Annotated in this window: 135 protein-coding genes and 4 pseudogenes (1 of these 139 cut by a window edge); 65 read left to right on the forward strand and 74 right to left on the reverse strand. The window is 72.6% G+C overall.

Annotation, left to right across the window (positions count from 1 at the left end; translation table 11 throughout):
• Window positions 1-656 carry the 5' portion of an alpha/beta fold hydrolase gene (locus tag ACGF3A_RS38835; protein ID WP_393735259.1) on the reverse strand. 49 nt of this gene lie to the left of the window's left edge, so 656 of the gene's 705 nt are visible here — the first part of the coding sequence; its start codon is at window positions 654-656; its stop codon lies beyond the left edge, outside the window.
• Window positions 657-821: 165 nt separating this feature from the next.
• Between ACGF3A_RS38835 and ACGF3A_RS38840 the strand changes: the two genes are divergently transcribed.
• The 3 genes from ACGF3A_RS38840 (at window position 822) to ACGF3A_RS38850 (ending at window position 3527) form a co-directional block, all read left to right on the forward strand.
• A complete protein-coding gene (locus ACGF3A_RS38840; RefSeq protein ID WP_393735260.1) occupies window positions 822-1925 on the forward strand; it encodes a substrate-binding domain-containing protein in 1104 nt (367 codons plus the stop codon).
• Window positions 1926-1981: 56 nt separating this feature from the next.
• On the forward strand, window positions 1982-2314 hold the full coding sequence (locus tag ACGF3A_RS38845; protein ID WP_393735261.1) for a hypothetical protein: 333 nt from the start codon (window positions 1982-1984) through the stop codon (window positions 2312-2314).
• A 184-nt stretch (window positions 2315-2498) separates the two neighbouring features.
• On the forward strand, window positions 2499-3527 hold the full coding sequence (locus ACGF3A_RS38850; protein WP_393735262.1) for a cation diffusion facilitator family transporter: 1029 nt from the start codon (window positions 2499-2501) through the stop codon (window positions 3525-3527).
• A gap of 24 nt (window positions 3528-3551) precedes the next feature.
• On the opposite strand, the gene ACGF3A_RS38855 is transcribed toward ACGF3A_RS38850, so the two are convergent.
• Together ACGF3A_RS38855 and ACGF3A_RS38860 are read right to left on the reverse strand one after the other, a co-directional pair.
• The gene (locus tag ACGF3A_RS38855; protein WP_393735263.1) at window positions 3552-3731 is read right to left on the reverse strand and encodes a hypothetical protein; all 180 of its coding nucleotides are present in this window, start codon (window positions 3729-3731) and stop codon (window positions 3552-3554) included.
• Window positions 3732-3868: 137 nt separating this feature from the next.
• Complete coding sequence (locus tag ACGF3A_RS38860) at window positions 3869-5131, reverse strand: MFS transporter (RefSeq protein ID WP_393735264.1); 1263 nt, start codon at window positions 5129-5131, stop codon at window positions 3869-3871.
• A 102-nt stretch (window positions 5132-5233) separates the two neighbouring features.
• Here ACGF3A_RS38860 and ACGF3A_RS38865 point away from each other — a divergent pair, with 102 nt between their 5' ends.
• On the forward strand, window positions 5234-5830 hold the full coding sequence (locus ACGF3A_RS38865) for a TetR family transcriptional regulator (RefSeq protein ID WP_393735265.1): 597 nt from the start codon (window positions 5234-5236) through the stop codon (window positions 5828-5830).
• A gap of 317 nt (window positions 5831-6147) precedes the next feature.
• Here ACGF3A_RS38865 and ACGF3A_RS38870 read toward each other — a convergent pair whose 3' ends face one another.
• Window positions 6148-7059, reverse strand: coding sequence for a YceI family protein (locus tag ACGF3A_RS38870; protein ID WP_393735266.1), 912 nt, complete (start codon window positions 7057-7059; stop codon window positions 6148-6150).
• Window positions 7060-7327: 268 nt separating this feature from the next.
• Here ACGF3A_RS38870 and ACGF3A_RS38875 point away from each other — a divergent pair, with 268 nt between their 5' ends.
• From ACGF3A_RS38875 to ACGF3A_RS38885, 3 genes are read left to right on the forward strand one after another with little or no spacing between them, the layout of a single operon-like run.
• Window positions 7328-9277 carry an AMP-dependent synthetase/ligase gene (locus tag ACGF3A_RS38875; RefSeq protein WP_393735267.1) on the forward strand — a complete coding sequence of 650 codons (1950 nt, stop codon included), beginning with the start codon at window positions 7328-7330 and terminating at the stop codon, window positions 9275-9277.
• On the forward strand, window positions 9267-11021 hold the full coding sequence (locus ACGF3A_RS38880) for a GMC oxidoreductase (RefSeq protein WP_393735268.1): 1755 nt from the start codon (window positions 9267-9269) through the stop codon (window positions 11019-11021). Before ACGF3A_RS38875 ends, ACGF3A_RS38880 begins: the two co-directional genes overlap by 11 nt.
• 45 nt (window positions 11022-11066) lie before the next feature.
• A complete protein-coding gene (locus ACGF3A_RS38885) occupies window positions 11067-12167 on the forward strand; it encodes an isoaspartyl peptidase/L-asparaginase family protein (RefSeq protein ID WP_393735269.1) in 1101 nt (366 codons plus the stop codon).
• A gap of 431 nt (window positions 12168-12598) precedes the next feature.
• Here the strand turns inward: ACGF3A_RS38885 and ACGF3A_RS38890 are convergent, their stop codons facing one another.
• Entirely contained in the window at window positions 12599-14098 is a 1500-nt protein-coding gene (locus ACGF3A_RS38890; protein ID WP_393735270.1) for a 3-hydroxyacyl-CoA dehydrogenase NAD-binding domain-containing protein, read from the reverse strand.
• A 103-nt stretch (window positions 14099-14201) separates the two neighbouring features.
• On the opposite strand from ACGF3A_RS38890, the gene ACGF3A_RS38895 reads away from it, so the two are divergent.
• Window positions 14202-15455: an acetyl-CoA C-acetyltransferase gene (locus tag ACGF3A_RS38895; protein WP_393735271.1), complete on the forward strand. Its 1254-nt coding sequence runs from the start codon at window positions 14202-14204 to the stop codon at window positions 15453-15455.
• Between the two features lie 32 nt (window positions 15456-15487).
• On the opposite strand, the gene ACGF3A_RS38900 is transcribed toward ACGF3A_RS38895, so the two are convergent.
• Window positions 15488-16438 carry a helix-turn-helix domain-containing protein gene (locus tag ACGF3A_RS38900; protein ID WP_393735272.1) on the reverse strand — a complete coding sequence of 317 codons (951 nt, stop codon included), beginning with the start codon at window positions 16436-16438 and terminating at the stop codon, window positions 15488-15490.
• A gap of 217 nt (window positions 16439-16655) precedes the next feature.
• On the opposite strand from ACGF3A_RS38900, the gene ACGF3A_RS38905 reads away from it, so the two are divergent.
• Window positions 16656-18038, forward strand: a complete 1383-nt coding sequence (locus ACGF3A_RS38905) for a glutamine synthetase (protein ID WP_393735273.1) — start codon at window positions 16656-16658, stop codon at window positions 18036-18038.
• On the forward strand, window positions 18039-19166 hold the full coding sequence (locus ACGF3A_RS38910) for an amidohydrolase family protein (protein WP_393735274.1): 1128 nt from the start codon (window positions 18039-18041) through the stop codon (window positions 19164-19166). It abuts the gene before it with no gap.
• 163 nt (window positions 19167-19329) lie between these two features.
• Here the strand turns inward: ACGF3A_RS38910 and ACGF3A_RS38915 are convergent, their stop codons facing one another.
• A complete protein-coding gene (locus ACGF3A_RS38915; RefSeq protein WP_393735398.1) occupies window positions 19330-20136 on the reverse strand; it encodes a hypothetical protein in 807 nt (268 codons plus the stop codon).
• A complete protein-coding gene (locus ACGF3A_RS38920) occupies window positions 20133-20648 on the reverse strand; it encodes a MarR family winged helix-turn-helix transcriptional regulator (protein WP_393735275.1) in 516 nt (171 codons plus the stop codon). The genes ACGF3A_RS38915 and ACGF3A_RS38920 overlap by 4 nt, the downstream gene beginning before the upstream one ends.
• 69 nt (window positions 20649-20717) lie before the next feature.
• On the opposite strand from ACGF3A_RS38920, the gene ACGF3A_RS38925 reads away from it, so the two are divergent.
• Window positions 20718-21542, forward strand: coding sequence for an alpha/beta fold hydrolase (locus tag ACGF3A_RS38925; protein WP_393735276.1), 825 nt, complete (start codon window positions 20718-20720; stop codon window positions 21540-21542).
• Window positions 21543-21591: 49 nt separating this feature from the next.
• Here ACGF3A_RS38925 and ACGF3A_RS38930 read toward each other — a convergent pair whose 3' ends face one another.
• Window positions 21592-22110 carry a lytic polysaccharide monooxygenase gene (locus ACGF3A_RS38930; protein WP_393735277.1) on the reverse strand — a complete coding sequence of 173 codons (519 nt, stop codon included), beginning with the start codon at window positions 22108-22110 and terminating at the stop codon, window positions 21592-21594.
• A gap of 217 nt (window positions 22111-22327) precedes the next feature.
• Between ACGF3A_RS38930 and trxA the strand changes: the two genes are divergently transcribed.
• Complete coding sequence (gene trxA, locus ACGF3A_RS38935; RefSeq protein ID WP_393735278.1) at window positions 22328-22705, forward strand: thioredoxin; 378 nt, start codon at window positions 22328-22330, stop codon at window positions 22703-22705.
• 34 nt (window positions 22706-22739) lie between these two features.
• On the opposite strand, the gene ACGF3A_RS38940 is transcribed toward trxA, so the two are convergent.
• Window positions 22740-24158 carry an ABC transporter permease gene (locus ACGF3A_RS38940; protein WP_393735279.1) on the reverse strand — a complete coding sequence of 473 codons (1419 nt, stop codon included), beginning with the start codon at window positions 24156-24158 and terminating at the stop codon, window positions 22740-22742.
• Window positions 24159-24254: 96 nt separating this feature from the next.
• Here ACGF3A_RS38940 and ACGF3A_RS38945 point away from each other — a divergent pair, with 96 nt between their 5' ends.
• Complete coding sequence (locus ACGF3A_RS38945; RefSeq protein WP_393735280.1) at window positions 24255-24878, forward strand: TetR/AcrR family transcriptional regulator; 624 nt, start codon at window positions 24255-24257, stop codon at window positions 24876-24878.
• Window positions 24879-25052: 174 nt separating this feature from the next.
• Here the strand turns inward: ACGF3A_RS38945 and ACGF3A_RS38950 are convergent, their stop codons facing one another.
• Window positions 25053-26114: an ATP-dependent DNA ligase gene (locus tag ACGF3A_RS38950; protein WP_393735281.1), complete on the reverse strand. Its 1062-nt coding sequence runs from the start codon at window positions 26112-26114 to the stop codon at window positions 25053-25055.
• A gap of 70 nt (window positions 26115-26184) precedes the next feature.
• Here ACGF3A_RS38950 and ACGF3A_RS38955 point away from each other — a divergent pair, with 70 nt between their 5' ends.
• Entirely contained in the window at window positions 26185-27720 is a 1536-nt protein-coding gene (locus ACGF3A_RS38955; RefSeq protein WP_393735282.1) for an ATP-dependent DNA ligase, read from the forward strand.
• Window positions 27721-27942: 222 nt separating this feature from the next.
• On the opposite strand, the gene ACGF3A_RS38960 is transcribed toward ACGF3A_RS38955, so the two are convergent.
• The 7 genes from ACGF3A_RS38960 to ACGF3A_RS38990 form a co-directional block, all read right to left on the reverse strand.
• A complete protein-coding gene (locus tag ACGF3A_RS38960; RefSeq protein ID WP_393735283.1) occupies window positions 27943-28644 on the reverse strand; it encodes a hypothetical protein in 702 nt (233 codons plus the stop codon).
• 17 nt (window positions 28645-28661) lie between these two features.
• Complete coding sequence (locus ACGF3A_RS38965; protein WP_393735284.1) at window positions 28662-29087, reverse strand: HIT family protein; 426 nt, start codon at window positions 29085-29087, stop codon at window positions 28662-28664.
• On the reverse strand, window positions 29084-29911 hold the full coding sequence (locus tag ACGF3A_RS38970) for an aldo/keto reductase (RefSeq protein WP_393735285.1): 828 nt from the start codon (window positions 29909-29911) through the stop codon (window positions 29084-29086). Before ACGF3A_RS38970 ends, ACGF3A_RS38965 begins: the two co-directional genes overlap by 4 nt.
• A gap of 99 nt (window positions 29912-30010) precedes the next feature.
• Window positions 30011-31489, reverse strand: coding sequence for a purine-cytosine permease family protein (locus tag ACGF3A_RS38975; protein WP_393735286.1), 1479 nt, complete (start codon window positions 31487-31489; stop codon window positions 30011-30013).
• Between the two features lie 209 nt (window positions 31490-31698).
• Window positions 31699-32604 (reverse strand): universal stress protein, encoded by a 906-nt coding sequence (locus ACGF3A_RS38980; RefSeq protein ID WP_393735287.1) that lies wholly within the window; start codon window positions 32602-32604, stop codon window positions 31699-31701.
• A 79-nt stretch (window positions 32605-32683) separates the two neighbouring features.
• A complete protein-coding gene (locus ACGF3A_RS38985) occupies window positions 32684-33718 on the reverse strand; it encodes an NAD(P)-dependent alcohol dehydrogenase (protein WP_393735288.1) in 1035 nt (344 codons plus the stop codon).
• Window positions 33719-33803: 85 nt separating this feature from the next.
• Window positions 33804-36362, reverse strand: coding sequence for an ATP-dependent Clp protease ATP-binding subunit (locus tag ACGF3A_RS38990; protein ID WP_393735289.1), 2559 nt, complete (start codon window positions 36360-36362; stop codon window positions 33804-33806).
• A gap of 161 nt (window positions 36363-36523) precedes the next feature.
• Here ACGF3A_RS38990 and ACGF3A_RS38995 point away from each other — a divergent pair, with 161 nt between their 5' ends.
• Window positions 36524-37189, forward strand: a complete 666-nt coding sequence (locus ACGF3A_RS38995; protein WP_393735290.1) for a TetR/AcrR family transcriptional regulator — start codon at window positions 36524-36526, stop codon at window positions 37187-37189.
• A gap of 20 nt (window positions 37190-37209) precedes the next feature.
• Window positions 37210-39324, forward strand: coding sequence for a HelD family protein (locus ACGF3A_RS39000; RefSeq protein WP_393735291.1), 2115 nt, complete (start codon window positions 37210-37212; stop codon window positions 39322-39324).
• Here the strand turns inward: ACGF3A_RS39000 and ACGF3A_RS39005 are convergent.
• On the reverse strand, window positions 39271-39501 hold the full coding sequence (locus tag ACGF3A_RS39005; protein ID WP_393735292.1) for a hypothetical protein: 231 nt from the start codon (window positions 39499-39501) through the stop codon (window positions 39271-39273). The two genes, ACGF3A_RS39000 and ACGF3A_RS39005, sit on opposite strands and share 54 nt — an antisense overlap.
• A 210-nt stretch (window positions 39502-39711) precedes the next feature.
• Between ACGF3A_RS39005 and ACGF3A_RS39010 the strand changes: the two genes are divergently transcribed.
• Together ACGF3A_RS39010 and ACGF3A_RS39015 are read left to right on the forward strand one after the other, a co-directional pair.
• Window positions 39712-39951: a DUF397 domain-containing protein gene (locus ACGF3A_RS39010; protein ID WP_393735293.1), complete on the forward strand. Its 240-nt coding sequence runs from the start codon at window positions 39712-39714 to the stop codon at window positions 39949-39951.
• 163 nt (window positions 39952-40114) lie between these two features.
• Window positions 40115-41017 (forward strand): helix-turn-helix domain-containing protein, encoded by a 903-nt coding sequence (locus ACGF3A_RS39015; RefSeq protein ID WP_393735294.1) that lies wholly within the window; start codon window positions 40115-40117, stop codon window positions 41015-41017.
• A 33-nt stretch (window positions 41018-41050) separates the two neighbouring features.
• Here the strand turns inward: ACGF3A_RS39015 and ACGF3A_RS39020 are convergent, their stop codons facing one another.
• Window positions 41051-41869, reverse strand: coding sequence for an SAM-dependent methyltransferase (locus ACGF3A_RS39020; RefSeq protein WP_393735295.1), 819 nt, complete (start codon window positions 41867-41869; stop codon window positions 41051-41053).
• A 172-nt stretch (window positions 41870-42041) separates the two neighbouring features.
• Window positions 42042-42476 (reverse strand): ATP-binding protein, encoded by a 435-nt coding sequence (locus ACGF3A_RS39025; protein ID WP_393735296.1) that lies wholly within the window; start codon window positions 42474-42476, stop codon window positions 42042-42044.
• A gap of 227 nt (window positions 42477-42703) precedes the next feature.
• Here ACGF3A_RS39025 and ACGF3A_RS39030 point away from each other — a divergent pair, with 227 nt between their 5' ends.
• The 7 genes from ACGF3A_RS39030 (at window position 42704) to ACGF3A_RS39060 (ending at window position 50338) form a co-directional block, all read left to right on the forward strand.
• Complete coding sequence (locus ACGF3A_RS39030) at window positions 42704-43561, forward strand: helix-turn-helix domain-containing protein (RefSeq protein WP_393735297.1); 858 nt, start codon at window positions 42704-42706, stop codon at window positions 43559-43561.
• A gap of 4 nt (window positions 43562-43565) precedes the next feature.
• Window positions 43566-43820, forward strand: a complete 255-nt coding sequence (locus tag ACGF3A_RS39035) for a DUF397 domain-containing protein (RefSeq protein ID WP_393735298.1) — start codon at window positions 43566-43568, stop codon at window positions 43818-43820.
• A 49-nt stretch (window positions 43821-43869) separates the two neighbouring features.
• On the forward strand, window positions 43870-44694 hold the full coding sequence (locus ACGF3A_RS39040; protein WP_393735299.1) for an SAM-dependent methyltransferase: 825 nt from the start codon (window positions 43870-43872) through the stop codon (window positions 44692-44694).
• Window positions 44695-44728: 34 nt separating this feature from the next.
• Window positions 44729-45550: an SAM-dependent methyltransferase gene (locus tag ACGF3A_RS39045; protein ID WP_393735300.1), complete on the forward strand. Its 822-nt coding sequence runs from the start codon at window positions 44729-44731 to the stop codon at window positions 45548-45550.
• A 179-nt stretch (window positions 45551-45729) separates the two neighbouring features.
• Window positions 45730-47916, forward strand: a complete 2187-nt coding sequence (locus tag ACGF3A_RS39050; RefSeq protein ID WP_393735301.1) for a hypothetical protein — start codon at window positions 45730-45732, stop codon at window positions 47914-47916.
• 30 nt (window positions 47917-47946) lie between these two features.
• Complete coding sequence (locus tag ACGF3A_RS39055) at window positions 47947-48450, forward strand: hypothetical protein (RefSeq protein WP_393735302.1); 504 nt, start codon at window positions 47947-47949, stop codon at window positions 48448-48450.
• Window positions 48451-48526: 76 nt separating this feature from the next.
• Window positions 48527-50338, forward strand: a complete 1812-nt coding sequence (locus ACGF3A_RS39060) for an acyl-CoA dehydrogenase (protein ID WP_393735303.1) — start codon at window positions 48527-48529, stop codon at window positions 50336-50338.
• An 8-nt stretch (window positions 50339-50346) separates the two neighbouring features.
• Here ACGF3A_RS39060 and ACGF3A_RS39065 read toward each other — a convergent pair whose 3' ends face one another.
• Both ACGF3A_RS39065 and ACGF3A_RS39070 read right to left on the reverse strand, forming a co-directional pair.
• Window positions 50347-51765: an LCP family protein gene (locus ACGF3A_RS39065; protein ID WP_393735304.1), complete on the reverse strand. Its 1419-nt coding sequence runs from the start codon at window positions 51763-51765 to the stop codon at window positions 50347-50349.
• Window positions 51766-51875: 110 nt separating this feature from the next.
• Complete coding sequence (locus tag ACGF3A_RS39070) at window positions 51876-53426, reverse strand: FAD-dependent oxidoreductase (protein WP_393735305.1); 1551 nt, start codon at window positions 53424-53426, stop codon at window positions 51876-51878.
• Window positions 53427-53703: 277 nt separating this feature from the next.
• Between ACGF3A_RS39070 and ACGF3A_RS39075 the strand changes: the two genes are divergently transcribed.
• Both ACGF3A_RS39075 and ACGF3A_RS39080 read left to right on the forward strand, forming a co-directional pair.
• Window positions 53704-54495, forward strand: coding sequence for a DUF6227 family protein (locus ACGF3A_RS39075; RefSeq protein WP_393735306.1), 792 nt, complete (start codon window positions 53704-53706; stop codon window positions 54493-54495).
• A 107-nt stretch (window positions 54496-54602) separates the two neighbouring features.
• A complete protein-coding gene (locus tag ACGF3A_RS39080; protein WP_393735307.1) occupies window positions 54603-55853 on the forward strand; it encodes a transglycosylase family protein in 1251 nt (416 codons plus the stop codon).
• Here the strand turns inward: ACGF3A_RS39080 and ACGF3A_RS39085 are convergent.
• The 5 genes from ACGF3A_RS39085 to ACGF3A_RS39105 all read right to left on the reverse strand — a co-directional run bounded on the left by ACGF3A_RS39085 (window position 55810) and on the right by ACGF3A_RS39105 (window position 61339).
• Window positions 55810-56535, reverse strand: coding sequence for an ABC transporter ATP-binding protein (locus ACGF3A_RS39085; protein WP_393735308.1), 726 nt, complete (start codon window positions 56533-56535; stop codon window positions 55810-55812). The two genes, ACGF3A_RS39080 and ACGF3A_RS39085, sit on opposite strands and share 44 nt — an antisense overlap.
• Window positions 56532-57572: an ABC transporter ATP-binding protein gene (locus ACGF3A_RS39090; protein WP_393735399.1), complete on the reverse strand. Its 1041-nt coding sequence runs from the start codon at window positions 57570-57572 to the stop codon at window positions 56532-56534. Before ACGF3A_RS39090 ends, ACGF3A_RS39085 begins: the two co-directional genes overlap by 4 nt.
• Before the next feature lie 301 nt (window positions 57573-57873).
• Window positions 57874-58698, reverse strand: coding sequence for an ABC transporter permease (locus tag ACGF3A_RS39095; protein WP_393735309.1), 825 nt, complete (start codon window positions 58696-58698; stop codon window positions 57874-57876).
• On the reverse strand, window positions 58695-59654 hold the full coding sequence (locus ACGF3A_RS39100; protein ID WP_393735400.1) for an ABC transporter permease: 960 nt from the start codon (window positions 59652-59654) through the stop codon (window positions 58695-58697). Before ACGF3A_RS39100 ends, ACGF3A_RS39095 begins: the two co-directional genes overlap by 4 nt.
• A gap of 89 nt (window positions 59655-59743) precedes the next feature.
• Window positions 59744-61339, reverse strand: coding sequence for an ABC transporter substrate-binding protein (locus tag ACGF3A_RS39105; RefSeq protein ID WP_393735310.1), 1596 nt, complete (start codon window positions 61337-61339; stop codon window positions 59744-59746).
• Between the two features lie 303 nt (window positions 61340-61642).
• Here ACGF3A_RS39105 and ACGF3A_RS39110 point away from each other — a divergent pair, with 303 nt between their 5' ends.
• Window positions 61643-62464 carry an SAM-dependent methyltransferase gene (locus ACGF3A_RS39110; RefSeq protein WP_393735311.1) on the forward strand — a complete coding sequence of 274 codons (822 nt, stop codon included), beginning with the start codon at window positions 61643-61645 and terminating at the stop codon, window positions 62462-62464.
• Between the two features lie 65 nt (window positions 62465-62529).
• Window positions 62530-64677 carry a putative bifunctional diguanylate cyclase/phosphodiesterase gene (locus ACGF3A_RS39115; protein ID WP_393735401.1) on the forward strand — a complete coding sequence of 716 codons (2148 nt, stop codon included), beginning with the start codon at window positions 62530-62532 and terminating at the stop codon, window positions 64675-64677.
• A gap of 9 nt (window positions 64678-64686) precedes the next feature.
• On the opposite strand, the gene ACGF3A_RS39120 is transcribed toward ACGF3A_RS39115, so the two are convergent.
• The 7 genes from ACGF3A_RS39120 to ACGF3A_RS39150 all read right to left on the reverse strand — a co-directional run bounded on the left by ACGF3A_RS39120 (window position 64687) and on the right by ACGF3A_RS39150 (window position 72748).
• Window positions 64687-65625 (reverse strand): alpha/beta fold hydrolase, encoded by a 939-nt coding sequence (locus tag ACGF3A_RS39120; RefSeq protein WP_393735312.1) that lies wholly within the window; start codon window positions 65623-65625, stop codon window positions 64687-64689.
• 23 nt (window positions 65626-65648) lie between these two features.
• Window positions 65649-68816, reverse strand: a complete 3168-nt coding sequence (locus tag ACGF3A_RS39125; protein ID WP_393735313.1) for a glycoside hydrolase family 2 TIM barrel-domain containing protein — start codon at window positions 68814-68816, stop codon at window positions 65649-65651.
• A 69-nt stretch (window positions 68817-68885) separates the two neighbouring features.
• Window positions 68886-69443 (reverse strand): GAF domain-containing protein, encoded by a 558-nt coding sequence (locus ACGF3A_RS39130; RefSeq protein WP_393735402.1) that lies wholly within the window; start codon window positions 69441-69443, stop codon window positions 68886-68888.
• Window positions 69403-70083, reverse strand: coding sequence for an ATP/GTP-binding protein (locus ACGF3A_RS39135; protein ID WP_393735314.1), 681 nt, complete (start codon window positions 70081-70083; stop codon window positions 69403-69405). Before ACGF3A_RS39135 ends, ACGF3A_RS39130 begins: the two co-directional genes overlap by 41 nt.
• Entirely contained in the window at window positions 70061-70465 is a 405-nt protein-coding gene (locus ACGF3A_RS39140; protein ID WP_393735315.1) for a DUF742 domain-containing protein, read from the reverse strand. Before ACGF3A_RS39140 ends, ACGF3A_RS39135 begins: the two co-directional genes overlap by 23 nt.
• 9 nt (window positions 70466-70474) lie before the next feature.
• Window positions 70475-70891, reverse strand: coding sequence for a roadblock/LC7 domain-containing protein (locus tag ACGF3A_RS39145; protein ID WP_393735316.1), 417 nt, complete (start codon window positions 70889-70891; stop codon window positions 70475-70477).
• A gap of 42 nt (window positions 70892-70933) precedes the next feature.
• Window positions 70934-72748: a sensor histidine kinase gene (locus tag ACGF3A_RS39150; protein WP_393735317.1), complete on the reverse strand. Its 1815-nt coding sequence runs from the start codon at window positions 72746-72748 to the stop codon at window positions 70934-70936.
• A 389-nt stretch (window positions 72749-73137) separates the two neighbouring features.
• On the opposite strand from ACGF3A_RS39150, the gene ACGF3A_RS39155 reads away from it, so the two are divergent.
• Entirely contained in the window at window positions 73138-73932 is a 795-nt protein-coding gene (locus ACGF3A_RS39155) for a tyrosine-protein phosphatase (RefSeq protein ID WP_393735318.1), read from the forward strand.
• A 29-nt stretch (window positions 73933-73961) separates the two neighbouring features.
• Here the strand turns inward: ACGF3A_RS39155 and ACGF3A_RS39160 are convergent, their stop codons facing one another.
• From ACGF3A_RS39160 to ACGF3A_RS39205, 10 genes are all read right to left on the reverse strand, one after another.
• Window positions 73962-75347 (reverse strand): aspartate aminotransferase family protein, encoded by a 1386-nt coding sequence (locus ACGF3A_RS39160; protein WP_393735319.1) that lies wholly within the window; start codon window positions 75345-75347, stop codon window positions 73962-73964.
• On the reverse strand, window positions 75344-77296 hold the full coding sequence (gene dxs, locus ACGF3A_RS39165; RefSeq protein ID WP_393735320.1) for a 1-deoxy-D-xylulose-5-phosphate synthase: 1953 nt from the start codon (window positions 77294-77296) through the stop codon (window positions 75344-75346). Before dxs ends, ACGF3A_RS39160 begins: the two co-directional genes overlap by 4 nt.
• A 66-nt stretch (window positions 77297-77362) precedes the next feature.
• On the reverse strand, window positions 77363-78382 hold the full coding sequence (gene hpnH / locus ACGF3A_RS39170; protein ID WP_393735321.1) for an adenosyl-hopene transferase HpnH: 1020 nt from the start codon (window positions 78380-78382) through the stop codon (window positions 77363-77365).
• A 7-nt stretch (window positions 78383-78389) separates the two neighbouring features.
• Window positions 78390-79046, reverse strand: coding sequence for a 1-hydroxy-2-methyl-2-butenyl 4-diphosphate reductase (locus ACGF3A_RS39175; protein ID WP_393735322.1), 657 nt, complete (start codon window positions 79044-79046; stop codon window positions 78390-78392).
• Entirely contained in the window at window positions 79046-81064 is a 2019-nt protein-coding gene (gene shc, locus ACGF3A_RS39180; protein WP_393735323.1) for a squalene--hopene cyclase, read from the reverse strand. The genes ACGF3A_RS39175 and shc overlap by 1 nt, the downstream gene beginning before the upstream one ends.
• A gap of 57 nt (window positions 81065-81121) precedes the next feature.
• Window positions 81122-82255: a polyprenyl synthetase family protein gene (locus tag ACGF3A_RS39185; protein WP_393735324.1), complete on the reverse strand. Its 1134-nt coding sequence runs from the start codon at window positions 82253-82255 to the stop codon at window positions 81122-81124.
• Window positions 82252-83739, reverse strand: coding sequence for a hydroxysqualene dehydroxylase HpnE (gene hpnE, locus ACGF3A_RS39190; protein ID WP_393735325.1), 1488 nt, complete (start codon window positions 83737-83739; stop codon window positions 82252-82254). Before hpnE ends, ACGF3A_RS39185 begins: the two co-directional genes overlap by 4 nt.
• Window positions 83740-83842: 103 nt before the next feature.
• Complete coding sequence (gene hpnD / locus ACGF3A_RS39195) at window positions 83843-84763, reverse strand: presqualene diphosphate synthase HpnD (protein ID WP_393735403.1); 921 nt, start codon at window positions 84761-84763, stop codon at window positions 83843-83845.
• Between the two features lie 32 nt (window positions 84764-84795).
• Window positions 84796-85698, reverse strand: a complete 903-nt coding sequence (gene hpnC, locus ACGF3A_RS39200) for a squalene synthase HpnC (protein WP_393735326.1) — start codon at window positions 85696-85698, stop codon at window positions 84796-84798.
• Between the two features lie 226 nt (window positions 85699-85924).
• Window positions 85925-86626: a TetR/AcrR family transcriptional regulator gene (locus ACGF3A_RS39205; RefSeq protein WP_393735327.1), complete on the reverse strand. Its 702-nt coding sequence runs from the start codon at window positions 86624-86626 to the stop codon at window positions 85925-85927.
• A gap of 102 nt (window positions 86627-86728) precedes the next feature.
• Between ACGF3A_RS39205 and ACGF3A_RS39210 the strand changes: the two genes are divergently transcribed.
• The gene (locus ACGF3A_RS39210) at window positions 86729-88936 is read left to right on the forward strand and encodes an MMPL family transporter (protein ID WP_393735328.1); all 2208 of its coding nucleotides are present in this window, start codon (window positions 86729-86731) and stop codon (window positions 88934-88936) included.
• 75 nt (window positions 88937-89011) lie between these two features.
• On the opposite strand, the gene ACGF3A_RS39215 is transcribed toward ACGF3A_RS39210, so the two are convergent.
• The 7 genes from ACGF3A_RS39215 to ACGF3A_RS39245 form a co-directional block, all read right to left on the reverse strand.
• Complete coding sequence (locus tag ACGF3A_RS39215; RefSeq protein ID WP_393735329.1) at window positions 89012-89857, reverse strand: ABC transporter ATP-binding protein; 846 nt, start codon at window positions 89855-89857, stop codon at window positions 89012-89014.
• A complete protein-coding gene (locus ACGF3A_RS39220) occupies window positions 89844-90785 on the reverse strand; it encodes an ABC transporter permease (protein ID WP_393735330.1) in 942 nt (313 codons plus the stop codon). The genes ACGF3A_RS39215 and ACGF3A_RS39220 overlap by 14 nt, the downstream gene beginning before the upstream one ends.
• Before the next feature lie 66 nt (window positions 90786-90851).
• Window positions 90852-91724 (reverse strand): glycosyltransferase family 2 protein, encoded by an 873-nt coding sequence (locus ACGF3A_RS39225; protein ID WP_393735331.1) that lies wholly within the window; start codon window positions 91722-91724, stop codon window positions 90852-90854.
• A gap of 17 nt (window positions 91725-91741) precedes the next feature.
• Complete coding sequence (locus tag ACGF3A_RS39230; protein WP_393735332.1) at window positions 91742-92521, reverse strand: CDP-alcohol phosphatidyltransferase family protein; 780 nt, start codon at window positions 92519-92521, stop codon at window positions 91742-91744.
• Window positions 92499-93560, reverse strand: coding sequence for an iron-containing alcohol dehydrogenase family protein (locus ACGF3A_RS39235; RefSeq protein WP_393735333.1), 1062 nt, complete (start codon window positions 93558-93560; stop codon window positions 92499-92501). The genes ACGF3A_RS39230 and ACGF3A_RS39235 overlap by 23 nt, the downstream gene beginning before the upstream one ends.
• Entirely contained in the window at window positions 93548-94300 is a 753-nt protein-coding gene (locus tag ACGF3A_RS39240) for a sugar phosphate nucleotidyltransferase (protein WP_393735334.1), read from the reverse strand. The genes ACGF3A_RS39235 and ACGF3A_RS39240 overlap by 13 nt, the downstream gene beginning before the upstream one ends.
• The gene (locus ACGF3A_RS39245; RefSeq protein ID WP_393735404.1) at window positions 94297-96102 is read right to left on the reverse strand and encodes a DUF5941 domain-containing protein; all 1806 of its coding nucleotides are present in this window, start codon (window positions 96100-96102) and stop codon (window positions 94297-94299) included. The genes ACGF3A_RS39240 and ACGF3A_RS39245 overlap by 4 nt, the downstream gene beginning before the upstream one ends.
• Window positions 96103-96347: 245 nt before the next feature.
• Here ACGF3A_RS39245 and galE point away from each other — a divergent pair, with 245 nt between their 5' ends.
• Together galE and idi are read left to right on the forward strand one after the other, a co-directional pair.
• Entirely contained in the window at window positions 96348-97340 is a 993-nt protein-coding gene (gene galE, locus ACGF3A_RS39250) for a UDP-glucose 4-epimerase GalE (RefSeq protein WP_393735335.1), read from the forward strand.
• Between the two features lie 171 nt (window positions 97341-97511).
• A complete protein-coding gene (idi, locus tag ACGF3A_RS39255) occupies window positions 97512-98072 on the forward strand; it encodes an isopentenyl-diphosphate Delta-isomerase (protein ID WP_393735336.1) in 561 nt (186 codons plus the stop codon).
• 132 nt (window positions 98073-98204) lie between these two features.
• Here idi and ACGF3A_RS39260 read toward each other — a convergent pair whose 3' ends face one another.
• The gene (locus tag ACGF3A_RS39260) at window positions 98205-98711 is read right to left on the reverse strand and encodes an ATP-binding protein (protein WP_393735337.1); all 507 of its coding nucleotides are present in this window, start codon (window positions 98709-98711) and stop codon (window positions 98205-98207) included.
• 216 nt (window positions 98712-98927) lie between these two features.
• Here ACGF3A_RS39260 and ACGF3A_RS39265 point away from each other — a divergent pair, with 216 nt between their 5' ends.
• The 3 genes from ACGF3A_RS39265 to ACGF3A_RS39275 all read left to right on the forward strand — a co-directional run bounded on the left by ACGF3A_RS39265 (window position 98928) and on the right by ACGF3A_RS39275 (window position 103266).
• Window positions 98928-99704, forward strand: coding sequence for an enoyl-CoA hydratase/isomerase family protein (locus tag ACGF3A_RS39265; RefSeq protein WP_393735338.1), 777 nt, complete (start codon window positions 98928-98930; stop codon window positions 99702-99704).
• Between the two features lie 87 nt (window positions 99705-99791).
• Window positions 99792-100664, forward strand: coding sequence for a hypothetical protein (locus tag ACGF3A_RS39270; RefSeq protein ID WP_393735339.1), 873 nt, complete (start codon window positions 99792-99794; stop codon window positions 100662-100664).
• A 145-nt stretch (window positions 100665-100809) separates the two neighbouring features.
• Entirely contained in the window at window positions 100810-103266 is a 2457-nt protein-coding gene (locus ACGF3A_RS39275) for a Tex family protein (RefSeq protein ID WP_393735340.1), read from the forward strand.
• A gap of 223 nt (window positions 103267-103489) precedes the next feature.
• Here the strand turns inward: ACGF3A_RS39275 and ACGF3A_RS39280 are convergent, their stop codons facing one another.
• A complete protein-coding gene (locus ACGF3A_RS39280) occupies window positions 103490-104575 on the reverse strand; it encodes a hypothetical protein (protein ID WP_393735341.1) in 1086 nt (361 codons plus the stop codon).
• An 81-nt stretch (window positions 104576-104656) separates the two neighbouring features.
• A complete protein-coding gene (locus ACGF3A_RS39285; protein WP_393735342.1) occupies window positions 104657-105346 on the reverse strand; it encodes a nitroreductase family protein in 690 nt (229 codons plus the stop codon).
• Between the two features lie 311 nt (window positions 105347-105657).
• Between ACGF3A_RS39285 and ACGF3A_RS39290 the strand changes: the two genes are divergently transcribed.
• On the forward strand, window positions 105658-107283 hold the full coding sequence (locus tag ACGF3A_RS39290) for an ABC-F family ATP-binding cassette domain-containing protein (protein ID WP_393735343.1): 1626 nt from the start codon (window positions 105658-105660) through the stop codon (window positions 107281-107283).
• A 210-nt stretch (window positions 107284-107493) separates the two neighbouring features.
• On the opposite strand, the gene ACGF3A_RS39295 is transcribed toward ACGF3A_RS39290, so the two are convergent.
• Complete coding sequence (locus tag ACGF3A_RS39295; RefSeq protein WP_393735344.1) at window positions 107494-108534, reverse strand: oxidoreductase; 1041 nt, start codon at window positions 108532-108534, stop codon at window positions 107494-107496.
• 68 nt (window positions 108535-108602) lie between these two features.
• Here ACGF3A_RS39295 and ACGF3A_RS39300 point away from each other — a divergent pair, with 68 nt between their 5' ends.
• Complete coding sequence (locus ACGF3A_RS39300; protein WP_393735345.1) at window positions 108603-109577, forward strand: FAD-dependent oxidoreductase; 975 nt, start codon at window positions 108603-108605, stop codon at window positions 109575-109577.
• Here the strand turns inward: ACGF3A_RS39300 and ACGF3A_RS39305 are convergent.
• A complete protein-coding gene (locus ACGF3A_RS39305) occupies window positions 109561-110913 on the reverse strand; it encodes a M14 family metallocarboxypeptidase (protein ID WP_393735346.1) in 1353 nt (450 codons plus the stop codon). The genes ACGF3A_RS39300 and ACGF3A_RS39305 overlap by 17 nt on opposite strands.
• A gap of 168 nt (window positions 110914-111081) precedes the next feature.
• Between ACGF3A_RS39305 and ACGF3A_RS39310 the strand changes: the two genes are divergently transcribed.
• Window positions 111082-112581 carry a M1 family metallopeptidase gene (locus tag ACGF3A_RS39310; RefSeq protein ID WP_393735347.1) on the forward strand — a complete coding sequence of 500 codons (1500 nt, stop codon included), beginning with the start codon at window positions 111082-111084 and terminating at the stop codon, window positions 112579-112581.
• 81 nt (window positions 112582-112662) lie between these two features.
• Here ACGF3A_RS39310 and ACGF3A_RS39315 read toward each other — a convergent pair whose 3' ends face one another.
• Window positions 112663-113139 (reverse strand): hypothetical protein, encoded by a 477-nt coding sequence (locus ACGF3A_RS39315; protein WP_393735348.1) that lies wholly within the window; start codon window positions 113137-113139, stop codon window positions 112663-112665.
• Between the two features lie 125 nt (window positions 113140-113264).
• A pseudogene (locus ACGF3A_RS39320) lies at window positions 113265-113978 on the reverse strand (VWA domain-containing protein); the annotation flags it as partial.
• A gap of 231 nt (window positions 113979-114209) precedes the next feature.
• On the opposite strand from ACGF3A_RS39320, the gene ACGF3A_RS39325 reads away from it, so the two are divergent.
• From ACGF3A_RS39325 to ACGF3A_RS39350, 6 genes are all read left to right on the forward strand, one after another.
• On the forward strand, window positions 114210-115871 hold the full coding sequence (locus ACGF3A_RS39325) for a sensor histidine kinase (RefSeq protein ID WP_393735349.1): 1662 nt from the start codon (window positions 114210-114212) through the stop codon (window positions 115869-115871).
• Window positions 115868-116278, forward strand: a complete 411-nt coding sequence (locus tag ACGF3A_RS39330) for a roadblock/LC7 domain-containing protein (RefSeq protein WP_393735350.1) — start codon at window positions 115868-115870, stop codon at window positions 116276-116278. Before ACGF3A_RS39325 ends, ACGF3A_RS39330 begins: the two co-directional genes overlap by 4 nt.
• On the forward strand, window positions 116275-116637 hold the full coding sequence (locus tag ACGF3A_RS39335) for a DUF742 domain-containing protein (protein ID WP_393735351.1): 363 nt from the start codon (window positions 116275-116277) through the stop codon (window positions 116635-116637). The genes ACGF3A_RS39330 and ACGF3A_RS39335 overlap by 4 nt, the downstream gene beginning before the upstream one ends.
• Complete coding sequence (locus ACGF3A_RS39340; protein ID WP_393735352.1) at window positions 116618-117301, forward strand: ATP/GTP-binding protein; 684 nt, start codon at window positions 116618-116620, stop codon at window positions 117299-117301. Before ACGF3A_RS39335 ends, ACGF3A_RS39340 begins: the two co-directional genes overlap by 20 nt.
• A gap of 119 nt (window positions 117302-117420) precedes the next feature.
• Complete coding sequence (locus ACGF3A_RS39345; RefSeq protein WP_393735405.1) at window positions 117421-118632, forward strand: cytochrome P450; 1212 nt, start codon at window positions 117421-117423, stop codon at window positions 118630-118632.
• Window positions 118629-119879: a cytochrome P450 gene (locus ACGF3A_RS39350; RefSeq protein ID WP_393735353.1), complete on the forward strand. Its 1251-nt coding sequence runs from the start codon at window positions 118629-118631 to the stop codon at window positions 119877-119879. Before ACGF3A_RS39345 ends, ACGF3A_RS39350 begins: the two co-directional genes overlap by 4 nt.
• Before the next feature lie 96 nt (window positions 119880-119975).
• On the opposite strand, the gene ACGF3A_RS39355 is transcribed toward ACGF3A_RS39350, so the two are convergent.
• Both ACGF3A_RS39355 and ACGF3A_RS39360 read right to left on the reverse strand, forming a co-directional pair.
• Window positions 119976-121454, reverse strand: a complete 1479-nt coding sequence (locus ACGF3A_RS39355; protein ID WP_393735406.1) for an amino acid permease — start codon at window positions 121452-121454, stop codon at window positions 119976-119978.
• A 204-nt stretch (window positions 121455-121658) separates the two neighbouring features.
• A pseudogene (locus ACGF3A_RS39360) lies at window positions 121659-123478 on the reverse strand (AMP-dependent synthetase/ligase).
• A 110-nt stretch (window positions 123479-123588) separates the two neighbouring features.
• On the opposite strand from ACGF3A_RS39360, the gene ACGF3A_RS39365 reads away from it, so the two are divergent.
• Entirely contained in the window at window positions 123589-124329 is a 741-nt protein-coding gene (locus ACGF3A_RS39365) for a MerR family transcriptional regulator (protein ID WP_393735407.1), read from the forward strand.
• 9 nt (window positions 124330-124338) lie between these two features.
• Here the strand turns inward: ACGF3A_RS39365 and ACGF3A_RS39370 are convergent, their stop codons facing one another.
• The 4 genes from ACGF3A_RS39370 to ACGF3A_RS39385 are packed head-to-tail and all read right to left on the reverse strand — an operon-like array spanning window position 124339 to window position 130149.
• Window positions 124339-126513, reverse strand: coding sequence for a 3-hydroxyacyl-CoA dehydrogenase NAD-binding domain-containing protein (locus tag ACGF3A_RS39370; protein ID WP_393735354.1), 2175 nt, complete (start codon window positions 126511-126513; stop codon window positions 124339-124341).
• Window positions 126514-126572: 59 nt separating this feature from the next.
• On the reverse strand, window positions 126573-127787 hold the full coding sequence (locus ACGF3A_RS39375; RefSeq protein WP_393735355.1) for an acetyl-CoA C-acetyltransferase: 1215 nt from the start codon (window positions 127785-127787) through the stop codon (window positions 126573-126575).
• A 56-nt stretch (window positions 127788-127843) separates the two neighbouring features.
• Window positions 127844-128986 (reverse strand): acyl-CoA dehydrogenase family protein, encoded by a 1143-nt coding sequence (locus ACGF3A_RS39380; protein ID WP_393735356.1) that lies wholly within the window; start codon window positions 128984-128986, stop codon window positions 127844-127846.
• The gene (locus tag ACGF3A_RS39385) at window positions 128983-130149 is read right to left on the reverse strand and encodes a CaiB/BaiF CoA transferase family protein (RefSeq protein ID WP_393735357.1); all 1167 of its coding nucleotides are present in this window, start codon (window positions 130147-130149) and stop codon (window positions 128983-128985) included. The genes ACGF3A_RS39380 and ACGF3A_RS39385 overlap by 4 nt, the downstream gene beginning before the upstream one ends.
• A 242-nt stretch (window positions 130150-130391) precedes the next feature.
• On the opposite strand from ACGF3A_RS39385, the gene ACGF3A_RS39390 reads away from it, so the two are divergent.
• The 3 genes from ACGF3A_RS39390 (at window position 130392) to ACGF3A_RS39400 (ending at window position 133132) form a co-directional block, all read left to right on the forward strand.
• Entirely contained in the window at window positions 130392-131297 is a 906-nt protein-coding gene (locus tag ACGF3A_RS39390) for an SIS domain-containing protein (protein ID WP_393735358.1), read from the forward strand.
• A 56-nt stretch (window positions 131298-131353) separates the two neighbouring features.
• Window positions 131354-132187 carry a class II fructose-bisphosphate aldolase gene (locus ACGF3A_RS39395; RefSeq protein WP_393735359.1) on the forward strand — a complete coding sequence of 278 codons (834 nt, stop codon included), beginning with the start codon at window positions 131354-131356 and terminating at the stop codon, window positions 132185-132187.
• Window positions 132188-132307: 120 nt separating this feature from the next.
• Entirely contained in the window at window positions 132308-133132 is an 825-nt protein-coding gene (locus tag ACGF3A_RS39400) for a DeoR/GlpR family DNA-binding transcription regulator (RefSeq protein WP_393735360.1), read from the forward strand.
• On the opposite strand, the gene ACGF3A_RS39405 is transcribed toward ACGF3A_RS39400, so the two are convergent.
• The 3 genes from ACGF3A_RS39405 to ACGF3A_RS39415 form a co-directional block, all read right to left on the reverse strand.
• Window positions 133059-134456: a sialate:H+ symport family MFS transporter gene (locus ACGF3A_RS39405; protein ID WP_393735408.1), complete on the reverse strand. Its 1398-nt coding sequence runs from the start codon at window positions 134454-134456 to the stop codon at window positions 133059-133061. The two genes, ACGF3A_RS39400 and ACGF3A_RS39405, sit on opposite strands and share 74 nt — an antisense overlap.
• A gap of 146 nt (window positions 134457-134602) precedes the next feature.
• A complete protein-coding gene (locus ACGF3A_RS39410) occupies window positions 134603-135601 on the reverse strand; it encodes a dihydrodipicolinate synthase family protein (RefSeq protein WP_393735361.1) in 999 nt (332 codons plus the stop codon).
• A 111-nt stretch (window positions 135602-135712) separates the two neighbouring features.
• Window positions 135713-136390 (reverse strand): LysE family transporter, encoded by a 678-nt coding sequence (locus ACGF3A_RS39415; protein WP_393735362.1) that lies wholly within the window; start codon window positions 136388-136390, stop codon window positions 135713-135715.
• A gap of 95 nt (window positions 136391-136485) precedes the next feature.
• Here ACGF3A_RS39415 and ACGF3A_RS39420 point away from each other — a divergent pair, with 95 nt between their 5' ends.
• On the forward strand, window positions 136486-137469 hold the full coding sequence (locus ACGF3A_RS39420) for a LysR family transcriptional regulator (protein WP_393735363.1): 984 nt from the start codon (window positions 136486-136488) through the stop codon (window positions 137467-137469).
• A 21-nt stretch (window positions 137470-137490) separates the two neighbouring features.
• On the opposite strand, the gene ACGF3A_RS39425 is transcribed toward ACGF3A_RS39420, so the two are convergent.
• Entirely contained in the window at window positions 137491-138663 is a 1173-nt protein-coding gene (locus tag ACGF3A_RS39425) for an oxidoreductase (RefSeq protein WP_393735364.1), read from the reverse strand.
• A 72-nt stretch (window positions 138664-138735) separates the two neighbouring features.
• On the opposite strand from ACGF3A_RS39425, the gene ACGF3A_RS39430 reads away from it, so the two are divergent.
• Entirely contained in the window at window positions 138736-140409 is a 1674-nt protein-coding gene (locus ACGF3A_RS39430) for a CoA transferase (RefSeq protein WP_393735365.1), read from the forward strand.
• An 18-nt stretch (window positions 140410-140427) separates the two neighbouring features.
• Here ACGF3A_RS39430 and ACGF3A_RS39435 read toward each other — a convergent pair whose 3' ends face one another.
• Both ACGF3A_RS39435 and ACGF3A_RS39440 read right to left on the reverse strand, forming a co-directional pair.
• Window positions 140428-140745: a hypothetical protein gene (locus ACGF3A_RS39435; RefSeq protein ID WP_393735366.1), complete on the reverse strand. Its 318-nt coding sequence runs from the start codon at window positions 140743-140745 to the stop codon at window positions 140428-140430.
• An 84-nt stretch (window positions 140746-140829) separates the two neighbouring features.
• A complete protein-coding gene (locus tag ACGF3A_RS39440) occupies window positions 140830-141420 on the reverse strand; it encodes a glycoside hydrolase family 25 protein (protein ID WP_393735367.1) in 591 nt (196 codons plus the stop codon).
• 364 nt (window positions 141421-141784) lie between these two features.
• On the opposite strand from ACGF3A_RS39440, the gene ACGF3A_RS39445 reads away from it, so the two are divergent.
• The 4 genes from ACGF3A_RS39445 (at window position 141785) to ACGF3A_RS39460 (ending at window position 145534) form a co-directional block, all read left to right on the forward strand.
• A complete protein-coding gene (locus tag ACGF3A_RS39445) occupies window positions 141785-142834 on the forward strand; it encodes an LLM class flavin-dependent oxidoreductase (protein WP_393735368.1) in 1050 nt (349 codons plus the stop codon).
• Between the two features lie 180 nt (window positions 142835-143014).
• Entirely contained in the window at window positions 143015-143584 is a 570-nt protein-coding gene (locus ACGF3A_RS39450; RefSeq protein ID WP_393735369.1) for an NADPH-dependent FMN reductase, read from the forward strand.
• A gap of 19 nt (window positions 143585-143603) precedes the next feature.
• Window positions 143604-144638 carry an ATP-binding cassette domain-containing protein gene (locus tag ACGF3A_RS39455; protein ID WP_393735370.1) on the forward strand — a complete coding sequence of 345 codons (1035 nt, stop codon included), beginning with the start codon at window positions 143604-143606 and terminating at the stop codon, window positions 144636-144638.
• Window positions 144635-145534 (forward strand): ABC transporter permease, encoded by a 900-nt coding sequence (locus ACGF3A_RS39460; protein ID WP_393735371.1) that lies wholly within the window; start codon window positions 144635-144637, stop codon window positions 145532-145534. Before ACGF3A_RS39455 ends, ACGF3A_RS39460 begins: the two co-directional genes overlap by 4 nt.
• Before the next feature lie 186 nt (window positions 145535-145720).
• On the opposite strand, the gene ACGF3A_RS39465 is transcribed toward ACGF3A_RS39460, so the two are convergent.
• Window positions 145721-149194, reverse strand: a complete 3474-nt coding sequence (locus tag ACGF3A_RS39465; protein ID WP_393735372.1) for an ATP-binding protein — start codon at window positions 149192-149194, stop codon at window positions 145721-145723.
• A gap of 133 nt (window positions 149195-149327) precedes the next feature.
• Here ACGF3A_RS39465 and ACGF3A_RS39470 point away from each other — a divergent pair, with 133 nt between their 5' ends.
• From ACGF3A_RS39470 to ACGF3A_RS39505, 8 genes and pseudogenes are all read left to right on the forward strand, one after another.
• A complete protein-coding gene (locus ACGF3A_RS39470; RefSeq protein ID WP_393735373.1) occupies window positions 149328-149753 on the forward strand; it encodes an OsmC family peroxiredoxin in 426 nt (141 codons plus the stop codon).
• A gap of 19 nt (window positions 149754-149772) precedes the next feature.
• On the forward strand, window positions 149773-150711 hold the full coding sequence (locus tag ACGF3A_RS39475; protein WP_393735374.1) for a DNA-formamidopyrimidine glycosylase family protein: 939 nt from the start codon (window positions 149773-149775) through the stop codon (window positions 150709-150711).
• Between the two features lie 5 nt (window positions 150712-150716).
• On the forward strand, window positions 150717-151973 hold the full coding sequence (locus ACGF3A_RS39480; protein ID WP_393735375.1) for a saccharopine dehydrogenase family protein: 1257 nt from the start codon (window positions 150717-150719) through the stop codon (window positions 151971-151973).
• A 94-nt stretch (window positions 151974-152067) separates the two neighbouring features.
• On the forward strand, window positions 152068-153462 hold the full coding sequence (locus ACGF3A_RS39485; protein WP_393735376.1) for a glutamate decarboxylase: 1395 nt from the start codon (window positions 152068-152070) through the stop codon (window positions 153460-153462).
• Window positions 153463-153537: 75 nt separating this feature from the next.
• Window positions 153538-154890 (forward strand): MFS transporter, encoded by a 1353-nt coding sequence (locus ACGF3A_RS39490; protein ID WP_393735377.1) that lies wholly within the window; start codon window positions 153538-153540, stop codon window positions 154888-154890.
• 33 nt (window positions 154891-154923) lie between these two features.
• A pseudogene (locus tag ACGF3A_RS39495) lies at window positions 154924-156146 on the forward strand (anhydro-N-acetylmuramic acid kinase).
• 73 nt (window positions 156147-156219) lie between these two features.
• A complete protein-coding gene (locus ACGF3A_RS39500) occupies window positions 156220-157215 on the forward strand; it encodes a helix-turn-helix domain-containing protein (protein ID WP_393735378.1) in 996 nt (331 codons plus the stop codon).
• A gap of 226 nt (window positions 157216-157441) precedes the next feature.
• Window positions 157442-158044, forward strand: a complete 603-nt coding sequence (locus ACGF3A_RS39505; RefSeq protein ID WP_393735379.1) for a YdeI family protein — start codon at window positions 157442-157444, stop codon at window positions 158042-158044.
• 21 nt (window positions 158045-158065) lie between these two features.
• Here the strand turns inward: ACGF3A_RS39505 and ACGF3A_RS39510 are convergent.
• Together ACGF3A_RS39510 and ACGF3A_RS39515 are read right to left on the reverse strand one after the other, a co-directional pair.
• A pseudogene (locus ACGF3A_RS39510) lies at window positions 158066-158852 on the reverse strand (SDR family NAD(P)-dependent oxidoreductase).
• 88 nt (window positions 158853-158940) lie between these two features.
• The gene (locus ACGF3A_RS39515) at window positions 158941-159387 is read right to left on the reverse strand and encodes a YchJ family protein (RefSeq protein ID WP_393735380.1); all 447 of its coding nucleotides are present in this window, start codon (window positions 159385-159387) and stop codon (window positions 158941-158943) included.
• Between the two features lie 175 nt (window positions 159388-159562).
• On the opposite strand from ACGF3A_RS39515, the gene ACGF3A_RS39520 reads away from it, so the two are divergent.
• Both ACGF3A_RS39520 and ACGF3A_RS39525 read left to right on the forward strand, forming a co-directional pair.
• Window positions 159563-161407: a hypothetical protein gene (locus tag ACGF3A_RS39520; protein ID WP_393735381.1), complete on the forward strand. Its 1845-nt coding sequence runs from the start codon at window positions 159563-159565 to the stop codon at window positions 161405-161407.
• Window positions 161404-161580 carry a hypothetical protein gene (locus ACGF3A_RS39525; RefSeq protein ID WP_393735382.1) on the forward strand — a complete coding sequence of 59 codons (177 nt, stop codon included), beginning with the start codon at window positions 161404-161406 and terminating at the stop codon, window positions 161578-161580. Before ACGF3A_RS39520 ends, ACGF3A_RS39525 begins: the two co-directional genes overlap by 4 nt.
• Window positions 161581-161707 lie beyond the last annotated feature (127 nt).

The following is a 161707-nucleotide window of genomic DNA, read 5'->3' on the forward strand; positions in this document are numbered from 1 at the left end:
TGCATGACGTGTCCGGTGCCAGGGACCGTACGGACCTCGAAGCCGCGTCCGGCGAGGAGGGCGGCGCGCTCGGGGCCGACGAGGTCGCTGGGGTCGGCGAGGAGCGTGAGGGAGGGGACGACGGCGCGCCCGGGCAGCAGGTCGGTGTCCTCCAGGCCGTCCCGGAAGCGGACGGTCGCGGTGTCCCAGAGGGCCAGGGTGGCCAGCTCGACGTCGAGGTCCTCGTCGTCCCAGCGGGGCCGCGCGGCGGCGACCTCGGCGCGGGTCGTCTCGCGCTTGACCTTCTCCACGTCGACCCCGTCGAAGAGGCCGGGGCCCGCGGCGAGGAAGGCGGGGTCCTCGTAGACGGCGCGGGCGGGGCGGAGGCGCTCGACGGCGCGGGAGAGGACGAGCCCGCCGAGGGAGTGCCCGAGGGCGAGGTCCAGGCCGGCTCCGGCGGGGAGGGTGTCCACGAGGTCGTCGGCGAAGGCGTCCAGCGGGTAGTCGCCGGGTGCCGGGCTGCGGCCGTGGCCGCGCAGGTCGACGGCGAGCACGCGGTAGCCCCGCTCGGCGAGCGCGGGGCCCACCTTCACGAAGGTCCGGTGGTCGGCCATGATCCCGTGGACGAGGAGGGCGAGCCGGTCGCCCCCGCCCCATTCGTGGGTGTGCAGCTTCACGGTGGGTCCCGCCTTACGTGCGTGGGAGACGGCGCGCCGTCACGCGCCCGGTGACACGTGTCACTGACACGTGTAACGTCCTGTTTAGCACCGCCCCGCCCCATCCGCCAGACCCCATCCGCCAGACCCGGCCGCCTCTCCAGGGCTCGGAAGGACTCCGCCGCGATGGCCGACACCCCGCACCCTCCGCACCCCCCTCGCCCGCCCGGCTCGCCCCCGCCGACCAGCGCGGACGTGGCCCGCCAGGCGGGCGTCTCGCGCGCCACGGTCTCGTACGTGCTCAACGGGGCCGAGGGCAGCGCCCGTATCAGCGAGGCCACCCGCGCCCGCGTGCGCGCCGCCGCCGACGAGCTGGGGTACGTGCCGCACGCCGCGGCCCGCGCCCTGCGCGCGGGCGCCAGCCGCATGGTGCTGATGTCGGCCCCGCACGTCCCCGCGGGCCCGCTCTACGCGCGATTCGCGCACGAGGCCCAGAGCGCCCTGAGCCGCCTCGGCTACACGGTCGCGCACCTCGCCGCCGGAGTCGGTGGAGCCACCGGGGACGTCGGGGACGCCGGAGCCGCCGGGGACGGGCCCGGCGCCCCGGCCGACGTCCGCGCCTGGGCCGAGCTGCGGCCCACGGCCGCCGTCGCGCTGCCGCCCACGGTCCTCACCCCCGCGGACGTGGCCGTCCTCAAGCAGGCGGGCACCCGGGCCGTCATCACCGTCGGCCCGCCGCGCGTCGCGGGCGCCCACTCGCTCACCATGGACCAGCGCGAGGTCGGCGCCGCGGCCGTGGCGCACCTCGTGGAGCGCGGACGGCGGCGCGTCGGCGTCGTCGTCCCGGCGGAGCCCGGGCTCGACACGTTCTCCGGGCCCCGGCTGGCGGGGGCGCACGCGGCGGCCGTCGAGGGGTCGGGGGGCGGCACGGACGTACGGCTGAGGCCGTTGCCGCTCGCCTTCACCGAGGAGTCGGCGGCGGCGCTCGCGGCGCGCTGGCCCGCGCTGGGCCTCGACGGGGTGTTCGCGTACAACGACGAGTACGCGATGCTCCTGATGCGCGCCCTCCAGGACGCCGGGGTGCGGGTCCCGGAGGACGTGGCGGTCATCGGCGCCGACGACCTCATGCTCGCCCGTCTGACCCGCCCCCGCCTCAGCAGCGTCCGCCTCGACCGCGCCTCGGGCGCCGAGTTCGCCGCCTACGTGGACGAATTGGTCCGCTCCCCCGCCTCCCGCCCGCGCCGCCGCCGCGCGATGACGGTCACCGTGACGGCACGCGAGTCGACCTGATCCCCTCCGCTCCCCCTACCCTGGGGCGAGCATCGGGGGATTCGGGGGAACACACCATGCCGTACAAGCGCGGTCCTGGCGCACGTCAGGACCTGACCAATGGCCGCAACTGGGCCATCCTGCTCGCCATCGTCGCCCTCGGCGTCGGCCTCGCGTTCGCCTTCGGCGGGTCGACGGACATGCCGCCCGGGTGCCGGATGGTCGGCAAGGTCCGCCAGTGCGACCCGGCGCCGAGCCCTTCGCCCTCCACCTCGGACCCGCTCGCGGAGTACGACGACGGGATCGGCGACGGCATCGGGGACGGCACCGACGGCGACGGGCTCGACGACGAGCTCGACGACGAGCTCGACGACGGCGGGCTCGACGACAATCCCTACAGCGACCTCTGACACTGGGCCGACACTGGGCACCGTTATCGTCTTCGCCCGCTCCCGAGAGATACATCGCCGCAGGTCAGAGCGTTCTTATCGGTACTGACAACGGTCACCGGTACAGCCTTTGCCACCCTCACGTCCCGTGCGCTTCACTGCACTCAGCCGGCCCCGTTCGGGGGTCCGCGTGAGGGGAGGAACGGTGGGCAAGGGACCGCACGGTCACGGCCACGGGGACGGACACGGTCACGGCGACGGGCACGCGGGGCACTCGCACGGGGTGTCGGCGGACACGGACCGGCGCTGGCTGACGAGCGCGCTGGTGCTCATCACGGTGTTCATCGCCGTGGAGTCGGTCCTCGCCTTCGTCGCCGGATCGCTGGCGCTGCTGTCCGACGCGGCGCACATGCTGACGGACGCGGTGTCCATCGTGCTCGCGCTGGTCGCGATGCGGCTGTCGGCGCGGCCCGCGCGCGGCGGTTTCACCTTCGGCCTCAAGCGCGCCGAGATCCTCTCCGCGCAGGCCAACGGGCTGACGCTGATCCTCGCCGGGGCCTGGCTGGCGTACGAGGCGGTCGAGCGGCTCATCCATCCCCCCGAGGTCACGGGGTGGCTCGTCCTGGTCACGGCCCTCGCGGGCATCGTCGTGAACCTCGCGGCGACCTGGTGCCTGTCCCGCGCCAACCGCTCCTCGCTCAACGTCGAGGGCGCCTACCAGCACATCCTGAACGACCTGTTCGCGTTCATCGGCACGGCCATCGCCGGTCTCATCGTCCTCACCACCGGCTTCGCGCGGGCCGACGCCATCGCCACGCTGGTGGTCGTCGCGCTGATGTTCAAGGCCGGTTACGGGCTGCTGCGCGACTCGGGCCGGATCTTCCTGGAGGCGGCGCCCGTCGGCCTCGACCCCGACGCGATCGGCGACCGGCTCGCGGCCACGCCCCGCGTGACCGAGGTCCACGACCTGCACGTCTGGACGATCACCTCCGGCGAACCCGCCCTCTCCGCGCACGTCCTGGTCGAGCCGGGCGGCGACTGCCACGGCCTGCGCCGCGCCCTGGACGCGACGCTGGCCGAGGAGTACGGGATCACGCACACGACCCTCCAGATCGACCACGCGAGCCCGGCCCCCGCGCTGGAGGCGCCCCTAGCGCTCACGACGGCCGGACAGGTCCCGCACTGCGCGACCGCCCACGGCCCGGTCCACCACGAGGGCCCGCACGAGCACTGAGCGGAGCATCCGCCCCTGCTGTCGTCAGAGGCGCCGGTGGTGGGTCTGCTGATGGATGGCCTTGGCCTTCTCCTCCGCGGCGAGCCCGCGCTCCCGCTCCTCCGGCGTCATGGTCCCGCCGGACCGTCCGACGCCACGGCGCCGGGCGGCGTAGGCGACGGCGCCCACGAGGGCGACCCCCAGGACGATGACGAGAACGAGCATGTTGCCCCCTTTCCCGTGGGCCCCGGGGCCCACGGTCTGCACTCTGCCCGAATAGGTGTTCCTGGCACCTTCCCCCGCCGTCACGCCTTCAGTCCCCCGGTCGAGGCGGCAGCGGCTCCGTGAGCCGCCGCCTCGCCTCACCCCCGGCGCACTCGGAGGCGTACGCCCGGGAGGCCGCCGAGGAGGAGCCAGCAGGCCGCCACGGCGCAGACCCCGGTCCAGCCCCAGTGGGCGAAGGCGACGCCGCTGAGCGCGGAGGCGAGGGCCGCGCCCGCGAACGCGGCGACGACGTAACCGGTGTTGGCGGCGGCGGGGGTGTCCGTGGCCGCCAGCGCCCGCGCCTGGTTGGCGACCTGACCGGCGACGAGCCCGGCGTGGACGAGGACCGCCGCCGCGCACAGTGCCCACATCCGCTGGCCGCCGAGCCAGAAGAGCGGCAGCCAGAGGACGGCGAGGGCGTACGTGCCGCGCACCACCTTGCGCGAGCCGAACCGGTCGACGAGCCCGCCGGAGAGCGGCGCGACCAGGCTGGCCGAGAGCCCGAGGAGGCCGAACAGCCCGGCCGTACCGGTGGAGAGGTGGTACGGCTCGCCGGTCAGCAGCAGGACGAGCGAGGTCCACAGCGCGCTCCAGGCGCCGAAGAGCCCGCCCTGGCGCAGGCAGGCGCGGCGCAGTTCGGCGGAGGAGGCGAGCGCGCGGGCCGTACGGGCCATGCCGTGCAGGGGGTTCGCGGTGATGGCCGGGTTGCCGGGGCCGGGACGGTTGCCGGACGGCAGGAGCGCGGCGGTGCCGACGCCGACCACGACGGTGAGGAGCCCGGCGGCGAGGAAGACGACCCGCCAGCCGTACGCCTGGGCCGCGGCCCCGCCCAGCACGCGGGCGGCGACGATCCCGGCGAAGAGCCCGGCCATCAGCACGCCGAGGTGCATGCCGCGCCGCCCGGCCGGGGCCCGCTCGGCGACGAGGGGCACGAGGAGCTGGGGGACGACGGACGCGGCGCTGGCGGCGAAGACCCCGGCGCCCAGCAGCCCGATGCCGGGGGCGAAGGAGGAGGCGGCCATGGCGGCGCCGACGCCGAGCGCGAGGAGCGCGACGGCCTTGCGGCGGTGCGCGGTGTCGCCGAGCGGCGCGAAGAGGAGCAGCCCGGCCGCGTAGCCGAGCTGGCCGACGGCGGCGATCCAGCCGACGCCCGAGGCGGTGGCGCCGAAGCTGTGCGCGATGAGCCCGAGGAGGGGCGCGGCCAGGTAGATATTCGCGACCGTCACGGCGGTGCACAGCGCGATGACGGCGAGCAGGGCGGGGGACGTGGACGTACGACCGCCGGGGCCGGCGGCCGGAGGAGCGGCCTGAGCGGCGCCGGTGCCGGGGGCACGACGACGGGTGCTGGCGGAGGGTGACATGCGGTCCTTCGGTTCGGAAAGGGTTCCAACCAACCTGTTGGTTGGAACCCTGGCAGGGCCGCGTCAGCCCTGTCAACCAAATAGTTGGTTACACTGACCGGCATGGCAGCACCATCGACCGGGACGCGCGACCCCGAGGCGACCAAGGCCCGGATCTTCCGCGCCGCCACCCAGGAGTTCGCAGCGCACGGCGTCGCGGGCGCCCGCGTCGACCGCATCGCCCGCGAGGCCCAGGCCAACAAGCAGCTGATCTACGCGTACTTCGGGAACAAGGCCGAGCTGTTCTCGCAGGTCCTGGAGCGGAACCTGGTCGACCTGATCGCCGAGATCCCGATCGACGCCGAGGACCCCGACGCCTGGGCCGACCGCCTCCTCGACTACCACGCGTCCCACCCCGAGGTGACGCGGCTGATGCTCTGGGAGGCGCTGGAGTTCGGCGGGGCCGAGGCGCTCCCCGACGCGAACGCGCGCTCGGCGCACTACGCGCGCAAGGTCGCCGCCTTCGAGGAGGCGCAGCGCCAGGGCCTCATCGACACCGCGATCCCGCCCGGGGACCTGGTCTTCCTGATGATCACGCTGCTCATCTCCCCCACCGCCATGCCGCAGATCCGCCATCTGCTCGCGGGCGACACGGAGGAGGACACGGCGCGGCTGCGCGACTCGATCCGCACCGCCGTCCGCCGCGTCACCGGCACCTGACCGGGCCGGACCGCGCCGGGCCGGACCGGACCGCGCCGCCACCCCGTACGACGGGCGCGCTCCGTACGGGACTTTCCCGGCGAACCGGGGTCAATCGGCGCTGACTCACCAGACAGGGCCGTTCGGCCCCTGCGGTGGGCCGCCCCCTGAGGGCACTCTGAAGCATCACCTCCCGGGGCCAGCCTCGGACCCCGGGACTGTGGGGGGGGATGAGGGCAGGGTCCGTTGCTGAGCGGCCTCGGACCGGCCCCCGGTACGCCCGGGCGTAACCCGTCGCACGCCCGGGCGTATCCCACGCCCCCACCCCGCACGAGGGGTCACTCCGGAGGAGTCGGCATCCCCTCGTGGCGGTACATCGCCTGGATGTCCATCTCCAGCTGCACGGTGCGGCCGATGACCACGATGCCGCGCTGGATCATGTTCCCGTAGTTGAGCGTGAAGTCCTCGCGGTGCAGCTCGGCCGTCGAGTACGCCGCGCACCGCAGCTCTTCCCCGTAGCCGCCGTTGACCGAGCCGTGGTAGCTCGTGTCGAGGTTGACGGTGCGGCTCACGCCGTGCAGCGTCAGCGTGCCCTGCACGGTCCACTTCGAGCCGCCCTTGTGGGTCAGCTTGCTGCTGGCGAAGTGGAGGTACGGGTAGCGCTCGACGTCGAGGAAGTCGGCGGACTTCAGATGGTCGTCACGCGTCTTGTTGCCGGTGTCGATGCTCGACGCGTCGATGGTGATCTCCAGATAGGAGTCCTCCATCCGCTCGGCGACACGGATCCCCCCGTCGAAGCGGGTGAAGCGGCCGTGCACATTGGACATCCCGAAGTGCCGGGCCACGAAGCGGATCGCCGAGTGCGGCGGGTCGAAGACCCAGACGCCGGGCTGCGGGAGGTCGGGCTCCTGGCCCGTCTCCATCCGCAGCCGCTCCAGCGGCGCCGGGGCCCCGGCCGGGACCTCGATGACGCGGTGCAGCGGGTGGAGCCCCTCGACCGTGCCCCGCAGCGCGTACCGGCCCTGCGGCAGCGCCGCGGTGACCCGCCCGAACGGATCGGTGGTGGCCTTGAGGACGTGCCGCCGGGTGTCGGTCTCCGTCAGCGTCACCTCGACCCCCGGCAGCGGCTGCCCCAGCGGGTCGGAGATCTCCGCACTGAGGAGCCCCGCCCCCTGGGGAAGTCCGTCCACCGGCCAGCCGCCGCCGGAATTCTTCGGCCTTCTCCTGCTGAGGAGCGTCCCGAGGCCCATAAATCCTTGCCCTACTTCCTGCTCTGTGCTCACGTTCTGCCGCGTCTCGCGCGGTACCTGGCCAAAAGTGACCGAATCCGATCGTACGTAGGGAGTCGCAAAAGTCGTAACCCGGGCCCTCTCCGCACACACAGAACCGTCACGGGTTTCCTCGTCCCGGACGGTTGATTTCTCCTTACGCGTGAGTAAGTTGACTCCCGCGTCAGCACGTTCAGCCCGACGAGCACTTCCCCTCCCCTGCGCCGCGAGCCGCGAACAGGAGCCGAAGATGGGTGTCCGGAAGGATCTGAGGACGGCCAAACGGCGCGGTGACCTCGCCGCCCGGGTCCGTTATGAAGTGATCAACGAGGGCGGGGCCGTGCGCGAGGTCCGCGCCGACCCGCTCGTCCCGCCCGCGCGGACCGGCAGCATCGCCGACATCCCGTTCACCAACGCGGCCGAGGCACCCGGCGCCACCGTGCTGCGCCGCAAGGAGGGCGGGGCCTGGCATCCCGTCACCGCCACCACCTTCGCACGCGAGGTCGCCGAGGCCGCCAAGGGCCTCGTCGCCGCGGGCCTCACGCCGGGCGGACGGGTCGCCCTCATGTGCCGCACTCGGTACGAATGGTGCGTACTGGACTTCGCGATCTGGGCGGCGGGCGGCCAGACCGTGCCCGTCTACGCGACCTCGTCCGCCGGGCAGCTCGCCTGGATCCTGGAGGACTCGGGCGCCGCCTTCCTCCTCGTCGAGGACGCCGGGCTCGCGGCGACGGCCGAGGACGCCTTCGCCGCGCTGCCAGAGCACCACGAGCCCCGGCCCCGGCCCCGGCTCTGGGAGATCGACGCGCCGCCCGGCGGCACCTGCGCGCTCTCCCAGCTCGCCGCGCTCGGCGCCGACGTACCGGACGAGGAGCTGGCCAAGCGGCGCGCGGCACTCGGCCCCGACACCGTCGCGACGGTCTGCTACACCTCCGGGACCACGGGCAAGCCCAAGGGCTGCGTGCTCACCCACGGCAATCTGCACGCCGAGGCGGCCAACACCGTCGAGCTGCTGCACCCCGTCTTCCAGGCGGTCACCGGGCAGACCGCCTCCACGCTGCTCTTCCTCCCCCTCGCGCACATCCTGGGCCGCACCATCCAGATCGCCTGCCTCTCCGCCAGGATCGAGTTCGGCCACTGCCCGAGCATCAAGCCCGACGAGCTGCGCCCCGAACTCCGCTCGTACCGGCCGACGTTCGTCGTCGGCGTCCCCTATCTCTTCGAGAAGATCCACGACACCGGGCGCGAGACCGCGGAGAAGATCGGCCGCGGCGCCTCCTTCGAGCGCGCCGACCGTACGGCCGTACGCTTCGGCGAGGCGTACCTCCAGAAGTTCCTGGAGACCGGCAAGGGCCCGGGCCCCGGTCTCTACGCCGCCTGGGCGCTCTACGACCTGCTCGTCTACCGGCGCGTCCGCAAGGAGCTGGGCGGCAGGCTCCGCTACGCGATCAGCGGCGGCTCCCCGCTCGACCGCCGCCTCAACCTCTTCTTCTACGCCGCGGGCATCATCGTCTACGAGGGGTACGGGCTCACCGAGACCACCGCCGCCGCCACCCTCATCCCGCCCCTCACCCCGCGCCCCGGCACCGTCGGCCGCCCCGTGCCCGGCACGGCCGTACGGATCGCGGAGGACGGCGAGGTGCTGATCAAGGGCGGCGTCGTCTTCGGCGCGTACTGGAACAGCGAGGAGGCCACCCGCGAGGTCCTCGACGACGGCTGGTTCGCCACCGGCGACCTCGGGCAGCTCGACCCGGACGGCTTCCTGACCATCGTCGGCCGCAAGAAGGACATCCTCATCACCAGCGGCGGCAAGAACGTCTCCCCCGCGCCCCTGGAAGACCTGCTGCGCAGCCGTCCACCGGTCGCCCAGTGCATGGTCGTCGGCGAGGGGCGGCGCCATGTGGCGGCGCTCGTCACCCTCGACCCCGACGCCGTCGCCCACTGGCTGGCCGTCCGCGGCCGCCCCCGCGACACCCCCTTCGCCGAGCTGCGCGACGACCCGGACCTGCTCGCGGCCGTCCAGCGCGCCGTGGACTACGCGAACTCCTCGGTCTCGGCCGCCGAGTCGATACGCCGCTTCCGCGTCGTCGACGGCGAGTTCACCGAGGAGAACGGGCTCCTCACCCCCTCCCTCAAGATCAAACGCAAGGCGGTGGCCGAGGCGTACGCCGACGAGATCGAGGCGCTCTATGACGCATGACCGGGAGGAACGCGCGTACGACTACGACGTGATCGTGGTCGGTTCGGGCTTCGGCGGCGCGGTCTCGGCGCTCCGGCTGACGGAGAAGGGCTACCGCGTGGGCGTCCTGGAGGCCGGTCGCCGCTTCCGCCGCGAGGAGCTGCCGACCTCGTCATGGGCCCTGCGCGACTATCTGTGGGCCCCGGCGCTGGGGCTCTACGGCATCCAGCGCGTCCACCTCATGGCGAACGTGATGATCCTGGCGGGCGCGGGGGTCGGGGGCGGTTCGCTGAACTACGCGAACACGCTGTACGTGCCGCCCCGCGCGTTCTTCACCGACCGCCAGTGGGGCCACATCACCGACTGGCAGTCCGAACTCGCCCCGTTCTACGACCAGGCCCGCCGCATGCTCGGCGTCCGCCTCAACCCCACCACGACGCCCTCCGACGTCCATCTCAGGGCCGCCGCCGACGAGATGGGCTACGGGGACTCCTTCCACCTCGCGCCCGTCGGTGTCTTCTTCGGCGACGGGCGCGACGCCGACGGCCGGACGAAGGCGAAACCGGGCGAGACGGCCCGCGACCCCTACTTCGGCGGCGCGGGCCCGGCGCGGACGGCCTGTGTCGAGTGCGGCGAGTGCATGACCGGCTGCCGCAGGGGCGCGAAGAACACCCTCAACGAGAACTACCTCTACCTGGCCGAGCAGGCCGGAGCCGAGGTCCACCCGATGACGACCGTCCTCGGCGTACGCGAGGAGGGCGACGGCTTCGCCGTCACCACGCGCCCCACCGACCGGCGCCGGGCCCGCCCCCGCGTCCTCCTCGCGCGGCGCGTGGTCCTCGCCGCCGGTACGTACGGGACGCAGACCCTGCTGCACCGGATGCGCGACACCGGCGCGCTGCCGCGGCTCTCCGCGCGGCTGGGCGAGCTGACCCGCACCAACTCCGAGGCCCTCGTCGGCGCGCTCACCTTCCCGAGCCGCTACCGCGGACTCCACGGCCGCGACGCCGAGCTCGACTTCACCAGGGGCGTCGCCATCACGTCATCGGTGCACCCGAACGCCGACACCCACATCGAGCCCGTCCGCTACGGCAAGGGCTCGAACCTCATGGCGCTGATCTGCGTCCCGCAGTACGCGGCGGGCGGCAGGCTGCCGACCTGGCTGGCGGCGCTCGGCCAGTATCTGCGGCACCCGCTGCTCGTGCTGCGCACCGCCACCACGTACCGCTGGTCGGAGCGGACGATCATCGGGCTCGTCATGCAGAGCCTCGACAACTCCCTGACCACGTACCGCAGACGGCGCCGCCCCGGAAAAGGCCTGCTCAGCGCCCGCCAGGGACACGGCGCTCCCAACCCGGCGCACATCCCCGAGGGCGCCGAGGCCGTACGGCACATCGCCGCGCGCATCGGCGGCTTCCCCGGCACCAACCTCGGCGAACTCGCCGGGAAGCCACTGACCGCGCACTTCCTGGGCGGCTGCCCCATCGGCTCCGACGCCGCGAGCGGCGTGATCGACCCGTACCACCGCCTGCACGGCCACCCGGGCATCAGCGTGGTCGACGGCTCGGCCGTCTCCGCCAACCTCGGCGTCAACCCCTCACTCACCATCACGGCACAGGCCGAACGCGCCATGTCCCTCTGGCCCAACAACGGCGAACCGGACCCGCGCCCCGCCCCGGACGCCCCGTACGTACGCCTGGACCCCGTGCCTCCCCGCGAACCCACCGTCCCCGAGGGGGCTTTCGGGGCGCTGCGGCTCCAGTAGGGTGCCCCGCGTTTGACCGGTCCGAGGTCGACGTGAGGAGAGCTCATGCGCATACGTCCGAGAGCGTGGCTGTTCCCCCTGCTGGCGGCGGCGACAACGCTCACCGTGGTGCTGGTCGCCGTCCCGGAGGACGGCGGCTCGCGCGGCTCCCGTACGGTCGCGGCGCCCGCGCCCGCGCCGGCACCCGCGGGCAAGGCCGAGCCCGACGCCCGCGATGTCGTCCTGGCCGTTCACGGCGGTGCCGGAACGGCGCTCGTACGGGACGAGACCAGCCCGGAGAAGGAGAAGGCCTACCGCGACGGGCTCAAGAAGGCCCTGCGCGCCGGGAAGAAGGCCCTCGACCGGGGCGCCACCAGCGTCGAGGCCGTCGAGGCGGCGGTGAACGTCCTGGAGGACGACCCCCTCTTCAACGCGGGCAAGGGCGCCGTCTTCACGGCCGACGCGGGCCACGAGCTGGACGCCTCGATCATGCGCGGCTCCGACCTCAAGGCGGGGGCCGTGGCGGGTGTGAAGCACGTGCGCAACCCCATCACCGCGGCGCGGCTGGTCATGGAGAAGTCCAAGCACGTGATGCTCGCGGGCCAGGGCGCGGACGACTTCGCCGTGGACCAGGGCCTCAAGCCCGTCACCCAGGACCACTACTGGACCCAGCGGCGCTGGGACCAGCTCATGGACGCCAAGGGGAAGAAGCCCTCGTCGGACAGGGACGAGGCCAAGGGCACGGTCGGCGCCGTCGCGATCGACGCCAAGGCCGACATGGCGGCGGCCACCTCCACGGGTGGCATGACCAACAAGATGGCGGGCCGCGTGGGCGACTCCCCCGTCATCGGCGCCGGTACGTACGCCAAGAACGGCACGGTCGCCGCGAGCGCCACCGGCGACGGCGAGATCTTCATCCGGGGCGCGGCGACCGCGACGATCTCCAACCTGATGGAGTTCGGCGGCAAGGACGTCGCGCAGGCGTCGTACGAGGTCCTGGTGAAGCGGCTGCCGAAGCTCGGCGGTTCCGGCGGAGTGATCGCCCTCGACGCGAAGGGCGTCTTCGACGCCCCGCACAGCAGCGAGGGCATGCTCCACGGCTACCTCACGAAGGACGGCAAGCTCGTCACCAAGATCTTCAAGGAGGAGTCCCCTCCCAACCAGTGAGACGGCACGTTGGGGCCTGAACAGGGGCTGCCCCTCCCCGTACATCGCAGACCGCGCGTATGTGCGTGGCTGAGCGCGCCGTTCCCCGCGCCCCTCCGGGGCGCTTCAGGGGCGCGAGGAACTGCGCGCCAAGCCACCACGCACCCGCAGACCGCCGCGAGACGGACAGGGACAGCCCCTACCCGTGCCTCGCGGACCGCGGGCGCGTCGTGGCCGATCGCACCGTTCCCCGCGCCCCTGCGGGGCGCACCCTCGACACCCCGAAGCGCCCCGAAGGGGCCGCTTCAGGGGCGCGAGGAACTGCGCGCCAAGCCAGCACGCACCCGCAGACCGCCGCGAGACGGACAGGGGCAGCCCCTACCCGTGCCTCGCGGACCGCGGGCGCGTCGTGGACGGTCGCGCAGTTCCCCGCGTCCCTGAGTGGGGCGGCTCTACCCCGGGAGTGGGGGCATCGGGGTCGTCAGGGGGAGGCCCAGGCTCGCTCGTTCGCGTACCCACCGTGTGGGCCGGTAGCGGGGGTCTCCCGTCGTGGCGGTCAGTGCCTCGCCCAGGTCCCTCATCCGGTCCGCGCCCACCGTGTCGCCCCACGCCAAGGGGCCCTTGGGATAGCCCAGGCCCAGGGTGACCGCCAGGTCGATGTCGTCGGGGGTCGCGATTCCGCGTTCGGCGATCGACGCGGCGACCGAGACGATCGAGGCGAGGAGCCGCTGGGCAACAGACCCGGCGGTGTCCCGTACGGCCGTCACGGCGTGGCCCTCGGCGAGGACCGCCGCCGCGTCCCGTACCGCATCAGGCGCCGTCGCCGGGGTCACCGCGAGGACGCGGCGCGGCGTGCCGAGGGAGAGCGGGTCGACGCCGAGCGTGCGGGCGGCGGGCAGGCCGTGCGCGGCGACCGCCTCCGCGACGGTCGTCCCCCACGTGGGGACCAGCACCAGGCCGCCCTCGCCCTCCGGGCGACCCAGCGCCGCCCGCAGGGCATCGGCCTCCGGGCCCTCCCCCGCGACGGTGACGGGACGCGCGGGGTCGCCCCCGCCGAGGTCGGGCTCGGGGGCGTCGCGGGGGCCCGGCCCGGTCCCGTCGTACGCGTAGAAGCCGCGGCCCGTCTTACGGCCGTGCAGCCCCGCCGTCACGCGGTTCGCGGTGAGGTACGAGGGGCGGAGCCGGTCGGAGAAGCGGAAGCCGCTCCAGACCGTCTCCATGACGGAGGCGGTCACGTCGAGGCCGGTGAGATCCATCAGCTCGAAGGGGCCCATGCGCAGGCCGAGCACGTCCCGGGCGATCCGGTCGAGCGCCGCGGGCCCGGCGACCGACTCCTCCAGCAGCGCGAACGCCTCGGTGACCAGGCCGCGCCCGGCGTGGTTGACGAGGAACCCCGGCGTGTCGGCGACGGTGACGGCACGGTGGCCGCAGCTCTCCACGAACGCGGTCAGCAGGGGCGGCACGTCGGCCCGCGTCTCCGCACCCGGCACGACCTCGACGATCCTCATCAGCGGTACGGGGTTGAAGAAGTGCAGCCCCGCCAGCCGCCCCGGTTCGGCGAGCTGGGCGGCGATACGGGTGACGGGGAGGGAGGAGGTGTTGGTCGCGAAGACCGTCCCGGCGGGCAGCACCCGCTCCAGCTCGGTGAAGACCCCGGCCTTGATCTCCAGCTCCTCCAGCACGGCCTCGATCACCAGCTCGGGGGCCGCGTCCGGAGCCGGAGGCGCGTAGGGCGAGTCGAGGGGGATCAGCCGGTCCAGCGCGGCCTTGCACTCGTCCGCGCCCATCCGGCCCTTCTCGACGGCCCGCTCGCACATGCGCCGGACGAAGTCCACCGCCTCGGTGACCGACTCGGTCCGGGCGTCGGCGAGTTCGGCCGTATGGCCCGCGGTGACGGCCCATTGGGCGATGCCGCGTCCCATCGTGCCCGCTCCGACGATCCTGATGCGCATCGTGCGTCCGTCCTCTCGGCTCGTTCCAGGCCCTCGTCCTGGTCCTCGTTCCGGGTCACGGAACAGTGGACCTTGTGCGCCCGGAAATGGAAAGGTCGGCCCCATGACAACGGAGTCGCAGCGCACGGCCCAGGACAGGGCGCAGTCCATCGTGATCAGTCACCCCCTCCGCACCCCGATCGGGAAGTTCGGCGGCGGTCTGGCGGGGCAGCGCCCGGCCGGGCTGGCGGCGCGCGTGATCGCCGAGGTGGTGTCCCGCAGCGGTGTCGCGCCGGAGGACGTGGACGAGGTGATCCTCGGCCACGCCTACCCCAGCATGGAGGCCCCCGCGATCGGCCGGGTCGCGGCACTGGACGCGGGGCTGCCGCAGTCGGTGACGGGCACGCAGATCGACCGCCGCTGCGGCTCGGGCCTCCAGGCCGTGCTGGACGCGGCGATGCAGATACGGGCGGGCTTCAGCGAGGTCGTGATCGCGGGCGGCGTCGACGTGATGAGCGCCGCGCCGTACTACACGCACGAGGGCCGCTGGGGCATCAAGGGCCCGGGTCTCCAGCTCCACGACGCGCTGGCGCGCGGCCGGGTCACGGCGGGCGGCGAGAACCATCCGGTGCCCGGCGGCATGATCGAGACGGCCGAGAACCTGCGCCGCGAGTTCGCGATCTCGCGTGAGGACCAGGACGTGCTGGCCCTGCGCTCGCAGCGCCGCGCGGCGCACGCCATGGAGAAGGGGCTCTTCGAGGAGGAGACCGTGCCCGTGACCGTACGGACGCGGAAGGGCGAGACGGTCGTGGCGGCCGACGAGCACCCGCGCCCGGAGACCACCGCGGAGCAGCTCGCGGGGCTGCGCCCGGTCATGGGCAGGGACGATCCGGAGGCGACGGTCACGGCGGGCAACGCCAGCGGGCAGAACGACGCGGCGGCGGCCTGCCTGGTCACCTCGGAGGCCACGGCGGAGCGGCTGGGGATCACGCCGATGGTGCGGCTGGTGTCGTTCGCGCGGGCCGGGGTGCCCGCGCGCACCATGGGGCTGGGGCCGGTCCGGTCCACGCGGGACGCGCTGGAGCGCGCCGGGCTGACGCTGGCCGACATGGATCTGATCGAGCTGAACGAGGCGTTCGCCGCGCAGGTCCTCGCCTGCACCCGCTCCCTGGGCCTGACGGAGAGCGACCACGAGCGGCGGATCAACGTCAACGGCTCGGGCATCTCGCTCGGTCACCCGGTCGGCGCCACGGGCGCGCGGATCCTGGCGACGCTCGCGCACGAGATGCGCCGCGGCCACGCGCGCTACGGCCTGGAGACCATGTGCATCGGCGGCGGCCAGGGCCTCGCCGCGGTCTTCGAACGCGTCGACGCCTGACCCCGTCCCGCCCGACCCGTCCGCCTGCCTGCCTACTCCATCTCCTCCGCGATCCGGTGGAGCATCTCCCGGCTCGCGGCGGGCGGTTCGGAGCGGGTGACCAGGCAGTCGACCACGTGCCGGTACGTCTCGATGTCGGCGGCGTCCTCCAAATAGCTCGCACCGGTGAGCCGTTCGAGATACACCACGTCCGGCAGCTCGGAGACCGGCATCCGCAGCAGTGTCACCGGTCCCCCGGCGGCCGCGTGCCCTCCCGCGCTGAACGGCATCACCTGCACGGTCACCTGGGGCAGGTCGCTCACCGCGATCAGGTGCCGCAGCTGGGCGCGCATCGTGGCGGTCCCGCCGACGGGGCGGCGCAGGGCCGCCTCGTCTATGACGGCCCACACGTGCGGGGACCGGGGTCCGTAGAGGATCTGCTGGCGGCGCATCCGCAGCGCGACGCGGCGCTGGACGCAGGTCTCCGACGCGTCGGCATGGACGAGTTCGATCACCGCGCGGGCGTACTCCCGGGTCTGGAGCAGTCCGGGCACGAACTGCACCTCGAAGGTACGGATGACGCTCGCCGCCTGCTCCAGGCCGATGTAGGTGTGCAGCCAGGACGGCACGGCCCCGGCGTACGCCTGCCACCAGCCGGGGGTGTTGGCCTGGTCGGCGAGGGCCTGGAGGACGGCGCGCTCGTCCTTGTCCGTGACGCCGTAGATCTTCAGCAGGTCGGCGACGTCACGCTCCGCGAAACCGGTACGCCCGTGCTCCAGTTCGGCGATGCGCGCCGAGGGCACGCGGATGGCCTCGCCCGCTTCGGCCCGGGTGATGTACTGGGCCTCGCGCAGCAGCCGCAGCCGGGTGCCGAGGACGCGCCGGGGCACCGCGGGGGAGGTGCCGCCCTCCCACGTCCGCTCGGTGCTCCGGGTGCTCCCGGCCCACTCCTGAAGCCCGCCTCCGGCGCCGCCTTCGCCGCCAGTGACGTCCGTGATGCGCATCCCATCGCTCCCGTACCGTAACCGCATAGGTCTCGCCACCTTCTCAGTTTCCCCTCCCCGCCGCATGCACCCCGCTCCGGGGTACCTTCCCAACTCGCGGCCGTGTCAGGCGCGAAGGCGTCCATGCACCTTGCCAGAGGCATTGCCACGGGGGAATCACGCCTCTGCCGCCGCGCCGCCTTGCCCCCCGCTCCCGGAGCGGGTAGACGGCTCACTCATGGGAACCTCACGGAACGCACCGCAGGAGGAGAGCGAGACCGAGGACGGGGCCCGGCGGGCCGCCGCGCGACTCGCCGCCGCCGGGGTCCACGGAACGGCGCTGACCTGGGTCGACAACGCGGGCATCACCCGCGTCAAGGCGGTTCCGGCGCGGCGGCTGGGCGAGGCGGCGGAGCGGGGCGTGGGCATGTCTCCGGTCTTCGACGTGTACCTCGTCGACGACTCGGCGACGACCAGTCCGTACATCGGCGGACCCGACGGCGATCTCCGGCTGCGGCCCGACCTGGACCGGCTGACGGTGCTCGCCGCGCAGCCGGGCTGGTCCTGGGCGCCGGTGAACCGTCACGAGCAGGACGGCTCCCCGTACGCGGGGTGTCAGCGGCAGTTCGCCGCGCGCACCGCGCGGCGGGCGCTGGAGGAGCAGGGCATCGAGCTGCGGATGGGGTTCGAGACGGAGTGGACGGTGGTACGGGGACGGCTCCCCCAGGCGGGCGCGGAGCTGGACTACCCGGTCACGGGTCCCGCGTACGGCATGGCGCGGATCGTCGAACTGTCGGACTACCTGCGCGACATCCTGGAGGCGCTGACCGCGCAGGGCATCGAGGTGCTGCAGATCCATCCCGAGTACTCCCCGGGCCAGTTCGAGGCGTCGGTCGCGCCGGACGACCCGGTGGGGGCTGCCGATCTGGCGGTGCTGGTGCGCGAGACGGTGCGCGCGGTGTCCGTACGGCACGGGCTGACGGCGTCGTTCGCGCCGGTGGTGGAGCCGAGCGGGGTGGGCAACGGCGGGCATCTGCATCTGAGTCTGTGGCGCGAGGGGAAGAACCTGTGCGAGGGAGGCGACGGACCGTTCGGGATGACCCGGGAGGCCGAGGCGTTCCTCGCGGGGGTGCTGCGCGAGCTGCCCGCACTGCTCGCGATCGGCGCCCCGACCCCGGCCAGCTATCTGCGGCTGCGGCCGTCGCGCTGGTCGGGGGCCTACCACTGCTGGGGACTTGAGGCACGGGAGGCGGCGCTGCGCTTCGTGGCGGCGGCGCCCGGTGTGCCCGGCGCGGCGAACGCGGAGGTCAAGTGCATGGACGCGGCGGCCAATCCGTATCTGGTGACGGGAGCGGTGCTCGCGGCGGGGCTCGCCGGGATGGCGGACCCGACGCCACTGCCGCCGCCCGCCTCGGGCGACCCGGCGCTGACCGGCGCCGAGCGCAGGCTGCCGACCTCGCTGCCGGTGGCGCTGGGCCACTTCGAGCGCTCGGCGGTGCTGCGCGAGGCGCTCGGGGAGCCGCTGTTCGGGGCGGTCGCGGCGGTGCGCAGGGCGGAGACCGAGCTGTTCGAGGGGGCGACACCGCTGGAGATCGCGGCGGCGACACGAGGACGGTACTGAATGGCAGGGCAACCGCTGCTCGTCGACCAGCACTGCCACGGCGTGCTCAGGTCGGGCCCGGGGCGCGCCGTCTTCGAGGCGTACCTGAGCGAGTCGGACGCGCCCGCGGCGCCCGGCACGAGCTTCTTCGACTCGCAGGTGGGCTTCGCCGTACGGCGCTGGTGCGCGCCCGTCCTCGATCTCGCGCCGCACTGCGCGCCGGACGTCTATCTGGACCGGCGCGCGGAGCTGGGCACGGCCGAGGTCACCCGGCGGCTGCTGCGCGCGAGCGGCATCTCGGCGTTCCTGGTGGACACGGGCCTGCCCGGTGATCTGCTGACGCCCGCCGAGCTGGCGGAGATCGCCGGGGCCGAGGCCCATGAGATCGTCCGGCTCGAACGGCTCGCGGAGCGCGCGGCGGACGCGGCGCGCGACACCAACGCGTTCCTCGCGGAGGTCTCCGACGGGGTCCGCGAGTCGGTGCGCACCGCGCGGGGGTTCAAGTCGGTGATCGCCTACCGCGCGGGGCTCGACTTCGCGCCGCAGCCGCCGGGCACCTCGGAGGTGTACACGGCGGCCGACCGCTGGCTCTCCTCGCGTGTGCGCGGCAGCAGACTGACCGACCCGGTGCTGCTGCGCCATCTGCTGTGGGCGGCGGTCCGCACGGGCCTGCCCCTCCAGATCCACACCGGGTTCGGCGATCCCGACCTGCGGCTGGACCGCTGCGACCCGCTGCTCCTGACGGACTTCGTGCGCGCGGTCGCGCCGTACGGCACGCCGCTGGTCCTGCTGCACTGCTACCCGTACCACCGGGGCGCGGGCTATCTGGCGGCCGCCTTCCCGCACGTCTACGCCGACTTCGGACTCTCGCTCACCCATGTCGGCGCCCGCGCCGACGCGGTGCTGGCGGAGCTGATGGAGCTGGCACCGTTCGGCAAGCTCCTCTTCTCCACGGACGCGTACGGCCTGCCGGAGCTGTACGTGGTGGGTGCCCGGCTCTTCCAGCAGGCGGCAGCGGCGACGACGGGCGCGTTCACCGGGTCCGGCGCCTGGTCGGAGGAGGACGCGGCGCGGGTCACCGCGATGCTGGCCTCCGGGAACGCCGCGCGGCTCTACAGCCTGGCCCCGACACTGGCCCCGACGCACTGAACGGGCGGCCCTCCGCCGGGGCGTACGGGGGTGTCCCCGGCGGAGGGGCCGCGCCTCCAGGGCAGCCTGCCCGCGCGCCGGGGGGCCCGCAAGACGTTTCGGCGCTGTCCGAATAACCCTGCTGGGAACGGGAGTTCGTGAGCCGTCAGGGCGCACCGGGCGATCAGCGCGCCCAGGGCAGCCGTACGGCCTCGATCTCCCCGTCGTCCAGCAGCGCGGCGATCAGCGGCGCGGGCCCGGCGACCTTGGTGGCCCACAGGTCGTGGTCGGTGCACACGACCCAGGAGCGGTCCTCGGCCCAGAGGTTGGAGGGCGTGAAGGCGACCCCGGTGTCGTCATAGAGCACCTGGGCGTCGCCGAGGCGGCCCGCGCGGACGTGGGGCCGGTCGAAGTCGCCGGTGCCGGGGATCAGGGGGCAGTAGTACGCGAGGCAGCGCGTCGCGGCGCCGTCGGGGCTCCAGCCGGTGAGGAGCGCGACGAGCCGCTGCCAGGTCTCGCGGTCCAGGCTGCCTTCGGTGGGCGGCTGGATGCCGACGGGCCAGCTCCCGCCGGCCCTGGCCGAGGGGAAGCAGCGGTGGGAGGGCAGCAGCCCCTCGGGGACGAGCGGATCGCCCGTACGGCGCGCGAGTTCGGCCCAGCGCAGCCGCCGCCAGCCGGGGCCGGGGTGCTCGGCGTGCCCGAGGTCCCCGCCTGTCATGACGCCCGCGGCGTCGAAGTCGATGCCGCCGACGATGTCCCGCTCGGCGCCCGCCGCGAGCTGGGCCGCGCGCCGCTGCTCGTACGTCGTCGCGCCGGGCCCCGACTCGTGCTCGTACATGGCGTTCAGCACCCAGGCCACGTCGGGCAGCGGCGGGGCGAGGAAGCCGGTGAGGCCGTCGTCACCGGTGAGGGCGGCGAGCCAGGACACGGCACCGGGGTCGGCGGGGGTCCAGGCCGGGGTCGGGTCCGGGGTCGGGTCCGGGGGCGTCATCCGCACGGGCCCGGCTCGTCGACGTCCACGTGGTCGAGGAACCGGACGAGGTGGGAGAGCACTCGCAGGCAGGCGTCGACGTCGTCCCCGGACAGCCCGGCTCCGGCCCGGCGCAGCACCGCGCGCTCCCGGTCGGCCAGCGCGGTGATCGCGGCCCGGCCGCGCGCGGTGAGGCGGATGAGCGAGGACCGTTTGTGCGCCGGGTTGGGCACGGCCTCGACGAGGCCGTGCTCCGCCGCGTCGTTCGTCATACGCTGCACGAACTGCCGGCTCAGCGCCTGGGCCCGGCCCATCTGGGGAACGGTCATGGGCCCGCCCTCGCGCAGCATGCTCAGCACAGCCCGTACGCCGACGGACAGGCCCTCCCGCGGCGCGTCCTGCTCGACCTTGCGCTGGGCCCGCCGGTAGAGGGGACCCACCAGGTCGAAGACCTCGGTGAGCCGGTCGCCCGGCACATCGCCCGGCCCATCGGCCGGCTCGTCGGACGCCGTGTCACGCGCTCTCTCGCTCACCCGGCCATCATGTCACCCCTCATGACACCTCTGTTGTCATTCTCGCGAGACAATGACACCTTGGTTGTCATGATGGATGATCTGTTCCACCTCGACACCGGCAGCGGCCGTCCGCTCGTCCTGCTCCACGGCGGCTTCCTCGACCACCGCATGTGGGACGACCAGATCCCCGCGCTCGCCGCGCGCCACCGCGTCATCGCGCCCGACGCGCGCGGCCACGGCCGCTCGGCGCTCGCGACCGCGCCGTACCGCCTCGCCGACGAACTCGCCGCGCTGCTGCGCCGCCTGGACACGAGGCCCGCCGTGCTGATCGGGGTCTCGATGGGCGCGGGCGTCGCCGTCGACACCGCGCTGGAGCACCCGGACGTGGTCGAGGCGCTGGTCCTGAGCGGCGCGGGCACGAGCGAGCCGCACTTCGAGGACCCCTGGACCACCGCCACGCTGGCCGCGCAGCACGCCGCGATGGCCGCGGGCGACCTGGACGGCGCGGTCGAGGCGGCCGCCCTCTTCGCGGCGGGCCCGCACCGCCCGCTCGACGCGGTCGAGCCCGCCGTCGTGGAGCGCGTACGCAGGATGGCCCGGGCCACCATGTCCCGGCACACCCGGGACGAGCCGAACCTCCTCGTCCAGGTCGGCCACACCTGGAGCCGCCTGCCGGGGATCGGGGTCCCGGTCCTCTCCGTGAACGGCGCCCTGGACTCCCCCGACCACCTGGCCATGTCGGCACGCCTGACGGACGCCGTCCCGCAAGCCCGTACCCGCACCCTGTCCGGCGCGGCCCACTACCCGAACATGGAGCGGCCCCGGGCGTACAACGCGGCGGTGGAGGACTTCCTGGCCGCGCTCCCCGCCGCACGCAGAAGGACCGGGCCCGCCCCCTCCCCAGGGAAGTGAGGGAGGACGAGCCCGGTCCCGTGCCGCCTGCCGGTCGGCGCTGGAGGCGTCAGCCGCCGATGTTGACGTCCACGCAGGCGTAGAACGCGTTCGACGTGTCGGCGACGTTCCAGACGGCGAGGACCGTCTTCTTGCCGGAGGCGCCGCCGAAGTCGACGTTGTGCGAGAGCTCGGACGGGGGCTGCTCGCCGCCCTGGTCGAACTCGGCGATCTTCTTGCCGTCGATGAAGTACTGCCAGGTCGTCGTGCGGTGGGCGGCGGTCAGCTTCCAGTTGAACGTCGCGGAGCTGCCGACGTTCGCGACGTTCCACCCGTGGTTGTCGTCACGCAGCTCGGCCCACTCGTCGTGGCCGCCCGCGCAGTCCTGGAGCCCCTTCGGCCCCTCGACGCTCTGCGGCTCGTACTTGATGGAGCCGCACTCGACGACCCCGGCCGCGCACTGGGCCTGCCTGCTGGCGGGGTCGCTGATGTAGCCGTGGGCACTGGCGGGGGTCACCGAGAGGCCCATGACCAGGAAGGGCGAGAGGCCCGCACCGATCAACGCGGCCAGCTTCCTTTTCTTGTGCATGTCAACTCCTTACGGAGGGCACTGGTGGGGGGAAGGTCCTCCAATTGGTCTAGACTTTACAACTCGGTGACCGTACGCGGTCAATAGTGCGTACACAGAAACGGATTCCACTGAATCCCCGCGCGTACGTCCTTGCCGCGGGAATGCCGGAGGTGCTCATGATTGTTCCCGTCCGGCGGAGCACGGCACGCTCTGCGACCCCGAAGCAGGAGAGAGCATGAGCACCATCGAGCTGACCAAGGACAACTTCGAAGAGATCGTCGCGGACAACGACTTCGTCCTGATCGACTTCTGGGCGGCGTGGTGCGGTCCCTGCCGTAGCTTCGGCCCCGTCTACGAGGCCGCCGCGGAGCGGCACCCCGACCTCGCCTTCACCAAGGTGGACACCGAGGCCCAGCAGGAGCTGGCCGCCGCCTTCGAGATCCAGTCGATCCCGACGCTGGCCATCATCCGGGACCGCACGCTGGTCTTCGCCCAGCCCGGCGCGCTGCCCGAGTCGGCGCTGGAGGACGTCATCGGCCAGGCCCGCGAGCTGGACATGGACGAGGTCCGCAAGTCGGTGGAGGCCGCGCAGAACGGCGGCCAGGAGGCCTGAGCCCGACCGCCGTTCCCGCACGGGCCGCCCGCGCTCAGCGGCTCCCCGCCACCGGGGCCGAGGGCGCGGGCGTCTGCGCGGGCGCGGTCCGCGGCATCAGGCGGAAGTCCTGCCGCACCGGGTGCCCGTCGCGCGCGAGCACGCGGGCGACGGCGGCCAGCCGGTCGGGGCTGCTCGCGATCACGTTCACGAAGTGGTCGGGCAGCCCCGCCGCCGCGTACTCGCCCCGCTCGTCCGTGATCGCCCGCAGCAGCTCCCGCCCGTGGGTGCCGGTCACCGTGATGGCCACGCCCGCGAGCGGCTGCCCGTCCTCGCCGGTCACGCGGCCGGTCAGCAGGGGGTCCGACTGCCCGATCCGGTGGGTGTGCGGGGCGACCGCGCTGGGCTGCGGCATCTCGAACGAGGGGTCCTCGACGGGCGGCTCGACGGACTCGGCCGAGCCCTCCCCCTCGGCCGCCTCGCGCCGGGCAGCGCGCCGCTCCTTCCAGGCGCCGAGCAGGATGAGCGCGACACCGGCCACGATCCAGGCGCAGATCACCAGGACGGGCCGCAGGATGTCCTTGCTGTCGAAGTAGAACAGCCCGCGCAGCGCCTCGATGAGGTTGCCCATCGGCATGACCGGGTGCAGCGCGCGGAAGAACCCGGGCACCATCTGGACGGGGATCGCCCCGCCGCTCGACGGCATGCTGAGCAGCACGAAGAGCCCCATGGCCACGCCGGGGAAGAACTGCTTGAAGAACGGCACCAGTCCGTACGAGGTCAACGAGACCGCCTGCGTCATCAGGAAGATGAACAGGATCGCCAGCGGATCGTCCGGAACGACGTCCATGCCGCGCGCCGTGAAGTACGCGATCACGCTCATCAGCGCGCCCGCGACCACGAACGTCGCGACCTTCTTGCGCCGCCCGAACGTGGTCGCCCGCAGCAGCATCATCACCATGATGTACGAGGGGATCGTGCAGGCCAGCACCAGATAGAAGAGCCCGGTGCCCATCCCGTCGCCGGGCGCCGTGGACGCCACGTCGTGGATGTGGAGCTGGCCGCCGCTCTGCTGGGCGACCTTGGTGAACGTCTTCTGGAGCACGGACTCCAGCGAGTACCCGTCGGCCTTCGCGACGTAGAGCTGCGGGTCGGCCTTGTCGGGGACGTATCCGGCCGTGGCGTCCCGGTTCGTGACCGCGTCGCGCGCGGCGTCGGCGTCCGCGACCTGGTGGATGTCGAAGGCGCCGGGGCTCCGCTGCTCCAGCGCCTGTTCGAGCTGGCCCGCCGAGGGCCCGGCGACGGCCACGTCGACGTGGTGCGGGACCGGGTTGTGGAACGGCAGCAGATAGCAGACGAGGAACCCGGTGAAGAAGAACGCCGGGAACCAGAGCGTCGACGCCAGCGTGCGCGCGGTGGCGGCCAGCGACGACGCCGACCCTCCGCTTTCCGGTTCCGCCTTGTGCTCCGCCATGGACGTGGTCCGCCTCCTAGAAATAGGTGTCCCGGGCAACGATTAGCAACGCTAACAGAAAAATGCACTCGTGCAAAAATGCACTACTGTAGGAACATGGCCGTCGAGGAAGCCGGTGCCCCGCCCCCGCCCTGCGGGCTGCGGGAGCGGAAGAAGCAGGAGACGCGTGCGGCGCTGCGGGACGCCGCCGTGCGGCTCTATCTGGACCGTGGCCCGGCGGACGTCTCCGTCCGCGACATCTGCGAGGCCGCCGGGGTCTCACCGCGCACCTTCTTCAACTACTTCGAGAGCAAGGACGACGCGGTCTTCGACTGGGACCACCGGCTGACCGGCCAGCTCGTCACCACGCTCACCGCCCGCCCCGCGGACGAGCCCCCGCTGGAGGCGCTGCGCCGCACCTTCCACGAGACGATCCCGGTGCTCGTCGCCGACGCGGGCTGGCGCGACCGGCGCCGGCTGCTCCGCGCCTACCCGGAGCTGATCCCCAAGCTGGTGCACAGCAACAGCCACATGCCGGTCGCCATCGCCGAGGCCGTCACGGAGCGCACCGCGCTTCCGGCCGACGCGCTCTATCCCCGCCTCGTGGCAGGCGCCGCGCTTACTGCGCTGCGGGCCTCCATCGGTAGCTGGGATCCCGACACGTCGGCGGAAGAGCTGATCGCGGTCCTGGACCAGTGCTTCGACGCACTGGCCGGAGGTCTGCGTCCCCCCTCGGCCTGAGTGCCGAACAGGGGCTGCCCCGTCCGCGCGTCGCGGACTGCGAGTGCTCGCTGGCTGGCCGCGCAGTTCCCCGCGCCCCTGAGGCTTCAGGGGCGCGGGGAACTGCGCGAGCGGCCACGACGTGCCCGCGGACCGGCGCGTGCGGCAAGGGGCAGCCCGGGCCCGGCGTGCCCTCTATCCCAGGGCCTGGGAGAGGTCGTACCGGACAGGCTCCTCCAGCTGGGCGTACGTGCACGTCGACGGGTCTCTGTCAGGGCGCCAGCGGCGAAAGGCGACCGTGTGGCGGAAGCGGCCCGCCTCCATGTGGTCGTAGGCCACCTCGCACACCCGTGAGGGACTGAGCGGAATCCAGGACTGGTCCTTCGTGCCGCTCCACCGGTTGGGGCTGCCCGGCATCCGGTTCTGCTCATGGGCCGACTCGTCCTGCCACGCCGCCCAAGGGTGCCCGGCGAGGGAGTCGAGGCGCAGGGGGGCCAGCTCCTCCATCAGTTCGCGGCGGCGGCGCTCGCTGAAGGACGAGGAGCCGCCGACGTACTGGAGGACGCCCGCCTCGTCGTAGAGCCCGAGCAGCAGGGAGCCGAGGGCATCGGCGTCGCGCTTGTGGGCGCGGAGCCCGGCGAGGACGCAGTCGGCGGTCCGCTCGTGCTTGATCTTGATCATGAGCCGCTCCCCCGGCCGGTACGGCAGATCGAGCGGCTTGGCAATCACCCCGTCGAGGCCCGCGCCCTCGTACTGCCGGAACCAGTCGCGGGCCACGTCCATGTCGTACGTCGCGGGCGCGAGGTGGAGCGGTTCGCGGGCGTCCGCGAGGGCGGCGGCCAGTACCTGGCGGCGTTCGGAGAGCGGGAGGCCGAGCGCGGAGATGTCGTCGAGGGCGAGCAGGTCGAAGGCGACGAAGCTGGCGGGCGTGGTGCGCGCGAGGAGCCGTACGCGGGAGTCGGCGGGGTGGACGCGGGCCTGGAGCGCCTCGAAGTCGAGCCGCCCGTCGAGGGCGACGACGATCTCCCCGTCCAGCACGCACCGCGCGGGGAGCTGGGCGCGCAGGACGTCGGCCAGTTCGGGGAAGTAGCGGGTGAGGGACTTGCCGGTGCGGCTGCCGAGCTCGATCTCGTCGCCGTCCCGGAAGACGACGCAGCGGAAGCCGTCCCACTTGGCCTCGTACTGCATGCCGGGCGGGATGCGCGACGCCGGTCTGGCGAGCATCGGTTTCACGGGCGGCATGACCGGAAGATCCACATCCGCGATTCTCCGCCCGCGCCGCGTCCCGCGCACTGCGCGGCGGCGCCCGCCGGGTGACGATGGGGCCATGCTGCTGGCCGACATCGCCCGGACGTCCCGCGAGATCGCGGATGCCCCGGCCCGTACGGAGAAGGTGGCGCTGCTCGCCGAGCTCTTCCGGCGGGCTGAGCCGTCCGAGGTGCCCGTCGTCGTCACGTATCTCGCGGGGCGGCTGCCGCAGCGCAGGACCGGCGTGGGCTGGAGCTCCCTGCGCGCGCTGCCGCCGCCCGCCGACGCGCCCCGGCTCACGCTCGGCGACGTCGACGCGGCGCTGACCCGGATCGCCGCCGTGAGCGGCAAGGGCGCGCAGGCCGAGCGGAAGCGGCTGGTGGACGAGGTGATGGCGGCGGCGACGGCGGACGAGCAGTGGTTCCTCGTCCGGCTGATCGGCGGGGAGCTGCGGCAGGGCGCGCTCGACGCGTTCGCCGTGGAGGGGCTGGCGGCGGCGACGGAGGCGGAGCCCGGCGAGGTGCGGCGCGCGGTGATGCTCGGCGGTTCGCTGGGCGCCGTCGCGCGGGAGCTGCTCGCGCACGGCCCCTCGGCGCTGGACGGCTTCCGCCTCGAAGTGGGCCGCCCCGTGCTGCCGATGCTGGCGCACACGGCGAAGGACGTGGCCGAGGCGCTCGACAAGCTCGGTCCCTGCGCGGTCGAGGAGAAGCTCGACGGCATCCGCGTCCAGCTCCACAAGGACGGCGACGACGTACGGATCTGGACCCGCACCCTCGACGAGGTCACCGACCGGCTGCCGGAGGTGGTCGCGGCGGGCCGCGAGGTCGGGGCCGGACGGGCGGTGCTGGACGGCGAGGTGATCGCGCTGGGAGAGAACGGCTGGCCACGTCCCTTCCAGGAGGTCTCCGCGCGGGTCGCCTCGCGCCTGGACGTGACGGGCGCGAGCAGCGAACTGCCGCTCTCCCCCGTCTTCTTCGACGTGCTGAGCGTCGACGGGCGCGAGCTGCTGGACCTGTCGGCCGCCGAGCGGCACGAGGAGCTGGCCCGGCTGACGCCCGAGCCCCGGCGCGTACGGCGGCTGGTCGTGCCGGACCCGGAGGACGCCGAACGGCGCGAGGCCGCGCGGGAGTTCGCCGAGGAGGTGCTGGCTCGCGGGCACGAGGGCGTGGTGGTCAAGGGCCTCGACGCGCCCTACACCGCCGGGCGGCGCGGCGCGTCCTGGCTGAAGGTCAAGCCCGTGCACACCCTGGACCTGGTGGTGCTGGGCGCGGAGTGGGGGCACGGGCGGCGCACCGGCAAGCTCTCGAACCTGCATCTGGGCGCGCGGCGCGGCGACGGCTCGTTCGCGATGCTCGGCAAGACCTTCAAGGGCCTCACGGACAAGCTGCTGGCCTGGCAGACCGGGCGGCTCCGGGAACTGGCGGTGGACGAGGAGAGCTGGGGCGTGCGCGTACGGCCCGAACTCGTCGTGGAGATCGCCTTCGACGGCGTCCAGCGCTCGCCCCGCTACCCGGACGGCGTCACCCTCCGCTTCGCCCGCGTCGTCCGCTACCGCGAGGACAAGACGCCGGACCAGGCGGACACGGTCGAGTCGGTCACGGCGCTTCTCCCCTAGTGATCACTGGGCGGGGGCAGCCTCTGCCTGTCCGCCGCAGCCTGCGGCTTGTGGGTGGTTGCTCGCGCAGTTCCCGCGCCCCTGAGGCCTCAGGGGCGCGGGGAACTGCGCGACAAGCCACGACGCGGCCGCAGCCTGCAACGCATGGGCACGGGGCAGCCCCTGCCCAGCCCTGAGACGAGGGCAACCATGAACCGCCGGACACGGCCCAGGCCGACTGGTTCAGCGGTCCAGCACCGGGAAGTGCCGCCGCCAGGCGGGGTCGACGTGCGGCAGCGGGCCGGAACAGACCTCGCGGTACGGCCGTCCCTCGTGGTTCGCCGTACGGGGGAGGTAGCCGCTGAAGAGACCGGCCCCGCGCAGGCCCTCGTGGAGATGTCCGGCGCACTCCGCCACGGGGTCCACGGACGCGGGGGCGACGGCGTGGAAGATTCCGTCCTCCAGCCTGAACGCCCTGCCCTCGTCATGGTCGACGCCGCATGCCGCGACCAGCCCGCCTGCCCGGAAGGCAGCCGCGTGCTCGTGGAAGAGCGCGCCCCCGAAGGTGCTGTCGCTGAGGACGACCACGGGCGCGGCGAGGCTCAGGAACGACCCCAGCAGGAAGTCGGTGTCGTCGAACGCGTCGAGCGCGTCCAGCGGACCGAGGTCCGCCGGAACGCCCGCCGCTGCCCGCCAGGCGTCGGGGGCGGGAGGCGTGAGCCCCTTGTGGTCGGGGACGACCCTGTTGGCCGTCGCGTTCTCCAGCTCCCACGGGGCGGGGAGGACCCAGCCTTCCGGCAGCGCGGAGCCACCGGAGTCACCGGTGCGCAGGACGTAAGCCGAACCGCCCGGTATCACCCGGTCGTAGAGCGGCAGCACGCTGTCCTCCAGCGCGAGCACGCAGTTGAGGTGGAAGCCCATGGCGGTCATCGTCACATGCCGCACCCACCGGCACCTGAGGCTCAGGCGAACGCCGCGCGGATGCGGGCCGCCGACGTCTCCGCCTCGGCCTCGTCCGCGTAGCGGCGGCGGGGCCAGAAGAAGCCGCGCAGGCCGTCCTTGCGGTTGCGGGGGACGACGTGCACATGGAGGTGGGGTACGGACTGGCTGACCGTGTTGTTCTCCGCGACGAACGACCCGGCGGCGCCCATCCCCCGCTGCACGGCGCCCGTGACCCGCTGGACGGCGGTGAAGTACGGCCCGACGGACTCCCCCGGCAGGTCGGTCAGCGTCACCACGTGCGCGCGGGGCACCACGAGCGTGTGCCCGGGGAAGAGCGGGCGGCGGTCCAGGAAGGCGACGACGGCCTCGTCCTCGTAGACCCGGAAGGCGGGCTGGCCGCCCGCGACGATCGCGCAGAAGACGCAGTCCGGCGGCGCCTCGCTCACGTGAGGGTGTCCGGGTCGGGCCCGACGCGGGTGCCCGTCTCCAGGCTCCGGAGCCCGCGCATGTCGTCCTCGTCCAGCGCGAAGCCGAAGACGTCGAGGTTCTCCCGGATACGGGCGGGGGTGACGGACTTCGGGATCACCACGTTGCCGAGCTGGAGGTGCCAGCGCAGGACGGTCTGCGCGGGCGTCCTGCCGTGCTTCTCGGCGATCTTGAGGACGGTCGGGTCGTCGAGGACTCCGTTGCCGCGGCCGAGCGGGGACCAGGCCTCGGTGACCACGCCGTTCTCACCGTCGAAGGCGCGCAGGGCCTCCTGCTGGAGGCGCGGGTGCAGCTCGATCTGGTTGACGGCGGGCACGACGCCGCTCTCGTCGAACAGCCGTTGGAGGTGCGCGGGCTGGAAGTTCGAGACGCCGATCGCCCTGGCCCGTCCGTCGGCGTGGATCTCCTCCAGCGCCTTCCAGGTCTCGACGTACTTGTCGCGGGCCGGGAGGGGCCAGTGGATGAGGTAGAGGTCGACGTGGTCGAGCCCGAGGCGGGCGAGGGAGGCGTCGAAGGCGCGGAGCGCGCTGTCGTACCCCTGCTCGGTGTTCCAGAGCTTGGTGGTGACGAAGAGCTCCTCGCGGGGGATCCCCGAGGCGGCCAGGGCCCGCCCTGTGCCCCGCTCGTTCTCGTAGAGCGCGGCCGTGTCGATGCTGCGGTACCCGGTCTCCAGCGCCTCGGTCACGACCCGCTCGGCCTCGTCGTCCGGCACCAGGAAGACGCCGAATCCGAGCTGGGGCATCAGGGTGCCGTTGTTGAGGGTGACGTCCGGAACGCGCGTCATGGGTACCTCCGCCTCGGGATCGACAGCTGCGACGGCCTCCCGCCATTGACGCATACGTACGAGCACGCCGCGCCTCCGGACCTCTCCGCCCCGGGCCGCTCAGCCCTCGCGGACGTTCTCCCGCGGCCTGGGCAGCACGGCGAACAGGACCGCGGCCAGCAGGACCGTGGCCGCCCAGCCGAGGCCGTTCTCGCCGATCCAGGTGTCGACGAGCGGCCCCTGGAACCAGTCCACCTTGGTGAAGCCGAGGCCCAGCAGCAGCGCGACGGCCCAGGCGCTCATGGCCTGCCAGCAGAAGCCGCCGGTGTACCAGTAGCGGCTGGTCCGCGAGGTGTCGAGCAGGGCCTCCGCGTCGTAGCGCTCGGCCACGGGCATCCGGCGGCGGCGCAGCATGTCCACCGCGTAGACGCCGACCCAGGAGGAGAAGGAGACCGCGAGGAGGGAGAGGAAGGAGATGAACGAGCCGTAGAAGCTCTTGGCGACGAGCATCAGCAGCAGGCCGCCGACGAGGCTGATGACCGCGTTGATGCTGACGGCCGAGGCGCGCGGCAGGCGTACGCCCATGGTCTGGGCCGTGAATCCGGCCGAGTACATCGAGAGGCTGTTGATCAGCACCATGCCGATCAGCGCGATGATCAGGTACGGCACCGCGAGCCACATCGGGAGGGCCTCGCCGAGGAAGGAGACGGGGTCGTTCGTCTTGGCGAGCGCGGGCGTCGACACGGACATCACGCCGCCCATGAGCACCATCGGCACCAGGACGAGGAGCGCGCCTGAGAGGGTCGTGCCGAAGATCTTCTTGCCGGAGGCGCTGTGCGGCAGGTACCGCGCGAAGTCGGGGCCTGTCGGGATCCAGGAGATGCCGCCCGCGGCGATGGTGCCGATGCCCGCGATCAGCATCGCGGTGCCCCCGGCGGGCTTGGAGAAGACCTTGTCCCAGTCGATGGTGGTGATCAGATAGACCAGCACCAGCACCGTGAAGACGCCGAAGAGGTAGGTCGACCAGGTGTTGCAGAGGTTCAGCACCTTCCGCCCCATGCCGCTGACCAGGAACGTCACGCCGACGAAGGCGAGCAGGGTGACGACGATCAGCGGGGTGTTGCTCTTGATGCCGAAGAGCAGGTCGAGAACGGTGAGCACGGCGTACGAGCCCGTGACCGCGTTGATCGTCTCCCAGCCGAAGCGGGCGACCCAGAGGATCATGCCGGGGAAGTAGTTGCCCCGGACGCCGAACGTCGCGCGCGAGAGCATCGCGCCGGGCGCCCCGCCCCACTTGCCGGAGACGGAAAGCAGTCCGACGAGCCCGAAGGAGACGGAGCCCGCGACCACCGCGGCGAGGAGGACCTGCCAGAAGTTGAGCCCGTTGAAGACCACCAGCCCCGCGCCCATGGTGAGCAGCAGGACGCTGATGTTCGCGGCGACCCAGGTGGGGAAGAGCTCCCGCACCCTGCCGCGCCGCTCGTGGTCGGGGACGGGCTCGATGCCCCGGGTCTCGATCGTCTCGTCCACCGCGGCGGTGGGGGCGCCCTCGCCGCCGGAGGGGGACGGGGTGGCGGGGGCGTCGGTGGAAGCAGCCATGCGGGGGGCTCCGTGCGGTTCTCAGGTGCGTCGTGCGTCATTGCAAGGCCCTGACCAGGACCGCGAGGGACTCTACGCGCGTTGCAAGACGCCCTCTATCGTACATAGCTACACAGTGCGCCGGTTCCGGCGGGCGTTTCCTCCAAGGCGTGGGGGCCGCCCGGAACGCCACCGGACGGCCCCCACGGTTCGTACGATCGAACAACCGGTCAGACGACCGGAACCAGCGCCACCGGGCACCCGGCGTGCTGAAGCACCGCGTTCACCACCGGGCTGACCTGCAGACTCAGCCGGCGCTGCTCGCGCCGGGCGCCGAGCACGACGGTCCTGGCGCCCTGGCTCAGCTCGATGAGCTGCTCGGCCGCCGAACCGTGATGGGCCTCACTCACGACCGACACCCCGTCGTAGTCCGCGCCGATCCGCTCCGCGGTCTCGCGGACGAACGCCTCGGCGGCCTTGCCCTCCGGCGACTCCCTCGCGGTCGACTTGCGCGGCAGCCCGGGCAGCGCCGGGCCGCCCCAGTTGTGGACGACGCGCAGCGCCGAGCCGTCGCGGGCCGCCTGCTCGAACCCGTACCGCAGCGGAGCCGTCGCGCCGCTGCGTTTCAGCCCGACGACCGTCTCGCTCCGCTCGGCGTCCACCGGCTCCTCGCCCCGCACCACCAGCAGCGGGCTCGCCGAGTGCGCGGCGAGCCGCAGCCCGACCGAGCCGAGCAGCAGTCCGCGGAAGCCGCCGTGGCCGCGCGAGCCGACGACGGTCAGCGCGGCCGTACGGCTGGCCCGTACGAGCGCGTCGGCCGCCAGCTCGTACGACCCCGACGGGACCACGGTCAGTCCCGGCACCCGGTCCCTGGCGCGCTGGGCGGCGGCCTCGGCGACCTCCAGGCCCGCCTTGCGCGCCCGCTCCCGGTCGGTGTCCGTGACGGGAACCGCCGCGTAGCGCGGCGGGGCCGCGCCGCACAGCACCATCAGTCCGACGCTCCGCTGGTCGGCCTCGTCGGCGGCCCGGTCCAGGGCCCGGAGGGAGACCGGGGACCCGTCCACTCCGACGACCACGTGATCCCGTGGTACGCGCCTGCTGTCGGCCGTCGTGGGGCGCTCGTTCGTCTCCGGCATGTCCGTCCTCTCCTCACGTCACTCCCCGTGTACCCCGTCAGTGTGGGACACACAGGCCGCAAGCGGGAGGAGGCACGACTCAAGGCACCATCACGGCCCGCCCGTTGATCTTCCCGTCATGGAGAAGTTCATACGCACGCGGCGCGTCGTCCAGAGCGAACTGCTCGACATGCACATCGAGTACACCCTGACGCGCGAACTCCAGTACCTCTTCCAGCTCTGCCCTGCTGCCCCAGTACGGTGAACGCACGGTGGCCTCGTAGGGAAGGGTTCCGAAGCCGACGGAGACGGCTCCGCCGCCCAGGCCGACGACCGTCACATCGCCCTCGACGGCCACGCACTCGGAGGCGAGCGCGGTGGTGGGCGGGGCGCCGACGAAGTCGAGCACGGCCGTCGCACCGTTCCCCGAGGTCAGATCCGCGATACGGGCCGCGGCCCGGCCGTCGGAGAGCAGCGCCTCGTGGGCGCCGACGGAGCGGGCCAGCTCCAGCTTCTCCTCGGTCACGTCGAGCGCGATCACCCGCGCCGGGGTCATGGCGCGCAGCAGCTGGATGGCGACATGGCCGAGCCCGCCGGTGCCGATGACCACGGCCGTACTCCCACCGACCAACTTCGGTACCGAGAGTTTGATGGCGTGGTAGGGGGTGAGTCCGGCATCGGTCAGCGGAACGGTGGACACAGGATCGAGGTCACCCAGCGGAATCAGATGGCGGGCGTCGTCCACGAGCAGGTACTCGGCCATCGCGCCCGGCACGCCGAGGCCGGGCGGGAAGATGCCCTCCTTCTTGGCGCGCAGGCAGTAATTCTCCTTGCCCTGGGCGCAGTTGTGACAGACCCCACACCCCCAGGGCCCGTACACGGCGACGGACTCCCCGGGCTCGACGCCCGTCGCGCCGTCGCCGAGCGCCGCGACCGTGCCGACGCCCTCGTGCCCGAGGGTCAGCGGCAGCGGGAAGGTGATCTGGTCGGCGCCCATGCTCATCACGGCGATGTCCGAGTGGCACGCCCCGGCCGCGGTGACCTTCAGCAGCACCTGGCCGGGGCCCGGCTCCGGATCGGGGACGTCGGTCAGGACCGGGGCTGCCCCGATGTGCGGGTACTGCAGGGCCTTCATGGCTTCTCCCTTTCGCTGGGGTCCGGTTCACGGCCGCCGCGGTGGCCGCCGGTACGGGTACCCACGGCCACCGCGGCAGGGCAGTTCAGGCCGCGACCTGTCCTGACTGCCCGGCCGCCCCCGCCTGGTCCTCCTCCGAGGGCGCCTCGCCGGACGCCTCCCCGTGGCGTACGGACACCGCCAGCGCGTCCTTCTCGACGTCCGCGACCAGGGTGTCGCCCGGCCCGGCCTCGTCGCTGAGCAGGAAGGAGGCCAGCCGGTTGTCCAGTTCGGTCTGGATCGTCCTGCGCAGCGGGCGGGCGCCGAACTCCGGCTGGTAGCCGTGCGCGATGAGCAGCTTCTTGGCCGCCTCGGTGATCTCCAGGCCGATGTCCTGCGCCCGCAGCCGCCGCACGCTCTCGTCGAGCAGCAGGTCGACGATCCGTTCGAGGTCCTCCTCCGCGAGGGCGTGGAAGACCACCGTCTCGTCGATCCGGTTGAGGAACTCGGGCAGGAAGCGCGCGTTGAGCTGCTCCTTGAGCTGCGGGCGGATGGCGTCGACGTCGCCCTTGTTGGCCAGGATCAGCTGGGAGCCGATGTTGCTGGTCATGATGACGAGCGTGTGGCGGAAGTCGACCGTACGGCCCTGGCTGTCCGTCAGCCGTCCGTCGTCCAGCACCTGCAGCAGGATGTTGAAGACGTCCGGGTGGGCCTTCTCGACCTCGTCGAAGAGCACGATGCTGTACGGCTGGCGGCGCACCTTCTCGGTGAGCTGGCCCGCCTCGTCGTGGCCGACGTATCCGGGCGGCGCCCCGACGAGCCGGGAGACGGTGTGCTTCTCCTGGAACTCGCTCATGTCGATGCGGATGAGCCGGTCCTCGTCGCCGAAGAGCAACTGGGCCAGCGCCTTGGCCAGTTCCGTCTTGCCCACGCCGGTGGGGCCGAGGAAGAGGAACGAGCCGGTGGGCCGGTTCGGGTCGCCCATGCCGGAGCGGTTGCGGCGTACGGCCTGGGAGACGGCGGTGACGGCCTCGTCCTGGCCGACGACCCGCTCGTGCAGCGCGTCCTCCAGCTTGAGCAGCCGCTCCTTCTCGCTCTCGGTGAGCTGGGAGACGGGGATGCCGGTGCGCCGGGAGAGGACGTCGGCGATGTCGGAGACCTCGACCGCCATCACGCCCTCGCGGCGCTCCTCGACGCCCGCGAGCTCGGCCTCGACCGCGGCGATCCGCTCCTTGAGCTCGGAGGCGCGTTCGAAGTTCTCGGCGGCGACGGCCTCGTCCTTCTCCCTCCCCAGCTTGGCCAGCTCGTCCTCGCGCGAGACGACCTCGGTCGAGCGGCCGAGGGAGCGCAGCCGGACGCGCGCGCCCGCCGTGTCCATCAGGTCGATGGCCTTGTCGGGCAGGAAGCGGTCGGTGATGTAGCGGTCGGCCAGGTCGGCAGCGGCGGCCAGCGCGTCGTCGGTGAAGCGGACCTGGTGGTGGGCCTCGTACGAGTCGCGCAGGCCCTCCAGGATCTGCACCGTCTGCTCGACGGTGGGCTCGGAGACGAGCACGGGCTGGAAGCGGCGTTCGAGGGCCGCGTCCTTCTCGACGTTCTTGCGGTACTCGTCGAGCGTCGTGGCGCCGACGACGTGCAGCTCGCCGCGGGCGAGGGCGGGCTTGAGGATGTTGCCCGCGTCCATCGAGCCCTCCCCGCCGGAGCCCGCGCCGACGACGGTGTGCAGCTCGTCGATGAAGAGGATCACGGAGTCCGACTCGGCCTTGACCTCGTCGATGACCTTCTTCAGCCGCTCCTCGAACTCGCCCCGGTACTTCGAGCCCGCGACCAGCCCCGGCAGATCGAGGCCGACGACGCGGACGTCCTTGATGCTCCTGGGCACGTCGCCGGAGACGACGCGCTGCGCGATGCCCTCGACGATCGCGGTCTTGCCGACACCGGGCTCGCCGATGAGGACCGGGTTGTTCTTCGTACGCCGGGAGAGCACCTCCAGCGTCTGTTCGACCTCGTCGGCACGGCCCACGACCACGTCGAGCTTCCCCGCGCGGGCCTCCTCGGTGAGGTCGCGGCCGTACTCGTCGAGCGTGGGCGTCTTGCTCTCCTGGGCGGCCCCGGCGGGTGTGCCCTCGCGGCGGCTCGCGGTGTCGGCGTCCCTGCTGAGCCGCCCGACGTCGGTGCCGAGCCCTTCCAGGGCCTTACGGGCGCCGGAGTCCCGGTCCTCCAGCAGCGCCGCGAGGATGTGCTCGGGGCCGATGTACGAGACGCCCGCGGCCTGGGAGTGGGCGTGGGCGCCGATCAGCACGCGCTTGGCGGCGGGCGTGAGGCCCGGCTCCGAGGAGGGCGTGCCGCTCTCCCCCGGCAGCGCCTCCGCGAGGGCCTGGCCCAGCTTCTCGGGGTCGGCACCGGCCTCGGCGAGGAGCGAACGCGCCGGGTCGACCTGGGTGCAGGCCCAGAGCAGGTGCTCGGTGTCGAGGTCCTCGCTGCCGTCCTGCTGGGCCCTGGCCGAGGCGGTGGCGATCAGCTCGCGCGCGGAGTCGGTCAGCAGCCGCCCGATCGGCACGCGCTGCATGGCGGGCGGCGAGGAGCGCGGGGACATCCCGAAGAAGCGGTTGAGCAGCTCGTTGAACGGATCGGACGAGCCGTAGGAGCCGTACGGGGGCAGCGTCATGGGTATCGCTCCACGTCGGTCAGAAGCCAGAAGCCAGAAGCCAGAAGTCAGGCCATGCGCTCCACTGAACCAGCAGCGGAAATATGCCGCAAAAGGAGCAAACTCCATGGAGACTCAGGCAGATATTTAACCGAGTTACATTTTCTGCTAGCGTCGTCACCATGAGCCCCACGAGCGAGAAGCCCTCCGGCCTGCGGGAGCGCAAGAAGCAGCGCACGTACCAGGCGATCTCCGACACCGCCGTCGCCCTCTTCCTCGAAAAGGGCTTCGACGCGGTCTCGGTCACCGACATCGCGGACGCGGCCGAGGTCTCCAAGCCGACCCTCTTCCGCTACTTCGCCGCGAAGGAGGACATGGCCCTCCACCGCTTCGCCGACCACGAGGACGAGGCGGCCCGTGTCGTGCGCGGAAGGCCCGGGGAGACCGCGCCGCTGACCGCCCTGGAGGAGCACTTCCTCGCCGGGCTCGACGCGCGCGACCCGGTCACCGGCCTCTGCGACCACCCGGACGTGCTCGCCTTCCACCGGCTGCTGTACGGCACCCCGAGCCTGGTCGCGCGGATGGCCGCGTACACCACGCGCTCCGAGGCGCACCTCACCGGAGCGCTGGAGGAGGCGGCCCCGGACACGGCCCCCGGCGGGGAGCACGTCGCGCTCACCGCGCGCCTCGCCGCGGGCCAGATCCTGGGCACCCAGCGCACCCTCGCGCTGACCAACTGGCGGCGGATCGCCGAGGGCGCGCGCGCCGACGACGGGCACGCCACCGCGACCGCCGAGGCCCGGCACGCCTTCGGCCTGCTGCGCACCGGCCTCGCGCCGTACTGCTGAACGCCGTGAAGAAGGGACTCATGGAGCTCGACACCGAACTGACAGGCGAACGGGAGTACGTGGAGGTCTGCCGCGCCGCGCTGGCCCGTCTCGTACGGGGCGCGCAGGACCGCGTCCTCGACGGCGCGGGCGTGCTCGACGAGGAGGGCGTGTCCGGCGACGGCGCCAGCGCGGAGGCGCTGGGCCGGTACCTGCGCAGCCAGGCCAAGGAGTTGCGGGAGGAGCCGGAGGGCCCGCCGTTCTTCGGGCGGCTCGACTTCGGCGCCGGGTCCGGTACCGGGACCGGGGCGGGCGATCACGCCGGGCAGCGCTACTACATAGGGCGCCGCCGCATCGCCGAGCACCCCTCGGCGCCGCCCCTGGTGCTGGACTGGCGGGCCCCCGTCTCGCGCGCCTTCTACCAGGCGACGGCCCTGGACCCGCGCGGCGTGGACGTGCGCCGCCGCTTCGGCTGGGCCCCCGGCGCGCGCGGCACGGCCGAGGAGCTGACGGGGCTGGAGGACGAGCCCCTGACCACCGGGAGCGGAGAGGGCGGCGACGCGCTCAGCTCCGGCATCGTCGCGAGCGAGATCGAGCGGCCCAGGGTCGGCCCGATGCGCGACATCGTCGCCACCATCCAGCCCGACCAGGACGACCTGGTCCGCGCGGGCCTGGCCGAGACCGTGTGCGTCCAGGGCGCGCCCGGGACCGGCAAGACGGCGGTGGGACTGCACCGCGCCGCGTATCTGCTCTACACCTACCCGCGCCGCGTCCAGCGCGGCGGACTGCTGGTCCTCGGCCCCAACCGGGCCTTCCTCGGGTACATCTCCGAGGTGCTGCCCTCCCTCGGCGAGGTCGGCGTCCGGCAGTGCGTGATGGCCGACGTCCTCGACGCCGCCTCCCGCGGCTGGCAGGTGCGCGCCGAGGACAGCCCCCGGGCCGCCGCGCTCAAGCACGGCGCGCGGATGGCGGCGGTCCTGGAGCGCGCCCTGTACGCCCGTGTCCGTACGCCCGACGAGCCGGTGGCCGTGCCGGACGGCTCGTACCGCTGGCGGCTGGGCGCGGGCGAGCTGAGCGACATCGTGGCGGAGACGCGGGAGCAGGCCCCGCCGTACGAGGTCGGCAGGGAGCGCGTGCGCGCACGCGCCGTCGCGCTGTTGCGCGCCCAGGCCGAGCGCCGCGCCGGTCCGCCCAGCAACGAGTGGCTGCGCAGGATGGGCCGTACGAAGGCGGTCAAGGAGTTCCTCGACGCCGCCTGGCCGCGGGTGCGGCCCGAGGAGGTGCTCGCGGAGCTGCTCGGCGACCCGGACGCGCTGGAGCGCGCCGCGGACGGGCTGCTCGACGCGGAGGAGCGGAAGGAGCTGCTCTGGACCCGGCCCCCGCGCTCGTTCAAGAGCGCCAGGTGGTCGGAGGCCGATCTCGTCCTGCTCGACGAGATCGCGGGGCTGATCGCGCACCCCGAGGAGAGCTACGGGCACGTGGTCGTCGACGAGGCGCAGGACCTCTCCCCCATGGAGTGCCGGGCCGTCGCCCGCCGCAGCCGCTTCGGCTCGCTGACCGTGCTGGGCGACCTCGCGCAGGGGACGACGCCGTGGGCGGCGCGGAGCTGGCCCGAGCAGCTCCGTCATCTGGGCGCCGAGGGCGCCAGGGTGGCGCCGCTGACCACCGGCTTCCGCGTCCCCGCCGCGATCGTCGAGCTGGCCAACCGGCTGCTGGGCTCCCTCGACGTCGAGGTGCCGCCCGCCCGTTCGCTGCGCCGCGACGGCGGGCTGCGGATCGAGCGCGTGCCCGCCGCGGAGTCCCTGGCCCCCGCGGCGACGGACGCCGTGCGGGCGGCGCTGGGCCGGGAGGGCTCGGTCGGGGTGATGGCGGCGGACGCCCGGGTGGCGGAGGTGCGCGCGGCACTGGAGGCCGCGGGGATCGCCACCGGCACGGCCGAGGAGACGGGCGAGTCGGGGGCCGGGACGCGCGTGACGGTGCTGCCCGCCACGCTCGCCAAGGGCCTGGAGTACGACCACGTCGTCCTGCTCGAACCCGCCGAGATCGTGGACGCCGAGCCCCGCGGCACGCACCGGCTCTACGTGGTGCTCACCCGCGCGGTGTCAGCCCTCCACGTGCTGCACGCGCGGCCGCTGCCGGGGGCCCTGGCGGGCTGAGCCTGGGGCGCGGGCCGCCGCGTGCCGGGTGGGCGGCTTCATCTCGCGCAGCCAGTCCGGCCCGTCGGCGATCTCCAGCAGCAGGATCAGCCGCGTGAGCGGGTGGTCCCAGTCCGGCGCGGTCTCGTCGTCCACCGCGCCCGCCCCGAGGGGGGATTCGGCGCCTTGTGTGGTCACTGTGGCTCCAGTTGAGGTCCGGAAGCTCGCGAACTCCGCAGTGCCGACGGTCACTTGTGACCCGGCACGACGACAACGGCCATTCTCGCGGGTGCGCACTTACTTCTGCAAGCACATCTGCAATTACATCTGCAAGAACGACGACCTGTGAGACGCTTCCAGCGTCCGAACCGCCAACGGGGGACGCAAGTGAGCGAGGGAGAGGCGTATATGCAGATCGAGAACGGCATCGAGGCCACCCGGATCGAAGACGCTGTCTGGCGCAAGAGCCGCCGGAGCAACCCGAACGGCAACTGCGTGGAGCTGGCCGGCCTGCCCGGCAAGGGGGTCGCTGTCCGCAACTCCCGTTTCCCGTCCGGCCCTGCGTTGATCTACACACCCGCGGAGATCGCCGCCTTCATCCAGGGCGCCAAGGACGGCGACTTCGACGACCTCCTCGTGGAGGACTGACCAGAAGGACGCCGGAAGGACCCCTGCGTCCGCGTCACGTGTCCCTGCCACATGTCACTGACAAGTGGCAGGGACACGGGCAACCAGCATGCCTGTACGGCGCGTTGGCGGAGTGGGACACTGAGCGTCCAAGCCGTCACTCAGGGGAGCAAGGACAGGCGTGATGTCAGCAGAGCCCGCAGGGGGAACGTCGGTCAGGCGGATCCTCGACCACCCGCGCGGTGGTCCGACGATCCTGCGTATCGTGCTCGGCACGCAGCTGCGCCGTCTCCGCGAGGAGCACGGCATCTCCCGGGAGGCCGCGGGCGACGCGATCCGCGGCTCGCACGCGAAGATCAGCCGCCTGGAGCTCGGCAGGGTCGGCTGCAAGGTGCGGGACGTCGAGGACCTGCTGACGCTCTACGGGATCACGGGCACCGAGGAGCGCGAGGAGTATCTCGTGCTCGCCCGCCAGGCGGGCAGCCCCGGCTGGTGGCAGAAGTACAGCGACGTGATGTCGCCCTGGTTCGACCGCCTGATCGGCCTGGAAGAGGCCGCGTCGGTCATCCGGATGTACGAGGTGCAGTTCGTGCCCGGCCTCCTCCAGACCCGGGACTACGCCCGCGCGGTGATCCGCCTCGGCCACCCCAAGGCCGACACGCGCGAGGTCGAGCGCCGCGTCGGGCTGCGCATGGACCGGCAGGCGATCCTGGACCAGCCGCACACGCCCCGGCTGTGGGCGGTGGTCGACGAGGCGGCGCTGCGCAGGCCCCTCGGGAGCCGCGAGGTCATGCGCGAGCAGATCGAGTTCCTGCTGAAGGCCACCCAGCAGCCCCACATCACGCTCCAGGTCGCCCCGTTCCGCATCGGCGGACTGGCGGCAGCGGGCGGGCCCGTGACGATACTGCGCTTCCTGGAGCCCGACCTGCCCGACATCGTCTATCTGGAGCAGCTGACCTCCTCGCTCTATCTGGAGAAGCGCGAGGAGGTGGAGAGCTACATGGTGGTGATGGACCGGCTGTGCGCCACGGCCGAACCGCCCTCCAGAACCACCGCTTTCCTGGAAAGGCTGCTGGAGGAGTACTGAGCGCCGCGGGCTCCCCCGCGGCGCCCTACGGGCCTACGGCTTGCGGGCCACCCCGCCGAACTCGTACCACTCGTCGGTGAGCTGGCGCGGGCCCAGGTCCGAGTCGGGCCGCCAGTCGTTGATCTCTCCGAGGCCGGGGTCGAGGATCTCCAGCCCGTCGAAGTACCGCTCGACCTCGTGCGCCTGGCGGACCCGGCCCCAGTTGCCGTGGGTGCTGCGGTCCATGAAGTCGGTGACGAAGTCGCGGGTGGCCTTGTCCTCGCTCACCAGCTGGTTGATCACCAGGAAGCTGCCCGAGGGCAGCCGCTCGGTCACGCGCCGCACCAGCGCCGCGGGGTCCGAGGAGTCCGGGATGCAGTGCATCACCGAGACGAAGAGCGCGGCCACGGGCCGGTCCAGGTCGATCAGCCGGCGCACCTCGGGGTGGTCGAAGATCGCGTCGGTCTCGCGCATGTCGGCCTGGATCACCGACGTGAAGTCGTTCTCCTGGAGGAGGGCGCGGCCGTGGGCCAGCACGATGGGGTCGTTGTCGACGTAGACCACACGGGAGGCGGGGTCCACGCGCTGGGAGACCTGGTGGACGTTGTCCTGCGTGGGGAGGCCGGAGCCGTGGTCGAGGAACTGCCGGATCCCGTAGTCCTGGGCGAGGATGCGCACGACACGCTGGAGGAAGCGCCGGTTGTTGATCGCGAGCGGCTTGGTGCTGGGCACGACCTTGTCGAGCTCGGAGACGGCGTCCCGGTCCACGGCGTAGTTGTCCTTGCCGCCGAGATAGTGGTCGTACATCCGGGCCACGCTCGGGGTGGTGACGTCCACGCCGAACTCGTCGATTCCGGATTCCTCTTCCCGCATGCGCCTCACCCGTGTCCCCGCGTCCGATTCCGCTTCCGTGTTCGTGCCGTCACGCGGAAGCATCCCACGCAGAGTACGTCAGTGGCCACGGCAAGTGCCCCTGGAACAGGGGAAATCGGGGTGCGGCGGGTCCGAGCCGTGGGGCCGGTACGGCCCCGGCGCGGGCGGACGGTCAGTGCGGGCCCAGCTCGGCCCAGACCACACGTCCGCGCCGGGGGTGGTCCCCCGCGGAAACCCCCCATCTCTCCGCGAGGGCGCTGACAAGCTGCAGCCCGCGGCCGTTGACCTCGTCGTCGGTGGCGTCCCGGAGCTTCGGAGAACAGCGCTCCGTGCCCTCGTCGGTCACCTCTATACGCAGGCGCTGGCCGCTGAGCTGGAGGCTGCAACTTATCTGGCCACTGTCGGTGTGCAGTACGGCGTTGGTGAAGAACTCGGAGATCACGAGCTGCGCGGTGTGCCCCAGGTCCTCCGGGAAGCCCCAGCGGCGCAGGTGCGCGTGGACCCGCGCGCGGGCGCGGGACACGGAGGACGTGTGCGCGGGAAGCTCGAAACCTTCCTCGCGCACGGCATGGGCCATTTCGACCTGCTGCGGCAAGGAGAGCTTCACGTCGGGACGCGAGGGGGCCACGAGCGATGCCTTCCGTCTACCTGTGGAGGGTGCCGCAGCCCACATGAGCTGGGTCACGCTGTTCACTATGCTCCGCATCCTTCACAGATGGCAAGAGGAGTTCTGCAATTCGCAGAATCGCATCGGCAGTATGGCTGCTGCACCTCGTGCCATGGCACACTGCTGACGCGTCAGGTCCGCTGGGGAGGCAGTCGAGGGAGGCACACGTGGCTGAGTTGCGGTCCGCGCCGACCGTGGGGCAGATAGTCCTCGGACTGCGTCTGAGGGACCTGCGGGAGAGCGCGGGAGTTTCCTTCAGCGACGCGGCGTACGCACTGAGTGTCAACACGACCACGGTGCGCCGCATGGAGAAGGCCGAGGTGGGTCTCAAGCCTCCCTACGTGGAGAAGCTGCTGCGGATCTACGGGCTCACGGACGAGGAGATCACCTCGTTCCTGTCCCTCGTGGACGAGGCGAACCAGCCCGGCTGGTGGCACAGCTTCCGCGACGTCCTGCCCGCCTGGTTCAGCCTCTACGTGAGCCTGGAGGGCGAGGCCAGCCTGATCCGCGCGTACGAGCCGCACTGCGTCCCCGGTCTGCTCCAGACGGAGGACTACGCGCGCGCCCTGCTGCGCACCGGCTTCCCGCACGCCTCCGACGAGGAGATGGACCGCCGGGTGGCCCTGCGCACGGGGCGGCAGCGGCTGCTCGACGGGCCCAAGGCCCCCACCCTGTGGGCCGTGCTCGACGAGCAGGTGCTGCGCCGGCACGTGGGATCGCCGCAGGTGATGCGCGAGCAGATCGACCATCTGATCGCGCTGGTCGCGAGGCCGAACGTCACCCTCCAGATCATCCCGTTCACCGCCGGTCCACACCCCGGGATGTTCGGACCTTTCCAGCTCTTCCGTTTCGACATCCCGGAGCTCCCGGACATCGTCTATACGGAGGGGCTCACCGGTGCGACCTATCTGGACCAGCGTCCGGACACGGCCGTCTACCTGGAGGTCCTGGACCGCATGGGCGCGCAGGCCGCGCCAGTACCACACACCGAGGCCCTCCTCGGTGAGATCCGCAAGGAGTTCTGATCACATGGATCACACGGGCCAGACGGGCCATATATACAACGGCATGCCCGCCAAGGACCTCGGTTCCGAGGGCTGGCACAAGCCGTGGAGCGGCACCAACGGGGGAAGCTGCGTCGAAGCGATGAAGCTCGTCGACGGCCGTGTCGCGCTCCGCCAGTCGACCGACCCGGACGGCCCGGCGCTGATCTACACCACGCACGAGATCGAGAAGTTCATTCAGGGCGCCAAGCAGGGCGAGGCGGACTTCCTCCTCGCCTGACCCCCCCACCGGTACGGACCTGACCACCCCACCCGGAACGGAGACTCGGATGGCCGGATACGGCAACGCACCGATGATCGACACGACCAAGCCGCACTCGGCTCGTATGTACGACTACTACCTCGGCGGCAAGACCCACTACGAGGTCGACGTCCAGGCCGCCGAGGCCGTGGTCGCCAAGGTCCCCTTCGCGGGGGCCATGGCCCGCGCCAACCGGGACTTCATGATCCGTTCCACCCGCTGGCTCGCCTCCGAGCGGGGCGTGCGGCAGTTCCTCGACATCGGCACGGGGATCCCCACCGAGCCCAACCTGCACCAGATAGCCCAGGGCGTCTCCCCGGAGTGCCGGGTCGTGTACACCGACAACGACCCGATCGTCCTCCAGTACGCCCAGGCGCTCCTGCACAGCGCCCCGCAGGGCCGTACGGCGTACGTCCAGGCGGACGCGACCGACACGGAGGCGATCCTCGACTCCGACGAGCTCTACAGCACGCTCGACCTGAACCGTCCGGTGGCGCTCTCCGTCAACGCGCTCTTCCACTTCGTCCCGGACGACCAGAATCCGTACGACATCCTCGACGCGCTCGTCAGCCAGCTGGCCCCGGGCAGCTTCCTCTGCCTGACGCACGCCACCTCGGAGGTGAACGACCCGGCGCTGGCGGCGCTCGGCAGGGAGGTCGAGGAGATCTACGCCCAGGGCGGCACGCCGCTGCGGCTGCGCACCTCCGCCGAGGTCGCCCGGTTCTTCCGGGGACTGGAGCTCATCGACCCGGGCATCACCATGGCGCACATGTGGCGGCCCGATCCCTCGATGCCGTCCGAGCTGAAGGAGAACGAGCCGAGCATGTACGCCGGCGTGGCACGTAAGCCCTGATCACCCGGATTCCCCGGAAGGCGGAGTGAGCCCCATGGCGGGACAGCGCGACGTGCCACGGATCGACACGAGCAAGCCCCATGCGGCTCGCATGTACGACTACTACCTCGGCGGCAAGACCCACTACGAGGCCGATGTACGGGCCGCCGAGGCCGTGGTCGCCGCGCTGCCGCAGATCGTCCCGGCGGCGCACGCCAACCGGGACTTCATGCACCGGGCCACCCGGGTGCTCGCCGCCGAGCACGGCGTGCGGCAGTTCCTGGACATCGGCTCCGGCATCCCGACCGAGCCCAATCTCCACCAGACGGCCCAGGGCGTGGCGCCGGAGTGCCGGGTCGTCTACACCGACAACGACCCCATCGTCCTGCAGTACGCCCGCGCCCTCCTGCACAGCGCCCCGCAGGGCCGCACGGCGTATCTGCACGGGGACGTCACCGAGCCGGAGGCGATCCTCGCCTCCGGGGAGCTGCGGGGCACGCTCGACCTGGACCGCCCCGTCGCCCTGTCGGTGAACGCGCTGCTGCACTTCGTGCCCGACGAGCGGCGTCCGTACGAGATCGTGCGGACGCTGCTCGACGCGCTCGCGCCGGGCAGCTTCCTCTGCCTCACGCACGGGATCGCCGACATCCCGGACGACGAACTGTCGGACAGGGCGGACGACGTGATCGGCATCTACCAGCGGGGCGGCACCGCCTTCGTGCCCCGTACGAAGGCGCAAGTGGCCCGGTTCTTCGAGGGGTTGGAGCTGCTCGACCCCGGGCTGACCATGGCGCATCTCTGGCGCCCGGGGCCGGAGGGGCCCGGGCTCCCCGAGGACGCGCTGACGCTGCACACGGCGGTGGCGCGCAAGCCCTGAGCGCACTCCCGTTCGCCCTGGAAATCACCGAATCCGCGCATTGACAGGTCCTGTCGGTGCTGCGAGTTTCCAGGCACGGCACGTTCCCGGAAAGTCCTCCTGGCCGACCAGGTGCCCGGCGGCGCGCACACCGCGCCGCCACTCCACAGCGCACCCAGGCAAGCGAAGGGCACTCCGTCATGTCATCAGCCATCGAGGACCCCACGGCAGGGGTGAACAGCAGCACCGAACCCGCCCTCTCCACCACGTCGCCCGTCTCCTCCGGCGTCTCCGCCACCGCGTACGCCGACGCCGTCCCGGCCGCCGAGGAGGGCGTCCGCACCGACGAGGCCCCGCAGCCCACCGAGGCCCCGCTCAGCGGCTTCCACCCGCTCCAGGGCCGCTACCGCAACGGCGGCGGCACCCAGCTCGAACTCCGCGTCGACGTCGACGGGCGGCGCCCGCTCAACAGGCTGAGCGCCGACTTCTTCACCACCACCGGCTCGACGATCGGCTACTACGGCTCGTTCGTGGTGAACACCGTCTCCGTGACCCGCACGGCGACGGAGGCCGTGATCCGGGGCCTGGGCACGTTCACCTGGAGCGCGAGCTACCCGGTCGTCCAGGTGACGATCCCGCTGCGTACGGTCGCCCAGCCGCGCGGCGCGGCCACCGTGCAGTTCCTCCGCACCGACGGCACGAAGGGCGCGAGCTACCTCTGCCCGTTCACGTCCCCGTACTTCCGCACCGTGCAGTGGGAACAGGACTCGGTCGCGGGCAAGGTCCCGTTCGTCTCGTACAACACCGGCTCGCTGCCGCAGCCGCCCGGGAGCCCGGCGCGGGTGCTGACGGTGCCCGCCGCGTTCGCGGAGGCCGGGATCCAGATGCTGAGCACCGGCGCGGCCAACGTGCTGGCGGACAGCTCGAACGGCTGGACGGACGGCGAGCTGCACGGCGCCATGCAGGCCAACTTCAGCCGCTGGCGCAACGCCCCGCAGTGGCTGGTGTGGCTCCTCGTCGCGAGCAAGTACGAGGGGCTGTCCGGGGTGCGCGGCATCATGTTCGACGCCCAGGACGCCTTCCAGCGGCAGGGCTGCGCGGTCTTCTACGACCTCATCCAGGGCACCGACCCGGCCCGCCAGCGCGCGCAGTTGCGCACGTACGTGCACGAGCTGGGCCACTCCTTCAACCTGCTGCACTCCTGGCAGAAGAACCTGGCCACCCCGCCCGCGCCGCTGGGTCCCAACCAGGGCTTCGGAGACCTGTCCTGGATGAACTACCCGCAGAACTACGACCCGGGCGGCGGCGCCCCCACGGGCGAGACGGCCTACTGGGCGGGGTTCCCCTTCCAGTTCACGGCCAACGAGCTGCTGCACCTGCGGCACGGCTACTACAAGAACGTGGTCATGGGGGCCAACGCCTTCGGCAGGGGCGCCGCCGAGCTGGACGCCGAGGCGTTCGACGAGCCGCTCCTCGACCAGTCCGGGCTGCGGCTGGAGCTGCGCGGCAAGCGGGCGTACGAGTTCGGCGAGCCGCTGGTGGTCGAGCTGAAGCTCGCGACGACCGACCTGCGCGGCCGCAGTACGCACGGCTATCTGCACCCGAACAACGACCTGGTGAGCCTCGCCATCCGGCAGCCGTCCGGGCGTACGGTCCTCTTCCGTCCGCTGCTGCGGCGCTGCGTGGACGAGGAGCGCACCCAGACCCTCGACGCCGCGCGCCCCGCCCTCTACACGAGCGCGTACATCGGCTACGGCCAGCAGGGGCACTACTTCCAGCAGCCCGGTACGTACGAGCTGCGCGCGGTCTATCTCGCGACCGACGGCTCGCGCGTGGTCTCGCCCGTGCTGCGGGTGACGGTGCGGCATCCGATGAGCCGTACGGACGAACAGGTGGGCGAGCTGATGATGGGCGAGGAGCAGGGCACGCTCTTCGCGCTGATGGGCTCCGACTCGCCCTCGCTGCGCGCCGGGAACGAGGCGCTGCAGCAGATCGTCGACCAGCACGGCAAGCACCCGTTCGCGGTGTACGCGCGGATGGTGCGGGGGCTCAACGCGGAGCACGAGTTCAAGAGCGTGACGCCCGGCAAGGAGGGCCAAGGGCTGGAGGTGCGCCCGGCCGACACGAAGGAGTCCATCCAGCAGCTGACCCCGGTGGCCGAGGCGAGCATGCAGGGCACGGGCGTCGACTCCATCACGTTGAACATGGTGATGCGCAGGCTGGCGCGCGCCGAGGCCAAGCAGGGCGACCTGGAGCAGGCCACGGCCGTGCTGGACCGGATGGCCACGCACTTCGGCGACCAGGGGCTCAACCGGCACGTCGTCGACGCGATCAAGGACCAGGCGGAGGCGGAGAAGGCCAAGCTCGCCGCCGAGTACGGCAGCTGAGGGAATCGTGACGGAGGGAGGCGGGGCCGCGTGCCCGTGTTCGTCGTGGAGCTGCGCGGCCCCGTACTCCCCCACCCCGTGGGCAGTCCGGTGCCGGTCACGGTGACGGTGCACAACACCTCGGCGCGCCGGGTGTGGGCGGCGGGCGTGCTGGACGGTTCGGAGGACCGGGTGCGCTATCCGCACTACGTGCCCTCGGTGACGTACGAGGGGCGGGCCGTCCACGCGCCCCGGCGCCCGGAGGACCCGCTCGTGGGACCGCTGCGCCCCGGGGACTTCAGGGAGCTGGAGCCCGGCGAGGCGTTCGACCCGACGGGCCCCGGCTATCTGCCGCTGACCACGTTCGGCGCCTTCGTGCCCGGGCGGCCCGGGGTGTACGAGTTCGGGCTGACGCTCTCCACGGAGAGCCCGTCGGCCGACGCGTGGCTGGGCCGCTTCGGGCAGGGCGAGGAGCGGGCGACGGTGCTGGGTCTGGTGGGGCGGGTGCCCCGCGAGACGGTGGCGGCGCGCCCACTGCGGGTGGAGGTGCGTTGACAGGTCCGGTCCCGGGGGCGGAGCATAAGCAAGCGCTTAGCCCTCTCACCGGGACCGGACGGATCGGATCACCTCCATGGCCACACCCTCGCTCCTGCTCTCCCGCCGCGATCTCGACTTCCTGCTCCACACCTGGCTGGACACCGAGTCCCTCACCCGCCGCGAGCGGTACGCGGAGCACTCCCGCGAGACCTTCGACGCCGCGCTCGACCTCAGCGAGCAGATCGCGGCCCGCCACTTCGCCCCGCACAACAAGAAGAGCGACCAGGAGGAGCCGCGGTTCGACGGCGAGCGGGTGCACATCGTGCCCGAGGCCGCCGAGGCGCTGGAGGTCTTCGCGAAGTCGGGGCTGCTCGCGGCCGCGATGGACGAGGAGTTCGGCGGGATGCGCCTGCCGCAGACCGTCGCCACGGCCTGCTTCGCCTACTTCCAGGCGGCGAACATCGCCACGGCCGCCTACCCCTTCCTCACCCTGGGCAACGCGCGCCTGCTGTGCGCCCACGGCTCGCCCGAGCAGATCGAGACCTACGTCCGCCCCATGCTGGAGGGCCGGTTCTTCGGCACCATGTGCCTCTCCGAGCCGCAGGCGGGCTCCTCGCTCGCCGACGTGACGACCAGGGCGGAGGAGCGCCCGGACGGCACGTACCGGCTCTTCGGCTCCAAGATGTGGATCTCCGGCGGCGACCACGAGCTCGCCGAGAACATCGTCCACCTGGTCCTCGCCCGCATCCCCGGCGGCCCGCCCGGGGTGAAGGGGCTCTCGCTCTTCGTCGTGCCCAAGTACCTGGTGGGCCCGGACGGTTCGCTCGGCGAGCGGAACGACGTGGTGCCAGCGGGGCTCAACCACAAGATGGGCTACCGGGGCACCGTCAACGCGCTGCTCAACTTCGGCGAGGGCTCCCGCCACACGCCGGGCGGCGAGGCGGGCGCGGTCGGCCATCTCGTGGGCGAGCCGCACCGGGGGCTCGCGTACATGTTCCACATGATGAACGGCGCCCGTATCGGCGTCGGCGCGGGCGCGATGGCCCTCGGCTACACGGGCTACCTCAAGTCCCTGGAGTACGCCCGCGAGCGCCCCCAGGGCCGCCCGCTGACCGGCGACGGCGCGAAGGACCCCGAGGCCCCCCAGGTGCCGATCGTCGAGCACGCGGACGTACGCCGGATGCTGCTGGCCCAGAAGTCGTACGTCGAGGGGGCGCTGGCCCTGCTGCTGTACTGCTCGCGGCTGGTCGACGAGCAGCTCACCGCGGAGTCGGAGGAGGAGCGGGCCCGCGCCGCGCTGCTGCTCGACGTGCTCACCCCGATCGCCAAGAGCTGGCCCTCGCAGTGGTGCCTGGCGGCGAACGACCTGGCCGTCCAGGTGCACGGCGGCTACGGCTACACCCGCGAGTACGACGTCGAGCAGCACTACCGCGACAACCGCCTCAACCCCATCCACGAGGGCACCCACGGCATCCAGGCCCTCGACCTGCTGGGCCGCAAGGCGGTCCAGGACGGCGGCGCCGGGCTCGCGGCGCTGGGCGAGGCGATCGGCGCGACGCTGGCCCGCGCGGAGCGCGCGGGCGGCGAGGCGGCGGCGCTCGGCGCGGAGCTGCGCGCGGCCTGGGACCGTACGACCGCCGTCACGGCGCGGCTGTGGGGCACGGGCGACCCGACGGTGGCGCTCGCGAACGCCTCGGCGTATCTGGAGGCGGTCGGCCATGTGGTGGTGGCCTGGCACTGGCTCGGCCAGTTTCTCGCTGCGGACGGTGACGACGCCTTCCACAAGGGCAAGCGCCAGGCGGCCCGCTACTTCTTCCGGTACGAACTGCCCCGGACCGGTCCCCAGTTCGCCCTGCTGGAGTCGCTGGACACCACCGTGCTGGAGACCGGTCCGGACTGGCTCTAGCGGGCGCGCTAGCGCGGGCCGTGGCCGCCCGTCGGGTCGCAGGCAAGGGCCTCGGCGGTCGCGGGGGCGCCCTCGACGCTGCTGCGGTCGTGGACGATCCGCGCCAGCCGGGTGCGCGCGGTCCCCGGCCGGACCGTCAGGGTCCGCGCGTGGCCGACCTCGGGGAGCGCCTTGGCGCGCGGCAGCGCGGTGGCCAGCACCTCGGCCTCGCGGTCGTAGCCGGGCGCGTAGGTGATGGTGGTGCCCTTCGCGTCCTTCGCCGCTGCCGGGCCGACTCCGCCGCCCGTCCCGTCCAGGACGTCGAAGCCGTTGCGGCGCAGCGCGTTCCGTACGCGGAGGCTCGCCTCGTCCGTGCCCTCGACCCGTACGGGGATCAGGTTGGGCTCCATCGCGACGGGGCGGACGCCGTGCGGCGGGCGCAGCCGGGGCTCGTTCCGGAGCGGGCGGTCCTCGCGCAGGGCGCGGAACATGGCGCGGGCGCGCGGCTCGTCCCAGGTGAGCGTCGAGCCCCAGGTCGGCACCCGGTGGTCGAACCCGTCGATGGGCACGGTCGCGAACTCCGTCCGCGCGGGGCTCAGCCCCCGCAGCTCCCCGGCGAGCCGCACCAGCTTCCGTGCGGTGAGCCCGTCGTCCGTACGCACCGTCTCCCGGAACGCGCGGGCCGTGCGCAGGAGCGCGACGGGGTCCCCGGCCGCCTCGCCGCCGGTCAGCCGCTGGAGGATCCCGGCGACGAGCTGCTGCTGACGGCGGACGCGGCCGAGGTCGCCGGGCGGGGTGACGTGCCGGGCGCGGGCGTAGCGCAGGGCCTCCCGTCCGGCGAGGTCGTGCTTCCCCTCCGTGATGTCGAGCCCGGCGTTCTCGTCCCAGAGGGCCTTACGGGTGCAGATCCTGGCGCCGCCGAGGGTGTCCACGGTCTTCACGAAGTCGGCGAAGTCGGTCTCGGCGTAGTGGTCGACGCGCAGCCCGGTCGCCTGTTCGACGGTACGGACGGTGAGCGCAGGGCCGCCGTGTTGATGGGCCGCGTTGATCTTCCCCTGGTGGGAGGTCAGCGGCTTGTCGCCGTCCTTGTGCGGCGCGAAGCGGACGTAGGAGTCCCGGGGCAGGCTCACGAAGCTGACGCGGCGCCGGTCGGCGGAGACGTGCATCAGCATCATCACGTCCGTGCAGTCGCACGCCTTGCCGTTCACGTGGAGGCGGTCGCGCGTCTCGGGGGTGAGGCCCGCGCGCGAGTCGAGGCCCACGAAGAGGATGTTGAGCGCCTTCGCGCGCCCGGCGTCGCGCTCGGCCGCGGCCCCCTGCTGCGCGCCGTGCGGCGCGACGCCGCAGGAGAGGAGGGCGCAGGCGGTCCCGGCGAGGGCCAGCCCGCGCAGTCGCCGGGCGCGGGGGCGGACCCGTGGGTCCCGGAAGAGTGCGTGCATGGCGTGCATGGAGTACACCTCCGCGATGAGCGGACTAAATGATTCCGAATGCTAGGCACGCCTCTCCCCCGCAGCTCCGCGACGCCCGGCCCCCGCCGCCCCGCTACCACCCGGCCGGATCAACCGATGTCGTCGCGCGGCTCCAGCGGCCGGGTCGCCGGGCCCTGGATCACCTCGCCGTCGATGCCGAAGCGCGAGCCGTGGCAGGGGCACTCCCAGGCGCCCTCGGCGTCGTTGAACCGGACCAGGCAGCCCAGGTGCGTACAGCGCGGCGAGAGCGCGCGCAGCTCGCCCTCCGCCGTCCGGTGCACGGCGCAGCGCCGCCCCTGGATCCGAACGATCGCGCCCGTACCCGGACTGATCTCGTCCACCGAGTCGACGTACGAGGGCCGCAGCCGGTCGCCGACGAAGCGGCGGGCCACCGCGGACTGGAGCCGCAGCAGCGCGGGCGCCTCGCGCGGGCGCAGCCGCACCGGGTCGTAGAGCTTCGCCCAGGGCGGCAGCGCGTCGCCCGTGAGGTGTGCGGCCAGCAGCTGCCCGGACAGCACGCCCGAGGCCATGCCCCAGCCGCCGAAGCCGGTCGCCACATAGGTGTGCTGCGTCGCCGGGTGGAACCGCCCGATGTACGGCACCTGGTCGGTCGTCTCGTTGTCCTGCGTGGCCCAGCGGTGCACGGGGCGGGCGTCGGGGAAGCGCTCGTACGTCCACGCCGCGAGCCGCTCGTAACGGGCGCCGACCGAGCCGATGCCCGGCATGCCGGGGGTGAACTTCTCGCCGGTGACGATCAGCAGCCGCTGCCCTTCCCGGAACGGGTACGGCGCCGTCCGTACCGAGCGCGTGGCCCGCTCGGGCGTGAGATAGCCGCCGCCGGGGTCCTGGTCCTCGGGCAGCAGCGCGGCGATGACCAGTTCGCGGCGCGGCTCCAGGCGGGAGAACATCAGCGCGCGGTCGAAGACCGGGTAGTGCGTGGCCACCACCACGTCGCGGGCGCGCACCTCCGCGCCGTTCTCGGCCGTGAGCACGCACGGCTCGCCCTCGTCCAGGGCGAGCACCCGGGTGCGCTCGTGGATCGTGCCGCCGCGGCGCACGAGGTCCTCCGCGAGCGCGAGCAGGTACTTGCGCGGATGGAACTGGGCCTGCCCCTCCACCCGTACGGCCGCGCGCACCGGGAAGGGGAGGCCGGTCTCCGTCACGTACGAGGCGTCGAGGCCCGCCTCGGCGGCGGCCTGCGCCTCGGCGCGGATCTCGTCCTCGTGCCCCTCCCCCTCCACGAACGTGTAGCAGGGGACGCGCTCCAGCTCGCACTCGGCGCCCAGCCCGGCCGCGACCTCGGCCAGATGCTCGATCGCGCCCTGCTGCGAGAGCGCGTACAGCCGGGCGCACTCCGGGCCGCGCCGGTCCCGCAGCCGGGCGTAGTGGAGGCCGTGCAGCGCCGAGACCTTGGCCGTCGTGTGGCCCGTGACGCCCGCGGCGATCCGGTCGGACTCCAGTACGGTCACGCTCCGCCCCGCGCGGGCCAGCTCCCACGCCACCGAGAGCCCCGCGATGCCGCCGCCCACCACCGCGACGTCGACCACGCCGGGCCTGCTGTCGGCCGCCAGCGGCGCATAGGGCGATCCGGCGGCGGAGAGCAGCCAGTAACTCTCGTAGCCGATGGGCAGTGTGGTCATGGCCACGCCCCTTTCGCGCCGCCTCCGCCGCGCCCGCGACAGAGGGCTCAATTGTGCGCACCCACCTTGTCGTTCCCCGTGCGCCGCCGCTCACGCCCTGAAGGGCGCCTCCCGTGCAGCCCCTGTGTGCCCGCCGTGCGCTCCCCGTGTGGCCCCCATGCGCTCCCCGTGCAGAAGCCGATTCCCCGGAATCCGCCCGCGCACCGCGTTCGGGGCGCTACGGTGAGTGCCCGCGGGGATCGATCGGTTGTTGGCTGTACGCCGGGAGGGTTCCGCGATGGGCGAGGAAGTGCACCCGACGCCTGCACACCATCTCCAAGTGCTGCTCGCACGGGCCCAGAATCCGTTCGACGTCTCGGATTCCGTGCTCTCCCGCCTGGAGAGCGCCGTGATGTTCCAGACGGAGCTGTACGGATGGCGCCACCGCAGCACACCCCCGCCGACGCTGCGGTGCAGCAGCTTCCGGCATGTCTTCCTGCTGGCCGACGGCGGCAGCCTGCTGCTGTGGGAGCTGTGCTACGACACCGAGGACGGCGACGGGCGCGAGCTGTACGAGATCTACGAGTCGGAGGAGGCGCTGCGCCGTTCCGAGCGGCGCGTCCACCGCTGGATGGACGACGAGACCTTCGCACAGCTGGGCGATGACGAGCTGCTCGACGGTTTCACCGATGAGGACTTCGAGGACGAACCCCCGGCCGCCTTCCCCCTCGGCCCCGGGTGCGCCCCGGGCCACGCCGAGCGGGACTCGCCCGAGCACGCCCGCCGCCTGCTCCGCCGTGCCGAGAACCCCGACCGGCCCGGCGAGGAGACGCTGCGCCTGCTCGCCACCGCGCTGGGGCACCAGATCATGCACGTACCGAAGCCCGCGGCGCGCACCGGCGAGTGCCAGGTGTGGTGCTCGGTCTACGAGCACGTGTTCCTGCTCGCCGACGGCACCGAGATCAGCCTCTACGAGCTGGAGCACAACCTGTCCGGCACGGGCCGTCTGGTGTGCGAGGTCTACCTGGAGGAGGCGGGAGCCGACGAGGCGGCGCTCCAACGCGCCCGGGACCGGGGCATCGACCTGTAACGCAGTAACCGTATGTGACCTCTTGTGACCTGGAGAACAGCGCCTCTATCGTGGGCCCGCTCGGCAACTCTTGTCCGTGGGCCGCCAATTCAACGGAGGGACCGGCCATGTCCGCTCGTGGGCGCCACCGCCGCTACAAGCCAAGCACCGTCTCGCGCACGTCGCTCAAGGTGACCGCCGGAGGTGCGGGCATAGCCATCCCACTCGTCGGCGCGCAGGTCGCCCACGCGGCCCCGCAGGACGCGTGGGAGAAGGTGGCCGCCTGCGAGAGCAGCGGCAAGTGGAACATCAACACGGGCAACGGGTTCTACGGCGGGCTCCAGTTCACCCAGAGCACCTGGCAGGCGTACGGCGGCGGCAAGTTCGCCGGGCGCGCCGACCTGGCGACCAAGGACGAGCAGATCGCCGTCGCGGAGAAGGTCCTCGCCGGGCAGGGACCGGGCGCGTGGCCCAACTGCGGCCCCCGCGCGGGACTCACCAAGGGCAGCGCCGAGCCGGGCGCCGGGCCCCGTGTCCAGCAGGCGTCCGCGAAGCAGAAGCAGAGGAGCGCGCCGCCGAAGGACAAGGCCAAGGACGAGAAGGCCGAACGCGCCAAGGAGGAGCGGAAGAAGAAGCAGACCACGTACGAAGTGGTCGGCGGCGACACCCTGTTCTCCATCGCGGACGGCCAGTCGGTCGACGGCGGCTGGCGGGGCCTGTACGAGCGGAACCGCTCCACCATCGGCAAGGACCCCGACCTGATCCTCCCCGGCCAGGAGCTGCGCCTCACGGGCGCGCCGCAGAAGGCGAAGGCGGAGCCGCAGCGGAAACCGGAACGGAAGCCGGAGCCGAAGCCGGAGCCGAAGCCGGAGCGCAAGGCCGAGGCCAAGCCGAAGCCCCAGGCCAAACCGCAGGCGAAGCCCAAGCAGCAGCCGCAGAAGCAGCGGCAGCAGGCCAAGGCGAAGCCCTCGTCGTCCGTCACCGCGCCCGTCAGCGGCGTCAGCCCCGGCACGGCGTACCGCGCCTCCGGCGGAAGCTGGTCCTCCGGCTACCACACGGGCGTCGACTTCCCCGTGAGCACGGGAACGACCGTCAAGGCCGTGGCCAAGGCGAAGGTCGTCTCGGCGGGCTGGGCCGACGCGTACGGGTACCAGGTGATCCTTCGGCACAGCGACGGCAAGTACAGCCAGTACGCGCACCTGTCGGCGATCTCCGTACGGTCGGGGCAGTCCGTCGACCCGGGCCAGCGCATAGGGCGTTCGGGCGCGACGGGCAACGCGACAGGCCCGCACCTGCACTTCGAGGTCCGTACGGGCCCGGGCTACGGGACCGACATCAACCCGCTGGCGTACCTGCGGGAGCGGGGCGCGAAGGTGTGACCGCGTCCGTGAGCCCCGTGGCGTAGTCGACCGTACGGTCACACCAGCGCTCCAGCAGGACGCGGTCGTGGCCGACGGCGAGGAGCGCGGCGCCGCTGTCCGCGCGGTACGCCTCGACGACCGCGACCAGTGCCGCCGTGGTCGAGGCGTCGAGCATGGCCGTCATCTCGTCGCACACCAGCACGCGTGGCCGCAGGGCGAGGGCGCGCGCCACGCAGGCCCGCTGGAGCTGCCCGTCGCTCACCTCGTGGGGACGGCGGGCGAGGAGGTCGGGGCCGAGCCCGACCCGTTCGGCGAGCTCCTCGGCGCGCGCGGCGGCCTCGGCGCCCCGCCCCGTGGCGCGCAGGGGCTCCGCGACGAGCGCCGCCAGCGTCAGCCGGGGGTCGGCGGCGAGCCGCGGCTGCTGGAAGACCACGCCCACGGCGGTGCGCTGGGCGCGCGGGGCGCGGTGCCGCCAGCCGCGCGCCTCCTCGCCGCCGATCAGCACGGTGCCCGCGTCCGGGCGGTGCAGCAGGGCCGCGACCCGGGCGAGCGTCGACTTGCCGCAGCCGCTCGGCCCCAGCAGCCCGACGGCCTCCCCCTCGGCGAGCGCGAGCGAGGCGTCGCGCAGCACGGGGGCGCGCCGGTCGTACCCGGCGGTGACGTGGCGCAGCTCCAGCGCGGGCGGCACGGTGGCCGTCATGACCGGCTCCCTTCGGACTCGGGCTCGGGCTCGGGGACGACGGGATGGTGACAGGCCGCGCCCTCGTCGAACGGCGGCAGGACCGCGCACGCCTCGCTCGCCCGGGGACAGCGCGGCGCGAAGGCGCAGCCCTCCGGCAGGGCGCCCAGCTCGGGCGGCATCCCGGGAACGGGCGTGAACGCGCGCTCGGGCAGCGCGTCGAGCAGGCCGCGCGCGTACGGGTGCCGGGGGCCCGGCGTGCCGAAGAAGCGGTCGGCGGCGGAGAGTTCGACGACGCGTCCCGCGTACATCACCGCGACCCTGTCGGCGATCCGCTCGGCCGCCGCGAGGTCGTGGGTGATGATCAGCAGCCCGCGCCCGTCGTCCGCGTGGCTGCGCAGCTCGTCCACGGTCTTGTCGACCAGGTCGCGGTCGAGCCCGGTGGTCGGCTCGTCCGCGAGCAGCAGCGGTGCATCCCCGACCAGCGCGAGCGCCGTCGCGGCGCGCTGCGCCAGACCGCCGGACAGCTCGTGCGGGTACCTGTCCAGGTGGTCGGCGGGGAAGGAGGCCCGCTCGGCGGCGGCCCGCGTCGCCTCCGCCAGCGCCTCTTTCCGGGCGCCGGTCAGTTCCCGCACGGTCTCCGCGAGCTGCGAGCGCACGGTGCGTACGGGCGTGAGGTGCGCGGCAGGACTCTGCGGGACGAGCCCGACCCGCCGCCCCCGCACGCTCCGCGCGAGAGTCCGCTCATCGGCGCCCAGCAGCTCCACAGGGTCCCCGCCCCCGCGCAGCAAGGCTTCGCCGCGCACGACGGCGTTCCCCGGCAGCAGCCCCAGCAGCGCGGAGGCCAGCACGGACTTCCCACACCCGCTCTCCCCCACGAGGGCGAGGCACTCACCGGGTGCGAGGTCGAAAGACACCGCCGAAACGGCAGCAACGGCACCCCCACGCCGCATCCTGAACTGAACGGAGAGATCCCGCACAGCCAACAACGGCTTCACGCCAACACCCCCGTACCCGGCATAGGCGCTGCGCTTGCCAGCCCTGCGCCTCCGGCGCAGACCTCCCAAGCGCAGGGGGTGATCGGCGCCCGCGAAGCGCGGCGCCCTCGGATCGCGCCCCGAAGCAGGCCCCGAAGGGGCCGCTTCAGGGGCGCGGGGAACTGCGCGCCAAGCCACAACGCAGGCCGCAGCCTGCGACGCACAGCAAGCGGCACCCCCCGCACAGCCCGACAACTCCGGCCCCGAAGGGACCGCCCCAGGGGCGCGGGGAACTGCGCGCCAAGCCACGGCGCGAGCCGCAGGCTGCGACGCACCGCAAGGGGCACCCCAGGCACAGCCCCGGAAATGACGGCGGCGGAACTCACAGCATCAGCTCCGATCGACGGCGGGGATTGATCCGTTCCCGCCAGACGCCGGCCAGCCCGGCGATCGCGAGGGTGGGGATGATGATGAAGAGCCCCGGGAAAAGGGTCGGCCACCAGTCGCCGGCCAGCAGGGTCCCCCGCGCGCCCTGGATCATGTTGCCGAGGCTCGCCTTGTGCGTGGGCAGTCCGAGCCCGAGAAAGGAGAGCGCGGACTCGTGCCAGATGGCGTGCGGCACCATCAGCACCGCCGCCAGTCCGGCCTGCGGCAGGACGCCGGGCAACAGATGCCGTACGGCCACGCGCCAGCGTGACGCCCCGCCGGAGATCGCCGCGTCCACATAAGGCCGGGCCCGCAGAGAGAGCACCTCGGCGCGGACGATGCGCGCGGTGGAGAGCCAGTGCGTGAGTCCGACGGAGATCACGACGGGCCAGATGCCGGGCCGGAACATCGCGACGATGAAGATCCCGAGCAGCAGGTGCGGCACGGACGAGAAGACGTCCACGACGCGCATGACGAGGCGGTCCGTACGGCCGCCCGCCCCGCCCGCCGCGGCACCCACCGCCGTACCGATGACCGTGGCGGCCAGTGCCGCGACGACGCCGACGATCAGCGAGACGCGGAGCCCGTAGACGCTGCGCAGCAGCACGTCACGGCCGACGTCGTCGGTGCCGAAGGGGTGCGCCCAGGAGGGCGGCTGGAGCTTGTTCGCCATGTCGACGGCCTGCTCGTCCAGAGGAAAGAGCAGCGGGACGAGGACGACGACGAGGACGACCAGCGCGACGAGCCCCACCGAGGCCCGGAGCTTCACGGTGGCGCTCACATCTCCTCCATCGCGACGCGGGGGTCGGCCAGCCCGTAGAGCAGGTCGGAGAGCAGGTTGCCGAGCAGCACGGCGACCGTGGCCAGCGTGGTGAGGGCCGCGAGCAGCGGGAAGTCCGTCGACGTGGCCGCCTCCACCGTCGCCGAGGCGATGCCGGGCCAGCTGAAGACCGTCTCGACGAGTAGCGCGCCGGTGATCAGCTCGGGGACCCGCGAGCCGATCAGGGTGAGCACGGGCAGCAGCCCGGAGCGCAGGGCGTGCCCGAGGAGCACGGTGCGCTCGGCGAGGCCCCGGGAGCGGGCGCCGCGCACGGCGTCCTCCTCCAGCGCGTCCCCGACGCCCTGGCGTACGTACAGCAGGAACCAGGGGATCTGGGAGATGCCGAGCACCAGCGCGGGCAGCGGCAGGTGCCGGAGCAGGGCACCGGCCGTCACCGTGTCGCTGCCGGAGTCGGTGAGTCCGCCCGCGGGCAGCACGTCGAGCTGGACCGCGAAGAACCAGATGCCGAGGAGCCCGATCCAGAACGGCGGCGCGGCCTCCAGGGCGTACGAGACGGAGGTGACGGCCCGGTCGAGGAGCCCGCCCCGGCGGCGCGCGGCGGCGACGCCGAGCGCGGTGCCGACGACGACGGCGAAGAGGAAGCCCGCGGCGCACAGCACCACCGACCAGCCGAGCCGCTCGGCGATGACCTGGGAGACAGGCTGGCGCAGCGCCGTGGAGTTCCCGAGGTCCCCGGAGAGCGCGTGGGTGACCCAGTGCCACCAGCGCTCGGGGAAGGGCCCGTCGACGCCGAGGTTGCGGCGGAGCTGCTCCAGCGTCTCCTGGGAGGCGTTGAGCCCGGCGGAGCCCGCGTACTGCTGCACGGGGTCGAAGGGGGACGCGGCGGCGACCGCGAAGACGCCGAAGGTCACGGCGGCCAGCACGGGCACGGCGGCGAGCAGTCTGCGTCCGACCAGGCGCGCCGCCGGGGCCCCGAGCCTCCTGCGGCCCGCGCGGTCCGGGTGGCCCGGACCGCCCGGGCGGCGCGCCGCGCTCGCGGCCTTCGTCACTTCTTCGGCTGCCAGTCCTGCACGTTCCACCAGGGGCCCGCGCCGATGCCGTGGTCGTGCGGCTCGGTCTGGGTGGTGAGGTCCTTCCACTTGTCGTCGATCACGTAGACGTGGTCGATGGTGGTGAGGAAGGTGTACGGCGGGTTCTTCGCCAGCTCCTTCTGGACCGTGTCGTACGCCTTGTGGCGGACCTTCTCGTCGCGGCTCTGGCGGCCCTCGTCGAGGGCCTTGTCGACGGCCCCGCTCTTGAAGAACGCCATGTTGTTCCAGCCGCTGCCGATCTGCGAGGAGTGCAGCGCCGGGTACAGGTCGAAGTCGGGGTCCGGCGGGAAGCCGTTGCCGAGCAGCATCGCGTCGTGCTTGAGCTTGGGCTGGACGACCTCGCGGCTGCCCGCCTGGACCTTGATGTCGATCCCGGCCTTCTTGGCGTCGGAGGCGTAGGCGAGGGCGTGGTCCTGGCGGAGCTTGTCGCCGGAGAAGTACCAGATCTTGAACGCGGCGCGCTCGCCGTCCTTCTCGCGGATGCCGTCCTCGCCGGGCTTCCAGCCCGCCTTGTCGAGGATCTTCTTCGCCTCGGCGAGGTCGTGCTTCCGCTCGGTGCCCTTGGCGAAGTAGGGGTGGTTGGTGGCGAGCGGCCCGTAGGCGGGCCTGCCCGCGCCGTTGAGGATGGACTTGACCATGGCCCCGCGGTCGACGGCGAGGTCGAGGGCGCGGCGGATGTCCTTGTCGCCGGTGACGGGGTTGCCGGAGGGCAGCGAGACGGCCCGGTAGTCGGCGGTCTTCGCCTGGATGACCTTCTTGGAGTCGTCGCTCTCGTACGGCTTCGCGAGGTTCGGCGGCAGGATCGCGGCGTCCAGGTCACCGGACTTGAGGCGGGTGGCGCGCACGTCGTCGTCCTCGATGACGGCGACGGTGAAGCGCTTCACGGCGGGCTTGCCGCCCCAGTAGTCCGGGTTGGCCTTGAAGCTGAGCTTCTCGCCCTTGCGCCAGCTGGAGAGGGTGTAGGGGCCGGTGCCGACGGGCTTGGTGTTGTACGAGCCGTTGTTGACGTCGCTCTTGCTCGCGACGGCCTGGGAGACGATCGGCTGCAGCGTGCGCTCGGCGAAGGCCGCGTAGGGGTACTTGAGGGTGAAGACGACCTTGTGCTTGCCCTCGGCGCGGACGCTCTTGAGGGCCGCGAAGTCGTCCTTGTAGGCGTTGTTGGTCTTCTTGTCGAGGATCGTCTCGTAGGTGAAGACCACGTCGTCGGCGGTGAACGGCTTGCCGTCACTGAACTTCACGCCCTCGCGCAGCGTGTACGTGTAGGTCTTGCCGTCCTTGCTGACCTCGGGGAGCTTCGTGGCGAGCGCGGGCTTGAGCTCCATGTCCGCGTCGTGCTTGAGGAGGCCGTCGAATATCTTCGAGTTCCCCTCGCGGCCGTAGCCGAGGAGCGGGCTGAGCGTCTCGGGCTCCTGCGCGACACCGACGGTGACCGAATCCTTCCCCCCGGAACCCCCGTCGTCGCTGCCCGGGGCGGAGCAGGCCGCCACTCCCGCCAGCGCCGCCATGGCCATCGCTGTGGCGGTCGCTGTCCGTACCTTCCGGGCCGTCATCCCTCGTGCTCCCTACTGGTGGTCGAATGCTCTTGCGAACGATTCGCAATTAAACAGCACGAGACCGGACGCCGTCACTCCGGCCCCGGAAGCCCGGGGAAGCCTCGCGGAAGCCCTGCGGAAGCCCCGCCTCCTGGCATGAGACAGGGTGCTATGCCCGGAAAGGACCGTTCCGGGTGGGCAAGATCAGGACGAGTTCACACCGGAGAACCGACGATTCCTTCCACGCGGAGTCCCGGGGTCAGTAGCCTCATGTCCCGTATCGGCAACCCCCGTAGTGCTGACCGAGCTGGAGACCCCTCGATGGAACGTCCCGCATGGGCCCCACAGGGCATCGATCTCAACGTGCCCAGTGTGTCGCGGATGTACGACTACTACCTCGGCGGCTCGCACAACTTCGAGATCGACAGGGAGGCGGCCCGGCAGGCGATCGCGGCCTGGCCCGGGCTCCCGAAGATCATGCAGACGAACCGCGCGTTCATGCGCCGCGCCATCCGGTTCGCGCTCGGCGAGGGCGTCACACAGTTCCTGGACATCGGCTCCGGCATCCCCACCTTCGGCAATGTGCACGAGGTCGCCCAGGCCGTCGACCCCGACTCCCGCGTCGTCTACGTCGACAACGACCCGGTGGCCGTCGCGCACAGCCGCGTGGTCCTGGAGGGCGACGGGAAGGCGGCGATCGTCTCCGCCGACTTCCGCTCCCCGCAGGACGTGCTGGAGAGCCCGGAGGTCGAGCGGCTCCTCGACCTCGACAAGCCGGTCGCGCTGATGCTCGTCGCCCTGCTCCACTTCGTCGAGGACAAGGACGAACCGGTCAAGACGATCGCCGAGTTCGGCCGCGCCCTGGCCCCCGGCAGCCTGCTGGTGCTCTCCCACGGCTCCCCCGAGGGCGGGCCCAAGCGCGACGGCGGCCTCGGCGTCCAGAAGGTCTACAGCCGGGCCAGCGCCCCGCTCGTCATCCGCTCCCGGGAGGGCGTCGAGCGGCTCTTCGACGGCTTCGAGCTGATCGAGCCCGGCCTCGTCCCGGTGCCCCGGTGGCGCCCCGACTCCCCGCCCGAGCTGGAGGACGCGGTCTCCTTCTGCGGCTTCGCCGGGGTGGGCCGCAAGGCGGGGTTCGCCGGGTGACCTCCGGGACGCACGGGCGCGACGAGCTCGACGACGAAGGGGGCCCGACGGCGGCCCCGACTGCCCTGACGGCTGCCCCGACGGCCCCGGCCGTCCCGACGTCCCCCGTGGACGACGACGGGCTGCGCCGTTTCGCGACGATCTGGAGCCGCGCCGTCTATCCTGCGACGCAGACCTCCATGACCCGCGTGGAGCTGGAGGAGTACCTCCACCCCCTGGCGCGCACGCTCGGTGAGGCGCTGCACGCGCATCCGTTCAGCCCCGCGCCGGGCTGGCAGGTCGGCGAGGCCCTGGTCGCCGCGCACTGCACCAGCCCCGACGCGCTGCCGCACATCCTCGGCGTCGTCGAGTCGTACCTGGTGCTCTACGGCAGCACCCCGGGCGCCCTGCCCGTGGACGACGCGCGCTCCCGCTGCGCCCGGCTCCAGCACGCCATCGCGGCCGGTTTCTCGCGCGCCCTGCGCGAGCGGACGCTCGCCGAGCAGGAGGCGCTCTCGCGCGCCGCGCTGGCCGCGCAGAGCGCCGTGGAGGAGGCGCTGCACGCGAGCGAGACCCGGTTCCGCGCGGTGTTCAGGGAGGCGACGATCGGCATCGGCATCGCCGACATGAGCGGCCGCCTGCGCGACGCGAACGGGGCGCTGGCGCGGATGTTCGGCCGCTCCGAGGAGGAGATGCGCCGCCGCAACATCAACGACTGGGTGCACCCCGACGACGCCCCCGGCGTCTGGCGGCTCCACCGCGAGCTGGCGCGCGGCGAGCGCGACCACTTCCGCGTCGAGAAGCCCTACCAGCGCCCCGACGGCACCGTGCTGTGGACCAATCTGACCGTGTCGCTGCTGCGCGACGCGGAGGGCGAGCCGCGCTACCAGCTGGCGCTCATGGAGGACATCACCGAGCGCCGCCTGCTCCACCTGCGGTTGCGCTACGAGGCCACGCACGACGAGCTGACCGGGCTGCCCAACCGGACGCTGTTCGCGGAGCGCCTGGACCGGATCCTGACCCCCGGCAGCGGCGTGAAGCGCTTCGGGCTGTGCTATCTGGACATCGACGGCTTCAAGGCCGTCAACGACAGCCTCGGGCACGCCGTCGGCGACCAGCTCCTGATCTCCGTCGCCGAGCGCCTCCAGTCCTGCTCCCCCGCGCCCTCGCACCTGGTCGCCCGTATCGGCGGGGACGAGTTCGTGGTGCTGATCTCCGACCCGGAGGGCCGCGAGGAGGTCACCTCCCTGGCCCGCGCCGCGCTCGCCGCGCTGGCGACCCCGATCTCGGTGGACGGCCGCGAGCTGTCCGTACGGGCCAGCATCGGCATCGTCGAGGGCCCCGGCGGCGAGCTGGGCCCGGCCGAGGTGATGCGCAGCGCCGACATCACCATGTACCGCGCGAAGGACGCGGGCGGGAACCGTTACGAGCTGGCCGACCCGGACTCGGACGCGCGGGCCATAGACCGCCACAGCCTCACCAACCACCTGCCCGCCGCGCTGGAGCGGGACGAGTTCTTCCTGGAGTACCAGCCGCTGATCCGGATGAGCGACGGCCGGGTCGACGGCGCGGAGGCCCTGGTGCGCTGGGAGCACCCGGTCCACGGCCGCCTCGGCCCGGACCGCTTCATCCCGCTCGCCGAGCACACCGGGCTGATCGTCCCGCTGGGCCGCTGGGTGCTGGAGCAGGCCGTACGGCAGGCGTGCGACTGGGCGGCGGGGCAGCCGATGCGGGTGAACGTGAACCTCTCGCCCCGGCAGCTCCACCACCCCGACCTCGTGCCGGACACCATCGCCGTCCTGGAGGCCGCCGGTGTCGCACCGTCGTCGCTCTGCCTGGAGGTCACCGAGAGCGCTCTTATAGGCGCGGACGAGGACGAGCTGAAGCCCCTGTGGCAGCTCGCGGAGATGGGCGTGGACATCGCCCTGGACGACTTCGGCACGGGCTACTCGAACCTCGCCAACCTCCGCAGGCTGCCCGCGACCACGCTCAAGCTCGACCGCTCCTTCACCCAGGGCCTCCAGCGCCACCCCGCCGACCCGGTCGACGTCACCTTCGTCGAGGGCATCGTCTCGCTGGCGCACGCGCTGGGGCTGGCCGTGACGGTGGAGGGCGTCGAGACGGAGCACCAGGCCGCGCAGCTGCGCGACCTGGGCTGCGACACGGCGCAGGGCTGGTACTACGCGCGTCCGTCCTCGCCGGCCGAGTTCGCGCAGGACTGGGTGACGGGGTGAGCTGACGCCTCAGACGTGCTTGTCGAGCCACGCGAGGAGGTCCGCCTGGACCTCGTCGCGGTTGGTCTCGTTGAGGATCTCGTGCCGCGCGTCCGGGTAGCCGCGCCAGGTCAGCTCGCGCAGGCCCACGTAGCGCAGGTCCTCCAGCAGCTCGTACACCAGGGTCATCCCCTGGTTGCACGGGTCCTGCTCGCCGACCGCGAGGTGGACGGGCAGGTCACGGGGGATCCGGGCGAGCTGCGCCGGGTCGTTGATCTTGCGGCTGCCGACCACCCAGTCCAGCGCCAGGCCCGCGCTGAACGGGAAGCCGCACCGCTCGTCCGCCGCGTAGAGATCGACCTCGGCCTCGTCGCGCGAGAGCCACTCGAAGCCGGTGCGGTGCGGGAACGGGTCGTTGAACGAGCCGAAGAGCTCGGCGACGTACGTCGAGGGCGCGTCGCGCCCGCCCCGCTCGACCTCGCCCTCCAGCCGCCGGATGTCCGTCTCCGCCTCGCTGCCGGGCAGCGAGCGGAAGGTGCCCGAGAGGATCATCCCGGCCAGCCCGGCGCCCTCGCCGTACTCCTGCGCGTAGTCGCGGGCGAGCTGCGAGCCCATGCTGTGGCCGAGGAAGACGAAGGGCGTGCCGTCCGGGAGTTCGGCCCGGACCCGGTCGCCGATCTCCTTGAGGTCGCCGACGATGGAGCGCCAGCCGGTGTCCCCGACCGCGCCGTAGCCGCCGGTGTGCCGGGCGGTCGCGCCGTGGCCCCGGTGGTCCGAGGCCACGACGGCGTACCCGTGCCGGGTGAGGAAGCGCGCGAACCGGTCGTAGCGCTGGGCGTGTTCGGCGGCGCCGTGGGCGATCTGCACGAGGGCGCGCGGGGTGCCCTCCGGCAGCCAGGTGTACGTGGCGACCGGCGTCCCGTCCGTCACCGTCGTGAAGTCGTCCCGCCGCTCGTGCCCGTCGCCCATGGTCGGTGCCCTTCCTCGTGTGATCAGACCGCTCGCAGGCGGTAACCGTAACGGTAGGTACGGTCCGCGTGAAGGAGGTACTCCTCCAGCGGCGGAGCACCCCAGGAGTCGTTGCCGCCGACGCCCATCTGCCGGTGGTTGACCCCGAGGACCGTCGCCCCGCGGGGCTTCAGCTCGTACGGGTGCTTGGGCCCGTCCATGTCGTGCGGGGTGAACCGCAGCGCGCTCAGCTCCAGATGGTCGCCCTTCTCCGTCTCCACCCGCAGCCCGCCGCCCTTCCCCGTGAGCGTCGCCCAGCGCACCCCGGTGACGTTGCCGCACTGCTGCGGGCGTACGTACGGGGTGAACTGCTCCTCCACGGTCGAGCGGTAGCGGCCGACGGGGGCGCCGGTGTGGCGGTCCTGGTAGTTCTCGTGCGGGCCGCGCCCGTACCAGGCGAACGTCCCGAACTCCTCGGGGAGCGTGAGCAGCGCGCCGACCATCGGCAGGTCCGGCAGCCCCTTGCCGGGCTCCAGGGTGTGCGCCACGCGCACCTCGCCGTCGCCGCGCACGGTGAGGACGGTGGTGTACGCGCTGGTCGCGGGCGAGGTCGGCAGCGTGGCGCGGACCTCGATCACGACGACGGACGCGGACTCGCGGGTGACCTTCACGCTCTCGGTCTTCCGCTTGCTCCCCGCCTCGCGCCAGGTCTTCGCCGTCTCCTGGAACTTGCGGCCGATGTCGTTGTCCGTCGGCGCGCGCCAGAAGTTCGGCTCCGGGCCCTCCGTGAGCAGCGGCGTCCCCTTGTGGGTGAAGGCCGTCAGCGTGCCCTTGGCCTTGTCCAGGGTGAGCTGGAAGTCCCGCCCGGAGACCGTGACCCCTGCGTCCGTCTCCTCGTACTCGACGGGCGGCAGTCCGCCGGTGCCGGGTTCCTCGGGAGCGGGCCTCTGCCACTCCTTCAGCGCGAGCTGCCCGGTGGCGACCTCATGCCCGGCATCGGCCCAGCGGGTCTTGCGGCGCAGGACGAGGGCGAGGTTCAGCCAGTACTCGGCGCCGGGTTCCGGGCGTGCGGGGGGCTTGAGGGGGAGCTCGGCGGTGGACTTGGCGCCGGGCTCCGTGTCCGGAGGGGCCAGGGTGCCGTGCTGCTCGCGGGTGCCGTCGCGGGTGACCTCCCAGCGCAGCTCGTAGGCGTCGAGCCCGGTGAAGAGGTGCTTGTTGGCGAGGGTGACCCGCCCCTTCGCCGCCTCGCCGTCGGCGGCGGAGAAGGCCACGCGCTGGTAGACGTGCTTGACCTCGTGCAGCTCGGGGTCCGGCTCGCGGTCGCTGCGGACGATGCCGTTGCAGCAGAAGTTGCCGTCGGTCGGGTAGCCGGGGACCCAGTCGCCGCCGTAGGAGAAGTACGTGCGGGAGGGGTCGCCGGGGACGGGCTTCGTGATGCTCTGGTCGACCCAGTCCCAGATGAAGCCGCCGTGCAGGTTCGGGTACTTCTCGAAGACGTCCCAGTACTCGCGGAAGTTGCCGGTGCTGTTGCCCATCGAGTGCGCGTACTCGCAGAGCAGGAACGGCTTGGGGTTGCCGGACTTCCCGTAGGCCTCGACGTCGGCGGGCGTCGTGTACATCTGGCTGTGCACGTCGGCGGCCTCGTTCATGCCCTCGTAGTGCACGGGCCGGGAGGCGTCGCGCCGGTGGATCCAGTCGGCCATCTTCCGGAAGTTGTCGCCCTGGCCCGCCTCGTTGCCCAGGGACCACATGACGACGCAGGCGTGGTTCTTGTCGCGCTCGACCATGCTGCGGGCCCGGTCCACGCAGGCCTCCGTCCACTCCGGGAGGGAGGCGGGGAGCGAGTCGCGGATGCCGTGGGACTCCAGATTGGCCTCGTCGATGACGTAGAGGCCGTACTCGTCGCACAGCTCCATCCAGCGCGGGGTGTTGGGGTAGTGCGAGGTGCGGACGGCGTTGATGTTGTGCTGCTTCATCAGCCGGACGTCGCGCAGCATCGTCTCCTCGGGCACGGCCTGGCCGTGCACGGGATCGGACTCGTGCCGGTTGGTTCCGTTGAAGACGATCGGCTTGCCGTTGATCTGCAGCTTGCCCGGTCCGTAGGTGACCTGGCGGAAGCCGAAGCGGACGCGGTGCGTCTCGGTCGTACGCCCGTCGGGCCCGGTCACGGTCAGCACGAGGACGTACAGGCTGGGGCTCTCGGCCGACCAGGGCGCGGGGCGGCGGACGTCGCAGGCGAACTTCAGGTCGGCGGTGCCCTGGGCGGGGACCTCGGCGCTCGCTTCGAGCCCGTCCGTCTCCACCTCCTCGCCGTCGGGGCCGTGGAGGACGGCGCGGACGGTGTGGGCCTTCGCCTTCTCGTCCGTACGGTTGCGCAGCCGGGTGCGGACGGTGAGGCGGGCGTCGCGGAAGCCGTCGTCGAAGTCCGTGCCGACCTCGGCGTCGTCGAGGCGCACGGGCGGGACGGAGTACAGATACACGTCGCGGAAGATCCCGGACAGGTCGATCATGTCCTGGTCCTCCAGCCAGCTCCCGTCGGACCAGCGGTAGACCTCGACGGCGAGGGTGTTCTCGCCCTCGCGCAGGAGTCCCGTGATGTCGAACTCGGCGGGCGTGTAGCTGTCCTCGCTGTAGCCCGCCTGCTCGCCGTTCACCCACACGAAGAAGGCGGACTTCACACCCTGGAACGAGAGCAGGGTGCGCCGCCCGTCCCAGCGGCGCGGCACGGTGAAGGTGCGGCGGTAGGAGCCGACGGGGTTGAAGGACTTGGGCACGTGGGGCGGCTTCGGTTCCTCGTAACCGGACCAGGGATAGGGGACGTTGAGGTAGATGGCCTCGCGGTAGCCGTGCATCTCCCAGTTGGACGGGACGGGCAGCCGGTCCCAGCCGCTGTCGTCGTAGCCGGGGCGGTGGAAGCCCTCGGGCCGCTTGTCGGGGGTCTCGGACCAGTGGAAGCGCCAATTCCCGTTCAGCGAGCGGAAGTACGGCGAGGTGGCGGGCTTCCCCCGGAGCGCGGAAGCGGCGTCGGGGTAGGGAACGAGCGCCGCGCGCGCCGGTTCCCGGTTGATCGCGAAGGTGGTCGGATCGGCGTCCCACTCCCGGCCCGCCGCGGCGGCGAAGGCGGCCTTCTGGCTCCGGAAGGCGGCCCAGCCGGCGAGGACTCCGCCACTTGCCGTCAGAAATGTTCTTCGTGCCCATGGCTTGGCATCCATACCCCACAAGACACCACGAACATCAAGGGGTATCAACACTTTCGCACACGCTTTTTCACCCTTCGCGGCTCAGAGGCCTCCGTGCTCCCGGAGAGGGTCGTGCTCCCGGAGATGGATCTGCTCGATCAGCTCCGCCGCCATCGACTTGATCGTCTCCAGCCCCTGCCGCCCCCAGGGCCTCGGTTCGTGGTCGACCACGCAGACCGTGCCGAGCGTCATGCCCGTACGGTCGATGAGCGGCGCGCCCAGGTACGAGCGGATGCCGGTCTCGTCCACGGCCGGATTGCCCGCGAACCGGGGGTAGTCGCAGACGTCCTCCAGCACCAGCGCCTTGCGCCGCACCACGACGTGCGGGCAGTAGCCGTGGTCGCGCGCCAGGACGCGGCGCCCCGGATCGGCGCCGCCGCCGTCGGGGGTGTGGAGCCCGGCGAAGAACTGCCGGTGCTCGTCGATGAAGTTCACCATCGCGTACGGCGCCCCGGTGACCTGCGCCAGCCGCCGCGCGAACTCGTCGAACTCCGGGTCGGGCGCCTCCCCGATCCCCAGCTCCCGCAGCCGGACGACCCGGCGCGGCGCCTCGGCGTCCTCAGGCGTGAGCAGCAGGTGGGTCGTGGGGTCGTACGACATCGGCGGCATGCTCGCTCCTCCAAGAATCGATCAGATGCTGGACCAGGGAGACGAGGACCTGCGTGCCCGAGCTGGCCAGCCGCGCGTCGCAGGCCACCACCGGCACCTCGGGCTTGAGGTCTATCGCGGCGCGCACCTCGTCGGGGTCGTAGTGGAAGGCGCCGTCGAACTCGTTGACCGCGACGATGAAGGCGAGACCCCGGCGCTCGAAGAAGTCCACGGCGGAGAAGCAGTGTTCGAGGCGGCGGGTGTCCGCCAGCACCACCGCGCCCAGCGCCCCGTTGCACAGCTCGTCCCAGAGGAACCAGAAGCGCTCCTGGCCCGGGGTGCCGAAGAGGTAGAGCATGTGGTCGCTGCTGAGCGAGATCCGCCCGAAGTCCATGGCCACGGTCGTCGTCGCCTTGTTCTCCACGCCCGACAGGTCGTCCGTGCCGACGCTGACCTGGGTGAGCAGCTCCTCCGTGCTCAGCGGCTCGATCTCGCTGACGGCGCCCACGAACGTCGTCTTGCCGACGCCGAAGCCCCCGGCGACCAGGATCTTCAGCGCCGTCGGGAAGAGGTCCACGGAGCCGGCCGCCCCCTCGGCCCCCTCGATCCCCTCGAAGCCTGCAGAAACGTCAGAGTCGTCTACGGAGCCCATCCAGCACCGCCTCCAGCAGTTGTCGGTCGGTCGGGTCGGACCCCAGCGGCACGGGTGCCGGGGCCCGCGTGGTGATCGCGCCGCAGTCGGCGAGGTCGGAGAGCAGCACCTTGGTCACGACAGCGGGCAGGCGCGTCCGCGAGGCGAGTTCGGCCACCGAGACCGGGCCGCCGCAGAGCCCCAGAACCTGCGCGTGGTCGGGCCCGAGATAGCTCTGCGGCCGCGTGCCCGTGGCCATCACCAGGGTCATCAGGTCGAAGTGCGCCGAGGGCCTGGTGCGTCCGTTGCTCACGGTGTACGGGCGGATCAGCCGGCCCGCGTCGTCGTCGAGCAGCGGCCCCTCCTCCTCGTCCCGCGCCGGGGACGGCTGAGGGTCGCGCATGCGCCGGCCTCAGCGCCCCGCCGGCTGCCGGGCGGGGATCGCCAGATACGGTCTGACGCTCTTGACCAGCATCCCCATCTCGTAGCCCAGCACGGCCGCGTCCGCCTCGCGGCCCGCGACGACCGCGAGACAGGCGCCGTTGCCCGCCGTGGAGACGAAGAGCAGCGTGGACTCCAGCTCGACGACGACCTGCCGCACCTCCCCGCCCTCCCCCAGCCGCACCCCGGCGCTGCGCGCCAGCGAGTACAGGCCCGAGGCGAGCGCGGCCATGTGGTCGGCCGTGTCGGGCTCCATGCCGTCGACGGCCTTCACCAGGCCGTCGGAGGACAGCAGGAGCGCGCTGCACGCGTGCGGGACACGCTGCACCAGGCCGGTCAACAGCCAGGAGATGTCGGTGTTCTGGCCCAAGGGCGCTTCGCTCACCATGGTCGCGTTCTTCTCCTTGTGGGGGGCCGCTCTGGGCAGGCACTAACGGGCGGGTCGGGGGGCGTCCCCGCCGGACGCCGGGGACGGTTCGCTGGGGAGGTCCGCGCCGGGGGCGGCGTACGGGCCCGGGTCGTCGAGGTCGGTCTCGTCCGCGAGGCTGGTGCCGCGCCGGAAGGCGGCCATCAGGCCGGGGTCGTGCCCCTCCTCGGCCACCTCCTGCGCGCGAGGGCCGCCGAAGGGTGGGGGCGGTTCGCGCAGCTCGGGCACCAGGTGCTCCTGGCGGCGCCGCTTGGGCAGCCGGGGCTTCCCGGCCTGCGGCGACGGCGCCCCGCCCGCGGACGGGACGGAGGAGACAGAGGAGAGGGGAGGCGCGGGGTGCACGGGCGGCACGGCCTCGTCCGTACCGCCCCCGCCTCTCCTGTCCTCGGCCCGGGGCTGCGGGAGGGGCGAGAGGGGCGGCAGGGGCTCGCCGGGGGCGGGACCGGGACCGGGGGCGGGGACGTCCGGCGTCCGGCCGTCGCCCTCCGCGCCCACGACGCCGACGTGGTCGGCGCGGGCCTGCGCGGCGGCCGACGGCGGCGCGTACCCCCCGGCTCCCCGGTCCTCGGGCTGTTCGTCGCCGATCAGGACGCGCGGCAGCACGAGCACGGCCTGGATGCCGCCGTAGATGTTGCTCTGGAGCTGGACGACGACGCCGTGCCGCCGGGCGAGGGAGGAGACCACGAACAGCCCGATACGGCCGTCCTGGAGCAGCTCCGGCACATCGATCCGGTCGGGCTCGGACAGCACCGCGTTCATATGGTTCTGCTCGCCCGGCGTCATGCCCAGGCCGCGGTCCTCCACCTCGATCGCGAGCCCCGCCGTGACGTGCTGCGCGCGCAGCAGGACCTGGGTCTGCGGGGCCGAGAACACCGTCGCGTTCTCGATGAGTTCGGCCAGCAGATGGATGACGTCGGCGACGGCGTGCCCGCGCAGCGTGCCCTCGATCGGGGGCACGAGCTTCACCCGGGGGTACTGCTCGACCTCCGCGATCGCCGAGCGCAGCACCTCCGTCATCGAGACGGGGCGCGTCCACTGGCGCCGGGAGACGGCGCCGCCGAGCACCGCGAGGTTCTCGGCGTGACGGCGCATCCGGGTGGCGAGGTGGTCGACGTGGAAGAGGCCCTTGAGCAGGTCCGGGTCCTCGACCTCGTTCTCCAGCTCGTCCAGCAGCTCGATCTCGCGGTGGACGAGGGACTGGAGCCTGCGGGCGAGGTTCACGAAGACCTCGACCTTCTCCTCGCTGCCGCTGTACGTGCTGCGGACGTGCGCGGCGGCCTCCGCGAGGGCCGTCTCCGCGGTCCGCTGGGCGACGGCGAACTCCTGGGCGAGCAGGTCGAGCGCGTCGCCCGCGGGCTCCGGGCCCGGCTCCGGCGCGCGCGGGCGCGTCTGGGGGCGCTCGCCGCGCTCCAGGGCCTGGAGCATCGCGCGGAGGTCCGTCTCCCCGCGGGCGACGGAGCGGCGCAGCGCGGCGTAGCGCTCGACGGTGCCGCGGGCCTCGGAGGAGGCGAGCATCGCGGCGGTGACGATCACGGCGCAGACCAGCAGCAGGCTCCCGGCGAGCACGCCCCACACGGGGGCGCCCACCGGGCCGGGCGTGGGCGTCCCGGTGGCGTCGATGCCGCCCTGGACGCGCATCACGTACGCCACGACGGCGGCCCCCGCCACGGCGATGAGCCCGGCGGGCAGCACGGCGAGGCGCACCATGCGGTGCCGCACCGTGGCGTCGCCCGCGCTCTCGCGCGCGGGGACCCTGCCGTGCCGTCGCCGCGAGCCGTTCGTGCCTGTCTGCACCGTGTGGCTCGAGGGTTCAGGCATGGGGTTCCTCGGGATGGTGTTGAGGGCTGACGGGAGTGAGGGGTGACGTCGCTGAGAGACGTGCTCTGCTCCAAGGCGTTGCCACGCTAGCCCTCGCTGCCACCCGCACCCGGGCCAGACGAGGTATTCGCCACCCCCCGCCAGCTCCCAAAGAGTGAAGATTCCGAGTGCGTGTTTGACGCGCGCGGCCCTCAACTCCCCGCGCCGGGAGCCGCCTTCGGCGCGCACGGGCCACCGCGAGCCGTCCAGAGCCGCCGAGAAACGCCGAGAAGCGCCGGGGCGGCCCCCTCCCCACCCTGTCGCGAGGGTCACGTGTACGAGCCGATTGCCCCTCGACAGGCATGTCGTATGGTCAACAGAGTGTCGAAGCCACGACCGAGGGAGCAAGCGTGAGCCAGCAGTCCACCGAGTCCGTACTGACCGGAGTCAGGAACTTCCGCGACGTCGGAGGGCTGCCGACCGCCGACGGGCGCCGGGTGCGGCCCGGTGTGCTGTTCCGCAGCGGCCACCTCGCGCACGCGACGACGGAGGACGCGGACTTCCTCGGCGGGCTCGGGCTCCACACGGTCTTCGACTTCCGGAACTCGGCCGACCAGGCGCTGGAGGGCCCCGACGTCACGCTCCCCGGCGTGCGCAACGTGAACATCCCGCTGAGCGACCCGGCCGACGGCGCCGAGTTCTGGCAGATGGTGCGCGACGGCGAGCTGGACCAGCTCCGGGCGATCCTCGGCGACGGGCTGGCGGCCGACCGTATGACGCGCTCGTACCGCACGATCATCAAGGAGCGCACCGCCGAGCACAGCCGGGTCCTGCACTCCCTCGCCGAGGACAGCGTGCCCGCGCTGATGCACTGCGCGGCGGGCAAGGACCGCGCGGGCCTCTCCATCGCGGTCACGCTCCTCGCGCTGGGCGTGGAGCGCCCGGCGATCGAGGCGGACTACCTGGAGTCCAACTCCCCGCACCGGCGCTACAAGGTGCACCGGAGCGAGAAGTCGAAGGCCGGGATGGAGCCCGAGGTGCTGGAGCTGCTCTCGCCGCTCTTCGACGCCCGCGCCGCGTATCTGGACGCCGCGTTCGCGACGATCGACGAGGTCTGGGGCGACGTGGACACCTACCTCGCGCAGGGCCTCCGGATATCCCCGGAGACCCGTACGCGCCTGCGTGACCGCCTTCTGGAGGGCTGAAGGCCCTCCGGCTCCCTCCGCCGGTCCCGTCAGCGGTTGGCGACCGCCTGCTTGACGAGGGTCCGCCCGAAGTCCCACATCAGGCCGCCCCCGCCGTGCGCGTCGTCCATGACCTGGGTGAACGCGTCCACGAAGCGGTCGACCTCGGCCTCCCCGACGGTGAGCGGCGGGATCAGCTTGATCACTTCGAGGTGGTCGCCCGAGACCTGGGTCAGGATCCGGTGCCGCTGCAGCAGCGGCACCACGACCATCTGCGCGAAGAGCCCCTTGCGCGCGGCCTGGAGCATCGCCCACCGGCTGCGCAGCCCGAGCGACTTCGGCCTGCCGAACTCGATGCCGATCATCAGGCCCCGGCCCCGGACCTCGTGCAGCAGCTCGTACTTCTCCGTGAGCGCCGCCAGCCGCGTACGCAGCAGGTCGCCGACGCGGCGCGCGTTGGCGACGATCCCCTCGTCCTCCATCACCGCGAGGGTCGCGAGCCCGGCGGCCATCGCCTGCGCGTTCGAGCCGAAGCTCGCGGAGTGGACGAGGACGCGGTCCATCGAGGAGTAGACCTTCTTGAAGATCCACTCCTTGCCGAGCGTCGCGCCGACCGGGACGTAGCCGCCGGAGAGCGCCTTGGCCACGCAGACGAGGTCGGGGTCGGCGCCCTCCTCGTGCTGGTAGGCGAAGAAGTCGCCGGTGCGGCCGAGGCCCGTCTGGACCTCGTCGGCGATGAGCAGCGCGCCGTGCTTGCGCAGCAGCGCGCCCGCCGCGGACAGATAGCCGGGCGGCGTCGCGTGCACGCCCTTGCCCTGGATGGGCTCGACGACGAGCGCGGCGACGTCGCCCTTCCGCAGCTCGCGCTCCAGCGCGTCGAGGTCGCCCAGCTCGACGGCCGTGTCCGGCAGCAGCGGCGCGAAGCCGTCCCGGAAGCCGGACTCGCCGTTGACCGACAGCGAGCCGGTCGTCAGCCCGTGGAAGGCGTGCGCGCAGTACAGCACGCGGGGTCTGCCGGTGGCGTACCGCGCGAACTTCAGCGCGGTCTCCACGGCCTCCGTGCCGCTGTTGCCGAAGAAGACCCGGTCCATGCCCGGCGCGTACGACAGCAGCTTCTCGGCGAGCAGCCCGGGCAGCGGCTGGCAGTCGAAGCGGGTGAGGTCGGCCAGCTCCGCGTCGAGCACGTCGTGCAGCGCCTGCCGTACGACGGGGTGGTGCCGGCCGAGGCCCATGACGCCGAACCCGGCGAGCATGTCGAGGTAGTCGTTTCCCTCGGCGTCGTAGAAGTAGGCGCCCTCGGCACGCTCGTAGACCTTGTCGAAGCCGATGGTGTGCAGCATGCGCGGCAGCTGGTGGTTGAGGTGGCGCGCGTGCAGCTCGTAGCGCTCGGCGCCGCGCTCCTTCAGCAGCTTCGACAGGTCGAAGTCCGTGGTCACGCCATGCTCCCTTCGTTCTCGCGGGCACCGCCCGCCGCGCGCTCGCGCTCCCAGCGCTCGCGCCGGGCCCGGTCGCGCTCGTCCTCGCGGGCCAGCGTGGCGCCGATCCGCCCGGCGACCTCGGCGGGCGTCAGCCCCAGCTCGGCGAGCAGCTCGCCGCGCTTGCCGTGCGGCAGGAAGCGCTGCGGCAGCCCTACGGCGCACAGCGGCAGGTCGGACCCGGCGTCGCGCAGCGCGTCCCCGACGACCGAGCCGACGCCGCCCGTACGCCCGTTGTCCTCGACGACCGCCACCGCGCGGTGCCGCTCGGCCAGCGGCACCAGCTCGGGGTCGACGGGCTTGACCCAGCGCGGATCGACGACGGTCGTCCCGATGCCGCGCTCGGCGAGCAGCTCGGCGGCCTCCAGGCAGACGGGGGCCATGGCCCCGACGGAGACGAGCAGCACATCGCTCCGCTCGTCCTCGCGCAGCACGTCCATGCCGCCCACCCGGCGCAGCTCCGGGATCGGCTCGCCCACCGTCGCCTTGGGCAGCCGCAGCACGGTCGGCGCGTCGTCGACGTCCAGCGCCTCGCGCAGCTCGGCGCTCAGCCGCTCGGCGTCGCGCGGCGCGGCGAGCCGCAGCCCGGGGACGACCTGGAGCACCGACATGTCCCACATGCCGTGGTGCGAGGCCCCGTCGGGCCCGGTGATCCCGGCCCGGTCCAGGACGAAGGTGACCCCGCACTCGTGCAGGGCCACGTCCATCAGCAGCTGGTCGAAGGCGCGGCCGAGGAAGGTCGCGTAGAGCGCGACGACCGGGTGCAGCCCGCCGGTGGCCATGCCAGCGGCGGAGACGGCGGCGTGCTGCTCCGCGATGCCGACGTCGTGGACGCGTCCCGGGTACGCCTCGGCGAAGGCGCCGAGGCCGACGGGGTGCAGCATCGCGGCCGTGACGGCGACGACGTCGGGGCGCTCGGCCCCGATCCGCACCATCTCCTTGCCGAACACCGAGGTCCAGGAGGGCCCGCTCGACGGCTCGACCGGCTCGCCGGAGGCCGGGTCTATCTTGTTGACCGTGTGGAAGTGGTCCTTGAGGTCGGCGAGGGCCGGTTCGTACCCCCGGCCCTTCTCGGTGAGGCAGTGCACGAGGACGGGCCCGTTGAACCGCTTGGCCCGGCTGAGCGCCGATTCGACGGCCGCGATGTCGTGCCCGTCGATGGGCCCGAGGTACTTCAGCCCGAGGTCCTCGAACATGCCCTGCGGGTTGAAGGCGTCCTTGAACCCCTTCTTCGCCCCGTGGAGCGACTCGTAGAGCGGCTTGCCGACCACGGGCGTGTGCTGGAGGACGCCCTTGCCCCAGGCGAGCACGCGCTCGTACTCGTTGGTGGTGCGCAGCGTGGCGAGGTGGTTGGCGAGGCCGCCGATGGTGGGTGAGTACGAGCGCTCGTTGTCGTTGATGACGATGACGAGGGGGCGGTCCTTGGCCGCGGCGATGTTGTTGAGCGCCTCCCAGGCCATGCCGCCGGTCAGCGCGCCGTCGCCGATCACGGCCACGACGTGATCGTCCCTGCCCTGGACCTCGTTCGCCTTGACCAGGCCGTCGGCCCAGCCGAGGACGGTGGAGGCGTGGGAGTTCTCGATCACGTCGTGGTCGGACTCGGCGCGCGAGGGATAGCCGGAGAGCCCGCCCTTGGCCCTGAGCTTGGAGAAGTCCTGCCGCCCGGTGAGCAGCTTGTGGACGTAAGCCTGGTGCCCGGTGTCCCACAGGATCCGGTCGGCCGGTGAGTCGAAGACCCGGTGCAGGGCGAGGGTCAGCTCGACCACGCCCAGGTTCGGGCCCAGATGGCCGCCGGTGCGTGACACCGCGTGGATCAGGAACTCGCGGATCTCCTCCGCGAGCTCCTCCAGCTCGTCCTCGGTCAGCGCGTCCAGGTCGCGCGGTCCGTGGATGGACTCCAGCAAGGACATGGTCGGCCCCCCTGCTCTCCGTTGCTCTCCGTCGGTCTGATCCGGCTTGGCTCTCCTGGTCGGGCTCTACTTGTTGCTGGCGACGGTCTCCCGCGCGGCGCGCAGCGACTCCTTGAGGGAGCCCATGGTGGCGAGGACGGCGGTCGGCTCGTATCCGCAGTGCGCCATGCAGTTGGCGCAGCGCGGGTCCTTGCCGCGGCCGTACTTGCTCCAGTCGGTCTCCTCGATGAGCTGGCGGTACGTGGGCACGTAGCCGTCGCTCATCAGGTAGCAGGGGCGCTGCCAGCCGAACAGGGAGTAGTTCGGGATGGCCCAGGCCGTGCACGGGAAGTCGGCCTTGCCCTCCAGGAAGTCGAGGAAGAGGGGGCTGTGGTTGAGCCGCCACTTGGCGCGGTTGCCCCCGGCGAACGCCTTCTTGAACAGCTCCCTGGTCTGCTCGACGCCGAGGAAGTGCTCCTGGTCGGGCGCCTTCTCGTAGGCGTAGGCGGGCGAGATCATCATCTCGTCGACCTTGAGGTCGTCGTTGAGGAAGTTGAGGACCTCGACGATGGTCTGCGGGGTGTCGGTGTTGAAGAAGGTGGAGTTCGTGGTGACGCGGAAGCCGCGGCGCTTGGCCTCCTTCATCGCCTCGACGGCCTCGTCGAAGACGCCCTCCTTCGCGACGGACTCGTCGTGCCGCTCCCGCAGCCCGTCGATGTGCACGGCGAACGCGAAGTACGGCGAGGGCGTGAACTGGTCCATCTTCTTGCGCATCAGCATCGCGTTCGTGCACAGAAAGACGTATTTCCGCTTGGCGACGAGCTGCCGCACGATCTCCCCGATCTGGGGGTGCATCAGCGGCTCGCCGCCCGCGATGGAGACCATGGGGGCGCCCGATTCGAGCACCGCGCCGACGGCCTGGGCCACCGGCATCCGCTGCTTGAGCACCCCCGCGGGATGCTGGATCTTGCCGCACCCCTCGCACTTGAGGTTGCAGGCGAAAAGTGGCTCCAGCTCGACGATGAGCGGGAACTTCTCCCGCTTGCGGAGCTTCTGCTGAAAGAGATAGGTACCCATACGAACGGTCTGGCGCAGAGGCATGGCCATTTCTCGCTCACCTCCAGGGGAGCAGCAACGATCGGTGCCATTCGAGGAATGCGGGCAGGACACCGCGGAGCACGCGGAATGCCGATATTCCACCCCGCAGCGTCCCCATGCGAATCAGTTCATGTCCGGGAGCGTCCACCACCACTCGTACGGCCGCAACAGGGCGTCGTGCGGTCCCCGTGACGGCGGTGCGCAGGGTGGCGGCCGATTCCATGTCGGTGGCGAGGGCGCCCGCGGCGTGGAGCACGGCACGCTCCGGTCCGCGTACGACATGGCCGCTGCCCACGAGCGGCCCGGTGTGGACGGTTCCGTACGGTGTCAGCGCCGCGGCGAGCAGCTCGGCGCCGGTGCAGGGGGTGCGCTCCGGGCCGTCCCGGGTCTCGTCGGCCACGACGAGGTCCCCGGGGCGCATCCCGGGGGCGAGCCCCGCGCAGAATCCGGTGGCGAGCACGGCCGTGCCGCCGGGCACGGCCTCGTCCCGCAGCGCACGGGCCACGGCCCGCCGCGCGGCCTGCGGCCCCATGCCGGTGCGGAGCACCGACACGGGCCCCGGGGCGTCCTTCGGGTCGGGGCCCGAGCGCCCCGGGCCGCCGCGGAGCGCCAGGCGCTCGATGCCGAGCGCGCACGCGATCAGCAGCGGGCCCGGGGCACTCGGGCCGTCCATCAGGCGTCCCGGCGTGCGAGGAGATGGTCCAGCCCGTCCCCGTGCAGATACCTGCCGAGCGCGGTGAGCGGGAAGACCATCCGGTAGAGGTGGTAGTTGATGGAGAAGTCCCAGGGGAACCCGGTGCCGGTGAAGAAGGGCTCGTCCCAGTAGCCGTCCTCGCGCTGCTGCTCGGCGAGCCAGCCGATGCCGCGCTCGACGGCCTTGGAGTCCCGCTCGCCCGCCGCGAGCAGCGTCATCAGCGCCCAGCCGGTCTGGGACGGGGTGGAGGTGCCGTTGGCGATCCAGTCGGCGTCGATGTACGAGCGCAGGTCCTCGCCCCAGCCGCCGTCGTCGTTCTGGACGCTCTCCACCCAGCTGACCGCGCGGCGGACGGCCGGGTGCGAGACGGGCATCCCGGCGGCGACGAGGGCGGGCACGACGGATCCCGTGCCGTAGAGGTAGTTGACGCCCCAGCGCCCGAACCAGGCTCCGTTGGACTCCTGTTCGGCGAGCAGCCAGGAGATGGCCTTACGGGCGCGCGGCTCCCCCTGCCTGCCCTCGGCGGCGAGCATCTCCAGCACGTGCCCGGTGACATCGGCCGACGGCGGGTCGATGACCTCGCCGAAGTCGCAGAACGGCAGCCGGTTGGGGAACTTGCTGGTGTTGTCGACGTCGAACGCGCCCCAGGAGCCGTCGCTCGACTGCATCCCCAGGTTCCACCGCACGGCGCGCCCCACGGCCCGGTCCACGCGCTCCGGCTCGGGGTGGTCGACGCGGCGCAGCGCGAGGGCGACCTCGGCGGTGTCGTCGATGTCGGGGTAGTTGTCGTTGTGGAACTCGAACGCCCAGCCGCCGGGCGGCAGTTGGGGCCGCCGCACGGACCAGTCGCCGGGCCTGACGATCTGCTCGGCCAGCATCCAGTCCGCGGCCTTGACGAGCGCGGGGTGGTCGCGCGGGAGCCCGGCGTCGGCGAGGGCGATGGAGGCCAGACAGGTGTCCCAGACGGGCGACTGGCACGCCTCGATCATCCGGGTCTCCTCGTCGGGCCAGACCGCGAACCGGTCGAGGGACTCCAGTCCGGCGCGGAGCACCGGGTGGTCCAGGTCGTAGCCGAGGAGCCGCAGCGCGATCAGGGAGTAGACGGCGGGGGGCTGGATGCCGCCCCAGCAGCCGTCGTTCTCCTGCCGCTCGATGATCCAGCGGGAGGCGTCCTTGAGCGCGGCCCGCCGCAGCGGCTTGACGGCCACCTTGCGGTACGCGTGCAGAGCGCGGTCGATGCGCTGGAAGGCGCCGTCCCAGGTGGTGGCCGGTGCCATCCGGGAGGGCGGGAGGGGGCGGGCCGGGTCGCGGTGCAGCTCGTCGATGCGGAACGGCGCGGGGTGCACGGGCCGCAGCGCGGAGACGACGGTGAGCGGCACGATGGTCTGCCGGGCCCAGCAGCCGAAGTCGTAGATGTTGAGCGGGAACCACTTGGGCAGGTAGATGAGTTCGGGCGGCAGCTCGGGCAGGTCGTCCCAGCGCCACCAGCCGAAGAGCGCGAGCCAGATACGGGTGAAGACGCGGCTGCGGGCCACTCCCCCGCGCTCGCGGACCCACGCGGCGGCGCGCGCCATGTGCGGGTCCTCGGGATCGTCGCCCGCGAGCTTGAGGGCGACGTACGCCTCGATCGTGGCGGACAGATCGCCGGGGCCGCCGTGGAAGGTGGCCCAGGTGCCGTCCTCGCGCTGCTGCGCGCGGACGAAGTTGGCGGCGGCCCGGAGGATCCGCTCGTCCCGGATGCCGAGGAACTCCCGCAGCAGCAGGTCCTCGGCGTCCATGGTGACGTTGGTCTCCAGGTCGCCCTTCCACCATCCCTGCTCGTCCTGCCGGGCCAGCAGGTGGTCGACGGCGCGGGCCGCGGTCCGCTCCGCGAGTGCGGTCAGGCTCTCCCGGGCGGGGGCTTCAGGTCCGGGGGCTTCGGGTCCGGGGGAATCCCGGACCGTCTGCTTCGTACCGGAGACGCCTGGTCCAGCGGGTCCGTCCGTCGTGGCTGTCATCGCTTCTCCTTTCGAAGTCTCCTAAAAGACCGGAATCAAGCGCCCTGCCAGAAAACGTCATCTCTGCCGTACGACCACGAAGTCGGCCAGCGCGGTGAGCTGTTCGCGCACCCGGCCCGGGATCTCGATCGAGTCGAGCGCCTCGATCGCCGTACGGTGCTGCCTCTGGGCCTCCTGGGAGGTCCACTCGCGGCCGCCCGCCCGCTCGATGAGCGCGGCGCGCTCGGCGAACTCCGCCTCGTCGAAGTCCTCGAACTCCGCCTGGCTCTTCTTCGCGTCGGCCGTCATCAGCTCGGCCAGCCGCGCCGCCGCCTCGCCGTCCGAGCCGAGGGCCGCGGCGACGGGCAGGGACTTCTTGCGCTGGCGCAGGTCGCTCCAGGTCTGCTTGCCGGTGGCGTCCGGGTCGCCCCAGATGCCGAGCAGGTCGTCGATCGCCTGGAAGGCGAGCCCGAGGTGGTACCCGTACGACTCCAGCGCGTCGGCCGTACGGTCGTCGGCTCCGCCCAGGACGGCGCCGATGGACGCGGCGCACGCCAGCAGCGCGCCCGTCTTGTTCCCCTCCATCTCCAGGCACTCCTCGACCGTGACCTGGTCGCGGTGCTCGTAGGAGATGTCCTGGGCCTGCCCGTCGATCAGCCGGCGGGTGGCGTACGTGAGACGCCGCATCGCGCGCCCGGCGTCCGCGGTCCCGAGCTCCAGCAGTATCTCGCCGGCGAGGGCGAAGAGCGCGTCGCCGACGAGGATCGCCTGCGCGGGGCCATGGACCTTCCACACCGTGTCACGGTGCCTGCGCTGCTCGTCCCCGTCCATCAGGTCGTCGTGCAGCAGGGAGAAGTTGTGCACCAGCTCCACGGCGACAGCACCGGGGATCCCCGTCTCGGGCCGCGCCCCGGCGGCCTCGGCGGAGAGCAGCGCGAGCGCGGGGCGGACGGCCTTGCCGCCGTCCGCCGCCGAGGGGCGGCCCTCCGCGTCGATCCACCCGAAGTGGTAGGCGGAGACGGTGTCCATGGGGGGCGCGAGCCGGTCGACGGCGGCGCGCAGCTCCGGCGTGGCGAGCGTGCGCCCGCGCTCCAGCAGCGCGCGGACGCTCTCGGTGGCGTCCCCGGAGTCGGCGGGGCGCGGGTGAGCCGGGGTCACAGGGTCTCCTCTGTGTTCTGTGCTTGCGGTGCTCGCTGCGTCGAGGGTGCTCATGTGATGGCCCTTCCTTCCGTCCCGGGAATGCCGGACGAGCCGGGAACCGGTTCTCTCTCCTGCGGTCGGCCCAGCACGGCGAGGGCCTCGCGCGCGGCTGCCGCCCCGCTGCGGACGGCGCCCTCCATGGTCGCGGGCCATCCGGTGGCGGTCCACGCGCCCGCCAGGTGGATGCCGGGCGCCTCGGTACGGGGACCGGGGCGCAGGCGTCCGACGCCGGGGGTGGGCGCGAAGGTGGCGGTGCGCTCGCGGGTGACGAAGAAGTCGCGCACACCCGCTCCCCGTGCCGCGGGCAGCAGCCGCTCCAGCTCGGGGAGGTAGCGCTCGCGCAGGGTCGCGACGGGCAGGTCGATCTCCTTCTGCGCCGCGGACTGCGAGAGCGCGAGATACTGCCCGCCGCCGGTGAGTCCGGAGGCGGCCGTACGGTCGAAGACCCACTGGACCGGGGTGCCGAGCGCGGCGAAGAAGGGGCGGCGCAGCACCTTGCGGTCGTAGATCACGTGCACGTTCAGGATCGGCGCCGTGCCGATGTCCAGGAGCGCGTCCGGGTCGGGCAGCGCCCCCTCGGGGAGCAGGCCGTGTGCCTCCTGCTGCGGGACGGCGAGCACGACGGTGCCCGCCTCCAGCTCCTCGGCGCCGTCCCGCCCTTCGGCGGTGACCCGCCAGCCGGGGCCGTCCCCCGCGGGCTCGACCGCGCGGGCGCGCGTCTGGAGCAGGGTGCGGACGCCCGCCCTGTCGAGGGCGGCGCGGGTGAGGACGTCGTGGATGTCGCCCAGCGGGGAGTGGGCCCAGCCGATGTCGGCGGCGCCGGGCTCGGAGAGCAGCCCGGTCTTGAAGACCATCGCCGCGAGCCCCATCGAGGCGTCGGGCGCGTAGGCGTTGAGGGTGGGGACGCCGACGAGGTCCCACAGCGCCTCGACGGCGCGGTCCGACTGGCCGTGCCGCCGCAGCCAGGTGGCGAAGTCGATGCCGTCGAGCGCGGGGTCGGCGGGGTCGAGGGCCTTGAGCGCGAGGGCCGCGCGGCCCACCGAGGCGCGGTCGGCGAGCGAGAGGTGCGGGTAGGTCGCGAGGCTCGCCGCGAGGTGCAGCGGGACGGGCGCGGCCGTACGGCGCAGCCGTCCGAGGCGGGGCCGCTCGGGCGCGACGTCGAGGACGGGGACGTCCATCCGCCGCTGGAGCGGGGCGAGTCCGGCGGCGCCGACGCGCTCCAGGAACCAGCGGTAGGCGGTGCAGCAGCGCAGATAGACGTGCTGCCCGTTGTCGACGGTCAGCGCGCCCGCCTTCGAGTCGCGGCGGAAGGAGAAGACGAGCCCGCCGAGCCGGGGGCGGGTCTCGACCAGCGTCGTCTCCAGGCCCGCGTCGGCCAGCTCCAGCGCCGCCGTCGCACCGGCGAGGCCGCCGCCGAGGACGACGGCGCGGCGGCTCCGCTGCCCGGTGTGCCGCTCCTCGGAACGCGCCGCGGACCGCGCCTCGTCGGCCGTCATGGGCGCTCCTCCCCCGTGTGCGAAAGCTTCCGTGTGGTCCGTGCCCGCTGGGACGCCGTGCCCGAGGGGCGGGTTGCCCGCCGGGACGCCCCGGGCGGTGGCATCACGCGCTCCCCCGCGTCCCCTGCCGCGACACCTGGCGGGCGTCGAGGCCGGACAGGCCGCGCACCGCGACGTACGCCTTCTCGCGGCCGGGGAGCGAGACGCGCCCGCGCAGCACGGCCTCGGGCTCGGCGGCGATCCGGTCGAGGAGGCGGTGGTAGATCCCGGCCATCGCGGCGACGCAGGCGCCCGAGCGGCGGTCGAGCATCGGCAGCAGCCGGTAGCCCTCGGCGAACAGCGCGCGGGCACGCCGGACTTCGAAGTGCACGAGCCCGGTGAAGTCGGCCCCGGGCGGCACCATGTCGCTGTGAAATCCCCCCGAGCAGCCAAATTTCTCAAGATCCTCCGCGGGAAGATATGTGCGTCCGTTGTCCGCGTCTTCCCTTACGTCCCGGAGAATATTGGTGAGTTGCAGCGCGAGCCCCAGGGTGTCGGCGTACTCGGGGGCGCGGGCGGCGTCCCGTGCGCCCGGGACGGTACCGAAGACGCCGAGCGAGAGCCGCCCGATCGCGCCCGCCACGCACCGGCAGTACGCCCTGAGTTCGTCCCACGTCTCGTACGTCGCTCCCCGTACGTCCATGAGGACGCCGTCGATCAGCTCGTCGAGGCCGTCGAGCGGGATCGGGTAGCTCCGCGCGGCGTGGCTGAGGGCGACGGCGACCGGGTCGGTGTCGTCGACGGGGACGCCGCCGTCCTTGATCCTGACGAGCAGCGCCCTGGTGTCCTCCAGCCGCAGCCTCTTGGCCTCGGCGTCCAGCGCGCCGTCGCCGATGTCGTCGACGCGCCGGGAGAAGGCGTAGAGCGCGGACATCGCCTGGCGCTTCCCGGTCGGCAGCAGCCGGATCCCGTAGGCGAAATTCCGGGCCTGCTGCCCGGTGACGGCTTCGCAGTAGCGGTAAGCGGCCGCCACCTGTGGGGGCATCTGCTGTACGGACCTGGCTCTGTCCACTTCGGTCACCCCTCTCTTCGCAGGCTCGCCCTTGCCTCGCGCAGCACGCTGAGCGCTCCGGCCCGGGGAGTTCCTGTCAGTACGTCATATCGCGCGGCCCGGATGGCCTTGACGGCGGCCCGTCCTCCGCCGGTGAAGCCCGCGAGCAGGATCCGCAGTCTGCCGTGGACGCTGCGCGCCAACGGGGTGCCCTCGGCGAGCAGTTCCTCCGCGCGCTCCGCCTCGAAGGCGACGAGGGCACGGAGCGAGGCGTTCGCGCTCGGCGCGGCGAGGTCGGCCTCGGCCACGCGGAAGCGGTCCATGTCCTCGGCGGGCAGGTAGACACGGTCCCTCGCCAGGTCCTCCGCCACGTCCTGGAGGTGCTCGACGATCTGCAGTCCGGTGCAGACTGCGTCGGAACGGCGCTCGCGCTCGGGGGTGGCGGAGTCCGTGATGGCCAGGACGAGGCGGCCGACGGGGTTGGCGGACAGCTCGCAGTAGGCGAGCAGATCGCCGTAGGTGGCGTACCGGCGGACCTTCTGGTCCTGCCGGTTGGCCTCGATCAGTCCGAGGAAGGGCTCGGGGGTGAGGGAGCGGCGGCGCACCGTGGGGACGAGCGAGCGCAGCAGGGGATGCCCGGGGGGCGGGCCCGTGCGGGCGAAGACGCGGCGCAGGTCGGCTTCGAACGCGTCGAGCATGGCGGGCCGGTCGGACGTCTGCTCGGCGGAGAGCCCGAGGGAGACGGCGTCGGCTCCGCCGGGGGCGAGGTCGCCGTCCCCGATGTCGTCGACGAGCCGGGCGTATCCGTAGACGGCCATCAGGTCGTCGCGCCACTCGCGCGGCAGGAAGCGGGGGGCCACCGGGAAGTTCTCGCGCGCGGCCTTGGCGAGCACGGCGCGCGCGTGCGCGTCCTCCTCCGCGGTCACCACGTGCTGCCAGTAGCCATTGCCGTCACATCTCCGTTTCTACACCGCTGCGCCAGAACATCCTATTTCGGACACGCCGCACACACTTACCCTCATAACCGGCCAAGGGCACGGCGAGATGGGCGCTTCTTCGCCCGACTTGCCGCGAATCAGCACCGAAACAGCTTACGCCGTACATCAACCCCGCGTGCGGGGGGTTATTCCCGAGGAACGGACAGCCGTTCGAGACTCAGGAGACGGGTGCCGTGAGACCGGCGACGAGGTCCGACAGGGCGCGCTCGACGAGACGTTCGAACGTATCGGCGGGCAGGCCCGCGAGCGGACCCTCGAGAACGAGCGTGGCCAGCCCGTGGGCCATGGCCCAGGCGCTGACCTCCGCACCCGGCCTGCGCTCGGGCGGCATCAGGCCGCAGGCGAGGAGCGCGTCGAGGGAGGCGGCGAGCATGTCGAAGGCCGGGGCCCGCCAGGGCTGGTCCTCCGGATCGACGCCTCCGCTCTCGCCCTCACCCACGACCAGTGGCGTCATCTCCGTGCCGCCGAAGGCGGTGGAGAAGAGGCCGGGCTCCCGCACCGCGAAGCGGACGTAGCCGCGGCCGAGGGCGCGGATGCGGGCGACGGCGGCCTCCGGCCCCTCGCCCTCGATCGCGGCGCCCGCCTCCACCATGGTCTCGGCGAGGTGGCGCTGGCCGTACTGCTTGACCTCGTCGAGCAGGTCGGCCTGACCCTCGAAGTGGCGGTAGGCGGCGGTGGGCGACACGCCGACGCGGCGGGCGGCGGCGCGCAGCACGACGGCGCCGGGGCCGCCCTCGCGGGCGAGCCCGGTGGCCGCCTCGATCAGCGCGTTGCGCAGGTCTCCGTGGTGGTACCGGTCCCTGGGCCGGACGCCGCCTTGTGCCGCTCTGTCACCGTTCTCCGCGCTCTTGGCCTCCATGCCTCCATCCTGCCCGATGTTGACGCCATTAACATCCCCTGCCATGCTCGATGTTAACGGCGTGAACATCGCGCCGACGGCTACTCCCCCAGGGGGATCACCATGCTCCGACGCATCGCCGACCTCGCTCATCGCAGGGCACGGCTCGTCCTCGTCCTCTCGTTCCTCGTCGTCGTGGCCATGGGCGCCCTGGGCGTGGGGGCTTTCGGCAAGCTCCAGGGCGGCGGCTTCGACGACCCGGCCTCGCCCTCGTCGCGCGCCGCCGCCGTGCTGGACGAGAAGTTCGGGGGCGAGCCGAACGTCGTGCTGCTCGTCAGCGCCGAGGACGGCAAGCTCGACTCGCCCGCCACCCGGAAGGCCGGGCGCGAGCTGACCGAGGGGCTCGCCGGGGAGCCCGGCGTCACCCAGGCCATGTCCTACTGGTCGCCGGGCGGCTCGGCCCTCGCCTCGCGCGACGGCACCGAGGCCTTGGTCACGGCGCACATCGACGAGGACGACTCCGACGTGGCCGCCGCCGTCTCCGAGAACTGGACCGGGGACCGCGGCCCCGTGCACGTACGCGCGGGCGGCTCCGCGATGCTCGGCGAGGACATCAACGGACAGGTCGCAGCCGACCTCGCCCTCGCCGAGGCCATCGCCGTGCCCCTCACCCTGCTCCTGCTGGTGGCCGCCTTCGGCAGCGTCCTCGCCGCGCTCCTGCCGCTGGCCATCGGGCTGATCGCGATCCTCGGGACCTTCGCCGAGCTGTTCGTGCTCGGCAGCCTCACCGACGTCTCCGTCTTCTCCATCAACCTCACCACCGCGCTCGGCCTCGGCCTCGGGATCGACTACGGGCTGCTGCTCGTCAGTCGCTTCCGCGAGCGCCTCAGCGCGGGCGACGAGATCCCGGACGCGCTCCGTACGACCGTACGGACGGCGGGCCGCACCATCCTCTTCTCCGCCGCCACCGTCGTCGCCGCGCTCTCCGCGCTGCTGCTCTTCCCGCCGTACTTCCTGCGCTCGTTCGCGTACGCCGGGGTGGGCGTGGTCGCCGTCGCCGCGCTCGCCGCGCTCTTCGTCGTGCCCGCGCTGCTCGCCCTGCTCGGGCACCGGGTGAACCGGGGACGGCTCCCCTGGGCCGAGGCCGTGCGCAAGCCCGAGGCCCCGCTGTGGGGGCGGCTCGCGGGGGCCGTCTTCAAGCGGCCCGCGCTCACCGCGCTGCCCGTCCTCGCCGTGCTGCTCCTCGCCGCGAGCCCGCTGCTGGGCGCCACCTTCGGCTCGCCCGACGAGCGGGTGCTGCCCGGCAGCGCGGAGAGCAGGCAGGTCGCGACCGCGCTCCAGGAGGACTTCGACGGCAACAGCGGCGACGCCGTGTCCGTCGTCACCGCCCGGCCCGTCACCAGCGACGATCAGGTCGGCGCGTACGCCCGTGAGGTCTCCCGGACCGAGGGCGTCGTCCGCGTCCAGGCGCCGACCGGGACCTACGAGGACGGCCGGTCCGTCCGCGCTCCCGGGCCCGCCGAGAAGGCGTACACCGCGCCGGACGACACGCGGCGGCTCACCGTCACGACCCGGCTCGCCCCCGCCTCGGGCGCGGCGCAGGACCTGGTGCGGGAGATCCGCGCGCTCGACGGGCCGGGCGGCGCCGGGACGCTGGTCGGCGGCCGGGACGCCGCGCTGATCGACTCCAAGCAGGCCATCGGCGACCGGCTGCCCGCCGCGGTCGCCATGGTCCTCGGTACGACGTTCGTCCTGCTCTTCCTCTTCACCGGCAGCGTGGTGCAGCCGCTGCGCGCCATCGTGCTGAACGGGATCAGCCTGGCCGCGTCGATCGGCATCATGGTGTGGATCTTCCAGGACGGCCATCTCTCCTCGGTGCTCGGCTTCACGCCGATGCCGATGGACACCTCGATGACCGTGCTGCTCTTCTGCATCGTCTTCGGCCTCTCGATGGACTACGAGGTCTTCGTGACCAGCCGCATCAAGGAGCTGCACGACGCGGGCGCCGACACCCGTACGGCCGTGACGGGCGGGCTCTCGCGCACCGGGCGGATCGTCACCATGGCGGCCGGGCTGCTGGCGGTCAGCTTCTTCGCCTTCACGACGGGCGAGGTCAGCTTCCTGCAGATGTTCGGCCTCGGCAGCGGCCTCGCCATCCTCATCGACGCGGTCGCCGTGCGCGGCGTGCTCGTACCGGCGGCGATGCGGCTGCTCGGGCGGACGGCCTGGTACGCGCCAGGACCGCTCAAGCGGCTGCACGCCAGGGCCGGGCTGAGCGAGGCCGGGCCCGCCGGGGAGGAGCCGGAGTCCCGCACGCCCGCGGGCGTATGAGCCCGGGACACGAGGGAGCCCCCGCCGGTGACCGGCGGGGGCTCCGTCACGCTGTCGCCGCGCGGGCGGGCGGCGCTACTTGCTGGTGAACTTGTCGTACTCCTTGATGACCTCGTCCGTCGGGCCGTCCATGCGCAGCTCGCCCCGCTCCAGCCACAGGACCCGCTCGCACGTGTCGCGGATCGACTTGTTGTTGTGGCTGACCAGGAAGACCGTGCCGGCCTCCTTGCGCAGCTCGCGGATGCGGGCCTCGGAGCGCTTCTGGAACTTCTTGTCGCCCGTGGCCAGCGCCTCGTCGATCATCAGCACGTCGTGGTCCTTGGCCGCGGCGATCGAGAACCGCAGCCGGGCACCCATGCCGGAGGAGTACGTGCGCATCGGCAGCGAGATGAAGTCACCCTTCTCGTTGATCCCCGAGAAGTCGACGATGCCCTGGTAGCGCTCGGCGATCTCCTCGCGGGACATGCCCATCGCGAGACCGCCCAGCACCACGTTCCGCTCGCCCGTCAGGTCGTTCATCATGGCCGCGTTCACGCCCAGCAGCGAGGGCTGGCCGTCGGTGTAGACCTTGCCCCGCTCTGCGGGCAGCAGCCCGGCGATGGCCTTGAGCAGGGTGGACTTGCCCGAGCCGTTGGAGCCGATCAGGCCGATGGCCTGGCCCTTGTACGCCGTGAAGCTGACGCCGCGCACCGCGTGCACCTCGCGCATGCCCGCGGCGGGCTTGCGCCGGATCATCCGGTTGAGCGCGGCCGTGGCACTGCCCTTGCCCTTCGAGCCGCCGTAGACCCGGTACACGATGTGCAGGTCCTCGGCGATGATGGTCGGCACCCAGGGGCCGGGGGTCTGAGCGGCCTCCGCCGGGGTCTTCTCCCCGGACTCCGCGGGGGCACCGCTCCGCTCGGTGTGCTCAGCCACGGCCATAACGCTCCTCCGACTTCCAGAAGAAAACAAATCCTCCGATGCCCACCACCACGGCCCAGCCGACGGCCAGCATCCAGACGTGCGGCGGGAGGTGGGCGCCGGTGTAGCCGTCGATGAGCGAGAAGCGCATCAGGTCCATGTAGACGGAGGCCGGATTGCTCATCAGGGTGTCGATCAGCCAGTTCGGAGCGTTCCGCTCCTTGAGCATGTAGTCGATCGAGAACATCACGCCGGACGCGTACAGCCAGGTCCGGGTGATGAAGGGCATCAGCTGGGCCAGGTCGGGGGTCTTGCTGCCGAGCCTGGCCATGATCAGGGCCATGCCGGTGTTGAAGACGAACTGGCAGGCCAGCGTCGGGACGATCAGCAGCCACGACCAGCCGGGGAACTGCTTGAAGCCCAGCAGGATGATGACCAGGACGATCATGGAGTACAGCAGCTGCTGGAGCTGCTGGAGCGAGATGGAGATGGGCAGCGAGGCCCGGGGGAAGTGCAGGGCCCGGACCAGGCCCAGATTCCCGGAGATCGCCCGGACCCCGTTGAGCACCGAGGTCTGGGTGAAGGTGAAGACGAAGACGCCCGTCACCAGGAACGGGATGTAGTTGTCCTCACCGCCCGGGATGCCCTTACGGCCGCCCATGATGAGGCCGAAGATGAAGAAGTAGACCGCCGCGTTCAGCAGCGGGGTGACGACCTGCCACACCTGGCCCAGCTTGGCCTGGCTGTACTGGGCCGTCAGTTTCGCCCGGGAGAAGGCGAGGATGAAGTGCCGCCGCTCCCACAACTGGCTGACGTACTCCGACAGCGAGGGGCGGGCGCCACTGACCGACAGGCCGTATTTGGCCGCGAGTTCGGCCGGGGTCAGACGGTCGTCCAGGGACGGCGGAGGGGTCACGCCGACGGCACCGTCGCGGGTTGTCTCGCTCACGTTGGAAACTCTCGTCCTCACACTGCGCAAGTGGATCCTGTGCTGATGCTCTCAGACACGAGCCTGTCAGATCACGGGAGGGCGTCCCAGCCGCGTCAGACGCCATACCGTACGCCACCGCATGGGCCTGCGAGGACCCGCCGGAGTGGTCCAGCCCTCCTTGAATCCGCCGAGCCAGGCGCGCAGCGCGGGCATGGAGGGGCGCCGGGCGAGCGTGAGCAGCAGCCAGACACCCAGGTACACGGGGATCAGCGGGAGGGGCAGATTGCGGCGGGCGAGCCACACGCGGTTGCGGGCGACCATCCGGTGGTAGACGGCGTGCCGGGACGGGGGGTGGGTGGGGTGGTTCAGCACCATGTCGGCGCGGTAGTCGATCATCCAGCCCGCGTCGAGGGCACGCCAGGCGAGGTCGGTCTCCTCGTGGGCGTAGAAGAACTCGTCGGGCAGGCCGCCGACTTCGGCGATGACCTGGCTGCGGACGGCGTTGGCGCCGCCCAGGAAGGTGGTGACCCGCGAGGAGCGCATCGGGTCGGAGGCGCGCAGCCGCGGGACGTGGCGGCGCTGGGTCTCCCCCGTGTCGGGGTCGGCGATGCGGAAGCTGATGATGCCGAGCTTCCCGTCGGCCTCGAACGCCTCGCGGACCAGCTGCGCGGTGTCCGCCCTCGGGAGCAGCCCGTCGTCGTCCAGGAAGAGCAGCGCGTCGACCTCGGAACCGGAGGGGCCGAACGCCTCGATGCCGACGTTACGGCCGCCGGGGATCCCGAGATTTTCCGGAAGCTCGACCGTCCGTACACCCTCCGGCAACTCCGGCAGCGGCGCGCCGTTACCGACCACCACGACCGGGACGGGCTCGCCGTCCTGCTTGGCGACCGAGTCGAGGAGCGCCCGTAGCTCCTCGGGGCGGTTACCCATCGTGAGCACGACAGCGCCGAGCCGCATGGTCCTCTCGCCCCCCGTCACTTGAGCCTGCTGGAGGCGAGGATGGACACCAGGTGGAGCAGCGTCTGCAGCAGCGCGATGGCCGCGAGGACCGCGACGCCCAGCCGGGTGAAGAACAGGTCGTCCCGCACCGTGTCCACGACCGCCAGGACGATGATCAGCAGCGAGGCCTCGATGCCGAGGACCAGCCGGTGGAACTTGAGCGCGGAGGCGGCCCGGCGCGCCAGCGCCATGCCGGACGAGCGCGGCACGGAGGCGGCCTCCTGCACCGGCGGCAGCCCGTTCTGGTGCCGGGCCACGCCGACGAGGTCCGACTCCGCCTTGATCAGGATGGCGCCGAGCGCAGCCAGGGTGCCGAGGAACGCCCACAGCCAGTCGATACGGCCGCCGCCCCACAGGTCGGCGGCGCGCAGGCCGAGGCCGACCAGGACCGCGGCGTCGCACAGGTAGGCGGCGACGCGGTCCATGTAGACCCCGGCCATCGAGTACTGCTTCTTCCAGCGGGCCACCTCGCCGTCGACGCAGTCGAGCAGCAGGTAGAGCTGGACCATCAGCGCGCCGAGCACGGCCCCGGGGATGCCGGGCACCAGCAGCGCCGGGGCCGCGAGGGCACCGGCGAGGGTCATCACGTACGTCAACTGGTTGGGCGTGACCCGGGTGTTCACCAGGTGCCGGTCCACCCGCAGGGAGATCTCCCGCATGTAGAGCCGGCCCGCCCAGTGCTCACCGCTGCGCCGGTCCTTCACCCCGGCGGGGTGAACGACCGGCCGCAGTTCAGCTACCGATGGCTTGTGCATAGTCCGCGTACGCGTCCCTGATCTGGTCGGTGGACAGGTCGAGGTGCTCCAGGATCGTGTACCGCCCGGGGCGGGTCTGCGGGGCGTACTCCACGACCTTGACGAACTCGTCGGGGTCGAAGCCGATGTCCTGCGGCAGCACCGGCAGGTGGTGGCGGCGGAGCACCTCCACCATCCGCTTCGACGTGTCCTTGTCCCCGCGCAGATACGTGGCGAACGCCGCGCCCAGGCCACACTGCTCGCCGTGCGGCGCCGCGCGCTTGGGGTAGAGCAGGTCGAAGGCGTGGTTGATCTCGTGGCAGGCGCCCGAGGCCGGGCGGCTGTCGCCGGAGACCGACATCGAGATCCCGGTGAGGACCAGGCTCTCGGCCAGCACCTGGAGGAAGCCGTCGTCGCTGACGTCGCCCGGGTGGTGCAGGATCGCCTCGCCCGCCTGGCGGGCCATGGCGGCCGCCAGGCCGTCGATGTCCTCGCCGCGCACCTCGTGCCCCAGCTCCCAGTCCTTGACGGCGGAGATGTTGGAGATCACGTCGCCGATGCCGGAGCGGATGTAGCGCTCCGGGGCCTCGCGGATGACGTCGAGGTCGATGACGACGGCGATCGGGTTGGGCACGCCGTACGAGCCGCGGCCCGCGTCGTTGTCGAGCGTGGCGACGGGCGAGCACAGGCCGTCGTGCGACAGGTTCGTCGCGACGGCGACCAGCGGCAGGCCGATGCGGGCTGCCGCGAACTTCGCGCAGTCGATGATCTTGCCGCCGCCGAGGCCCACGACCGCGTCGTAGCGCCCCGACTTCATGGCGTCGGCGAGCTTGATCGCGTCGTCGAGGGTGCCGCCGCCCACCTCGTACCAGGAGGCATTGGGCAGCTCCGGCGCGAAGCGCTCGCGCAGTGCCGCGCCGCTGCCGCCGGAGATGGCGAAGGCGAGCTTGCCCTTGGAGGAGATCCGCTGATCGGCCAGCAGGCCCGCCAGGTCGTCCAGGGCGCCGCGGCTGATGTCGACGACTACGGGCGACGGAATGAGGCGGGTCAGTACTGGCATGCGATCTCCCGGCCCTTGGCGAGGTCGTCGTGGTTGTCGATCTCGACCCACTTGACGTCGCCGATGGGCGCGACGTCGACCTGGAAGCCGCGGTTGACCAGCTCCTGGTAGCCGTCCTCGTAGTACAGCTGCGGGTCGCGCTCGAAGGTGGCCTTCAGGGCGTCGGCCAGCGCGTCGGCGGCCTCGCCCTCGATGAGCGTGACGCCGATGTACTCGCCGGTGGCCTCGGCGGGGTCCATCAGCTTGGTGATCTTCTGGACGCCCTTCTCGGGGTCCACGACGACCTTCATCTCCTCCTCGTCCAGCTCCTTGACGGTGTCGAGGGCGAGGATGATCTTCTTGCCGTCGCCGCGCGCGTCCAGCAGGGAGCGCTCGACGGAGACCGGGTGCACGGTGTCGCCGTTGGCGAGGATCACGCTGTGCTTGATGGCGTCACGGCCGCACCACAGGGAGTAGGCGTTGTTCCACTCCTCGGCCTTGTCGTTGTCGATGAGCGTGATCTTGAGGCCGTACTTCTGCTCCAGGGCCTCCTTGCGCTCGTACACGGCCTCCTTGCGGTAGCCGACGATGATCCCGACCTCGGTCAGGCCGATCTCGGCGAAGTTGCCGAGGGCGATGTCGAGGACGGTCGTGCTCTCCTCGTTCCCTTCGGGCCCGACGGGCACCAGGGCCTTGGGCAGGGTGTCGGTGTAGGGGCGCAGACGCCGTCCGGCGCCGGCAGCCAGCACGAGGCCGATCATGCGGGTTCTCCTGTTTCGTCGTGTACAGCGGGTGCGTGCGAGGACACCCAGAAACGGATGCTCTCTACGAGCACCACGGCCGCGATGACCACGGCGAGCGCGGTCAGCGCAAAACTGAAGCCTTGAGAGTCCTGACCTCCGCCGCCCAGCCAGAGGGCGGCGGCGATCGTGACCAGCAGGGTCCTGCCTTCATGCCCCCCGACCGCCCGCACCAGCCAGTGCGGGGGCGCCCCGGTGCCGCCGCGGATGCGGTACACCGTGTCGTAGTGATGGTAGGCGACCGCCGCCACCAGCCCGAAAGCCGCGGACAGTGCGCCGTTCACCTCCGCGCGGGCGGCAAGGACCAGGATGGTGGTGTATTCCGCGATACGGAAGAGGGGCGGAAGCAGCCAGTCCAGCCCGCCCTTGAGGGGGCGCGCCAGGGAGAGGCCGGAGCACAGGGCGTAGAAGAGGGCGGCGAGCACAGGCCAGACGCTGCCGAGCGGGGTCCACAGCGCGACGGCGAGCAGCACGGCCGTACCCAGAAAGGCCACGGCGGGCGTGCCGAAGCGCGGCAGGCGCACGCCGCGCAGCGCCCGTGCGGCCAGCTCGGCGAGCGGCCCGCTGTCCGTGAGCGCGGCGGTCGACTCGGCGGCTGCGTCGGTACGGCCGCGCGCCCGGAGCGAGCGCAGCACCCGGCCCGCCGTCGTGTAGCAGGCGGCGAAGGCGCTGGCGATCAGCAGGACGACGAACGTGATCCGCGGCGTGGTGACGGCGGTGAGGACCGCGATCAGCGCCCAGCGCTCGCCGATCGGCAGAATGATCATGCGCCGGACCCAGACCGTCCAGCCCGCGCTGTCGAGCTTGCCGGAGAGCGCGGCGGTGGGGCTGTTGTTGCCCGTGCCGGACTCTCCCGGGTCCGTCGCGTTCGCCTCGTTGAAGGCGAAGTCGACGGTGTGCCGCGCGGTCATCAGGATCATGGACCCGAGCGCCAGGGCCCATACGTCGTCGCCGCCCCGGGCCGCGCCGAGCGCGAGGCCCGCGTAGTAGCTGTACTCCTTGGCGCGGTCGAAGGTCGCGTCGAGCCAGGCGCCGAGCTTGGAGTACTGGAGGTCGTAGCGGGCGAGCTGGCCGTCGGTCGCGTCGAGCACGAACGAGGCGATCAGCAGCACGCCCGCGGCGACGAACCCGGCGCGCTCGCCGGTCGCGGCGCAGGCGGCGGCGATCAGCGAGACGGCGAGCGAGGCGGTGGTGACCTGGTTCGGGGTCAGCCCGCGGCGGGCGCACCAGCGGGCGAGGTAGCGCGAGTAGGGGCTGACGCAGAAGGTGGTGAAGAAGCCGTCGCGGGCCTTCACCGCGGAGCGCAGCCGTACGGCCTCGTCGTCCACGGCGGCCACGGACTCCTGGGCCTCGCGCCGCGCGGCGTCGTCCCGCGGCACGGCGGCGACCAGCACGCCCAGCTCGGGCCGGTGCACGGCGACGCCCTCGGTGCCGAGCGCCTCGGCGGCCTCGTCCGCCGACACCCCGGGGCGCAGCGAGACGATGCGGGCCAGCTGCGCGCGGGCCGCCGGGGCCACTCCCACCGCGCCCGGCACGGCGCCCGCGTCGAAGCGGGGGTCCGTGAGCGCGAGCCGCAGGGCGTGGGGGTGGCCGACGAAGCCGGGGTCGATCAGCGCGACGCGCTCGTTCGCGGGGAGCTCGGACAGCTCGGGGGCCACCAAGGCCGCGTCCGCGGCCACCCGCACGTCGAACCCGAGCGACCGCAGGTCGCCCTCCAGCGACGACCCGGCGACCGGCGGACCGGTGAGAATGGCGGTCGACAGAACGAACTCACTCCTTGGAAGCTGGCACGCCCACCGGGGGACAACCGGGCAGCGGGCAGGGCACGCCCTCGCCCGTTCGGGGGCGGGGCGGCATGTCGGCAGAGAGTATCGGATCGCCGGAGCGAGCCTTCACCGTGCGTTCACCGCTGCGGTGTTGCACGGGGAACGGCTGCCGGGGACAGCATGGTGGATCATGGCCGTGGCTCACAACCGGAGCCCCGTCCGGAGCCCGATAGGGTTCCGTCATGACGTGGTTGATCACAGGTGGGGCCGGCTACATCGGCGCGCACGTGGCGCGGGCGATGGCGGCTGCCGGCGAACGGGCCGTGGCGCTGGACGACGTCTCCAGCGGAGACCCCTCGCGGCTGCCGGAGAGCGTCCCGCTGGTGTGGGGCTCCGTGCTGGACCGGCCGTTCCTCGACCGTACGCTCGCGGAGCACGGCGTCTCGGGAGTGATCCATCTCGCAGCGAAGAAGCAGGTCGGCGAGTCCGTCGAGCAGCCGCTGCGCTACTACCGGGAGAACGTGCACGGGCTCACCGTGCTGCTGGAGGCCGTCGTCGCGGCGGACGTCCGGCGCTTCGTCTTCTCCTCCTCGGCCGCCGTGTACGGCATGCCGGACGTGGACCTGGTGACGGAGGACACGCCCGCGGTCCCGATGAACCCGTACGGCGAGACCAAGCTCACCGGCGAGTGGCTGGTGCGCGCCGCGGGCCGGGCGCACGGGCTGGAGACGGCCTGCCTGCGGTACTTCAACGTCGCGGGCTCCGCGGCGCCCGAGCTGGCCGACACCGGGGTCTTCAACATCGTCCCGATGTTCTTCGACGCCCTCACGCGCGGCGAGGCCCCACTGATCTTCGGTGACGACTACGCCACGCCGGACGGCACCTGCGTCCGCGACTACATCCACGTCCAGGACCTGGCCGAGGCGCACGTCGCCGCGGCGCGCGGGCTGGGCGAGGGCGGGAGCAAGGGCGAGGGCACGGGCGACCTGACGGTGAACATCGGGACCGGCGAGGGCGTCTCCGTGCGTGAGATGGCCGACCTCGTCGCGGAGATCACCGGAAAGCGCGAGCCCGCGGCGCGGGTCGCGCCCCGCCGCGCGGGCGACCCGGCCCGGGTGGTGGCCTCGGCGGAGCGGATCCGCAAGGAGCTGGGGTGGCAGCCGCGGTTCGGCGTGCGGGACATGGTGGCCTCCGCGTGGGAGGGCTGGCTCCTGCGCCATCCCGAGGCGCGCTGACGTACAAGCTGACGTACACATCGTGCACCTGTCCGGACCCGTTCCGGTCAGATGCGTTCACCGCGCCGGGTCGGGGGTCCGGCTGCGGCACACTGGATCACGCTGATTACTCAGATACCCCGGGGCCGTCCCCGGGACGACGCGGTCCAGGCGCCCACGAGAAGGAACAACATGGCGAACAGCTCAGCGGCCCCGATCATGCTCGAACTGGTCGACGAGGACGGGACGACGATCGGCACCGCGGAGAAGCTCTCGGCGCATGTGCCCCCCGGCCGCCTGCACAGAGCGTTCTCCGTCTTCCTCTTCGACGAGGAGGGCAGGCTGCTGCTCCAGCGCCGCGCGCTCGGCAAGTACCACTCCCCCGGGGTCTGGTCCAACACCTGCTGCGGCCACCCGTACCCGGAGGAGCCCCCGTTCGCCGCCGCCGCGCGGCGGGTCGGCGAGGAGCTGGGGGTGGCGCCGTCGCTGATGGGCGAGGCGGGCACGGTCCGCTACAACCACCCGGACCCGGACTCGGGTCTCGTGGAGCAGGAGTTCAACCACCTCTTCGTGGGGCTGGTGCGGGATCCGCTGCGGCCGGATCCGGAGGAGATCGCCGAGACGGTCTTCGTCACGCCGGAGGAGCTGGAGAAGCGGCACGCGGAGGACACCTTCTCGACCTGGTTCATGACGGTGCTGGACGCGGCGCGGCCCGCGGTCCGCGAGGTGACGGGAGACGGGGCGGGGTGGTGACCCCGGTCCGGCGCCGACCCGAGGCCCGGCCCTGATCCGAGGCCCGGCCCTGATCCGAGGCCCGGCCCTGATCCGAGGTCCGGCGCTGACCCGACGGCCCGACCCCCGGCCGCGTTCCGGCCGGGGGTCGGTCTATGCCCCGGGCAGGGGGAGGGCCGCCCAGATCACCTTGCCGCCCGCGCCGGTCTGCTCCACGTCGCAGACGCCGCCCGCCTCCGCCGTGACCGCCTTGACCAGCAGCAGTCCGCGTCCGTTCGTCAGCTCCTCGTCGGGTGCGGCGGCGAGGGCCTTGGGCCGGTAGGGGTGGTCGTCCTCCACGGCCACGCGCAGCCAGCCCCCGCCGAGCGAGACCTCGACGCCGATCTCCGGCGAGAGCAGCGCCGCGTGCCGCACGGAGTTGGTGACCAGCTCGGAGAGGATCAGCAGCAGCCCCTGCTCCACATCGTCGGGCACCGGGGTCGACTGCCGCCTGAGCAGATCGCGCACGGCGTGCCGCAGCTGCGGCACCGACGCGTCCAGGGCAGGCGCGGTGAACCTCCAGGCGCCCTCGTACGCCCGGCGCTCGGCGCGCTCCGCGCGTACGGGCCGCTCCACGGCCTCCGTGCGCTCGGCACGCTCCTGCACACCGCGGCTCTCCATCCTCCGCACCCCGCTCTCTTCGTATGCCACGCACGTGCACAGCGTTCTTGCAGATGCACTTGCACCGAGTGTTGGTACTCCGAGGGGCTGGTCCGGTCCGCTGACTGCAAGTCGGCACTTATCGATGGCATTTGACAGAAGACTTACGCGGGAGTCAGGTCTCTGACTGATCCTGCGACCGCTCGGGGCATGTTCCGGCGGGATACGATCCCGGCCATGGAGCCCTCCTCGGAACCGTCTCTGCGCACCGCGCGGGCCGACGGTATCGCGACCGTCACGCTGCACCACCCGGCGAAGCGGAACGCGATGACGCCCGCGATGTGGCGCCGGCTGCCCCGCCTGCTGGAGGAGCTGGCGGCCGACGACACCGTGCGCGTCCTCGTCCTCACGGGCGCCGAGGGCACCTTCTGCGCCGGGGCCGACATCGGCACGCTGCGGGCCACGGCGGACGGGGACGCCGCGCGGGAGCAGCAGGGTCTCGCGGTGGCGGCCGAGGAGGCGCTGGCGGCCTTCCCCAAGCCGACGCTGGCGGCCGTGCGGGGCCACTGCGTCGGGGGCGGCTGCCAGCTCGCCGTCGCCTGCGACCTCCGCTTCGCCTCGGAGGACGCGCTCTTCGGGATCACTCCGGCCAAACTGGGCATCGTCTACGCGGCGTCCTCCACCGAGCGGCTCGTCCGTCTCGTCGGCCCGGCCACGGCCAAGTACCTGCTCTTCTCCGGCGAGTTGATCGACGCGGGGCGCGCCCTGCGCACCGGACTGGCCGACGAGACGCACCCGGACGGCGAACTGGACAAGAGGGTCTCCGAGTTCGCCCGGACGCTGGTCTCGCGCTCGCGGCTCACCCAGGCCGCCGCCAAGGAGTTCGCCGACGGCCGTACGGACGCCTCCCGGATCGCCCACTGGCAGCGCGAGGCGGAGGTCGGCGGGGAGGCCGTCGAAGGGGTCACGGCCTTCCTGGAACGCCGCGCTCCGCGCTTCAAGTGGCCCCACTGAACGGCCCGTTCCCCCCCTTGCCAAAGAGGCGGAGTTTCTGCTTCCCCTCCCTTCAGACGTCCCGAAACGCCCCGGTAGCGTACGGGCATGACGTCACTCCCCGAACGCGCCGGGCGGCGCTGCCACCACGCCATTCAGCCCCTGCACTCGACCGTCTACTTCTCGCCGGCTCTGGGGAGAGAGCTGGCTCCGTACGGCATCGACGACTGGCACGCGACGTACTTCGCGATGCGGGCCGCGCCGCTCGGAGCCGTGGGGGCCGGGGCCGTCACCGCGACGTTCTACACGTTCAGCCACGCCGTGGTCGCCCGCTACGTCCCCGAGGTGTGGGAGTCCGCCTCGCCGGAGACCGTACTGGCGGCGCGGCTGCGGGCCGTGGACACGACGCTGCGCCACCTGCTGGGCGACGAGGCCGCCGCCTCGCCGGAGATGGCGGAGGCCGCGCGGCTGGCGCTGCGCGCCGCCGAGGCGTGCGTACGCCCGGGGCGCCCGCTCTACGCCGCCAACGCCGACCTGCCCGTGCCGCCCGTCGCCGAGGCGCCGCACCTCGCGCTGTGGCACGCGGTCACGCTGCTGCGCGAGCACCGGGGCGACGCGCACCTGGCGGTGCTCCAGGAGGCCGAACTCGGCCCGCTGGAGGCCCAGGTGAGCCATACGGCCGGGGGCCGGGGCCTCTCCCCCGGCTGGGCCCTGCGCACCCGCGGCTTCAACGAGCAGGACTGGGCGGCGGCGCAGCGGCGGCTCGCCGGGCGCGGGCTGCTGGACGACGAGGGCGGGATCACGGAGGAGGGCACGGCGCTGCGCGCGCGGCTGGAGGAGGAGACCGACCGCCTCGACCGTGCCCCGTACGAGCACCTGGGCGCCGAGGGCGTCGAGCGCCTCACCGAACTGGGCCGGGGCTTCACACGGGCCGCGCTGGAGGCGGGCGCCTACCCCGACGGGCTCTTCGGAACGGACTGAGAACGGACCGAGGACGGACTGAGAACGGACTGAGACCGCCCCCGCCGCCACCCGGGTCCCGCCTGTCGCCCGTCTGTCGGAGCCACCTGCCACAATGCAGGCTTACGGGGGATCCACAGGCACCGAGAAGGCGGAACCAACCATCGTGACGACGACGATCGAAGGCAGGATCGCCGAGGAGCTCGGCGTACGCGAGCGGCAGGTGAGCGCCGCGGTCGAGCTGCTCGACGGCGGGTCGACCGTGCCGTTCATCGCGCGCTACCGCAAGGAAGCGACCGAGATGCTCGACGACGCGCAGCTCCGCTCCCTGGAGGAGCGGCTGCGCTATCTGCGCGAGCTGGAGGAGCGTCGCGAGACGATCCTGGAGTCCGTGCGCGGTCAGGGCAAGCTCACCGAGGAGCTGGAGGCCCAGATCCGCGCGGCGGACTCCAAGGCCCGCCTCGAGGACATCTATCTGCCCTACAAGCCCAAGCGGCGCACCAAGGCCCAGATCGCCCGTGAGGCCGGTCTCGAACCGCTCGCCGAGGGGCTGCTCGGGGACCCGACGGTGGAACCGGCGGCTGCGGCGGCCGCGTTCGTGGACGCCGAGAAGGGCGTGGCCGACACGGCCGCGGCCCTGGAGGGCGCGCGGGCCATCCTGGCCGAGCGGTTCAGCGAGGACCCGGACCTGATCGGCGCCCTGCGCGACCGGATGTGGGAGCACGGGCGGCTGGGCTCGAAGGTCCGCGAGGGCAAGGAGCAGCAGGGCGCCAAGTTCGCCGACTACTTCGAGTTCTCCGAGGCCTTCACCGAGCTGCCCTCGCACCGGGTGCTGGCGATGCTGCGCGGCGAGAAGGAGGAGGTCCTCGACCTCAACCTCGACCCCGAGGCCGCGGACGCCGACCCGGCGGACCCGGCCCAGCAGGGCCCGAGCTGGTACGAGCGCTCGATCGCGCACAAGTTCGGCGTGCGCGACGAGGGCCGTCCGGCCGACAAGTGGCTGGGCGAGACGGTCCGCTGGGCGTGGCGCACCCGCGTCCTGGTGCACCTCGGCATCGACCTGCGCACGCGGCTGCGCACCGCGGCCGAGGACGAGGCGGTGCGCGTCTTCGCGACGAACCTGCGGGACCTGCTGCTCGCCGCCCCCGCGGGCACGCGCTCGACGCTCGGCCTGGACCCGGGCCTGCGTACGGGCGTCAAGGTCGCCGTGATCGACGCGACGGGCAAGGTCGCCGCCACGGACACGGTCTATCCGCACGCGCCGCAGAAGCAGTGGGACCAGTCGCTGGCGAAGCTCTCCGCGCTCGCCGAGGAGCACAAGGTCGAGCTGGTCGCGATCGGGAACGGGACGGCGTCCCGCGAGACCGACAAGCTCGCCGGTGAGCTGGTCGCCGCGCGCCCCGAGCTGAAGCTGACGAAGGTGATGGTCTCGGAGGCGGGCGCCTCGGTCTACTCCGCCTCGGAGTTCGCCTCGCGCGAGCTGCCCGAGCTGGACGTGTCGCTGCGCGGCGCGGTCTCCATCGCGCGGCGCCTCCAGGACCCGCTGGCCGAGCTGGTGAAGATCGACCCGAAGTCGATCGGCGTCGGCCAGTACCAGCACGACCTGTCCGAGGTGAAGCTCTCCCGCTCCCTGGACGCGGTGGTCGAGGACTGTGTGAACGGGGTCGGTGTGGATGTGAACACCGCGTCCGCTCCCCTGCTCTCCCGCGTCTCGGGCATCGGCTCCACCCTCGCGGAGAACATCGTCGCGCACCGCGACAGCAACGGCCCGTTCAAGAGCCGCGAGGAGCTGAAGAGCGTCGCGCGGCTCGGCCCGAAGGCCTTCGAGCAGTGCGCGGGCTTCCTCCGCATCCGCGAGGGGAGCGACCCGCTGGACGCCTCGTCCGTGCACCCGGAGGCGTACCCCGTGGTGCGGACGATGGTGAAGGCCACCGGGGCCGACGTGCCCTCCCTGATCGGGAACCAGCGGGCGCTGCGCGCGCTCGACCCGAAGGACTTCGTGGACGGCTCGTTCGGTCTGCCGACCGTGACGGACATCCTCAAGGAGCTGGAGAAGCCGGGCCGCGACCCGCGTCCGGCGTTCCGCACGGCCTCGTTCAAGGAGGGCGTGGAGAAGCTCTCCGACCTGGAGCGGGGCATGGTGCTGGAGGGCGTGGTGACCAATGTCGCGGCCTTCGGCGCGTTCGTGGACGTCGGGGTGCACCAGGACGGCCTGGTGCACGTGTCGGCCATGTCGAAGACGTTCGTGAAGGACCCGCGCGACGTGGTCAAGCCCGGCGACATCGTCCGGGTGCGGGTGCTGGAGGTGGACGAGGCCCGTAAGCGGATCTCGCTCACGCTGCGGCTGGACGAGGAGCAGTCCGCCGGTGGCGGCGGCCAGGGCCAGGGTCAAGGCGGCCAGGGCCAGCGCCGTAAGGGCGGCGGCGAGCGCGGCGGTGAGCGCGGGGGCGGCACGCCCCGCCAGCGCCAGGGCGGCGGCAACCGTGGCGGTGGCGGCAAGGGCGGCCAGGGCCAGGGGAAGCCGCAGGGCAAGGGCGGCCAGGGCCGGGGCCGTGGCTCCGGCGCGCCCGCGCCGAACAACAGCGAGATGGCGGAGGCCCTCCGCCGCGCGGGCCTGGCCTGAGCGGCACGGCCCCGGCAGCTGACGGAGCCCGGTCGCGCCGAGGAGGCGCGACCGGGCTCCGCTGTGCCGGACGACCCCTGTAGGGGCGCGGGGAACTGCGCGACCGGCCACCGAGCACCCGCGTCCTGCGACGCACGGAACGTGGCACCCCCTGGTCAGCGCCTGAGGAGTCAGCTCCCTGGGAGAGGGCTCCCGGAAAAAGGGCCCGGCGAGGCCACGCCGACTACGTGTCGGTGCCGGGCATGTCGCCGTTCATGCCGGAGCCCGGCTTCGCGTCCGTCATGTCGTACTCGGAGCCGAGCAGCCGTACCTTCACGGAGGACTTGGGCGGGATGTAGGCGCTGCTCTGGTGGATCCAGTCCACGAAGAACGAGGGCATCGCCGAGCCGCTCTCCAGATAGACCTTCATCGAGTCCGACGGCGTGACCGAGGCGATGGACGAGGTGCCCCGGTCGTGCTCGCGGACCTGGGTGCTGAAGACGGAGAGCGAGCCGCCGTCCTCGGTCTTCAGCGCGTGGATCTTCTCGTGGGTGGCCTCGCCACGGCTGAACTCGGCCTCGCCGTGCGGCGAGAGCAGCCGGTCCTGCTCCTTGGGGATCTTACGGATCCACCGGGTGGTGGCTGACTCCGCGAAGTCCGTGGCGGCGGTCGACCCCTCGGCGGTGTACAGCTCCAGCAGGTCGTCGGAGAGCCCGTCAGGCGCCACGGCGCCGGTCTTCTTCGCCGTGTCGGTGACGGGGACCGCGAAGCCGTCCTTGTCCTTCGCGATCCGGGGCAGCCACTTGCTGTCGCTGTAGCTGCCCGCGACCATCTTCCAGCCGCCGTCGGACTGCTTCTCCATGATGAGGATGCCGGGGTACTTGCCCTTCTTCTTCCCCGGGTTCTTGGAGTGCGCGACGACCGCGAACCAGTCGGCCGCGCCCTTCTTGGGTATGTGGAACTTCCGGTCGACGTAGACGAAGGGCTCGCGGTACTCCCTGATCTCCTTCTGGGACCAGTTCTTCTGCATCTTGTACGTGGCCTTGCTCTGCTCGAAGACCGCGCCGCCCTCGACCGTGGAGAGCAGCTTGGGGTCCGAGTTCTTGTTGGCCTTGCTGTTGACCCGCTCGTAGCGGTCGAGGATCTCCCCGGCCCGCTTCTCGGTCACGACTCCGGCCGGTGCCGCCCGCTTCTTCTTGTCGGCGGATTCCGCACCGGAACCGGAGCCGGAACCGGAGTCACCGTCGGAGCCGCCGCAGGCGGTCACCATCAGGACGATGCCGCTCGCGCAGGCCAGGCCCGCGAGGCGCCCCCGTGCCGAACTCTTCATCACATACTCCCCGTTCTCCCCGTGCGTCACAGTGGTGCAAGGAGTATGCAGGTTCACGGTTTTATGAAAATACTGGGGGTTCTACAGCCGGATCATGACCTCCTCCAGCGGCTTGCGCCGCAGGTCGGGGACGCGCGCCTCGGCGGCCGGGTAGCCGACGGGGATGACGTAGGCGCCGCGCTCCTCGGGCGGGCGTTCGCAGATCTCGTTGAGGAAACGCATCGGGCTCGGGGTGTGGGTGAGCGTCGCCAGGCCCGCCTGGTGGAGGGTGGCGAGCAGGAAGCCGACGGCGACGCCGACGGACTCCTTCGTGTAGTAGGGCCGGGGCGTGCCGGGGCCCTTGTGGACCTCGAAGACGACGATGACGGCGGGCGCGATCTCCAGGAAGGGCTTGTGCTCGTCGGTGCCGAGCGGCGCGAGAGCTTCGAGCCACTCCTCCGAGGCGCGGCGCCCGTAGAACTCGCGCTCCTCGGCCTCCGCCGCCTCCCGCAGCCGCCGCTTGCGGTCCGGGTCGGTGAGGACGACGAAGCGCCAGGGCTGGACGTGGGCGCCGCTGGGCGCCGTGGCGGCCGTACGCACGGCCCACTCGACGACGCCCTCGGGGAGCGGGCGGGAGCCGAAGTCACGGACGGTGCGGCGGCGGGACATGATCTCGTAGAAGGAGCGGGCGCGCTCCTCCGCCTCCTGTGCGGAGACCGTCATCGGCCGGAGCGGGACCGTGGGGTGGGGTCCGGGGCCGGGAAGCGGACTGGACGCTGTGGTATGGACCATACGGGCAGCACAGCACACTCCGGGCCCGCAAAAACAGCCTTGCGAGGACGATCGCCCCCGCGTAACGTCTCCTGTTGGCCCTGTCGCCTTCGATTGGAGAGGCCGTTGCGCATCTGAGGTCTTGAGACACCGTGAGCCCCGTCGTGCCTTTGCCCTTCGCACGCATGCCATGAGTGTGACCTCGGAAGCGAGCTGCCGTTCTCTCCGCATCTCCCCTTCCCGCCCTCAGCCGCCTCTGCCCCGGCGCTGACGGGTCCGGTGTCTCCCGCGTCGATCACCTTCTCTCACGCGAGGCCACCAGGGAGGCCCTCTTGCATTCGTTCACCACCGCTTCGCTCAGCTGCGCCCGGCTCTCCTTCTCCTGGCAGGACGGCACCCCCGTGCTGCGCGACTTCGATCTCGCCGTCGGCCCCGGGCGTACGGGACTGATCGGGCTCAACGGCAGCGGGAAGTCCACCCTGCTCAAGCTCTTCGCGGGCGAGCTGCGCCCCGGCTCCGGGAGCGTGAAGGCCGCGGGCGAGGTCGGCTATCTGCCGCAGAACCTCACGCTCGACACCGGCCTGCGCGTGGACGAGGCGCTGGACATCGCCCGTACGCGCGCCGCGCTGCACGCGATCGAGGCCGGGGACGCGAGCGAGGAGCACTTCACCGCCGTGGGCGACGACTGGGACGTCGAGGAGCGCGCCCGCGCCACGCTCGACGGCCTCGGCCTCGCGCACATCGGCCTGGACCGCACCATCGGCGAGGTCTCGGGCGGCGAGTCGGTGCTGCTGCGGCTCGCGGCGCTGCTGCTGCGCAGGCCGGACGTGCTGCTGCTGGACGAGCCGACGAACAACCTCGACCGGGAGGCCCGCCACCGGCTCTACGAGGCGGTGGCGGGCTGGACCGGGGTGCTGCTCGTCGTCAGCCACGACCGCGAGCTGCTCGGCCTCGTCGACCGGATCGCCGACCTGCGGGACGGCGAGGTGCACTGGTACGGCGGGAACCTGGAGGCGTACGAGGAGGCGGTGGCCGCCGAGCAGGAGGCCGCGGAGCGCATGGTGCGCGTCGCCGAGGGCGATCTGAAGCGCCAGAAGAAGGAGCTGGCCGAGGCGCAGACCAAGCTGGCCCGGCGGGAGCGCGCCGGCAAGAAGGCGCAGGCGAACAAGCGCGAGCCCAAGATCGTGATGGGCCTGCGCAAGCGCTCGGCGCAGGAGTCGGCGGGCAAGCACCGCATCATGCACGAACAGCGGCTGGAGGACGCCAAGGAGCGGCTGGACAAGGCGTCCGAGCAGGTCAGGGACGACGCGGAGATCCATGTCGACCTGCCGTCCACGGCGGTGCCCCGGGGCCGTCAGGTGCTCACCGTGCGCGACGCCGGGCTGCGCCACGGGGCGCGGGTGACGCTGGAGACGCACGGCCCCGAGCGGATCGCCCTGGTGGGGCGGAACGGCTCGGGCAAGACCACGCTGCTGCGCACGATCGCCGGTGAGCTGCCGCCGGATCCGGACACCGAGGAGGTCACCGCGCACGTCCCGCTGCGCTACCTGCCGCAGCGGCTCGATGTGCTGGACGACGGGCTCTCGATCGTGGAGAACGTGGCGAAGCTGGCCCCGGAGGCGACCAACCAGCAGATCAGGTCGCGGCTCGCGAAGTTCCTCTTCCGCAAGGAGCGCGCCGACCAGGCGGTGGGCACGCTCTCGGGGGGCGAGCGGTTCCGGGCCACGCTGGCGGCGGTGATGCTGGCCGAGCCCACGCCCCAGCTGCTGATGCTGGACGAGCCGACGAACAACCTGGACATGGCCAGCGTCCGCCAGCTGCGCGCCGCGCTCGCCTCCTACGAGGGCTCACTGATCGTCGCCAGCCACGATCTGCCGTTCCTGCGGGAGATCGGGATCACCCGGTGGATGCGGATGGCGGACGGCGAGCTGGTGGACGTGGCCGAGGAGGAGGTGTGACGGGCCGCCGCCGGTGACGGCCCGTTGCCCCAGGTCCTAGGGAGTGTCTTCAAAGTAGCGTCGTCCGCCCGAAGGGCGGGCCCGGTGGCGTCTGGTGCGTGCGATCGCAAGGCGGAGGAAGGAGCCACTGCGGAGCATTGGCGACTGACGACAACGCCGCGAGCGTGCGTGCCAGACGCCACCGGGCAGACGGGACTTTGAAGACACGACCTAGCCGAGCGGCGTGACCAGCACGCTGCCCGGTGACCGGGCGACCAGAAACGATTCGCCGCGGGTGATCCTGCGGTCGAGCTCCCAGCGGTGCTCGCCCGCGGTGAGCCGGACGTCCGCGAGTTCGTGGGTGTGGGTGCGGTAGAGGCGGTCGAGGCGGTAGGCGGTGAGGCGGACGCGGCAGGCGCTGCCGACGTGGAGGACGGCGGCGCCGTCCGCCGTCTCCAGGCGGACGAGCTGCCGCAGGTCGTACGGGCTGCGGTCCAGGGCCTGTTCGATCTGGGCGACGAGCAGCGGGACGACGGGCGCCAGCCCGTCCACGAAGGCGGCGTCCGACCCGGCGGCCTCGAACGCGGCGCGCACCGCCTGCCGTTCCGCCTCGCCGATGCCGCGGCCGAAGGCCACCGCGCCGTAGCCCCGCAGCTCCTCGGGCGAGGCGTGCGCGGCGTCGCGGGAGATCTCGGCGCCGACGCCGGTCTGCCGCAGCGCGTTGGCGAGCCGGGCGAGGACGGCGGCGCGGGCGCCGACCAGCAGCACCCGGCGGGGCGGCGCCTCGTGGGCGCCGTCGGCGAGGGCCCGCTCCAGCTCGCTGCGGTACTGCGCGGCGTGGAAGCGGAACGGGCCGATCCCGGGGTAGCCGTCGCGCTCCAGGTCGGCCCGCTCGTCCGTCTGCCAGGCGAAGTCCCGCCAGACGACGGCCTCCTCCTCCCGCTCGATCACGGCCGTCACCGCGCCGCAGTCCAGGCCCTCGCACTCGGGGCAGCCGTAGAGCACGTACCGGCCGTCGGCGAGCGGCGGCTCGGACTCCAGCAGCAGCCGCCGTACGTGGGCGGTGAAGACGGTGGGGCCGAAGTCGGCGGCGAGCGGGGAGACGGTGTCCCCCGCGCTTCCGTCGTCGACACCCCCGAGACGGTGGAGCAGGGGTCTCCCGTCCACGATGAAGTCGAGGAACTCGCGGTGCGCCTCGTACGCACCGTCGGGCAGGACTCCCCCCGCACGCGTCGCCGGAGCCAGTCCGAAGGTCATGTACTCGGCAGGCATGACCCGAGTATTCCCCGCGGGAGGGGGTTCTGCTCCCGGCAGCGGTCATTCCGGATACGGTCGTGCGCATGGCAGACATGAGCGGAGAGGCACACGGGACCGAGGCCGTGGTCGTGATCGGCGGCGGGGTCCTCGGGCTGACGACGGCCGTGGTGCTCGCGGAGCGCGGGATGGACGTACGGGTGTGGAGCCGCGAGCCGGCGGTGGAGACCACCTCGTCGGTCGCGGGCGGGCTCGTGTGGCCGTACCGCATCGAGCCCGCCGAGTCGGCGCTGGACTGGTCGGTGCGCACCTTCCGGCACTTCTCCTGGCTCGCCGAGCAGCCGTCGCTGACCGGGGTGCGGCTGGTGCGCGGCCGGGTCGCGGGCGAGGAGCCGCCCGCGGTCTGGACGGAGCTGACGGGCTCCCCGCCCCGGGCCCCCGTCGTCGACATGCGCTCCTACCTGCCGTATCTGCTGGCCCGGCTGGAGAAGGCGGGCGGGGTGTACGAGCGACGCTCCGCGGCTTCCCTGACGGAGGCCGCCGCCGAGGCGCCCGTCGTCGTGAACTGCGCCGGGCTGGGCGCCCGCGAGCTGGTCCCCGATCCGAGCGTGCGCCCGGTGCGCGGGCAGATCGTGATCGTGGAGAACCCGGGCATCGAGGAGTGGTACGTCGCCGCGGACAAGAGCGCGAGCGAGACGACGTACGTGCTGCCGCAGCCGTACGGCCTGGTGCTGGGCGGCACCGCGGACGACGGCGCCGAGGACCGTACGCCGGATCCGGCCACGGCCGAGGCCATCGTGCGCCGCTGCGCGGAGCTCCACCCGGAGCTGGCGGAGGCGCGCGTGCTCGAACACCGCGTCGGGCTGCGCCCGTTCCGGCCGAGCGTGCGGCTGGAGACCGAGCGGATATCCGACGGCCGCGGCGGCACCGCGCTGTGCGTGCACAACTACGGGCACGGCGGCGCCGGGGTCACGGTCTCGTGGGGCTGTGCGGTGGACGCCGCCCGGCTGGTCGGGCCGCCGTCGGGCGGCGTCCACCCGGGGGTCACCGGCAGGCCGTGACCGGCGTCCCGGCCGTCAGCCCGTACTGCGCGCGCCCGTCGAGGAGCAGCGGCACCAGCGCCCGCTGGGACTGCCGCAGCGGTACGAGCACACCCGAACCGTCTCGACGTGCCTTCACGCCGTGCAGGTCCAGCGTGGTGCGGACGTCCTTCCACTGCGCGGCGGTGAGCCGGTAGCCGCACGGCGGATCCTGGAGGATCTGCTCCGGATCCGGCTTCTCGTTGTCGGCGCCGCCGAGGTAGACGGGGCCGCGGTCGGCCAGGCCCGCGACGCGGGCGGCGCCGGTGGCGGCCTCGATACGGGAGCGCCGCTCGGACGCGAAGTCGTACGCGCCCTTCAGCGCGGCCAGTTGGGAGTGGACGCGCCGCCGGTTGTTGAGCGCCGGGTCGGCCTTCTCCTCGTCGGTCAGGGCATCGACACGGGTCTCCACGAGCTGGCCGACCGCGTGTTTGACCCCGACGGTGTTCCGCAGGATCCGCTCCTGCCCGTCGCCCGCGACCTGCTTGACGGGCTCGCCGGTCTCGGGGTCGGTCCAGATGCCGTAGATGCCGGTGCTGTGGCCCGCCTTCTCGGCGTGCGGGCGGACGTAGCGCTCGGAGAGGGCGCGGGACTCCCGGTGCACGCCGTGCGCGGCGTTGAGGTTCCGGGGCCAGAGGGAGAGCAGGTCCTTGACGTAGTACGGCACGGTCGCGCCGTACTCGTGCAGGTCGTAGATGGTGTCGGGGCGGTAGTCGCGCTGGACGGCGGCCATCGCGCGGGCCTCGGCGGTGCTGAGCGCGAGGTGGTCGCGGTTGATGTCGACGCCGTCGGAGTTGCCCCGGGTGTCGGCGGCGCGGCCGTCCGGGTTGGCGGTGGGCACGACCAGGACGTTCGTACGGGCGAGGAAGCGGCGGGTCCCGCTGTCCCGGGCGAAGGCGAGGTCGCGGACCGTGGAGAGGCACGCCTCGCGGCCCGAGGGCTCGTCGCCGTGCTGGGAGCAGATGAGCAGCACGGAGTTGCCCCGGCGCACCTGCTCCGCGCCGCGGGGCGCGGGTTCCCCGATACGGACGAGGCGGAGGGGGCGGCCCTGCTTGGTGGTGCCGAGGGTGTCCGTCGTGACGCGGGCGCTGGCCCGGTCGACGGCGGCGAGGAAGTCGCCCTCCTCGGGCTGGGTCGTCCAGCGCTGGCCGTTGCTCCGTTCGAAGCCGGTACGGGGCGTGGAGCCGGAGCCGGGCGGCGCCGCCTCGGCGAGCGGTGCGGACAGGAGCGGGACGAGCAGAGCGGCCGAGGCCAGAGCTGTCACCGTCTTCCCCGAGAGGCGCCACGGGGGACGTCTGCGCCGTACACGTGTCGTCATGGTCCGTGACCGTAGACCGCGCGGGTGGGAGTGCAGAAGGGGGCGTACGGGCCCGTGTGTCGGAGAGATGGCGGTCGTATGGCGAGTATTGCCGTGGACATGCGGGACGCCTCAGGAGTACATAACCTTCAGCCGAAGTGACACCTGTCGCTACGAGTTGGAGGACCCGTGCGTCACAGATTCATCGTTCCGGGGGCGGTCGCCGCCTCGCTGCTGCTGGCGATCCCCGCGTCCGCGGCGGAGCCCTCCCCGGGCGCGCCGGGCGTGGGCGATCCCTACTACCCGGACTACGGGAACGGCGGCTACGACGTCTCCCACTACGACCTCCGGCTGAAGTACCAGCCCAAGAACGACAAGCTGGAGGGCACCGCGACCCTGCTGACCACCGCCACGCAGGACCTGTCGCGCTTCAACCTCGACTTCGCGCTCGATGTGAGCGAGGTCCGGGTGAACGGCAAGAAGGCGGAGTTCGCCACGTCGGACGCCCATGAGCTGGAGATCACCCCGGCGAAGCCGCTGAAGAAGGGCGAGCGTGCCACCGTCGTCGTGCGCTACTCCGGTACGCCGTCGAAGGTGAAGGTCAACGGCTTCACCTCGTGGCACCGCACCAAGGACGGCGGCGTCGCGGCGAACGAGCCCGAGGCGGCGTGGTGGTGGTTCCCCAGCAACGACCACCCGACGGACAAGGCGTCCTACGACGTCAGCGTCGCCGTCCCCGACGGCACCCAGGCGATCAGCAACGGCACGCTCCAGTCGCAGAGCTCGACCGCGGGCTGGACGCGCTACAACTGGCGCTCGCGGGCGCCGCAGGCGACGTATCTGGCGCTGCTCGCGGTCGGCAAGTTCGACATCACCAAGAGCGAGACGGACAGCGGGCTGCCCGTCATCAACGCCTACAGCAAGGACCTCGGCGAGAACGACGGAGCGGCGCGCGCCAGCGTCGAGCGCACCGGGGAGATCACCGGGTGGCTGGAGGGCTACTTCGGGAAGTACCCCTTCGAGGCGCTGGGCGGCGTCGTCCCGAACACGGACACGTCCTACGCGCTGGAGACCCAGACGCGGCCGTTCTACAGCCCGGGCTTCAAGAAGGGCGCCAACACCTCCTTGGTGGCGCACGAGCTGGCCCACCAGTGGTACGGCGACAGCGTCTCGGTGCGGCAGTGGAAGGACATCTGGATCAACGAGGGCTTCGCCAGCTACGCCCAGTGGCTGTGGTCCGAGGACCAGGGCGAGGGCACGGCGCAGGAGCTGGCCGACTACACGTACGCCTCGTACCCGGCGGACGACGAGTTCTGGAAGGTGAAGCCCGGCGACCCGGGCGCCGAGAACCAGTTCCACGACGCCGTGTACGACCGGGGCGCGATGGCGCTCCAGGCGCTGCGCAACAAGATCGGCGACAAGGACTTCTTCGCGATCCTCAAGGGCTGGCCGCAGGAGCGCGGCGGGGGCGACGCGACCGTGAAGGAGTTCATCGCGTACGCGGAGAAGGTCTCGGGCGAGAAGCTCGGCAAGCTCTTCGACACCTGGCTGTTCACTCCCGGGAAGCCCGCGACGGGCCCGACGGGGAAGTCGGCCAAGGCGCTGGCCGCGAAGGCCCCGGAGAAGCCGAAGTCGTGGCAGAAGATCCACGACGTGCACCGCGCCGAGCAGCGCGGGCACGGCCACTGACGGCTGCTGACAGCCACTGACGGCTACTGACGCCCACGGCGGACCCGCGCGCGTGCGAGGCGCGCGGGTCCGCCCCGCCTCTCAGGTGTGGATGGCGAGCTTGAACTGCGCGTGCACGATGCGCCGGGATCTGGAGTCGGTGTGCCCGACGAGCAGCCCGAGCGGCGTGCCGGGGTGCACGAAGATCCCGTGGTTCTTGGTGAAGCACTGCATGCCGGGCGACGGGGGCCGGTGGTCGGTCGCCGTCGAGTCGGGGCCCGAGGCCAGGTCGAGCGGGTCGCGGACGAACCGGTCCCGCAGCTCGGAGTAGTTCCCGTCCTCCCAGTGGATGTTCGCGGTCAGCTCGCCCCAGCCGTCCACGGCGGGCCATATCAGGCCGGAGCGGTCGTCGCTGTCCCAGTCGACGACCTCGTAGCCGTCCGGCTGCACCACCTGGTGCATGCCGTGCTCGTCGTAGGACTCCCCGGCCCCGAACGGGAACCGGAGGATGTGATACCCCCCACCGCCGGGGACGGACTGGGTGTGGTTGGAGATCAGGGAACAGACGTGCACGGTCACAAGGCGCCTCCGGGAGGGGACGAGAAGGGGATACGCCCAGTCTCCTGCCGTCCCGGGCTCCTGTCCCCGGGTGTGCGCGGTTCTTCGTGGTGAAGGTGTTGGCGCGTCAGGCGCGGGGCGGGCGTGACGCCGAGTGCGCGGGAGGCGGCGAGCCACGCGGGGAACTCCTGGAGCAGCTGGTCGTAGAGGTGCGCGTCGGTCAGGGCGCGGGGGTCGCGGCCCGCGTGGAAGAAGCCCGCGTTGTCGACGACGCGCTTGGCGGGGACGGGGAGCTCGTCCAGCTTGTGGAGGAAGGCGAACTCGCGCTCGTCGGGATCGCCGAATCCGACGAACTGCCAGAACAGCGGCAGCCGCGCCGCCTTGCACAGATAGCGCTCGGCCGCCGCCCTGCTCGTGGGGCCGCCGTCCGTCTGGAAGACCACGAGCGCCGGGGCCGTGCAGCCCGAGGCGAGGTAGTGGTCGATCACCGCGTCCATGGCCCAGTGGTAGTTCGTACGGCCCATGTGGCCCAGGCCCTCGTGCAGCTCCGCGATCCGGCCCCGGTAGCCGGTGAGGCCGAACTCGGCGACGCCGTCGACGTCGGTGGAGAAGAAGACGAGCGGCACCCGGCCGTCGTCGTCGAGGTGCGCGGCGAGACTCAGCACCTGTTCGGCGAGGTGCTGGACGGTGCCGTCCTGGTAGTACGGGCGCATCGAGCCCGACCGGTCCAGCACGAGATAGACCGCGGCACGTTCACCCGCGACCGCATGCTTACGCAGACTGATTGCGGCGGTCTTGTAAAGATCGACCAGACCGGGTGCGGTGGTCTCTATCTTGGTCAGGCTCACGGCTGAACTCACGGGCTGCTCCTCGCTCTTCCCCGGACATTCTTCCCGGGCCCCGCAGCCCCGTGACGTGGGGGTCCGGGGCGTACGACGGCCACCGGAACCCCTCTTCTCACTTCGGCCTGCCCCGGCGTCACCAAGTGATCACTAACTGACTTATATTGGGTCGGCGTTGAACGGAGTGTTGCGGCTCAGCTCTAGATCGTACGTACCGTCTGTCCGGCTCTGTCCCCGAGGACCTGATTGATGACCTCCCCCGAGATACAACCGCCGCACCCGCCACCACCCGCCTCCGGCGCCGTCAACGGCCGAAGAGACGCCGGGCCGGGGACGGGTACGGGCACGGCCCTCGCGCTGCTCGTCGCCGTGGTCGTGGCGGCCCTCGCCTGCCTCGTCGCGGTGTACGCGGCGCCGCAGTCGTCGCGCGCCGCCGTCGCCTGGGGCAGCGGCGCCGCGGGAGCGGTGCTGTGCGCGGCGGTCGCGATGGCCGCCCACGCCCGGCTGACCGCGCGCGACCTGCGGACGGCGCTCGCCCGGCGCGAGGCCGACACGGCCGAACGCGAGGCGGCGGCCCAGCACTTCGCCACGGGCACCGTGCCCGGTCTCGTCGAGCACCTCCGCAACGGTGCCTCCGCCGAGACCGCGCTCGCCGCCGCTCCCCCCGTCGGCAGCGACGCGCACCGCCGCGTCCTCATCACGCTGGCCACCGAGGTGCACCGGGGCGAGAGCCTGCGCGCCTCGGCGATGTCCGCGTGCGCCAACGCGGCGGGCCGCGTCCAGGCCCTGGCCACCAGCATGGCCGCCGACCTGCGTGAGATGGAGCACAAGCACGCGGACGAGGAGGTCCTCGGCGACCTGCTGCACCTCGACCACCGCACGGCGCAGGCCGGACGGCTCGCCGACTCCATCGCGGTGCTGACCGGGGCGCGCTCCGGACGGCGCTGGGCCAAGCCCATCGTCATGGAGAGCATCCTGCGCGGCGCCATGGGCCGGATCAGCGGCTACCAGCGCGTCCGGCTGCACTCCACGAGCACGGTCGCCATCGCGGGCCACGCGGCCGAGGGCGTGATGCACGCCCTCGCCGAACTGATGGACAACGCGGCCAACTTCTCGCCGCCCACCTCCGAGGTCCACGTGTACGTGGAGGAGGTCGCCGCGGGCGTCGTCATCACCATCGAGGACGGCGGCCTGGTCATGGGCGAGGTCGCGCTGCGCCGCGCGCAGCAGGCCGTCTCGGCCGAGTCCGTCGACCTCACGACGCTCTCCGGCACCCGTCTCGGGCTCGCCGTCGTCGGCCGCCTCGCGCGCAAGCACGGGCTCAACGTCTCCTTCCGGCCGTCCGCGCACGGCGGCACCGGTGTGCTCGTACGGATCCCGCGCGAGCTGGTCACCGAGACGCGGCGCGAGGAACCGGCGCCGAGCGCGAGTACGAGCGAGAGCGAGAGCGACACGCTGTCGGACCGTCAGCTCGTGCCGCCGTCCGAGCCCGCCCGTTCGGCCCCTGCCCCCGCACCGGCGGCCGTCGCCGAGGAGGCGCCCGAGGCCACCGGCGCCCCCGAGCACGCGCGCGCCTCGGCGCCCGCGCCGGAGATCGGGGAGAGCGGCCTGCCCAAGCGGCGGCGCGGCCAGACCCTGGCGGCGACCGCGCGCCCCGCGAGCAGCGACAAGGACTCCTCCGGAACCGGACGGTCCCCCTCCGCCCGTCCGGCCGGGCGCTCCGGCGCGCGCTTCGGCGACTTCCGCCGCGCGCTCCAGGGCGGCGGTACGTCCGAGACGTCGCCGTCCGAGGCCTCCCCGTCCGAGGCGTCCGCGTCCGAGTCCGCCGCGTCCGGGGCTTCCTCCACTCCCCCGGCACCGGCTCCCTCCCCCGCCCGCTCCTCTTCCCTCCCGGAGGACGACACCGAATGATCACTGACAGCAAGCTCGACTGGCTGCTGGAGAATCTGCTGGAACGTACACCGGGCGCACGCCATGCCCTCGTGCTCTCGCGTGACGGCCTCAAGCTCTGCCGTACGCCCGAACTCAGCGTCGACCAGGCGGACCAGCTCGCCGCGATCTCGGCGGGCATCCAGAGCCTGTCGCACGGCGCTTCCGTGGAGTTCGGCAACGGCACCGGCGGGGTCCGGCAGGCGATGGCGGAGTTCTACGGCGGCATCCTCTTCGTCGTGGAGGCCGGGGACGGGGCGCACCTCGCGGTGGTCGCGGCCGAGGACTCGGACGTCGGGCTCGTCGGCCACAACATGAACGAACTCGTCGAGCAGCTGGGCGAGTACCTCAGCTCGCCCCCGCGCGAGTCCGGCGGCGGAACGGCATGAAGCGGCCGGCCCGGGACGAGGACCCGGACCGGCTGTACACCGTGACCGGTGGCCGCAGCCGCTCCGGGGCGGGCGCTGACGCCTTCGACCTGGTGACCCTCGTGGTCAGCGAGAGCGCGCCGAAGCCCGGCATGCAGTCGGAGCACGCCTCCATCCTGCGCATCTGCCGCTATCCGACGGCCGTCGTGGAGCTCGCCTCCGATCTCGGCCTGCCGGTGAGCGTCGTCCGCATTCTGCTGGGCGACCTGCTCGCCGCGGGCCGGATCACCGCCCGCCATCCGCGTACGCCCGACGTCGCGGACGCACTGCCCGATCCCGAAATCCTGAAGCAGGTGCTCGTTGGACTCCGCAATCTCTGAAGCGAACCCCCAGGCGACACCCGTCCCCTCCCCCGGCTCGGGCCCCGCCTCCCGCCCCCCGCTGAACAGCGCGGCGGCGAACGGGCTGAAGATCGTGATCGTGGGCGGCTTCGGGGTCGGCAAGACGACCATGGTCCGCTCCGTCAGCGACATCCGGCCGCTCAACACCGAGGAGACGATGACCCGCGCGGGCGAGGGCGTCGACGACCTCAGCGCGGTGCGGGGCAAGACCACCACCACGATCGCCTTCGACTTCGGCCGGATCGGGCTCAACGACGAGACGGTGCTGTACCTGTTCGGGGCGCCGGGCCAGGAGCGGTTCTGGTTCCTGTGGGACCGGCTGTTCAGCGGCACGCTGGGCGCCGTCGTACTGGTCGACACCCGGCGCCTGGAGGACTCCTGGTACGCCATCGACCGGCTGGAGGCGCACGGGACCCCGTTCATCGTCGCCCGTAACGACTTCGGCGGGCCCCGGCACACCGCGGCGCAGGTCCGCGAGGCGCTCGACCTGCCCGACTCCATCCCGCTCGTCGACTGCGACGCGCGCTCCCGCGAGTCCAGCAGGGACGTGCTGATCGCCCTCGTCCACCACCTCTACGCCCTGTCCGCCCGAGCGCAGCAGCAGCACGCACAGCCGCACCACCCGCGGGAGACCCCCTCGTGACCACCGCACCATCGCCCCATCAGCCCCCGCCGCCCCAGCCGCCCCCGGGGTGCCCCGCGCACGCGAGCGCGGGCGCCGAAGGCTCCGAACTGGCGGGACAGACCGACGCCGTCCCGCTGATGGGGCCGCGCTTCCAGAACGACAACCGGACCCAGCTCTACCGCGAGATGCGCGCCCAGCACGGCCCGCTGGCGCCCGTCACGCTCCCCGGCGACGTGCCGGGCTGGCTCGTCCTCGGCTACCGCGAGCTGCACCAGATCACCTCCAACCCGGCGCTGTTCAGCCGCGACTCGGGCCTGTGGAACCAGTGGGGCCGGATCCCGCCGGACTGGCCGCTGATGCCGATGGTCGGCAAGCAGCCGTCGATCCTCTACACGGTCGGCGAGCGCCACCAGCGCCGCTCCGCGCTGGTGAGCGACGCGCTCGCGGCCGTCGACCCGTTCGAACTGCGCGACCACGCCGAGCGGTTCGCCGACGGGCTCATCGACCAGCTGTGCGGGCGCGGCGAGGCTGACCTCGTCAGCGAGTACGCCAAGGTGCTGCCCGCGCTGGTCCTCGCGCGGCTCTACGGCTTCAACGACGAGGACGGCGCCGCGCTCGTCCCGAGCATCAACGCGCTGGTGGACGGCGCCGCCGGGGCGCTGGAGGGCCGCGACCACGTGCAGTCGTCCATGGGGCGGCTGATGGCCTCGCGGCGCGCGCTGCCCGGCGCCGGGGTGGCCTCGCGGATGCTCAACCACGACTACGCCGACGGGTTCTCCTTCGAGGAGATCCTGGAGGACATGATGGTGAACATCGTCGCGGGCCATCAGCCGACCGCCGACTGGATCGGCAACTCGCTGCGCCTGATGCTCACCGACGACCGCTTCGCCGCCTCGCTCTCCGGCGGCCGCCACAGCGTCGGCGAGGCCATGAACGAGGTGCTGTGGGAGGAGACCCCGACCCAGAACATCGCGGGCCGCTGGGCCACCCGCGACACCCAGCTCGGCGGGCGCCGCCTCGCGGCGGGCGACCTGCTGATCCTCAGCTTCGCCGCCGCCAACGGCGACCCGCAGGTGCGCCCGGACCAGTCCGCCTTCACCGGCGGCAACAACGCGTTCCTCTCCTTCGGCCACGGCGACCACCGCTGCCCGTACCCGGCGCAGGACATCGCCGAGGGCATCGCCCGTACGGGCATCGAGGTGCTGCTCGACCGGCTCCCCGACGTCGACCTGGCGGTCGCCGCACAGGCGCTCGTCTGGCGGCCCTCGCCCTGGCTGCGGGGCCTGGCCTCGCTGCCCGTCCGCTTCACGCCCACCCCGACGACCGCCGCCTCAGGAGGTACCAGATGACGTCGTGCCCGGTCACCGGAGCGGACGGCACCGACAGTGAACTGATCGTCATCGACCCCCTCGTGCGGGGCCTGGCCGTCGAGGGCGCCCGGCTGCGCGCCGCGGGTCCGGTCGCGCCCGTGGAGCTGCCCGGGGGCGTACGGGTGTGGGCGCTGACCCATCACGCCGAGACCCGGAAGCTGCTGACCGACAGCCGCCTGGTGAAGGACATCTCGCACTGGGCGGCCTGGCAGCGCGGCGAGATCCCGAAGACGTGGCCGCTGATCGGCCTCGCCGACCCGGGGCCGAGCATGCTCACGTTCGACGGCCCCGAGCACCGCAGGCTGCGCACGCTCACCGCGCAGGCCCTCACCCCGCGCCGGGTGGAGGAGATGCGTCCGCGCATCGAGGCCATCACCGCCGGGCTGCTGGACGGCATGGAGGCCGCGGCCGACGCCGAGGGCCGCGTGGACCTCAAGACGGCCTTCGCCTACCCGCTCCCGATGGCCGTCATCGGCGAGCTGCTGGGCATCGACACGGTCCGCATACCCCGGCTGCGCGCGCTCTTCGACGGCTTCTTCTCCAGCCTCACGCCCGCCCAGGAGGTGCTGGCGATCCTGGAGGAGCTGGGTTCGATCTTCTCCGCGGTGCTGGAGGAGAAGAAGCGGGAGCCCGGCGACGACCTCACCAGCGCGCTGCTGGCCGCCGCCGAGGGCGGCGACCGCCTCACCGACGAGGAGGTGATCAACACCGTCCAGGTGCTGATCACCGCCGGGCACGAGACGACGATCAGCCTCATCGACAGCGCGGTCGTGGCGCTGCTGACGCACCCCGAGCAGCTCGCGCTCATCCGTTCGGGCTCGGTGAGCTGGGAGGCCGCGATCGAGGAGACGCTGCGCTGGGACGCGCCGACGACGCATGTGCTGATCCGGTTCGCGACCGAGGACATCGAGGTCGGCGGCACGGTCATCGGCAAGGGCGACGCGGTGATCGTCTCGTACGGCGCGATGGGCCGTGACGAGGCCCAGCACGGGCCCACGGCCGGGGAGTTCGACATCACCAGGCCCCCGACCCGGCACCTGGCCTTCGGCCACGGCCCGCACGTCTGCCCGGGCGCCCCGCTCTCCCGCCTGGAGGCGCAGGTCGCGCTCCCCGCCCTCTTCGAGCGCTTCCCCGGCCTCGACCTCGCGGTCCCGCCGACGGAGCTGCGCAACAAGCCTGCGGTGACCCAGAACGAGCTGTACGAGCTTCCGGTACGGCTCCGCTAGGCGACGCGTCGCGGAAGAGCGCGGGGAGCGGCACCTTTCCGGGTGCCGCTCCCCGCGCTCGTACGCCCCTTCGACCGGTCAGGTCGACCGGTCAGGTCAGAGCTGCGTGCCCTTCTCCGCGGCGACCTCGCGGACGCGGCCCCGTACGGCGAACCAGCCGACGACGAGCGCGGCGGCGATCACCGGGACGAGCATGACGGTCTTGCGCCCGACGTCGGGGTCGTTCCACATCAGGACGACGACGCTGAGCAGGAAGACGATCGTGACGATCTCGGTCACGGGCGACCAGGGCAGCTGGAACTTCGGGCGCTCCACCAGGCCCTGCTTGGCGCGGCGGACGAAGACCAGGTGGCAGAGCATGATCGTGCACCAGGTGCTGATGATGCCGAGCGAGGCGATGTTGAGGACGATCTCGAACGCCTTGCCGGGCACCACGTAGTTGAGGCCGACGCCGATCACGCACACCGCGGAGGTGAGCAGGATGCCGCCGTACGGGACCTGGCTGCGGTTCATCAGCCCGGTGAACTTCGGGGCCGAGCCGGACATCGCCATGGAGCGCAGGATGCGCCCCGTCGAGTAGAGCCCGGAGTTGAGGCTCGACATGGCGGCGGTGAGGACGACGAGGTTCATCACGTCGCCCGCCATCGGCATGCCGACCTTGGAGAGCACGGTGACGAAGGGGCTCTGGCCCTCCGTGTACTCGCCCCAGGGCAGCAGCAGCGCGAGCAGCACGACCGAGCCGACGTAGAAGAAGCCGACGCGCCACATGATCGCGTTGACGGCCTTGGGCACGACCTTCTCCGGCTCGGCGGTCTCGCCCGCCGTCACACCGACCAGCTCGACGCAGGAGTACGCGAAGACGACGCCCTGCATCACGATCACGACCGGCATCAGCCCGTTCGGCAGGATCCCGCCGTGGTCGGTGATGGTGCCGATGCCGGGCGTCTGTCCGCCCACCTCGTGCTGGGTGGCGAGCAGCACGATGCCGATGATCATGAAGACGACCAGCGCCGCGACCTTGACGATCGCGAACCAGAACTCCAGCTCGCCGAAGATCTTGACCGAGATCATGTTGATCGCGAGCACCACGGCGAGCGCGATCAGCGCCAGCACCCACTGGGGGATGTCGGTGAACATGCTCCAGTAGTGCGTGTACAGCGCGATGGCGGTGATGTCCGCGATGCCGGTCGTCGACCAGTTGAGGAAGTACATCCAGCCCGCGACGTAGGCGCCCTTCTCGCCCAGGAACTCGCGCGAGTACGAGACGAAGGAGCCCGACGAGGGGCGGTGGAGCACCATCTCGCCGAGCGCCTTGACGACGAAGAAGGCGAAGAGGCCGCAGACGGCGTAGGCGAGGGCGAGCCCGGGGCCCGCCGAGGCGAGGCGCCCTCCGGCGCCCAGGAAGAGTCCTGTACCGATCGCCCCGCCGATGGCGATCATGTTGATGTGCCGTGGCTTCAGGTCCTTGCTGTAGCCGGCGTCCCCCGCGTCATGGGCGGTCTGAGGGCCTCCGGCCGATCCCCCGGCGCCGCCGCGCTGCGGCGGAACGGCGTCCTGGACGACATCACTGTTCACAAGTTGGTCCAACTCACTCTGGTACGGGCCTTGCCGGGCCTGCTACCGCGACGTGCGTAAGGCAGCCGCAGACCGAGGCGTCACCTTTCCCTCCGGGGGCCAACTATGCGGTGGCGCATCTCACACAGCGGAACATCTCACATGATGAACAGGGGCTCAGAGGGCAACCCTTGCCACGGTCCTGCCCCTTTTCGGACGTACTGCTCAGCCGTACAGAGCGTCGATCTCCCGGGCGAACTTCGCGCGGATGACCCCGCGCCGCAGCTTGAGCGAGGGCGTCAGCTCGCCGCTCTCCGGGCCCCACTCCCCGTCCAGCAGCCGGTGGGCCCCGATCCGCTCGGTCCTGCCCAGCCGCGCGTTGGCCGCCGCGACCGCGCGGTCCAGCTCGGCCCGTACCTCCGGATGCCCGGCCAGCTCCCCGGGCGCCGCGTCCAGGCCCCGCCGCCCGGCCCAGGCGACGGCGGCCTCCGTGTCGAGCACGAGCAGGGCCACCAGGTACGGGCGGCCGTCCCCGTGGACGAGGGCCTGGCCGACGAGGGGGTGCTCCTTGAGCGCGTTCTCGACGAGGGCGGGCGAGACGTTCTCGCCCGTGGACGTCACGATGAGCTCCTTCTTGCGGTCGGTCACCCACAGGTAGCCGTCCTCGTCGAGCCGCCCGACGTCACCGGTCGCGAACCAGCCCGCCGCGTCCGTGCCGGGCTCGACGGAGCCGTCGGCGCGCAGATAGCCCTCGAAGAGCGTCGGGCCCCGCACCTCGATCTCGCCGTCGGCGGCCGTCCGTACCTCCAGGCCCTCCAGGGGGCGGCCGACGGAGCCGAGCCGGAAAGCCCCGTGCCCGTTGCTGGTCACCACGCCCGTGGTCTCCGTCAGCCCCCACGCGTCCATGATCACGATGCCGAAGCCCGCCCAGAACCGGGTCACGTCCAGCGGCATCGGCGCCGAGGCGCTCGCCGCCCACACCAACCGGTCCAGGCCCGCCAGGGCGAGCACGGGCTCCAGCACGGCGCGGGCGGCGCGGTAGGCGCCCTCCAGCTCCGGCGAGGGGAGCTCGCCGCCCTCGCGGCAGCGGACGTGCGCGCGGGCGGTGCGCGAGGCCTCCGCGACGGCCGCGCGGCGCTCGTCCGGCAGCCCGTCCAGTGCGGTACGGAGACCGGCCGTGAGCCTCTCCCAGATGCGCGGCACCCCGAAGAACTGCGCCGGGCGCAGCTCCCGCGCCCGTACGGCCACCCGCGCGGGGTCGGCGCACAGCTGGACGTGCCCGGCGCGGAAGACGGGCAGGTAGATGCCGAGCATCCGCTCGGCGATGTGCGCGAAGGGCAGGTACGATACGAGAGGTGCTCGACGTGGTCGGGCAGCGCGGTCACCTTGTCGAGGGCGAGCGCGTTGAGGACCACGTTCCGGTGACTGGTCACCACGCCCTTGGGGTCGCCGGTGGTGCCCGAGGTGTAGACGACCGTGACCGGGTCGGAGGCCCGTACGGCCCGCCAGGTCTTCTCGAAGACAGCACGCTCGTACGGGCGTGCGAGCGCGGCGAACGGGGTGTGCGGGCCCCCGGGCCCCTGGTCGGCCACCACGAGCCGCTCCAGCCGCCCGCCCTCCGCCGTGCCCAGCAGCGGCTCCCAGCGGGCCGCCTCCGCGCCCGTACCGGCGACGGCGAGCCGGGCGCCGCTGTGCCGCGCGATGTGCGCGAGCTGCTCGGGGGCCGCCGTCCGGTACACGCTCACGGGCACCGCGCCCAGGTGGACCAGGGCCAGGTCGGCGAGCCAGTGCTCGGGCCTGTCGGCCATCGTCAGCAGCACATGCTGGCCCGCGCCCACGCCGAGCGCCGCGAACCCGGCGGCCAGCTCGGCGATGCGGTGCCGCACCTCGCCCCAGGTCAGCGTGGTCGCCGAGGCGTCGTCGTCCTCCTCGGCTCGCCAGGTCAGCGCGGGGAGGTCACCGTGGTCCTGAGCGTTGCGGAGGAGCAGGGCGGGCACGGTGAGCGCGGCCGGGTCCGTGCCGGGCAGTCGCAGGATGGTGGTCATGACGCCTCCGCGACCGAAGGTTTCACAGGAGTGGTGAGACAGCAATACTGTTGAACGTGATCGAAAGGCAGAGCACACAGCGAGAGCGGGAGCGGCAGGAGACGCGGACGATGGACGAGCTGACCGTTGACCAACTGGCCGCCCGTGCGGGCGTCACCGTCCGCACGGTCCGCTTCTACAGCACGCGCGGCCTGCTCCCCCCGCCCACCATCGGCCCCCGCCGCGTGGGGCGGTACGGGTCGGACCACCTCTCCCGGCTGGCGCTGATAGAGGAGCTGCAGAACCAGGGCATGACCCTGGCCGCCATCGAGCGCTACCTCCAGCGGCTGCCCGACGACATCAGCGCCCACGACCTGGCCATCCACCGCGCCGTCGTCGCCTCCTGGATGCCGGACACCGTGGACGAGGCCACGCGCGGGGAGCTGGAGGGCCGCGTCGGCAGGGAGCTGGACGACGACGAGCTCAAGCGCCTGGAGGCGATGGGCGTCCTCTCCCGCACACAGGACGCGGACGTCTTCCGGGTGGACCCGGGCATGGTGCAGCTCGGGGTGCGGCTGCTGGACGTACCGATCTCGCAGGAGGCGATCCTCGCGGCGCGCGAGGTGATGATGGAGCACACGCGCTCCGCCGCGCGGGAGCTGAGCCGCCTCTTCAAGGAGGAGGTCTGGGAGCCGTACCGCGCGGGCGAGCCGGACGAGGAGCGCGTGGAGGAGATGAAGTCCCTCTCCGCGCACATGCAGCCGCTGGTGGTGCAGGCGCTGCTCACCGCGTTCCAGCGGTCGATGAACGAGGAGCTGCGGGACGCGTTCCCGGAGGAACGCGCCCCGAGCACCGGTCCGGTCGGCCGCTGACGGGTCCCGTCAGTCGCTGAAGGTCTCCCCCTTCGCGGCCTTCTCCGCCAGCAGCGCGGGGACGGCGAACCGGTCGCCGTACCGCTCGCGCAGCTCGTTCGCACGGGCCACGAATCCGGCGGGACCACCCTCGTACCCGTTGATGTACTGGATGACGCCGCCCGTCCAGGCCGGGAAGCCGATGCCCATGATCGAGCCGATGTTGGCGTCCGCGACGGAGGTGAGCACGCCCTCCTCGAAGAGCCGGACGGTGTCCAGTGCCTCGGAGAAGAGCATCCGCTCCTGCATGTCCTCGAACGGGATCTCCGGCGCGTCCTCCCGCCCGAAGTGCTCGCGCAGGCCCGGCCACAGGCCGGTCCGCTTGCCGCTCTCGTCGTAGTCGTAGAACCCGGCGCCGCCGCTGCGGCCCGTACGCCCGAACTCGTCAACCATGCGGTCGATGACCGCGTCCGCCGGGTGCTCGGGGAAGTCGACGCCCTCGGCCTTGAGCGCGGCCCGCGTCTCGTTCCGGATCTTACGGGGCAGGGTCAGCGTCAGCTCGTCCATGAGGGAGAGCACCTTCGCCGGGTACCCGGCCTGGGCCGCCGCCTGCTCGACCGTGGCGGGCTCGACGCCCTCGGCGAGCAGGGCCACGCCCTCGTTGATGAAGTGGCCGATGACGCGCGAGGTGAAGAAGCCCCGCGAGTCGTTGACCACGATCGGGGTCTTCCGGATCTGGCGCACCAGGTCGAAGGCGCGGGCCAGCGTCTCGTCGCTCGTCTCCCCGCCCTTGATGATCTCGACGAGCGGCATCTTGTCGACGGGCGAGAAGAAGTGCAGGCCGATGAAGTCCCGCTGGCGGGTGACCCCTTCGGCAAGTGCCGTGATGGGCAGGGTCGAGGTGTTGGAGCAGAGCAGCGCGTCGGGCGCCACGATGTCCTGGATCTCCTGGAAGACCTTGTGCTTGAGCCCGGTGTCCTCGAACACGGCCTCGATCACGACGTCGCAGCCCGCGAGGTCGCGCGGGTCGGCGGTCGGCGTGATGCGGGCGAGCAGCGCGTCGCGCTTGGCCTCGGTGGTCTTCCCGCGCGACAGGGCCTTCTCCAGGAGCCCCGCCGAGTAGCCCTTGCCCTTCTCGGCGGCCTCCAGGGAGACGTCCTTGAGGACGACCTCGATGCCCGCCTTCGCGCACGCGTACGCGATCCCGGCACCCATCATCCCGGCGCCGAGCACGGCCGCCTTGACAGCCTTGCGCTCCTCGACGCCCTGCGGGCGGCTGCGGCCCTGGTTGACGGCCTGGAGGTCGAAGAAGAACGCCTGGATCATGTTCTTCGAGATCTGGCCGGTGACCAGCTCCACGAAGTACCGCGCCTCGATCTTCTGCGCCGTCTCGAAGTCGACCTGGGAGCCCTCGACGGCGGCCGCGAGGATGTTGCGCTGCGCCGGGTACGGGGCGCCGCTGGTCTGCTTCCTGAGGTTCGCGGGGAAGGCCGGGAGGTTCGCGGCGAACTTGGGACTGGCCGGGGTCCCGCCCGGAATCCGGTACCCCTGCTCGTCCCACGGCTGCCGGGCCTCGGGGTGCGCCTCGATGAACGCGCGGGCCGCGGCGAGCATCTCGCCCTCGGTCTCCACGACCTCGTGGACGAGGCCGATCTCCTTGGCCTTGGACGGGAAGTGCTGCTGCCCCTGGAGCAGCACGTTGAGCAGCGCGTCCGTGATGCCGAGCAGCCTGACCGTACGGGTCACGCCGCCGCCCGCGGGGAGCAGGCCGAGGGTGGCCTCGGGCAGGCCGATCTTGGAGCCCTGCGCGTCGAGCGCGACGCGGTGGTGACAGGCGAGGGCGATCTCCAGACCGCCGCCCAGCGCCGCCCCGTTGAGCGCGGCGACGACGGGCTTGCCCAGGGTCTCGATGCGGCGCAGGTCGCGCTTGATGCGCATCCCGCGCTCGTAGACCTCCTCGGCGTCCTCGGGACGGGCCTGGATGAGGATGCGCAGGTCGCCGCCCGCGAAGAAGGTCTTCTTGGCGGAGGTGACGATGACGCCGCGCACGCCCTCGCGCTCGGCCTCCAGGCGGTCGGCGACGGCGGTGAGCGAGGTCTGGAACGCCTCGTTCATGGTGTTGGCCGACTGGTCCGGGTCGTCCAGGGTCAGCGTGACGACACCGGCGTCGTCCTGGTCCCAGCGGATGGTGGTGGATTCAGGCATGGGGTGTGCTCCGTAGGGCTGAGATCGGGGTGGGGAGGGGGGAGGGGCGAGTAGGGGTCTCAGACCCTCTCGACGACGGTCGCGATGCCCATCCCTCCTCCGACGCACAGCGTCACCAGCCCGTACCGCTGGTCGCGCCGCTCCAGTTCGTCCACGACCGTGCCGAGGATCATCGCGCCGGTCGCGCCGAGGGGGTGGCCCATGGCGATCGCGCCGCCGTTGACGTTCACCTTCTCCAGCGGGATCTCCATCTCCTTCACGAAGCGGAGCACGACCGCGGCGAACGCCTCGTTGATCTCCACCAGGTCGATGTCGTCGATGGTCAGCCCGGCCTTGGCGAGCGCCTTGCGGGAGGCGGGCGTCGGCCCGGTGAGCATGATGGTGGGCTCGGAGCCGGAGACGGCGGCGGAGACGATACGGGCGCGGGGCGTGAGCCCGTTCCGCTCGCCCGCCTCCTTGCTGCCGATGGCGACGAGCGCCGAACCGTCCACGATGCCCGAGGAGTTGCCCGCGTGGTGGACGTGGTCGATCTTCTCCACCCAGTGGTACTTCTGGAGCGCCACCGCGTCGAAGCCGCCCATGTCGCCGATGCCGGCGAAGGAGGGCTTGAGACCGGCGAGGGTCTCGGGGGTGGTGCCGGGGCGGATGTGCTCGTCGTGGTCGAGGACGACGAGGCCGTTGCGGTCGCGGACGGGCACGACGGACTTGCCGAAGCGGCCGTCCTTCCAGGCCGCGGCCGCGAGCTCCTGGGAGCGCGAGGCGTACTCGTCCACGTCGTGCCGGGACCAGCCGCCGAGCGTGGCGATGAGGTCGGCGCCGATGCCCTGCGGCACGAAGCTGACGTCGTGGCTGGTCATCGGGTCGTTGAACCAGGCGCCGCCGTCGGAGCCGATCGACACCCGCGACATCGACTCGACGCCGCCCGCGAGCACCAGGTCCTCCCAGCCGGAACGGACCTTCATCGCGGCCATGTTGACCGCCTCCAGGCCCGAGGCGCAGAAGCGGTTCTCCTGGACGCCCGCGACCGTGTCGGGCAGCCCGGCGGCGATGGCGGCGACCCGGGCGATGTCCGAGCCCTGGTCGCCGATCGGGCTGACGACGCCGAGCACGATGTCGTCGATCGTGGCCGGGTCGAGGTTCGGGTTACGGTCGCGCAGCTCGCGGATGAGGCCCGTGACGAGGTCGATGGGCTTGGTGCCGTGCAGGGAGCCGTTCGCCTTGCCGCGGCCGCGCGGGGTGCGGACTGCGTCGTACACGTACGCTTCGGTGCTCACGTGGGGTGCCTTTCTGAGGGGTCCGGAGGGTTCCGGGGGGAGAAGTCTGCGCGGGGTCAGCCCAGGAGGGAGCGGCCGATGATCTCCTTCATGATCTCGGTCGTGCCCCCGTAGATGGTCTGGATCCGTCCGTCGGTGTAGGCCTTCGCGACGCGATACTCGTTCATGTAGCCATAGCCGCCGTGGAGTTGCAGGCAGCGGTCGGTGACGCGCTTCTGCAGCTCCGTCGCCCACCACTTGGCCATGGAGGCGTGGACGGCGTCGAGCTCACCCTTGGCGTGGTCCTCGATGCAGCGGTCGAGGAAGGCGCGGGTGACGGCGCACTCGGTGGCCATCTCGGCGATCTCGAAGCGGATGTGCTGGAGCCTGGCGAGGGGACGGCCGAACGCCTCACGCTCCTTCACGTACTCCTTGGTGATCTCCAGAAGCTGCTCGGCGACGGCGATCCCGGCCACCGCGATGCCCATCCGCTCCTGCGCGAGATGGGTCATCAGATGGACGAACGCGCCGTTCAGCTCGCCGAGCAGGTTCTCCTTGGGGACGCGGACGTCCTGGAAGAACAGCTCGGCCGTGTCCTGCGCCTTCTGGCCGATCTTGTCGAGGTTCCGGCCGCGCTCGAAGCCCTCCATGCCGCGCTCGACGACGAGGAGGCTCAGCCCGTGGGCGCCGCCGTCGGGGGTGGTCTTCGCGACGACGACCACGAGATCGGCGAGGATCCCGTTGGAGATGAACGTCTTCGTCCCGTTGAGCAGCCAGTGGTCGCCCTTGTCCTCGGCCGTCGTCCGTATGCCCTGGAGGTCGGAGCCCGCGCCGGGTTCGGTCATGGCGATGGCCGTGACGGTCTCGCCGGAGCAGAAGCCGGGCAGCCAGCGCCGCTTCTGCTCCTCGGTACCGAGGTTGGTGAGGTACGGGCCGATGATGTCGTTGTGCAGCCCCACCGCGAGGCCGGAGGCGCCCGCGCGGGCGAACTCCTCGGCGAGGACCGCCGCGTAGCGGAAGTCCTCCTCGCCCCCTCCCCCGTACTCCTCCGGGACCGCGAGGCCGAGCAGGCCCTGCCGCCCGGCGGCGAGCCACGCCTCGCGGGAGACGACGCCGTCCTGCTCCCACTGCTCGTAGTGGGGCTCGACTTCCTTGGTGAGGAACGTGCGCACGGTCTGGCGGAACGCCTCGTGGTCCTCGGTGAAGATCTGGCGCTTCATGGGGTGGGCTGCTCTCCTTCGGGCGAACGGGACGCGGTGGTTCCGGACAGGTGGGGGACGTCCCAGTCGCGTGCGACCTCCGCCGTGTGCGCGCCGGGCAGCGCAGGGGGGCGGGTGACGGCGGTGGGGGTGGCGGAGAAACGGGGCGCGGGCGCGGGCTGGGTGAGCCCGCCGTGCTCCACGAAGGTGCCGCGCGCGGCGAGATGGGGGTGGCTGTGCGCCTCGGTCAGGGAGAGCACGGGGGCGACGCAGGCGTCGGAGCCTTCGAAGACCTTCGTCCACTCCTCGCGCGTACGGCCCGCGAAGCGCGCGGCGACGGCCTCGCGCAGCTCGCCCCAGGCCGCGAGGTCGTCCCGGAGCCCCGCCTCCTCGCCGGTGAGGCCCAGCAGGCGGACGAACTCCGCGTAGAACTTGGGCTCCAGGGCGCCGACGGCCATGAAACCGCCGTCCGAGGTCGCGTACGTCCCGTAGAACGGGCAGCCGCCGTCCAGGAGGTTGGCCTCCCGCCGGTCCTGCCAGCCGCCGGCCGCGAGCAGGCCCTGGATCATGGCCGTCAGATGGCTGGTGCCGTCGACGATCGCGGCGTCCACGACCTGGCCCTCCCCCGCCGCACGGGCGTGCTGGAGGGCCGCGAGGACGCCTATCACCAGATAGAGGGAACCTCCCGCGTAGTCCCCCAGGAGGTTCGCGGGCGCCACGGGCGGGCCCTCGGCCGGGCCGGTCATGCCGAGGGCGCCGGTCACGGCGATGTACCCGATGTCGTGTCCCGCGCGGTCGGCGAGGGGGCCGTCCTGGCCCCAGCCGGTCATCCGCCCGTACACCAGCCGGGGGTTGCGGGCCAGGCAGGCGTCGGGGCCGACGCCGAGCCGCTCGGCCACGCCGGGGCGGTACCCCTCGATGAGCACGTCGGCCCTGGCCACGAGGGCGAGCGCGGCCTCCGCCCCCTCCGGGGACTTGAGGTCGAGGATCACCGAGCGCTTGTTGCGGTTGGTGAGGTCGGTCTCCGGCGCGGGGCCTATGCCGGGACCGCCGGGCCGGTCGACGCGTACGACATCGGCGCCGAGGTCGGCGAGCGTCATCGCGGCGAAGGGGCCGGGCCCGATCCCGGCCAGCTCGACGACCCGCACACCGGCGAGCGGGCCCGCTGCCGCCTCTGCGCTCATCCTGCCCCCACTCCGCGGCCGCTCCACGACCGCTCCGCGACCTCTGTGACACAACTGATGTAACACCGGGAATGCTAAGAACGGGTTTCACTTTCCACAAGCCCCTGTGGAGGGGTGGGCGGCGGCGCGGGCAGGGGGTGGACAGCGGCGCGGGCGATGCGTAAAGTTGAGTAAAACGAAGCAGTTTCACGCATTTTCGAGCAGTGCCTCCTGCGGGTGGGCACACGGAGGGGCATGCACCGATGAGCGACGACGCATTCATGGAGCAGGAGCTCCGCAGCCAGCCGGAGACCTGGCGGGAAGCCGCCCGTATCGGCGCCTCGGGCGCCGAGGGCGCACTGCCGGAGGCGGGCGCGCGGGTCGCGGTGATCGGCTGCGGCACGTCGTGGTTCATGGCGCAGTCCTACGCGGCGCTGCGTGAGGGCTCAGGGCAGGGCGTCACGGACGCCTTCGCCGCCTCGGAGGCGTTCCTCGGCGCCCCGAGGGGATATGACGCGGTGGTCGCCATCACCCGCTCCGGCACCACCACCGAGGTGCTGCGCGTCCTGGAGACCGTGCGCGGCACGATCCCGACGGTGACGGTGCTGGGTGACCCGGACACCCCCGCGACCCCGCTCTCGGACCGCACGGTCGCGCTGCCGTTCGCCGACGAACGCTCGGTGGTGCAGACCCGGTTCGCGACGAGCGCGCTGGCCCTGCTGCGCGCACACCTCGGCGAGGACCTCACGGCGGCGGTGCGGGACGCGGAGGCGGCGCTGGCCGCCCCCGTCGCCCGGGAGTGGGTGGACGCGGAGCAGTTCAGCTTCCTCGGCACCGGCTGGACGGTGGGTGTGGCGAACGAGGCGGCGCTGAAGATGCGCGAGGCCTCCCAGAGCTGGACCGAGTCCTACCCCGCGATGGAGTACCGGCACGGGCCGATATCCATCGCCGCGCCCGGCCGCGTCACCTGGCTCTTCGGCCAGGCCCCGGAGGGCTTGGCGGAGGATGTCGCGCGCACGGGAGCCCACTTCGTGCACCACGACCGCGACCCGCTGGCGGACCTGGTGCTGGTGCAGCGCGTCGCCCTGGAGCGCGCCCGCGCCAAGGGCCTGGACCCGGACAACCCGCGCAGCCTCACCCGTTCGGTGATGCTCTCGGCCGAGTCCTGACCGGCGCCCGTTCCTGCCCGCCCTGATCCACAAGACACCGATAGGGAAGTGCGGACATGCCCCTCGTCTCCACCACCTCGATCGTCGCCGACGCACGGGCGGCGGGCGTCGGCGCCGCGGCCTTCAACGTGATCCATCTGGAGACCGCCGAGGCCCTCGTCACCGCCGCCGACCGTACGGGCGTCCCGCTGATCCTCCAGATCAGCGAGAACTGCGTGCGGTATCACGGCGGTCTGCTGCCGATCACCCGCGCCACCCTCGCCCTCGCCGAGGCCGCCCGTACCGGGGTGTCCGTGCACCTGGACCACATCACGGACGGCGACCTGGTCCGGCAGGGCGTCGCGGCGGGCGTCGGCTCGGTGATGGTCGACGCCTCCACGCTGCCCTACGAGCAGAATGTGGCGGCGACGGCGGAGCTCACCTCCTGGTGCCACGACAGGGGCGTCTTCGTCGAGGCCGAGCTGGGCGAGGTCGGGGGCAAGGACGGGGTGCACGCCCCGGGCGCGCGGACCGAACCCGGCGAGGCGCAGCGCTTCGTCCGCGCGACCGGGGTGGACGCCCTCGCGGTGGCGGTCGGCTCCTCCCACGCCATGCGGGAGCGCACAGCAGTGCTGGACAAGGAGCTGATCCGGCGCCTGCGGGACGCGCTCCCGGTCCCGCTGGTGCTGCACGGCTCCTCGGGCGTCGCGGACGACGAGCTGCGCGAGGCGATAGCCGCGGGCATGACGAAGATCAATATCTCGACCCATCTCGTCTCGGTGTTCACCCGGGAGGTGCGCGGCGCGCTGGACGGCGACCCGTCGCTCATCGACTCCAGGAAGTACGTGGCGCCCGCGCGGGAGGCCGTCGCCGAGGAGGCGGCCCGGCTGCTCGGGGTGATCGGGAAGTAGGGCGGCCCGCCCGGGCCGTTCCCTCCCGCGCCCTCCCGTCCGGCCCCCGTCCGGTGCCGTCCCCGCACCGCGGAGAGAGAAGGGGCAGAATGCGCCGGGACACGCTGAGGGAGAAGACCCATGAAACGGCATGAGCGCATGAACGCGCTGCTGGAGCTGCTCGGGGAGCGCGGAAGTCTCGACGTCGAGGAGGCGGCCACCGCGCTGGAGGTCTCCGCCGCGACGATGCGGCGCGACATGGACGCGCTCGCCCAGCAGCAGTTGCTGACCCGCACCCGCGGGGGCGCCGTGCTCAGCGCCGTGACCTACGACCTCCCGATCCGCTACAAGCGCGGTCATCACGCCCAGGAAAAGGAGGCCCTGGCCCGGGCCGCGGCGGAGATGGTCGAGCGCGGCAGCGTGGTGGGGCTCAGCGGCGGCACGACGACCACGGAGATCGCCCGCGCCCTCGCCACCCGCCCCGACCTCGCCGAGCCGGGCCCGCAGCCCCACCTCACCATCGTGACCAACGCGCTGAACATCGCGAACGAGCTGGCGGTCCGCCCCCAGATCAAGACGGTGCTCACGGGCGGCGTCGCCCACTCGCGCTCGTTCGAGCTCACCGGCCCCTTCAGCGAGCTGATGCTGCGCCAGATCGCGCTGGACATCGCCTTCATCGGGGCGAACGGGATCGAGCCCGCGCGCGGCGCCTCCGTGCACGACGAGGCGGAGGCCCGTATCAACGGGCTGATGGCCGAGCGCGCCGAGCAGGCCGTGGTGGCGGTGGACTCCTCGAAGGTCGGCAGGCGGTGCTTCGCGCTGATCGGCGGCCCCGGCACGTTCGGGACGCTGCTCACGGACGCGGGGATCCCGGAGGCGGCGTGCGAGGAGTTCACCGAGCGGGGGATGCGCGTCGTTCCGGCGCCGCTTCCCGGAGATGATCCTCCGAGCCAGCGGGATCGATGAGCCTCCCCAGCCGCCGCGGCACGTCGAGGCCCACCAGCACGATCACGACGGTGGTCAGGCCGAACGTCAGCAGCGCGAGGGACTGCGCCAGCGTCAGCGCCTCCCCCAGCCGCGCCCCGAGGACGGGCGCGACGGCGCCGCCGAGGGCACCCGTGTTGTAGACGAAGCCGAGCGAGGAGGCGCGGTTGCGCACCGGGAAGTGGCCCGCGATGTACTTCGGGAGGATCCCCGAGATGCCCTGGCTCAGCGCGAGCAGCCCGAACAGCAGCACCCCGAGCCCCACCAAGCTGTCCTGCACGGCGAAGACGGGGAAGACGAAGGCGAGGGAGGCCAGCAGCGTCAGGGCGTAGGCCCGCCGCGTCCCGAGCCGGTCGCCGACGAACCCGGCGAGCCAGCAGCCCGCCATCGTCCCGAAGCCCGCGTAGTACATGACGTCGGTGACCTGGCCCGCGGAGTAGCCCAGTTCGTCCTTGAGGTAGGTGGGCAGCAGGGACTGGATCGGCCAGGAGTAGAGGAACGCGCAGAAGACGGTGACCGTCAGCGCGACGTACAGCAGCCAGCCCCGGCGCCCGCCGAGCTGGGCGGCGAACGCCACCAGGCACCCGGTCGCGGCGAGCGCCAGGGGCAGGGTCAGCCCGTCGGCGAGCGGCGTGAAGACGCAGAAGAGGGAGACCGTCGCGAGCACGGCGAGCGCCACGTTGAGCGTGGCGCGGCGGCGGTCGGAGAAGAGCGGGCCCATCGGGTTGGGGCGGCGCGCCGCCGGTGCGTCCCCGCCGACCTCCGCCTCCCACTCCGGCGCCTCGGGCAGGGCGCGGCGCACCCAGAGCGCGACGAGTACGGGCAGCACGCCGATCCAGAACATCCAGCGCCAGCCCAGCTCGGGCACCACGCGCTCGTAGACCTCGGCGGCGAGCACGGTGCCCGCCGCATAGCCGGAGATCAGGAAGCCGGAGGCCCGGTTGCGGAAGCGGGCGGGCCAGCTCTCCAGCACATAGGCGGCGCTGGCGCTGTACTCCCCGGCCATGCCCATGCCGATGGCGAGGCGGGCGGCGAAGAGCGAGTGGTAGTTCCAGGCGAAGCCGCAGGCGAACGTGCCGAGGGAGTACAGCAGGATGCTGGCGATCATCGCCGCCTTGCGGCCGTACCTGTCGCCCATCGCGCCGAGGAGCGCCCCGCCCAGCCAGCGGGTGATGAAGGCGCCGGAGACCAGGCTCGCGGCCTCCACGGTGCTGAGGCCGAACTCGTCGGCGATCTCCGTGAGGACGAGCGTGATGAGCACGAAGTCGAAGCCGTCGAGGAGATAGCCCAGCCAGGCCGCGAACATCGACTTCCACTGGCGGCCGGTGATCTCCCGGTACCAGCGCCGCCCGCCGCCAGCCGCCTTGGCCGCCCCGACTGCCCCTGCTGCCCCTGCATCCCCTGCCGCCCCGGTCGCCCCGGTCGGCTCCCGCTCGTCGTCCGCCCCGCCGGTCACAGCAGGCCCGCCTCCTCCAGCAGATGCCGGACGGTCTTCACAGCCTCGCTGTCCAGCGGGACCTGCGGCGCGGCGGTGGCCGGGCAGTCGATCACGCCGAGGAGGTGCAGGGCCGCCTTGAACGCGCCGATCGCCGAGGAGTTCCGCCCCATCAGCGCCTCCGGCCCCACGTCCGTCAGTGCGAACAGGGCAGCGAGCCGGTCCTGTTCGGCCGCCGCCTCGGCCCAGCGCCCGTCCCGCGCGAACTCGTACAGCCGGACGTAGCCCTCCGGGTCGACGTTGCCCAGACCCGGGACCACGCCGTGGACGCCCGCCAGCAGGGCGCCGTCGACGGCGAGTTCGGAGCCGGTGAGCACCGCGAACCGCTCCAGCAGGCCGCGCCCGCGCAGCGCCACGAGCAGCCGTCGCAGCGCCCCGTCGTCGCCGCTGCTGTCCTTGAGCCCGGTCAGCGTGCCGTCCTCCGCGAGCTCCAGCACCACGGAGGCGGGCAGCTTGGTGTGCACGGCGACGGGGATGTCGTAGGCGAAGAGCGGCAGGGGGACGGCCGCGCGGATCCGGCGGAAGTGCTCCGCGATCTCGACGGGGTGGGTGCGCGTGTAGAACGGCGCGGTCGCGACGAGCGCCGAGGCGCCCGCCTCGGCCGCCCGTTCGGCGTGCGCGATCACCCGTGCGGGCGTCATGTCGATCACGCCCGCCAGTACGGGCACACGGCCCTCCGCCGCCTCGACGGCGGCCCGGAGGACGGCCGCGCGCCGCGCGTCGTCCAGGAACGCGGCCTCCCCGCTGGAGCCGAGCACGAACAGCCCCGCGGCGCCCGCGTCCGTCAGCCGCCCGACCAGGCCCTTCAGCCCGGCCACGTCCACCTCCCCGTCCGCCGTCAACGGCGTGCACAGGGGCGGCACGACGCCGGTCAGCGGAGTGGGGAGGGGGGCCGATGAGAGGGGGCCGGAGGACGGGTGCTGCGGGGCGTGCGACGACGTGGCGGCGTGCGGCATGAGGCTCCAACTTCCCTGAAGACACGGACAAATTGGACGTAGAATGTCCGATTTCCGAGCCTCAATCTCCTCCGCCCGTGACCAGGTGTCAATACACCCGTCCGCTTCGCGTCAGCTCCCCGTCACCAGGACGACCGCGAGCGCCGCGATCACCACGCTGGAGACGAGGGACGTGACGGCCCTCCCCCGTACGCCCGTCAGTGCGCGCCCCAGGGCCACGCCTCCCACGGCGAGCAGCAGCTGCCAGCTCAGCGACGCCAGCGCGATGGCCGCCACGAAGACGAGCCTGCTCACCGTCCCCGTACCGCCGAGGTCCTGACGGCCGAGGGTGAGCGCGGAGAAGTAGATGATCGCCCAGGGGTTGAGCAGGGTGAGCCCGAGAAAGCCCAGGAAGGCGCGGGAGGGCGTACGCAGGGCCACCCCGCGCCCGCCCTCGCCGTCGCCCTGGTCTCCGCCCCCGTCGCCGCTCCCTCCCCTTCGAGCGCGCAGCGCCGCGAGCGCCGTCCTGCCGCTCTTCACCGCCAGCAGCACCAGCACCGCGCCCGCCGTCCAGCGCAGCGGCACCGCGACCGGCTCCACCGCGCCCGCGACCGCCGCGCCGCCGAGCACGGCCACCGCCGCGTACCCGCCGTCGGCCGTCGCCGTCCCCAACGCGCCCGCCGCGCCCACCCGGAACGAGGTCCGCGCCGCCACGCTCACCAGCAGGACCGCGAGCGCGCCCACGGGGATGGAGACCGCGTAGCCCGCGACGAGTCCGGTCAGAGCCGCTTCCATGATCGAGTCCGTCATACGGCCAGCCTCGGCGCCGCCGACTGTTCGAGTCCATCGAAAGTTTCCGCACCGGACCCTGTGGAAGTGCCACATGGTTGCCGCAGGATGGGGTGATGATCGACCCCCGGCTGCAGACCCTGCGGGTGCTGCGCGAGCGCGGCACCGTCACCGCGACGGCCGCCGCGCTGCACCTCACCCCGTCCACCGTCTCCCAGCAACTGCGCCAGCTCGCCGCGCGGCTGGACCTCGTCCTGCTGGAGCACGAGGGGCGCAACGTCCGGCTCACGCCCGCCGCGCACGCCCTGCTGCGCCACGCGGACGCCCTCCACGCGCGCTGGGAGGAAGCCGCGGCCGACCTCGCGGCCCACCGCGCGGGCAGCGCCGGACACCTGCGCGTCACCGGGGTCGCGACCGCGCTCACCGCGCTCGTCGTCCCCGCCGCGGCCCGCCTGCGGGACGAGGCGCCCGGCCTCGACGTGACCGTCGCCGAGGACCCCGACCAGGACCGCTACGGGCTGCTGCTGACCGGAGAGGCCGACATCGCCGTCGTCCTCCCCACACCCGCCGGGCCCCCGCCCGACGACCCCCGGTTCACCCAGCACACCCTGCTCAGCGACCCGCAGGACCTGCTCGTCCCGCACGGCCACACCCTCGCGGACCGCGCACACGAGGGCGTACGGCTCGACGAGGCGGCGGGCGAGACCTGGATACGTGCCGGAGACCCGCAGGACCAGCACCAGTTGCTGCTCACCGCCTGCGCCGCCGCCGGATTCACCCCGCGCCTGGCCCACGCGGCCGTCGACTGGCCTGCCGTCGTCACGCTCGTCGCACACGGTTTCGGGATCTGTCTGATCCCGCGCCTCGCGCCCGTACCCACGGGACCCACGGGATTCCCCGTCACACGCGTACCCCTGCGGGGCCGCCCGCTGCCCGTACGGCGCATCGTCGCGTGCGTACGGCGCGGGAGCGAACTGCAGCCCCCTGTCGCGCGCGGCCTCACGGCACTGCGGGACGCGGCCGAGGCGTACGCGCGGGCGTCAGGGCTCGCGGAGATCGCGGGGATCGAGGAGATTGCGGGGCTCGCTCAGGACGGATGAGCGAGCCCCCGGGACGGCAGTTCAGCGCGTGCCCTGGCCGCCCGGTTCCAGGCGCGCGATGCGGCCCTTCTCGCCCGAGGCCCAGCACCCGAAGTCGGGCGCGCAGTCCACGGTGTCGTACGAGCCCTTGTCGAACGTCCGCCAGCTCCGTCCGCCGTCCAGCGTCAGGTCCGAACCCGTGGGTCCCACCGCGAGCGCCGTCCGGCGGGCGTGCGGCAGCCAGGTGACGCCGGAGCGGTACTCGGGCACGGGGCGGGCGCTCCGCTTCCAGTGCGCGCCCCCGTCGCCCGTGGTGGCCGAGGCGTCCGGCGACGATTCGCCGGGCTCGTAGTCGCCGCCCACGGCCAGTCCGTGCCGCGTGTCGCGGAACGTCAGCCCGAAGACGCCCCGCGCGGGCTCCGCCCCCGGGAGCGGCGTGTCCGTGACCGTCCAGTGCCGCCCGCGGTCGGCGGAGCGGAAGACCCGCGCCTTCTCGCCGCCGCCCGTGGCCATCCATACGTCCCGGCTTCCGGCGCTGGTCAGGCACTGGCCGCTCGCCGCGAAGTTGGCCTCGCCCTTCAGCGCGGGCGGCATCCCGCCGGACGGCAGGACACGCCAGTTCCGGCCTCCGTCGCGCGTCGTGAGCACGCGGAACTTGCCGTCCACGGGGTCGCCGACGGTGAGGCCGTTGCGGTCGTCGAAGAAGGTCATGCAGTTGTAGAAGGCGGCCGGGTCGTCGTTACGGAAGGTCTCCTTCCAGTGCGCGCCGCCGTCCTCCGTACGGAACACGCGCGAGGCGTCGCCCTCGCCGATGGCCAGGGCCAGGGCACGCCGGGGCCCGAACGTCTCGATGTCGCGCAGCTCCAGCCCCTTGGCCCCGGGCGGGGAGACGTCCTTCCAGCTCGCGCCGCCGTCCCGGGTGCGCAGCACCGTACCGCCGCTGCCCGCGACCCATGCCGTCGAACGGCTGACCGCCGACAGGCCGCGGAACCGGGACTCGCCGCCGTCGTGCTTGAGCGACCAGCCGGGGCCCGTACGTGCGTCCGTACGCGCGTTCGCACTTGGCACCGCGTCCTCTCCCGACGCCGCACCGGCCTGCGCAGGAGCCGCGCTCACCGCCGTGACCAGCGCCGTCACCGCCGCCGCGCCGCCCAGCCCAAGGACGCGCACGCGCCTCGTCCGTCCCCTGCCGCTCACAATCCCCTCGCCCCTCATGGCGGTGGAACCTAGCCCACACAGGGACCCACGTCACCCGGACCGGGGCCTTCCGGTGCGAAAATGTGCCGCATGGATCAGTTTTCAGCGGCAGGTGAGGACGGAGTCGCGGAAGCGGCCACAGCCCCCGGCACATCCGGCACCAGCAGCACGGATGCCGGAAAACCAGGCACGAACGGAGCGAGTGCGCACAGCGAAGGGAGCTGCACCGGGCACGCGGAAGCCCCAGAAGCCCTGGAGACCCGGGAAGCCGGAGAGTCCGGAGAATCTGGAGAGTCCGGCGGGGGCGCTGGGGCGCGCGCGTGGGCGGCGCTCGGCGGTGACCCCGCGCTGCTGGCCCGCGTCTCCCGCACCCGCCGCGCCGGGCTGCTGCCCTCCGCGCTGCCCGTGCAGGAGATGGCGGGCGCCACGGTGACCGCGTGCGCGCTCGCCGCCGCCGAGTTCTCCTGCGTCCGCGAGCGCAGCGCGGTCCTGCCCTCCGTCCATGTCGACGACGGCGCCGTGGCCGCCGCGTTCCACAGCGAACGGCACCTGCGCATCGACGGCCGTGACCCGGTCAACTTCGCGCCGCTCTCCCGCTTCTGGCGCACCTCCGACGGCTGGGTGCGCACCCACGCCAACTACCCCCACCACCGCGCCCGCCTCCTCACCGCGCTCGGCCTCGGCACGGAGGGAGACACCGGCGCCTCCGCCACCTCCGCCACCTCCGCCGCCTCCTCCGACGACGAGGCGTTCGTCGCCAAGGTCGCCGCCGAACTCGCGGGCCGCGAGGCCGCCGAGGTCGAGGACAGCGTGTGCGCGGCGGGCGGGCTCGCGGTCGCCGTCCGCACGCCCAGCGCCTGGCTCGCACACCCCCAGCGCGCCGCCGCCGCAGGCGCGCCGCTCGTCGCCGCCGGCAGGCTCGACAACGCCCCGCCGCTCCCCCTCGACGGCCGCCCGGGCCCCGGCGGACTCCAGGGGCTCCGCGTCCTCGACCTCACCCGCGTCCTGGCGGGCCCCGTCGCCACCCGTACGCTCGGGCTGCTCGGCGCCGACGTGCTCCGCATCGACCCGCCCCAGTACCCCGAACTCGCCGACACCTACGCCGACACGGGCCTCGGCAAGCGCTCCACCGCCCTCGACCTGGCCAGCCGTTCCGGCCAGGCCACCTTCGAGGAGCTGCTCGCCTCGGCCCATGTCGTCGTCACCGGGTACCGGCCCGGCGCGCTCGACCGGTTCGGCCTCGCCCCCGAGTCACTCGCCGACCGGCGCCCCGGACTGGTCGTCGGGCAACTCTGCGCCTGGGGCAACTCCGGCCCCTGGCAGCGCCGCCGCGGCTTCGACAGCCTCGTCCAGGCCGCGACGGGCATCGCCCGTATCGAGGCCGAGGCACGCCCCGCCGAGAGTGGGGGCGCCGAGGACACGCCCGGCGCGATGCCCGCACAGGCGCTCGACCACGGCAGCGGCTACCTGCTCGCGGGGGCGCTGCTGCGGTCCCTCACCGAACAGCGCACCGGAACGGGCGGCTCCCGCGTCGTCCGCCTCGCCCTGGCCCGTACGGCGGACTGGCTGCTGCACGAACTGCCCAGGGAACCGGGGACGGGCCCCGCGCACGCGTTCGACCCCGCGCCGTGGACGGCCGAGGCCGACAGCCCGCTCGGGCGCCTCCACCACGTACGCTCCCCCGTCACCTTCGGCAAGCACAGCCCGACCGCCTGGCCCCGGATGCCAGGGCTGCCCGGAAGGGACACCAGCACCTGGAGCTGACCCCCTTCCGACGGGGCATCACATCCCGCCGGGGAAGCCCAGCATCCACTCGCCGAGCAGCACCAGCACGAACCCCAGTCCGAGCACGGCCGTCGCCACCCGGGTGCGCCCACGGCGGCTCAGCACGATGGCTGTGCCGGACAGGGTGAGCGCGATGCCGTAGAACCCCACGGTCAGCACGGACGGCGCCGTGCCGAGCCGGATCACCAGCGCGACGGCGACGACGAGCATGACGGTCGCGGAGAGGACGATCCGGACGCGCCGCGCCTGACGCGGCGTGAGGCCGGGCCTGTCCTCGTGGACCTGCGGTGCGGGGGATGAGTTGGCTTCCGGCATGCAGGCGAGCGTATACGTCACCCCTGACACCGGGCAGGCTGAGCCCCCGCTCCAGCTCCCCGGCCAGCCCTTCCCACCGGCCCGCTAACTCTCCGATCCGCCCTCTTCGCCGCCGTCGGAGGGAGCCTTGGCACCACCGGCCCATTCCCGCAGAGCCTCTCGGCTCTCGAAATTGCCGAGATTGGTGTCGATCGGCTTGCTCGTGTACTGGTGGAAGCGCCACGGATGCTTGACCCCGGGCTTTCCCGGCTTCCCGTTGTAGTGCGCTATCCAGAGCCCGTCCCCGGCAAAGGATGTCGTGTCCCTGTTGAGCCAGAAATTCACGTTGCAGTACAGCAGCACCTTGTGCTCGGGCCGCTTCTCCTGCACGTACTTGATCCAGGCGTCCTTCTGCGCGTTGCTGACCCCGGTGTCCTCCCAGTCGAGCGCCAGGACGTCCCCCGCGACCAGCTTGATCTTCGACAGGAAATAGTCGGCCTGCGTCTTCATGCTGCCGGGCCTGACGAAATGATAGAAGCCGGTCACGAGCCCGGCTTCACGCCCCGTTTTCACCTGTGCGTGATGCTTAGGGTTGAAATACGACTTGCCTTCGGTCGCTTTCACGATCACGAAGTCCATGCCCTTCGTGCTGTAGTCCTCGCGCTGATACGAGGCGACGTCGATTCCTTTGATCAAGAGTGACCACCTTCCTTGATTCCATGCGCTTCCCCGGGTGATACCCGCCTGCCGGTCACATGTACCACTTGGGCCAAGCCCTTTACATCGCGTGCAACTTGTCGCCAGAGGATTGGTCGACACGGTGTGTGCCCTTTGTGACAGAACCGACCCACCGTGGCCGCAAATGTGAATACCCCACGCTCAGCGCGGGAGTTGCACGACACTCATTACGTGAACACCCGGAGAATCGTTCACCTCGAATCGCTCTTCCGGCAGCGAGCGTGGTCCGGACCCTCCCCGGGAGCCGTACAGGTCGGCATAATCCGCTGCGAACGTGCCATGGCAACACACCTGCTCGTCCGTCAAGAGAGGTCGCACCGTCATGAAGTTCAGTTACGCGATGCTCCCCGACTACCCGCTCCAGGAGTCGCTGGCCTCGATCAGGCTCGCAGACGAACTGGGCTTCTACGCCTGTTACGCCGCCGATGAGACCTGGCACAAGGACATGTGGCTGCTGTTCGCCGCTGCGGCGGGGCAGACCGAGCGGATCCGGTTCGGGCCGAGCGTGGCGCCCGTGACGCTGCGCGAGCCCTCGCTGATAGCCCAGGCCGTGGCGACGCTGGACGAGCTGTCGGACGGGCGGGCCGAAGCCGTGCTGTCCAGCGGGAACTTCGGGCTGCTCGCGCAGTACGGGATCGACTGGGCGCGCACCAAGCCGCTCTCGCGCACGAAGGAGGCGCTGGCGGTCGTCCGTACGCTGCTGGACGAGGGGACGATCACGCGCGAGGGCGAGTTCTACTCGTACAACGGTCTGTTCACCTTCGCGCGGCCCGTGCAGGACAGGGTGCCGCTGAAGCTGGGCGCGATGCGCGGCCCCCGCTCGTTCGAGGCGGCGGGTGAGCTGTCGGACGGCTGCCATCACGCGCTGAGCTACACGCGCGAGGCGTACGACTACGCGGTCCAGCACATCAGGGCGGGCGCCGAGAAGGCGGGCAAGGACTGGACGTCGCTGGACATCGGGGCCTGGGTGGTGTTCGCGACGGGGCCGGACTCGGCGGCGGCGAAGGACGCGGCCCGCAGCATGGTGGGCATCTACGCCTCGTCGATGCCGGAGGAGCAGCTGATCCGGAACGGTGTGGATCCGGGCGAACTCAAGCCCATCGTCGAGGCGATCGGCGCGGGCGACCTGGCGCGGGGCATCGAACTGACATCCCCGGAGCTGGCGGACCGGCTGTCGATCGCGGGGACGCCGGAGGAGTGCGCGGAGAAGATCCACTCGCAGATCGCGCCGTCGGGCGTGAACCACATCATCTGCGCGCTGACGGACCGGACGCTGGTGAAGGCGTTCACGGGGCGGGACCTGGTGGGTGTGGCGGACGTGAACGCCCAACTGCGGCTGATCCACGACAAGATCATGCCCGCCCTGCCCTGACGCCCCGCGCCACCCCGCCCCGCACATCTGATTGCGCCGGGCGACAGCCGCCATGCGCCGTCTGGCGGCGACCCCGCGGGCCGCGAGATTCGTTCTCGCGGCCCGCTTGCTGTGATCTCGCGCCCTTCGGGTGTACGGCCGCTGTGGCCGCTGCGAGAGCGAGCAAGGAGGGAGGCGCCCATGTCGCACACCCGGTCGGAGACGGACGAAGAGCCGCTGCGGGTCGCGGTGATCATCGGCAGCACGCGCCAGGGCCGTGAGGGCAAGGTGATCGCCGACTGGTTCACGGAGCTCGCCCGCGGGCAGGAGGATCTCTCCGTCGATCTCGTGGATCTCGCGGACTTCCATTTCCCCGAGCGTTATCCCGAGGGGCCGACGCCGGAGGTCATGAAGTTCACGGACCGGGTGGACGCCGCGGAGGCGTTCGTGATCGTCACCCCGGAGTACAACCACAGCTATCCGGCCTCGCTGAAGCAGGCGATCGACTTCGCCTATGACGAGTGGCAGGCCAAGCCCGTCGGCTTCGTGTCGTACGGATCGCACTCCATAGGCACGCACGCGGTCACGCATCTGCGTGCGGTCTTCACCGAGCTGCACACCGTCACGCTGCGCGACTGCGTGGGCCTCGATCTGCTCGGGCCCCGCGACGCGGAGGGGAGCGCGCGCTCAGCCGAGGCGCTGCTCCGTCAGCTCGCCTGGTGGGGGCTCACCTTGCGCGAGGGGCGCGCCTCGCGGCCGTACTGCATGTGACCACGAAAGGACTTCGAAGATGAGCAAGAGCAAGGGCGGAGGATCGCCCTCGGATTCCCTGGCGATCGAGACGTCGGGGCTGGTGAAAGTGTTCGGGGAGAACCGGGCGGTGGACGGTGTCGACCTCGCGGTCCCGCCGGGCACGGTGTACGGGGTGCTGGGGCCCAACGGGGCGGGCAAGACCACCGCGGTGAAGATGCTCGCCACCCTGCTGCGGCCGGACGGCGGCGAGGCCCGGGTCTTCGGGCACGACGTGCTGCGTGAGGCGGACGCGGTCCGCTCCCGGGTCAGCCTCACGGGGCAGTACGCGTCGGTGGACGAGGATCTGACCGGCGTGGAGAACCTGGTGCTGCTCGCCCGGCTGCTGGGGCACGGCAAGGTCAGGGGCAGGGAGCGGGCGCGCCAGCTGCTGGACGCGTTCGGCCTCGCGGAGGCGGCGGACCGCCAGGTGAAGAATTATTCGGGCGGGATGCGCCGCCGTATCGACATCGCGGCGAGCATTCTCAATACCCCGGATCTGCTGTTCCTGGACGAGCCGACGACGGGCCTGGATCCGCGCAGCCGCAACCAGGTGTGGGACATCGTGCGCGCGGTGGTCGCGCAGGGCACGACGGTGCTGCTGACGACGCAGTATCTGGAGGAGGCCGACCAGTTGGCGGGCCGCATCGCGGTGATCGACCACGGCAAGGTGATCGCGGAGGGCACGCCGGGGCAGCTCAAGTCCTCGGTCGGCGCGGGCTCGGTGCATGTGCGGCTGCGCGATCCGGGGCAGCGGGCCGAGGCCGGCGAGGTGCTGGCGCGGGAGCTGGGGGCGCACGTCCAGTGGGAGTCGGATCCGGTGGCGCTGACCGCACGGGTGGGCGGCGAGGACGACGGCGCGGGGGCGGCGACGCGGGCGTCCCGTGCGCTGGGCGAGCTGGCGGCGCACGGCATCACGGTCGACGACTTCTCACTGGGCCAGCCCAGCCTCGACGAGGTCTTCCTGGCCCTGACCGACACCGGCCGACCGAACCGTGACGGGACGTCCACGGAGTTCAAGGGAGCAGCGGCATGAGCACCACATCGACCAGCGCGCCCAGTGAGACCAGTCCGAGCCGCGCGGGCGCGGCGAACGGCGAGCTTCGGGAAGGGGAGCTGCCTCCGGTCGAGGCCGAGCAGCTCGCCGCGGTGTTCCTCACCACCGATCGGCCGTCGAGGCCGAGTGCGCTGTCGGTGTCCGCGACGTTCGGCTGGCGGTCCATGCTGAAGATCAAGCATGTGCCGGAGCAGCTCTTCGATGTGACGGCCTTTCCGATCATGATGACGTTGATGTTCACGTATCTCTTCGGGGGCGCGCTCGCGGGTTCGACGTCGGACTATCTGCAGTTCCTGTTGCCGGGGATCATGGTGATGAGCGTCATCATGACGACGATGTACACGGGCGTGGCGGTCAACACGGACATCGAGAAGGGCGTCTTCGACCGTTTCCGTACGCTCCCGATATGGCGGCCCGCGCCGATGGTGGGCTATCTGCTGGGCGACGCCGCGCGGTACACGATGGCGTCGGTCGTCATTCTCGTGGTCGGCCTGATCATGGGCTTCCGTCCGGAGGGCGGGGCGCTCGGGGTGCTGGCGGGGGTGGTGCTGCTGGTGGCGTTCTCGTTCGCGTTCTCGTGGATCTGGACGATGTTCGGGCTGCTGCTGCGCTCGGAGAAGTCGGTGATGGGCGTCAGCATGATGGTGCTGTTCCCCATGACCTTCCTGAGCAACATCCTGGTGGAGCCGGAGACCATGCCGGGGTGGCTCCAGGCGTTCGTGGACGTCAATCCGGTCGCGCATCTGGTCGCCGCGGTGCGGGACTTGATGGCGGGGACCTGGAACGGGTCGGAGATCACCTGGACCCTGGTCTCGGGCGGTGCGCTCATCGCCGTCTTCGGGACGCTGACGATGCGGATCTACAACCGCAAGTGACGCGCGCGTGGCCGCACACGCGGCCACGTGCACGGGCGCGGACCCGCCCGCATACCGGCTCACGCACACGGTGCGTACGCCCGCGCCGGTACCTGGCCACCCGTCCACCCGCGGCCACCCGTGGCCACCCGTCCGCCCGTGCCCGCCCGTGCCCCTCGGGGAGAGCGGCCCCTCGCCCGGCAGGCTTCACAGCCGCCAGGTGACGGGCCGCTCCGGCATGTAGCGGCAGACCATCCCGGTGGAGACCGCGCCGCGCAGGTGGGCGGCCAGTTCGGGGTGGCGGGTGTCGAGCTTGCGGAGGGTGTCGCGGATGCGGGCGGTGACCGTCTTACGGGCCCGTTCCGCACCGTCGCCGAGGCGGCGGGTGCGGCCTGCCAGGCCGGTGGCGGCTCGGAGTTCGGCGAGGAGGGCGTCGCGCTCGCGGTCGAACTCCGCGGCGCGTGCGTCGTCGCCGCGGGTCACCGCGCGGTCGATCTCCTCGTCGAGGGTCGCGAGATGGCGGGCGTACCGCTGCTTGGCCTCGTCGTCGAGCACGGCGTCACCGCCCATGGTGTGGGCGGCGACGACTTCCTCCTCGCCCTCCGGGCTGAGCAGCCGCGCCGCGGGGAGGTCGGTGCCGGGGCTGCTCAGCAGCAGATGCAGGTCCCGCAGCCCCTTGGCGTCCGGCATATGGATGACCCGCCCCGCGAAGCCGAGCTTCCATACGGAGCCCTCGCGCTGGAACTCGCCCTCGGGGGCCGGGGCCGGGGCCGGGGTCGGGGCCTGAGCCTGGGCCGGGACGAAGGCCGTGCCCTCGGGTGCGGGGGCGGCCGGTCCGTCCGTGGGCGTCTCTTCCGGGGCGGCCGTCAGGGATGTGGGGTGCTGGCGGACCGCTGCCCGGGTCCTGGTGTCCTGGACGCGGCGGACGATGTGGCGCATGCCGAGGTCGGTCGCCTCGCGCTCCGCCAGGGCGAGGAGGTCCTCGGCCTGGCGGGCGTCGCCGGGGGCGTCGCGGGCGAGGAGGGCGCCGCCGAGGTAGGAGCGGGCCTCCAGGGACCAGGTGTGGAGGCCGAGTTGGTCGGCGGTGCGGAGTGCGGCGGTGAGGCCGTCGACGGCGGCGTCATGGTCGCCGTGCGCGGCGTCGAGGAGGGCGGACCAGAGGACGAAGGGGCCGCCGATGTCGCATCCGTAGGCGGCGACGGCCCATTCGCCGAGGTAGGGGGCGAGGTCGGCACGGGCCCGTGCGACGAGGGCGGGGTCTCCGGAGAGCGCCGCTGTCTGGGCGAAGAGGCGGAGCCACATCGCCTTGGTGCCGCGGGGGAATTCCTCCCCGCCGGTCAGCGTCTCCCCGACGTAGGCGAGGGCCGTCCGGAGCGCCGGGGCGCTGTCTCTCGCCGTCGCACCGCCGCCCTCGCCGTATGCCGCGTCGCCTCCGGCGCAGAGGCTCTGGATCGCGGTGAGGGCCTCCAGCAGCCGGGGGTCGGGGTGGCCGTGCTCTCCTATCGTCTCGTGCAGCCGGGCCAGTTCGTCGAAGCGGCCCTGGAGCAGGAGCAGGGACCAGCGCAGATGGCGTCCGAGGTAGGCAGACTCGGTGTGGCAGAGCATGTCCTCGGTGAACGCCCGGTCGTAGTTCTCCTGGGCCTCGGCGAAGCGGCCGCGGTGGGCGGCGAGGATGCCGCGGTCGGCACAGGCCAGCATCCGGCCGCGCGGCAGGGTCGTCCGCTCGGTGGCCTTGAGCATCGCGTGGTACTGCTCGAGGTAGCGGGGGTCGCCCTGCTCCAGCAGGGCGACCCAGCGCAGGCTGCTCGCGAGGGCCTCCATGGGGGAGTCCCCTGAGCGGCGGGCGGCGCCCATCATCTCGCTGGTCAGCGCGGCCCGTTCGGCAGCGGTGCCGGGGCCCCAGATCACGTCGTGCCGCACCCAGAGGCCGAAGCTGAGCGCCTCGTCGTCCCCGTTCTCCCGGACGAGGGCGGCGAGGCGGACGGACAGCTCCTCGACGAGCTGGTCCAGGAACGCCGTACGGCCGCGCCGCGGGCCGTCCGCCTCCCCGTCCTCCGGGAGGAGTCTGGCGTGGGCCTCGCGCAGCAGGTCCTCGGTCCATGCGGCGCGGCTCCAGATGTCCCCGGTGCGGTACGCGGTGAGGGCTGCCCTGCCCAGCAGTGCGGAATCGTCCAGCTCGCGGGCGAGGGCGGTGGCGCGGGCCAGGACCTCCCAGGCCTCGTCGGGCTCGCCGCCGCGGTGCAGCTCGGCGCCGAGCGTCAGGCCGATGACGACGCGGGTGCGCGGGTCCTCCTCGGGGACGCGCTCCAGGGCGCGGCGGCGGTGGCCTACGGCTTCCTCGGTGGCGAGCCTGTCGTACGCGTCGTTGGCCGCGTCCGTCAGCAGCTTCACGACGTGGCGGGGGTCGAGCGCGTCGCCCGCGAGATAGCCGTGCCGGGCCAGGTCGGCGGGGAGGAGGTGCGGGTCGCGTGCGGTGACGCCGCCGCCACCGTCGGCGCGGACGGCCGGGTGAACGGCCGCGTGGACGGCTGTGGCGTGCAGGGCGCGGGCCTCGGCCGGGTCCAGCCCGTCGTACAGCGTCTCGCGGACCAGGTCGTGCGCGAAGGCGAAGGTGCCGCCGCCCTCGACGGTCACGAGCCGCGCGGCGACGGCCTGGTCCAGCAGCCTGTCCACTCTCGGCACGGGCTGCGCGGCGACGGCGGCGAGGCGCCTGCGGTGGAAGCGGCGGCCGAGGACGGCGGCCGCGGTGAGCAGTCCGGTGACGGCCTCGGGCAGCAGGGAGAGACGCCGCTGGAGCGCGTCGCGGACGCCGGGCGCGACGGCGCCGACCGAGCCGCCGCTGTGCCAGAGGCGCGCGGTCTGCTCGACGAAGAACGGGTTCCCGCCCGTGCGCTCCTGGACCTCGGTGACGAGGTCGGCGTCGGGCTCGACCCCCGTCGTACGCGCCATGAGCAGGCCGGTCTCCTCGCGGCCGAGGCCGGTGAGCGTGAGCGTCGTCGCCTTCGCGAGCAGCGGCATCATGAGGGGGCGCAGCGGGTGGCCGGGGGTCTCCACCTCGACGTCCCGGTACGTGCCGATGAGCAGCAGGCGCTCGAACCAGGTGTGCTGGGCGGCGAACTCCAGCAGCCGCAGCGAGTCGCCGTCGGCCCAGTGCAGGTCGTCCAGGACGACCACGAGCGGGCGGCTCTGCGCGACGGCGACCAGCACGGCCGTGACCGCGTCCTGGAAGCGGAACATGTCCTCTCCCCCGCCGGACACGCCACCGGACGCGCCACTGGACGCGCCACCGGACACACCGCCGGACACACCGCCCGTCGCCCGCGACACCGCGCCCGTCTCCCCCAGCAGCACGGGCAGGCAGCCCTCGCCCGCCGCCCGGGCCGCGGCGCCCGCCGCCTCCCACTCCTCCGGGGTGGCGGCGCGCCGGAGGCCGCGCATGACCTGGGTCCACGGCCAGTACCCCGGCGCGGTGTGCGAGTCCCAGCACGAGCCGCCGAGCACGAGCGCGCCGAGCTGCCGCGCCTCGTCGGCGGCCTGGGCGACCAGCGAGGTCTTCCCTATCCCGGCCTCGCCGGTGACCAGCACCAGCCCCCCGTGGCTCCGCACGGCACGGTGGGTCTCGGCACTCAGCTCCCCCGCGGGATGCTGCCGCCCGATCAGCTCTCGCAGCTCTCGTCCCATACCAAGAGAGAGTAAAGGAGCCCTCTGACAGCGCCCGGCGCGCCAGGATTCGCGGTCCTGGAGCCGAAGCAGGAGGATCGGGTACGCACGTCCCGCACAACCACACATCATCACCAGAGCGGAGAGGTTCTCCATGGCGACCACACGCACCGCCCACACCGTCTGGAACGACAATCTGACGGAGGGGTCCGGCGTCGTCACCTTCGACTCGTCCGGCATCGGCGACCACCCGGTCTCGTGGCCCGCGCGCTCCGAGCAGCCGGGCGGGAAGACGAGCCCCGAGGAGCTGATCGCGGCGGCGCACTCGAGCTGCTTCTCGATGGCGCTCTCCAACGGCCTGAACAGCGCGGGCACCCCGCCCACCCGTCTCACGACGCAGGCCGACGTCACGTTCCAGCCGGGCACGGGCATCACCGGCATCCACCTGACCGTGCAGGGCGAGGTGCCGGGTCTGGACGAGGCCGGGTTCGCGGCCGCCGCCGGGGAGGCGGCGAAGAACTGCCCGGTGAGCCAGGCGCTGGCGGGCACCACCATCACGCACGAGGCCAAGCTGGCCTGAGCCGGAGGGAGTCGGGACCATGCCGGAGCTGCCGGAGGTCGAGGCCCTGCGCGGCTTCCTGGAGGAGCGGCTGACGGGCCGTGCCGTCGCACGCGCGCTGCCGGTCGCGGTGAGCGTGCTGAAGACGTACGACCCGCCGCTGGGCGCCCTGGAGGGGCGGACGTTCACGGGCGTGGCCCGGTACGGCAAGTTCCTCGGCATGGAGCTCGGCACGAAACCGGCGGAACCGGCCGAAGCGGCGGAACCGGCGGAACCGCCGAGGTCCACCGGCCGGGGCGGGGCGGGCGGCGGCCTGTGGCTGGTCGTCCACCTCGCCCGTGCCGGGTGGCTGCAGTGGAAGGACAGCTTCCCGGCGGCGCCGCCGCGCCCCGGGAAGGGGCCGCTCGCGCTCCGCGTGGAGCTCGCGGAGGGCGGCGGTTTCGATCTCACCGAGGCGGGCACCCAGAAGCGTCTGGCGGTGTACGTGGTCCGCGATCCGGCCGGCATTCCCGGTGTCGCCCGCCTCGGTCCCGATCCGCTCGCGGACTCCTTCACGCGGGAGGAGTTCGCGGGGCTCCTGAGAGGCCAGCGGCACCGGATCAAGGGCCTGTTGCGCGACCAGTCGGTGATCTCCGGTATCGGGAACGCGTATTCGGACGAGATCCTGCACGCCGCGAAGATGTCCCCCTTCAAGGTGGCGGACGAGCTGACGGAGGACGAGATCTCCGGGCTGTACGCCGCGCTGCTGGCCACCCTCACCGCCGCCGTGGAGCGGGCGCGGGGGCTGTCGGCGGCGGAGCTGAAGGCGGGCAAGCGGATGGGGCTGCGGGTGCACGGCCGGGCCGGGGAGCCGTGTCCGGTGTGCGGGGACACCGTCCGGTCGGTGTCGTTCCGGGACTCCTCGCTGGAGTACTGCCCGACTTGTCAGACCGGCGGGAAGCCCCTGGCCGACCGCCGGATGTCCCGTCTGCTGAAATGAGCCCCATGCCTCACGAGCCCGCCGCCCAGCCCAAGAGCAGCCAGTCCAAGAGCAGCCAGCCGAAGAAGGACCGCGAGTTCGACGTCGTCCTGATCGGGGCGACCGGATTCACCGGCTCCCTCACCGCCGAGTATCTGGCACGGCACGCCCCGGAGGGCTGCCGCTGGGCGGTCGCGGGCCGGGACACGGCCAAGCTGGAGGCCCTGCGCCACCGGCTCGCCGGGATCAACCCCGGTCTGGAGGAGCCCGGGGCGCTGCCCCTGGTCCGCGCCGATGTGACGGACCCGGCGTCCCTGCGCGAACTCGCCGCCCGTACCCGCGTGGTGGCCACGACCGTCGGCCCGTACATCCGCTACGGCTCGGCGCTCGTCGCCGCCTGCGCCGAGGAGGGCACGGACTACGTGGACCTCGCGGGCGAGCCCGAGTTCGTCGACCTGATGTATCTGCGCCACCACTCGCGGGCCCGCGAGACCGGCGCCCGTATCGTCCACACGTGCGGTTTCGACTCGGTGCCGCACGACCTGGGGACGCTCTTCACCGTGGAGCGGCTGCCGGAGGGCGTGCCGCTGAGCGTCGAGGCGTACGTACGGACGAACGCGACGTTCTCCGGCGGGACCTACGCGAGCACGCTGCTGGCCTTCTCGCGGGCCGACCGGATGGCGAAGGTGGCCAAGGCGCGGCGGGCGGCCGATCCGCGCCCGGAGGGCCGCAGCGTACGGACGCCGCTGGGCCGGATCTCGCGGACCCCGGCGTACACGGAACTGGACGCGTGGGCCGTGCCGTTGCCGACGATCGACGCGCAGGTCGTCGGGCGTTCCGCCGCGGCGCTGGAGCGCTACGGGCCGCGCTTCCGCTACAGCGAGTACGCGGCGCTGCGGAGCCTGCCGCTCACGGTGGGCGCGGTCGCGGGCGCCGGGGCGTCGTTCGCCGCGGCGCAGCTGCCGTCGCTGCGCAAGTACCTCTCCTCGCGGCTGGAGCCCGGTGACGGGCCCGATCCGGAGCGGCGGGCACGGAGCTGGTTCTCGGTGCGCTTCTTCGGCGAGGGCGGCGGCCGCCGCGTCGTCACGGAGGTCTCGGGCGGCGACCCGGGCTACGACGAGACGTCCCGCATGCTCTCCGAAGCGGCCCTGTGCCTGGCCCTCGACACCCTCCCGGAGACGTCGGGCCAGGTCACCCCGGCGGTCGCGATGGGCGGTGCCCTGACGGAGCGCCTGGTCGCCTCGGGGCTGGGCTTCCGGGTCGTGGAGGAGTACGAGATCTGAGCCCCCACCCCCACTCCCACCCCCCACTCGGCGGGCCCCCACCCGGCCCCCGCGGGGGTGCCGGGGGCGGTCACCCGGGCCTAGCATCGCCCGCATGGCGATCTCCAAGGTCAACGGTGGCTCGCGTCCCGGATCCGAGCCCGCGGAGCCGACCGACATCTACGCGCATCCCCTGAGCACCCGGGAGCTTCCCAAGCACCGGATCCCGGAGGGGCCGCACGATCCCGACACGGTGTGCCAGCTCGTCAAGGACGAGCTGGACATGGACGGGAACGCGGCGCAGAACCTGGCGACGTTCTGCACCACCTGGAGCGCGTCCCAGGTGCACTCGCTGATGGACATCAGCCTCGTCAAGAACATGATCGACAAGGACGAGTACCCGCAGACCGCCGAGATCGAGAGCCGGTGCGTGCGGATGCTCGCGAACCTGTGGCACGCGCCCGAGCAGGGCGACGCCGTGGGCTGCTCGACCACCGGTTCGAGCGAGGCGGCGATGCTGGGCGGGCTGGCCATGAAGTGGCGGTGGCGCAAGGCGCGCGAGGCCGCGGGCAAGCCCGTCGACCGGCCGAACCTGGTGTGCGGACCGGTGCAGGTGTGCTGGGAGAAGTTCGCGCGCTACTTCGACGTCGAGTTGCGCCAGGTCCCGCTGCAGCCGGAGGCGACGGGCATGCGGCCCGAACAGCTGCGCGCGTACGTGGACGAGAACACGATCGGCGTCGTCGCGATCCTCGGCGTCACGTACACCTGCGACTACGAGCCGGTGCGGGAGTTCTCCGAGGCGCTGGACGCGATCCAGCGGGAGACGGGCCTCGACGTCCCGCTGCACATCGACGCGGCGAGCGGCGGCTTCGTCGCCCCGTTCCTCCACCCGGACCTGGAGTGGGACTTCCGGCTGCCGCGCGTGGTGTCCATCAACGCCTCGGGCCACAAGTACGGGCTGGCGCCGCTCGGCGTGGGCTGGGCGGTGTGGCGGGACGCGGAGATGCTGCCGGAGGAGTTGGTCTTCCACGTCTCCTACCTGGGCGGGAACATGCCCACGTTCGCCCTCAACTTCTCCCGTCCGGGCGGCTCGGTCATCTCGCAGTACGCGCTGCTGCTGCGGCTCGGCAAGGAGGGCTACCGGCAGGTCCACCAGAGCTGCGCGGACACGGCGGCGGCGCTCGCCGGGAAGATCGCCGACGCGGGTCCGTTCACGGTCCTGTACGACGGGAAGGGCGCCCTGCCCGCGCTCTCGTACACCCTCACGGACCCGGATCCGGGCTTCTCCCTCTACGACCTGTCCGACCAGCTCCGGATGCGCGGCTGGCAGGTGCCCGCGTATCCGCTGCCGCCGGACCGCGGGGAGACCGTGATCCAGCGCGTCCTGATCCGGCACGGCATCAGCCGCGACAAGGCGGACCTGTTCTTCGAGGACCTCCGTACGTCCGTGGAGCGGCTGCGCGGTTCGGGCCCCGGCGCGAGCGCGCCCCGCGTCGGCTTCCATCACTGACCGGAAAGCACTGACCACGCCGACGGCGGGGCATCATGCCGGGGTCGAGCCAACTGGCCGCTCCCCGGAGGCAGCATGGTCCTGCGCGCGCACGACGACGGTCACGAGAACGACACGGTGCCGGGCACCTCCGGCAGCCCTGACGCCCCCGCGGGCGCCCGGCGCCGTGCCCTGGTCGCCGGTTCCGTCGGCAACTTCATCGAGTGGTACGAGTTCGGCGTCTACGGCTACTTCGCGACGATCATCGCCGCGCGGTTCTTCACGCCGGAGGGCGGCAGCGACGTCGAGGGCCTCATCAAGACGTACGCGTCGTTCGGGCTGGCGTTCTTCTTCCGGCCCGTCGGCGCGGCCCTCTTCGGCCGGATCGGCGACCGTATCGGGCGGCGGCCGACGCTGATCCTGGTGATCTGCCTGATGACGGGCGCGACCACGCTGATCGGCGTGCTGCCGACGTACGCCACGGCGGGCGCGGCGGCGCCCTGGCTGCTGACGCTGCTGCGGATCGTCCAGGGCCTGTCGGCGGGCGGTGAGTTCGGCGGCGCGGTGTCGCTGATGACGGAGTTCGCGCCGGACGGCAAGCGGGGGCGGTACGGCGCGTGGCAGTCGTTCACGGTGGCGCTGGGCCTGCTGGGAGGCGCGGGCGCGGCGGCGCTGCTGGCGACGGTGCTGACGGAGCACAACCTGGAGAGCTGGGGGTGGCGGCTGCCGTTCCTGCTGACACTGCCGCTGGGCGGCGTCGCGCTCTGGCTGCGGCTGCGCCTGGACGAGACGCCCGCGTTCCGTCGGGAGGCGGCGGCCGCCCCGGACCGGGTCCCGGCGCGCACGGCCCGTACGGGAGAGGTCGTACGGGCCATCGCGCTGGGCGCGGCGCGGCTGATGGGGTGGTCGGCGGCGGGCTACACGTTCCTGGTGGTCCTGCCCGCGTATCTGCAGAGCTCGCTGAACGCGAGCTTCCAACAGGCGCTGCTCGCCACCGTCGTGGCGAACCTCGGCTTCGCCGCCTCGATCCTCCCCGCGGGCGCGCTGAGCGACCGCGTCGGGCGGCGCGCGCCGATGCTCGCGGGCGCCGCGCTGGTCGTGGTCGCGTCGTTGCCACTGCTGAACCTCCTCCAGGACGAGGGGGTCTCGGACTGGTGGAAGGCGCTGGCGCTCTTCGCGGCGGGCGCGGTCGTCGGCCTGATGGCGGGCCCCGGCCCGGCGATGCTCGCCGAGATGTTCCCGACGGACGTGCGCTACACCGGCCTTGGCCTGGCGTACGCGCTGTCCAACGCGGTGTTCTCGGGCTGCGCGGGGCTCATCATCACCAAGGTGATCGAACGGACGGGCAGCGTGGACATCCCGGCGTACTACGCGGCCGCGACGTGCGCCGTGAGCGTCCTCGCCCTCGCGGGCCTGCGCGGGGACGCCCACCGCAAGGCGCTGCGGTAGACCGCACCGCTGACCGAGGAGAGGGAGTGCGCGTTGATCGTGATCGGGATGATGTCCGGGACCTCGTACGACGCCGTGGACGCGGCCGCCGCCGAACTGACGGCGGAGGAGGACGGCACGGGGGACGGCACGCTCGTGCTCACCCCGCTCGGCATGGTGAGCGCGCGTTACGACGGGGAGCTGCGGGCGGCGCTGGAAGGGGCGCTTCCGCCGCAGGTGACGACGCTCGGCGAGGTGTGCCGCCTGGACACCCTCATCGGGCAGGCGTTCGGGGCCCTGGCGGTGCGCGCCGACCGCGAACTGTGCGGCGGGCGCGCCGAGCTGATCGCCTCGCACGGCCAGACCGTCTACCACTGGACCGAGGGCGGCGGACAGGTGCGGGGCACGCTCCAGATCGGGCAGCCCGCGTGGATCGCGGAGGCGACGGGCCGCACCGTCGTCTCCGACTTCCGCCCGCGCGACGTCGCGGCCGGAGGGCAAGGTGCTCCGCTGGTGGGTCTGGTCGACGGCATGTGGCTGCGGGGGCGGCCCGGCGTGCCCGCCGCGCTGAACATCGGCGGCATCGCGAACCTCACCGTCGGCGGCCTCGCCCACGACACGGGCCCGGGCAACGCGCTGCTCGACGCCGCCGTGCGCGAACTGACGGACAGCGGCGCCGGGTACGACAGGGACGGCGCCCTCGCGGCACGCGGCGCCGTCCACGCGCCGCTCCTGGCCCGGCTGCTGGCCGAGCCGTACTACGCGCTGCCCGCGCCGAAGACGACCGGCAAGGAGCTGTTCCACTCCGGGTATCTGCGCGCGCGCTGGACGCCTGCGGGCCGGTCACACCACTCGCGCCGGAGGACGTGCTCGCGACGCTGACCGCGCTCACCGCCCGTACGGTCGCCGACGCCGTACGGGCGCACGGCGCGACGGAGATCCTCGCCTCGGGCGGCGGCACCCGTAACCCGGTGCTGATGGCGGCGCTCGCGGCCGAGCTGGGGCCCGGGATCCCCGTACGGGCCTCGGACGCGCTGGGCCTGCCGTCGGACGCGAAGGAGGCGTACGTGTTCGCGGTGCTGGGCTGGCTCACCGCGCACGGGCTGCCGGGCACGGCGCCGGGGCTCACGGGTGCCCGGCACCCGAGTGTGCTCGGCTCGCTGACGCCGGGCGCCGACGGGCTGCGGCTGCCGCAGGCGCCGCCGGGGGCGCCGGTGGCGCCGACGCGGCTGCGGGTGGCGGGGGCTGCGGGGACACCGTCGGGAACGGGCCGTTGAAGCCGTTGAAGCCGTTGAAGAGGCCGGAAACCGGCGTTGCCGTTGGGCCCGGTGTGCCGTAAGGATGCGGTTCATGGGGGTCGAGGACGAGTTGAACCCGGACGGCGCACGGAGCACGGCGGAGTTCCTGGGGCTGCTGAAGGAGCTGCGGGCCCGTTCGGGGCTGACCTACCGTCAGCTGGAGGAGCGGGCGGCGCGGAGCGGCGATCCGCTGCCCCGCAGCACGGTGTCGGCCATGCTGCGCGGCCGGACGCTCCCCCGGCACGAGCTGCTGGCCTCGTACGTACGGGCGTGCGGCGACGGCGACCGGCTGACGGCGTGGCTGGAGGCCAGAGACCGGCTCGCGGCCCGGCCGCCCACGGAGGGAAACGATCCGCCACCGTACGAGGAGGCGCCGCGGCTGCCCAATCCGCGCAGGCTGACCGTCCCCGTCTCGATCGTCGCCGCGGTGCTGCTCGTCACCACGGTCTGGCTGCTGGCCTCGGGCAACGGCGCGGGCGACAGCGGCGACCGGGTCGGCGGCACGGGCGCGGACACCTCGTCGGAGCGGTCCGGGCCGGGGTCGCCCTCGCCCGGACGGAGCCCGTCCGCCGGGAAGGGCTCAGGGGACGCGGAAGGGCCGGCGCGCGGCGCGGTCCGTATCCGGCCGCTCTCGGCGCCCCGGCTCTGCCTGACGGACGGCCGTGTCGACGACGGACGGTACGAATCGCTCGTCGCCGTCCAGCGGCCGTGCGACCGGACGGCGCCGCAGAAGACGGTGGTACGGCCCGTGCCCGGCTCGGGGGCGCACCGCATCGAGTGGCACCACCCCGAGTTCGGCAAGGGCTGCCTCAAGGTTCTTGAGCACGGCCCCGGTTCGGGCCTGCTGGAGCCGTGGGACGCCTGCGGCAAGGCGACCCTCTTCCGCTTCGAGCCCGCGGGGCCCGGCCCGGACACGTACGCCTTACGGATCGACGGGAAGCGGTGCGTGGCCATCAGGGGCGGCTCCGGGGACGAGGGGGCGGAGGCGGTGGCGCGGCGGTGCGCTGACGAGCGGGCCCAGCACTTCCGCGTCGAACCGGCACCGTGACGCGACGCGGGTGACGCGCGATGACGCGACGCCGGTGACGCCCTCCCCCCGTACCGTGAGGGCGTCACCGCCGTGCGCTGTACCCGGCACCGATCAGACTCGGCGGCCGCCGCCCGGACCGCAACGGACGGACGGCGTCCGGGACATGACCCGGCTGTCCACGCAGGTGGGAGGCGTGTCCGGGACAGCGGTTGACCGAACGTATGGGCTCGGCTTGCATGTGCTCATGACGCGCACCCCCGCCTCCGCCCCCGCCGGTCCCCCGGAGCTGCCCACCCTGCCGTTCGCCTCGCGCGCCGCGTGGGAGACGTGGCTGGAGGAGCGGCACGGCGAGGAGGACGGGGTCTGGGTCAAGCTCGCCAAGAAGGGCACGGGGATCGCCAGCGTCACGTACGCCGAGGCGGTCGAGGTCGCCCTCTGCTACGGCTGGATCGACGGGCAGTCCCGCCGCCTCGACGAGACGTACTGGCTGCAGAAGTTCACCCCGCGCCGCGCCCGCAGCAAGTGGTCGAAGATCAACCGGGAGCGGGCCACGGAGCTGATCGAGCGCGGTCTGATGCGCCCGGCCGGACTGCGCGAGGTCGAGCGGGCACGCGCCGACGGCCGCTGGGAGGCGGCGTACGCGAGCCCGAGCCAGGCCACCGTCCCCGACGACCTCCAGGCGGCGCTGGACGCGAACGAGGCGGCGCGCACGTTCTTCGCGACGCTCGACGGCCGCAACCGGTACGCGATCCTCCACCGCCTCCACGACGCGAAGCGCCCGGAGACCCGCGCCCGCCGCATCGAGCAGTACGTGACGATGCTCAGCGAGGGCCGCACGCTGCACTGAGCGTCCCCAGAAGCCGCGCGCTCACCGGGCGGTCCAGCCGCCGTCCATGACGAGGACCGACCCGGTGAAGAACGCCGCCTCGTCCCCCGCGAGATAGACCACAGCGGAGGCGGCCTCCTCCGCCGTCCCGATACGGCCCAGCGGGTGGAGCCCGTCGAGGAGGTCCAGCGTCTCCTGACTGTCGCCGACGAAGGCGCGGTACCTGGGGGTGTCCACGGTGCCCAGGGCGAGGGCGTTCACCCGGATGTTCGCGTGCGCGTACTCCAGCGCGGCGGCCTTCGTCAGGCCGATCACGCCGTGCTTGCCCGCCGTGTAGGAGCTGATGCCGCCGGAGATGCCGACGACACCGAGCGTCGAGGCGGTGTTGACGACGCTGCCGCCGCCGCATGGCCGGTATCTCGTGGCGCAGCGGAAGGAACACGCTGGTCAGCAGGGCGGTGACGTCCGCCGTCCACTCCTCGGGGCTCATCTCGTCGACCTGGCCCATGGGGCCGAACTCCCCCGCGTTGTTGAAGGCGACGTCGAGGCCGCCGAAGGCCTCCTCGGTGGCGCGGACGAGCGCCGCGACCTCGTCGTCCTTCGTCACGTCGGCCGTCACCGCGAGCGCCGTGCCCCCGGCCGCGGTGATCTCCTTCCCCACGCGCTCGGCCTCCGGGCCGCGCCAGTCGGCGAGCACGACGCTGGCGCCCTGCGCCGCCATCCGCGTGGCGGCCGCCCGGCCGATCCCCGAGGCGGCCCCGGTCACGAGCGCGACCTTGCCGCGCAGCCGGCCTTCCGCCGCCCCGTCCACCGTTCCGTACGTGGTCATGGCTGATCACCCCTCCATCAACTACAGCAGTAGTATCCGAGGAAAGGAATACTACACGTGTAGTCGACGGGGCGGGGGGGTCGGTGACTCAGCCCACGGCGTCCAGATAGACCCAGGCGCCCTCGTGCCGGACGAACCTGCTGTGCTCCTCCTGCGTGCCCGCCCGCCCCTGCGCCGTGTAGTGCGCGCGGAACGTCACCGTGCCCTCCGTGTGGAACGCGCTGCCCGCCGTCGTCCCCAGGATCTCCAGCCCCGTCCAGCGCGGCCCCTCCGAGGGGTCGACGCGGTCGGGGCGGGTGGAGGGGTGCCAGGTGCGCAGCAGGTAGGCCTCGTCGCCGACGGCGAACGCCGCGTAGCGCGAGCGCATCAGCGCCTCCGCGGTCGGCGCCGCGGCCTCCCCGCGGTGGAAGCGCCCGCAGCACGCGCCGTAGCTCGCGGACAGCCCGCAGGGGCACGGCGCGGACGGAGCGACGGACGCGGCGGACCGCGAGGACGGGGCGGGCGTACGGCGGGGCTGGGAACGTCGTCGGGACATGCCCCCATCCTCTCCGACCGCCCCCTTCCTCCACGGCCGCCCCGGACCGCCCCGGACCGACCCGGGCCCCCGTCGGTACCACTCGTTGCGGCGAATCCGGCGCGTGCCGCGCATGTCCGGGGCCAGCCGTGGCAGTCACGCGCTGAGGACGTCGACGGATGAGGAGGCGGCTTCCATGCGGCCACGCCTGCGCGACCATGTGCGCTTCCTGGAACGGCCCGACGGCACCTACGTCCACGCCCCGCACGGCGGCGCCCTGCTGCCCGGCCCCCATCTGCACGCCTGGCTCGACCGCCTCGCGCCCTTCCTGACCGGCGAGCACAGCCTCGCCGAGCTGGTCGAGGCGCTGGCGCCCGAGCAGCGGGAGACCGTCGAGCGGCTGGTCGGCGCGCTCGCCGAGGGCGGGTTCGTACGGGACGCTGCACCGGAGCGGCCGCACGGCCTGAGCGCCGACGAACAGCGGCTCTACGCCGAGCAGCTGGCCTTCCTCCGGTACGCGGCCGACTCCGCCGAGCACCGCTTCGAACGGCTCCGGGCCGCCCGCGTCGCCCTCTCCGGGGACGGCCCGCTGCTGGCGGAGGTGGTGCGGCTCGGGCTGCGTTCCGGGTGGCGGACGGTGGAGGTGACCGTCCCGGACGGCGCGCCCGTCGAGCCGCTGCGGCGCCTCGCGGACACGGCGCGCAGGGACGCGCTCCAGGAGGTGACGGTGCGCCGCGCGCCCGCCGCCGCGCCCATGCCGCCGTACGAGCTGCGCGTACGGCTCGCCGACGACGAACAGCCCTCGGACGGGCAGCCCCCGGCGGAGGGCGTGCTGTGCCGCGTCGCCGCCGGGTGCGACGCGGTGTGGATCGGCCCGGTGGGCGGCCCCTCTCCCCCGGCCGAGCTGGGCACGCACCCGCTGGACGCGCTCGACGCCACCGCGCGCGCCGTCGTCGCCGCGCAGGTGGTGCTGGTGTGCCTGCGGCATCTGACGGGGCTGGAGGGCGAGGACGGCCGCCCGGCGCACGCCGTACGCGTCGATCCGCAGGCGCTCACCGCCTCGGAGCACGTGGTCACGCACCGGGACCCGGGGCCCGTACGGCCGGTCGCGGGGCGTACGGCGGCGGAGGTCGCGGCGTGGTGGGCCGCGCCCGGCCTGTCGCGCGGGGAGCTGGAGCGGCGCGCGGCGCTGCTGACCGACGCGCGTACGGGCGTGCTGCGCGCGGTCGGCTCGGGGGCGTGGGCGCAGCACCCGTGGTGGACGTGCCGGGCCGAGGTCCGGGTGCCGAGGGGCGGCGCGCTGGTCGTCGGCGGCCACGGCCGTACGCGGGAGGAGGCGCGCGAACGGGCAGTCCTCACAGCTCTCGCCGCCCGCGCCGCGCGGCTGGAGGGCGCGGCGGCGGAGCCCGGCCGGGCCGAGTGCGGCTGGGACCTGCGCACGGGCACGCCGTGCGAGGTCCCGTCCCCGCCGGGCGGCGAGGGGACGACCGTGACGGCGGGCGGGCTCAGCGTGCCGGAGGCCGCGTTCCACGGCGTACGGGCGCTCGCCGAGCGGCTGCTCGCGGCGCGGCTGGGCGAGTGGCGCACGCCGTTCCCGGAGTCCGGGGGCGCGCACACGGAGGCGTACGCGCTGCTGCGCGCGACGGGGCTGGAGGTGCGGGTCCACGAGCTGTCGGCGGTGCTCGGCGGCCTTCCGGCGTTCGCGGTCACGCTGGACGGCGTGACGGTGGCGCTGCGCTGCGGCGCGCGCCGGGACGAGGCGCGCGCCGAGGCGCTCGGACTCGCGCTGCTGGCCTGGCAGTCGGCGACGGAGGGCGAGCCGGAGTACGCGCCGCACGTGGCGGGCGCGCTCCCCGAGGAGCTGCGCGGCCCGCCACGAGACGCGCCGCCCGGCAGCGCCCGGCGCGAGCCGGGGCTCGTGGCGGCGCTCGCGGCGGCGGGCGTACGCCCGGTGGCACTGCCGTCGTGCGCCGACCCGGCGGTCTCGGCCGCCGTGCCGTCCGTCGTCCGCGTCGTCCTGGTGGAGGGGAGCCCGGAGTGACCGAACTAGCCGACAGGGCGCAAGAGAACGGCCCGCACGGCACACGGGCCGTACCGCTGCGCAGGGACGAGGAACGGCACCCTCGGCTCCCCGGCCGGTACGCCGACCCAGCGGTACCCGCCGCCACCCCACCCCTCACCCGCATCGCCCTCGCGGAGAGGAGCCCCGAGTGACCGAACTAGCCGACAGGGCAGAGGAGAACCGCCCGCACGGCACACGGGCCGTACCGCTGCGCAGGGACGAGGAACGGCACCCTCGGCTCCCCGGCCGGTACGCCGACCCAGCGGTACCCGCCGCCAC

This window comes from Streptomyces sp. NPDC048172 (assembly GCF_043202595.1).
GTDB lineage: Bacteria > Actinomycetota > Actinomycetes > Streptomycetales > Streptomycetaceae > Streptomyces.

Bases quoted from the DNA above. Each gene is read 5' to 3' on its own strand.
- ACGF3A_RS39460 (WP_393735371.1), top strand. From the start codon at position 144,635: ATGAGCACCACATCGACCAGCGCGCCCAGTGAGACCAGTCCGAGCCGC.
- ACGF3A_RS39365 (WP_393735407.1), top strand. From the start codon at position 123,589: ATGGACGAGCTGACCGTTGACCAACTGGCCGCCCGTGCGGGCGTCACC.
- ACGF3A_RS39520 (WP_393735381.1), top strand. From the start codon at position 159,563: ATGCGGCCACGCCTGCGCGACCATGTGCGCTTCCTGGAACGGCCCGAC.
- ACGF3A_RS39060 (WP_393735303.1), top strand. From the start codon at position 48,527: ATGGCCACACCCTCGCTCCTGCTCTCCCGCCGCGATCTCGACTTCCTG.
- ACGF3A_RS38915 (WP_393735398.1), bottom strand. From the start codon at position 20,136: ATGACGCCCCCGGACCCGACCCCGGACCCGACCCCGGCCTGGACCCCC.
- ACGF3A_RS38840 (WP_393735260.1), top strand. From the start codon at position 822: ATGGCCGACACCCCGCACCCTCCGCACCCCCCTCGCCCGCCCGGCTCG.
- ACGF3A_RS39230 (WP_393735332.1), bottom strand. From the start codon at position 92,521: ATGCACAAGCCATCGGTAGCTGAACTGCGGCCGGTCGTTCACCCCGCC.
- ACGF3A_RS38875 (WP_393735267.1), top strand. From the start codon at position 7,328: ATGGGTGTCCGGAAGGATCTGAGGACGGCCAAACGGCGCGGTGACCTC.
- ACGF3A_RS39390 (WP_393735358.1), top strand. From the start codon at position 130,392: ATGAGCGACGACGCATTCATGGAGCAGGAGCTCCGCAGCCAGCCGGAG.
- ACGF3A_RS39400 (WP_393735360.1), top strand. From the start codon at position 132,308: ATGAAACGGCATGAGCGCATGAACGCGCTGCTGGAGCTGCTCGGGGAG.
- ACGF3A_RS39205 (WP_393735327.1), bottom strand. From the start codon at position 86,626: ATGGAGGCCAAGAGCGCGGAGAACGGTGACAGAGCGGCACAAGGCGGC.
- shc (WP_393735323.1), bottom strand. From the start codon at position 81,064: ATGACAGCCACGACGGACGGACCCGCTGGACCAGGCGTCTCCGGTACG.
- ACGF3A_RS39000 (WP_393735291.1), top strand. From the start codon at position 37,210: ATGGAGCTCGACACCGAACTGACAGGCGAACGGGAGTACGTGGAGGTC.
- galE (WP_393735335.1), top strand. From the start codon at position 96,348: ATGACGTGGTTGATCACAGGTGGGGCCGGCTACATCGGCGCGCACGTG.
- ACGF3A_RS38930 (WP_393735277.1), bottom strand. From the start codon at position 22,110: ATGCACAAGAAAAGGAAGCTGGCCGCGTTGATCGGTGCGGGCCTCTCG.
- ACGF3A_RS39345 (WP_393735405.1), top strand. From the start codon at position 117,421: ATGGGGCCGCGCTTCCAGAACGACAACCGGACCCAGCTCTACCGCGAG.
- ACGF3A_RS38890 (WP_393735270.1), bottom strand. From the start codon at position 14,098: ATGCGCATCAGGATCGTCGGAGCGGGCACGATGGGACGCGGCATCGCC.
- ACGF3A_RS39145 (WP_393735316.1), bottom strand. From the start codon at position 70,891: ATGGTGAGCGAAGCGCCCTTGGGCCAGAACACCGACATCTCCTGGCTG.
- ACGF3A_RS39465 (WP_393735372.1), bottom strand. From the start codon at position 149,194: ATGGGACGAGAGCTGCGAGAGCTGATCGGGCGGCAGCATCCCGCGGGG.
- ACGF3A_RS39410 (WP_393735361.1), bottom strand. From the start codon at position 135,601: ATGCCGCACGCCGCCACGTCGTCGCACGCCCCGCAGCACCCGTCCTCC.
- ACGF3A_RS38910 (WP_393735274.1), top strand. From the start codon at position 18,039: ATGGCAGGGCAACCGCTGCTCGTCGACCAGCACTGCCACGGCGTGCTC.
- ACGF3A_RS39415 (WP_393735362.1), bottom strand. From the start codon at position 136,390: ATGACGGACTCGATCATGGAAGCGGCTCTGACCGGACTCGTCGCGGGC.
- ACGF3A_RS38995 (WP_393735290.1), top strand. From the start codon at position 36,524: ATGAGCCCCACGAGCGAGAAGCCCTCCGGCCTGCGGGAGCGCAAGAAG.
- ACGF3A_RS39085 (WP_393735308.1), bottom strand. From the start codon at position 56,535: ATGACGGCCACCGTGCCGCCCGCGCTGGAGCTGCGCCACGTCACCGCC.
- dxs (WP_393735320.1), bottom strand. From the start codon at position 77,296: ATGTCCTTGCTGGAGTCCATCCACGGACCGCGCGACCTGGACGCGCTG.
- ACGF3A_RS39185 (WP_393735324.1), bottom strand. From the start codon at position 82,255: ATGAGCACCCTCGACGCAGCGAGCACCGCAAGCACAGAACACAGAGGA.
- ACGF3A_RS39010 (WP_393735293.1), top strand. From the start codon at position 39,712: ATGCAGATCGAGAACGGCATCGAGGCCACCCGGATCGAAGACGCTGTC.
- ACGF3A_RS39105 (WP_393735310.1), bottom strand. From the start codon at position 61,339: ATGACGGCCCGGAAGGTACGGACAGCGACCGCCACAGCGATGGCCATG.
- ACGF3A_RS39080 (WP_393735307.1), top strand. From the start codon at position 54,603: ATGTCCGCTCGTGGGCGCCACCGCCGCTACAAGCCAAGCACCGTCTCG.
- ACGF3A_RS39485 (WP_393735376.1), top strand. From the start codon at position 152,068: ATGGCGATCTCCAAGGTCAACGGTGGCTCGCGTCCCGGATCCGAGCCC.
- hpnE (WP_393735325.1), bottom strand. From the start codon at position 83,739: ATGACGGCCGACGAGGCGCGGTCCGCGGCGCGTTCCGAGGAGCGGCAC.
- ACGF3A_RS39280 (WP_393735341.1), bottom strand. From the start codon at position 104,575: ATGAAGAGTTCGGCACGGGGGCGCCTCGCGGGCCTGGCCTGCGCGAGC.
- ACGF3A_RS39150 (WP_393735317.1), bottom strand. From the start codon at position 72,748: ATGCCTGAACCCTCGAGCCACACGGTGCAGACAGGCACGAACGGCTCG.
- ACGF3A_RS39335 (WP_393735351.1), top strand. From the start codon at position 116,275: ATGAAGCGGCCGGCCCGGGACGAGGACCCGGACCGGCTGTACACCGTG.
- ACGF3A_RS38980 (WP_393735287.1), bottom strand. From the start codon at position 32,604: ATGCCGGAGACGAACGAGCGCCCCACGACGGCCGACAGCAGGCGCGTA.
- ACGF3A_RS39075 (WP_393735306.1), top strand. From the start codon at position 53,704: ATGGGCGAGGAAGTGCACCCGACGCCTGCACACCATCTCCAAGTGCTG.
- ACGF3A_RS39420 (WP_393735363.1), top strand. From the start codon at position 136,486: ATGATCGACCCCCGGCTGCAGACCCTGCGGGTGCTGCGCGAGCGCGGC.
- ACGF3A_RS39050 (WP_393735301.1), top strand. From the start codon at position 45,730: ATGTCATCAGCCATCGAGGACCCCACGGCAGGGGTGAACAGCAGCACC.
- ACGF3A_RS39065 (WP_393735304.1), bottom strand. From the start codon at position 51,765: ATGCACGCCATGCACGCACTCTTCCGGGACCCACGGGTCCGCCCCCGC.
- ACGF3A_RS39380 (WP_393735356.1), bottom strand. From the start codon at position 128,986: ATGAAGCGCCAGATCTTCACCGAGGACCACGAGGCGTTCCGCCAGACC.
- ACGF3A_RS38895 (WP_393735271.1), top strand. From the start codon at position 14,202: ATGACAACGGAGTCGCAGCGCACGGCCCAGGACAGGGCGCAGTCCATC.
- ACGF3A_RS39040 (WP_393735299.1), top strand. From the start codon at position 43,870: ATGGCCGGATACGGCAACGCACCGATGATCGACACGACCAAGCCGCAC.
- ACGF3A_RS38900 (WP_393735272.1), bottom strand. From the start codon at position 16,438: ATGCGCATCACGGACGTCACTGGCGGCGAAGGCGGCGCCGGAGGCGGG.
- ACGF3A_RS39395 (WP_393735359.1), top strand. From the start codon at position 131,354: ATGCCCCTCGTCTCCACCACCTCGATCGTCGCCGACGCACGGGCGGCG.
- ACGF3A_RS39140 (WP_393735315.1), bottom strand. From the start codon at position 70,465: ATGCGCGACCCTCAGCCGTCCCCGGCGCGGGACGAGGAGGAGGGGCCG.
- ACGF3A_RS38845 (WP_393735261.1), top strand. From the start codon at position 1,982: ATGCCGTACAAGCGCGGTCCTGGCGCACGTCAGGACCTGACCAATGGC.
- trxA (WP_393735278.1), top strand. From the start codon at position 22,328: ATGAGCACCATCGAGCTGACCAAGGACAACTTCGAAGAGATCGTCGCG.
- ACGF3A_RS39500 (WP_393735378.1), top strand. From the start codon at position 156,220: ATGGGGGTCGAGGACGAGTTGAACCCGGACGGCGCACGGAGCACGGCG.
- ACGF3A_RS38985 (WP_393735288.1), bottom strand. From the start codon at position 33,718: ATGAAGGCCCTGCAGTACCCGCACATCGGGGCAGCCCCGGTCCTGACC.
- ACGF3A_RS39330 (WP_393735350.1), top strand. From the start codon at position 115,868: ATGATCACTGACAGCAAGCTCGACTGGCTGCTGGAGAATCTGCTGGAA.
- ACGF3A_RS38860 (WP_393735264.1), bottom strand. From the start codon at position 5,131: ATGTCACCCTCCGCCAGCACCCGTCGTCGTGCCCCCGGCACCGGCGCC.
- ACGF3A_RS39270 (WP_393735339.1), top strand. From the start codon at position 99,792: ATGACGTCACTCCCCGAACGCGCCGGGCGGCGCTGCCACCACGCCATT.
- ACGF3A_RS39120 (WP_393735312.1), bottom strand. From the start codon at position 65,625: ATGGGCGACGGGCACGAGCGGCGGGACGACTTCACGACGGTGACGGAC.
- ACGF3A_RS39295 (WP_393735344.1), bottom strand. From the start codon at position 108,534: ATGCCTGCCGAGTACATGACCTTCGGACTGGCTCCGGCGACGCGTGCG.
- ACGF3A_RS39285 (WP_393735342.1), bottom strand. From the start codon at position 105,346: ATGGTCCATACCACAGCGTCCAGTCCGCTTCCCGGCCCCGGACCCCAC.
- ACGF3A_RS39130 (WP_393735402.1), bottom strand. From the start codon at position 69,443: ATGTCGTACGACCCCACGACCCACCTGCTGCTCACGCCTGAGGACGCC.
- ACGF3A_RS39370 (WP_393735354.1), bottom strand. From the start codon at position 126,513: ATGCCTGAATCCACCACCATCCGCTGGGACCAGGACGACGCCGGTGTC.
- ACGF3A_RS38885 (WP_393735269.1), top strand. From the start codon at position 11,067: ATGCGCATACGTCCGAGAGCGTGGCTGTTCCCCCTGCTGGCGGCGGCG.
- ACGF3A_RS39405 (WP_393735408.1), bottom strand. From the start codon at position 134,456: ATGTTCGCGGCCTGGCTGGGCTATCTCCTCGACGGCTTCGACTTCGTG.
- idi (WP_393735336.1), top strand. From the start codon at position 97,512: ATGGCGAACAGCTCAGCGGCCCCGATCATGCTCGAACTGGTCGACGAG.
- ACGF3A_RS39350 (WP_393735353.1), top strand. From the start codon at position 118,629: ATGACGTCGTGCCCGGTCACCGGAGCGGACGGCACCGACAGTGAACTG.
- ACGF3A_RS38975 (WP_393735286.1), bottom strand. From the start codon at position 31,489: ATGGCTGCTTCCACCGACGCCCCCGCCACCCCGTCCCCCTCCGGCGGC.
- ACGF3A_RS38925 (WP_393735276.1), top strand. From the start codon at position 20,718: ATGATGGATGATCTGTTCCACCTCGACACCGGCAGCGGCCGTCCGCTC.
- ACGF3A_RS39260 (WP_393735337.1), bottom strand. From the start codon at position 98,711: ATGGAGAGCCGCGGTGTGCAGGAGCGTGCCGAGCGCACGGAGGCCGTG.
- ACGF3A_RS39470 (WP_393735373.1), top strand. From the start codon at position 149,328: ATGGCGACCACACGCACCGCCCACACCGTCTGGAACGACAATCTGACG.
- ACGF3A_RS39225 (WP_393735331.1), bottom strand. From the start codon at position 91,724: ATGCGGCTCGGCGCTGTCGTGCTCACGATGGGTAACCGCCCCGAGGAG.
- ACGF3A_RS39455 (WP_393735370.1), top strand. From the start codon at position 143,604: ATGAGCAAGAGCAAGGGCGGAGGATCGCCCTCGGATTCCCTGGCGATC.
- ACGF3A_RS39175 (WP_393735322.1), bottom strand. From the start codon at position 79,046: ATGGACGGCCCGAGTGCCCCGGGCCCGCTGCTGATCGCGTGCGCGCTC.
- ACGF3A_RS39325 (WP_393735349.1), top strand. From the start codon at position 114,210: ATGACCTCCCCCGAGATACAACCGCCGCACCCGCCACCACCCGCCTCC.
- ACGF3A_RS39515 (WP_393735380.1), bottom strand. From the start codon at position 159,387: ATGTCCCGACGACGTTCCCAGCCCCGCCGTACGCCCGCCCCGTCCTCG.
- ACGF3A_RS39490 (WP_393735377.1), top strand. From the start codon at position 153,538: ATGGTCCTGCGCGCGCACGACGACGGTCACGAGAACGACACGGTGCCG.
- ACGF3A_RS39110 (WP_393735311.1), top strand. From the start codon at position 61,643: ATGGAACGTCCCGCATGGGCCCCACAGGGCATCGATCTCAACGTGCCC.
- ACGF3A_RS39480 (WP_393735375.1), top strand. From the start codon at position 150,717: ATGCCTCACGAGCCCGCCGCCCAGCCCAAGAGCAGCCAGTCCAAGAGC.
- ACGF3A_RS38940 (WP_393735279.1), bottom strand. From the start codon at position 24,158: ATGGCGGAGCACAAGGCGGAACCGGAAAGCGGAGGGTCGGCGTCGTCG.
- ACGF3A_RS39210 (WP_393735328.1), top strand. From the start codon at position 86,729: ATGCTCCGACGCATCGCCGACCTCGCTCATCGCAGGGCACGGCTCGTC.
- ACGF3A_RS39265 (WP_393735338.1), top strand. From the start codon at position 98,928: ATGGAGCCCTCCTCGGAACCGTCTCTGCGCACCGCGCGGGCCGACGGT.
- ACGF3A_RS39235 (WP_393735333.1), bottom strand. From the start codon at position 93,560: ATGCCAGTACTGACCCGCCTCATTCCGTCGCCCGTAGTCGTCGACATC.
- ACGF3A_RS39045 (WP_393735300.1), top strand. From the start codon at position 44,729: ATGGCGGGACAGCGCGACGTGCCACGGATCGACACGAGCAAGCCCCAT.
- ACGF3A_RS39505 (WP_393735379.1), top strand. From the start codon at position 157,442: ATGACGCGCACCCCCGCCTCCGCCCCCGCCGGTCCCCCGGAGCTGCCC.
- ACGF3A_RS39385 (WP_393735357.1), bottom strand. From the start codon at position 130,149: ATGAGCGCAGAGGCGGCAGCGGGCCCGCTCGCCGGTGTGCGGGTCGTC.
- ACGF3A_RS38955 (WP_393735282.1), top strand. From the start codon at position 26,185: ATGCTGCTGGCCGACATCGCCCGGACGTCCCGCGAGATCGCGGATGCC.
- ACGF3A_RS39305 (WP_393735346.1), bottom strand. From the start codon at position 110,913: ATGACGACACGTGTACGGCGCAGACGTCCCCCGTGGCGCCTCTCGGGG.
- ACGF3A_RS39020 (WP_393735295.1), bottom strand. From the start codon at position 41,869: ATGCGGGAAGAGGAATCCGGAATCGACGAGTTCGGCGTGGACGTCACC.
- ACGF3A_RS39475 (WP_393735374.1), top strand. From the start codon at position 149,773: ATGCCGGAGCTGCCGGAGGTCGAGGCCCTGCGCGGCTTCCTGGAGGAG.
- ACGF3A_RS39425 (WP_393735364.1), bottom strand. From the start codon at position 138,663: ATGAGGGGCGAGGGGATTGTGAGCGGCAGGGGACGGACGAGGCGCGTG.
- ACGF3A_RS39435 (WP_393735366.1), bottom strand. From the start codon at position 140,745: ATGCCGGAAGCCAACTCATCCCCCGCACCGCAGGTCCACGAGGACAGG.
- ACGF3A_RS38905 (WP_393735273.1), top strand. From the start codon at position 16,656: ATGGGAACCTCACGGAACGCACCGCAGGAGGAGAGCGAGACCGAGGAC.
- ACGF3A_RS38970 (WP_393735285.1), bottom strand. From the start codon at position 29,911: ATGACGCGCGTTCCGGACGTCACCCTCAACAACGGCACCCTGATGCCC.
- ACGF3A_RS39240 (WP_393735334.1), bottom strand. From the start codon at position 94,300: ATGATCGGCCTCGTGCTGGCTGCCGGCGCCGGACGGCGTCTGCGCCCC.
- ACGF3A_RS39125 (WP_393735313.1), bottom strand. From the start codon at position 68,816: ATGGATGCCAAGCCATGGGCACGAAGAACATTTCTGACGGCAAGTGGC.
- ACGF3A_RS39015 (WP_393735294.1), top strand. From the start codon at position 40,115: ATGTCAGCAGAGCCCGCAGGGGGAACGTCGGTCAGGCGGATCCTCGAC.
- ACGF3A_RS38870 (WP_393735266.1), bottom strand. From the start codon at position 7,059: ATGGGCCTCGGGACGCTCCTCAGCAGGAGAAGGCCGAAGAATTCCGGC.
- ACGF3A_RS39215 (WP_393735329.1), bottom strand. From the start codon at position 89,857: ATGGCCGTGGCTGAGCACACCGAGCGGAGCGGTGCCCCCGCGGAGTCC.
- ACGF3A_RS39300 (WP_393735345.1), top strand. From the start codon at position 108,603: ATGGCAGACATGAGCGGAGAGGCACACGGGACCGAGGCCGTGGTCGTG.
- ACGF3A_RS38880 (WP_393735268.1), top strand. From the start codon at position 9,267: ATGACGCATGACCGGGAGGAACGCGCGTACGACTACGACGTGATCGTG.
- ACGF3A_RS39135 (WP_393735314.1), bottom strand. From the start codon at position 70,083: ATGGGCTCCGTAGACGACTCTGACGTTTCTGCAGGCTTCGAGGGGATC.
- ACGF3A_RS38945 (WP_393735280.1), top strand. From the start codon at position 24,255: ATGGCCGTCGAGGAAGCCGGTGCCCCGCCCCCGCCCTGCGGGCTGCGG.
- hpnD (WP_393735403.1), bottom strand. From the start codon at position 84,763: ATGCCCCCACAGGTGGCGGCCGCTTACCGCTACTGCGAAGCCGTCACC.
- ACGF3A_RS39445 (WP_393735368.1), top strand. From the start codon at position 141,785: ATGAAGTTCAGTTACGCGATGCTCCCCGACTACCCGCTCCAGGAGTCG.
- ACGF3A_RS39070 (WP_393735305.1), bottom strand. From the start codon at position 53,426: ATGACCACACTGCCCATCGGCTACGAGAGTTACTGGCTGCTCTCCGCC.
- ACGF3A_RS39450 (WP_393735369.1), top strand. From the start codon at position 143,015: ATGTCGCACACCCGGTCGGAGACGGACGAAGAGCCGCTGCGGGTCGCG.
- ACGF3A_RS38865 (WP_393735265.1), top strand. From the start codon at position 5,234: ATGGCAGCACCATCGACCGGGACGCGCGACCCCGAGGCGACCAAGGCC.
- ACGF3A_RS39035 (WP_393735298.1), top strand. From the start codon at position 43,566: ATGGATCACACGGGCCAGACGGGCCATATATACAACGGCATGCCCGCC.
- ACGF3A_RS38855 (WP_393735263.1), bottom strand. From the start codon at position 3,731: ATGCTCGTTCTCGTCATCGTCCTGGGGGTCGCCCTCGTGGGCGCCGTC.
- hpnH (WP_393735321.1), bottom strand. From the start codon at position 78,382: ATGGCCATGCCTCTGCGCCAGACCGTTCGTATGGGTACCTATCTCTTT.
- ACGF3A_RS38990 (WP_393735289.1), bottom strand. From the start codon at position 36,362: ATGACGCTGCCCCCGTACGGCTCCTACGGCTCGTCCGATCCGTTCAAC.
- ACGF3A_RS39430 (WP_393735365.1), top strand. From the start codon at position 138,736: ATGGATCAGTTTTCAGCGGCAGGTGAGGACGGAGTCGCGGAAGCGGCC.